The organism is Halomonas sp. GT (genome assembly GCF_002082565.1).
Classification (GTDB): domain Bacteria; phylum Pseudomonadota; class Gammaproteobacteria; order Pseudomonadales; family Halomonadaceae; genus Vreelandella.
On record NZ_CP020562.1, the window covers coordinates 2931608 to 3162293 of the forward strand.

201 protein-coding genes, 1 tRNA gene and 3 pseudogenes (2 of these 205 cut by a window edge) are annotated in these 230686 nt (G+C 52.1%); 83 read left to right on the top strand and 122 right to left on the bottom strand.

Annotated features, from left to right (window positions below):
- From B6A39_RS13535 to B6A39_RS13545, 3 genes are all read left to right on the top strand, one after another.
- Nucleotides 1-506 carry the 3' portion of a transglutaminase family protein gene (locus B6A39_RS13535; protein WP_083006540.1) on the top strand. Its footprint begins 2845 nt before the window's first position, so 506 of the gene's 3351 nt are visible here — the last part of the coding sequence; its start codon lies beyond the left edge, outside the window; its stop codon occupies nucleotides 504-506.
- Nucleotides 507-570: 64 nt separating this feature from the next.
- The gene (locus B6A39_RS13540) at nucleotides 571-2976 is read left to right on the top strand and encodes a circularly permuted type 2 ATP-grasp protein (protein WP_083006542.1); all 2406 of its coding nucleotides are present in this window, start codon (nucleotides 571-573) and stop codon (nucleotides 2974-2976) included.
- Nucleotides 2973-3842: a transglutaminase family protein gene (locus B6A39_RS13545; RefSeq protein WP_083006544.1), complete on the top strand. Its 870-nt coding sequence runs from the start codon at nucleotides 2973-2975 to the stop codon at nucleotides 3840-3842. The genes B6A39_RS13540 and B6A39_RS13545 overlap by 4 nt, the downstream gene beginning before the upstream one ends.
- Here B6A39_RS13545 and B6A39_RS13550 read toward each other — a convergent pair.
- From B6A39_RS13550 to B6A39_RS13565, 4 genes are all read right to left on the bottom strand, one after another.
- Entirely contained in the window at nucleotides 3829-5094 is a 1266-nt protein-coding gene (locus B6A39_RS13550) for a TRAP transporter large permease (protein ID WP_083006546.1), read from the bottom strand. The two genes, B6A39_RS13545 and B6A39_RS13550, sit on opposite strands and share 14 nt — an antisense overlap.
- 28 nt (nucleotides 5095-5122) lie before the next feature.
- Nucleotides 5123-5686, bottom strand: coding sequence for a TRAP transporter small permease (locus B6A39_RS13555; RefSeq protein WP_083006548.1), 564 nt, complete (start codon nucleotides 5684-5686; stop codon nucleotides 5123-5125).
- Between the two features lies 1 nt (nucleotide 5687).
- A complete protein-coding gene (locus B6A39_RS13560) occupies nucleotides 5688-6674 on the bottom strand; it encodes a TRAP transporter substrate-binding protein (protein ID WP_083006550.1) in 987 nt (328 codons plus the stop codon).
- A gap of 126 nt (nucleotides 6675-6800) precedes the next feature.
- Entirely contained in the window at nucleotides 6801-7508 is a 708-nt protein-coding gene (locus B6A39_RS13565) for a DUF3581 family protein (RefSeq protein WP_083006552.1), read from the bottom strand.
- 107 nt (nucleotides 7509-7615) lie between these two features.
- Here B6A39_RS13565 and B6A39_RS13570 point away from each other — a divergent pair, with 107 nt between their 5' ends.
- On the top strand, nucleotides 7616-10579 hold the full coding sequence (locus tag B6A39_RS13570) for a hypothetical protein (RefSeq protein ID WP_083006554.1): 2964 nt from the start codon (nucleotides 7616-7618) through the stop codon (nucleotides 10577-10579).
- A 111-nt stretch (nucleotides 10580-10690) separates the two neighbouring features.
- Here the strand turns inward: B6A39_RS13570 and B6A39_RS13575 are convergent, their stop codons facing one another.
- Both B6A39_RS13575 and copM read right to left on the bottom strand, forming a co-directional pair.
- Nucleotides 10691-11407 (bottom strand): trimeric intracellular cation channel family protein, encoded by a 717-nt coding sequence (locus tag B6A39_RS13575; RefSeq protein WP_083006556.1) that lies wholly within the window; start codon nucleotides 11405-11407, stop codon nucleotides 10691-10693.
- 90 nt (nucleotides 11408-11497) lie between these two features.
- Complete coding sequence (copM, locus tag B6A39_RS13580; protein WP_083006558.1) at nucleotides 11498-11938, bottom strand: CopM family metallochaperone; 441 nt, start codon at nucleotides 11936-11938, stop codon at nucleotides 11498-11500.
- Between the two features lie 142 nt (nucleotides 11939-12080).
- On the opposite strand from copM, the gene B6A39_RS13585 reads away from it, so the two are divergent.
- The 5 genes and pseudogenes from B6A39_RS13585 (at nucleotide 12081) to B6A39_RS19150 (ending at nucleotide 15608) form a co-directional block, all read left to right on the top strand.
- Nucleotides 12081-12575 carry an NfeD family protein gene (locus B6A39_RS13585; protein ID WP_083006560.1) on the top strand — a complete coding sequence of 165 codons (495 nt, stop codon included), beginning with the start codon at nucleotides 12081-12083 and terminating at the stop codon, nucleotides 12573-12575.
- Between the two features lie 14 nt (nucleotides 12576-12589).
- A pseudogene (locus B6A39_RS13590) lies at nucleotides 12590-13635 on the top strand (SPFH domain-containing protein).
- A 736-nt stretch (nucleotides 13636-14371) separates the two neighbouring features.
- Nucleotides 14372-14971, top strand: coding sequence for a hypothetical protein (locus B6A39_RS19070; protein ID WP_232318709.1), 600 nt, complete (start codon nucleotides 14372-14374; stop codon nucleotides 14969-14971).
- A gap of 8 nt (nucleotides 14972-14979) precedes the next feature.
- Nucleotides 14980-15165 carry a hypothetical protein gene (locus B6A39_RS19075; RefSeq protein WP_232318710.1) on the top strand — a complete coding sequence of 62 codons (186 nt, stop codon included), beginning with the start codon at nucleotides 14980-14982 and terminating at the stop codon, nucleotides 15163-15165.
- A 104-nt stretch (nucleotides 15166-15269) separates the two neighbouring features.
- Nucleotides 15270-15608, top strand: coding sequence for a diguanylate cyclase (locus B6A39_RS19150; protein WP_269747942.1), 339 nt, complete (start codon nucleotides 15270-15272; stop codon nucleotides 15606-15608).
- A gap of 162 nt (nucleotides 15609-15770) precedes the next feature.
- Here B6A39_RS19150 and B6A39_RS13605 read toward each other — a convergent pair.
- From B6A39_RS13605 to B6A39_RS13625, 5 genes and pseudogenes are all read right to left on the bottom strand, one after another.
- Nucleotides 15771-17116, bottom strand: a pseudogene (locus B6A39_RS13605) (DUF2252 family protein).
- An 81-nt stretch (nucleotides 17117-17197) separates the two neighbouring features.
- On the bottom strand, nucleotides 17198-17578 hold the full coding sequence (locus B6A39_RS13610; protein WP_083006564.1) for a DUF1294 domain-containing protein: 381 nt from the start codon (nucleotides 17576-17578) through the stop codon (nucleotides 17198-17200).
- Between the two features lie 30 nt (nucleotides 17579-17608).
- Nucleotides 17609-18304: a 5,6-dimethylbenzimidazole synthase gene (gene bluB, locus B6A39_RS13615; RefSeq protein ID WP_083006566.1), complete on the bottom strand. Its 696-nt coding sequence runs from the start codon at nucleotides 18302-18304 to the stop codon at nucleotides 17609-17611.
- A gap of 149 nt (nucleotides 18305-18453) precedes the next feature.
- Nucleotides 18454-18981 carry an SAM-dependent methyltransferase gene (locus B6A39_RS13620; protein ID WP_083006567.1) on the bottom strand — a complete coding sequence of 176 codons (528 nt, stop codon included), beginning with the start codon at nucleotides 18979-18981 and terminating at the stop codon, nucleotides 18454-18456.
- Nucleotides 18982-19048: 67 nt separating this feature from the next.
- The gene (locus B6A39_RS13625; RefSeq protein ID WP_083006569.1) at nucleotides 19049-19537 is read right to left on the bottom strand and encodes a MarR family winged helix-turn-helix transcriptional regulator; all 489 of its coding nucleotides are present in this window, start codon (nucleotides 19535-19537) and stop codon (nucleotides 19049-19051) included.
- Nucleotides 19538-19637: 100 nt separating this feature from the next.
- Between B6A39_RS13625 and B6A39_RS13630 the strand changes: the two genes are divergently transcribed.
- Together B6A39_RS13630 and B6A39_RS13635 are read left to right on the top strand one after the other, a co-directional pair.
- Complete coding sequence (locus B6A39_RS13630) at nucleotides 19638-20603, top strand: DMT family transporter (RefSeq protein WP_083006571.1); 966 nt, start codon at nucleotides 19638-19640, stop codon at nucleotides 20601-20603.
- Nucleotides 20604-20682: 79 nt separating this feature from the next.
- The gene (locus B6A39_RS13635; RefSeq protein WP_232318713.1) at nucleotides 20683-20907 is read left to right on the top strand and encodes an NAD(P)H-binding protein; all 225 of its coding nucleotides are present in this window, start codon (nucleotides 20683-20685) and stop codon (nucleotides 20905-20907) included.
- A 159-nt stretch (nucleotides 20908-21066) separates the two neighbouring features.
- Here the strand turns inward: B6A39_RS13635 and B6A39_RS13640 are convergent, their stop codons facing one another.
- From B6A39_RS13640 to fabV, 9 genes are all read right to left on the bottom strand, one after another.
- Nucleotides 21067-21561, bottom strand: coding sequence for a DUF523 domain-containing protein (locus B6A39_RS13640; RefSeq protein WP_232318714.1), 495 nt, complete (start codon nucleotides 21559-21561; stop codon nucleotides 21067-21069).
- Between the two features lie 208 nt (nucleotides 21562-21769).
- A complete protein-coding gene (gene astB, locus B6A39_RS13645) occupies nucleotides 21770-23152 on the bottom strand; it encodes an N-succinylarginine dihydrolase (protein WP_083006575.1) in 1383 nt (460 codons plus the stop codon).
- A complete protein-coding gene (astD, locus tag B6A39_RS13650; protein WP_083006577.1) occupies nucleotides 23149-24624 on the bottom strand; it encodes a succinylglutamate-semialdehyde dehydrogenase in 1476 nt (491 codons plus the stop codon). Before astD ends, astB begins: the two co-directional genes overlap by 4 nt.
- 131 nt (nucleotides 24625-24755) lie before the next feature.
- Nucleotides 24756-25787, bottom strand: a complete 1032-nt coding sequence (astA, locus tag B6A39_RS13655; protein WP_083006578.1) for an arginine N-succinyltransferase — start codon at nucleotides 25785-25787, stop codon at nucleotides 24756-24758.
- Nucleotides 25787-26851, bottom strand: a complete 1065-nt coding sequence (locus tag B6A39_RS13660) for an arginine N-succinyltransferase (RefSeq protein ID WP_038477333.1) — start codon at nucleotides 26849-26851, stop codon at nucleotides 25787-25789. The genes astA and B6A39_RS13660 overlap by 1 nt, the downstream gene beginning before the upstream one ends.
- 35 nt (nucleotides 26852-26886) lie before the next feature.
- Entirely contained in the window at nucleotides 26887-28101 is a 1215-nt protein-coding gene (locus B6A39_RS13665) for an aspartate aminotransferase family protein (protein ID WP_083006580.1), read from the bottom strand.
- A 100-nt stretch (nucleotides 28102-28201) separates the two neighbouring features.
- The gene (locus B6A39_RS13670; RefSeq protein WP_174412707.1) at nucleotides 28202-29176 is read right to left on the bottom strand and encodes a GlxA family transcriptional regulator; all 975 of its coding nucleotides are present in this window, start codon (nucleotides 29174-29176) and stop codon (nucleotides 28202-28204) included.
- 178 nt (nucleotides 29177-29354) lie between these two features.
- Complete coding sequence (locus tag B6A39_RS13675; protein WP_083006582.1) at nucleotides 29355-29570, bottom strand: hypothetical protein; 216 nt, start codon at nucleotides 29568-29570, stop codon at nucleotides 29355-29357.
- 69 nt (nucleotides 29571-29639) lie between these two features.
- A complete protein-coding gene (gene fabV, locus B6A39_RS13680) occupies nucleotides 29640-30845 on the bottom strand; it encodes an enoyl-ACP reductase FabV (RefSeq protein WP_083006584.1) in 1206 nt (401 codons plus the stop codon).
- 158 nt (nucleotides 30846-31003) lie between these two features.
- On the opposite strand from fabV, the gene B6A39_RS13685 reads away from it, so the two are divergent.
- On the top strand, nucleotides 31004-31387 hold the full coding sequence (locus B6A39_RS13685) for a DUF7079 family protein (protein ID WP_009721546.1): 384 nt from the start codon (nucleotides 31004-31006) through the stop codon (nucleotides 31385-31387).
- 16 nt (nucleotides 31388-31403) lie between these two features.
- On the opposite strand, the gene B6A39_RS13690 is transcribed toward B6A39_RS13685, so the two are convergent.
- Together B6A39_RS13690 and B6A39_RS13695 are read right to left on the bottom strand one after the other, a co-directional pair.
- Entirely contained in the window at nucleotides 31404-31892 is a 489-nt protein-coding gene (locus tag B6A39_RS13690) for a glutathione peroxidase (protein ID WP_009721545.1), read from the bottom strand.
- Nucleotides 31893-31969: 77 nt separating this feature from the next.
- Nucleotides 31970-32587, bottom strand: a complete 618-nt coding sequence (locus B6A39_RS13695) for a LysE family translocator (protein WP_083006586.1) — start codon at nucleotides 32585-32587, stop codon at nucleotides 31970-31972.
- 188 nt (nucleotides 32588-32775) lie between these two features.
- On the opposite strand from B6A39_RS13695, the gene B6A39_RS13700 reads away from it, so the two are divergent.
- Entirely contained in the window at nucleotides 32776-33507 is a 732-nt protein-coding gene (locus tag B6A39_RS13700; RefSeq protein WP_083006588.1) for a YebC/PmpR family DNA-binding transcriptional regulator, read from the top strand.
- A gap of 4 nt (nucleotides 33508-33511) precedes the next feature.
- Here the strand turns inward: B6A39_RS13700 and B6A39_RS13705 are convergent, their stop codons facing one another.
- From B6A39_RS13705 to B6A39_RS13715, 3 genes are read right to left on the bottom strand one after another with little or no spacing between them, the layout of a single operon-like run.
- Entirely contained in the window at nucleotides 33512-34270 is a 759-nt protein-coding gene (locus B6A39_RS13705; protein ID WP_083006590.1) for a DUF429 domain-containing protein, read from the bottom strand.
- Nucleotides 34270-35097: a mechanosensitive ion channel family protein gene (locus B6A39_RS13710; protein ID WP_083006592.1), complete on the bottom strand. Its 828-nt coding sequence runs from the start codon at nucleotides 35095-35097 to the stop codon at nucleotides 34270-34272. Before B6A39_RS13710 ends, B6A39_RS13705 begins: the two co-directional genes overlap by 1 nt.
- A gap of 8 nt (nucleotides 35098-35105) precedes the next feature.
- Nucleotides 35106-36323 carry a hypothetical protein gene (locus B6A39_RS13715; protein ID WP_083006594.1) on the bottom strand — a complete coding sequence of 406 codons (1218 nt, stop codon included), beginning with the start codon at nucleotides 36321-36323 and terminating at the stop codon, nucleotides 35106-35108.
- Between the two features lie 139 nt (nucleotides 36324-36462).
- On the opposite strand from B6A39_RS13715, the gene B6A39_RS13720 reads away from it, so the two are divergent.
- The gene (locus B6A39_RS13720; RefSeq protein ID WP_038477356.1) at nucleotides 36463-36729 is read left to right on the top strand and encodes a hypothetical protein; all 267 of its coding nucleotides are present in this window, start codon (nucleotides 36463-36465) and stop codon (nucleotides 36727-36729) included.
- Between the two features lie 83 nt (nucleotides 36730-36812).
- Here B6A39_RS13720 and B6A39_RS13725 read toward each other — a convergent pair whose 3' ends face one another.
- The 6 genes from B6A39_RS13725 to ybaK all read right to left on the bottom strand — a co-directional run bounded on the left by B6A39_RS13725 (nucleotide 36813) and on the right by ybaK (nucleotide 44028).
- Entirely contained in the window at nucleotides 36813-37820 is a 1008-nt protein-coding gene (locus tag B6A39_RS13725) for a zinc-dependent alcohol dehydrogenase family protein (RefSeq protein WP_083006595.1), read from the bottom strand.
- 82 nt (nucleotides 37821-37902) lie between these two features.
- Nucleotides 37903-39813, bottom strand: a complete 1911-nt coding sequence (locus tag B6A39_RS13730) for an ABC transporter ATP-binding protein (RefSeq protein ID WP_083006597.1) — start codon at nucleotides 39811-39813, stop codon at nucleotides 37903-37905.
- A gap of 36 nt (nucleotides 39814-39849) precedes the next feature.
- Nucleotides 39850-40890, bottom strand: coding sequence for an AbrB family transcriptional regulator (locus B6A39_RS13735; protein WP_083006599.1), 1041 nt, complete (start codon nucleotides 40888-40890; stop codon nucleotides 39850-39852).
- Nucleotides 40891-41089: 199 nt separating this feature from the next.
- A complete protein-coding gene (locus B6A39_RS13740; RefSeq protein WP_083006600.1) occupies nucleotides 41090-41947 on the bottom strand; it encodes a PA4780 family RIO1-like protein kinase in 858 nt (285 codons plus the stop codon).
- 50 nt (nucleotides 41948-41997) lie between these two features.
- On the bottom strand, nucleotides 41998-43395 hold the full coding sequence (gene dbpA, locus B6A39_RS13745) for an ATP-dependent RNA helicase DbpA (protein WP_083006602.1): 1398 nt from the start codon (nucleotides 43393-43395) through the stop codon (nucleotides 41998-42000).
- Nucleotides 43396-43551: 156 nt separating this feature from the next.
- A complete protein-coding gene (ybaK, locus tag B6A39_RS13750) occupies nucleotides 43552-44028 on the bottom strand; it encodes a Cys-tRNA(Pro) deacylase (protein WP_083006604.1) in 477 nt (158 codons plus the stop codon).
- A gap of 107 nt (nucleotides 44029-44135) precedes the next feature.
- Here ybaK and B6A39_RS13755 point away from each other — a divergent pair, with 107 nt between their 5' ends.
- Nucleotides 44136-44324: a DUF3008 family protein gene (locus B6A39_RS13755; protein ID WP_083006606.1), complete on the top strand. Its 189-nt coding sequence runs from the start codon at nucleotides 44136-44138 to the stop codon at nucleotides 44322-44324.
- Between the two features lie 66 nt (nucleotides 44325-44390).
- Here the strand turns inward: B6A39_RS13755 and B6A39_RS13760 are convergent, their stop codons facing one another.
- Complete coding sequence (locus tag B6A39_RS13760) at nucleotides 44391-45254, bottom strand: cation diffusion facilitator family transporter (protein WP_083006607.1); 864 nt, start codon at nucleotides 45252-45254, stop codon at nucleotides 44391-44393.
- Nucleotides 45255-45361: 107 nt separating this feature from the next.
- Here B6A39_RS13760 and B6A39_RS13765 point away from each other — a divergent pair, with 107 nt between their 5' ends.
- Nucleotides 45362-46231 (top strand): LysR family transcriptional regulator, encoded by an 870-nt coding sequence (locus tag B6A39_RS13765; RefSeq protein ID WP_009721532.1) that lies wholly within the window; start codon nucleotides 45362-45364, stop codon nucleotides 46229-46231.
- Nucleotides 46232-46427: 196 nt separating this feature from the next.
- A complete protein-coding gene (locus B6A39_RS13770) occupies nucleotides 46428-47837 on the top strand; it encodes a PhoH family protein (RefSeq protein WP_083006609.1) in 1410 nt (469 codons plus the stop codon).
- 94 nt (nucleotides 47838-47931) lie between these two features.
- Here B6A39_RS13770 and B6A39_RS13775 read toward each other — a convergent pair whose 3' ends face one another.
- From B6A39_RS13775 to B6A39_RS13820, 10 genes are all read right to left on the bottom strand, one after another.
- Nucleotides 47932-48951: a YihY/virulence factor BrkB family protein gene (locus tag B6A39_RS13775; protein ID WP_083006611.1), complete on the bottom strand. Its 1020-nt coding sequence runs from the start codon at nucleotides 48949-48951 to the stop codon at nucleotides 47932-47934.
- Nucleotides 48948-50732 (bottom strand): proton-conducting transporter transmembrane domain-containing protein, encoded by a 1785-nt coding sequence (locus tag B6A39_RS13780; RefSeq protein WP_083006613.1) that lies wholly within the window; start codon nucleotides 50730-50732, stop codon nucleotides 48948-48950. Before B6A39_RS13780 ends, B6A39_RS13775 begins: the two co-directional genes overlap by 4 nt.
- Nucleotides 50729-52234 carry a complex I subunit 5 family protein gene (locus tag B6A39_RS13785; RefSeq protein WP_083006615.1) on the bottom strand — a complete coding sequence of 502 codons (1506 nt, stop codon included), beginning with the start codon at nucleotides 52232-52234 and terminating at the stop codon, nucleotides 50729-50731. The genes B6A39_RS13780 and B6A39_RS13785 overlap by 4 nt, the downstream gene beginning before the upstream one ends.
- The gene (locus tag B6A39_RS13790) at nucleotides 52231-53721 is read right to left on the bottom strand and encodes a complex I subunit 5 family protein (RefSeq protein WP_083006617.1); all 1491 of its coding nucleotides are present in this window, start codon (nucleotides 53719-53721) and stop codon (nucleotides 52231-52233) included. Before B6A39_RS13790 ends, B6A39_RS13785 begins: the two co-directional genes overlap by 4 nt.
- On the bottom strand, nucleotides 53718-54398 hold the full coding sequence (locus B6A39_RS13795) for a DUF4040 domain-containing protein (protein WP_083006619.1): 681 nt from the start codon (nucleotides 54396-54398) through the stop codon (nucleotides 53718-53720). The genes B6A39_RS13790 and B6A39_RS13795 overlap by 4 nt, the downstream gene beginning before the upstream one ends.
- 46 nt (nucleotides 54399-54444) lie before the next feature.
- A complete protein-coding gene (locus B6A39_RS13800) occupies nucleotides 54445-55110 on the bottom strand; it encodes an alpha/beta hydrolase (protein WP_083006621.1) in 666 nt (221 codons plus the stop codon).
- A gap of 73 nt (nucleotides 55111-55183) precedes the next feature.
- The gene (locus B6A39_RS13805; RefSeq protein WP_083006623.1) at nucleotides 55184-56953 is read right to left on the bottom strand and encodes an SLC13 family permease; all 1770 of its coding nucleotides are present in this window, start codon (nucleotides 56951-56953) and stop codon (nucleotides 55184-55186) included.
- 259 nt (nucleotides 56954-57212) lie between these two features.
- Complete coding sequence (locus B6A39_RS13810) at nucleotides 57213-57416, bottom strand: cold-shock protein (RefSeq protein WP_009101184.1); 204 nt, start codon at nucleotides 57414-57416, stop codon at nucleotides 57213-57215.
- A gap of 190 nt (nucleotides 57417-57606) precedes the next feature.
- Nucleotides 57607-59274 carry a GMC family oxidoreductase gene (locus B6A39_RS13815; protein WP_083006625.1) on the bottom strand — a complete coding sequence of 556 codons (1668 nt, stop codon included), beginning with the start codon at nucleotides 59272-59274 and terminating at the stop codon, nucleotides 57607-57609.
- Nucleotides 59275-59300: 26 nt separating this feature from the next.
- Nucleotides 59301-60812, bottom strand: a complete 1512-nt coding sequence (locus B6A39_RS13820; protein WP_083006627.1) for a CoA-acylating methylmalonate-semialdehyde dehydrogenase — start codon at nucleotides 60810-60812, stop codon at nucleotides 59301-59303.
- A 137-nt stretch (nucleotides 60813-60949) separates the two neighbouring features.
- Here B6A39_RS13820 and B6A39_RS13825 point away from each other — a divergent pair, with 137 nt between their 5' ends.
- The 3 genes and pseudogenes from B6A39_RS13825 (at nucleotide 60950) to B6A39_RS13835 (ending at nucleotide 64160) form a co-directional block, all read left to right on the top strand.
- Nucleotides 60950-61852, top strand: coding sequence for a LysR family transcriptional regulator (locus B6A39_RS13825; protein ID WP_083006629.1), 903 nt, complete (start codon nucleotides 60950-60952; stop codon nucleotides 61850-61852).
- 89 nt (nucleotides 61853-61941) lie between these two features.
- Nucleotides 61942-62577, top strand: a pseudogene (gene msrA / locus B6A39_RS13830) (peptide-methionine (S)-S-oxide reductase MsrA).
- A 200-nt stretch (nucleotides 62578-62777) separates the two neighbouring features.
- Entirely contained in the window at nucleotides 62778-64160 is a 1383-nt protein-coding gene (locus B6A39_RS13835) for an NAD-dependent succinate-semialdehyde dehydrogenase (RefSeq protein WP_083006630.1), read from the top strand.
- An 88-nt stretch (nucleotides 64161-64248) separates the two neighbouring features.
- On the opposite strand, the gene B6A39_RS13840 is transcribed toward B6A39_RS13835, so the two are convergent.
- The 5 genes from B6A39_RS13840 to B6A39_RS13860 form a co-directional block, all read right to left on the bottom strand.
- A complete protein-coding gene (locus B6A39_RS13840; protein ID WP_083006632.1) occupies nucleotides 64249-64737 on the bottom strand; it encodes a phosphatidylglycerophosphatase A family protein in 489 nt (162 codons plus the stop codon).
- The gene (locus tag B6A39_RS13845) at nucleotides 64737-65510 is read right to left on the bottom strand and encodes a tellurite resistance TerB family protein (RefSeq protein ID WP_083006634.1); all 774 of its coding nucleotides are present in this window, start codon (nucleotides 65508-65510) and stop codon (nucleotides 64737-64739) included. Before B6A39_RS13845 ends, B6A39_RS13840 begins: the two co-directional genes overlap by 1 nt.
- Nucleotides 65511-65615: 105 nt before the next feature.
- On the bottom strand, nucleotides 65616-68681 hold the full coding sequence (locus tag B6A39_RS13850) for an AAA family ATPase (RefSeq protein ID WP_083006636.1): 3066 nt from the start codon (nucleotides 68679-68681) through the stop codon (nucleotides 65616-65618).
- Entirely contained in the window at nucleotides 68678-69826 is a 1149-nt protein-coding gene (locus B6A39_RS13855) for an exonuclease SbcCD subunit D (RefSeq protein WP_083007916.1), read from the bottom strand. Before B6A39_RS13855 ends, B6A39_RS13850 begins: the two co-directional genes overlap by 4 nt.
- Nucleotides 69827-69983: 157 nt before the next feature.
- Nucleotides 69984-71624, bottom strand: coding sequence for a DASS family sodium-coupled anion symporter (locus B6A39_RS13860; RefSeq protein ID WP_083006637.1), 1641 nt, complete (start codon nucleotides 71622-71624; stop codon nucleotides 69984-69986).
- 266 nt (nucleotides 71625-71890) lie between these two features.
- On the opposite strand from B6A39_RS13860, the gene B6A39_RS13865 reads away from it, so the two are divergent.
- From B6A39_RS13865 to B6A39_RS13875, 3 genes are all read left to right on the top strand, one after another.
- Complete coding sequence (locus B6A39_RS13865; protein WP_083006639.1) at nucleotides 71891-72499, top strand: CDP-alcohol phosphatidyltransferase family protein; 609 nt, start codon at nucleotides 71891-71893, stop codon at nucleotides 72497-72499.
- Between the two features lie 137 nt (nucleotides 72500-72636).
- Nucleotides 72637-81384 carry a GH36-type glycosyl hydrolase domain-containing protein gene (locus B6A39_RS13870; protein WP_083006641.1) on the top strand — a complete coding sequence of 2916 codons (8748 nt, stop codon included), beginning with the start codon at nucleotides 72637-72639 and terminating at the stop codon, nucleotides 81382-81384.
- A gap of 291 nt (nucleotides 81385-81675) precedes the next feature.
- Complete coding sequence (locus tag B6A39_RS13875; RefSeq protein ID WP_083006642.1) at nucleotides 81676-82002, top strand: hypothetical protein; 327 nt, start codon at nucleotides 81676-81678, stop codon at nucleotides 82000-82002.
- A 95-nt stretch (nucleotides 82003-82097) separates the two neighbouring features.
- Here the strand turns inward: B6A39_RS13875 and B6A39_RS13880 are convergent, their stop codons facing one another.
- Entirely contained in the window at nucleotides 82098-82427 is a 330-nt protein-coding gene (locus tag B6A39_RS13880; protein ID WP_083006644.1) for a hypothetical protein, read from the bottom strand.
- A gap of 243 nt (nucleotides 82428-82670) precedes the next feature.
- Between B6A39_RS13880 and sstT the strand changes: the two genes are divergently transcribed.
- The 4 genes from sstT to B6A39_RS13900 all read left to right on the top strand — a co-directional run bounded on the left by sstT (nucleotide 82671) and on the right by B6A39_RS13900 (nucleotide 85554).
- The gene (sstT, locus tag B6A39_RS13885) at nucleotides 82671-83906 is read left to right on the top strand and encodes a serine/threonine transporter SstT (RefSeq protein WP_083006645.1); all 1236 of its coding nucleotides are present in this window, start codon (nucleotides 82671-82673) and stop codon (nucleotides 83904-83906) included.
- A 69-nt stretch (nucleotides 83907-83975) separates the two neighbouring features.
- Nucleotides 83976-84506, top strand: coding sequence for a helix-turn-helix domain-containing protein (locus B6A39_RS13890; protein ID WP_083006647.1), 531 nt, complete (start codon nucleotides 83976-83978; stop codon nucleotides 84504-84506).
- Entirely contained in the window at nucleotides 84503-85225 is a 723-nt protein-coding gene (locus B6A39_RS13895) for an AzlC family ABC transporter permease (RefSeq protein ID WP_083006649.1), read from the top strand. The genes B6A39_RS13890 and B6A39_RS13895 overlap by 4 nt, the downstream gene beginning before the upstream one ends.
- Nucleotides 85222-85554 (top strand): AzlD domain-containing protein, encoded by a 333-nt coding sequence (locus B6A39_RS13900; RefSeq protein WP_083006651.1) that lies wholly within the window; start codon nucleotides 85222-85224, stop codon nucleotides 85552-85554. The genes B6A39_RS13895 and B6A39_RS13900 overlap by 4 nt, the downstream gene beginning before the upstream one ends.
- On the opposite strand, the gene B6A39_RS13905 is transcribed toward B6A39_RS13900, so the two are convergent.
- Both B6A39_RS13905 and B6A39_RS13910 read right to left on the bottom strand, forming a co-directional pair.
- Nucleotides 85551-86900: a serine hydrolase domain-containing protein gene (locus B6A39_RS13905; RefSeq protein WP_083006652.1), complete on the bottom strand. Its 1350-nt coding sequence runs from the start codon at nucleotides 86898-86900 to the stop codon at nucleotides 85551-85553. The two genes, B6A39_RS13900 and B6A39_RS13905, sit on opposite strands and share 4 nt — an antisense overlap.
- 90 nt (nucleotides 86901-86990) lie before the next feature.
- Complete coding sequence (locus tag B6A39_RS13910; protein ID WP_198036719.1) at nucleotides 86991-88043, bottom strand: diguanylate cyclase domain-containing protein; 1053 nt, start codon at nucleotides 88041-88043, stop codon at nucleotides 86991-86993.
- Between the two features lie 345 nt (nucleotides 88044-88388).
- Here B6A39_RS13910 and B6A39_RS13915 point away from each other — a divergent pair, with 345 nt between their 5' ends.
- The 3 genes from B6A39_RS13915 (at nucleotide 88389) to B6A39_RS13925 (ending at nucleotide 90595) form a co-directional block, all read left to right on the top strand.
- Complete coding sequence (locus B6A39_RS13915) at nucleotides 88389-89108, top strand: Crp/Fnr family transcriptional regulator (protein WP_083006656.1); 720 nt, start codon at nucleotides 88389-88391, stop codon at nucleotides 89106-89108.
- A 194-nt stretch (nucleotides 89109-89302) separates the two neighbouring features.
- Entirely contained in the window at nucleotides 89303-90016 is a 714-nt protein-coding gene (locus B6A39_RS13920; protein ID WP_083006658.1) for a Crp/Fnr family transcriptional regulator, read from the top strand.
- Nucleotides 90017-90394: 378 nt separating this feature from the next.
- Nucleotides 90395-90595, top strand: coding sequence for a hypothetical protein (locus B6A39_RS13925; protein WP_083006660.1), 201 nt, complete (start codon nucleotides 90395-90397; stop codon nucleotides 90593-90595).
- Nucleotides 90596-90779: 184 nt separating this feature from the next.
- Here B6A39_RS13925 and B6A39_RS13930 read toward each other — a convergent pair.
- Nucleotides 90780-90856 (bottom strand) — tRNA-Ile (locus B6A39_RS13930).
- A 127-nt stretch (nucleotides 90857-90983) separates the two neighbouring features.
- Here B6A39_RS13930 and B6A39_RS13935 point away from each other — a divergent pair.
- The gene (locus tag B6A39_RS13935; protein ID WP_083006662.1) at nucleotides 90984-91574 is read left to right on the top strand and encodes a hypothetical protein; all 591 of its coding nucleotides are present in this window, start codon (nucleotides 90984-90986) and stop codon (nucleotides 91572-91574) included.
- A 17-nt stretch (nucleotides 91575-91591) separates the two neighbouring features.
- On the opposite strand, the gene B6A39_RS13940 is transcribed toward B6A39_RS13935, so the two are convergent.
- From B6A39_RS13940 to B6A39_RS13960, 5 genes are all read right to left on the bottom strand, one after another.
- Complete coding sequence (locus B6A39_RS13940; protein WP_083006664.1) at nucleotides 91592-93445, bottom strand: ABC transporter ATP-binding protein; 1854 nt, start codon at nucleotides 93443-93445, stop codon at nucleotides 91592-91594.
- An 85-nt stretch (nucleotides 93446-93530) separates the two neighbouring features.
- The gene (locus tag B6A39_RS13945) at nucleotides 93531-94340 is read right to left on the bottom strand and encodes an ABC transporter ATP-binding protein (RefSeq protein WP_083006666.1); all 810 of its coding nucleotides are present in this window, start codon (nucleotides 94338-94340) and stop codon (nucleotides 93531-93533) included.
- Entirely contained in the window at nucleotides 94337-95467 is a 1131-nt protein-coding gene (locus B6A39_RS13950) for a FecCD family ABC transporter permease (protein WP_442906252.1), read from the bottom strand. Before B6A39_RS13950 ends, B6A39_RS13945 begins: the two co-directional genes overlap by 4 nt.
- A 69-nt stretch (nucleotides 95468-95536) precedes the next feature.
- On the bottom strand, nucleotides 95537-96505 hold the full coding sequence (locus B6A39_RS13955; RefSeq protein ID WP_083007917.1) for a FecCD family ABC transporter permease: 969 nt from the start codon (nucleotides 96503-96505) through the stop codon (nucleotides 95537-95539).
- A gap of 68 nt (nucleotides 96506-96573) precedes the next feature.
- Nucleotides 96574-97530, bottom strand: a complete 957-nt coding sequence (locus B6A39_RS13960; protein WP_083006669.1) for an ABC transporter substrate-binding protein — start codon at nucleotides 97528-97530, stop codon at nucleotides 96574-96576.
- Nucleotides 97531-97819: 289 nt separating this feature from the next.
- On the opposite strand from B6A39_RS13960, the gene B6A39_RS13965 reads away from it, so the two are divergent.
- From B6A39_RS13965 to B6A39_RS13975, 3 genes are all read left to right on the top strand, one after another.
- Nucleotides 97820-99952 carry a TonB-dependent receptor domain-containing protein gene (locus tag B6A39_RS13965; protein WP_083006671.1) on the top strand — a complete coding sequence of 711 codons (2133 nt, stop codon included), beginning with the start codon at nucleotides 97820-97822 and terminating at the stop codon, nucleotides 99950-99952.
- 218 nt (nucleotides 99953-100170) lie between these two features.
- Nucleotides 100171-101256, top strand: coding sequence for an efflux RND transporter periplasmic adaptor subunit (locus B6A39_RS13970; RefSeq protein WP_083006672.1), 1086 nt, complete (start codon nucleotides 100171-100173; stop codon nucleotides 101254-101256).
- Nucleotides 101256-104411 (top strand): efflux RND transporter permease subunit, encoded by a 3156-nt coding sequence (locus tag B6A39_RS13975; RefSeq protein ID WP_083006674.1) that lies wholly within the window; start codon nucleotides 101256-101258, stop codon nucleotides 104409-104411. The genes B6A39_RS13970 and B6A39_RS13975 overlap by 1 nt, the downstream gene beginning before the upstream one ends.
- A 77-nt stretch (nucleotides 104412-104488) precedes the next feature.
- On the opposite strand, the gene B6A39_RS13980 is transcribed toward B6A39_RS13975, so the two are convergent.
- On the bottom strand, nucleotides 104489-106447 hold the full coding sequence (locus tag B6A39_RS13980) for a ligand-gated channel protein (RefSeq protein WP_083006676.1): 1959 nt from the start codon (nucleotides 106445-106447) through the stop codon (nucleotides 104489-104491).
- 191 nt (nucleotides 106448-106638) lie between these two features.
- Between B6A39_RS13980 and B6A39_RS13985 the strand changes: the two genes are divergently transcribed.
- The 5 genes from B6A39_RS13985 to B6A39_RS14005 all read left to right on the top strand — a co-directional run bounded on the left by B6A39_RS13985 (nucleotide 106639) and on the right by B6A39_RS14005 (nucleotide 112770).
- Nucleotides 106639-107562, top strand: coding sequence for a LysR family transcriptional regulator (locus B6A39_RS13985; protein ID WP_083006678.1), 924 nt, complete (start codon nucleotides 106639-106641; stop codon nucleotides 107560-107562).
- Between the two features lie 69 nt (nucleotides 107563-107631).
- The gene (locus B6A39_RS13990) at nucleotides 107632-108507 is read left to right on the top strand and encodes an AEC family transporter (RefSeq protein ID WP_083006679.1); all 876 of its coding nucleotides are present in this window, start codon (nucleotides 107632-107634) and stop codon (nucleotides 108505-108507) included.
- A 114-nt stretch (nucleotides 108508-108621) separates the two neighbouring features.
- On the top strand, nucleotides 108622-109800 hold the full coding sequence (locus B6A39_RS13995) for a PQQ-dependent sugar dehydrogenase (RefSeq protein WP_083007918.1): 1179 nt from the start codon (nucleotides 108622-108624) through the stop codon (nucleotides 109798-109800).
- 112 nt (nucleotides 109801-109912) lie between these two features.
- A complete protein-coding gene (locus B6A39_RS14000) occupies nucleotides 109913-111358 on the top strand; it encodes a sensor histidine kinase (protein WP_083006681.1) in 1446 nt (481 codons plus the stop codon).
- 11 nt (nucleotides 111359-111369) lie between these two features.
- A complete protein-coding gene (locus B6A39_RS14005) occupies nucleotides 111370-112770 on the top strand; it encodes a sigma-54-dependent transcriptional regulator (protein ID WP_083006683.1) in 1401 nt (466 codons plus the stop codon).
- Between the two features lie 251 nt (nucleotides 112771-113021).
- On the opposite strand, the gene B6A39_RS14010 is transcribed toward B6A39_RS14005, so the two are convergent.
- A complete protein-coding gene (locus B6A39_RS14010; RefSeq protein WP_083006684.1) occupies nucleotides 113022-113468 on the bottom strand; it encodes a hypothetical protein in 447 nt (148 codons plus the stop codon).
- Between the two features lie 379 nt (nucleotides 113469-113847).
- Here B6A39_RS14010 and B6A39_RS14015 point away from each other — a divergent pair, with 379 nt between their 5' ends.
- From B6A39_RS14015 to B6A39_RS14030, 4 genes are all read left to right on the top strand, one after another.
- The gene (locus B6A39_RS14015) at nucleotides 113848-115050 is read left to right on the top strand and encodes a quaternary amine ABC transporter ATP-binding protein (RefSeq protein ID WP_083006686.1); all 1203 of its coding nucleotides are present in this window, start codon (nucleotides 113848-113850) and stop codon (nucleotides 115048-115050) included.
- The gene (locus tag B6A39_RS14020; protein WP_083006688.1) at nucleotides 115050-115886 is read left to right on the top strand and encodes an ABC transporter permease; all 837 of its coding nucleotides are present in this window, start codon (nucleotides 115050-115052) and stop codon (nucleotides 115884-115886) included. The genes B6A39_RS14015 and B6A39_RS14020 overlap by 1 nt, the downstream gene beginning before the upstream one ends.
- A gap of 194 nt (nucleotides 115887-116080) precedes the next feature.
- On the top strand, nucleotides 116081-116953 hold the full coding sequence (locus B6A39_RS14025) for a glycine betaine ABC transporter substrate-binding protein (RefSeq protein WP_083006689.1): 873 nt from the start codon (nucleotides 116081-116083) through the stop codon (nucleotides 116951-116953).
- 287 nt (nucleotides 116954-117240) lie between these two features.
- Nucleotides 117241-118881: a BCCT family transporter gene (locus B6A39_RS14030; protein ID WP_083006691.1), complete on the top strand. Its 1641-nt coding sequence runs from the start codon at nucleotides 117241-117243 to the stop codon at nucleotides 118879-118881.
- 80 nt (nucleotides 118882-118961) lie between these two features.
- Here B6A39_RS14030 and B6A39_RS14035 read toward each other — a convergent pair whose 3' ends face one another.
- The 3 genes from B6A39_RS14035 to B6A39_RS14045 all read right to left on the bottom strand — a co-directional run bounded on the left by B6A39_RS14035 (nucleotide 118962) and on the right by B6A39_RS14045 (nucleotide 122220).
- On the bottom strand, nucleotides 118962-119687 hold the full coding sequence (locus tag B6A39_RS14035) for a 3'-5' exonuclease (RefSeq protein ID WP_083006693.1): 726 nt from the start codon (nucleotides 119685-119687) through the stop codon (nucleotides 118962-118964).
- A gap of 1 nt (nucleotide 119688) precedes the next feature.
- Nucleotides 119689-121599, bottom strand: a complete 1911-nt coding sequence (locus B6A39_RS14040) for a DUF294 nucleotidyltransferase-like domain-containing protein (RefSeq protein WP_083006694.1) — start codon at nucleotides 121597-121599, stop codon at nucleotides 119689-119691.
- 231 nt (nucleotides 121600-121830) lie between these two features.
- Nucleotides 121831-122220, bottom strand: a complete 390-nt coding sequence (locus tag B6A39_RS14045) for a DUF4168 domain-containing protein (protein WP_083006696.1) — start codon at nucleotides 122218-122220, stop codon at nucleotides 121831-121833.
- 181 nt (nucleotides 122221-122401) lie between these two features.
- Between B6A39_RS14045 and B6A39_RS14050 the strand changes: the two genes are divergently transcribed.
- The gene (locus tag B6A39_RS14050; protein ID WP_442906254.1) at nucleotides 122402-123301 is read left to right on the top strand and encodes a DMT family transporter; all 900 of its coding nucleotides are present in this window, start codon (nucleotides 122402-122404) and stop codon (nucleotides 123299-123301) included.
- Nucleotides 123302-123305: 4 nt separating this feature from the next.
- Here B6A39_RS14050 and mtgA read toward each other — a convergent pair whose 3' ends face one another.
- From mtgA to B6A39_RS14065, 3 genes are all read right to left on the bottom strand, one after another.
- Entirely contained in the window at nucleotides 123306-124022 is a 717-nt protein-coding gene (mtgA, locus tag B6A39_RS14055; RefSeq protein ID WP_083006700.1) for a monofunctional biosynthetic peptidoglycan transglycosylase, read from the bottom strand.
- A gap of 10 nt (nucleotides 124023-124032) precedes the next feature.
- Nucleotides 124033-124887 (bottom strand): S-formylglutathione hydrolase, encoded by an 855-nt coding sequence (gene fghA, locus B6A39_RS14060; protein ID WP_083006702.1) that lies wholly within the window; start codon nucleotides 124885-124887, stop codon nucleotides 124033-124035.
- 75 nt (nucleotides 124888-124962) lie between these two features.
- Nucleotides 124963-126072: an S-(hydroxymethyl)glutathione dehydrogenase/class III alcohol dehydrogenase gene (locus tag B6A39_RS14065; protein WP_083006703.1), complete on the bottom strand. Its 1110-nt coding sequence runs from the start codon at nucleotides 126070-126072 to the stop codon at nucleotides 124963-124965.
- Between the two features lie 173 nt (nucleotides 126073-126245).
- Between B6A39_RS14065 and B6A39_RS14070 the strand changes: the two genes are divergently transcribed.
- Nucleotides 126246-127136 carry a LysR family transcriptional regulator gene (locus B6A39_RS14070; protein WP_083006705.1) on the top strand — a complete coding sequence of 297 codons (891 nt, stop codon included), beginning with the start codon at nucleotides 126246-126248 and terminating at the stop codon, nucleotides 127134-127136.
- Here the strand turns inward: B6A39_RS14070 and B6A39_RS14075 are convergent.
- Nucleotides 127133-128500, bottom strand: coding sequence for an L-serine ammonia-lyase (locus tag B6A39_RS14075; protein WP_083006707.1), 1368 nt, complete (start codon nucleotides 128498-128500; stop codon nucleotides 127133-127135). The two genes, B6A39_RS14070 and B6A39_RS14075, sit on opposite strands and share 4 nt — an antisense overlap.
- Before the next feature lie 198 nt (nucleotides 128501-128698).
- Between B6A39_RS14075 and B6A39_RS14080 the strand changes: the two genes are divergently transcribed.
- Both B6A39_RS14080 and B6A39_RS14085 read left to right on the top strand, forming a co-directional pair.
- Entirely contained in the window at nucleotides 128699-129349 is a 651-nt protein-coding gene (locus B6A39_RS14080; RefSeq protein ID WP_083006709.1) for a hypothetical protein, read from the top strand.
- Nucleotides 129350-129535: 186 nt separating this feature from the next.
- On the top strand, nucleotides 129536-131107 hold the full coding sequence (locus B6A39_RS14085; protein ID WP_083006711.1) for an AbgT family transporter: 1572 nt from the start codon (nucleotides 129536-129538) through the stop codon (nucleotides 131105-131107).
- Between the two features lie 100 nt (nucleotides 131108-131207).
- Here the strand turns inward: B6A39_RS14085 and rpoD are convergent, their stop codons facing one another.
- From rpoD to rpsU, 3 genes are all read right to left on the bottom strand, one after another.
- Nucleotides 131208-133064, bottom strand: coding sequence for an RNA polymerase sigma factor RpoD (rpoD, locus tag B6A39_RS14090; RefSeq protein WP_083006712.1), 1857 nt, complete (start codon nucleotides 133062-133064; stop codon nucleotides 131208-131210).
- Nucleotides 133065-133318: 254 nt separating this feature from the next.
- On the bottom strand, nucleotides 133319-135223 hold the full coding sequence (gene dnaG, locus B6A39_RS14095; protein WP_083006714.1) for a DNA primase: 1905 nt from the start codon (nucleotides 135221-135223) through the stop codon (nucleotides 133319-133321).
- A gap of 177 nt (nucleotides 135224-135400) precedes the next feature.
- Nucleotides 135401-135616 carry a 30S ribosomal protein S21 gene (gene rpsU, locus B6A39_RS14100; protein WP_007113641.1) on the bottom strand — a complete coding sequence of 72 codons (216 nt, stop codon included), beginning with the start codon at nucleotides 135614-135616 and terminating at the stop codon, nucleotides 135401-135403.
- A 221-nt stretch (nucleotides 135617-135837) separates the two neighbouring features.
- Here rpsU and tsaD point away from each other — a divergent pair, with 221 nt between their 5' ends.
- Nucleotides 135838-136878: a tRNA (adenosine(37)-N6)-threonylcarbamoyltransferase complex transferase subunit TsaD gene (gene tsaD, locus B6A39_RS14105; protein ID WP_083006716.1), complete on the top strand. Its 1041-nt coding sequence runs from the start codon at nucleotides 135838-135840 to the stop codon at nucleotides 136876-136878.
- A gap of 24 nt (nucleotides 136879-136902) precedes the next feature.
- Here the strand turns inward: tsaD and plsY are convergent, their stop codons facing one another.
- Entirely contained in the window at nucleotides 136903-137472 is a 570-nt protein-coding gene (plsY, locus tag B6A39_RS14110) for a glycerol-3-phosphate 1-O-acyltransferase PlsY (RefSeq protein ID WP_083006718.1), read from the bottom strand.
- 105 nt (nucleotides 137473-137577) lie between these two features.
- Between plsY and folB the strand changes: the two genes are divergently transcribed.
- Together folB and folK are read left to right on the top strand one after the other, a co-directional pair.
- Nucleotides 137578-137934, top strand: a complete 357-nt coding sequence (gene folB / locus B6A39_RS14115) for a dihydroneopterin aldolase (protein WP_083006720.1) — start codon at nucleotides 137578-137580, stop codon at nucleotides 137932-137934.
- Nucleotides 137931-138476, top strand: a complete 546-nt coding sequence (gene folK / locus B6A39_RS14120) for a 2-amino-4-hydroxy-6-hydroxymethyldihydropteridine diphosphokinase (protein WP_083006721.1) — start codon at nucleotides 137931-137933, stop codon at nucleotides 138474-138476. Before folB ends, folK begins: the two co-directional genes overlap by 4 nt.
- A 25-nt stretch (nucleotides 138477-138501) precedes the next feature.
- Here folK and B6A39_RS14125 read toward each other — a convergent pair whose 3' ends face one another.
- The 7 genes from B6A39_RS14125 to B6A39_RS14155 are packed head-to-tail and all read right to left on the bottom strand — an operon-like array spanning nucleotide 138502 to nucleotide 146333.
- A complete protein-coding gene (locus B6A39_RS14125; RefSeq protein ID WP_083006723.1) occupies nucleotides 138502-139647 on the bottom strand; it encodes a polynucleotide adenylyltransferase in 1146 nt (381 codons plus the stop codon).
- 30 nt (nucleotides 139648-139677) lie between these two features.
- Nucleotides 139678-140493, bottom strand: a complete 816-nt coding sequence (locus tag B6A39_RS14130) for a symmetrical bis(5'-nucleosyl)-tetraphosphatase (protein ID WP_083006725.1) — start codon at nucleotides 140491-140493, stop codon at nucleotides 139678-139680.
- Between the two features lie 22 nt (nucleotides 140494-140515).
- Entirely contained in the window at nucleotides 140516-140893 is a 378-nt protein-coding gene (apaG, locus tag B6A39_RS14135; protein ID WP_083006727.1) for a Co2+/Mg2+ efflux protein ApaG, read from the bottom strand.
- Nucleotides 140890-141720: a 16S rRNA (adenine(1518)-N(6)/adenine(1519)-N(6))-dimethyltransferase RsmA gene (rsmA, locus tag B6A39_RS14140; RefSeq protein WP_083006729.1), complete on the bottom strand. Its 831-nt coding sequence runs from the start codon at nucleotides 141718-141720 to the stop codon at nucleotides 140890-140892. Before rsmA ends, apaG begins: the two co-directional genes overlap by 4 nt.
- A 26-nt stretch (nucleotides 141721-141746) precedes the next feature.
- Nucleotides 141747-142796, bottom strand: coding sequence for a 4-hydroxythreonine-4-phosphate dehydrogenase PdxA (gene pdxA / locus B6A39_RS14145; RefSeq protein ID WP_083006731.1), 1050 nt, complete (start codon nucleotides 142794-142796; stop codon nucleotides 141747-141749).
- 12 nt (nucleotides 142797-142808) lie between these two features.
- Nucleotides 142809-143846 (bottom strand): peptidylprolyl isomerase, encoded by a 1038-nt coding sequence (locus tag B6A39_RS14150; protein WP_083006733.1) that lies wholly within the window; start codon nucleotides 143844-143846, stop codon nucleotides 142809-142811.
- Between the two features lie 39 nt (nucleotides 143847-143885).
- Nucleotides 143886-146333, bottom strand: a complete 2448-nt coding sequence (locus B6A39_RS14155) for an LPS-assembly protein LptD (RefSeq protein ID WP_083006735.1) — start codon at nucleotides 146331-146333, stop codon at nucleotides 143886-143888.
- A 70-nt stretch (nucleotides 146334-146403) separates the two neighbouring features.
- On the opposite strand from B6A39_RS14155, the gene B6A39_RS14160 reads away from it, so the two are divergent.
- From B6A39_RS14160 to speD, 4 genes are all read left to right on the top strand, one after another.
- Nucleotides 146404-147414, top strand: a complete 1011-nt coding sequence (locus tag B6A39_RS14160) for an aminoglycoside phosphotransferase family protein (RefSeq protein ID WP_083006736.1) — start codon at nucleotides 146404-146406, stop codon at nucleotides 147412-147414.
- Nucleotides 147411-148088 (top strand): N-acetylmuramate alpha-1-phosphate uridylyltransferase MurU, encoded by a 678-nt coding sequence (gene murU, locus B6A39_RS14165; protein WP_083006738.1) that lies wholly within the window; start codon nucleotides 147411-147413, stop codon nucleotides 148086-148088. The genes B6A39_RS14160 and murU overlap by 4 nt, the downstream gene beginning before the upstream one ends.
- 71 nt (nucleotides 148089-148159) lie before the next feature.
- Nucleotides 148160-148579, top strand: a complete 420-nt coding sequence (locus B6A39_RS14170) for an OsmC family protein (RefSeq protein WP_083006740.1) — start codon at nucleotides 148160-148162, stop codon at nucleotides 148577-148579.
- A gap of 234 nt (nucleotides 148580-148813) precedes the next feature.
- Nucleotides 148814-149608, top strand: coding sequence for an adenosylmethionine decarboxylase (speD, locus tag B6A39_RS14175; protein ID WP_030073826.1), 795 nt, complete (start codon nucleotides 148814-148816; stop codon nucleotides 149606-149608).
- An 85-nt stretch (nucleotides 149609-149693) separates the two neighbouring features.
- On the opposite strand, the gene lpxL is transcribed toward speD, so the two are convergent.
- The 12 genes from lpxL to B6A39_RS14235 all read right to left on the bottom strand — a co-directional run bounded on the left by lpxL (nucleotide 149694) and on the right by B6A39_RS14235 (nucleotide 160334).
- Nucleotides 149694-150608 carry an LpxL/LpxP family Kdo(2)-lipid IV(A) lauroyl/palmitoleoyl acyltransferase gene (gene lpxL / locus B6A39_RS14180; protein WP_083006742.1) on the bottom strand — a complete coding sequence of 305 codons (915 nt, stop codon included), beginning with the start codon at nucleotides 150606-150608 and terminating at the stop codon, nucleotides 149694-149696.
- Nucleotides 150609-150620: 12 nt separating this feature from the next.
- The gene (alr, locus tag B6A39_RS14185; protein ID WP_083006744.1) at nucleotides 150621-151721 is read right to left on the bottom strand and encodes an alanine racemase; all 1101 of its coding nucleotides are present in this window, start codon (nucleotides 151719-151721) and stop codon (nucleotides 150621-150623) included.
- 120 nt (nucleotides 151722-151841) lie between these two features.
- Complete coding sequence (rpoS, locus tag B6A39_RS14190) at nucleotides 151842-152813, bottom strand: RNA polymerase sigma factor RpoS (protein ID WP_009721416.1); 972 nt, start codon at nucleotides 152811-152813, stop codon at nucleotides 151842-151844.
- A 153-nt stretch (nucleotides 152814-152966) separates the two neighbouring features.
- Nucleotides 152967-154061: a peptidoglycan DD-metalloendopeptidase family protein gene (locus B6A39_RS14195; protein WP_083006745.1), complete on the bottom strand. Its 1095-nt coding sequence runs from the start codon at nucleotides 154059-154061 to the stop codon at nucleotides 152967-152969.
- A gap of 7 nt (nucleotides 154062-154068) precedes the next feature.
- Nucleotides 154069-155040, bottom strand: coding sequence for a DUF368 domain-containing protein (locus B6A39_RS14200; RefSeq protein ID WP_083006747.1), 972 nt, complete (start codon nucleotides 155038-155040; stop codon nucleotides 154069-154071).
- Nucleotides 155037-155714 (bottom strand): protein-L-isoaspartate(D-aspartate) O-methyltransferase, encoded by a 678-nt coding sequence (locus B6A39_RS14205; RefSeq protein WP_083006749.1) that lies wholly within the window; start codon nucleotides 155712-155714, stop codon nucleotides 155037-155039. The genes B6A39_RS14200 and B6A39_RS14205 overlap by 4 nt, the downstream gene beginning before the upstream one ends.
- Complete coding sequence (surE, locus tag B6A39_RS14210) at nucleotides 155701-156447, bottom strand: 5'/3'-nucleotidase SurE (RefSeq protein WP_038477660.1); 747 nt, start codon at nucleotides 156445-156447, stop codon at nucleotides 155701-155703. The genes B6A39_RS14205 and surE overlap by 14 nt, the downstream gene beginning before the upstream one ends.
- Before the next feature lie 50 nt (nucleotides 156448-156497).
- Nucleotides 156498-157538 carry a tRNA pseudouridine(13) synthase TruD gene (gene truD / locus B6A39_RS14215; protein ID WP_083006751.1) on the bottom strand — a complete coding sequence of 347 codons (1041 nt, stop codon included), beginning with the start codon at nucleotides 157536-157538 and terminating at the stop codon, nucleotides 156498-156500.
- Entirely contained in the window at nucleotides 157531-158019 is a 489-nt protein-coding gene (gene ispF, locus B6A39_RS14220) for a 2-C-methyl-D-erythritol 2,4-cyclodiphosphate synthase (protein ID WP_009721410.1), read from the bottom strand. Before ispF ends, truD begins: the two co-directional genes overlap by 8 nt.
- Nucleotides 158019-158735 (bottom strand): 2-C-methyl-D-erythritol 4-phosphate cytidylyltransferase, encoded by a 717-nt coding sequence (gene ispD, locus B6A39_RS14225; protein WP_083006753.1) that lies wholly within the window; start codon nucleotides 158733-158735, stop codon nucleotides 158019-158021. The genes ispF and ispD overlap by 1 nt, the downstream gene beginning before the upstream one ends.
- A complete protein-coding gene (gene ftsB, locus B6A39_RS14230; RefSeq protein WP_083006755.1) occupies nucleotides 158732-159085 on the bottom strand; it encodes a cell division protein FtsB in 354 nt (117 codons plus the stop codon). The genes ispD and ftsB overlap by 4 nt, the downstream gene beginning before the upstream one ends.
- A 100-nt stretch (nucleotides 159086-159185) precedes the next feature.
- On the bottom strand, nucleotides 159186-160334 hold the full coding sequence (locus tag B6A39_RS14235; RefSeq protein ID WP_083006757.1) for a GNAT family N-acetyltransferase: 1149 nt from the start codon (nucleotides 160332-160334) through the stop codon (nucleotides 159186-159188).
- 160 nt (nucleotides 160335-160494) lie between these two features.
- Here B6A39_RS14235 and B6A39_RS14240 point away from each other — a divergent pair, with 160 nt between their 5' ends.
- The 4 genes from B6A39_RS14240 (at nucleotide 160495) to B6A39_RS14255 (ending at nucleotide 167197) form a co-directional block, all read left to right on the top strand.
- Nucleotides 160495-161850 carry an aldehyde dehydrogenase family protein gene (locus B6A39_RS14240; RefSeq protein WP_083006758.1) on the top strand — a complete coding sequence of 452 codons (1356 nt, stop codon included), beginning with the start codon at nucleotides 160495-160497 and terminating at the stop codon, nucleotides 161848-161850.
- Between the two features lie 115 nt (nucleotides 161851-161965).
- The gene (locus B6A39_RS14245) at nucleotides 161966-164578 is read left to right on the top strand and encodes an ATP-binding protein (protein ID WP_083006760.1); all 2613 of its coding nucleotides are present in this window, start codon (nucleotides 161966-161968) and stop codon (nucleotides 164576-164578) included.
- Nucleotides 164575-166344, top strand: a complete 1770-nt coding sequence (locus tag B6A39_RS14250) for an EAL domain-containing response regulator (RefSeq protein ID WP_083006762.1) — start codon at nucleotides 164575-164577, stop codon at nucleotides 166342-166344. The genes B6A39_RS14245 and B6A39_RS14250 overlap by 4 nt, the downstream gene beginning before the upstream one ends.
- A complete protein-coding gene (locus B6A39_RS14255) occupies nucleotides 166334-167197 on the top strand; it encodes a MurR/RpiR family transcriptional regulator (RefSeq protein WP_083006763.1) in 864 nt (287 codons plus the stop codon). Before B6A39_RS14250 ends, B6A39_RS14255 begins: the two co-directional genes overlap by 11 nt.
- Nucleotides 167198-167229: 32 nt before the next feature.
- On the opposite strand, the gene B6A39_RS14260 is transcribed toward B6A39_RS14255, so the two are convergent.
- The gene (locus tag B6A39_RS14260) at nucleotides 167230-167589 is read right to left on the bottom strand and encodes a RidA family protein (protein WP_083006765.1); all 360 of its coding nucleotides are present in this window, start codon (nucleotides 167587-167589) and stop codon (nucleotides 167230-167232) included.
- A gap of 71 nt (nucleotides 167590-167660) precedes the next feature.
- Entirely contained in the window at nucleotides 167661-168146 is a 486-nt protein-coding gene (locus B6A39_RS14265) for an Lrp/AsnC family transcriptional regulator (protein ID WP_083006767.1), read from the bottom strand.
- A 218-nt stretch (nucleotides 168147-168364) separates the two neighbouring features.
- Between B6A39_RS14265 and B6A39_RS14270 the strand changes: the two genes are divergently transcribed.
- Complete coding sequence (locus B6A39_RS14270) at nucleotides 168365-170050, top strand: 2-isopropylmalate synthase (RefSeq protein WP_083006768.1); 1686 nt, start codon at nucleotides 168365-168367, stop codon at nucleotides 170048-170050.
- 4 nt (nucleotides 170051-170054) lie between these two features.
- Here the strand turns inward: B6A39_RS14270 and B6A39_RS14275 are convergent, their stop codons facing one another.
- Nucleotides 170055-170396: a TraR/DksA family transcriptional regulator gene (locus B6A39_RS14275; RefSeq protein ID WP_083006770.1), complete on the bottom strand. Its 342-nt coding sequence runs from the start codon at nucleotides 170394-170396 to the stop codon at nucleotides 170055-170057.
- An 18-nt stretch (nucleotides 170397-170414) separates the two neighbouring features.
- Nucleotides 170415-171269: a universal stress protein gene (locus B6A39_RS14280; RefSeq protein ID WP_083006772.1), complete on the bottom strand. Its 855-nt coding sequence runs from the start codon at nucleotides 171267-171269 to the stop codon at nucleotides 170415-170417.
- Between the two features lie 169 nt (nucleotides 171270-171438).
- Between B6A39_RS14280 and crcB (B6A39_RS14285) the strand changes: the two genes are divergently transcribed.
- The 3 genes from crcB (B6A39_RS14285) to B6A39_RS14295 are packed head-to-tail and all read left to right on the top strand — an operon-like array spanning nucleotide 171439 to nucleotide 173196.
- The gene (crcB, locus tag B6A39_RS14285; protein ID WP_083006773.1) at nucleotides 171439-171825 is read left to right on the top strand and encodes a fluoride efflux transporter CrcB; all 387 of its coding nucleotides are present in this window, start codon (nucleotides 171439-171441) and stop codon (nucleotides 171823-171825) included.
- Nucleotides 171822-172208, top strand: a complete 387-nt coding sequence (gene crcB / locus B6A39_RS14290) for a fluoride efflux transporter CrcB (protein ID WP_083006775.1) — start codon at nucleotides 171822-171824, stop codon at nucleotides 172206-172208. Before crcB (B6A39_RS14285) ends, crcB (B6A39_RS14290) begins: the two co-directional genes overlap by 4 nt.
- A gap of 13 nt (nucleotides 172209-172221) precedes the next feature.
- Complete coding sequence (locus B6A39_RS14295) at nucleotides 172222-173196, top strand: arsenic resistance protein (RefSeq protein WP_083006777.1); 975 nt, start codon at nucleotides 172222-172224, stop codon at nucleotides 173194-173196.
- Nucleotides 173197-173248: 52 nt separating this feature from the next.
- On the opposite strand, the gene B6A39_RS14300 is transcribed toward B6A39_RS14295, so the two are convergent.
- Entirely contained in the window at nucleotides 173249-174106 is an 858-nt protein-coding gene (locus B6A39_RS14300; protein ID WP_083006779.1) for a universal stress protein, read from the bottom strand.
- 19 nt (nucleotides 174107-174125) lie between these two features.
- Nucleotides 174126-175616 carry a SulP family inorganic anion transporter gene (locus B6A39_RS14305; RefSeq protein ID WP_083006781.1) on the bottom strand — a complete coding sequence of 497 codons (1491 nt, stop codon included), beginning with the start codon at nucleotides 175614-175616 and terminating at the stop codon, nucleotides 174126-174128.
- 529 nt (nucleotides 175617-176145) lie between these two features.
- On the opposite strand from B6A39_RS14305, the gene B6A39_RS14310 reads away from it, so the two are divergent.
- The 5 genes from B6A39_RS14310 to B6A39_RS14330 all read left to right on the top strand — a co-directional run bounded on the left by B6A39_RS14310 (nucleotide 176146) and on the right by B6A39_RS14330 (nucleotide 180125).
- The gene (locus B6A39_RS14310) at nucleotides 176146-177159 is read left to right on the top strand and encodes an isocitrate dehydrogenase (RefSeq protein ID WP_038486203.1); all 1014 of its coding nucleotides are present in this window, start codon (nucleotides 176146-176148) and stop codon (nucleotides 177157-177159) included.
- Between the two features lie 97 nt (nucleotides 177160-177256).
- Nucleotides 177257-177826 carry a sigma-70 family RNA polymerase sigma factor gene (locus tag B6A39_RS14315; protein ID WP_083006783.1) on the top strand — a complete coding sequence of 190 codons (570 nt, stop codon included), beginning with the start codon at nucleotides 177257-177259 and terminating at the stop codon, nucleotides 177824-177826.
- A gap of 18 nt (nucleotides 177827-177844) precedes the next feature.
- Complete coding sequence (locus B6A39_RS14320; RefSeq protein ID WP_269747993.1) at nucleotides 177845-178054, top strand: zf-HC2 domain-containing protein; 210 nt, start codon at nucleotides 177845-177847, stop codon at nucleotides 178052-178054.
- Entirely contained in the window at nucleotides 178041-178727 is a 687-nt protein-coding gene (locus tag B6A39_RS14325; protein WP_083006785.1) for a DUF3047 domain-containing protein, read from the top strand. Before B6A39_RS14320 ends, B6A39_RS14325 begins: the two co-directional genes overlap by 14 nt.
- Nucleotides 178728-178856: 129 nt before the next feature.
- Nucleotides 178857-180125: a methyl-accepting chemotaxis protein gene (locus B6A39_RS14330; protein ID WP_083006787.1), complete on the top strand. Its 1269-nt coding sequence runs from the start codon at nucleotides 178857-178859 to the stop codon at nucleotides 180123-180125.
- A gap of 59 nt (nucleotides 180126-180184) precedes the next feature.
- Here the strand turns inward: B6A39_RS14330 and B6A39_RS14335 are convergent, their stop codons facing one another.
- From B6A39_RS14335 to dksA, 5 genes are all read right to left on the bottom strand, one after another.
- Nucleotides 180185-180835, bottom strand: a complete 651-nt coding sequence (locus B6A39_RS14335) for a peroxiredoxin (protein WP_009721387.1) — start codon at nucleotides 180833-180835, stop codon at nucleotides 180185-180187.
- A gap of 102 nt (nucleotides 180836-180937) precedes the next feature.
- Entirely contained in the window at nucleotides 180938-181975 is a 1038-nt protein-coding gene (locus tag B6A39_RS14340) for a CNNM domain-containing protein (RefSeq protein ID WP_009721386.1), read from the bottom strand.
- A 114-nt stretch (nucleotides 181976-182089) separates the two neighbouring features.
- A complete protein-coding gene (gene folE2, locus B6A39_RS14345; RefSeq protein WP_083006789.1) occupies nucleotides 182090-182974 on the bottom strand; it encodes a GTP cyclohydrolase FolE2 in 885 nt (294 codons plus the stop codon).
- Nucleotides 182971-184104, bottom strand: a complete 1134-nt coding sequence (locus B6A39_RS14350) for a CobW family GTP-binding protein (RefSeq protein WP_083006790.1) — start codon at nucleotides 184102-184104, stop codon at nucleotides 182971-182973. The genes folE2 and B6A39_RS14350 overlap by 4 nt, the downstream gene beginning before the upstream one ends.
- A complete protein-coding gene (gene dksA, locus B6A39_RS14355) occupies nucleotides 184104-184589 on the bottom strand; it encodes an RNA polymerase-binding protein DksA (protein WP_083006792.1) in 486 nt (161 codons plus the stop codon). Before dksA ends, B6A39_RS14350 begins: the two co-directional genes overlap by 1 nt.
- A 104-nt stretch (nucleotides 184590-184693) precedes the next feature.
- On the opposite strand from dksA, the gene B6A39_RS14360 reads away from it, so the two are divergent.
- Entirely contained in the window at nucleotides 184694-185353 is a 660-nt protein-coding gene (locus tag B6A39_RS14360) for a DUF1826 domain-containing protein (protein ID WP_083006793.1), read from the top strand.
- 76 nt (nucleotides 185354-185429) lie between these two features.
- Nucleotides 185430-186137: an inorganic diphosphatase gene (locus tag B6A39_RS14365; RefSeq protein ID WP_083006794.1), complete on the top strand. Its 708-nt coding sequence runs from the start codon at nucleotides 185430-185432 to the stop codon at nucleotides 186135-186137.
- 135 nt (nucleotides 186138-186272) lie between these two features.
- Here B6A39_RS14365 and B6A39_RS14370 read toward each other — a convergent pair whose 3' ends face one another.
- From B6A39_RS14370 to doeA, 15 genes are all read right to left on the bottom strand, one after another.
- On the bottom strand, nucleotides 186273-186884 hold the full coding sequence (locus B6A39_RS14370; RefSeq protein WP_083006795.1) for a LysE family translocator: 612 nt from the start codon (nucleotides 186882-186884) through the stop codon (nucleotides 186273-186275).
- 143 nt (nucleotides 186885-187027) lie between these two features.
- Nucleotides 187028-187495, bottom strand: coding sequence for an S-ribosylhomocysteine lyase (locus B6A39_RS14375; RefSeq protein WP_009721376.1), 468 nt, complete (start codon nucleotides 187493-187495; stop codon nucleotides 187028-187030).
- A gap of 54 nt (nucleotides 187496-187549) precedes the next feature.
- On the bottom strand, nucleotides 187550-187897 hold the full coding sequence (locus tag B6A39_RS14380) for a putative quinol monooxygenase (RefSeq protein ID WP_009721375.1): 348 nt from the start codon (nucleotides 187895-187897) through the stop codon (nucleotides 187550-187552).
- An 85-nt stretch (nucleotides 187898-187982) separates the two neighbouring features.
- Nucleotides 187983-188438: a DUF302 domain-containing protein gene (locus B6A39_RS14385; RefSeq protein ID WP_083006797.1), complete on the bottom strand. Its 456-nt coding sequence runs from the start codon at nucleotides 188436-188438 to the stop codon at nucleotides 187983-187985.
- Between the two features lie 27 nt (nucleotides 188439-188465).
- On the bottom strand, nucleotides 188466-189143 hold the full coding sequence (locus B6A39_RS14390) for a haloacid dehalogenase type II (protein WP_083006798.1): 678 nt from the start codon (nucleotides 189141-189143) through the stop codon (nucleotides 188466-188468).
- Nucleotides 189144-189276: 133 nt separating this feature from the next.
- Nucleotides 189277-190710 carry an aspartate aminotransferase family protein gene (locus tag B6A39_RS14395; protein WP_009721372.1) on the bottom strand — a complete coding sequence of 478 codons (1434 nt, stop codon included), beginning with the start codon at nucleotides 190708-190710 and terminating at the stop codon, nucleotides 189277-189279.
- A gap of 72 nt (nucleotides 190711-190782) precedes the next feature.
- Nucleotides 190783-192279, bottom strand: a complete 1497-nt coding sequence (locus tag B6A39_RS14400; protein ID WP_083006799.1) for an NAD-dependent succinate-semialdehyde dehydrogenase — start codon at nucleotides 192277-192279, stop codon at nucleotides 190783-190785.
- Nucleotides 192280-192513: 234 nt separating this feature from the next.
- Nucleotides 192514-195291, bottom strand: a complete 2778-nt coding sequence (locus B6A39_RS14405) for an aminotransferase class I/II-fold pyridoxal phosphate-dependent enzyme (RefSeq protein ID WP_083006801.1) — start codon at nucleotides 195289-195291, stop codon at nucleotides 192514-192516.
- Nucleotides 195292-195355: 64 nt separating this feature from the next.
- Nucleotides 195356-196393: a C45 family autoproteolytic acyltransferase/hydolase gene (locus B6A39_RS14410; protein WP_083006802.1), complete on the bottom strand. Its 1038-nt coding sequence runs from the start codon at nucleotides 196391-196393 to the stop codon at nucleotides 195356-195358.
- Nucleotides 196394-196395: 2 nt separating this feature from the next.
- Nucleotides 196396-197478, bottom strand: a complete 1083-nt coding sequence (locus B6A39_RS14415; RefSeq protein ID WP_232318717.1) for a biotin carboxylase — start codon at nucleotides 197476-197478, stop codon at nucleotides 196396-196398.
- Nucleotides 197400-197867, bottom strand: a complete 468-nt coding sequence (locus B6A39_RS19090; RefSeq protein ID WP_232318718.1) for a hypothetical protein — start codon at nucleotides 197865-197867, stop codon at nucleotides 197400-197402. Before B6A39_RS19090 ends, B6A39_RS14415 begins: the two co-directional genes overlap by 79 nt.
- Nucleotides 197868-198021: 154 nt before the next feature.
- The gene (locus tag B6A39_RS14420; RefSeq protein WP_083006804.1) at nucleotides 198022-198891 is read right to left on the bottom strand and encodes a carbon-nitrogen hydrolase family protein; all 870 of its coding nucleotides are present in this window, start codon (nucleotides 198889-198891) and stop codon (nucleotides 198022-198024) included.
- A gap of 179 nt (nucleotides 198892-199070) precedes the next feature.
- On the bottom strand, nucleotides 199071-199547 hold the full coding sequence (locus B6A39_RS14425) for an Lrp/AsnC family transcriptional regulator (RefSeq protein ID WP_083006806.1): 477 nt from the start codon (nucleotides 199545-199547) through the stop codon (nucleotides 199071-199073).
- 8 nt (nucleotides 199548-199555) lie between these two features.
- A complete protein-coding gene (gene doeB, locus B6A39_RS14430; protein ID WP_083006807.1) occupies nucleotides 199556-200587 on the bottom strand; it encodes a N(2)-acetyl-L-2,4-diaminobutanoate deacetylase DoeB in 1032 nt (343 codons plus the stop codon).
- Nucleotides 200588-200614: 27 nt separating this feature from the next.
- Nucleotides 200615-201814: an ectoine hydrolase DoeA gene (gene doeA / locus B6A39_RS14435; RefSeq protein ID WP_083006809.1), complete on the bottom strand. Its 1200-nt coding sequence runs from the start codon at nucleotides 201812-201814 to the stop codon at nucleotides 200615-200617.
- A 222-nt stretch (nucleotides 201815-202036) separates the two neighbouring features.
- On the opposite strand from doeA, the gene B6A39_RS14440 reads away from it, so the two are divergent.
- The 5 genes from B6A39_RS14440 to B6A39_RS14460 all read left to right on the top strand — a co-directional run bounded on the left by B6A39_RS14440 (nucleotide 202037) and on the right by B6A39_RS14460 (nucleotide 207403).
- The gene (locus B6A39_RS14440) at nucleotides 202037-202972 is read left to right on the top strand and encodes a 2-hydroxyacid dehydrogenase (RefSeq protein WP_083006811.1); all 936 of its coding nucleotides are present in this window, start codon (nucleotides 202037-202039) and stop codon (nucleotides 202970-202972) included.
- 151 nt (nucleotides 202973-203123) lie between these two features.
- The gene (locus tag B6A39_RS14445; RefSeq protein WP_232318719.1) at nucleotides 203124-203795 is read left to right on the top strand and encodes a hypothetical protein; all 672 of its coding nucleotides are present in this window, start codon (nucleotides 203124-203126) and stop codon (nucleotides 203793-203795) included.
- Nucleotides 203796-204728 carry a lysine exporter LysO family protein gene (locus tag B6A39_RS14450; RefSeq protein ID WP_083006814.1) on the top strand — a complete coding sequence of 311 codons (933 nt, stop codon included), beginning with the start codon at nucleotides 203796-203798 and terminating at the stop codon, nucleotides 204726-204728. It begins immediately after the preceding gene.
- Between the two features lie 130 nt (nucleotides 204729-204858).
- Nucleotides 204859-206088, top strand: a complete 1230-nt coding sequence (locus B6A39_RS14455) for a nucleoside recognition domain-containing protein (RefSeq protein WP_083006816.1) — start codon at nucleotides 204859-204861, stop codon at nucleotides 206086-206088.
- Nucleotides 206089-206170: 82 nt separating this feature from the next.
- On the top strand, nucleotides 206171-207403 hold the full coding sequence (locus B6A39_RS14460) for a DUF3422 domain-containing protein (protein ID WP_083006817.1): 1233 nt from the start codon (nucleotides 206171-206173) through the stop codon (nucleotides 207401-207403).
- 11 nt (nucleotides 207404-207414) lie between these two features.
- Here the strand turns inward: B6A39_RS14460 and B6A39_RS14465 are convergent, their stop codons facing one another.
- The 3 genes from B6A39_RS14465 to B6A39_RS14475 all read right to left on the bottom strand — a co-directional run bounded on the left by B6A39_RS14465 (nucleotide 207415) and on the right by B6A39_RS14475 (nucleotide 212365).
- Nucleotides 207415-208425 (bottom strand): asparaginase domain-containing protein, encoded by a 1011-nt coding sequence (locus B6A39_RS14465; protein WP_083006819.1) that lies wholly within the window; start codon nucleotides 208423-208425, stop codon nucleotides 207415-207417.
- A 39-nt stretch (nucleotides 208426-208464) separates the two neighbouring features.
- Entirely contained in the window at nucleotides 208465-209928 is a 1464-nt protein-coding gene (locus tag B6A39_RS14470) for an alanine/glycine:cation symporter family protein (protein ID WP_083006820.1), read from the bottom strand.
- Nucleotides 209929-210181: 253 nt separating this feature from the next.
- Nucleotides 210182-212365: an OsmC domain/YcaO domain-containing protein gene (locus tag B6A39_RS14475; protein ID WP_083006822.1), complete on the bottom strand. Its 2184-nt coding sequence runs from the start codon at nucleotides 212363-212365 to the stop codon at nucleotides 210182-210184.
- Between the two features lie 176 nt (nucleotides 212366-212541).
- On the opposite strand from B6A39_RS14475, the gene B6A39_RS14480 reads away from it, so the two are divergent.
- On the top strand, nucleotides 212542-213345 hold the full coding sequence (locus B6A39_RS14480; RefSeq protein WP_083006824.1) for a helix-turn-helix domain-containing protein: 804 nt from the start codon (nucleotides 212542-212544) through the stop codon (nucleotides 213343-213345).
- Here the strand turns inward: B6A39_RS14480 and B6A39_RS14485 are convergent.
- Nucleotides 213342-213950: a TetR/AcrR family transcriptional regulator gene (locus B6A39_RS14485; RefSeq protein ID WP_083006825.1), complete on the bottom strand. Its 609-nt coding sequence runs from the start codon at nucleotides 213948-213950 to the stop codon at nucleotides 213342-213344. The genes B6A39_RS14480 and B6A39_RS14485 overlap by 4 nt on opposite strands.
- A gap of 218 nt (nucleotides 213951-214168) precedes the next feature.
- On the opposite strand from B6A39_RS14485, the gene B6A39_RS14490 reads away from it, so the two are divergent.
- From B6A39_RS14490 to B6A39_RS14505, 4 genes are read left to right on the top strand one after another with little or no spacing between them, the layout of a single operon-like run.
- Nucleotides 214169-215371 carry an efflux RND transporter periplasmic adaptor subunit gene (locus tag B6A39_RS14490; protein ID WP_083006827.1) on the top strand — a complete coding sequence of 401 codons (1203 nt, stop codon included), beginning with the start codon at nucleotides 214169-214171 and terminating at the stop codon, nucleotides 215369-215371.
- Nucleotides 215368-218466, top strand: coding sequence for an efflux RND transporter permease subunit (locus B6A39_RS14495; protein ID WP_083006828.1), 3099 nt, complete (start codon nucleotides 215368-215370; stop codon nucleotides 218464-218466). Before B6A39_RS14490 ends, B6A39_RS14495 begins: the two co-directional genes overlap by 4 nt.
- Nucleotides 218466-219890 (top strand): ATP-binding protein, encoded by a 1425-nt coding sequence (locus tag B6A39_RS14500; protein ID WP_083006830.1) that lies wholly within the window; start codon nucleotides 218466-218468, stop codon nucleotides 219888-219890. Before B6A39_RS14495 ends, B6A39_RS14500 begins: the two co-directional genes overlap by 1 nt.
- Nucleotides 219891-219906: 16 nt before the next feature.
- A complete protein-coding gene (locus tag B6A39_RS14505) occupies nucleotides 219907-220626 on the top strand; it encodes a response regulator (protein ID WP_083006832.1) in 720 nt (239 codons plus the stop codon).
- A gap of 6 nt (nucleotides 220627-220632) precedes the next feature.
- Here B6A39_RS14505 and B6A39_RS14510 read toward each other — a convergent pair whose 3' ends face one another.
- Complete coding sequence (locus B6A39_RS14510; RefSeq protein WP_083006834.1) at nucleotides 220633-221565, bottom strand: alpha/beta hydrolase; 933 nt, start codon at nucleotides 221563-221565, stop codon at nucleotides 220633-220635.
- Nucleotides 221566-221791: 226 nt separating this feature from the next.
- On the opposite strand from B6A39_RS14510, the gene B6A39_RS14515 reads away from it, so the two are divergent.
- The 3 genes from B6A39_RS14515 to dauA all read left to right on the top strand — a co-directional run bounded on the left by B6A39_RS14515 (nucleotide 221792) and on the right by dauA (nucleotide 226424).
- Nucleotides 221792-222220 (top strand): hypothetical protein, encoded by a 429-nt coding sequence (locus B6A39_RS14515; RefSeq protein WP_332308452.1) that lies wholly within the window; start codon nucleotides 221792-221794, stop codon nucleotides 222218-222220.
- Between the two features lie 204 nt (nucleotides 222221-222424).
- Nucleotides 222425-224473: a choline BCCT transporter BetT gene (betT, locus tag B6A39_RS14520; RefSeq protein ID WP_083006835.1), complete on the top strand. Its 2049-nt coding sequence runs from the start codon at nucleotides 222425-222427 to the stop codon at nucleotides 224471-224473.
- Between the two features lie 199 nt (nucleotides 224474-224672).
- Nucleotides 224673-226424, top strand: coding sequence for a C4-dicarboxylic acid transporter DauA (dauA, locus tag B6A39_RS14525; protein WP_083006837.1), 1752 nt, complete (start codon nucleotides 224673-224675; stop codon nucleotides 226422-226424).
- A gap of 48 nt (nucleotides 226425-226472) precedes the next feature.
- Here the strand turns inward: dauA and adhP are convergent, their stop codons facing one another.
- Both adhP and exaC read right to left on the bottom strand, forming a co-directional pair.
- Complete coding sequence (gene adhP / locus B6A39_RS14530) at nucleotides 226473-227501, bottom strand: alcohol dehydrogenase AdhP (protein ID WP_198036720.1); 1029 nt, start codon at nucleotides 227499-227501, stop codon at nucleotides 226473-226475.
- Nucleotides 227502-227622: 121 nt separating this feature from the next.
- Nucleotides 227623-229143: an acetaldehyde dehydrogenase ExaC gene (gene exaC / locus B6A39_RS14535; protein WP_083006839.1), complete on the bottom strand. Its 1521-nt coding sequence runs from the start codon at nucleotides 229141-229143 to the stop codon at nucleotides 227623-227625.
- A 119-nt stretch (nucleotides 229144-229262) separates the two neighbouring features.
- Between exaC and B6A39_RS14540 the strand changes: the two genes are divergently transcribed.
- The gene (locus B6A39_RS14540) at nucleotides 229263-229946 is read left to right on the top strand and encodes a response regulator (protein WP_083006841.1); all 684 of its coding nucleotides are present in this window, start codon (nucleotides 229263-229265) and stop codon (nucleotides 229944-229946) included.
- Between the two features lie 14 nt (nucleotides 229947-229960).
- On the opposite strand, the gene B6A39_RS14545 is transcribed toward B6A39_RS14540, so the two are convergent.
- Nucleotides 229961-230686: the 3' portion of a hybrid sensor histidine kinase/response regulator gene (locus tag B6A39_RS14545; protein WP_083006843.1), read on the bottom strand. It continues 687 nt past the right edge of the window; only the last 726 of its 1413 coding nucleotides appear in the window; the start codon falls outside the window, past its right edge — the gene reads right to left on this strand; the stop codon is at nucleotides 229961-229963.

Genomic DNA, 230686 nt, shown 5'->3' on the forward strand with positions numbered 1-230686 from the left:
TTGAGCTACGCCAAGCGATTGAGCCTTGGCATGTACTCGGTGAAGAGTCTTCTGCTGGTGGCACTGCACGCTATGTTGACTCTTCCGTTGAGCGATTAGAAGTCAAAATAAATGGCATGACCGGCAGCCGCTATTTAGTGACCTGCAACGGCCGCCGAGTACCCCTCTCAGCGACGGGTCGAAACGGCGAAGCAGTTGCCGGTGTTCGCTACCGCGCCTGGCAACCACCTTCAGCACTTCACCCACAAATCCCAATTCATGCGCCACTGGTATTTGACGTGATAGATACGTGGAATCAACGCTCAGTCGCCGGTTGTACCTATCACGTCATACACCCTACTGGGCGCAGCTTTGAAACGTTCCCTGTCAATGCATTTGAAGCGGAAGCGCGGCGCCTGGGTCGATTTAGTGACGACGGCCACCGCCATGGTTACCAGTCTCCGGCGCCAGAAATGTCCAGCTTAGAGCTTCCCAATACCTTGGACCTGCGCTGGAGGCCAAGCTAATGCTTTCCTATTAAGGCGAGCTGCAGGATAATTCGCTGCTTATTTGCTTAGGACTAAAAGGATCATGACGGCCCCTGTCTCTCCCACGCTTCTTGGACTCGGCTCTGCTGGGCTTATAGAAGATTATTTAAATCAGCTTGGCGAGGGACAGCTCGGCGTTGCAGATGCCATGGTGGACCGTCATGGTCAACTACGGCCTGGCTGGGAAAGCCTTCTTGGGTCATTGGAATCACTTGGCCCAGAAGGTCGTCTTCAACAACATGAGGAGATTCAGCGGCTGCTGGGCGAAAATGGCGTCATCTTTAATATGCACGATGACGCCCGCAGATCCTGGCGATTAGACCCACTTCCTTGGGTCATCGACCACGCTCAGTGGCAAGCTCTGGAATTAGGGCTGATTCAACGCACTCGGCTGTTGAATGCTCTCTTTGATGATATCTACGGTGCGCGCAGTCTGTTTGATTCGGGCTTATTGCCAACTCAAGCGTTACTTGCCTCGCCGCTTTTGCTGCTTCCCTGCCACGGATCTCAACCCAGCGACCGTCCGGCAATAAGTTTCCACGGTGTTGATGTCATTCAGGACACTGAAGGCCAGTGGCGCGTAATTGGTGACCGTTTGCAGGCCCCTTCAGGCACAGGGTTCTCCCTCGAAAATCGCATTTTAATGGCGCGAGCACTGCCTGAAATGTACCGCAATGCCCCCCTTAAGCGGCTAGCTGGCTTTCTCGACAATTATCACCGCACCCTAACGGCGCTCGCCTATCAACATCGTGACAACCCAAACGTCGTGCTGCTCACTCCAGGCCCCAGCAGTCCGCGCTATTTTGAGCACGCGTATCTTGCTAACTACCTCAATATCGATCTTGCCGAAGGACAGGATTTAGTCGTCAGGGATTCACAGCTATGGCTACGTACGTTAGGCGGCTTACAACCAGTGGATGTGGTACTGCGTCACTGTGACGATGCCTACTGCGACCCGCTTGAACTGCGTGGCGACTCTCAACTTGGCGTGCCCGGTTTACTACAAGCCACCCGCGCTAGCGGTGTGGCGATATCAAACGCTCTAGGTGTGGGCATTCTGGAGTCACCCGAGCTTGCCGACTATCTGCCCGCTCTATGCGAGCATTTGCTAGGAGAAAAGTTACTTCTGCCTACTGCAGATGCTACGACGCAGCCAGCTACTGCGCCGATATTTGATAGTAATATGCAACGTTTATCGCCCACTACGCTAAACCTTCGCTGCTTTATTACCCGCTCAGCGAGGAGTATCACAACACTGGGGCAACAGCTCAGCGACTATCATGTTATGCCTGGCGGGTTAGCCTGGGTTGGCCCCCCTGGCACTCCGTCATTAAGCAGCCCTATCGTGAAGGATGTATGGGTCACCGCCAACACCCCTCAGCCCCATGTCAGCCAGCTTCGCCAAGCCCGTGGTCCGGTAGTGGCCACTCGGGATGGCACGGACCTCCCTAGCCGTGTGGCCGAAAGTCTTTTTTGGCTGGGTCGCTACGGCGAACGTCTGGATGCTAGAGCGCGTTTGCTTCGTGAAGCGCTGATGCGATTAATGGAAATTGATCAGGACGAGATAGCGGACCAGTTGCTTGATGAGCTGCTAATAGCACTGGAAATCACCACCCTTAACGAGGACGGTGAAGGCGCCAAACCGCCACTCGCTGGATTCGTTCAGAAACGCGCGGCGTTGCTCGCCCAATTTGACGACACGGATGCCCAGGCCTTGCAAGCGCTGTTTGACCAACTGCTTCGTAACGCTCGTAGCGTTCGCGACCATCTAGGGGACGATTCTTGGCGTGTGATTAACCAGCTTCGCCAACGCGTTAGTGCGTTTAACTCAAGCCTTGGTGCCAGTGCTGCACGACGCGCTTGTGAGGGGCTTTCCGCGCAAATAGCCGCCTTTTTTGGCCTGTGTAACGAAACTATGCCTCATCATTACGGCTGGCGGTTTATGGATATTGGCCGCTTTTTAGATCGTGTCTTAGGCCTGCTGTCACTTCTCAAACTGACCCTTAACGCTCCTCACTCTCCAGGCCTTGCACTCTGGGAAGTAGTGCTGGCCACCACCGACAACTTTACTGCGTATCGCAGGCGGTATCGCAGCGAACTGCACCCTGAAGCGATTCTTGATTTACTTCTTTTTGATGAAACTAACCCTCGCTCAGTGGGTTACATGCTCAAACGCCTTGAACGTCAAATGAACCGCCTGCCGGGCAGCTCGTCTCCCTATCGAAATGCGGAGCGCCGCTTGTTAATTCAGGCCAATGCGGCGCTTCATTTAGCCGATATTGATCGCCTCAACCATCTTACCGATACCCCTGAGGCACAAGAAGCGCTTGAGCAATTGCTTGATCAACTGATTGATCCGCTAACAGCACTTTCAGATGCCATTAGTCATAGCCACTTCAGCCATGTCGAGCGGCCGCGGCAATTAGTGAGCATGGAGCCTGACGCATGAATTACATGTTGCGGCACACCACACGCTATCACTACAGCGCGCCTGTCACGCTATGTCATAGTGAAGCACGTGTGTTGCCTCGCAAAACACTGCACCAGGAATGCGGTGCATCTGAGCTAACCATCAGTCCATTGCCACAGGTTCAAGCAGAGCGGCGGGATATATTCGGTAATCGTGTGCTCTATTTTGCGATGGAAGATGTTCACCAATCCCTAGACGTGACGGTAACAACTCAGCTGAACACACAACCGCTGCCGCCGTTACCTAATACCTCTAACGCGTGGGAAAGCGTCGCCGAGCAACTCAATGGCGATAGCCGTTTTGATATGCAGCTGTATCGTTTAGATTCACCGTTTATTCGCCGTAACGCTGAATTGGCTGCCTTTGCTAGCACCTGTTTCACACCCGGCCGCCCAGTTATAGAGAGCGCGCTGGCACTCAATCAACTGATCTACGAGACATTCGAGTACGACCCAAGCTTCACCACGCTCGCGACTCCGCTTAGCGATGTGCTGACTAACCGACGCGGTGTGTGCCAAGATTTTGCTCACCTAGCGATTGGTGCACTGCGTTCAGTGGGTTTAGCCGCGCGCTACGTAAGCGGTTATTTGGAAACCCAACCGCCTCCTGGCCAGCCTCGCTTAGTAGGCGCAGATGCCTCTCATGCTTGGTTAGCCACTTGGATACCCGAGTGGGGCTGGCTGGCACTTGACCCCACCAACGGCACCATTGCTGGCGAGCAGCATCCCGTGCTCGCTTGGGGGCGTGACTATGCTGATGTCGCGCCGTTAAAAGGCGTCATGAACGGCGGTGGTGAACATCAGCTTGAGGTTGAGGTGGATGTAATGCCGATTAACGCTGGATAAGCCCATTGGTTAACCACGGCACCCAGGCAAGAATCACAAGGGTCATTAACGTCGCTAGCAAAAACGGCAGCAGCGAGCGAAATATTTTAAGCGGCGGCGCGCCAGTCATTGAGGAGGCGATAAACAGTCCAGCCCCAACGGGAGGCGTCAATAAGCCCATCACTAGGGTTAAACACACCACCACGCCAAACTGATACGGGCTAATAGCGAACTGACTTTGGGCAATGGGCATTAAAATTGGCACGACTAAGATCAGCGCCGCAATGCCATCAATCACCATTCCCACTAACAGCAGTGCGCCAATCACCAGCAGCAAGAACACGAAGGGGTCGCTGGTCAACGCCGCAATCCATGCAGCGGCCATTTGCGGAAGTTGCTCGTAAATCACCACCCAGCCAAACACGCCAGCGGCGGCAATCAGCATAATGACCAATCCCGCATTAATCGCTGTGCGAGTCAGCACCTGGGGTAACTGACGTAAGCGCAGGTCTCCGTACACAAAGCGTCCCATCATCAATGCCGCAAGAGAGGCCAGCGCAGCCGACTCGGTTGGAGTGGCAACCCCCCACAAAATACCGCCAATAATGATCACTGGAATGAGTAGTGCCGGCAGCCCCCAAAGCAGGTCATGAAGTGCCTGAGGGCGAGTAGGCCACTGGCCTTTAGGGTATTGCTGAACCAAGCCTACCAAGGCAATGACTACAAAAAAGCTTGTTCCTAAGAGCAGTCCCGGTAGCAACCCAGCAATAAACATTTCCGCAATGGGCACTTGGGCCATGACGCCAAACAACACAAACAGCATGGACGGCGGAATAATCGGCGACAGTAGCCCACCCGCGGCAGTAATTGCCGCACTGTAGGATTTGTCGTAACCCTCTTGCTCCATTGCGGGCACCATCGCACGGGACATAATGGCAATTTGTGAGGCTGCCGAACCAATAATCGCAGCCATCATCATGTTGGCGACTAAATTGATATAGGCGAGACCACCGCGAAACCCTCCGACTAAAATGCGTGCTAGAGCGATTAAACGGCGGGTTAAACCGCCCTCATTCATTAGTTCGCCCGCCAACATAAATAACGGAATCGCCAACAGTCCATAGCTTTCAATGGCGCTAAACAGCTGCTGTGGATACGAATCAAACAACACCGTATTGCCTGACATCTGGATATACCAAAGGGCAGTCAATGCCAGTACTAGCGCAATTGGCACAGCGCCGAGCAACAGCAGCAAAAAAACAGCAATCGTCATAAACGTACCGTCAATAGGGTAAGCAGGGCTAACGTAGCGTTTTGGCGGTCGGTTCTTGAGTCGGGGTTCGCCACTGTTTGAGTGACTGTATAAGATTCGCCCAGCCATGTAGGCTAAGAGAAAATGCAAACCATGGCACAATTAACCACGCCCAGAATTTCTTTACGCCAAGAGTGGAGGTATTTTCAGCGTAAATAAAATTGAATGTTTGCCCCTGAAAAGCGCGGGTATCAAACCCTACTTGCACTAGTGCAAGAGGCTGATACCAACGCCAGCAAAGCCACGCTAACAGCAGAGCAAATAACAGCACCATGGCATCTACCCAGATGCCTATCAGTTTCCGGCCGGTTTGCGGTAGCAGGTCGCTCAGTAGTGTGACCGCTATTCCCTGGCGGCGTTTAAACACCGTGCCGGCTATTAAGAATGTCATCCAGATCATGGCGTAAATCGCCAGCTCGCTAATCCAATAAAGCGGGCTACCTAGCGCGCGAAACGCAATATTGGTGAGAATTAGACAGGTAACCGCCGCTGCTAAAGCAGCGGCGGCAATCTCTTCACAGCGTGCAAGCCCCGATGAAAAACGTTGCAGCATACTACTCGTCACGTAACCGGTCAGCTTCGTCGCGTAACGTTTCTAACATAGGTGCCTTAGGCGCCCAGATGCTTTCCCACTGGGCTATGGCGTCAGAGAAAAAATCAGCATCCGCTTCAACAATGTTGATATCTAAGGCGCGGATTTCCTCTTCCTGAGCGGCATCCATCTCTTCAAAGCCCACTAGCACGTTCTCAAGGTGCTCAGACATCGCAGTGTCAATCAGCTCACGGTCTTCTTCAGACAGCTCACGCCATACTCGCCCAGACACGACACCCACCATAGGGAACATCATATGGTTAGAAATCAGCAGGTTTTCCGCCTGCTCGTAGAATTTCAAAATTAAAATAGAGTCGAAATCCATATCAATGGCATCGACCTGACCGTTAGCCAGCGCGTCATACACTTCTAATAACGGCATGGGCGCAGGGGCCGCACCAGTAGCCGTATAGAAATCACGAATCGGCTCAAATGGGGTAATACGTAAACGCTGCCCCTGCAGATCATCGGCGCTTTCAATAGGATCACGGCTGAGCACTTGGCGCATGCCTACCATGCCATAGCCAACGCCAATTAAACCGACTTCTTCTGGCATTAATTCGAGTAATTCCCCAGCCGCGTCAGAGCGTAAAAGACGTGCCGCGTGATTAACGTCATCGACCAAGTAAGGTGCGTATAGTGCGCCAAAATCGGGAATACGGTTGGAAATTTCGGCAATCGTCAAGAAAGCCATATCTAATGCACCAGTTTGAAGCTGCTGAACCATCTGCGCTTCATTGCCAAGTTGCTGAGCTGGAAAAACACTAACGCTATGCTCGCCACCAGAGCGCTCGTTAAGTGTTTGGGCAAAGGCTTCCGCCTCGGTAGACCATAGATGCTGTGCAGGCGTGATAAGGCCGAGACGAAAATCCCGCGCTTGAGCACTCATGGCTGAAACGGCGAGCGTGGCTGCTGCGCAGGCAAGCGAAAGCGTTTTGATGCGATTCATGCAAAGCCTCTTGTATCCAGCGGAAGCGCCTAGAGCGCTTCGCGTGTTTTTTAATTGATAGGCCTTGAGAATACCTTAGCGTTAGCGTTAATGGCACCCGCCATTACGCTAACGCAACGGCGCTACTTACGCTGCCTCGTAAGCCGCCTTTAAGCGATAGAACTCATCAACAATCGCTGCCATTTCAGTCGCATCGTAATCACACAAGCCACTAACAACTAGTTTCTTCGAGCCCACCCCAACCGCTTCTCCAGCAGACTCAATCGAAAACTCAAGCAAGGCATCGGCACGCTTACCTTGAACCTCTAACGAGGAGCTCGTTAAGGCTAAGTTTGGCGAGAAACCGTCTAAGCGCTCTAAGGAAAATCCCATGCTGTCGTAAATAACCAAGGGGCGCTTGGGATTAAACATTACCCCATGCTGCTCCATCAAAGGCTTTAAATAGTGAGGAAAATTCTTACCTGAAAACGCCACATAGCAACGGGCAAATGCCTCAATAGCCGCTTCATCGTGAGTCACCTCTCCGCCACGAGTCACCTGCAGATAGCACTTGCCCCCTTCATCGCAGACAAGTAGATCACCATTCGCTTCTTCACTAAACTTGAGAGGAGTGTCAGCTCCTACCATATTGGTGAAGCGAAATTCCATTTGTCGCGACAACCCAAACTTCACCAACACCAGCGTAAATAGCAGGTCTCCAGGTACGCAAAAACGGCGCGCATCTGGATTGTGAATCGGGTTGTAATCGCCGGCCACGCCCTTGGCGAAACGGCTGGCCTGCTCAGCAGAGATCACAACATACTCTCCGCGTTGCGCGTAAAAATCCTTGAACATGGCTTTGCTGCCTGCCTAGCGTTGAAATCGAAAACCCATTACGGCCCCACGACGCGCATAATGCCATAAAACACGCGCCGACAGGAGTCATCTGCAAGGAAGCCCGTATGCCGAAAGAAAGCACTAGGTCAAAACGTCTACCCCGTATCCTGATATTCACGCTGTTAAGCGCTTTGGTAGCGGCATTAGTATGGATATTTGGCAGTACTTGGCTACTGAATAGCCAATGGTTACCCAAACGGCTTTCTCAGATTGAGGGGGTCGAAGTACGCTGGACAAATGCAAACAGCCTTCACCCAGGGCGCTGGGAAGTAGAAAACCTTTACTTGGCTCGGGAAGACAATAGTTTGCCGGTATCTGTTGAAGCTCAACGTGCAACGCTTTCGCTATCGTTACTGGCACTTCTGCGCGGTGAGCTACACATACAGGCACTCGATGCTAACGGACTTCGCCGCTTGACTGTAGGCGATATTGCTCTTGAGGCACAAGGCCAACTTCAGGTGGCAGATACCCAACTAAGTCGCGCGGCGTTAGCTGTTCCAAGTGTATCGTTGGATATCAGCCAAGGTCGCCTAACACGCCTTAGCGACCAAGCTTCGTTAGTACAAAATATCCAGTTACGCGCAGATGCATCTCTGGACAGTGTTACTACCGCGCAAATTCCCCGCGAAGAGCTCACTACTGAGCTACTCAGCGCCCTGTCGGCACAACTGACCATCGAGGCGCAAGCAGATGCTTGGGACGTATTTATGCCCTACTTAGAAGCGCTGCCCTGGCTGACACTTGATGGCCACGGCAACTTAGCGGGTGAGCTTAACCTAAGCGATGGCGAGCTACAGCGTGGTAGCGAGCTAACCTTAAATGCGCCTGAATTGCGCTTATCGGTGAACGAACAGCGTTTGAAACCGCGCGATTCAGACGAGCTGCACTGGTTGATTGCAGAAGCGCCACCTCCGTTCCACACTGCCGTTGGCGAAGGAACTGTGCGCTTGGCGGTAGAAAACGATGAGCTTAACTTTTCAACGCAGCTCATCAATGTCGTTTTGGCGGATACCCACCCTTACGCCACCAATACGCAACTTCACCTAGCGACCAGCATGCCCAATCAGCGCCTAGACCAACTAGACCTTCCCACTGGCGCCTCACTTGAACTACAGGGCGAGGTCACTCGCCTGGATATGCTTGACCGCTACTTGGCACATACATTTGACGGCCAAGGAGTTCGGCTTGCCGGTAACGGTCAAATTGAGGCTAGCGTGACACTACGTGACGCCAAGCCTTATCACGCATCGTTAGCAATTCAAGCGCCAACACTTGCGGCTAATTTACTTGATTTCACGGCTCAAGGAAGCGGCTCATTGGCCGCACAACTGTCAAACGAAGAGGCGATAGACGCGACGCTTACCTTCACTGAAGCCACCCTTATCCACCATCAACGAACGTTGATGGCGGAGGCTGCTATTACGCTGAATGCGCTTAGCCCACTGGACCCAGCGCTAGCGCGAGAAAACGCCACTGCTCGCCTTACTTGGCAATCCGCGCGTTTACCCGACATTAGCGTGTTACAAACCTATCTTAAAGCCGCCATGCCCGACCCAGCACCATTACAGTTACTTAGCGGCCAAGCGACTAGCAGTGGACGGCTCGACTTCAACACCGAGCAAATGCGCGGTGAGATCATTTTAGAAGGAGAGCAATTAGCCACCCGCTGGCAACACACCGAACAGAAGGGTGAACTGGAAAGCAACGCACAGCTTAGGTTAGCCATTCGCCAAGCGGCTTTGGACGGCACAAGGCTTGATATCAGCGGCTCACGACTACGCTGGCAAGTGGCGGATATGCAGTCTACCAACGAGCAATTAGAGAGCATTCTAGTACTCAATGACGGCCGCTTTCAGCGCAGCGCCAGTAACGGTGATGAAGATAAACCGCTCAGTGGTGAGTTTTCACTCGAAGGTAGCATTCAGCGGCTGGGATTCTTAAATATCTTTTTACCCGACGCCCATGGCTTGTCAGTTGCGGGCAACGGCCAACTGTTCGCTCAGGGGGCTTTTCGCAATGACCGTTTACTAGCCCCCACCCGCCTGCGAGTGAATGCCAATCAGCTTGAGGTGGCATTTTTAGATTATGTCGCTACGGGGCGCGGCGAACTGACGGCCCAACTCGCCACCTCTGAACAGGCCCAGCTTTCGCTTGGGATTCCCCACTTTGCGCTTATGCGACAGGACGATGACCGCCCCCATTTGGAAGGTCGCCACTTTGCCCTTACGACCGAGACTGAACGTTTTAGTGACGTGCTTGAAGCGCCAGAGCCCGATTTTTTCACTACTCGCATCGCGCTGCCTATTACGGAGGTGCCCGACTTCACTCGCTATAACCGTTATTTACCTGAAAATGCCGGGGTTACCTTATTGGGCGGCCAAGCCAGCCTAACCAGCGAATGGCTACTGGATGGACTTACCGCTCAGGGAGACATGACACTACGTGCATTTGGCGCCGAACTAGCGCTACTTGATCAGCAACTAAAGGGCGATGTTGAATTACACCTGCAACTCACCGAAGGTGATCTAGAAACACGGCGCTTCAACGCCAATGACTCGTTCCTGCGTCTTGAAAACGTCTTCCGGCAAAGCTCGGAAGGTGCACAAGATGCGGGCTGGTGGGTGCAGCTAACAATGGAAGAAGCACAACTTGAGTGGGATGACCCCATCAGTTTAACCAGCCAACTGCGCCTTGGCATGCGTGACACAGGGCTATTGGCGCGGCTCTTCTTAGCCCGCGCCAGGCAAAGTGACTGGCTGGGGCGGTTATTAAACGTACATGGCATTAACGGTAACGCGCAGCTTCAGATCAACGGCGAACGCATACGCCTACATAACCTCACGCTTACCGGCGGTCCACTTTTACTGCTTTCAGATGTCACATTATCCGACAAAAGCGCCAATGGTGCGCTCTACGCACACCTTGGCGCACTAGGGATAGGCGTAGAGCTGATCGACAGCGAACCCACGTTAAAGGTACTGCAACCAAGACGCTGGTTTGATCGCTGGCGAGAAGCTAATGCGTTTTAAAAATAAACGAAAGAGAAAATAGCGACGAAAAAAAGAAGCTAGGAAAGAAAAGAGGTTAGGAAGGAAAAGAACGCCCTCCTTTAGCGTTATAGTCAAAGGAAGGCTGCTGGGCTAACGCTTTTTACGCTCTCGCCGGATCATCCGTACCCGCTCTTTGGCTTTCTGAGGGGTTGATAGCGGTGCCGAAGCCTCATCTTGCGTTTTCGGTGGTAGAGTTACCCAAGCAAATACCGGTAGCGCTAGGTGCCAGTGAATCGCCGCTAGGCGCAACCCGAGAGTCACTGTTAAGGCGGCTGCAATCGCAACAGTTAGTGGTGCTTCTAACGCATCGAACGCCACGTACACAATGCCACCCGCCAGGGCTGCCGTTGCATAGATCTCTTCACGGAGCACCATGGGCACTCGCTGGGCTAGCACATCACGAATCATGCCACCTGCCACACCGGTCATCATACCCATTAATACCGCCACAACGCCGGATGTGCCCAGCAGCAGTGCTTTATGAGTGCCGATGACAGTAAAAAGTGCCAGCCCAAACGCATCAGCAACGGGTAGAAAGCCGCGAGAAAGGCGATGAATATAGTGAAACCCCACCAAGGACACACCGACTGTGGCTAATATCACCCACAAATAGGTCGGATCAGTCACCCAGAAGACCGGGCGAACGCCTAGCACCAAATCCCTGAGCGTGCCGCCGCCAATACCGGTCACCGCCGCCAGCACCAACATACCGAAGGGATCCATTCGCGAACGGCAGGCCAAAATCACACCTGACAAGGCAAATACGATGACACCCGCCATATCCAACCAGTAAATCACACCCGACACGCGGCTCTCCTTGGAGACATGCTTAATAAGGCGAGCAGGATAGCACTCCTGTGAATACTCGGCTCATCGCTAGGGTAATGAAATCACTAATTAGTAGCCGTTCTGTTCCAACCATTCGCGAAGGAAGGCAATTTCACTCTCTTGAGCTGCAACAATATCCTCCGCTAATTGGCGAATTTCAGGATCTTCACCATACTCCAGCACAATCTCTGCCATGGCGATGGCGCCCTCATGATGGGGAATCATGCCTTTGGCGAAATCTACATCCGGGTCGCCCGTAAATGACATAGCCATATCTTCATGCATACGATCATTGGCAGCTTGATAAGCGTTAACAGCTGGGCTATCACGCTGCTCCAGAACCGAAGCACTATGGTGGCCATGGCCCACTTGGTGGTTATCACTGTTATGGTGGTCAGCAAAAAGGGAGGGAGTCGCCGTCAAGCCCACCACGGCGCAAGCACCCACTGCTACTTTCAAAGGACTAAACAACCGCGCATTAGCTAACTTAAACTTTGCATCATCGAGCATCACAGCAACTCTCCTGACGAGTGATAAAAGCACGAAACCGTAAAGCTTAGAGTGTAAAACCTATAGGCAGCACACAGGTCAATATGCGTCGAGTAGGTTACGCTAGTGGACAACTTCAACCACAGACTGCATGGGAGCACACATGGACTGGAATCCTGCTTATACTTGGCTGGTGATTGCCCTGTTGCTAAGTCTTGCAGAATTAACCTCTGGTGCAATGTTACTGCTTGCACTGGGAATTGCTGCAGCGCTAACCGCTGCGGTAACTGCACTGGGATTATCACTGCCCTGGCAGTTGCTTAGCATGGGGATTTTCGCAGGTGTCTTAGTACCTTTGGGCGTTATGGTAATTCGCCCGCGCTTCTCGCCAAAAGGCGTTGCCTACGGCACGACCGGTACAGGCGTTGAAAAAGGTAACCACTACAAAACGCTGGTTCGCGACTTTGACAACGCAACCGGCATTATAGTGAACGGTGATTTTTACCGTTTACGTCTTATCGAGAGCGGTGAGACCGAACTGCCACCAGGAACACGAGTCATCTTTAAACGCTTTGAAGGTACAACGGCCTTAGTGACGCTGACACCTTCATCAGGCGCTAGCCCCCAGGATGCAATTTCCCCACGCAAGGAGCCATAAACATGAATAATCTCATGGATTTATCAATTAGCCCAGGCCTGATCATCAGCCTGATTATTGTCGTTATTGGCGTGCTCATCATCTCAAAAGGATTGGTCATTGTTCGCCAATCAGAAGTGATGGTGATTGAACGACTAGGTTCCTTTCATCGCGTGCTTGAAAGCGGCATCAATATCATTATTCCGTTTATTGAGCAGCCACGCGCGATCACGATGTTGCGTTATCGCAAGATGGGCGAAGATTACACAGCGATTACCAGCGATGAAATCCGTATTGACCGCCGTGAAACGGTCATGGACTTCCCTGGCCAACCGGTCGTCACCACGGATAACGTCACCGTGAGAATCAATGGTGCTCTTTACTATCAAATTATCGACCCTAAACGGGCTGTCTATGAAGTAGAGAATATGAGTCAAGCCGTCGAGGTCTTAGCGAAAACCACACTTCGCTCAGTGGTCGGTAAAATGGAACTAGATAAACTGTTTGAGTCTCGTGCCGAAGTTAACAATGAAATCCAGGCAGCGATGGAAGAGCCCGCTTCCAAGTGGGGTGTCAAAATATCCCGGTAGAGGTGCAAGATATCGCCATGCCAGAAGAGGTGGAGTCTGCAATGCGCCTGCAGATGGCCGCTGAGCGTAAACGCCGCGCGACAGTGACAGAAGCAGAAGGTGAAAAATCTGCGGCCATTGCAATGGCTCAAGGCCAGCGTGAATCAGCCATTCTTAACGCCCAGGGTGATAAAGAGTCGGCAATTTTACGCGCTCAAGGTGAGCAGGAATCCATTAAGCTCGTGCTTAGCGCCATCGGCGACAGCGAAGAGAACAAGCGCACCGTGGTGGGCTATCTACTTGGCCAAAGCTATATCAAAGGGCTCCCCAACATGGCGAAAGATGGTGAGCGGGTATTCGTGCCTTACGAATCCTCTGCTCTACTGGGGTCAATGGGCATGTTCCGTGAAATGGCGGGATCACCTGAAGATACTGTCGCTAATCATTTAAAAAATCGCAACAGCAGCGAGAACGGCTTTCGCAGTGGCATCGTCGGCGGCGCATCCACTTAACATGCTAGTTCAATAATACGGCGCTGGTTGCTATTTCAATCAGCTACGCAAAACTTGCCAAGGCTGGGCCAGCAGAGGCTCAGTCTCCTTATCTCCTTCTCTCCTTCTCTCCTTATCTCCTTCTCTCCTTCTCTCCTTCTCTCCTTCTCTCCTTCTCTCCGAAACATTTCTTAACGTTGAAGGAACTACCATCGCCTTAGGCATATTTTTAGTTAAACTGGGAAGATGCTTTAGTGTTTGCCTCATGTGCGCCTCAATCAGCTCTCAGGCTTTGATTGAAGTACTTATCAGCAGAGGGATCATAATCAGGAGATTAGACGTTCATCATGCTGCCTCGTTGGCTTGCCATACGTCATTGCACTCAGCTGCTCCTTATACTGACCACGCTTGTGATGCTTCCAAGTGGGCTTTTCGCTGCTTCCCCGCCACAACCACTGCAAAGTTGGGAGTATCGCTGGGGCGACTCTCCACAGGATTCAAATAGCCATCCACGTTGGCTACAAAGCACTACAGCAGAATGGCAAACCATTGATTCCCCTCCAACCCGCCCGGCCGCGAGGGGCACGAGCATCTCTGGTTACGCACAACACTGCCCGCTGGCGACTGGAACGACCCTGTTCTCTTTATTACCAGCATTAACCTTATCGGGCAGGTTTATCTGGGCGACGAACTCATCTATCAATACGGCGAGTTTGACGATCAGGGAAAAGGAGACTTTGCTGGCTGGCCGTGGCATATGATCGATTTACCCGACGATGCCGCCGGGCAACCACTCACCTTTCGACTCTATTCGTACTACACCAGCATTGGCTTATGGGGCCAAGTCCAGGTAATGGAGCGTATTGATGTACTGAAACAAGTCATTCATGACTCTGCTCAAGATCTTGGCGTGAGTGCACTGGTAATGGTACTAGCGATCCTGGCGGCTATTTTCGCTTTGATAGGACCGCAGCGCCAAGGCTTCGGTGCCATTGCGCTTTTTGCCTTTGCCTCAGGGCTAATGTTGCTTGCTGAAACGCCAGCTCGCCAGCTAATTTCAGATGGCGCTCTGGGTTGGGACATGCTGCGCGCCGGAAGTTACTATACCCTGCCAGTGGCATTGGGGTTGCTACTCAGCGACTGGCTGGAAGGCACTGCAAAACGGTGGATAACACGGTTATGGGTTATCCACTCAATATACCTCGTTTTCGCTATGAGTTTGGTGCAGCTTGGTGTCATCAGCCTTTCACTCACGTTTCCCATCTTTGACGTAATGCTAGCCATCACACTTCCTATGATGCTGGTGCTCGCACTGATGCGCTTTCAACGGTTGACGCTCGAACAGCGGCTACTGTAGTGAGCTTTATGTTTTATGCACCATTGCTGCTAGCCGATATGATTGTTGCCCACGGCTTTGTGACCTGGCGCAGCGTTCCATTGAGCTATGGCACGTTAGCTTTCGCTGTCGCAAACGCTGCTATTTTTCTATGGCATTATCGCCACACTCAACAACAGCTTGCGCTAGCGAATGAAACCCTTGAGCACAAGTAGCGTCCCGTACTGCTGACCTTGACCGACTCGTTCAGGAGTTAGATAGCTATCCCGCAAAGATCCTTTAACGGGCTGCATAATCGTCGTCATTTCGACACCCGCATATGAGCACCAGTGCCAGCAGGTACACAGCATACCAGCCAACTCTCTATACTCATGCTGGATGTGGACTATTTCAAACAGATAACGACGATTTTGGTCATGATGCAGGAGACGCCGTTTTGGTAGAGATTTCACGGCTGCTGCGACAACACCTACGCGATCTCGACGTCATCTGCCGCTTCGGAGGGGAGGAATTTGTTGCCTTGCTGCCTGAAACATCGCGAATTGCTGCCGAATCCAGGCAAAAGCGCTACTGCTATCCATCTCAAAGACAGCATTTGCTCATCAGAATTACCGCTCCGGCAAATAACGCTTTCCTGCGGCATAGCCACTTACCCTGATCACACCCAAGACCCAAAAAGTTGCTTCGACTTGCCGACGAGCACTTTATCAAGCAAAACACAGCGGGCGAAACCGCTGTGTTATTTGGGAAGACTCCTTGAAGATCAAGGCTTTTTATTCAGTAAACAGCAGACCGCTATGAACACGGTTGGCCTGGTTTGTTAAGCAGCATCTGTCTTCAAAAAGTGCTCCACAAACACTTGGTAGTCTTGAGATACACAGTCGGCATAGGCAATTGCTAGAGTCGACACCACCTCAATAAACTGCGCTTCGCGACTTCTAAACGCTGGCATACTGCGTTGGCAAATGGTGCTGAATGACCACGTGATGGCCTGGGCACCGCGCAGATGCTCACGTGCGAGAATTTCACCCCATTGGCTCGCTAGCTTGCGGTAAGACTCCCCCTGAAAGCTTGTGAGTAGCCATGTCTTTTTAAACGGGAGCGCTCTCGAACCGGAAAAAACTTTCCATTCATGGTCAAGCCAACCCAAGTAGGCATCTGGGTGTCTGCAATGGCATGAAATGCCGCTGCATGGCGAATGCCTTCATTAGGAAATAGCTTTCGCCACGCCTGTTGATGGGCCTTATTCATTAGGCCATAAGCTTCCGGGGTTACTTGCTCTTTAACATCTAAGATAACGTCGTCGTGTTCATGATCCGCACCGCCCTCGATCAAAACGTAATAACGCTCCACACCTAACGAGCCCGTTCCCGCATCCAGGCGGCGAGCGGTGTCTTTTACACGAAAGTGCTTTGGGTCGTTCTCTTTGATCGGATGCTGTAACGTTTGTTGATACTCTTGCTCAATCAAACGACGCAGCTGGCTGGCGACATCTGCTGGTAAGTTCGCAAGCTTCCCAGAACGTTCAGCGAACACACGCCCTTTCTGACTATCGAGGGTTGTCCATTTTTCCAACATGCGCGCCCGACTCTGCTTATCGGCGACGTTGCTCATGAAAGGCTTGAGTGGGCCTTTGGCACTATCCAGAGTCACCGCATCAATGGGCTGCTCTTCAGCAAGAATACCGTTATCTAGAGTTCCTTGGGTATAAGTAGCTAGCGTGTGGATGTACCCCTTTAACAGCTTTTTCAGTGCTTTGTCAGTCGCTTTAGAACTTAGCCCTGCGTTTTCACGGCTGTCCAGTACCACGCTGATCGCCAGCCGCCATACATCGTATTGATAGTCACCTATCAATGCGTCATCGAAGTCATCCATACCGTAGCGCACTTGGTCGTCGTGGTGTCCATAAGCGCCGAAATTATAAACGTGCGCATCACCTTGAAGCCACGTTTGGGTATTAGGCCATCCACCAAATAGCGCAAAGCGCCAGTCATGCCAAACGTCTTGCCAATACAAGTGATTAGTTCCACGAAAGAATCGGTAGGGAGACACGGCCATTTTGGCGTACTTTGCTTGGCGGTGCGCTGCATTGAGCGGCGAATTCACCTGCTGAATTGCCTCAATCACTTGTTGTGGGCGGTTATGCCCGGTTAATGCATGGCTCATCGCGGTGCCTTTATCGGTGCGTAAAAAGCAGTCTGCTATTAGCGTAGGCGATAAACGTTAACAGAATAAGTCATTCACAAATTATGCCCATGCCCAGCTAACTAGCGCCGCCAGGTTAATCAGCACCGTCATCCAGAATACACGCCTGAAAGCGCGCTTTTGTGTTTTGTGGCGAAGCCATTGCTGTGCAACCATTGCCCCAGGCCAGCCGCCCAATAGTGACAACACATGCAAGGTATTTTCGGAAATCCGCTGCGCGTTTTTTTGTGCAGCGGATTTATCTAATGCATAGGCAAGACATGTCACCACGCTGACCGCTAGGTAGATGAACAGCAACCACATGGGTAGCTTTTCGATGACGACCGCGGCGGCCAGTAGCGCGAAAAATATCAGCGTTATTAACAGTGACCGACTCGCGGTGCCTTTCATGTGCCGAGGAGAGCTAGCCTTTCTATTCAACATGAGTGTTTTGCTCCTTTCCTTGAGCCTCAATTATTCTAAAGCAGTTAGAAGCGGGCTTTCTGCCAACGAACCGCCCCAGCCATCACGATGCACCAATTCATTTAATGAAAGCCGAGAGCGCCACCCTTTTGCTTCCAGCTCGGGCTGATCTAAAAACTCGCTGACATAGCCAAGGCAAAGATAAGCCAATGGATAAACATGTTCAGGCAACTTCAACGCCGTGCTCAGTTGATCTTGATCGAGAATACTAACCCAGCCAACGCCAATGCCCTCTGCCCGCGCTGCCAGCCAGAGGTTTTGCACGGCTAGACATGTGCTGAATAGGTCGGTATCCACAATGCTATTGCGCCCTAGCACATGGGGGCCTCCCCGGCTGCGATCACAAGTAATGCAGAGGTTAATCGGGCTTTCTAAAATGCCTTGTAGTTTCAAACCCTGGTAGCGCTCCTTGCGTTCTCCCTCAAACCGCTCAGCGGCTTTTTGGTTTTCTCGCTCGAACATCGCCACTATCGCCGCTCTCACCTCGCGGCTTTCGATCACAATAAAATCCCAGGGCTGCATAAAGCCAACCGAAGGAGCGTGGTGGGCAGCCTTCAGCAGTCTTGCCAAAATATCGGGTGCAATAGGGTCAGGTAAAAACTGCGAGCGCACATCGCGTCGTTCATAAATGGCGCGGTATAGTCCGTGCTTCTCAGCATCTGAAAAGTAGTGGTTCGGAGTACTCATTAGGAGTCAGGCCTTTGATAATACAAATATAAGTGCAGCCTACCCCAGAACCTCGCTGCGTTCATGAATAGAGCAATACAGAGTTAGATTCCAAGCAGCGGTGAGTCATGTGATCTGGAATACACGCTCTATCAACGGCCATATACCTGCTAACGCCCCAGCCCGCCAACATCACCGGCCAGGGCGAACGCATCCTTAAAAAGCGCCAGGATGTCAGAATAGGCGTGTATCGATAAATCTCCTCGTCCCATTTTTGCCCAGCTGTCATCTGGCCCCATGAAATGGCCACAGAATACACCGCCCTTTAATAGTGAGTGCGTAAGGTTTTGCCAAGCACTGGCAAATAGCCCAGGGGCACAAAAAAACAGACTTGAGCATGCGTTAATGAGCGCAGTTTTTGGGTACACAAATCTCTCAAAGCAGGACACTTTAGGAAATAGAGTTTGATTAATATAACGCCCTCCAATCTCCTCCAGACGCGCTATCGCTTTATCGCTCTTATCAAAGGCATGCACTGAATAGCCGTGTTCTATCATGAATAGTGCATCGCGCCCTGCTCCGCAGCCTGCATCAACGGCAACCCTATGCAAGGTAGTGTCCACAACGCCAAGCGCTCGCTTTAATGGCGGATAAACCGCAGCGCTGAGTGACTTTTCGAGATATGTTTGCTCGCTCATTCCAACACCTCAACACTTTTATAAGTGAGCGCAACATATATCGATGTGTAAGCGATTATGGCACATATTACTGTTGCTCCAATCCCGCTAAAAACTGCTTCAGCAGAGCATCTAATTGCGCCAGTTGTTCTTCACTTAAGCCGCTAGTGAGCTGCGCCTGAGCTTCCACATGAGCGGTAACCGCCTCATCAATCAATTCAAAACCACGCTGTGAAAGAGAGATCAAAAAACCGCGCCCATCCTCTGGGTTTTTGACCCGCTCAATCAAACCAGCCTTTTCCAACAGATTGATACGATGAGTCATGGTGCCAGAGGTCACCATCGTGGAAGCCATCAACCCCCCTGGCGACAACGCAAATGGGGGGCCTTCTCGACGAAGGGTCGCCAAAACGTCAAAGCTTGCACCGTTCAGCCCGTACTTTGTCCAGGTTTTTTCTAGTTCACGGTTTAAGCAGTAGTTCAGTCGCTTAATCCGTCCTAGTGTGGCCATCGGTGCAACATTAAGGTCAGGCCTTTCCTGCCGCCACTGATTAAGAATGCTATCCACATGATCCATAGAAGTACTGCGCTCCAAATTATCGTTCCGCCCATTTATCTTGACGTCAAGAAATCTGGCATATATCTTGATATCAAGACATTAATCGAGAGCGTATCTGATGACATTATCAAACACAATTGCAACACACTCACCAAAAAGGGTCTGGCTTGCTCCACTGATTTACCTACTATCAGGTGGAGCACTACTTGGCCTATCGACAAATTTGGCTAAACTTGCCGGGGAAATGCAGCTATCAGCACTCGCGTTTCTGTTTTGGTCAATCACCGGGGCTGCGTTAATTCTGTTGACCATTTCAGCACTTCGCGGTCATTTACCGCCTATTAGCTTTCGCTCGGTTGAGTACTACTCAGTATCCGCTCTGCTTGGCGTGGCTGGCTCTAACTTGATCTTTTTCTCCGCTATCCCACATGTGGGAGCTGGGTTCGTTGCGCTGATCATTACGCTACCGCCGCTGCTCACCTATGTTGGTGCGCTGTTATTGAAAATAGAAAAATTTCAATTTATTCGAGCGGCTGGCGTTATGTCAGCGCTGTTGGGTGCCATCACCTTAGCAGCCAGTAAGCTATCTTCGCCTGATGCCAATCACTTATGGATCCTCATTGCCCTAGCTGGGCCAGTGCTATTAGCCATCGGCAACGTTTACCGAACATTACGCTGGCCTGAAGGCGTATCCAGCGATGCGCTAGCCCCCGGCATGCTCATCGCCGCCGTTGTAATCCTGTTAGGAGTAGGGTTTTTACCGGGTTTTTCATTAAATGTTCCAACTCAACACCACTTGCCCATCATTCTGATTGCGCTCCAAGCGCTAGTGTTCGCTGGCCAGTTCTTACTACTGTTCCTGCTGCAGAAAAGCGGTGGCCCTGTGTTCCTGAGCTTACTGGGTTCCGTTGGCGCTGTCGTGGGGGTGCCTGTTGCTATCTTCCTCCAGGGAGAAGCCGCCCCTGAGGGCTTACTACTAGGCATCGTATTAATTGGCGCAGGTGTTTTCCTGCTCAACATTGGCAAAGCCAATCCGCTTCCTAGCGCTGATCAAATCAACAACAACCCATCCAAGATTAACTAAGCCTAGATTAACTAAATCAAGGAATAACTATCATGAAAATCGCGATATTGGTGCCGCAGGCGACGCTGGAACACGCCTTATGAGTGAAGCGTTAACACGAGGACATCACGTCACTGGCGTAGTAGGAACTGAAAATCAGCGTAATAAGCTGCCTGCTGAGGCAAACTACTGTGTCGCCGGTATATCAGACCCGCGCCAACTAACGCAGGTGGTTGAGGGCCAAGATTTACTGATCAGCGCTGCTCGTCCCTGGAAAACGGACAGGCACCTTTCGTCTTGGCTCGGACACTCTTGTCATGGATAAGAACGGAGAATCGCGCATTTCAATGGAGGATTTTGCGGTGGCGATGCTTGATGAAGCAGAAACGCCAAAACATATTCAACAAGCATTTACCGTAGGATATTAAGCCGATAAGACGCGGTACACCGAGTGCTAGGGAGCCTCTGGTTAGCTCTCAACGCTTTAATCACCATGTGTAGCAAGGAGCGCTTGATTAGCTTCCGCTATTTCATGCTGATTAAACACGCGAATACCATGCTGGCGGAGTAGTGCGGCAGTTACTCCCATGCCAGGCACTTTTTTACCGGAAAAACTACCATCATAGATAGCGGAACTTCCGCATGATGGGCTAAATTCAGCGAGTACCGCGACGTTTATATTAAATTTAAGGCATAAATCTAGAGCAACGGAAGCCCCCGCCAAAAACTCGGCAGTGACATTGGCTCCCTCTTTTTCAATCACATCGGCTTCGCCATTTATTACACTCTGACCACTGCCTTCAAAAATCTCTGCAGGCTGTCTGGGAATACTCATCCCCGCCTCAACCTCAGGGCAGACAGAAACGATTCGCCTTTCAGAATGCCACTGCTCAATAATCTGGTCAGCCACGGGAAGGGCTCCACCATCATAGCGAACCTTTTTCCCTAAAAGGCAGGCACTCATTAATACTTTTTTCAAAATACCGATCTCTAGTTTTGGTGGTTAGTCGTTAGAGCACTTAGCGAATACTAACACTCCCCTCCTGACCACTCCCCCTGAGCCGCGAACATTGCGGGTGCGCTGTAGGTTTACCACGCACTACCAAATATTTGAAGCCAATCCGTTGCAGTCATATACGATTAACGCCAAGGCTGTGCCTTGGCGTTTTTGCTGGGTGTACTTCTTATTACCCCAACTGAAACGGGTAAACTGATCCCACTTTTAGCAATTGCGTCAGCTCATCTAACGCCGTGAGCACTTCTGTGGCGAGCTTAGGGTCGGCCAGGTCATCTGCCGCGAGGTGATCACGGTAGTGACGGTTGACCCAAGCAGTCAGATCATCGTACAGCGCATCATTCATCAACACGCGGCCTGTCAACGCTGCCTGTTCAGCTTCCGATAAAGCTACACGCAGGCGCAGGCAGGCAGGGCCACCGCCGTTGCGCATGCTCTGTTTAACATCTTTAACAACCACATCGCTAATCGGATTATTGCCGGCCAGAATAAAGTCCTGGATCGTGCGCCAAACCGCGTCACGCTCTTGGCATTCGCTGGGCACGACCAGCGTCATGGTGCCATCCGGGTTGGAAAGGAGCTGGGAGTTAAACAGGTACGACGCTACCGCATCTTCCATGCTCACCGCATCTAGCGACACCCGCACGGGAATCAGTGGTGTGGACATTTTGCTACGCAGCTCATCTAAGGTGCGCGCTTCATCCAAAAAGGCCATTTCGTGATAGAGCAATACGGGGCCATTACCCACGGCAATGACATCGTTGTGAAAGACCCCCGCATCGATAGCATCCGGATGCTGCTGAGCAAACACCGTTTGTGCATCCTTTAGCCCGTGCTGGCGAGCCACTGCTTGGCTGGCTTCCAAGGTTTGCCGAGCAGGGAAGCGTTTTGGCTCACGCTCGCCGCTACGCACGTCACCAAATGCTTGGCGACCATACACAAAAAGGTGAACGCCTGGCTCGCCGTGTTCACCGCATAGCCGGGTGTGATTGGCCGCGCCCTCATCAGAAAAAGCAGGCGTTGCTGGCAGTACAGGGTGATGAGCAAAGTGCTGCTCATCATGGAAAATAGCCTGCAGCACACGGCCGGTGGTTTGCGGCTCTAGGTAGCGATGAAAACTGGACTGCAGGTTAGCCGGTGTAAAATGCACTCGGCGGTCAGGCGCATCAACACTTGGGGTAACGGTGCCTGCGTTGGCCGTCCACATACTGGAAGCTGAGCAGACCGCCCTCAGCAGTTGGGGTGCCTCTTTGGCGGCACGGTTCAGCACATCGCTATTGCTACCGCTGAAGCCTAAATCCCGTAATGCGCCCACATCAGGACGCTGTTGAGGGGGCAACACGCCCTGAGCGTAGCCAGCGTCCATCAGTGACTTCATTTTCAGAAGCCCTTGCAGTGCGCCCTCTTTAGGGTTGGACACCAGACCACCATGACTCATCGACGCCACGTTGCCATGAGCCAGCCCGGAGTAGTTGTGGGTGGGCCCTACCAAGCCGTCAAAATTAACTTCTCTGACGCTGTTATTAACCACGTTACTATTCACCACGTCGCTCATAGGTTGACTCCTGGCGGCAGCGTTTCCGGCATTTCCAAGCTATCGGCCTCCATCGACGCCACTGGATAAGCGCAGTAGTCCGCCGCATAGTAAGCGCTGGGGCGGTGGTTACCGCTGTCGCCTACGCCACCAAAGGGGGCGTCACCAGAAGCCCCTGTGGTTTGGCGGTTCCAGTTCACGATGCCCGCACGAATGCGCAGCAGGAAGTCGTCCCAGTCAGCTTTATCACCACCGATGAGTCCTGCAGACAAGCCGTAGCGTGTATCGTTGGCAAGGGCTAACGCTTCATCCCAATCACTGTAACGATGGATTTTCAGCAGTGGGCCGAAATGTTCTTCATCGGGCACGTCCAACCCTGTGACATCAATCAGCGCCGGGCTTAACAGGCTGGTGTTCTCTTTAAGGCGCTGCATCCGGTTAATTACCGTACCGCCCAGGGCTTCCAGCTCGTCTTGCGCCTTAAGCAAGCCATCGGCAGCCGCCACGCTGACCAAGCCGCCATAGAACGGCGCCGCCGGTGCTTCTTCAAATTGCCCTGCCACGTGTAGCTTGGCAATAGCGTCGGAAAGCGCGTCGATCAGGCGATCGCCAACGTCCCCTTGCGGCACCATCAAGCGGCGGGCGCAGGTGCAGCGCTGACCACCGGATAAAAACGCCGACTGCAGAATAGTCAGTACAGCAGCACGCTCATCGTCGACATCCTTCACCACCAGCGGGTTGTTGCCGCCCAATTCCAGCGCCAGGATTTTATCCAACTGCCCAGCAAACTGCTGCTGCAACATGCCACCCACCTTAGCGCTACCCGTAAACAGCAGGCCGTCAATGCCGGGGTGCGCTGCCAAGGCTTGGCCTACAGAGACACCCCCCTGAACTAAGTTAATCACCCCTGCAGGCAGCCCTGCCTCTACCCAGCATTGCAGGGTTAAATCGGCGGTCAGCGGGGTTTGGTCGCTAGGCTTAAACACCACGGTATTACCGGCAAGCAACGCGGGCACCATATGGCCATTGGGCAGGTGGCCGGGGAAGTTGTAGGGGCCAAAGACCGCCATGACACCGTGGGGGCGATGGCGCAGTACGGCTTTCGCACTACCCACTTCTTTTTCCCGCTCACCAGTACGCTCATGATAAGCCTTGATAGATAAGGCCACCTTACCGACCATCGCGCCGACTTCAGTTCGTGCTTCCCAAAGCGGCTTGCCGGTCTCAGAGGCAATTGCTATCGCTAACTCTTCACGACGGGCGGTAAGTACATCAACAAAACGCTCAACAAGTGCTTGGCGCTGCGCAAACGTAGTGCGCGCCCATTCAGGGAAAGCCTCACGCGCGGCATCGATAGCGGCGCTAACCTGTGCGTTTGAGGCCGAAGCACCTTGCCAAAGCAGAGTTCCCGCAACTGGGTCGTGCTTTGTGACGGTGTCGGCATCGCCCGTTACCCAGGCGCCGTTAATCAGTTGCTGCTGTTGAGCGTGCATGTTTATCTCCTTCCCAGATGCGTGCTTGTTGTGCGAGCTTGTTATGTATATTTATTTTGAAAGACTGTTTAAAAACCGTTCTCGAAAAGCTGTTCTTGAAAGGCTATTTTTGAAAAACGGTTCTTGAAAAACTAGGTTTCCAATAAGCGTACGTGGTCACCCGTCGTCACGCCTAGGCGGTCCGCTTCTTGCGGGTTAAGCACGATGGTGTTTTCCTCGCTGGGTCCGCGGCCTATCCAACTGGCGGTGAAGTTAAGCATCTCAGTAGTGGCTGCCAGCCAGCGGCTCACGCTTTCGTCGGGAGCGTTTTGAGAAACTTCAACTTGGCAAAGCTGCGAATTACGAATCGCTCGCACGTCGTCAATATAGGCTTCTACCGTGGGACCACCATCGAAAATATCGATATAGCCTTCCCAGCGCAGTCCCTCTTTCTTAAGCATTTCAAGGGCTGGTCGAGTATGGCGGTGCACTTGGCCAATACAGGCACGTGCCTCTTCCGACATAAACGTGGTGTAGATCGGGAACTTAGGCATCAGCTCACCGATAAAGCTTTTCTGGCCTAGTCCGGTTAACCGATCAGCCTCACTAAAGTCCATGGGAAAAAAGTGTTTACCCAGGCTTTCCCAAAAGGGGCTGGTGTTATTTTCATCAAACACGCCGCGCATTTCCGCCAGCACTTTTTGCGGAAAACGGTCACGAAACTGAGCAATAAACAGCCAGCGAGCTTTGGAAAGCAGCGCGCCATTACGTAGGTGCTTATTTGCTTCGCCGCGATATTCAGGGCGTAAGAACAGCGAGCATACTTCCGCATCGCCGGTGTGATCAGAGCTTAAAAATAGCGTGTCGATTGTACGGTGTAAGTCTAACTGCACCGAGGAGTGCGCCAATGTACCTAACCGGTAATTATAAAACGGCACTTCACGACCTACTTGGCCTTCAATAGCACAGCAGCCCGCTAATTCTCCGCTCTGTTCATCTTCCAGTACAAAGAAATAGAGTCGATCATCGGCTGGCGTGCGCTCTTCAAAGGCACGGGCAGCGGCTTCAATTTTTCCAGCCAAAAACTCACGGTTATCCGGCAGTGAGGTAAAGCCAACGCCTGCCTGTTGCGCAAGCGCCTGGAGCCCATCCAAATCGTCTCGGGCAATGGGTCGAATGCGCATTACATTTCTCCTTCATCAAGCGCATCTACCGCGCCTGGCAGGCTTAACGGCGCTACCAGCACCGCGCGCCCCTCTTCAACAGCCAACCGTTTAGCGTGCTGTGGTGAAAGCATTAATTGCCCAGTAGGCGAAAGCGCATAACGCGCCACAATACAGCGGAAATCACCTAAGGTTTGGTTGGCAATCATCGCTGGCTCTGCATCGGGCAGTGCGTGTTCAGGGCGTACCCTGACAGGATGCCAGGCAGCACGACGGAAGGTTTCCAATCGCTCACGCTCGGCTTTTACAATCGGCCCTGCGTCGAAAATATCGACATGGCGAGAGCGCACAAAGCCTTCTGCCAGCATTTCTGCTAGTGCATCTTCATGGGCAGGATGCTCTCGGCCAATGGCAGCGCGTGCCTGAGGCGTTAGCAACGGTAGATAAAGCGGAAATTGCGGCATCACTTCAGCAATAAAGCTTTTCGAGCGAACGCCCGCAATGTGATTCATTTCTTGGAAGCTGCGCGCAAAAAAGTGGCGACCGACGCTTTCCCAAAAAGGCGATTCGTTTTTGCCATCCAGATAGCCCGGAAAGGCGACCGCCAGAATGCGTGAAAAACGCTCGGGGTATTGAGCAATGAACATTAGTCGCGCACGGCGTAACAGACTTTCTGCACTGGTGCCTTTGTAGCGCGGATTAAGCGATAGCGCGCAGAGCAGTGTGGCATCAGAGGCTTCATGAGAAAGCGCCAAGGTTTGCACTTCCCGGCGCACATTCAGCTGTTGAGAAGCATGAATCAGCGTTTCCTGCCGGTAAGTATAATAGGCTTCTGCTGCGCCTGCCTGGGCACGAATAGTCGCCGTGCCTAGCACTTCTTCGCGGTCATCATCCGCCAGCACAAACATATAATGCTCGTTACCAGGGAACTCTATTTCACTATTAAAGGCTTCCTGGGAGCGCACGATGCGCTCCTCAAGCCGATCACGGTTGGCGGGCAGGTTGGTGAGCCGCGGTACCGCGTGCTCAGCCAACTGCTCCAGGGCTGGAAGATCAGCCATTGTTACCGGTCGAATTACCAGCATCCTTAACGCCCCCTCTTGTGTGGCTTCTTGCCTACTCATGCGCTGGCAACTAGCCGCTCAATAGCACGCTCTAGACGCGCCATACCCTCAGCAATATCGTTTTCTGGAATGACTAAAGATGGCGCCATACGTAGCACGTTGGGGCCAGCAATCAGGGCCATCACGCCCTCTTCGATAGCCAGCGGCAGAATGTCTTTAGCGCGGCCTTCAAAGGCATCCGACATTTGTGCACCCATCAGCATTCCCATGCCGCGAATCTCTTTAAACACGCCATGTTTGCGGTTAATCGTTTCTAAATGCTCACGGAACAGATCGTGACGATGCTTAACGCCGTTAAGTACTTCAGGGGTATCAATGAATTCTACGGCCGCTAGAGCAACCGCCGATGCCAACGCATTACCCCCATAAGTAGAACCATGGGTACCAATCGCTAAAGATTTCGCAATGGCATCCGTGGTTAAGGTGGCACCTATCGGGAAACCACCACCCAGTGACTTGGCACTGGTGAGAATATCCGGGGTGATACCGAAGTTTTTGTAGGCGTAAAGTTCGCCACTGCGGCCAACGCCCGTTTGGACCTCGTCAAAAATCAGCAGCGCATTGTGTTCATCGCACAGGTCACGCAGCCCCTGAAGAAACGCTTGGGTCGCGGGAACAATGCCACCTTCGCCCTGCATCGGCTCAACCATAATGGCACAGGTATCGTCGCCCACTAGCTTGCGTACGCTTTCCAGGTCATTGAAGTTAGCATGCAGAATGCCGCCTGGCACTGGGCCAAAGCCTTGAGAATACTTGGGTTGACCACCCACACTCACGGTGAAGAAAGTGCGGCCATGGAAAGACTGATAAAACGAGATAATTTTATCTTTCTGCTCGCCATGGTGGTCTACCGCCCAACGGCGAGCTAGCTTCAGCGCCGCTTCGTTAGCTTCGCCACCGGATGAGCACAAGAACACTTTATCGGCAAAAGTACGCTCAGTGAGTGTTTTGGCAAGCGCCAGTGCTGGCTCGTTGGTGAATACGTTAGACAAGTGCCAAAGCTTTTCGCCCTGCTCTTTAAGCGCATTTACCAGCACCGGGTGACAGTGGCCAAGCGAGTTCACCGCAATACCACCAGCGAAGTCGATGTATTCACGTCCCTGCTGATCCCACAAGCGGCTGCCTTCGCCACGTACTGGAATAATCTGTTGTGGCGAGTAGTTCGGCGCCATGTAGTGATCGAAATCCTGACGGCTTGGGGTGTAACTCATGGGACGATACCTCCGGTGGAGTAAAGGATAGATTCAGTATACGGGGGGCAATAGACGCCGTGCTTTCAGTATTGGGACGGTAAATTATGAAAAGCCGCGCTTATCCAAGCCGTTCTTCCCGCGGTGTAATGCCAAAGTGATTACGATAAGCGGTAGAGAAGTGCGCACCAGAAGAAAATCCGGTCATCAGCGCGATATCACCCACCGGCCGATCGCTCTCTCTCAATTGTTTACGCGCATCCTGTAGGCGCAAATCCAGGTAATAACGGCTAGGTACTGCCTGCAGATATTTTTTGAAAAGTCGCTCTAACTGGCGCCGAGAAATACCCAAATGCTCGGCCAGCTCTAGCGTAGAAAGCGGCTCTTCAATATTAGCTTCCATCAACGTGACGGCATCTACCAGGCTTTGTGGCGCATGGCCAAGGCGATTGCGCAGCGGTACATGCTGGCGTTCATCGGCTAATCGAATACGATCGCAAACGAACTGCTCAGAAACCTGCTCGGCAAGGCGCTGGCCGTGATGCTTGCCAATCAGCGTTAACATCATATCCATTGCAGCCGTGCCACCGGCACAGGTTATCCGATCACGGTCGATTTCAAACAGTTGCTGAGAAAGCGTGACCTGAGGGTAAGCCTGTGCAAACGCATCGAAGCGCTGCCAGGGCAATGTGGCGCGGTAGCCTTCTAATAGGCCGCAGCGGGCAAGCACTTCCGTGCCCCCCGCAAGGCCGCCGATAGCAACACCTCTGCCCTGATGGCTGCGCAACCATTCATTTAGCTTGGCAGGCAATGCATAGGGTAGCGGTGTAGGGGCACATACCAACAGCATATCAAGCGGCCCGAGCGGCGCGCCTAAGACATGTTGAGCGAGTAAGGAAAGTTGTGCGCCACTGCGCACAGGCTCATCGGTTAAGCTTAACGTAACGGTGTGGTAAAGCATCTGCCCGCTTAGCTGATTAGCCATCTGCAACGGCTCGATAGCGCTCGCATGGGCCAACAGCGAAAAACCAGGCAGCAACACAAAGGCTACCCGCCGACGTTCACTAGCGGATGACATCAACGTACTTGAGGACATAACAAGTTGCTTTGCTGCATAGAAATCGCCGCCAACTTAGGTAAATAGCTAGAGAAAAAGCCATCTTACCCAATTGCGCAAGTGAAGGCAGCGCTATGGCTCTTAAAACTAAAATAGGGGGCATAAATACAAAATTGCCGGGCAGTAGGCCCGGCAACAGGAGGAGTATGTGTCTTGGTTAACCGCCGCTATTGCCAAGCCCCAAGATGACAATGCCCGCAACGATAATACCCATCACGATAATGACTAAAGGAAGCATCTTATGTAGTCCGTTAGGGGACTTTTTCGCTTCTGGCTGCCGTTGTGGCTGAGATGTTTCAAAGTCCTCAGGCAGACGTTCACTCATTACGTGCTCTATCTCTTCTTCCCGGGTTTTGCTTTCCTTGGTATCCATACAACACCTCTCGCTTTCCGGTTAGATGATTAAAAGCGCGGCGATTAACACTCCTCGTCACGCTTAGCGCTATAGTGTAACGACATCAAAGTGAACATCAGGGTTCACATCTGCGTCGTAATCTACGTCATCACGCTCGAAGCCAAACAGCTTCAAGAATTCATGCTTATAACCAGCATAGTCGGTAATTTCGAATAGGTTCTCTGTTGTGACGGCTGGCCATAGGTCTTGGCAGGCTTTTTGTACGTCGTCACGCAGCTCCCAGTCATCAAGACGTAGGCGTCCTTTTTCATCGGTGACCATATCGTCATGTTGACCAGAGTAAAGACGCTCACCAAACAAACGGTTTAATTGATCGATAGTGCCTTCATGCAGGCCCTGCTCTTTCATGATGCGGTAGACCATGGCGATATACAGCGGCATGACTGGAATCGCCGCACTCGCCTGGGTAACGACCGACTTAAGTACGGCAACATTGGCACCGCCGCCTGTCTCTTTCAGCTTGGCATCAATCGCAGTCGCGGCGCGATCAAGGTCTTCTTTCGCTTTACCCAACGCGCCGTGCCAATAAATCGGCCAGGTAATTTCAGTACCGATATAGCTAAACGCCACGCTACGCGCGCCTTTCGCCAGCACACCCGCATCGTCCAGGGCGCTCATCCATAGCTCCCAGTCCTCACCACCCATCACCGTGATGGTATCGTCGATTTCTTGCTGGGTGGCAGGCTCTACTTCTGCTTCGATGATGGCGTCTTTATTCGTATCAATGGCGGTAGCGCGGTAGGTTTCGCCAATCGGCTTCAAACTCGAGCGCTTCACCTCACCAGTATCTGGCAACTTACGCACTGGCGACGCCAGGGAGTACACCACCAGATCAACTTCACCCATGTCTTGCTTGATCAACTCAATGGCTTTTTCCCGCGCTTCGTTAGAGAACGCATCACCATTAATTGATTTACTGTACAGACCTTCTTGCTTGGCAAATTTGTCAAACGCGGCACTGTTGTACCAGCCAGCAGTGCCAGTTTTTTTCTCACTACTAGGCTTTTCAAAGAAAACGCCTAGGGTATCAGCGCCATAACCAAAGGCAGCTGTAATACGCGCTGCCAAGCCGTAGCCGCTAGAAGCACCAATCACCAACACCTTTTTTGGGCCTTGGCTTCTATCTAAACCACGCGCACGGGTCGCTTCAATCTGTTCCAGTACGTTTTGCTCGCAGCCTTTAGGGTGAGTGGTGGTGCAGATAAAGCCACGCACTTTTGGTTTAATGATCACATTGGACCCCTTTATCAGATTGATGTCGCTATCAGCATGGCAGTGCCATTACCGTGTGGGGGTATTCTAGCGGTCTAGGCGCGCTCTGTCCGCTCTTGAGCTTCTTCGCCATTCACGGCAGGATAGCGACCTGACCACTCCTTGCCGACGAGACCCAGATGAACGCACAGCAGTTAGTCGATGAACGCGGCGACCTATGGCTTGCTCTCGCACCGCTGTGGCTGGACCGTGAGCCAAGCGAGCGTGACTACGCCCATATGGTTGAGATAATCGTACAGCATGACATGTCGCTGAAGGAGCTAGAGTGGATGTTCCGCTTGGAGCTTGCTCCAGTGATGGTGAGACACCAGCTGTCAATTGCCAGTGAATGGCGAAAGTTCGATGACTATAAACTGATGAAGCAATTGGTAAGTCATAACCTGCGCCTGAAAGGCTGGCGGCGTAAAAGTTGGGCGCTGTTTTCAGGTTTAACCACAATGATGGTCCGCCATCGCTGGGTGGAGTTAATGCAGCGACTGATGGTTACCCGCGGCGAGCTTTAACCGAGTGCCTGACTCTTTACCCTTCTTTATCAAGGGCGGCTTCCAGCGCAAGCCGCAGTGACAAGCCATGGTCATTGGGGGCAAACCGTGCGATCACCCTGCCATCGCGCCCCACCAGAAACTTAGTAAAATTCCACTTGATCACCTTGGTGCCTAATACGCCCGGTGCTTCCTGTTTAAGCACAACAAATAGCGGATGGGCGTTTGGACCATTGACGGAGACTTTTTCCATCAGCGGAAAGCTGACACCAAACTGTTGCTCGCCGAAGACACAGAAGGCCTCTGCGCTCTCCGGCGACTGTTTACCAAACTGGTTACAGGGGAAACCAAGTACCGTAAACCCACGATCTCGATAACGCTGGTATAAACTCTCCAGCTCTTTTAACTGCGGGGTAAAACCACACTTACTAGCCACATTAACGACCAGCAATACCTGCCCGCGCAGCGCCCGTAAGTTAAACGGCTTGCCTTGATGGGTGTAACAATCCTGCTCATAAATCATCATTTCAAGGCCCCCTAAATGACGCCGCCAGCATAGGCTTTACCATGCCACGGCATTGGCCGTTACACCAGTGCGGCTTATCAACTAATCGGCCCTGCGACAACACGCAGTGCCAGTGCAATAAGCAGCACGCCAGTGATTCGATTGATCCAGTGGGCATGGCGCTGGAGCCAAGGCAATACACGAGAGTGTGAAAGCCCTACTGCTACTAAAACATACCATCCCCCATCAATAATAATCGCAGTTGCGACGATAATTGCCTTGGCAAGGACGCTCATTTCAGGCGTTACAAACTGACTTAATAGCGCCACAAAAAAAATGATCAACTTTGGATTACCCAGCGCTACCAGCACCCCTTCCTTGGCAGCTTGCCGCGGCGTCGTCACTGCTGCATCAGGGGATAGCGCTCCACCTCTACCCGCCCGTAGTGCTTTCACCCCTAGCCAGGCCAAATAGGTCGCCCCACACCATGTCACTAGTTGAAATAACTCTGGGTGGCGCACAATAAGCGCACCTAAGCCCCACACGGTGAGCAACGCATAAAACCCGACGCCCAACGCATGAAAAATCGCAGCCGTCATGCCGGGCAAGCGCCCCCCGCCTAGCGTATGGCGCAGTACGAGTGCCAGACTAGGTCCTGGTGACATAGCCCCCATGGCGCAGATAGCAGCCAGCGATAGCCAGAGTGACAACGGCATTTTTCTCTCCTTGAAAGACAGCAATGTAGGTTGGCTGAGTATACGTCAGCCACACGGGGGCTTAGCGAATAAATCCATCCCCTTAAATAACGCTGTTAGCATGGTACTCTGTTGGGTAAAATTTTCCCCTTTTTGATAACGATGACGCCTGCTATGCAGGCGGTTCATGGCTAATAAAGGACTTCAATATGGGTAGGGCGTTTCAAAACCGTAAGGAATCCATGGCCAAAACGGCCGCTGCGAAAACCAAGGTTTACAGCAAGTATGGGCGTGAAATTTACGTCTGCGCTAAAGCAGGCGGCACAGATCCAAACGGTAACCTTGCACTACGCGGTTTAATGGAGCGTGCTAAAAAAGACCAAGTACCCTCTCACGTTATCGATAAAGCCCTAGATAAAGCGAGCGGCGCAGGCGGCGAAGATTTTTCACCAGCGCGGTATGAAGGCTTTGGTCCTGGTAATGTAATGGTGATTGTTGATTGCTTGACCGACAATCCCAATCGCACCTTTGGTGATGTGCGCGGCTGCTTTACCAAAACGAAAAGCAAAATCGGCACGCCCGGTAGCGTTAGTCACATGTTTGATCACTGCGCGATTTTTTCGTTTGCGGGCAGCGATGAAGAAGCCGTGCTTGAAGCACTCATGGAAGCCGATGTCGACGTTACCGATATCGAACAGGAAGACGGTCGTATCACGGTGTTTGCGCCACATACTGATTACGCTAAAGCCAAACAAGCACTGTTGGATACTTTCGGTGAGGTTGATTTCGAGGTTGATGAAATCCAGTTCTTACCACAAACACCCACGCCCATCGAAGGCGATGACGTGGTGATGTTTGAGAAACTGCTGGGTATGCTTGAAGAGCTCGACGATGTTCAGAATGTTTTCCACAGCGCCGAATTGCCGGAAGAAACCGTTTAAGCCGTCACTCGGTTAGCGCATCACAAGGGACAAAAATCCACCCTTCGGCCGCTGGCATTTCCGCTGGCGGCCATGCAATTGTCTCTTTAGCGTGCTCTACGCTCCATGCAAGGAGCGCGCAGTGCCAAGCATCCTGAATATCCTGCTGCTTAGGGGTGGGATGATGCAATATGGGCGCAAACTCAGGCGGCATCGCTACCCGCGCACGAAGTGCAGCAAATACCTCTGAACGTTTAGCTGGCGTTGGGTAGCCTTCCACAACACACAGCGTACCTTCAGCACTTTGCCATTGCCCGCATACGGCAATATGCGGTGCAAAGCGTGCCAGTAGATGCATGCCTTTGGTAGCTTGGCTGCCGATCATATCTTTAATGGGCGAAAGTGGCGTCACCCCTCGCTGAAACAGCCAACGTTCAGTTTCACGATATAAATACGGGTTATCTTGTGAGCGGCCAAGCGTCTCAACAGCGGCACCTTGTGCCAATGCCAGCAACGCCGTGGGTAGCGCGAGCGGCGTATCAACCGCCATCACCACCCGTTCACTGCCACTTGCCTTGTACTGGCAAAGCTCCAGCAGACGATGGATTAAATTGCGACTAGTTGGCGATTCGTTGAGTGTGGCTCTCAGATTGCCTCTCCACGGTGTTCCCACTAAGTGAAGTGTTTTATCTATCACCACCAACGCATCGCGGCTGGAAGGGTTATTATCACAATTCCAGCCACCCACATCCCAACCGATATAAAGCGACTCAGGTACGCTCATTAGCTGGCAGCGCCCCGTGCATCTAAGGCCGCATCAGGCGGCAGCAACGCTGGAGTAACGCCCGCCGCACTCAGTACCTGTTTACCGCGCACGGTTAAATCGGTAATAAATAAAAATTGCTGCCGTGGATCCACCGGATAAGCGCGAATACGGTAATGCGTTCCCCAAGGTTTTTCCTCCGCTACGACAATAATTGGCTTATCAAATTTAAGGTACGCACTGGTTAACGCGACGTCTCGTAGCGCTTTGCGCACCCACCCAGCTTCATGCTCCGGATGAAGATAAAAGCTTGCCACACACTGAAGACTGGTACCGCCATTGTTAGCGTTATAAATAGCAGAATCCCAAAGTTTAAGATGAGGCACCGCGACCAAGTCATCGTCGGGCGTTAGGATTTCTACTGTGCGCATTCCAACGTGCTTTACTTCACCGTAAGTCCCCTCAATATTGACCCAATCACCAGGCCGATAGGGAAGCTCAACGGCAGATACTACCCCGGCAATCAGGCTGCTGACGTAATCTTTTAAAGCAAAGCCAATCGCTAGGCCAATGGCCCCTAATAGCGTTACCATATTGCGCAATGAAGGCTCAATAACGATGGGTACTGCAATAGCCAGTGCGGTAATTAAAATCAACAACCGAGTTAATGGCACCAACGCAAACACTCTAAACCGCACCTGGCCATGTAAACGATTCGCTAACCAGTTCAATCCTCGCTGACTAGCAATAATCAGTAGCACCGTACTCGCTAGAATGACCCCTAAAGTAATCAGCGCTTGACTATCAATATCATTAAACAGCTTGGCATACCGCTCTTGATCGTCCATTGAAGCTCCTAAAGCGGGTCGATTAGGTAGTTACGCGATTCCAACAGTTGTCGCACGCTTGCGTAGCTTAGTGGGTCGACTTGCCATCGCCCTTGATGGCAACGGAGAATTCCCTGGCGAGCAAGTGCTAACCGTGCGTTTAGCGCTTCATGACTTGAGAATGGCAGCACATACCCTAACGCTTGATCCTCTAGCCCCCCATGAATGAGCAACGTATGCAGCAACAGCGTTGCCACATCTCCCGTATCCGACGCTAGCTCCGCTTCAGCCAACGCATCTAGTAGCCATAGCTCTTTTGACGGCTCTTCTTTCGACGGCTCTTTTGGCTGCCCTTGAGACGGCCCTTGTGAACGGCCACTATCCTCATTTTCAGCCGGTTCGCGCAGTCGTTCTCGCCAGTAGTGCCAAGCAATACCTAAATGCCCTCGACAGTGGGCCGCTAGACGTTGCAACTCTTTATAGGAGCGCTCACCACCATCGCTATGATCATTAGCGTCAGCAAGAATCAGCTGCCCCGTGCGGGAGCTATACACCGTCGGGCGGACGCCACCATCGTCTGCCAACTGAGAAAAATAGTGCGCCAGCTGCTCGCCCTCTAACGCCTGCAAGGTAACCACGGGGACGCCTTCCAACCCCACCGCATGCTGCAGATACGCATACGTCCAGCTATCACAACCAATCACGCCCTGCCCCAAACGGCCACTTAACGCCCGCTCTAACAATTCACGGACGCCCTGTAGCCCTTGGGTGTGGCGTAAAAAATGCCGCTCTAAGGCGGGGATTGCCCACTGACGCTGGTAGCCACAGCGCTCGACCCACTCTAGGCAACCCTCCGTAAGCTCGTTAAGGGTTGGTGCAGATACGCAATTGACGCCCTGCTGCTGCGCCCAATGGCTAACGACAGCTTCGTGGCCACCATGAGGTGGAGAAATAAACAACACGACTGGCGCATCATCATCTCCCTGCGTTACTTGACTGAGGGCGTGAGCCGCAGGCGTCCAATCAATAGTAGGCACCCAATGCGACAGCGCGACGTCAGGTAACTTACGCAGCTCACTCTCCTCCTTTGCTTGGCGTTCCGAGGCTTCTCTACCTACTATCCATGTAGTTGCTGCTCGCCAACTACGCCGCCACTGGCTAGCTTGGGTCTGCTCTGGTGTTTGAAACGACTCAAGTGCCACAATTTCCCATGGCGAAAAAGCGGTCTTCGTTGAGCGCTGCGTCATATGCCGCCTCGAACATAAATAAGTGGATTAAGGTTAGCATGCCCCATATTGTCATTGAGGGGTTAGACGAACTTATCGTCTAAAATAAAGTCGTTATACAGTAGCTAACTAATATGAGAGCAAAGCGCAGGAGGCGACAATGAGCGTAGTCAACGTCACTATGGCAGAACTGCATGAAAAGCTTTCAAAGTGCATTGCAGGCGAACGGGTGCTTATCGATCATGAGGGAAATCGATTTAGCGCACGTATTCAACATGTAGGCTTTACGGGGTTAAAAGTCATTCCAGAAACGCAGATCAAAAACAGCACGGGGGACCCAGGCGATATCGACGGCGTAACCGTTCCTTATGATGATATTTGGGAACTTGAAGTGAAAGGCGTTGTGTATAGCCGCTTGGAAACGTAATTTTTTTGCACACCCACTACTCAGTGGGCGTGCAAGCACATTATTCCAAAACCAAAACGTTAACTAAAATAAACGCTTCCTAGCTAGAAAGTCAGACAAATCTTTCCGAAGTGTTTGCCAGACTCCTGGTGGCGGAAGGCATCAGCAATGTCGCTCAGTGCAAACTCACGGTCAATAATCGGCTTCAAATTAGCCGCTTCAATAGCATGAATCATCTCGATTTGATGACGACGACTACCCACAATAAGACCTTGCAGTTTAGCTTGCTTAGCCATCAGCTTAGCCGTTGGTATTTCGCCTTCTCGACCGGTTAGCACACCAATCAGCGCGATATGCCCACCAATTTTCACCGCATCAATCGATTGCGGTAGCGTACCAGGGCCGCCTACTTCAACAACATGGTCGACACCTTCACCATTCGTTAACGCTTTAACTGCCTTACCCCAGTCAGGCGTTTCTTTATAGTTAATGGTGTGTTCAGCACCCAGCTCGCGCAGACGGGTCAGCTTTTCATTAGAAGACGATGTGGCGATTACCCGCGCGCCCATCATCTTGGCAAACTGTAGCGCAAAAATAGAAACACCCCCGGTGCCCAACACCAGCACGGTATCTCCCGCTTTTAACCCACCATCAACGACTAATGCCCGCCAAGCGGTCAAGCCGGCGGTCGTCAGCGTCGCTGACTCCGCATGACTGTAACCTTGCGGCTGATGGGTGAACGAGGTAGCAGCAGCCACTCTTTGCTCGCGTGCATAGCCATCAATACCATCTCCTGGCGTGGTAGTGAAGTCGCCTACTCGCGCTGGCCCTTCCAGCCAATCAGGAAAAAACGTCGACACGACTGCATCACCGACAGCGAACTCGCTAACGCCTTTCCCTACTGCTTCTACGACACCGGCACCGTCCGACATGGGAATACGGCCATCTGCGGTGGGAATCATCCCCGCTACCACGGCATAGTCATGAAAGTTAAGTGAGCTAGCGCGCAGACGTACTTTAATTTCACCAGGACCAGGCTCACCTGGCGCCGTTAGTTCAACCACGTTCAGTTTATCTAAACCGCCGGGCTGTTGAAGCTGAATGGCTTGCATCACTACCTCCTGTTGAACACATGTCGTTGAAAACGCCCAGTAGTAAAAAACCTGGTAGTAAACAGCTTAATAAACGACTGGTCTAATAAGAGATGGGGGCACTGTGGTCAGTATCAAGGCCAAAATCAAGGTCGTGACCCAAAAAGCCACCAGACTGACGCTGCCACAAGCTGGCGTAAATACCGTTCTGTGCCAGCAACTCCTGGTGTGTGCCGCTTTCCACCATACGACCTTCATCTACCACAATTAACCGATCAAGCATCGCAATGGTAGAGAGTCGATGAGCAATGGCAATCACCGTCTTGCCTTCCATCAGCGAATCGAGTTGCTCTTGAATCGCGGCTTCCACTTCGGAATCCAACGCTGAGGTAGCCTCGTCCAACACCAGAATGGGGGCGTTTTTAAGCAGTACGCGAGCGATAGCAATACGCTGGCGCTGACCACCGGATAGTTTCACACCACGCTCGCCGACATGGGCGTCTAAACCGCGCCGCCCTTTAGGGTCGACCAGCTCATTGATAAACGTATCGGCGTGGGCGCGGCACACTGCTTGCCACACATCATCATCGCTGGCATGAGGGCTACCGTAGCGAATATTGTCTCTCAGCGAACGATGCAGCAGTGAGGTATCCTGAGTCACCATGCCAATCTGATGACGCAATGACGTCTGGGTAACGTCAGCAATATTTTGTCCATCAATCAGGATACGTCCGCCCTGTAAGTCATAAAAGCGCAGTAACAGATTGGCCAGGGTGGACTTACCTGCCCCAGATCGGCCAATCAGGCCAATTTTTTCGCCAGGTTTAATCGTCAGACTCAACCCGTCAAAGACGTTTTTACTTTCACCTTTAGCCTGGGCGTACTGAAAGCGCAGCGCATCAAACACAATTTCGCCATTGGGCACCACAAGCGCTTTGGCATTGGGCTTATCTTTGATCGTGGGCTCCTGGGCAATGGTATTCATACCATCCTGTACCGTACCAATATTTTCAAACAGGCCAGCCACTTCCCATAAGATCCAATCCGACATAAAGCGGATACGCATCACCAGGGCTATCGCAATCGCTAAAATACCCAGGGAAATAGCGTCCAAATACCAAGCACTAATCGCCATGCCTGCCGTTCCCACCAGCAGCAGCGTATTGAGCAGCGTCAGGCAAACACTCATGATGGTGACTAGCCGCATTTGACGATGCACCGTGTCCATAAAACCTTGCATCGCATCCTTGGCGTAGCTCTGTTCACGTTCGGTATCAGCGAACAGCTTAATCGTTTGGATATTGCTGTAACTATCAACCACGCGCCCCGTCATCTGGGCACGAGCATCGGCCTGAGCCATCGAAACGTCGCGCAAGCGCGGGACAAAAAAGCGCATAATGCCTAAATAACCGACCAACCAAACGCCTAAAGGCAACAGCAACCATGGGTCTGCGCGGCCTAATAAAATTGCCGCCCCAGTAAAGTACACGATGGCGTAAACCATTAGATCCATCACTTTGGTGACGGTCTCACGAATGGCCAACGCTGTTTGCATGACTTTTTGCGACACCCGCCCTGCGAACTCATCCTGATAGAAGGCCAAGCTTTGGCTAAGCATATGACGGTGAGAAAGCCAGCGGCCAATCATCGGGTAGTTACCGAAAATACTTTGATGGGTAACCAGTGACTGGACGAGCACTAGTAGCGGTAAGCCGATAATCACCATCAAGCCAGTCACCGCCAACCAAGGACCGTGATCCGACCAGAAATTCGCGCGTTCTACGTTACCCAGCCAATCAACCAAATCGCCCATATAACTAAAAAACACCACCTCCGCTGCAGAAACCAGGGCTGTTGCTACCGACATCAGCAAAAGCCACGGCCATACGGGGCGCGAAAAATGCCAAATAAACGGCAGCAAACCTTTCGGTGGCGTGGCAACTTCACCTTCGGGATAGGGGTTCAACCGCGTTTCAAAGTAACGGAACAGCGGCGCTAGCTTACGTGACAACATGGAAAGTCCTTTCGTTACCTTGGTAGACAGACGTCGTTAAGAAGATTGGCGACGCAATAGCCAACGAGCCCAAAAAGGCGCCACGATCATCAGTGTGACCATACGCAATAAGTGGTGAAATGCTACAAACACGGGGTCGATATTAAGCGCGACAGCAAGAATAGCCATTTCACCGATGCCACCGGGAGCCAGCGCTAATAGGGCTACGTCACGGCGCACGCCCAACAGCTGATGGATCAGTTCAGCAAACAGTGCTAACACCATCAGTGCGAGCAACGTCGCCACCCCTGACTGCCATAAATAACGCCCGAGCAGGCGTCGTGTCATGCCTTGAAAACGCGAGCCAATCGCACTGCCTAGCACCCACAACATGAGGTTCATTCCCCAACTAGGCAAGCTAAGGCTTGCAAGCCCAAACCCAGATAGCAAGGCCGCCATAATCAGCGGCGCAAGTAACGCCGAACTTGGAATGTGCAGCCACCGGCCCACGGGTAATAAGAAAGGAATAGTGAGCAGCATCCAGCCGTGCTCAAGGGCAGCCTGGGCTGGTCCAATGTCACCTGCACCGCCTTCAAATGCCCAAAACAGGGGAGGCAGAAATAGGATGACGAGGATAATACGTAGCGACTGGGCAATAGCGATTCGTTGTGGGTCACCGCCACATTGATCGCCGAGCATGATCATTGCCGTCATTGCCCCGGGCGATGCACCAAACCAAGCACTGACAGGGTCGAAGCCACAGCGACGATACCACGCCGCGGCAACAGCAGTGGACGCCGCAACACCTGCCAGCAAGAGGGCTGCCGAGATTGGCCAGTCCAGCACACGATGGGCAAGTTGAGGCGTTACTTGGCTGCCTAGCACCAATCCCATGACCGCTAAAAACACGTTGCGCAGCGGCTCCGGTACGCCAACGTTAATTCCTTTTGCCGATACCAGCAGGTTGGCGATTAGCGGGCCTAGCATCCAGGCAAGCGGTAAACCGGTGAGGTGAAAAACGACGCCGCCCACGGCGCCTACGGCAAGCGATGTTACAAGTCCCTTTGCACTTTCTGCGCTGACACGGATGCCTTTCACGCTCTCCTCCACCCTAACCATTAACGTTAAAACGCAATTGTTAACCTGCTAAGCGTAAACGTTAGCTTACCACTGCTAAGGGCATTAGGGTGTTAAGAGCTAGTTTTTAAGTGCCTCTCGTTAAGTACCTCTTGTTAAGCACCGATTGTTAAGCGCTAGGTGTTAAGTGTCTGATGTTAAGTGTTAAGTACTTTTATTCTTAGTCTTCGTCATCATCGCCGCGGATACGAGCCTGTCGATCAGCTTCTTCCTCAATAGCATCATCAATCACTTCCAATAGCTCATCAACATTGGCTATGTGGCTATCAAGTTCAAAGTGGCCAGTTAGCTTACTATCAGGGTGTAGCTTCCCTGCTTCATATAAAGCCCACATTTCTTTACCGTAGTGGGTAGTCAGTAGCTCGGGGGCGAAACGACCAAAATAGGCACGCATATTATCGACATCGCGCTCTAGCATTGCTGCCGCACTATTGTTGCCCGCCGCATCCACCGCCTGGGGCAAATCGATAATCACCGGCCCTTCGGCGTCAACCAGCACGTTGAATTCAGATAAGTCACCATGGATCAAACCTGCGCACAGCATTCGCACTACGTCTTGAATCACTTTGGCGTGATAGCGCAGCGCTTGCTCCTCGGTTAGGGTCACTTCGTCCAAACGTGGCGCTACGTTTCCCTCGGCATCGCTGATCATTTCCATGAGCAGTACGCCATCAACAAACCCATGGGGCTCAGGCACACGTACATCAGCGGCAGCAAGACGATATAGCGCATCAACTTCCGCATTCAGCCACGCCTGTTCCTGCTCTTTTTGACCGTAGCGGGTCTTTTTAGCCATAGCGCGAGAACGACGACTATTGCGCTCCTTGCGCCCTTCTTGGTATTGCACAGCCTGCTTAAAACTACGCTGTTTAGCTTCTTTAAAGACCTTGGCACAACGTACTTCTTCGCCACAGCGTACGACATACACCTGCGCCTCTTTACCACTCATTAACTGCACCAGCACTTCGTCGATCATTCCATCATCGACCAGGGGCTGTAATCGCTTAGGGATTTTCATGGTTAGCTGCGTCGGCTCCTCTTTACTATCTGTGCACAATCATTAATCGATCAATAGCGAATACGGCGGACGCGGAAAGCGCGTCCTTTAAGTTTGTCACGCTCAAGTTTGGCCTGGGCTTTTTGAACAGCGCCATGCTCCACTGCCACATAGGCACTCCGGGCCAACACTTTAATTTTGCCTACTTGATCGCCCCGTATGCCACCCTCGCTGGTCAGTGCCCCCAGGATATCCCCCGGGCGCAGCTTGTCTTTCTTACCCCCTGCCAACTGTAGTGTTGCCATAGGCGGTTCAAATGGCACTGAATGCTGGGGTTTGGGCAAGGGTTCGGTAGTAATCGGTTGTTCTAACAAGCCTTCCAACCGCTCCAGCCGATAGTGCTCTTTAGGTGTGACCAGCGTACAGGCAATGCCGCTAGCCCCTGCTCGCCCGGTACGTCCTACTCGATGCACGTGAACATCAAGCTCACGGGCAATTTGATAATTAAACACAGCGTCTAATTGAGCAATATCTAAACCACGCGCTGCAACATCCGTTGCCACTAGAATAGACGCACTTTGATTAGCAAACAGAATTAGTCGACGATCACGATCTTTCTGCTCTAAGTCGCCGTTGAGTGCCACGGCACTAAAGCCGGCATCCACCAGTTGCTCAGCCACCGCCTGAGTTTCGCGTTTGGTGTTGCAGAACACTACGCTGGTCGCTGGCCGATAAACCAGTAGCAGCTGTTGAAGGGCAGCGAAACGCGCCTCTTCACTGGCAACGTCATAGAAGTGTTGATCAATAGTAGTGGCATCATGAACCTCGGCCACTTTAACCATCACTGGCTCACGCATAATGCCGCGGGTCATAGCAGTCAGGCCACCTGAAGTCTGATCATCCGGGAATGTCGCACTAAAAAGCAGCGTTTGGCGGTCGGCAGGCGTCTCATCAATGATCGCATCAATGGTGTCTTGAAAGCCCATATCAAGCATACGATCGGCTTCATCAAGTACCAAGGTGGTCAGCGACCCTAGTGTTAACGAGCCTTTGCGCAAATGCTCGTCGATTCGCCCCGGCGTGCCCACGACAATATGCGCACCATGCTCCAAGGAGCCTAGCTGCGGCCCAAACGGCGCTCCGCCGCACAGGGTAAGCACTTTAACGTTAGGCAACCCACGCGCTAAACGGCGTAGTTCTTCGGCCACTTGGTCGGCGAGCTCTCGGGTGGGGCACAGCACCAGGCCCTGTACAGCAAACGCTTCTACACGCAATTCAGCCAGCAGTGCCAAGCCAAAGGCAGCGGTTTTTCCCGATCCCGTTTTGGCTTGGGCCAACACATCACAGCCAGCCAACATCGGTGGCAGGCTTTGAGCCTGTACAGGCGTCATTGTGTGATAGCCAAGGGAATCTAAGTTGGTTAAAAGCGCAGGAGAGAGCGCGAGCGATGCAAAAGAAGTGTCAGACACAAAATTATCCTGAAGGGGCTACATTGCCCAGCAAACCTATAATGTGAAGCACCATACCAGAAAGCGCCAACCTATGCCTTGGCAAGGATATACGAACGGTACAGAATGGGTGATTGCTAATCCTCTAGATAGTAGGCCAGCTATTTAGGACAGTATTTAGGACAAAGTAGTTGCTAACGCTGCAAAACGCCCCTGGCACAACGTTGCTAAGTCCCGCGGAGAAAGTTCAATTTCCAGCCCACGTCGCCCCGCGCTTACATACAGTGTCGAAAATGTCTCCGCCGAGTCGTCGATAAACGTAGGCAGACGCTTTTTCTGGCCCAGCGGGCTAACACCACCAAGCACGTATCCTGTGGTCCGTTCAACGTCAACTGGCGCCGCCATTGCGGCTTTTTTCGCCCCTGCCGCTTTAGCAATTTGCTTTAACCCCAGTTGGCTGGTGACCGGTACAATACCAACTGCCAACTGCTTACCATCCAGGGTAACTACCAAGGTTTTAAACACTTGCTGAGCGGCAACACCCAGTTTTTCAGCTGCCTCCAGCCCGTAAGATTGCGTAGCGGCATCGTGTTGATACTCATGGATCTGAAACGCAATTCCCGCGTGTTTCGCGCTATTAATCGCCGGTGTCATGTAATTCTCTTAAGTTAACATCGTCAGCTCGTCTGGAAAGGGCACTGCTCTCTGCTAAGCTTAATATCGTGATTGGTTTAAGGAAGTCAACTGACAGGAGTCGACCTATGAAAGCAACTTCCAAAGCACAGCAGAAAGCGGCGGGGGCGGCGCTTTCTGCCAAGCGTGGTGAAACAAAGCCTAGTGAACTTTATGATTCCTCTAAAGAAATGTATGACTCAATGAACGAAGAGGAGCTTCAAGAAATGGCGAGCACCCAGCGCAAAGGTAAACCTCAAAAGCAGGAAAACGACTAAACGCCTACTGGCAACAGCTGAGGTTGAGGCAGCGCTGTCACTGCTGCCTATTCTGCTGCTAATAAATTAAGTTACCAATGTAATGCTGGTCACAGCACGCAGATTACGTTTTTTGCAGTGCTGTTCTACACTTTCAACAATCTCTTCAGCATCATTTATTTGTTGCATATCCAGTTGAATATCAACCATTAAGAAGCTACCAACCTGAGCTAAACGCACGTCGTCATTCGCAATATCGAAGTCTGCCACCTCTTGTACTACGTCCTGGCGAACGCTACCCAACGGTTCGCCAAACATCAGTTCGCGCAGCGCGCCACGCACCATGCGAATAGGCATTGGCAAGAAGTATCCGGCGATAATCAACACCATCACCGGATCGGCAAAACGCGCCAAGTGAGCCCAGGGTGTGAGCGTCAATCCCCATGTGAGCGCAAAGCCCAGCATCACGGCGGCACTCAGCCATGTGTCCATTTGCCACTGACGCAGCTCGGCGGCCAGCAGTGAAGAGCGCGCAATTTGGGCATAACGGCTCAACCACCACCAAGTAAGTAAACATCCAGCCACATTCACTACACCAAACATCAACGCAAGATCTAACGTTACCAACCGCCCACCTTGCGCAAGGCTCCACACAGCAGAGACCATAGAAAATAGGCATACCAACGCTATCACTACGCCTTTAAGCAGCACAGCCAACGGCTCTACGGTAAGCCGCCCAAAGGGGTAATGATTATCTGCCGGTTTACGCGCCTGCTTTAACGCAAACAACGACAGAGACGCCAGCACTAAACTTAATAGCGAATAGCCACTATCGAATAAAATAGTAATTGATCCACTGGCAAGCCCGAGAGCAAGGCCGGTAAAGGCAAACAGGCTGGCAGAGACAGCAGAAAATCTGAGCGCACGGCGCTCGGCGACAAAGGGGGTCACGCGAAATACTCCAGTAAAGTGTGTTAAACCCAACGCATAATAGTGAGTACACTAACGTTTCACCAATCGCTCAGCGCCAACTTTCTTGGCTCTCAATGGAGTAACCCATGCGCGCAGAACAAGTGCAGGCGTTTATTGACGTTACTGAACATGGCTCCTTTGCAGCCGCCGCGCGACACACCGGGATAAAACGCAGCACGCTAAGCGCCACAGTGAATGCCTTGGAAGACAGTCTTGGGGTCGTGCTGTTCGAGCGCTCAGGCAATAGCCTACAGCTCACTGCAGTAGGTGAAAGCGTGTTGCCGGACTGCTACCGACTGCTGACAAGTGCCAGCCGAATCAAAAAACACTGCCAACAGCACCTGCAAGGCGTAGAAAGCCAGCTGTGCATTGCCAGAGATGATGCGTTGCCCGAAGCATTTTGGCGACAAGTCATGCACGATTTAAAGCAGCGCTATCCGCTTACGGCCATCTCGGTATATTTATTACCTCCCCAAGAGCACCCACAGTTCGTCCTTCGCCAAACCGTTGATATCGCCTTTGGGTTGTATACCGCTGAAGGTGCCGACGTAAATGCCAGTAATCTTGCACCGGTGAGCATGTGCTTAGTCGCGGCAACGTCGCACCCGCTAAGCCGCTTACCCAGTGTTACCCGCGACGATCTCGCCCAATATACTCAGGTGTGCTTAACCTATGAGCAGGGCGATAAACTCGTCAGTGATGCACTTTTTTCGACAAATTACCTCGGGCTGACCATGTTCGAGGTTATCCGCGATGCCGCTATCAATGGCACTGGCTGGGCATTACTACCCTACCCATTGGTGAAAGAAGCCATAGAAAGCCATCAGCTTTGCGCGCTAAATCATGATCTCGCCCTAGACAGCCACTATTATCGCTACGTAGAAGGTGAAAGCCTCGGAGTGGTCGCCACCGCGCTGCTAACGAAGGTGTCACGCTTTTTAGGCACTACCCGTTGATGCTTTGTAATAACGTTGAAATAGAGCATTGGAAAAAATTGCTTACGCCTTCCACTCTGTTAAGGAACTTGTAAAAAAGTGCTACACAAGGAGATCAAAAGGACACGCTAGAGAACCGGCACAGGTGAGTGTCATCTAAGCGTAAAGTGCATCTGCCAGTGTCGATGTTGCCGTCAACTAAGGAGTAGTTTCCACGATGGTACGACTCGATAAGAAAGCGACTAGGCTGTATGTCCTAGACACGAATGTCCTTATCCACGACCCCGCCGCGCTCTACCATTTTGATGAGCACGACGTCGTTATCCCCATGACTGTACTTGAGGAGCTAGACAAGCATAAAAACGGCATCAGGGAGATCGCTCGCACAGCGCGGCAGATTAGCCGCACGCTTTCCGACTTAACCAACCAAGTCACCTTCGACGAAATACAGAAAGGCATTCCTATTCCCCGCATTAGTGGTGAATCGGGCCGCCTACATTTTTTGTGCTATAACGACCTTAAACCCTTCGACTCCCTTGATGACAGCCCTGATAATCGTATTTTGGCGGAAACCTGCCGGTTACGCGATGAGCGTCCGGATGCTTCCGTCATTCTGATCACCAAAGACATCAACCTGAGGGTAAAAGCTGCCGCGCTAAAAGTGCCGGTGGAAGACTACCTGAATGATCGCGCCTATTCTGACAGCGATGCCATGATTGAAGGTGCGCAGGTTTACGCCACTGCCGGACAGGATGGTGCTTCGCTGTGGGAAGCGCTCAATGTCGACGTCACCGTTGAACGTGTCGACCACCACACCTTTTATCAACTAAGTGGCAACATGCCTCGCCATTGGCATGTCGGCATGCTGGTATCCGATAGCGAAAATGGCGCTGAGTTTGAAGCCATTGTCCGTGAGCTATCACCGTCATCTGCCCGACTACAGCTACTTACCAACTACCGTCACCATGCTGGCGTATGGGGCGTTCATGCCCACGACAGTCGCCAAAACTTCACCCTCAACCTACTAATGGACCCTGATATTGATCTAGTGACTATTGCTGGTAACGCAGGCACCGGCAAAACCTTTATGACACTCGCCGCAGCGTTCCAGCAAACACTGGATGCAAAACTATTTGAGCGCATTGTATTTACCCGTGCGCCGATTCCCATGGGTGAAGATATCGGTTTCTTACCGGGCACCGAAGAGGAGAAAATGTCACCGTGGATGGGTGCCTTCCACGACAATATGGACAACCTGTTGCGTAACGAAGAAGGGGAATCTAGCTGGGATAATGGTGCTACTCGGCAGTTAATTGGCTCTAGGGTACAGATTCGTGCACCGAGCTTCATGCGAGGGCGCACCTTAAACGATACGTTCTTGATTATTGACGAGGCGCAGAACTTCACCCCCAAACAACTTAAGTCACTGGTAACCCGAGCGGGTCGAAATACTAAAATTGTCTGTTTAGGCAACGTTGGCCAGATCGACACGCCCTACTTAACTGCCAACACCTGTGGCATGGCTGCTGTTGTCGAACGATTTAGGGATTGGCCCCATGCAGGGCATATCACACTGAAAAGCGTTGAGCGTTCACGCTTGGCGCTGGCCGCTGAAGAACTGTTGTAGCGATTGCCGCAAAACACCTTACCGATTCACCCATCTATTAAACAACATCGCCCAGCAAAGCTGGGCGGTATTGCTTTGTGGAAGGCTGACAGGATCATTTATCTCTCCGTTGATGACGCGTATCAGCATTTTCGCTATTCCAGGGATTTTCAACACCCACCGTATCAGCAGCAAATGCCTTACGTTCGCCCATAGGGCGAGCTGCCCCCACTGTTGTATCGTTGAAGGTCTGGCGCTCCATTTCGCAGTTGAGTTCGGCGCCAAACAGCACCACAAACGCTGAGAGCCAAAACCATAGCATGAGCGCCACCACCGCCCCAATAGAGCCATACAGCTCACTAAATGTAGAAAAGTAGCGAACGTAAAGCGACAGGCCACCTGAGCCTAATAACCACATAGCAGTGGCAAACAGCGTGCCATAGCTTAACCATCGCCATTGGGCAGAACGCCGATAGGGAGCATAACGATACAGCAAGGCAATAAGTACGCTCATCAGTACCAACAACGCCGGCCAACGTAACCATTTCAAGACACTATCCACCGGCGGTTCAATCGTCAGCGTATCAACTACTATCGGCACAATAGCGATAAATCCCAGTGACACTAGCGTCATCGTAATTAACCCGAAGGTTAACGACACCAACACGACACCACGTAGCAGCAGCGGACGCTTTTCATGTTCGCCGTACACCACATTCAAGCCGACTACGAGTACAGAAACACTTTTTGACGCAATAAACATGGCAACCAACAGTCCTGCTAGCGCGGTCATCACATTCCCAGACTCCGTACTTTCCACAACCTCTTGGGCCTGCTGATCAATCAGCTTCGCCGCATCCGGCGGCATAAAACGACTAATCTCATAGAGCTGACGACCGGCCTCAACAGGGTCAAACAGCAACCCCCAAAGAGAAATAACAGCGGCGATGGTCGGAAATAGTGCCAGCAAGGCATAAAAAGCAATACCCGCCGCAAACATCGTAATGCGGTCACGCCGAGCAGCACGCACTACCCGCCAAAGAATATCGTGCCACCCCTTACGGGGGATATCATCAGGCGCCGTTGCTTTTCTGCCACGCCAGTGAGCCTCTACTACTCTCTCTTTTTGGCTCATCGTAGCCCCTCCCACATCAGCAAAAGCGCCGCTATCACAGCAAACGCCATCATTAGACCGCTACCATGATGACGCATCCATGCCTCTGCGAATAACCCTTTCTTCAATTGCCCCATTAACGTCCGTTCAAATGCTAGAGAGAACGACACACTCGCCATTTTCACTCTTTCACAGGCCCGAGCCAACGCCTCTATGACGTGCAATCCTTTTACAGAAAAGACGCTATACAGCCACCATAAATCGCCTGCGGGTGGCGCTTGAATGACAACGCGGCGCAGCAAGCCAGTGCAAATCAAAACAGCCATCACAACGACCATGACACCGACGGGGAAAGGCCAACTCAGACTTAACCATTCGGCGGCTGGTGGTATCACGACACTACCAGCGGGCAGTGGGAGCCATATTGGCGTTACCAGGGCGGCGACTAATGCGGCCAACCACGCGCCCCACTGGAAGGCATTACCCCCCCCTGAGTGCCGTTGCTGCCACTGACGCCACACGCAAACGCTGATCAACGCAGAAGTGCCAATGGCCGCCCAGGTAAGCAGCATAATCAGATGTTCGTGATGCATTTCATAAAGCGCACTTTTAACGCCCCACTTACTTAGCATCCCCGCCGCTAGCGCACCCGTTAGCGACACGCCAGGCAAGGCGATTAACGCAAACAGCAGTGGTTGCTGCCAGCGAGGCATATGCTCGCTAACGCTAGTACCTAGAAATAGCGCTCCTTTTGCCAAGGCATGATGGCCAGCAAAAAACACCACACCAGGCAATAATAGCGGCCACACGTCTGGGGCGGCCAATCCCATTGCCACCATTGCAGTGAGCATTCCCATTTGACTGATGCTGGAGTACGCCAGAACTGCTTTTGGATGGCGCTGCCACACACCATATAAGGCTGCGCCAAACGCGGCTGCCAGCCCTGCCACTAGCATGACATGACCAAGCAATGTGAGGCCTGACGACAACTCCTCGCCTCCTAAAGGCAGTACATTTATCCACCCTAACAACCCGGCCTTAATCATCGCGCCGCTCAACACCGCGCTAGCAGGAGCAGGCGCCACGGGATGTGCTAACGGCAACCAAACATGAAGGCCAATAACCCCCGCTTTCACCCCAAACCCAAGCCACAACAAAAGCGCCATCATGGCCCCGTGATCAGCAGCAGCAATTCCTTCACGCACTCCCTTAAGTGTCAGCGTCTCTGAAGTGCCTGCCACCCAAAGAAGACCACCAAGAATAAGTCCTTCGCCAATAACGGCTAAGATTAAGTATGCCCTTGCGCCAAGCCGCGCTTCGTCACTACCGCTATGCACCACCAAGACATAAGCGGCAAACGTCATCAGTGCAAAGCCCAGATAAAAACTGGCGATATCTTGAGCAACAATCAGCAGCACATTGCCCAGCAACGTAAGTGGCCACAGTAGCGCTAACCGCTGACATCGACGCTGGATAACCCGATCGCCTGCACGGGCTTTTCGTTGCTCTGCTGCAAAGTACCCCCGAGCATGAACTGCTGCCAAGCTCCATAGCAAAGCGGTAAAGGCCAGCCACGGCCTACTGAGAGCATTTAACTCCCAATAACCGCCTAACATCCAGGCCTCGATTGTCCATTGGACCTCGCCACTGAAGGCCAACAATAACGCTGGCCATGAAGCGCTTATCCATAGCAACGAAAAATAGTCACGGCTAGCAGCAGGCGTTCGATACGCCTGCCACACAGTGCTTCCCGCAACACACAGAGGCCAAAGTAATGCCGCAAGCAAAAGTAGCGTGATCATGGCAGGTACTCCCCTACCGCCACGCGGGTAGCCCAGTCCAGCGGGCTAAACGGCAATCCAGCCAGCAGCCCCGCACCAATGCTCACCATCGCTGTAAATACCGCTGGCCATAATAGCCAGCCATGGGTTTCCAGACGCCCAAGGCACTGTTCATTAGGCCATTCGCCCTTCCCATGTGCTGGCCCCTCGCGAAACCAAAGGCGATGCAAAATAGGCAGAAAATAAATAGCATTCAACGTACTACTCGCGACTAAAACAGCCACGACCCAATACATTTGTGCCTGGACAGCCCCCACCCCCAAGTACCACTTAGTAATAAAGCCCGCGATAGGAGGCAGGCCAATCATCCCCAGTGCCCCCACAGTAAATGCAAAGCTGGTAAGTGGCATACGTTTCCCGGCACCGTCCATTTCATCAATACGATGGATGCCTAACTCTTCAGCGTAGTTACCCGCACAAAAGAACAGCGTGACTTTCATCAAGCCTTGATGCAGAAGATGCGCAAGTGCACCAATGGTACCGAAGGGGCCAAACAGGCAAACACCAAGCACAACATAGGACACCTGGCTGATAGTAGAAAATGCCAACCGGGGCTTTAATTCTTGCTGGGCAATCGCGCGCAGCGAGCCGTAAATAATCGTAATTGAAGCCGCGACCGCCAGTACAGTGGTGACACCAAGCTCAACGCTGAGCTCAATACCATAAAGATCATATATAACGCGAAGGATGCCAAAGGCACCGGCTTTTACAACCGCAACAGCATGTAACAGCGCGCTAACTGGCGCAGGCGCTACCATTGCTCTTGGCAGCCACCCATGCAACGGCACCATGGCAGCTTTAACCGCCAGCCCCCCCACCAACAAGGCAAATATCAGTGTCAGCAGGCCACGATGATCATTGAGGTATGGCGACAACCCCTGCTCAGAAGCAAAGGAGTGATCGCTTGTTAAACTGTAAAGTAGCACTACGCCGAGCAGCAGCACCACCCCGGCCGTTAAGGTATAACGCAGATAAACTCGCCCCGCTGCTAACGCTTTGGCGGTGCCTGAGTGGACGACCAACGGATAGGTCGAAAGCGTCAGCATTTCGTAGAAAATAAGAAACGTAAACAGGTTACCGGCTAAAGCGATGCCCAACGTACTCGCGACACACAAACTGAAAAAACCAAAAAAGCGTTTGCGGTTCGCTGCCCCTTCTAAATAACCGATAGCGTAGATGGTGGTACACAGCCACAGTAACGAAGAGAGACCAGCAAACATCACCCCTAGCGCATCAGCTCTCAGTACGAACTCAACACCGCCTACTATCTGGAAACTAAAGGTGTCTTCAAACCCCTGAGACACTCGCCCTACCATCAAGATGACTAAGATAATTTTACTAACAGCGGCCACCAGGTTAATAGTGGTGCGCAGCCGCCGTGCGTCTTCAGGTAAAAGAAAAATAACCGCCGCAGCAAAGAGAGATGTTGCTAGCGTTGTTAGCGGTAGCCAAGCCGCATTCATGCGCCACCTCCCTGCAATAGTGCCAGTGGTAGGTGAGCCAACAAGCCAAGTGCAAACGCCGCTAATGCCAAACAAAGCGCAATCAGATCCATGCCAGGCGCTAACGGTTGGTAATGATGGCGAGGCGCCGTTTCATCAAAGGAGTAGCGGAAAACACGAAATACATAGGCAGCAGTTAGTAGCGTACCTACTAATAGCGCAGCGACGGCTACCCACTGCTGAGTCATCACCATTGCCTGTAGCAGCAACCACTTTGCAGTGAACCCAGCGCTAGGCGGCAACCCCATCAGCGTAACGGAGGCAATACCAAAAACAAGTAGTGATAGCGGTAAGCGGCGGCTAGTGCCTGCCAGCCCTTTGATTGAGCTTTCACCTGTGGCAAGTATCAAATTACCAACGGCCATAAACATAGCCGCTTTTGCTAACGAGTGGCCCATCAACTGAAGCCAAAACCCTTCCCAGGCCAGTGCACCTGGCAGCGGAGAAATAGTAGGCCCCAACAGTAAAGGAAAGGCGACCATTAAGTAACCCAGTTGACCTACTGTAGAAGATGCTACCAAGGTTTTAAGCGATTCAGCACGCCACGCAATTAGCCCGCCCCACACAATCGCGAGCATTCCTAACCATGCCACAAAGCGTGGGGCAAACAGTGCTTCAGGAAGTAAAATCCCCCACAGCATGATCAACATAAACAACGAGGCTTTAATCACCAACGCAGCATGCAGTGCACTCACCGGCGTCCAAGCATTTTCATGCACAGGCGTTAGCCACCCGTGTAGCGGAAAGAGCGCTGCTTTCAGCGCCAGCCCTGCACCTATCAAGGCAGCAGCCACCCAAGACACTGGGCCAGGTTCAACAACCTCAGCCAAGGATTTGAGGCCAAGCTCCCCCCAATACCCAAGCAGCAAGGCCACGCCTAGCAAATAGGCAAGAGACCCTACCAACGCTAACAGCAAATATCGCATGCCTGCTTTCAGCGCATTAGACTTACCTGACAGCAGTAACATACCCACAGCAGCCAGCCCCATTGTTTCTAAAGCGGCGTAAAGGGTTAATAGGTCTGCCGCTAGCCAAATCAGCGAGAGCGAACTGATCAGCACACCCATCAGCGGCCACAGCCATCGTGCCTGCTTACCAGGGCGGGTAAGTTGCAAATGCCCCGGTGTGTACAAGGCAGTTGCTGCCCCCACCCATTGAGTGATCATTAACATTAAACCGCTCAGGCCATTAAAGCGCAGTGACAGCTCCACACCTGCAACGTGCCACTGCCAGCGCAGTAAGCCTACTTGCAGGTAATCGACAACCAACAGTGCACCAGCCATTAAAATCGGCAGACACGCAAGAAGAACGGGGAGCAAACGGCGCGGCGTAAAAAGTGCGCCTAACAAGCCTGCAAAGATCGGAAACACGAGTGTTGCCAACAATGCCCAATGGGAATACCAAAGCGGGTCGAATGTGCTTTCGTACAAGCCAAAACGCCATATCATTGCGCTTGCCTCGCAGCGTCACTGTCACTGTCTAGTGCAAGCACACCCTCTAACGAAACAAGTTGCCGAACTAACAGCACACCCAACAAAGTACCCAGCCAAGCAATGATCAATCCAACGCTGATAAACGCTTGCGCTCCAGGCATCGTGCCCGCCATTCCCGCCAACAGCAGAAACACACCAGAGCCTAGAACATTGAAGGCCATTAAGCGGCGCAACATATGTTTATGTAGCGTAAACGCCCCCATTGCCATAGCCACAATAACAACAGCAGCAATGATCAGCGGATGCTCAGTCAGCGAGTACGCCATATCAGGCAATAAAAACCGAATGGCGCCGCCTATCATCACACTCCAGGCCAGCGCCAACAGTGCACGTACCACGCTATGAGACCAGCGATGGCGGGAGCGATCATAAGGCGGCACCTTTTCGGTACTGCCAGGGATCGCGCTCAATGCATAAAAAAAACTTCCACCCGTCAGCGCGACTCCTAGTACAAATTCAGCCAACGCCAACCAGGGGGCGCCAAGCTGCCACCAGGAAAGGCTCATTAGTAGCGCAAATAGCAAAAATAGACCGCTCGCCCGTTTTAAGTGACGATCAAACAAACAAACTAGCGACGCGGCTACTAGGCAGAACGCGATACCGCTTTCTAGATAGTCAATTGACGCTATCATAAGCCTTCGCTAATTCCTTGCATCGGCTGGGAGTGTTAATGCACGTTTAAGCTAAACGCTCGCTCAGCCACTTGCCAATATCGTTAACCTGCTGCGGGCATAGCGCATGCGCCATCGGATACTGGCGATAATTAACCGCGTAGCCCATTTCTTTTAGGCGTTCGACACCACTGCGGCCCAGAGTTTCAGGAACGATGGGGTCGAAATTCCCATGATGTACTTCGATGGGAATATCACGATTGGATTCAGCTAAATCGATGCTATCGGCCGTCGCAAAATAGGTCGACATGGCCAACAGTCCGCCAAGAGGCTGAGGGAACGAAAGTGCCGCCTGATAAGCGACTGCGCCACCTTGGGAAAAACCCGCGACGATAATACGACGGCTGTCGATCCCTTGATCAATCTGTTCTTCAATCAGTGCCTGGATACGTTCGGCAGACGTTTTCAGCTGTGCTTCATCCACCCGACGCCCTAAGTCCATAGCGAGAATATCGTACCACGCGGGCATCACCATGCCGCCATTAATAGTGACCGGCAAGCGCGGCGCGTGAGGCATAATAAAACGCACATGCGCTGAGTCCGGTAGCGTAAGGGCTGGCACTAGCGGCTCGAAATCGTGCCCATCGGCACCCAACCCGTGAATAATAAACACGCACGCATCGGCGGGTTGACCATTTTGCGGTTCAATAATCAGTTCGCCTGGGGCTGTCATGGGCTCTTTCCTTGCTGACGTTAAAAGCGCCACCCTAGCGTAAAGTGACGCGTTGGGCGAGTCATTTGCCTGCTTAAAGCGGCCAAACCAGTGGAATAAGGGTTAAGGCAATGGCTCCCGTCAAAAGGTTTAAGCCACCACCAACACGTAAGAAATCACTAACCCGATAGCCGCCAGGGCCATGCACCATAAGGTTCGTTTGATAACCAATCGGCGTTAAAAAACTCGCCGAGGCAGCAAACATTACCGCCACCACGTAGGGCATCGGGTTAACCCCCAGGCTTTCTGCTGCTGCCATGACCACCGGAAAGATGATCACCGCAGCGGCATTATTGGTTACCAACTCGGTTAACAATGCCACTACGCAATAGGTGGCAATTAATAGCAACAGCGGGTTACCCACCACCAACGATAGTACACTTCCCGCCAAGAAATCCGCCGCGCCGGACGTTTGCAACGCTGCCCCAACCCCAAAAGATGCCGCAATGGTCAGCAACACTTGCGTATCCAGACCACGCTTGGCAGCCCCGACGGAACAACAACCGGTTAATAACGATAGCGCCGCGCCCAACATGGCAGCATTGAGCATACTTAAGACACCTAACGCCGCCAGCAGCACAGCCCCTAACAAAATTGCCCAAGCTAGCGGGGCTTTTTCATGAACAGGCCGCGCTGAACCGTTTAACTCACTAATTAAAAGAAAGTCTTTCGATTGGCGGTGGCGCTCAATGAACGGAGGGCGTGCTTCTAACAGAAGTACATCAGCAGGTTGCAAACGGACTTGCCCTAAATTGCCAGTTACCCGTTCGCCGCCACGGCAGATTGCTAAAACAGCAGCGCCATATAACGTTCTAAAACGACCGTCACGAATCCGCTGTCCAATAAACTGGCACTGGTTCGATACCACTGCTTCAACCAAACGCCGCTCTTTAAACTCTTTTTCCAAACTCGACGCCGCATCACGAGAAGGAATGAGCCCACGAATCTGCTGTAGCTCTACAGCGGCGTCCGAGGTGCCCACAAAAACCAGTCGGTCGCCTGCCTTTAGCTGCTCGCCTGGCCCCACCACACTCACCACATTACCTGCCCGCTCAATTTCAACTAAAAAAAGCTCTTGAAGGTGGCGTAGCCCAGCTTCTTCCACCGTACGGTCAACCAGCACTCCCGCAGGATCAACTTCCATTTCGATAGTGAACTCGCGAGGGTTAGCAAACGCTTTTGACATCCCCTCTCGTGAAGGCAATAAGCGTGGCCCTAAAAAGATAAGATAAGCAAGACCCACCAGCGCAACAGGGATACCTACCCACGCTAAATCAAATAGCCCCATCTCAAGCTCGGGATAGCGCTCTACTAATAAACCATGCACAACTAAGTTAGTACTGGTGCCAAACAGTGTAATAGTACCGCCTAGAATGGAAGCAAAGCTGAGCGGCATTAAAAGCCGTTGAGGAGAAAGCCTCAACCGTCGACTCCAACTCATTACAGCCGGAATGTAGGTAGCCACAACGGGTGTGTTATTGAGAAAACCGCTCAGTGATGCCACGGGTAACAGCAGCCGAACAAGCGCACCGCGTTCACTGTTAGGGCGACCCAATACATAGCGAATAATTAGGTCAATACCCCCCGTTTCACGAATACTGGCAACCAACACATACATGAAGGCCACGGTAAACAAACCGCTGTTAGAAAAACCACCCAGCGCCTGTTGCGGGTCAATGACACCCAAGGTCATTAGCACCACGACGGCACCAAGCAGAATAATATCTGGCCCCAGTCGAGACAGCGTCATTAACGGGAAGATAGTGAGCACTACCCCCACGGCTATCCAAGCATCCAGCGACATATCCTGCATCCCTAACCTAAAATCTTGGGAGCATTGTGCCGCCTTAACGATATTCTAAAAAGTTATTTTTAGAAACACAGTAATAACAAAAAAGAATATGGGCGTGGGCGTGGGCGTGGGCGTGGGCGTGGGCGTGGGCGTGGGCGTGGGCGTGGGCGTGGGCAGTGTACTAACTAAGTAAAAACGAAAAAACCCCGCTTTCGCGGGGTTTTTTAGCATATTAGCGTTACACGCTAACAGCGAACATCATCGTTTCTAATTAAAGAACTTTGATGTTAGAAGCCTGAAGGCCTTTTTTACCCTGAGTAACGTCGAAGGAAACCTTCTGGCCGTCTTGCAGAGTTTTGAAGCCGTCAGCTTGGATTTCAGAGAAATGCGCGAACAGGTCGTCGCCATTGTCGTCCGGAGAAATGAAGCCGAAGCCTTTAGTGTCGTTAAACCACTTAACGGTACCAGTTGCCATGATCGAAATCCTCGATGTAGCTTGATGTAGAGCCGGGTAATACCCGAGTTGCAGTGGGTAGAACAAGAAACTTTCACCAGACTAAACGCTTGGGCGTTTCGATACTGCTGACAACGTTCGACTTGCTAACCAACTGCATCCAGCATGCGCTTAACTTAGCCGCACGTCAATACAATGATGAAAAAAAATGTCAGGGTGATGACCGATCTGCGGCCATCATCCACCCTGCTGCTTTCTCAGCAATCATTAAGGTAGGTGAGTTGGTATTACCGCTGGTAATGGTCGGCATAATACTGGCGTCCACTACTCGCAGACCGCTCACGCCCTTAACACGCAGCTTGGAATCCACCACGGCCCCCGGGTCGTCATCGCGGCCCATTTTCGCCGTCCCGACTGGGTGAAAGATCGTGGTACCAATATCGCCCGCCAATTTGGCCAACTCTTCGTCGCTTTGATACTGCAACCCAGGCTTAAACTCTTCTGGCTGATACTTAGCGAATGCCTGCTGCTCAGCAATCCGCCGCGTAACCCGTAATGAGTCTGCCGCTACCTTGCGGTCTTCTTCCGTGCTCAGGTAGTTAGGCTCAATGGCGGGCGCCGATTGTGGATCACGATTTTTGATCCTTACCGAGCCACGGCTCGTGGGATTAAGGTTGCAGACACTAGCAGTAATCGCAGGAAACCCATGCAGTGGTTGGCCAAACGCATCAAGGCTTAGGGGCTGTACATGGTACTCGATATTGGCATGCTGATACTCGTTAGAGCTACGGGTAAAAATGCACAGCTGGGAAGGTGCCATACTCATCGGGCCTGTGCGTTTAAAAACGTATTCCAAACCAATCTTGGCTTTACCGAGCAAGGTACTCGCCATGGTATTGAGCGTTTTTGCCCCTTTCACTTTATAGACGGAGCGAATTTGCAAGTGATCCTGCAGGTTTTCGCCCACACCCGTTAGCGCTGACACCACATCAATACCGTGTTGTTGTAATAGCTCGGGCGCGCCAATACCAGAAAGCTGCAGAATCTGTGGCGAGCCGATAGCGCCTGCACTCAGCACGACTTCTTTATTGACTGTCACGTTGATCGTTGTACCTTCACGCAAAAGCTCAGCGCCCGTGCAGCGTGGTTGGCCATCTTGTGGTTCAAATAGCAGCCGATTGACATGGGTGGAGTGCCAGATCGTTAGGTTGGTGCGTTGCTTGATCGGCCGCAAAAACGCTTTAGAAGTATTCCAGCGCCAGCCATTGCGCTGGTTGACTTCAAAATAGTTAACGCCTTCGTTATCACCACGATTGAAATCGTCAGTACGCGGAATACCTGCTTGCACCGCCGCCTCGGCGAAATCATCTAGCACTTGCCAGCTTAAGCGCTGTTTTTCGATCCGCCATTCGCCACCATGACCATGGTAACGGCGATGATCGGCATCGCCATCACCGCCTTCATCCAAACGATGATGGTCTTCGTGTTTCATGAAATCTGGCAAGCAGTTCTCCCACCGCCAGGCGTCATCGCCGGTCAACTCGGCCCAGTGATCGTAATCCCGTGCCTGACCACGCAGATAAAGCATGCCATTAATGCTTGAGCAGCCACCTAGCGTTTTACCCCGGGGATAAATCAGTGAGCGACCATTGAGCCCTTTGTCAGGCTCGGTACGAAACAGCCAGTCGGTGCGCGGGTTGTTGATGCAGTAAAGATAGCCCACCGGAATATGAATCCAGTGGTAGTTATCCGGCCCACCCGCTTCAATCAGCAGCACCCTATTATTTGGATTGGCGCTGAGTCTATTTGCCATCAGGCACCCTGCGGTGCCTGCGCCGATCACAATATAGTCGAAGTTATTATTAGCAACCTGTGACATGAACGGGCTCCCGTAACGTAATGGCGTTACTTCGCCGTAGGCATCACAAACTCAGCGCCTGAATCAATAGAGTCTGACCAGCGCTGCATAATGGATTTTTGCTTGGTATAGAAACGTACGCCCTCTTCACCATAGGCATGCATATCGCCAAATAGTGAACGCTTCCAACCGCCGAAACCGTGCCACGCCATGGGTACCGGAATGGGTACATTGATGCCAACCATACCCACCTGAATGCGGCGGCCAAATTCTCGGGCGACGCTGCCGCTCTCGGTAAAGCAACTGACGCCATTGCCAAACTCATGGTCATTGATCAGTTGAATGGCTGTGGCAATATCCGGCACCCGAACACAGACCAACACTGGGCCGAATATCTCTTCTTTATAAATGGTCATCTCGGGGGTGACATGATCAAACAGAGTACCGCCCATCCAGAAGCCTTCGGCACAGCCGTCGCCGGTTTGCGCGACATCAAATTCACGGCCATCTACCACCAAGTGTGCGCCTTCTTCTAGGCCTTTATTTATATAGCCGGTAATCCGCTCGTGAGCCTGACGGGTGACAATCGGGCCCATTTCCGCATCAAGCTGCATGCCGTTCTTAACTTTCAGCGCCATAGCACGCTCAGCCAGTTGAGCCACGACGCCATCCGCCACATCGCCCACCAATACTGCCACACTGATTGCCATACAACGTTCGCCTGCCGAGCCATAAGCAGCGCCGATTAAGGCATCCACCGCTTTATCCAAGTTGGCATCCGGCATCACTACCATATGGTTTTTAGCGCCACCCAGTGCTTGCACACGCTTTCCGTGCTTAGCGCCGCGCTCGTAAATCAGATTCGCTATTGGCGTAGAACCAACAAACGACAACGCTTTAACATCCGGATGGTCGATCAGCGCTTCAACACTGTCTTTATCGCCCTGCACCACGTTGAACACCCCATCGGGAAGACCTGCCTTTTTCAGCAAATCAGCTATCATCAGCGAGGCGCTGGGGTCCAGAGGGCTGGGCTTAAGAACAAAGGTATTACCGGCAGCAATTGCCACAGGGAACATCCACATCGGTACCATGACAGGGAAGTTGAACGGCGTAATACCAGCCACTACGCCCAACGGCTGTCGCATGGTCCAGTTATCAATACCGGTGCTGACCTGCTCGGTATAGTCACCTTTCAGCAGCTGTGGAATACCACAGGCGAACTCGACGATATCAATCCCTCGGGCAACTTCGCCCTGGGCATCAGTAAACACCTTACCGTGCTCCTTGGTGATCGCTTCCGCCAATGCATCTTTATGGGCGTTGAGTAGCTCCAAAAACTTAAACATTACGCGAGCCCGGCGTATCGGCGGGGTATCAGCCCAAGCAGGAAATGCCGCTTTAGCGGCTTGCACAGCACTATCTACATCATATGCAGAGGCAAGCACCACGTTTCCGGTAACGTTACCCGTCGCAGGATTAAAGACATCTTGAGAAAGACCCGAGCTACCCTGACTGATCTGCCCGTTAATGAAATGATGAATAGTGGTTGTTGTCATTTGGCTACCTTTATAAGCAGATTAAAATAACGAATTAAGTATCGACAGATTAACCAGCTCTGTGAGGCAATCAATTGAGTAATTCTTAACCCAGATATAAGCTTTTCAAATAACACAACGACAACAGGTGCTCGCTTATGCAAGAAAACTCAGCGCTACGGGCATTTGTAGCCGTCGCACGAACCGGAAGCGTTTCACGGGCAGCTGACCAGCTCTGCCTGACCCAGCCCGCCGTCAGTCTAAAGTTGAAGCAACTCCAGCAGCACTTAGGGCTAACTCTATTCTCCCGTCGCCCTCAGGGGTTAACGCTAACCGCCGATGGCTATGCGTTATTGCCCGCCGCAGAAAATGCCCTTGCCAGCGCCCTGGCCTTTGAGCAACGCGCTAGCGCTTTGCACAGCACCCTGCGAGGAAAACTAAAAATCGGCACGATTGTTGACCCGGAATTTATTCGCCTGGGCAAATTTCTCAGCCGATTGATGGCTCGCGCCCCTCAATTGGAAACCGAGTTGCATCATGGGATGAGTGGCAACGTATTAACGAAGGTAGAGCAAGGCGAACTAGATGTGGGCTTTTTTCTCGCCCCTCCCGGCGAAGGATCAGGAAGCGAAATCCTTGCTTGGCGTGAGCTGACCCACTTCCACTACCACGTAATTGCTCCAGCAGGCTGGGAAACCAAACTGTTAGATACTCGCTGGGAAGCCCTAGCCAAGCTTCCCTGGATAGTCACGCCCTCGGTCTCAGCACACCACCGGCTGCTAGAACGCGTCCTAACCCCAAGTGGCGCCACGCCTAATAGGGTTGCCCAAGTAGACCAAGAAGCTTGTATGCTTGATTTAGTACGTGCGGGAGTGGGTCTTAGCTTAGCAAGGGACGCGCTGGCAATGGCCGAACGCCAGGAAAGCGGTTTGGCTGTAGCCGAAAATGTCCGTCTACCCTGCGCCCTTAGCATGATATGGCGCAAAGAACGTGCAGCGGAGCCAACGCTCAAAGCAGCATTGGATACGTTAGACACAGTATGGCCTTATCGGCTGGGGTAGCGAATAGGTTATGTAAGGTATTAGCCCACGTTGCCACTAATCGACTCTACATTGAGCGATAACTCACCACGTCCATCGGAGTACCTACAATGACCCTATTTCACCTTCTTCGCCCCTTATCTCAGCCCTTAACGCTGTGTGTCATAGCGGCCGCAGGTCTCACCAGCACATCACTTCATGCCCAGTCTAATGCGGAAGCCACCTTTGCTGGCGGCTGTTTTTGGTGCATGGAACCACCCTACGATAAGCAACCCGGCGTCAGTGCGACTATTTCAGGCTATATGGGCGGCGAGCTTGAAAACCCCACGTATGAGCAGATTTCTCGCGGTTGAACTGGCCATGTCGAAGTGGTGCAAATTGCCTACGATGATAGCCAAATCAGCTATGAACAGCTGCTAGAGATTTTCTGGCGTAATATTGATCCTTTCGCTGTAGACCGCCAGTTTTGCGACAGCGGTGACCAGTACCGCTCAGCAATTTTCTACCACAATGACGAACAGAGGAAACTAGCAGAAGCGTCGAAAGCTGAAATGGAAGCACGCTTTGACCAAGCCATCGCGACTGAGATAGCCCCTGCCAGCGAGTTCTGGGAAGCTGAAGAGTATCACCAGGACTACTATGAAAAAAATCCACTGCGCTACCGGTTTTATCGCTTGAGCTGTGGTCGTGATGATCGCTTGGAAGAAGTATGGGGTGAAGAAGCAGGCGGCCCAACATTTCAGTAGCCCACCATAAACGTGCGAGCTTAACGGAACGTTTTTTACCGGTGACTGCCTTAGGGATAGCGCTTTAGTTAAGACGCTAACAATCAATTTGGGCAAAGCAGCGTTTTTTCTACTAGAGTGGAGAATCAGTATTAATAGACCAGTCGGCTAATAACGGGTCTATTCTTTAACGCCCCGTTGATCAAAAGATAGGAGATCTTATGAGCAACAGCATCACAACCGTTAACCCAACCACCGGCGAAACGCTTGAGACTTATGCGCTGATGGATGCTAGCCAAGCCAAGCAGATTGTCGAGGCCAGTCATAAGGCGTTTCTTGATTGGCGGCTCAAACCACTTGAACAGCGCGCTAAGGTGGTGAAAGCCATTGGCGAGGCACTTAATGCCCATAAAGAAGAGCTCGCCGAACTGATGGTGAAAGAAATGGGCAAGCTACCCAGCCAGGCCCGTCAGGAAGTTGAGCTTTGCGCAGGTATATGCGATTACACCGCAAAACATGGCCCCACTAAATTAGCTGACGAAAAGCGCAATCCCAGCAACGGCGAGCGCGGCATTGTCACTTACTCTCCCATGGGGGTTATCTATGGCATACAGCCGTGGAACTTCCCCGCTTACCAGGTAGTGCGTTACTCCATCGCCAACATTATGGCGGGTAACAGCGTGCTACTGAAACATGCTGAGAATGTCACTGGCAGTGGCCTACTGCTCGAAAAGATTTACCGCGAGGCAGGCCTACCGGAAAACGTTTTCCGCACGATCATTATCTCTCATGATGTATCTGACGAGGTGATTGCACACAAGGCGGTTCGTGGCGTCACCCTTACGGGTAGCGATGGTGCAGGTCGTAAAGTGGCGGCAAAAGCAGCCGAACACCTGAAAAAAACCGTATTAGAATTGGGCTCAAACGATGCCTATTTGGTTCTGGATGATGCTGACCTCGACGTTGCCGTCAAAACCTGCGTCACTGGCCGAGTGTTTAATACCGGACAGACCTGCGTGGCTGCAAAACGCTTCGTAGTGACCGATGCCAACTATGAAGCGTTCAAAGAGCGTTTTGTGGAAAAGATGAAGGCGCTTAAAGTAGGCGACCCCAGGTCAGATGATACCGATCTAGGTCCCATGGCCCGTGTCGATCTGCGCGATACTCTTCATGATCAAGTGGAAGAGAGTGTGCGCAAAGGCGCAAAAGTCTTGTGCGGTGGTGAAAAACCATCCGGCAAGGGCGCTTTTTATCCGGTCACTGTGCTGGATAACGTGACACCCGGCCAGCCCGCCTACGATGACGAGTTATTCGGGCCAGTCGCAGCGCTGATTCGCGCTAAAGACGATGAAGACGCAATGCGCATTGCTAATGACAGTCGTTATGGTCTCGGCGGCGGCATCATCTCTAAAGACGTGAAGCGTGCTACTGAACTTGCCAGCAAGTACTTTGACACCGGCATGGTCTTCATCAATGGCTTTGGCGTTGCTACCCCGGAAATGCCGTTTGGCGGCGTCAAAGATTCCGGTTATGGGCGTGAGCATGGCGGTTTTGGCATGCTTGAGTTCGTTAACGTAAAGTCGGTAATTGTTGTTAAAGAGTGAGGCGGTAAACGCTCAGAATCATAGGTCATAAAAAGAGCGCGCCGCTAGCTTTCAACAGGCTAGCGGCGCTTTTTTGTTGCTGATATTTTTATGGGTTCAAACGTTGTTCAGAGGCTCCGCGCTGCCAAAATTTCAGTATTAGTGCCATCACTCCCCACGTCACTAACGCCGCAATAACATCATCTAACACAATACCGAAGCCACCCTGCACATACTCTGCCAAATGAATTGGCGGTGGCTTCAGCGAATCAAAGAGGCGATAAACAACGAATGCTAGCGCCATCACCAACGGGTGGCGTGCTGCCTGTAGCCCAATAACCGCTAGCGGGAACGCCAAGTACTCATCAGCAACAATGCTGCCATGATCTAATCCTGCGTAATGCCAAGCAGCGACGTGGCAAACCGGCACCGCAAGTGCTAGCAGAACAGCGATAGTAACGCCCTGCTGCACCAGCGGTCGGCTTAACAACCACCATGCTAAGGGGATGCCCAGTAACGAGCCAACCGTACCCGGCGCGATCGGCGCTAGCCCCAGCCCAAAGCCGGTGGCTAGCCAAAAATTAATGGTATCTAACATTAACCTGCCTGCTGCGCCTGGCGTTCAAGCTCAGCGGCCATGTCAGGCGAGAGATTCAGTGCACTTGCCAATTGATCCAGCCAAGCGCGCTCCATGGGATTTTGATCATCAGTCACAGCAACGCTGATCAGATACATCTCACGGGCAGCCTGGGGGGAGTCGGCTTCACGGGCGAGTGCCTGTGCATCCAGCGGCGCGTTGAGCTGTTGCTCGACCCAACGGTGCATCTCCTGATCGGCACCTAGCGCGTCGATTTGCTCCGTGATGAGCGCCTGTTCTTGCTCATCAATATGACCATCAGCCCTTGCGGCCATGATCATTGCTTGCAACAGCTCGAGGCTACGCCGCTCTTGATACTCACCGCTAAGTACTTCTACCCGTTCGCCCTCGGATGTATTTTGAGCAGCATTAGACGAGTTAGCACCCTTTTTCCCTTCCTGGGAGCTTTGCCATGCTTTCCAGGCTAGCATGCCCACTCCAGCAATTGCGCCGTACTTGAGCGCTTTACCGCCCATACTACGACCACGTTTAGAGCCAACGAGCAGCCCCATTGCGCCGCCACCTAATAGGCTCTTCATATCAAAACCGCTAGAGCCGCCCCCTTGTCGCGAACCTTGGCCAGCGCTACTGCTGCCACCGCCTAGCTGGCGCGACAGCCCATCAATAACGCCTCTAACATCGATACCGTTTCCGCTGTTTCCACTACTGTTTCCACTACTTCTGCTACCGCTGGCCTGCTTCATCAACTGTTGTAAAATCTTGCTTGCGTTCATCCTTGCACTCCTAAGTGGATAGTATCTCTAGGGCTCGCTAGACGATTAACTTCCGTTATAAAACATGCTGTATGAACGCAGCATGAATTAACGCCACCCCAGGCATTAAAGAAGCGCGCCCTTCACTTCCACCGAGCTACCAAGTCGGCTGGCACGCACTTCAACACGGACAGGCATTTGCTCTTTGAGTTCGCTGACATGCGAGATGATCCCAATCATTCGCCCACCCATTTGTAACTCACTGAGCATGGCAATCGCTTGGTCTAATGCATCCTGATCAAGGCTGCCAAAGCCCTCATCAATAAATAGCGTATCCAACTGAATACCGCCTGCGTAGGCCTGCACCACATCAGAAAGACCTAGCGCCAACGCCAACGCCGCCATAAACGACTCGCCGCCAGAAAGCGTCGCTACCGAGCGACTCTTTCCGGTGTAGGTATCGGCCACGTCTAATTCCAATCCCGAGGCTTTATTGCCCTTGGATGGGTCTTCACGTCGCACCAACTGGTAGCGCCCGCGGCTCATACGCACCAGCCGTTCAGACGCCTGAATCAGTACGTCGTCTAGTAGTACTCCCAGCACAAAACGCTGCAAGCTAATGCGGTTACCGGTGCGCCCGTTAGCCACTTCGCTGAGCGTTCCCCACACCCGATATTGGGCTTCAAGCTCGGCCTGGGCCGCACGGGCAGCGGTAAGTTTCTGGCGAACACCCTGCAACGTATTTAACCGCTCATCTAGCGCCCGCCACGCATCGAGTTGAGTATGCTCCTCCGCTTGGGCGGCTTCAGTGAGTGTGGCGAGTGCGGCGAGATCTGGCGGCGTTTTTTCGGCCAGCTGGGCGTGGTAATTGTGTAGCGCGCCGTCAAGTTCAGCCAACCGGCGTTGATAGGCCTCTACCTGGCGAGCCAGGGCTTGCCGTTGGCTATCCTCTAGCTGAGCCGCCTGAAAAGCAGCTTCACTTTCAAATGAACTGGCCTGTAACGCCGTTTGCCACTCAGCCTGAGCCTGTTTAAGCGCTTGCTGGTTACGCGCCAGCTGTTGGTTTGCGCTGCGCAGCTGCTCTTCTGCCCGCGCCTGCTGGGTTTCGCTCGTCGAAAGCACCTGCTGTGAACGCTCCCAGACCTGTTCAAGCTCAGCAATTTGGTTATCAAGTTCAGTGAGTGTTTGGCGCATGGCCAACGGGTTACGGGCATCTTCTGGCAGCGATTGACGTAATTGATCGCGCTGGCTCTCTAGCCGTAACGCCTCCTCTTTGGCCTTTTCAACCTGAGGCCGTTGGGCTTTGAGCTGTTTGTCTAACGCGCTCCAATCCCGGCGATGCTCGTCACGAGCAGCGTTTTGCCGGTTAATCTCACCCTGGACATGCTTGTGACGCCCGACCTGGCGGCGCAATTGTTCGCAGGCCTGTTGCAGCTCAAACGGCGGCTGGCTGGCCCAAGCGCCTAGCTGGTGAGTAAGGCGCTGCTTCTGCTCGGCGTTGTAGCTAAGCTGCTGTGCTAGCTGTTGCTCCTGACGCTCGGCGGTTTGGAAGGCGTGGCGGGCCTGCTCCTCAACTGAGCGGGCTTCTTCTACCTGCGCTTGGGTAACGATATCAGCATGCTGAACCGCTGGGGATGGGTGTTCAAGGCTGCCACACACCGGGCAAGGCGCGTCCTCTTCCAGGGTGAGCGCTAACAGTGCGGCTTGCCCTTGGTGCCAGCGCATCTCTTGCTCCGTTGCGTGGCGCTTAGCCTGTTCTGCTTCGCTGCGCCGACCTTTAAGCGCCGCCGTTGCCTGCTGTTGTTGAGCGACAAGTTCACAACCCTGCCGCATCAGCTCCTCCAACTCCTGTCGCTGAGCTAGCAGGCTCTCATGACGGCTCAGCTCTGCAGGGGCGCTGGCCAACTGCTGACTTTCCGTTTGTAGCTGCTCAAGCGTAACGCTTAGCGCTTCACCATGCTGACGAATACCGTCTAATTGAGCTTCATCACGCTTAAGTATGTCATCGGCTTGCTGCCAAGCGGTTTGTGCCGCTTGCCAGTGCGCTTCAAGCTCACTTAACTGCTGGCTTTTGTGGATAAACTCGCCCAACTGACGATGGCGCTCGCGAAGTGCAGGTAGTTCGGTCTGGCGCTGGCGTGCCGCTTCAAAGGTACGTTTGGCTTGTTCAGTATTCGTACGTTGGGTAGTCAGCGCGGCATCAGCCTGTCGCTGCTCTTCCTGGGTGGTAGTGAGTGACTGCTGCGCTTGGACTAACGCAGCACTGTAAGGTCGCAGCGCTTGAGCGTGGTCGCTTTGGGTCAAGCGGCTCTGAGAGGCCGTTATTTGCGCTTGCTGCTCAAGGTGGCGTGCTTTCTCTGCGGCGAGGCTGTCTCGCGCTTCAAATTGGCGCTGTAACGCTTGGGCTTCATCTCGTCGCTGTTCAGCACCACGGCGCTGCTGCTGAGCGGTTTCAAAACGCTGACGCGCTTGCCCTACTTGCGGGGTTAGCGCCTCTACTTCTTGCGCTAATGCCGCTTCGCTTTCCAGCTCGCCCCCGGCCAAAATGCCGCTGATATGCTGGCGGTGATCATTCACCGCTCGCTCTATTTGATTCGCCTGGGTACGCAGGCGCTCTTCAATGCGCTGAAAAATCTGGGTTTGAAATAGCTGGGAAAAAATTTTCTCGCGGTCTTTCGATTCCGCTAATAACAGTTCACGAAACTTCCCCTGGGGGAGCACCATTACTTGGCGAAATTGATTAGCATCCAGACCTATTAACGCGTGCAGCTGGCTGTTGGCATCGGTGACCTTACGCGCCACCAAACATTCATCCTCATCACCTTCCGGGGTCAGCCGCCACAGCTGGGCTTCAGCGCTTTGTGTGGTTGTGCCTTCACCAGTCGCCTTGGGGCGCTCCTGCTGGGGCACTCGGCGCACTCGGTAAGCACTATCGCGCAGGCGAAAATCCAAGCTCACCTCGGTCAATAAGGTAGCAGCAGCTTGGTCGCAGCGCATTTGGCCGGCATCGCGGTCATTACCGGTGGTTTGGCCGTAAAGCGCAAAACAGATGGCATCTAATATCGAGCTTTTCCCTGCGCCAGTGGGGCCGTTAATCAGAAACAACGGGCTTTTGCCCAGCGCAGTAAAGTCGATCGTTTCGCTGCCTGCAAAGGGGCCAAACGCCTGCATGGTGAGCGTTAACGGCGTCATGACTGGCTCTCCTGCTCACGGCTTAGGACGGTGATGAGTTCGCGCATGGCACTGGCCTGCTCATCACTCATGTTGCCCCCGCTGGTTTGGGTAAAAAAATCACTAAACATATCCAACGCGCTGAACTGCAGCCGTTCGCGATCTAGCTGCTGACGTCCTTGGGCTTCCAACATGCCGGGCTTTTCTAAATGCAGCACGTTGGGGTAGACCTCGCGCAGCTTCCCCATGGGGTCAAGAATCGCGTGACGGTCGGTCAACCGAACGAGTAGATAGTCATCGGTTTGGGTATCGGTTCTGCCTTGTGCTAGCAGCTCGGTCAGTTCGCCTTCCAGCACACGCACCTCTCGGCGCGGCGTCAGCGGGCGGTGTTCGATCTGGATCACGCCCTCGGGGCCAATATCCACCAGCGTGACGCCTTTGCGCTGGTTAGCCTCTGAGAAACTGTATTTAAGCAGCGAGCCACTGTAGCGAATATGATTACCGCCGCGATATTGCGGCCCATGAAGATGGCCTAAGGCGACATAGTCAAACAACTGCATCGGCTCCCAAGCAACACTTTCCGCTCCCCCCAAGGTTAACGGTCGCTCTGAATCGCTGGCACTGCCGCCATCCACAAAGCAGTGGCTCATAAGCACAGTAGGTCGACCCGCTTGGCGCTGGGTGTTGATACGTTCGACTAAGTAGCGGTGGGCGCTGTCGAAATCGCGGACATCCACCGAAAACTGGCTGCGTACATACTCTGGGTCAGCGTAGGGAATACCGAACACATCCACTTCTTCCCCATTAATCGACAGTGTCACGGGGTGATCGCAGGCGGATAGATCAGACAAAATATGCAGCCCTGCTTGGCGCAGGTGGCGCGCCCCGAAGCCGAGTCGCTCAGCGCCGTCGTGGTTGCCGGAAATCATAATCACCGGTAGGCCACGCTTTTCACACAGCTCACCAAGCACCTCATCTAACAGCGTGACGGCGGCGGATGGCGGCACCGAACGGTCGTAAATATCGCCTGCAACCAGCACAGCATCCACCGCATCGCGGTCGATAATATCCAGTAGCTGGTTCAGTACATGGCGCTGGTCTTCCAGCAGAGAGAGGTTGTGAAACAGCCGCCCTAGATGCCAATCGGCGGTATGAAGTAGTCGCATGGCAGGCTCAACGCAAAAAATATGCCCCATCATAGCAATCTGCATTCCAAACTGTCCGTCACGCAGCACAAAAAGCTATCTACCAAAGCTATTTACCAAAGCTCCCTGCAAAAAGCCCCGCACATGGCGGGGCTGAAGCAACAGTAGTGGCTGGCTGTTAGTCGCGGAACGCGTCCGGATAGGTGGTTAGATCGATTCCCCACATGAGGGGCAATAAGAAATAAACTGCCGCAACGATAAGCAGCAGTGCGAAAATATTTAGCCAGAAGCCGTTACGTACCATTTCGATAATTTTGATTTTTCCGGTCGCAAAAATAATCGCGTTGGGGGGCGTGCCCACCGGCAGCATAAAGGCGCAATTCGCTGCCATGGCCGCAGGTACCATTAGTACGAAAGGATGGATATCCAACGCCAACGCCAGTGAGGCAAGCACCGGAAGAATCATCGTGGCCGTTGCTGTATTGGAGGTAATTTCGGTCAAGAACAACACCATTCCAGCGGCAAGCAAGATCACCAGCAAGAAGTTAACGCCTTCCAACACGCTCATCTGACCACCAATCCAGGCAGCTAAACCAGAGGAACCAAAACCAGCAGCAATCGCCAAGCCACCGCCAAATAGCAGCAGAATGCCCCAGGGTACGTCTTTCGCAATATCCCACCCCAGCAGGCAGCCGCCTTTATTTGGTGAAGGAATTAAGAACAGCGCAATCGCCGCCACAATGGCAATCATTGTGTCGTTAATCCCTGGGATGGTGAGTATTTGGCCTTGCCACAGGAAAGAACGGGTAATCCAGAAAAACGCCGCTAACAGGAAAACAACCAGCACGGCTTTCTCTTCAAAGGTGATCTTTCCCAGCGCAGCCTTTTCCTTTGCAATGAGCGCCTTACCACCCGGAAGGTTGCTAAATTTAATCGGGTAAATAAAGCGTGTCAGCATTAGCCAACCAATAAACAGCAGTACCACAACGACCGGAAAAGCAAACATCATCCAACTGGCAAAGGTAATTTCAACACCAAACAGTTCATTCACAATCGCTGCCAGAATGATATTGGGAGGCGTACCAATCAGGGTACCCAAACCACCAATAGTACCGCCGTAACCAACGCCAAAAATCAGCGCTTTACTGAATTTATCGATGTCTTCGCTATGATCACCATCGCTCTTACTCAGCTCTTGTGTCACCTGATACACAATCGCAGTGCCAATAGGCAGCATCATCATAACCGACGCCGTATTGGATACCCACATCGACAAAAAGCCAGTGGCCGCCATAAAGCCGAACACAATACTGTTAATACTGGTGCCCAATACCGAAATAATAGTGAGAGCAATGCGCTTATGCAGATCCCACTTTTCCATCGCTAGGGCAATCATAAAACCGCCGAGGAAAAGGAAGATAATAGGGTTGCCATATGCTGCTGTCACCGCACTACTCTCAAGCGCCCCAGTAATCGGCAGCAATACAATGGGCAGTAGTGACGTAACAGGAATAGGTATCGCTTCGGTAATCCACCACACGGCTACCCACAGCGTGGTAGCAAGCACCATGCGGCCTTCTAGGCTTAGTTCCGCAGGGTGAAAAAACAGCAGAACAAAGGCAAACAGTAGCGGCCCTAGCACTAGCCCAACTTTTTGAGCTTTCGTATAGGCAGGTGGCTTTGGCGGCCTGCTACCCGAGTGTTGTTGCTCACCTGACGTAGTAGAGGGTGAGCGTCCAGCACCGGAGGTTGGCAACGCACACATAAGTAGGTTTTTGACTTGGTCATGGGAGTGCCAAAGCGACTCCCAGAGTGTCATTGTGGCAGTTCTGCGCATTATCAAAGTACCGCTCGCAGTCAGGTGATCGAAAGGGAGCTTCTCTTAGCAACCCCCTATGGCGTATTAAAACCAGCCTAGCTGATTTTTTGGTGCCCTTTATTCACTGCAGCCAAGTATTAGTCCAGCGAATTGACTAAAATTACAACCAAAGTCTAACCACTTTAGTCGAAATTATTAGCCAACACTTATGTGACATTGCTGCTTTATCACGGTAGGTTTGAGACGCTTTCCAAGGAGGTACTAACGTGCTCGACCGTTTTACTATGCCGTTGACCCATCGACCGCTTGCCAGTATGGCTCGGCATCTCAACAATAAGCAGATTACCCCTGACGAAGTTACCTTAGTCGCTTTTCTAGTAGGTATGAGCGCGCTACCGCTATTAGCCTTTGAATATTATGTTTTGGCACTGATAGCGATTTTATTGAACCGCCTTGGTGATGGGCTAGATGGTGCACTTGCCAGGCTAAGCGGCCAGCAAAGCGATGCGGGTGGGTTCATTGATATTGGGTTAGATTTTGTCTTTTATGCTGCGGTAGTACTGGGATTCGCGCTGGCTAACCCTGCGCAAAATGCGCTGCCAGCAGCGGTATTGCTATTCGCATTTATCGGCACAGGGACATCATTTTTAGCCTTTGCTATTGCGGCGAAAGCACGCAATGTTGAACGGCCAAACTTTCCACAAAAAGCATTTTACTATTTAGAGGGGTTAACCGAAGGCACAGAAACCGTTATCGCGTTAGTACTCTTCTGCTTGTTTCCTCAGTATTTTCCATGGTTAGCGGGTCTCTTTGCAGCCGGTTGTCTAATCACGACTGCCACGCGGCTATGGGGAGGCTATTGGACCCTTCGTTAGCACTTACGTTAGCCCTTCGACGGTGACGCACGCAATGTGCGCTATCGAACCGACAGCAGCGAACGTTAAGCACATCGTCCTGATAGAAAAGCATTGTTTTAAGAGCTGTGCTGTACACATTCATCAGGATGTAACCCGTGACTCTTTTTTTTCAGACGCCTTTATTTCGTCGTGTGCGCCAACACAAAGCTTCTTTAACATTGTGGAGTTCTTCCACGCCAGTACGTGAAGAGTTGTTTAGTGCAGAACGGCTTGAACAGCACGCGGGTAGTTTAGCGCTGGCGCAAGTTGTGACTGCAAGCCCTCTCAAAGTAGTGTCGTTGACGCGCCGTCTAAACGATAATGCTCGCGTATTACTTGCCGCTTACCGCGCTTGCGCTGTCACACTGGCAGAGGGTCGAGATGTCGTTCCAGCCGCCGCTTGGTTACTTGATAATTATCATCTTATCGAAGCACAAATTCGTGAAATACGCGGTGATCTTCCGCCGGGTTATTACCGACAGTTACCAAAGCTTGCAGAAGGTCCCTTTGCGGGCTATCCACGCGTATTTGGTATTGCATGGGCATTTATCGCTCATACCGATAGCAATATAGAACTCGCTAACTTACGTACATTTATTAAAGCTTATCAACGCGTACAGCCACTAACAATCGGAGAGTTATGGGCGGTCGCGATAACGCTTCGTATTGTATTAGTTGAAAATTTACGTCGACTTGCCGATCAAATTATTAGTGAACAAACGGCGCGCGATGCCGCGGACACACTTGCGGCCAGATGGATTGCTACTGAAAATGACTCGGTAAACAACGAATCGGCTAATAGCGTCTCGACAGATAGCTGCTCAATGGATGAGGGCTCAATTGATCATCAATTCCCTTCTTTTACGTCTCAGAAAACACCACTGTCGGCGCCTTTTATAGCTCAATTAGCCAAACGTTTACGCGGCGTTAACCCCCATACCAATGCACTGGCCTGCTGGCTTTTCGAGCAGCTTAATCGCCAGGGCGAATCCATCGATGATGTCGTGCAAAGTAACCAACAGCGCCAAGGTGCTGCGAACGTTACTGTGCGAAATATCATTACCAGTATGCGTTTTATTTCTAGCACCGATTGGGCTGAGCTTTTCGAAAGTGTCAGTTTGGTAGACGCAAAATTACGCGAACACAGCCGTTTTGCGCAGTACGATTTTTCAACACGTAATCAGTATCGCATTGCAGTGGAAGAGCTCGCCCGTGGCTCAGTCTATAGCGAGTTGGAAGTCGTTGATCATACGCTAACGCTGTCACGAGAAGCGCTGCCACTTACCGATGATGTCCATGAGGCAGCACGAGTCGAAGACCCCGGTTATTTTTTAGTGGCAGCGGGTAGGAATACGTTAGAAGAACGCCTTAACTATCGCCCGCCATTGAAACGGCGCTTTCGCCAGCTGCTGTTGAAAAATGGCATCAATGGCTACGTCATAATGCTGACAGCGACTACCGTCGCTTTGATGGTATTGGCAGGGTGGTTGCTGCTATCAATGCATTCAGGCGAGGTGTCGTCACGTTGGTTATTGTTGTTGGCAGCCCTGGGTATCCTGCCCACAATTGAGTTCGCTACGTCTATCGTCAATCGTTTCTTTATTTATAATATTGGCGCTCAGCCACTGCCTAGCCTAGATCTTTCCAAAGGTGTTCCCCCTTCTCTTCGTACGCTGGTGGCAATGCCAACGCTATTGACCAATGAAGCCGACTTAAAAGAACAGCTTGATCGGCTTGAGGTGCACCACCTGGGTAGTGATGGCGGTGCTATTAGCTATGCACTCTTAACAGATGGTGTTGATGCCCAGCAGGCAGAACTAGCCACCGATGAGGCACTGTTGAGCATTTGTGAAAAACGCATTGAGGAATTAAACAAACGCTACTGTGCTTCCAGCCATGAAAAGCGCTTCTTCTTACTACACCGCAACCGTGTCTACAACGCAGGTGAACAATGCTGGATGGGATGGGAGCGCAAACGGGGCAAGCTTCATGAGCTCAATAAACTGTTACGTGGCGCGACGAACACGACCTTCAGAACCCCACCTTCCCTGCCAAGAAATGTGCACTATATTCTTACGCTGGACGCCGACACACGCCTGCCAAGAGGAGCCGCCAGCAAGCTGGTTGGCAAAATAGCCCACCCGTTAAATCATCCTCGATTTGATACGCAGCAAAGACGGGTAGTGGAAGGCTATGCAATTTTGCAACCACGCGTCACTCAATCAATGCCTACAGGCGAAAGAGGCTCTATTTATCAACAGCTCTGCTCTTCTCCAGGCGGCATTGATCCTTATGCCGCCGCCATTTCAGATCTTTATCAAGACCTCGTCGGTGATGGCTCGTTTGCGGGGAAAGGTATTTATAATATTGATGCCTTTGAAGCATCACTAGAGGGCCGTATCGCTGAAAACAGCCTACTAAGCCACGATATGTTTGAGGGCATTTTTGCCCGTGCGGGATTGGCATCAGATATTGAAGTCATAGAAGACTTTCCAGACCGTTATGATGTGGTGGCCAAACGCCAACATCGCTGGGTGCGAGGAGATTGGCAGTTACTCCCTTGGCTACTGACAGCCTCGTTACCACCTTCAGGGCGCTTGAAAATACTCGGCAATCTACGCCGATCGCTGCTCCCCCCGTTACTGTTAGCCTGCCTTGCGGTGAGCTGGCAACTGCCTGTCATGATGGCCGTTGTCAGCAGCTTAATGGTTATTATGGTCATTAGCATACCGGTCTTACTGTCGTTAATAACGTCGTTCGCTCCGCTGCGCGCAGGCGTCAACCTTCGTTACCACTTCCAACAATGGAGGGATGAACTGACGCTGGGATTGAAACAAATTTTACTGCAAGTAATGTTTCTCCCCGACCAGGCTTGGCGGATGCTAAATGCCATTGCTAGCACCCTGACACGCGTTTTTATAACTCGCCGCCATTTATTAGAGTGGACATCGTCTGCCCAAACGATGAAATGCCCCCACCTGACCGTTTGGGGTTTTTATCGGCACATGGCGCCCGGTACATTACTTGGCATAGCCATTGCCTTCGGTGCGTTATGGTTTAACAGTAGTGTTTGGCTAGTGGTCTTGCCGATCGCACTACTATGGATAGCAGCGCCTGTGCTGGCAACTTGGCTAAGCAGTTCAGTTAGTACTGCGAACCAACCTCTACTAGCAGAAGAAACCGCCCGCGAGTTTCGGCTAATTGCACGTAGAACCTGGCGCTACTTTGAAACCTTTGTAACTACATCAACCAATCTACTGCCGCCCGACAATTTTCAGGAAGAGCCTCAACCAGTTATCGCCCAGCGAACGTCACCGACCAATATGGGCCTATACTTGCTGTCGATACTGGCGGCGCGTGATTTTGGCTGGATCGGCAATTTCAACGCGCTAAGCCGTATAGAAACGACACTTGCCGTCATGCAAACCCTGCCCCGCTATCGTGGTCACTTCTTTAACTGGTATGCAATCGATGATCTGCGTCCGCTAAACCCCAGGTATGTATCTACTGTCGATAGCGGCAATCTTGCTGGCCACCTCATTACCCTCGCCAACGCTTTGGAAACCTGGCAGGACACGACATTTCAACCTGATCCTCGCCAAGCACTAGCCGATACATTGGCGTTGGCAATCGAAGCACTTAAATTTGAAGAACTTAAGCGCGCTTCTCAATCAATAGAAAAATCCCTACCCACTAAACCGCTCACTGAACAGCTTGAGAAAGTCGCCACTCTATTATGCGAAAATAAAACGTCGTCATTAGACTTGGAAGCCCTCACCAAACATACAAAACAAGCACTTAGAACAGCCAGTGACCTGTTTAATGATCATAGCGATCGCCATGGTGAAGATGACAATAAAGGGGGTAATAAAAATAGGGGCAATGATGTTGGCGAAGATGTGGTTTTTTGGGTGGCAGCACTGCACAAAACGGCTACACAGCATAGCGGTGACTACAAAAACAACACAGTCGCCAACGGTGCATATGAAGAGCGGCTTCAGCAACTGGCCAGTAAAGTGCGACGGCTTGCCCTCAGTATGGATTTTGCGTTTCTTCTCAACCCTGAAAGGCAGTTACTGTCGATCGGCTTCTCGCTAGACGACGTCAGTCTGGACATCAGTTGTTATGACCTGCTGGCGTCAGAGGCACGGCTAGCCAGCCTGTTTGCCATTGCCAAAGGCGATGTAGCCACTCGCCACTGGTTCCGATTAGGGCGCGCTGCCACCCCCTTAAAAGAGGGTGCGGCAATGATTTCCTGGTCAGGCTCTATGTTTGAATACCTGATGCCGTCGCTGATAATGCGCGCACCCGCTGGCAGCCTACTGGAGCAAACTAACCGCTTAGTAGTTAAACGCCAGGAAACATACGCCGCACAGTTTTCAGCGCCTTGGGGTATTTCTGAGTCGGGGTATAACGCACGGGACATAGAGCATACCTATCAATACTCCAATTTCGGGGTGCCTGGGTTGGGGCTTAAGCGTGGTCTATCGGCCGATTTAGTAGTCGCGCCATATGCAACGGGCTTAGCGGCAATGATAGACCCAGAGGGGGCCTTCAAAAATTATCGACGCCTTGCAGAAATGGGCGCGCTAGGACGCTATGGCTACTACGAAGCGCTAGACCTGACCCGTTCACGGCTCCCCAAAGGTGCCAAGCTGGTGATTGTGCGCAGCTACATGGCACATCACCAAGGCATGACTATCGTTGCCATCGCTAATGCGCTCCACCGTGGACAGATGCGCCAACGCTTCCACCGCGAACCAATGATCCAAGCGAGCGAGCTATTGCTTCAAGAGCGTATTCCACGGGATGTGGCTATTGCTCACCCCCGTGCGGAAGAGGTGAAATCAACCGCTAGCCAAACGATCAACGAAGCACAAACCGTGCGCCATCTATCAACCGGCGTCAACGGACCTCCGGTGACTCACCTGCTCTCAAACGGCAACTACTCTGTCATGTTGACCGCAACAGGTGGCGGCTACAGCCGATGGCACAATCTTGCCATAACTCGCTGGCAACCAGATACCACACGCGATCACTGGGGAAGTTTTATTTTTCTCCGCGATACGCGACGCCCAAGCGTTTGGAGTGCAACAGGACAATCACTGGAATCACATGCCAGTGCTAATGACGACGACAATCACGTGTTATTTGCTGAAGATTATGCCCGCTATGTCCATCGGCACGAATCTATTGCCAGTCACTTAGACATCCTGGTGTCTGGGGAAGATGACAGCGAAGTACGCTTGCTAACACTGACCAACAGTGGACGCCAGACCTGCGACATTGATGTTACGACTTATGCAGAATTAGTACTCACCACGCCGAGTACCGACAACGCCCATCCTAGCTTTGCCAAAATGTTCGTTGTTACTGAATACCTTCCAGCATTCAATGCGTTAGTTGCCACCCGTCGGCGGCGAGACCCCAGCGAAGCGCAAGTATGGGTAGCTCACTTCGCCGTCGTAGAAGGCGATACTGTGGGAGATTTCCAATATGAGACCGACCGCGAGCAATTTATTGGCCGGGGCAACCGTATTTCCACAGCGACGGCGCTTGCTGAAGGCCAGCATTTATCAGGCACGGTAGGGAGTGTTATTGACCCTATTTTTGCATCGCGCTACTGCCTGCGGATCGCGCCAGGTAAAGCCGCCCGAATCGCTTACTGGACGGTCGTTGCTGGCTCACGCGAGGCGCTGATGGATCTCATTGATAAACATCATGATGTTAGCGCCTTTGAGCGAGCAAAAATGCTCGCCTGGACTCAAGCGCAGGTGCAGTTACGCCATTTGGGCACTCAGCCAGAGGAGGCCGCCGACTTTCAGCGGTTAGCTGCCCCACTGCTCTATCCAGACGCACGCTTTAGAGCACCTCAGAAAGCCATTCAAAGCGGCGCAGCTCAACAATCGCTGCTGTGGCAACACGGGATCTCCGGCGATTTACCCATCGTATTGCTTCGAATTCAATCCACTGACGACTTGCCACAATTGCATCAATTACTTCGCGCCCATGAGTATTGGCGCATGAAACGTCTCGAAGTCGATGTCGTCATCATCAATGAGCGTGCATCTTCTTACATTCAAGATCTACAGCAGGCCATTGAAGCCACGATTCTCAGCAGTCAGGCAAGACCCCGACTTCACAGTGGCTATGCCCAGGGAACGGTTTATGCCCTACGCGCCGACTTAGCAAGCGCCCAGTCACGCTCTCAGCTTCACTCGATTGCTCGCGTGGTGCTGATAGCGCACCGAGGATCAATTGCCGTTCAGCTGTCTATTATGTTGTCCCAACAGAGCACCGCGAAGCCTCCGCTTGTTATTACCAAACGTGCACTCCCCCGACAGTTGATAGATAAGGCTCACAATCCTCACCAGTTTAAGCGGCCTACACTGGAGTTTTTTAATGGTTGGGGCGGGTTTGCAAAGCAAGGACGAGAGTATGTCACCATCTTAGAAGCAGGCAGCTCAACGCCTGCGCCATGGATTAATGTGATTGCCAATCAACAGTTCGGGTTTCAAGTATCAGCAGATGGCGCTGGCTATCTATGGGCAGATAGCAGCCGAGAAAACCAGCTGACACACTGGAGTAATGATCCCGTTATTGACCCAAGCGGTGATGTTATTTATGTCCGGGATGAAGAGACGCTAGCGCTTTATACGGCAACGGCAAGCCCGATTCGTGATTCAGGCCGCTACGTTGCGCGTCATGGCTTTGGCTATAGCCAATTTGAACATCAGAATGACGAGCTTAGCTTAGAACTGTTGCACTTTGTGCCGCTGGATGCCCCGTTGCGCATCTCACGGTTGAGACTGATTAATCATTCAAATAAGACGCGCAAACTCTCTGTGACTGCTTATGCAGAGTGGGTTTTGGGCACGTCGCGCAGCGCATCAGCTCCTTTCCTTATTACGTCACAAGCACCAGAAAGCGGTGCGTTGTTAGTTACCAATCCATGGAATGCCGACTTCCCAGGCCGAGTGGCTTTTCTCGATATTGGCGAACCACCTACCCAATGGACTGGCAATCGCAGCGAGTTTATCGGTTATGGAAAAAACCTGGCCGAACCGGCTGGGTTACGCTGTAAAACGCCGCTTTCCGGCACGTTAGGCGCGGGACTAGATCCCTGCGCCGCTCTTCAGCGTCCCGTGACGCTAGCCCCAGAAGGAACAGTCGACATTATAGTACTGCTTGGTCAGGGTGGCTCCAATGACGACGTTGCGAGGCTGATTACCCGTTTTCGTGATGCTGATATTGATGCCGAGCTTGCCAACATTCATGACCATTGGAATACGCAGCTCAATGCCATCCAGGTCAAAACACCTGATCAGGCGATGGACATCATGCTAAATGGCTGGCTGCTGTATCAGACCATCGCCTGCCGTTTAACGGCTCGCTCAGCGTTTTACCAAGCCAGCGGCGCCTATGGCTTTCGCGATCAGTTGCAAGATTGCATGGCATTGACGTTTAGCAACGCCGCTACAACGCGCCAGCATTTACTGCGAGCAGCTTCACGTCAATTCCCTGAAGGCGATGTACAGCACTGGTGGCTGCCACATTCCGGACAAGGTGTGCGCACGCGCATCTCTGACGACCGGGTTTGGTTGGCTTACGCTTGCGCGCGTTATATCGCAACAACCCATGACATAGCGGTGCTTGATGAGCCGGTGAGTTTTCTAGACGGTGCACGGTTGTCATCGCATGAGCACGAACATTTTTTCCAGCCAACCACCTCTCTAGAAACCGCCCCACTGTTTGAACACTGCGCACGTGGACTGGATATCACCCTTTCGCAACTGGGTGAACATGGTTTGCCGCTGATAGGCGGTGGGGATTGGAATGACGGTATGAACCGCGTGGGTGCTGGGGGCAAGGGAGAGAGTGTGTGGCTAGGCTGGTTGCTGCTTAAAACACTTCATCAATTCGCGCCAATTGCCGAGCAGCGCGAGGCCCAAGCCTGCCACTCAGATGATCCTCAACGCGCCGTTCGTTGGTATGAACATGCTCACGCGCTACGCATAGCGCTTGAAGACAGCGCTTGGGATGGCCAGTGGTATCGTCGAGCTACTTACGACAACGGCATTTGGCTAGGCAGCAAACAAAGCGATGCATGCCAGATTGATTCCATCGCCCAATCATGGTCGGTGCTTTCCGGCGCCAGCGACCCTGAACGGTCGACGCTCGCGATGCACTCGCTGGAGCGCGAACTCATTCTGCACGACCCGCAGTTAGCGCTGCTTTTTTGGCCTCCTTTTGATCATCCTAAGCAGGACCCTGGTTATATAAGCGGCTACCCGCCAGGTATGCGCGAAAACGGCGGACAGTATAGCCATGCATCAATGTGGGCAATTTTGGCCTTTACCCAACTGGGTGAAGGTGACAAAGCCCATCAGCTATTTACACTGCTTAACCCCATCAACCATGCCACCACCACGGAAGCGGCTACCCGCTATCGTGTTGAGCCTTATGTGGTGGCTGCTGATGTGTATTCCGTGGCTCCCCATGTGGGCCGAGGAGGCTGGACATGGTACACCGGCGCCGCCGGTTGGATGTATCAAGCCGGTATAGAGGGTATTTTAGGCATTCGCCGGGAAGCTAGCTGGCTGGTGATTTTTCCATGCCTGCCAGCGAGCTGGCCGTATTTTACTGCTGACATTACCCTTGACCAATCGCACTATCATATCAAGGTGAACAACGCGCAAGCTTCTCCAGCGACATTAAGTCAGAATCTCTTAAGCCAAGCCCTCACTGCAACACTGGATGGCGTTTACTTAGCAGAAACGGAGGTTGGCATGCCCATTCGAGTGCCCCTAGATAGTCAGCAGCATCAACTAGACATAGTTATCCGGCAGTGCGCACCTACATGATGACGGTGGGATGACTGATTATTTAATTTCTTGTATAACTTTCGTGAATTTATTTTTTACTCAGTGAGCAGCTAGGTGAGCAACTAATCTACACTCACCTACCATGAAGACGGTGCTTTAATAGACCTAATTAATTTTTTGAAACATTTCTAATTTGCGATTGAATCTCTCGGAACAGTGTATTAGCCTCGAAAGGTACAAGAGGCGTACAAAAGAGCGCCGAGCTTAATACAGCACAGTATTTGTAATCGTTAGCATTCGAAACCGTTAGCATTCACAAGGAGTCGTGGCATGCAACCTAACCAGTTAAGCGATATTTCCCGAAAAGGCCTCCAACTGGCCATTCAAGAGATCAGGGAAGAAATGTTTGATACCCCGGAATGCGATTACACCATCGCCAAACTGCTTAGCCATTGCGGCAAGTTTGAAGCAGCTGAACATCATATCGACGAAATGTTGTTGAAGTGGGGTGTATCTCCAGAGGTAACTCGTCTGACCGAGCAGGCCTACACCGATCTAGTGACATTTAGTGCTGATAGTACCGAGTCATTATCTTCTAGCGTGATAAGCCGCCGTCCCAATGCCGAAGTGGTTTCTCAAATACCGGCTATTGCTTAAGCAATAGCGACGTGCACGAAACAAAACGGCTCGCCCCTATCCCGAAGCATTATCAGCGAGGTCGCTGTTGAGAAGGGGCAAGCCGGTCAACATTTTTAGTCTAAATTATCTAACGTCACCACTAGATCTTGAGTTGATACGTCTACATTCCAAAAAGTGTAGCTATCATCTTCTTCATCGACTAAACGAATATCGAAGATAGGACTGTCATAACCCGTAATCGTCACCCGCTGAGTACCACCATCCATCAGCACGTCATTGCCGAGCACATCCTCTTCCCAGCTTTTCGAATCTGCAGGGCTTACGTACATATAGTAGAGGGTATAACCCGTACGATTAGTAATATCTACGTAATAGTCGGCGGCCATGACAAGCGACGAACTACACAGCATCAGCAGTGCAGCGAATAACACGTTAATGCGCATTGATAAACTCCTGGTTCTTTTTCTTTTTGAGAGAAGCAGTTGATCACATTGGAGGTGTCACAGAGAGCAAGGCCTAGCGACTTGCGCAGTATATCGCTAACCACTCATTTAAGTGAGCGCTTTGAAGAGTTTTTGGCACGCTACGCCGCATCATGCTCACAGCTGGTAGAATATTGCCCCTTTCAGGCACGTCCACGGCCTATCGCCGCAACGTTTTCCCTTCTACTACCTGAGAGTCGCGCAATGACCGCCACCGTCCACACTGTGTTTCAGCCACTTTTACGGCTGGGCCTTATCCCGCAGATTTTAATTGGCATTATTGCCGGGATATTCATCGCCCTTTTCACACCCGATATTGCAGGCAATGTGGCACTGCTTGGCCAGCTATTTATTGCCGCACTGCAAGCGGTTGCCCCTATTTTGGTCTTTGTGCTGGTTACCGCTGCCATCGCCGCACACAAGAAAGGTCAACCAACGCATATTCGCCCCGTACTCATACTGTATGTGGTAGGTACATTAATCGCTGCGTTAATTGCAGTGGCGGCAAGTTTTCTTTTTCCCACCGAACTTTCATTAAATGCGGGGCAAATTGATGGTAATCCGCCTGGGGATATTTTTAGCGTTTTAAGGGACCTGTTATTAAATGCGGTGGCTAACCCGATTAGTGCGCTGATGGAAGCGAACTTTATCGCTATTCTGGCATGGGCCATTGGCCTTGGTTTATCGCTACGCCAAGCCAGCGATACCACCCGCCAAGCGTTAAGCGATTTGTCCACTGCTATCACCCGCATTGTCACACTCGTAATTCGATTGGCGCCGATTGGCATCTTTGGCTTAGTCGCAGGAACCTTGGCAGAATCAGGGGTCGATGCATTACTGAACTACGCTCAACTGCTGGGTGTCATTGTCGGCTGTATGCTGTTTGTCGCTCTTGTTAGTAACCCACTACTCGTTTACTTCACTACCCGCCAGAATCCTTATCCACTTGTGTTCACCTGCCTGCGCGGTAGTGCCATCACCGCCTTTTTCACCCGTAGTTCTGCGGCGAATATTCCCGTAAATTTAGAGCTGTGCCGCCGTCTAAAGCTGGATGCCGACACCTACGCTATTTCAATTCCGCTCGGCGCGACGATCAACATGTGTGGTGCAGCTATCACCATAACGGTCATTACCTTGGCGACCACCCATACGCTAGGCATTACCGTCGACTTCCCCACTGCCCTACTATTGTGCGTGGTATCTGCACTGGCTGCCTGTGGTGTTTCAGGCGTAGCCGGTGGTTCGCTTATGCTCATTCCAATGGCCGCCAACCTGTTTGGCATTCCAACAGAAGTCGCTATGCAAGCGGTGGCGATTGGCTTTGTCATCAGCGTGGTACAGGACGCGACCGAAACAGCGCTTAATTCCTCAACGGATGTGCTGTTCACTGCCGCCGCCTGCCGAGCCCGTCAGCCTTCCAGTTCTGACCAAACGTTTTAACGCAATATGATTGACTTCTCGCTGTTCCTTATATAGAACGTTCTATAAAAGGAACAGCGAGGTAAACCAATGGATGAGCACTCACTTAGTACCCTAGGCCAGCATTTGCAATCTCTCCGCCAAGCGCGGGGCTGGTCGCTCTCCTCTCTAGCCAATGCCGCTGGCATCGCCAAATCGAATCTGTGCCGTCTGGAACAAGGGAATGGCAACCCCACCTTGGATACCATCTGGCGGTTGGCAGTGCAGTTGAATGTCCCCTTCGGCACCCTGGTCGCGCCAATTTCCGTGCCCCTAGGGGAAGATGGCGTACAAGTGCAGTTAATTGACCAAGGCAAAGGCTCGCCCCAGGTAGATGCCTATTGGATGCGCTGTGCTCCCCATACTCTGCGCCACGCTGAGGCTCACACACTAGGTACTAAGGAAACGCTGACCCTTATTAGCGGCTGGCTAGAAGTTGGCCCGGAAGGGGCGATTACTGCGCTAACCCCTGGCGAAAGCATCACCTTTCGTGCAGATAAGCCTCACCTTTACCGCACCCAAGACCAAGAGGCCACCATGCTACTCACCGTTACGTACGGCGAACGGGGGGATGCACCATGAACCAACTTGCCAGCCACTCGCCGTGGCGTAGCGCGCTGCAAGGCGTACGCGAAGCCATTCCCCTATTGGGTGGCTATATACCAGTGGCACTATCGTTTGGCCTAGTGGCTAGCCAAGCAGGCTTTAGCACCCTTGAAGCCACCGCTATATCCGCACTGATTTACGCGGGTGCTTCACAGTTTTTGTTTGTGGGCATGATCGCCACTGGTGCACCGCTGTGGCTGGTGGTAGCAATGACCTTGTTAATAAATGTGCGCCACGTGGTGTACGGCCCGAACCTAGCCGAGCTGCTTCCACGTAGCCGCCACTGGCCTTGGCTAATGCACGGCCTAACCGACCAAGTGTTTGCACTGGCATTAACCCGGCTTCCACAACTGCCTGACGCTAAGCGCTTTAGCTGGTTTGTGGGTGCATCGTTACTGGCGTGGGGCGCTTGGATTGTAGGGACGACTGTCGGTGCCACCGCGGGTGAAGCGTTTACCGCACGTTGGCCGCTGCTGGGAGAGATCATGCCTTTCGCGCTGCCCGCCTTATTTCTAACCATGGTAGCACCACGATTCACCGATAAACGCTGGGCAGCCGCCATGGGGTGCGCCATTTTGGCTGCGCTGAGCTTGACCCTGTCAGGGTGGAGTAATGTGGCTATTCCGCTCGCCGCTGCCTGCGGCGCATTGTGCTTCTACACGGTCAAATTTCAAACACGGAGGCGCACATCATGAGTATCGAGTCATGGCTAGCCGTCGCGGTTTGCGCACTGGGTACCCTGCTGATGCGCGTGGTGCCCTTCTTGTGGATGCAGCGCCGATTGGGCAGCGACACGGGCATTAATACAATGCCCCAGTGGCTGGGTATTCTGGGGCCATTAATGATTGCCGCCGTGCTGGGGGTTTCCATTGTGCCCGTTAACCCAAACGCTATTTCCTGGCTAGCCACTGCCGTTGGGCTTTCCGTTACGCTACTGGTGTGGTGGCGGTTACGCTCTTTGGGCTGGCCAGTGGCTGCCGGGGTCGCGACATTTGGCTTGGTAGAGATCGTAGCGACGCTCTAATCCGTTCCCGCTTTTTCCATCAAATACTCCGCAACAGCCTGATAGGCGGGCAGTGACGTAGGGTCGTTAGCTGCATTTCCTGCCACGGGGTGCGATGCAAAGCGCACAATCACCATCTCAGCGGTAGGGTCAATATAAATGGTTTGTCCATGCACGCCTCTTGCGGCAAAGGCACCATGCTCGTTATGCAGAGACCACCACATGCCACGGTAGCTGCCGCCCGGTAAATAACGATATCCCGCGGCGGCAAACGCTTGCCTGTCGCCGCCTTGTCGAATGCGTTCAACGGCCGCTGCAGGAAATAGCTGCTCACCGTCCATTACGCCGTCATTGAGCACCAACTGCCCGACCCTGGCCATATCCCGAAGGCCAGCGCTCAAACCGCCCCCTGCGAACGGCGTACCAATAGAGTCGACGGTAAAGTAAGCATCCTGCTCCATGCCTAACCGCTGCCAAAGACGCGATGACAATAGTGACGCCACCGATTCCCCCGTCGTGCGAGCGATCACCCATCCAAGTGCATCGGTATTAATCGTTTTATAACCAAAAACCTGCCCATGCTCACCTTCCGGCTGTACCGTCGCTAAATACTCATAATAGGTGCGCGGTCCAGTGTAATCGTCTGGCTTGGGAAGCGGGCTTGCCGCCGCATTGTAGGCCCAGACCTCAGCGTTGGGGTCACTGTAATCTTCGCTGTAAGCAAGGCCTGTGGTCATTTCAAGCAGCTGCTTCACCGTGGCATTACCAAAAGCACTGTCGGCAAGTTCCGGCAATATATCGCCCACGATTGCCTGCTCATTCAACGCGCCTTCTGCCACCAGAATTTCACCCAACAAGCCGGTCATGGATTTAGTCACCGACATAGCGCCGTGCTGGCCTGTTTCATCCAAACAGCCTGAATAAGTCTCATACACCACCTGCCCTTGGTGAAGAATTAGCAGACCATCGGTGTAGTTTTCATTTAGCGACGCCTGCCACGACATAGGCTCACTACCGTCAATCGGGGTGAAGGTGACATCGTTTATCGCGTCGTCCAATGCATAGGGCAAAGGAACAGGTGCACCCAAGCCACGGCTAACCTGTTTAGTAGGCAACAGCTCGCGAAAGTGGCACACCGTCCAGCGCATTTTGGGGAAACTAAAGTAGTTGGAGTCTGGCTGGCCAATCACCTGCTCTGGCGCAGGTGGGAAGCCCTGCATCCAGCCTAGGCGGTTAGGGTCAGAAGCTTCGGCACTTAATACCGAGGCTCTCGCCTGCGTAGTATCAGCATGCCCCATAGAGCTAAGCAGCATAGCGGGCAATGCTAGTGACAACATCACACTAAAACGACGACAAAATTGTGTCATAACCAACTCCCAGGCGTACACAACGCCACACGAGCGTGAGCGTAACGCTTGAGTGTAGTGACTTCTAATAAAATGGGTAGCTAAACGAGTTCAACGTTCTTTATGGTTATATTGTCCGATCTTATTTTCCATATCATGACTAAATACTTGGTATTGGTTTCGACCACTTCTCTTCGCACGGTACATAGCGGTATCGGCACTCTCGAGCAAGCTATGTTCATTTGCCCCATGGTCGGGATAAAGGCTGATCCCGATACTGACACTAATGCCTAGCTTATAGTGACCAACACAGCATGGCATCGCTAATGCGCGAAGAATTTTTTCTGCCACTTGGGCGGCATCACTTAATTTTTCAATTTCATTAAGCAACACTATAAATTCATCTCCACCCTGTCGACACACAGAATCTGTATCGCGCACGCATTCACCGAGACAATTAGCAACTAACTGCAACAAACTATCGCCAACAGTATGGCCAAGTGAATCATTAATGAACTTAAAATTATCAATATCTAAATATAACAGCGCGACATAATGGTCGTGGCGTTTTGCTAGACGGATAGCGCGAGCAAAGTGCTCTGCAAATAGAAAACGATTGGGCAGTCTAGTTAGCGCATCATAATGGGCCTGATAGGCTAGTTGCTCTGCGTGAGTTAAAGAGTGCTTGGCATCATGAAATACAATCACCGCGCCTACCGTAGCACCATGGCTGTCATGAATAGGAGCTGCCGAATCTTCTATCTCTAGCTGGCTTCCATCCTGACGAATCAAAACGCAACCCAGTGCCAACTCTACCGTACGATTTTCTTCCATCGCCCTTAGCGCTGGATTGGGCGCGGGCTCGTGAGTTTGAATATGAACGAGCTTCAATACCTGATCAATTGGTTTACCAACCGCCTCTACACTTGTCCAGCCGGTCAACACTTCAGCAATGCGATTCAGATAGGTAACTCTGGTGCTCAAATCAGTCGTCAAAACGGCATCACCGATTGAATTTAGTGTTGCTTTAGCCCAATCCCTTTCCACTTGTAGGGCATTCTCAACACTTCGCAATCGCTCGTCGGCATCTTGCTCGGCATCGTTTTCTTGCATCTGGGCATTATTGTTTAGGCGACCACCGTACAGCATGACGTTTTTATCCATGTGTAGCCGTGTCCAAAGGTGAGGATGGCGCTGCATTCCTTGCAGCGCACAGTGCAACATCCTGTTTAGGCATATCCCTTGCCCCACTGATAGTGACATTAGACGGTAGCTTAATGACTCACTGTGCGCTGGCGAACACAAGAAGCAAGTTATTTTAATTAAAGTTGGAAACTTTCAAGCCCACAAATCAGCCCTATGTGCGATAGCGTACAGAGATTGCTTGAAGGCACTCTATACTTGAAAGGAGCATGTCTATCGGCTGGAGATGTACATCCATAATGGCTCCCTTATAGCAGCGGCGGCTTAAAAAAGCTGCTTATAAGTTAGGGATAATGAGGACACTTAATGCTTGAACCGCATGATTTTAAACAAAATGCGCTGCTAGACTTACTTCCCAAAGATGATCTTGCGCATCTGTTGCCTCACCTTGAAAAAGTGACGTTGACATTGGGTCAATCACTCAGCGAATCCGGTCGGCAAATGAGTCATGTCTACTTTCCGCTAGATTCCATCGTCTCGCTGCTATGCGTGATGGAGAACGGCGCCTCGACAGAGATCGCTATAGTCGGTTACGAGGGAATTGTGGGTGTCTCACTATTTATGGGAGGTGAAACCACTCCCAGCCGAGCGATTGTACAGAGCGCAGGACATGCTTACCGCCTTAAGGGACAGCTGCTCAAAAACGAATTCTACCGCGCCGGTGCTATGCAGAGACTGCTGCTTCGCTATACCCAAGCCTTACTAACCCAGATGGCGCAAACGGCGGTATGCAATCGCCACCACAGCGTCGACCAACAGCTATGCCGGTGGCTGCTGCTCAGCCTTGACCGATTGCCAGGAAATGAACTGGTGATGACCCAGGAATTAATTGCCAACATGCTGGGGGTGCGTCGCGAGGGGGTCACCGAGTCAGCGGGCAAACTGCAAAAGGCTGGCTTGATTTCTTACAACCGAGGGCATATCAAAGTCATCGACCGCCCAGGGCTGGAGGCACGGGTCTGCGAATGCTATTCAGTGGTCAAACGCGAGTATGACCGACTGCTCAACCACCATAACGTTATGTAAGTTACTTAAGCTAAACCGCTAACATAATGCCAAAAGCACTAACGCGCTATGTACGCTAGCGTGCCGACGCTTGATTCACCCAATGTTAATATGTGGAGGTACCATTAAAAACAGATGGTGCGTCTGCAGCCGACATCAAAATGATCCCTATCTTCATTGTGCCGTTTGCCAGGTTCTTTCAACCGGAGAGGCACATGACGTCTATTTTTCACGCTGCCGATGCCAACCACTTACTTGCTGATCTGCCTACCGCCGAGCGGGACGCTTTTGTGGCTGGTTGCGAGACTGTGTCGCTTACGTTTGGCGAAGAACTTTACCACCCCACCGATACAGTCACTCACGCCTACTTCCCCATCAACAGTTTCATTTCACAGATCGTCATTCTCCATGGGGATAGCCGCCTTGAAGTCGCGATGGCAGGACATGAAGGCATGCTTGGTATCTCACTGATGCTCGGCATCGAAGAAGCGCCACTGCTCGCTGTCGTTCAAGGAGCCGGTGTTGCACTGCGTATTAACGCTGCTAGCTTTCAACGACTGTTGGCAGAGTGCCCAGTATTGCATCAGCGGCTAAAAAGGTACCTTTACGTCGTCATTAATCAGCTAGCGAACTCAGCGGGCTGTATTCATTTTCACCGAATTGAAGAACGACTTGCCCGCTGGCTGCTAATGACCCAAGACCGCGCCAAATCGGATAGATTGAAGCTAACGCACGAGTTTTTAGCCATGATGCTAGGCGTGCGACGGGCAGGAATTACACAGGCCGCCATTGCCCTACAAACACGCGGTCTAATTCGTTACCACCGCGGTGAAATCATTGTCATGGACCGCCCCGGCCTGATCGAAGCATCATGCACTTGTTATACCGAAGATTGTGCGCTGTATGCCCGTGTACTGACGGCATTATAAAAATACTAGGGCAGCCTGACACGAAAGTTAACCAATATAATATAATGCGAAACACCTTTTCTCTTTCTCCAATGCCGTATGGCTGAATACGCGACCAGTCAGCTCATTCTATCACCCTGCCTTTATGCTGCTGGGTAACTCATACGTCCTAAATTCATGCGCACTGAGTTCATGTAATTCATGTAGCAGGCTCCATCCACGCCCCAGTAGAACCGACCTCATAACACGAAACCCACTCATCTGGCTCCTTAAGCCATTGGCGCAACGCGCCATGGCTAAATTTATGCTGAAAGGCGAACCGATGAGGAGCAGCCTAATGGTTATGATTGGCCGCTATACACTATGATTAATAAGCCACTGTATTAATGGGAGAGCGATATGAATAAGGATGTCATCAACGCTATTCGAGAAAAAGAGCAGTTACCCGACAGCATGACTGATAGTGAAATAGCGCTGGAATACAAAGGAACATATACCGCCGCCAGAGCCGCAGTAAGTTTAGAGCACAAACCGCTTGATCAAGTAATCAATGACGCTATGGCCAAAATATTTCCATTTATGCGTAACAAAAAGAAGTAAGTGTTAGCGATTTAAAAGCTCCTACACGAAAGTAGGTAAGAAACACTTTATGGTTACACGCTGAAATAACGCAGGAAGCTAATAAAGACAAGTAGTCTATTGGTTGGTGGTGTCAGTTTTAAGAGCGGTCAACCGAAAATCCAAGGGACTTATAATCCCCTGCCATGGAGAAGCTTACTAGAAATGGTGGGCCCAGTAGGACTTGAACCTACGACCAAGGGATTATGAGTCCCCTGCTCTAACCAACTGAGCTATAGGCCCGTAAAGCGTGCATATAATAGCGAATGTGTTCGGGCGAGGCTACCCCTTACGGTGCTATCTTGTGGTGATAGCAGCAATTTTTTAGGGGCACTTATTGAAAAGCGTGGGGTCTGGTAGTGAGTTCCTAATGCGGAGACGTGCTGTGAAAGCTTTGATTGCTCTTATCCCGCTATTGTTGGCGGTGCCGGTTCATGCGGATTGGCAGCTAGATCCTGCTCAGTCGCGGGTGCAGGCGTCTATTACTCAATTAGATGGCAATGCCCCGCAAACCCATCACCATCAGGTGAATAATTTGCAGGGTGATATCTCTGCCGATGGCACCCTTCGCCTACCGTTACGTTTGAGCCAAACGGATTTGCTGACTCGCTTTGGTGATTTGCCACCGTGGGTGGGCTTACTGGCCAATACCACGCTAGTCACACTGATCGCGCAAATGCCGCCGGAGCGGTTAGATGGCTTGGATATTGGTGAATCCATGGTAGAAACGCTTACCTTTCGGGTGCAAACCGACTTGATCAACCAGGAAGAGTCGGTGCCGCTGCGCTTTACCCGTGAAGGGCTGAACGAGGTGCGTGTTACTCATGCTGAACCGATGGCGATGGATGGCCGAGCGCTGATGGCCAACAGCACGGTGCGAACCGTGCTGTCGTTGCTGGGCTATCAGGAGATTGACGAGCATGTACCGGTCACCTTGAATGCCCTGTTGGTGAACCGCTAACGCGCCGCAAGGCGCGTTCAGTGGCTGAGTGTTTCCACATCTCCTGCCTGGGCAGCGCCGGTTTGTACTCGCCACTGGGCAGCATAGTGGCCATCAACCTCCAACAAGCTTGAGTGGTTACCGCGCTCAGCAACGCGCCCTTTCTCAATCACCACGATTTCATCGGCATGCACAATGGTCGAAAGTCGATGGGCAATCATAATTACCGTGCGGCCATGGGCAATGCGCTTTAGTGAACGTTGAATGGCTGCCTCAGTTTCGTTATCCACCGCGCTAGTGGCTTCATCCAGCACCAGAATCGGCGGATCTTTAAGCAGCGCCCTGGCCAGGGAAAGCCGCTGACGTTGGCCGCCAGAGAGTAACACCCCTCGCTCGCCAACCGGGGTTTCTAACCCTTGGGGCAGTGTTTCAATAAAGCTCCAGGCTTCGGCGGTTTTCGCGGCGTCAATAATCGCGGCCTCCGAGGCATCGGGTTTGCCGTAAGCAATGTTGTCGCGAATGCTGCCTTCAAACAGGTACACATCCTGGCTCACCAAGCCTATCGCTTGGCGCAGCGAGTGCATACTGACCTCCGTGATCGGCTGACCGTCGACAAGTACGCGACCGCTGGCTGGGTCGTAAAAGCGCAGCAGCAATTTGATCAGGGTCGATTTGCCGGAACCGGTAGCACCTACCAGCGCCAGGGTGTTGCCTGCAGGCACGTGGAGATCAACGCCACTCACCCCCACTTGGCTAGAGGCATAGTGGAAGCTCACCGCTTCGAACTGCACCTCGCCTTTCACGGGCGCAGCGAGAGGCGTTGTACTTTCATCTTTAACCGTAATCGGCACTTCCAATAGGTCAAGAATCCGCTTGGTGCTGGCCATCGCGCGCTCGAACAAGTCGATCACTTGGGCAAGGCCGGTGAGCGGCCACAGCAAGCGCTGGGTAAGGAAAACCAGGACGCCGTAAGCGCCTACATTCAGGCTGCCGTTCAGCGCCATCATGCCGCCGACGGTGAAGGTGGCGAGAAAGCCCGCCAAAATCGCCATACGGATGACGGGTATAAACGCAGAGCTGACCTTTATCGCCCGGCGGTTGGCTTCTAAATAGGCTTCGCTGGCATCACGGAGGCGCTCGGCTTCCCGCGCTTCACTGGTAAAGCTTTTGATGGTGGCAATGCCACTTAGGTTGTTGGAAAGGCGGCTGGCAAGATCACCCACCTTTTCACGCACATCGCTATACAGCGGCCCGGCTTTGCGCTGGAAGAAGAAGGCGCCCCAGATAATGAGCGGGATCGGCGTGAACGCCAGTAGCGCAATCAGCGGTGACAATACAAAGAACACAGCGCCTACCGCTATTACCGTCACACCAACTTGAATCAGCGCGTTGGCTCCGCCGTCCAGGAAGCGCTCCAACTGATTCACGTCGTCGTTCATGGTGGCGACGAGCTGACCAGAGCTTTTTGATTCAAAAAATGCCATGTCCAATCGCTGGGCGTGCTCATAGGTGTCCTGGCGCATATCCGCCTGTAGCCGCTGGGCAAGATTGCGCCAGAGAATTTGGAACAGGTACTCGAACAGAGACTCCCCCGCCCAGATAAAGAACGTCAGCACCGCCAGAATGGTGATTTGTTGATGAGGCGTTTCAAAGCCCAGCCGCGCGACAAAGCTGTTTTCCTGGTTAACCACCACATCAATCGCCACACCGATTAGAATTTCCGGAGCGATATCAAATAGCTTATTAATAATAGAACAGGCGGTGGCCGCAGCGATCCGCCGCCGATATCCTTTGGCATAGCGCAACAATCGCACGAGTGCTTGAAAGCTTTGGCTGTGAGCCCTCTGACTTCCAGAAGGTTTAGCGTGAGAATCGGGTGGAGAAGAAGCCACATCGGTTCCTTTTAAAGTTATAAAGAGAGTTATATATAGAAGGTTGTATGTAGAGAGTTATATACAGAGAGCTACTACGTAACCTTTATGCTGGCTGAGTCACGCGGCGCACGTTGGCCAGTAAAGGGCTTCCGGTATCCGGATCAAGGAGCAGCGTGCAATCCACTTGGTATAGCTCGCGCACCAACTCGGGTGTCACCACACTGGCGGGCGCCCCCTGCGCAATAACCTGACCATCGCGCATGGCAATTAAGTTGTCTGAATAACGGCAGGCACTGGCGAGGTCATGCAATACCATCACCACCGTGCGGCCATGGCAAGCCAAGTGGCGCACTAACTCAAACACTTCTATCTGGTGGCCTAAGTCTAGCGCAGAGGTCGGCTCATCTAATAGCAGTAGCGGCGTTTGCTGGGCAATAGTCATCGCGATCCAGGCGCGCTGGCGTTGCCCGCCGGAAAGCGCTTCTAACGGCCGGTCGGCGAGGTCTTCCAAACCAGCAGCATCAAGCGCGTACTGCACCACCCGCTGGTCTTCCGCCGACCATTGACGCAGCAAGCCTTGGTGGGGCTGGCGACCAAAACGAATCAATTCGGTGACGGTTAGCCCTTCTGGGGCCACTGCCTCCTGAGGCAACAGTGCTAACTGGGTGGCTAACTGACGCGCTGGCAAGCGTTGAATATCCTGACTATCCAGCAGTACTGCTCCGCTGTCAGGTTTGTGCAGGCGAGCCAGACCAGAAAGTAGCGTTGATTTGCCACAGCCGTTAGGGCCAACAATGGCCGTTACCTGCCCACTAGGTAAGCTAACGCCCAGGTCTTCAATCACTCGACGTTGGCCGTAGCTCATACACAACGCATCGGTAGCAAGCGTTGGCGAAAGAGATGTGCTATTCATGGGCGGCTCCGTTGTGGGCGCATTAATATCCATAGCAGCCAGGGCCCGCCTACCACCGCAGTGACAATGCCCACGGGAATTTCAATTGGTGCCAAGAGAGTGCGCCCGGCAAGGTCGGCCAGCACCATCACCAGTGCTCCCGCCAGCGTGGCGGCTAGAATCGGCACATGGCGGGCGCTAGAAAGTGAGCGGGCAATTTCTGGGCCGATCAGCGCAACCATGCCCACTGGCCCCGCCACAGCAACCGCAAAGGCGGTAAGTACGACGGATAGCATCAGGATCTGTAGCCTGCGGGCTTTAACACGAAGTCCTAGGCCGCTGGCGGTGGCATCTTTAAAACGTAGTAGTGTCAGTGAACGCGCCAGCGCCAAAGCGGCAATCACCCCCAATGCCAAGCCAATTCCCAACAGTTGTACTGCGCCGCCGGGGCGGGCATTGAGTGATCCTACTGTCCATGGGTAGGCGGCATTGGCGGTGTCAATCGCTACCCGCGCCAGCATTAATTGAGTGACAGCACCAAACACCGCCCCCACGCCAATGCCCGCGACAATAAACCGATACCCCTGTGTGCCACTGCCTGCCGCAAGGCCAAAGGTCAGCACGGCGGCGGTCGTCGCCCCAGCCAAAGCCATCGCTGGCGGCGCAATCGACACACCAATGCCCACAATAGAAGCCACTGCGAAGGCAGTCGCACCATTATCAATACCGATAATACCGGGCGTGGCTAGGCGATTGCGTGCCAGGGTTTGCATCAAAATTCCTGAAAGTGCGAACGCCGCTCCGGTAAAGCAAGCAGCGGCTAAACGAGGCAAACGCAGCTCCTGAACCATAAAGGCCGTCATCATGTCACCCTTACCTAACACGGCAGGAATCACCGCACTGGGCGCCAGCGGTACGCTACCTAAGCTTAGATAGAGCAGGCAAGATGCCAGCAGCGCAATCAACAAACCAATGTTGACCGCTAAAGCGCGCTTTTCGAGCAAAAAACTATAGCCCCAACGGGGTAGCGCAATATGCCAGTAGCCTTCCGGCGCTGGCACGCTATCGGCATGCTCTGCGGCATGGATAACATTGTTTAAAACATGGCTGGGAGTGACAACATCCGTTAAAGGCGGATGATTCGCCATTATTTTCATATCAATACATCACCAAAATGACACCGCGACGCCTGGACGGCAGGGTGTTAAAAAAAAGCGTTACAGCATGGGTAACCGTTTAGCACGCACCACGGCAATCAATACCGGCGCGCCGCATAGTGCGGTAAGTACACCCAATGGCAGCTCGGAAGGTGCGACGACAACACGCGAGATAATATCCGCCATAAGCACAATCAATGGGCCTATCGGCAGGCAAAACCACAGCGTGCGGCGAATATCGGGGCCTGCAAACGCGCGCGCTACGAACGGCACTACCAGCCCTACAAAGGCAATCGGACCAGCAATCGCAGTTGCCGCGCCAACTAGCAGTGCTACGCAGCCTACGGCTACCCAGCGGATCAGTGTGGGGTGATGCCCCAAACCACTCGCCACTCGTTCACCTAGCGCCAGCGCCGCCAGTGGCCGTGCAATGATAACCACCGCGATGGCAGCAACCAGTAAGCTAGGCAGCACCGCCAAAAGATCATCCAGCCGTCTGCCCGCCAGGCTGCCTACCACCCAAAAGCGAATCTCATCGGCAGCGCGCTGGTCATACAGCAGCATTAATGAGGTGAGCGAACCTAACAGCCCAGAAAACGCCGCCCCTGCTAGCACCAAGCGCACGGGGTCATTCCCCACTCCACGAAAACGCGCCACGCTGAGGACACAAATACAGCCCACCAACGCCCCTAACTGGGCAACCGAAATACGCAGCGTGGCAGCGCTAGCCCCTAGCACCAGTGCCAGTGCCACCGCGAAGGCTGCCCCGGCGCTTACCCCTAGCAAACCAGGCTCGGCGAGTGGGTTGCGGGAAATGGCTTGTAGCAGCGCCCCGGCAACGCCCAACGCAATACCAACAACAATGCCAATTAACGTGCGCGGAGCACGGAGCTCCCAGACAATAAACTGCGCTTCACTGTCGCTTGCGCTCTTCAGCAACCCCAGCACTCGCTGCGGCCCCACCTCACCTGCCCCAATCAGCAAACTAACGACGCTCACCGCCACAAGGGCGGTGAGCAGAATAAGCAACCATGTACGGGGAGCATAGCGCCGACTGGCACTGCTCACTGCGCTAGGTAGGGATGTCACGGCATCTTTCACGGCAACAATGCGTTCTCAATATCGTCCAAAATGGCTTGAGCAGCCAGCGGGCCGTTAGCACTGCTCCACAGCTGGCCATTCACCGGCACTACCTGCTCTTGTTTAACCACGTCCAAACGTGTGAAGGCAGCGCTTTGCTTGGCGGCATCTAATGCCGCTTGGCCATCAGCGTTAAGCGTAGCCAAGAACAGCCAGTCGCCGTCCACTTGGGAAAGATTTTCAAGACTGAGTATATCGCTATGGGGGTGCCCTTCATCGACCAGTCCGGCATCCTGAACCTCTACCCCCACTTTCGCTAACAACCCAGTGGCGATCAGCTCTTTGGACATCACCATCGGGCCATTGGGCATCCAGCGAGCCAGCACAGCAGTGCCGCCTGCGTTAGCATTATCAATAGCAGCGGCCAATTCGTTAGTGCGCTGATCGACGGCCGCAATGGCGTCTTCGATTTCTGCTTCACGATTGAGCGCCTGTCCATAAAGCCGCGCTTCCGCTTCCCAGTTATCAAACGCTAACGGCTGAGCGTGCGGCACCACAGTAGGCGCGATGCGCGATAGCAACTGGTACTGCTCTTCCGGTAGCTGGGAGGCGGCCAGAATTAAATCGGGCTGTTGGGCCAGAACCGCTTCAATATTGATTTCACGTACAACGCCGACAATCTCAGGGCGCTCGCCATTAAAGTGGGCTTCTACGTACTCAGCAACGTTATCACCACCGCGGGTAGTGACCGCGCCAACGGGGGTAACGCCTGCGGCCAAAGCGGCATCTAACGCGCCTTCATACAAAGTGACAATACGTTCTGGCGCATCGCTAACATCAACGTCTCCGTAAGCGGTATCCAGCGTGCGCGCCTGAGCAACGCTTGCCAATGCTCCACCTACTAATGGCCCACCTAGCAACAGTCCGCTTACCACAACCCCCATCAATCCCTTGCGTAGTGATGAGTAATCCATAGGTGACGCTCCTGAGTGTCTGTGCCGATGATAATAACGATTCTCAAAAGCACTTGCATTACTATTTCAACGAATCTTGCGTTCCAGATGCTGCAACGCCAGTTTAATTAGCCACCTAGCAGCCTTGATGGGCGCCCTTTTGCAGGTCTTTTTTCAACAATCTGTTCGACATTGAGCAACGCAATGTTCGATGAAACAAACTCGCATATGGGAACTTTTCTTCTTAGAATCACCACCTCGCTTGATAACCATTTTCATTAGCAAATAAGTTTCATCTCAGGGGATCGCCATGCCACGCTTCACTCGCACCGCTTTAGCCAGCGCCGTCGCTCTAAGCGTCACCGCCACCGCGGCCTTAGCCCAAGAATCAGAACAACTGGACAATATTGTTGTATCTGCGAGCGGCTTTGAGCAGGCACTGGTGGATGCCCCTGCCAGTATTTCCGTTGTTTCTCGTGAGGAACTGGAGCGCAAGCGCATTACCAGCGTGGCTGATGCGTTACGTGATGTAGAAGGTGTTGATGTTGGTGGAGCAGTCGGCAAAACCGGTGGCAGCAATATCAGCATTCGCGGGATGCCTAGCGACTATACGTTGATACTTATTGACGGCCGTCGGCAGAACGCAGCTGGCAGCGTCACGCCTAACGGGTTTGGCGAAACGTCTACTAGCTTCTTCCCACCTGTCTCCAGTATTGAACGTATCGAAGTGATTCGTGGCCCAATGTCGACGCTATATGGCTCTGACGCCATGGGCGGTGTAATCAACATTATTACTCGCCGAGTAGAACGCGAGTGGGTTGGTTCAGTAGGAATTGAAAACACTTTTAATGAAGATCGTGATTTCGGTGATCGCCGTGAAATCAATCTTTATACGAGTGGTCCGCTTATTCAAGACACGCTTGGCATTCAGGTGCGCGGTCGCTTATATGAACGGGATGCATCAGAGCTTACTTACACTGACGGCAACGGCAATCCCATTGACGTTAGCCAGCGCGGCCCCAGTCCCGTTGAAGGCGATACCTACAACCTGGGCGGCAAGTTAACCTGGACACCAAATGCCGATCATGACCTGTGGGTGGATGGCGAAGTTAATCGACAGCGCTATAACAACGACGAATGCCAGCTCGGTACTCTAGACGGCCGTACCCGCAGTTGCGCGCCAGACCCGGGTGTCGCAAATGGCTACGCCGACGAACTGCGTTTTGAACGGCAGCAAGTTGCTATTGGCCACACCGGGCGCTTTGCATCAGGCACGCTCGAATCCAGCTTGATGCGCAACACCACAGAAACTAAAGGCCGTACGATTCCTGGTGAAAATGGCGTTGCCTATGACGGTTTTCCTGGCATTGTGGGCGGCGCGCCGCGCGAGCTTGAAACCACCAATACAGTGTTAGACAGCAAATATATCATGCCGCTAGGCGACCACATGACCACGGTGGGCTTGCAGTGGTGGGATGCTAAGCTCGATGATGGGTTAGCAAATGAGACCTTTGAGCAAACTACGTGGTCACTCTTTGCAGAAGATGAATGGATGCTACGTGACGATTTGGCGCTAACACTTGGCGGCCGCTATGATCATCACGATGCGTTTGGCAGCCAGTTCAGCCCGCGTAGCTATTTAGTGTGGAACACGACCCCAAATTGGACACTAAAAGGCGGCGTCAGCCGAGGCTACAAAACGCCCTCGCTGAATGACCTGCATGCGGGTATCAATGGCGTCACGGGCCAGGGCACTATACTCACTATTGGTAACCCAAACCTTGAACCAGAAACCAGTACTAGCAGTGAAATTAGTGCACATTACGATAGCCAGGCAGGTTTCACCGCTAGCGCCACACTGTTCTATAACGAGTTTGACGACAAAATAGCCAGCGGCAACGACATTGTTGTTGAGAACGATCCGCTCGTGCCCGACGGCGTCTATAGCCAAGACATCAATATTGATGAAGCCGTTACCCAAGGGGTCGAGCTTTCTAGTAGCTATCAGTTCACGCCAGACTGGCGCTTATCAGCCAACTACACCTATACCGATAGTGAACAGAAGAGTGGCAACAACCGTGGCGAACCGCTGACCGATACCCCAGAGCATGCGTTCAATGCCACGCTGCGCTGGCAAGCCACGCCTCAGTTGGACACGTGGCTTTCCGCCGAGTACCGCAGCGAGCGTTACCGTAACCGTGAAAGCGTTAGGGGCGCGCCCTCTTTCGACGACCTAGGCGACTTCAAAGCCTATTCACTGTTCCACTTAGGCGGCAGCTACGCATTTACCGAGCAATTTAACGTGAGTGCCACCATTTATAACGTGTTCGATAAAGATTTTGTTGATTATCGCGCTTACGGTGACGGCACTAGCTTTGGCAATGTGTATGCCAATAGTGAAGAAGGGCGTCGACTGTGGCTATCTGCACGCTACGAGTTCTAAACGCTGCTAGCTAGAAGGTTCTGTTTACTGTTTCAATGAGAACTTGCTGCCCTGGCCATGTGCCAGGGCTTTTTTACGCCGTAAGGTTGGGTGGTAGCCAATCTCTATGCTGGCAATTCATTAAGTTAATCTCTCGTAAGCGCCAAGCTTAGGTACTATTAACCAACTTCCACGCCCGCTTAACAGCGAATTCAATGTTTATTAGGAAACTGTCTGTTATGACCGCGTACCCGCTTGTCCGCTATTTTGCTTTGGTTCTACTGTTGCTCTGCGGCCTAATACTTTCTGGCGCTTCCTTCGCGCAATCAGCCCCCAGGGTCGAACTCGCGCCCGTAAACCGCGAGCCAATTTATACCGAAACAAATCTAGTCGGCACCGTTAACTCCCTGGAAGATGCCCTACTTTCAGCATCCGTGGCAGGGCTTATTATTCAGGTAGCGGTTAATCCTGGCGACCACGTCGCCAAGGGAGACAGGCTAATCGCACTGGAAGACGACCTGGCTCGTTTTGACGTAGCAGCGGCGGTTGCCGCAGAGCAGGAGGCCCAGGCCGCGCTAGCGGAAGCGGAACGTCTACTGCGCGAAGCGGAATCGGTGGGCGTGGGGCGAAACATCGCGGCGACTGAAGCCAGCGCTCGTCGTAGTGCCGTTAACGTAGCTCGTGCCGCTCGCTCACGCTTAACGGCGGAACAAGCACGTTTAAGCGCCTTACTGGCTCGCCATGAAATCAACGCCCCTTTTAATGGTGTCGTCAGCGCTCGCAGCGTTAATCTCGGTGAGTGGGTCACGCCAGGCGATAGCGTTGCCCGCCTCGTTAACCTTGATGAACTGCGCGCTGATTTCCAGGTACCCGAAGCCTTTTATGCTGCCGTTCAAGACGAAGCGTTGATCAGCCTGCGCGTGGGCCAGCAAACCCACGAGACCACTATCGCTACCATGGTGCCGATCAGTGACCCCAGCGCTCGCACATTTCTATTACGCGCCTATGTGCCTGATACAGCTTCACTGTACCCAGGTAATGCAGTGGATGCCGTGCTGCGCGCTTCAACCGGCAGCGATGGGCTGACGGTTCCCCGCGATGCGTTAAGCCGCTACCCAGACGGGCGAGTCACCGTGTGGGTCGCCACACCTAACGAAAACAACACCTATCAGGTCACTGAACAGCGTGTGCAGTTGGGCATTAACTTTGCCGACCGTGTGGAAATTGTCGAGGGCCTCTCTGGTGATGAGCAAGTCGTCATTCGTGGCAATGAATCGCTGGTCGAAGGTGTCAGTGTTGAGGCTGTCGCGGCGGGGAGCGAGTAATGTTTGCAGCCCTACTGCGTCAACAAACGCTGGTCACTGTTATCGCGCTAATCTTCCTACTGCTGGGCATTGCCGCCACACTGCGCATCCCCGTTCAGATGATTCCCGACATTGAAGCCCGCACAATTACGGTCGAGACGCGCTGGGCGGGAGCGACACCCCAGGATATCGAAAAAGAGATCCTCATTGAGCAAGAGCAGTACTTGCGCAATGTGCCAAACCTTACCCGCATGACGGCCATGGCTGAAAGCGGCAGCGCTGAAATTGAACTTGAATTCCCGTTTAGCGTGGATATGACCGCAGCGCTGATTCAAGTCAATAACGCGCTCAGCCAAGTATCGTCGTATCCCACCAATGTGGACCAGCCACGCATTGTTTCTGCCGCTTTTTCGACAGACGCGTTTTTACGTTTTCACGTGGGAACGCTACCCGGCAACCCTAAGGCGTTAGATATCCAACTGATGAGCGACTTTATCGACGACCGTGTGCGGCCACGCATGGAAGGCGTTGAAGGCGTGTCAGAAGTCGGCGTCAATGGCGGTGCTCAGCGGCAGCTACAAATATTGGTCGATCCTGGTGCGCTGGCTCAGCGCGGGGTCTCACTTACCGAGTTACGCGACGCCATCACCCAGCGTAACCGGGATGTTTCCGGGGGTGAATTGGAAGCTGGTAAACGCCGCTATCTGATACGCACGCTGGGGCGCTTTGATGACGCTGAGGCCTTGGCGCAGCTGGTTGTCACTCGCCAAGGTGATAGCATCGTGCGACTTGCCGACGTTGCCGAAATCCGCCAGGGGCAGTCTCGCTTAAGCCAGCTATCGTTTTATAACGGCCAGCCGGGTATTGGTATGGATCTTCGGCGGGAAAGCGGAGCAAACGTCATCGATATTAAATACGCCATTGAAGAAGAAATAGCGGCAATTAACGATAGCATTCTGCGTCCGGCCGGTATGGAAATGGTGCTGACTGCCGATGATGTGCGCTACGTGGAGGCCTCGGTCAGTAATGTGTGGAGTAACCTGTTACTCGGAGCGGCCTTCGCAACGTTGGTGATGTACCTGTTTTTGCGCTCGGCACGCGCTACCTTTATTGGCGTTATCGGCATTCCCTTTTGCACCATCGCTGCTTTTTTAGGGCTGATGCTCACGGGGCGCACGATTAACGTAATTTCCATGGCAGGCATTGCCTTTGCCATTGGCATGAGCGTCGATAACAGCATTGTGGTGTTGGAAAATATTGAGCGATACCGCCGTTTAGGGCTCGACCGCATTGAATCGGCGTTACGCGGCGTGCAGGAAGTATGGCCCGCGACGCTGGCATCGACGGCCACCACCATCTTGGTGTTCCTGCCGATTCTGTTTATAGAAGAGGAAGCCGGGCAACTTTACTCCGACGTAGCCATTGCGGTTTCTGCCGCTATTTTTGCCTCGATGCTGGTGGCAGTCACCCTGGTGCCGTCACTATGTTCGCGCTTTAATTTTTCGATGCGCAACGAGCATGATGATAGCTCCGCGGCCTCACGCCCTTCGTGGGCTGGGGAGCGGCTTGATCGATTGATCGCCACTCCTTTTCGGCGCGGAGCGATTCTAGTCACTACAGTAGTGATCAGCGGCTGGACTATCGTTGTACTCACTCCGCCAGCCGAGTACTTGCCCGAAGGCGAGGAACCTAAAACCTTTGCAGTGATGAGCCCACCGCCTGGCTATAGCCTGCAGGAGATGGCGGGAATCGCCGCGCAAGTAGAGGATTACTTTTTACCCCATGTAGACGCTGACCCAGCGGCTTTTTTAGCGGGCGACACTGAGGTGCCACCGCTGGCTTATATGAACATGCGAGTCGCCCCCACGCGGCTGTTTATCGTTGCGGAAGCAGCTGACCCAAGTGATATCGAAGCGTTAATGGACGCACTTACCAGCTACTACGAACGCTTCCCTGGCATGCGTGCGTTTGCCTCGAAAGGCTCGATTATTTCCAGTAACGATGGCGGCACCCGGAGTATCAACCTGGATATCGCCGGCCCGGATTTGGCAACCGTTTATGAAGCCGCCAATAACCTCTACCGAGAAGCCCGCAATGAGTTTGGCAATCCGCGCATTCAGAGCCAACCCTCTTCGCTGTCGCTGGATCAGCCGCTGATTCAAATTCGCCCAGATTGGGCGCAGGCGTCAGCGCTTGGCTTAGCGGCTGGAGATGTCGGCTTTTCAGTCGCCGCACTTACCGAAGGAGCCTATGTGGATGACTTCTTTCTCGATGACGAGAAGATCGATATTTATCTTTATGGCCCTCAGCTGTCGCTACCTCTGGACCAACTACCCAACCTTCTACTCCATACTCCCAGCGGCGCGACGTTGCCGCTCTCTGCCGTCGCCAGCATTGATGAAACCATGGACACCAGTGTTATTCGCCGGGTCGATAGTAGCCGAACGGTGACCCTCAATGTCATCCCACCACCCAGTATTGCCCTAGAAGCAGGGGTTGAGCAGGCAGAGAGGATGCTGGAGCGTTTACGCCGTGAGGGGGTGCTACCCTCGGCGGTGGATATTTCGATTTCTGGGGCTAGTGATCAGTTGAATGCCACGCGAGACGCGCTAATGGGCAACTTCTTGATTGCCATTGTGATTGTCTATTTACTACTGGTAGCGATTTTCTCCCACTGGGGGTACCCGCTGCTGATCCTTACCTCCATTCCTTTGGGCGTGGTGGGTGGCATTATGGGTTTGGCAGCCATGAACGCAGTGGGCAGCCTACTGCCACTCATTGGTATCGCTCCACTAAGTCAGCCCTTCGATATGATTACGATGCTGGGTTTTTTGATCTTAATGGGAACCGTGGTGAATAACCCCATCCTGGTGGTCGACCAGGCACGCCGACGATTACACGATAAGCAGCTATCCGTTCAGGAAGCCGTATCTCAAGCAGTACAAACCCGCCTGCGCCCAATTGCAATTACCACGCTGACAACCCTGTGCGGGCTTTCACCGCTGGTATTTTTACCCGGTGAAGGCACCGAACTCTACCGTGGCGTGGGGGCGATTGTCCTATTTGGCTTGCTGGGAGCCTCCATCGTGACGGTGACGTTCCTGCCAGCATTGATGATAAGCGTAATGCAGCTTAGCAAACGACATACTCAGCCTGCCCAAGCCCAACATCCTTAAATAAACACGTGACTCACTCAAAAACGCGGCCGCCCAATAAGGTGGCCGCAACGTTTAATAGAAAGATTAAACAAGTACTAAAAAGCGACGTTTAGTCCCAACCAAACACGGCGACCATCGTCCACATAGCCATACTCGTCGTAAGTAATGCGCTCATCAAATAGGTTGTAGATACCCGCGTTCACCGTGGTGCTATCGTTGAGCTTGTAACCTACTCCTGCATCAACAAAGGTGTAGGAAGGCGCGACGATAGCGCTTTGCGACGGACCCGTAGTGGGCTGGCTCTCTTCACCGCGGTAGCTCACTTTTGTCCATTGGCTGAGTCGCGAGCTGACCTGCCAGTCAAGCGTAGCCGAGACCTGGTGGCGCGGTAGCTGCGTTAAAGGCTCACCAACATATTGGCCACTTTTTTGTTCGGAGTCAGTGAAGGTATAGCTAGCCGTTAACGAGACTGCATCTGTCAACGGCGCTGCCAGACTGGCTTCCACCCCTTGTGTAATCGCCTCATCCACGTTAACGCGATAAGTAGGGTCGCTGCCAAAATCATTTCGGCCATCGGTACAAATATCGATAGGACAAGCAATACGCGTAATTTTATCGTCAAAGTCGTTGTGGAACAGCGTCAAACTGCCGCTCAGGCCTGCATCATTGGCGTAGAGCAGTGCAATCTCTTTGTTAAGCGACGTTTCAGGTTTAAGGTCCGGGTTACCGTAAATATTGCCACCGCGGCTGACTTGCCCCCAATCGGGAGCGATTTCACGTAGGCTTGGCGAGCGATAACCGGTTGAAACGCCCCCTTTAAGCGTCCAGTCAGGCGTCACATTCCAAACACTGTAAAGACGCGGACTGACGTGGCTGCCGAAGTTATCGTCGTCATCGACGCGTAAGCCACCGGTCAACGCCCAGGTGTCGGTCAACATCCACTCATCTTCTACAAACAGCGCCCGCTGGCTATTTTCGATTTCAGTCCGGTCAGATATCTTGTTGGTGGTAGTATCGCTCAGCGACTCCTCTTCGTAGCTCGCTCCAACAGTCACTAAGTGCATGCCTAGTGGAATCACCGCGCTGGTTTTAGCGGTAGTGTTGGTAATTTCGATATCGCGGGATTTGTTGTCGCTACGCTCACGCTGCACAAAGGTCTCGCTGGTGCCCCAGTCAAAGCGGCCACTGTGGGTAACGGCAACGTGAGTGTTGGTGTATTCTCCGATACTGTCGGTGCAACCACCTTTGCACCCCTCAGCAGCGGCAGAACGCCCCATCCGAGAGTGACGATCCTGTTCGGTAATACCAGCTTCAGCAGTGAAGTCGTGATTATCGTTCGCCGCAAAGTTCAGCCGCGCGGTTAGACTTTGCAGGCTTTTCTCTTCGTAGCCATTCAAAATATCATCTTCATCCCGCTCAGACGCACGCCCATAAAGTTGCAGCCCTAATCGGTCATCCACTAACGGGCCGCTTAGGTAGAAATTCGCTTGGCGGCTATTTCCAGAATTACTGCTCTCTTGAAGCACCGTGTCGAGCTGCACATTGCCGTGCCATTCATCGGCCACCTTACGGGTAATTACGTTGATCACCCCACCAATAGCATCTGAACCGTAAAGTGTCGACATTGGCCCACGCACTACCTCAATGCGCTCAATCGCTTGTAGCGGCGGGAGCCAGTCTTGTTCAAACCCAGCGCTACCATTCGGGCGTGACTCCCGAGAATTTTGTGGGCGTCCATCCACCAAAATCAAGGTGTACTGGGAGGGCATGCCACGAAGTGAAATATCATTACCACGGTCACCTGCGCCACCACCGGTAACAATCACACCAGGCACATCGCGCAGGGCGTCGGTGACATTTTGATAATGGCCACGCTCAAGCTCTTCCCGAGAAATAACGCTGATAGATGCAGGGGCACTGGTAATTTGCTGTTCAAAACCTGAAGCGGTAACCACAACATCATCTAAGCGAGGCGTTTCTTGAGCCCACACGGCACTATAGGCCAATGAAGAGATGGCGCTGGCCAATAGAGTCCGACGCAAACGAGAAGACATGGCTGGGTTCCTTTGATGTAAAAAAGCATTTGCAATAAAATACGAATTATTAGCATTCGTATTTTTGCACAATCTTTTCACAAAGAGATCGTACAGCGTGTTCAGCTAGCCGGAACATAAATGCCAATTATTTGCATTTGCAACGCTTGATGGCACAATAGTCTTTCAATTGCTGCCCAGTGGCCCCGACCATGTACGATTTTGATGAACTCGCCGCCTTTGCCGATGTGATGACCACCGGTAGCCTGACGCGCAGCGCACAAAAGCTAGGGCTTGCTAAATCAACGCTGAGCCGCCGCATTAGCCAGTTGGAAGCAAGGTTGGGACAGCCACTGCTCAGACGACAAGCTAACCGACTGATTCCTACCGAAGCAGGTCTGCTATTTCATAACTACTGCACAGAATTGCTGGCGATGGCGGCACATAGCCAAGAAGCGTTAGCAGAACTACGTGAGGAAATCAGTGGAAAAGTAACACTGGAAGTGCACGGGGCATTGGCACGAGGTTGGATGGCGGGCGTCGTTGATGCGTTTTTAACCCGCTACCCAAAAGTCGAACTAACCCTTCATACTCGAGAATCTCCACCCACTAAAATGCACAGTAACAGTGTGCATATATGGCTAGGGGCAACGAACGAATGCGGGCTCAACCAAGAGCGTTTAGGCCACTTGACCCGTGGCCTTTATGCCAACCCCAGCTATCTTGCCAACGCTGGTTATCCTCAGCACCCAAGCGAACTTGAGGCACACGCGTGGATTGATTTACTCGATAGCGCTTCAAGTGGCCTGTTGTTACACCATACTCATCACGACGATTTTCTGTTTAATGCGCCCCGCTCGCGGCTGCGCGTCGACCTGACGGTGCTTCAAATTGATGCCATTGCCTATGGCCAAGGCATTGGGCTACTGCCCCATTGGGTCGTTGAAAAGCGCGAACAACACCATCCTGGTGATTTAGTTAGTTGTTTGTCCGGCTGGGAACCTGCTCCACTGCCAATCACCATGTTGTACGCTTACGGCCACCATTCTCGCCGGGTTAATGCACTGCTCGAGTTTTTGCGCGAGCAAGTTCCCACCGCTTGGCAATCACGTCACTCCACCGCTAACGCTGATTAGCCAATTCACCTTGCCAGTTAGCGGCCTAATTAACGACAATGAGCCGCTAATCATCGTCAAGGAATGGTAATGCTCGCCGAACTTTTTGCCGTGATGGCGCCGGTACTTGCCGGTGCTGGGCTGGGATATTTGTGGGTACGCTTAGGTCATCCCTACCCCGTCGACTTTATTACACGTTTGGTATTTAACATCGGCACACCCGCGCTAGTGCTTGCCTCACTTTCTGGAGCTAACATTGATGCCAATAGCTTTGGGCAGATGATGTTGGCCACAGCCTTAGTGATACTCATCATGGGTGCGGCAAGTTTTGTGGTCGCTAAACTGTTGCGCCGCAGTTGGCGCGTATTACTCGCGCCGATGATGTATCCCAACACCGGCAATATGGGACTACCCGTTGTTTTGTATGCCTTTGGTAGCGCAGGATTTGCCTATGGTATTACGGTGATGGTGACGGTCTCGCTCTTTCAGTTCACCTTAGGAGCCGTTCTCAATAGCAACGGAAGCCCTACCAAAACGCTGCTGAAAACGCCCACCGTGTATGCCATTTTAATTTCGATGGCGCTGCTGCTAACCGACACATCTCTTCCCCCTTGGCTGGCCAATACGGTCGACTTAATGTCTGGTTTCACCGTTCCGCTGATGTTGATCACGCTCGGCGTCTCCCTAGCCAGCATCCAGGTAAAAAGCCTACGTTCCGGCATCAGTTTTAGCTTGGTGCGCATTCCTCTTGCTGCTGGGGCAGCGTGGCTAATCGCAAGTTGGGTGGGACTTCCCCCACTGGCGCAAAGCATTCTCGTGCTGCAAATGTGCATGCCTGTAGCGGTGTTTAACTACTTGTTCGCCCAGCGCGCGCAGCGCGAACCAGCCTATGTCGCCAGCCTCGTATTCTGCTCTACGTTGCTAGCCCTGGTGTATTTGCCGATACTACTGGCGTTACTGATGTAACGTTACTCATATAGCGTTTCTGATATAGCAACATAGGGAACCCCATCCGCTTTAAGCAGTCACTGCTAGACGGGTACGTGATCATCACCAGCCACGACGACAGGAGTGACCATGATGCACCAAGCACATGAACGCCAGGCAGTGTTAACGATTCCGTCTCATCACTGGTTTCTAACAGCCATTGGCGGGCTAGTGCTGGCGGGTACTTTTAGTAATGCCCAAGCAGATATGGTTCATGACGCTATTGAGACCGATCAGATAACGTTGTCTCTTGATCGCGTGGCGAGTGGGTTGAGCAGCCCCTGGGCAGTTGCGTTTTTGCCTGACGGTCGTTTCTTGGTCAGCGAACGCCGCGGTCAACTAACCCTGGTAGATCAAGAAGGTAACCAGCAGACACTCGATGGAATGCCCACGGTCAGCCACCAGGGGCAAGGTGGGCTTCTCGATATCACCCTGCATCCTTCCTTTGGTGACGGTGAACATGACTGGATCTATTTCACCTGGAGCAAACCCGACGGCAATAACAGTCGATCAGCACTATCACGGGTTAAGTGGCAAGGGGATTCACTCGGTGAGGTCGAGCACCTTTTTGAACAGGATCGCGCTTCTTCACCCGGCCGTCATTACGGCTCGCGTTTGGCGTGGCTAGCAGACGGCACCCTAATAATGAGTATTGGTGACCGCGGCGTTAACCCATCCCGTGCCCAGGCACGTAACGACCATGCAGGATCAACGCTACGCTTAACAGACACGGGCGACGTTCCTGCTGACAATCCTTTCGTGGGCGATGACAGTACCCTGGATGAAATTTATTCCACGGGCAATCGCAACATTCAGGGTATGACGGTACTTAGCAATGGTGAAATTTGGGCGACCGAGCATGGCCCGCGCACAGGCGATGAACTTAATCACATCAAAGCAGGCAGTAATTATGGCTGGCCAGTCGTTAGCTTGGGGAATGATTATCGGACGAATGAGCCGATCGGAGTCGAATCGAAGCCCGGCATGGTCGACTCGGTTTACCGCTTTGAAGGTCGTTTTGCTCCTTCGGGCCTTACCGAAGTCACCAGCGATGCGTTTGGAGACTGGCAGGGGCAGTTATTAGCCGGTGGTTTAGCCAGCGAGACCTTGCTGCGTCTGCAACTAGAAAACGGCAACGTGGTGGGTGAAGAGGTCGTTCTGGACGGTCACATTGGGCGCATTCGTGATGTGCGCCAAGGCCCTAGCGACGCCATTTATTTGCTAACAGATGGTGACCGGGCCAGCCTTTACCGTTTGGAGGTGGTTAATTAACCCACACTAACGTTATCTAAACCGTTACTCTTTATACTACCTATTTATACAGTCTATGTACGCTGCCAGTGCTGTTCACAGCTGAACAGCGGGTACTCATCACGGATGCCTGATGCGACTACGTAATTTAATTATTTTGACGGTCATCGTGCCGCTGTTTGTCATTCTAGTGGTTTTTAGCCTAGTGGCTATCAAGTCGCTAGAAGATAACGTGCGCTCCAAGCTGCAAACCGAAGTTGAGATTATTACCCGAGCATTGGGTACATCACTGAGCTATGCCGTCGCTCGCGATAGTGATACCCCGCTAGAAGAAGCATTGCAATCCGCTTTTTCATTTCATCGTATTTATGGTGCTTATGTGTTCGATACACAAGGCCGAGAAGTTTATGGGCTTGGTTTAGGCAAAGATCTGTTTACGCCAGATGAAATTCAGCAGGTTATCGAACAAGACGATCTTTATAGCAATTACCGCCAACAGGAAGGCTGGACGTACTACTCAGCATTGATTCCGCTACGGGCGCAAGACGGTACGGTACAAGGTGTTTTGCAAGTAAACCGTCTTAATACCGGCATCGAAAACTATACGGGCTTTATCAGCATTGTGGCAGTTCTGGTGTTTGTTATCGGAGCGGCCGGTATTGTCTTTAGCATTTGGTGGGGCTTTAGGCACTATATTGAACGGCCGCTCAATCGCCTTTTAAACGTCATGTTATTGGTCGAAGATGGCGACCGCAGCCAACGGGCTACCGTGGATGGCCCAACGGAATACCGACGTTTGGCATCAGGCTTGAACGGCATGCTAGATGCTATGGCAGAAAAAGATCGTGATATTGATGCCCGCCGACAGCGCGAAATCGAATTAGAAAAGCGCCTGCGCAAATCTAAAAAGCTGGCCGAGTTAGGCGTTTTGGCGGCCGGTGTGGCCCATGAAATTGGCGCGCCATTGACCGTTATCAATGGCCAAGCTCAGCGCTTAGCCCGAAGGGATACCATTGGCGACGATGAACGTGCACGTCTAAGCCGCATTCGAGGCGAAGTCGAAAGAATTGTTCAAATTGTGCGCCAGTTAATGGAACTAGGCAGACAACATAACGTAGAGAAAGGCACGCAAGCGCTTGATCAACTTATTCTTAGTGCTAGTGAGTTAGTGGAAGAGGAGCTTGAGCCACGAAATATTCACCTAGATATTGATCTTCCCACCCCTACCCCCCATTTATTAGTCAATGGGCAGCAAATTGTGCAGGTACTCACCAATCTATTGCGCAATGCAGCGCAAGCACCTGATGTTAGCTGTATACGCCTTAGTGCCAAGCAATACAGTGAAGAGCTAACGCTGTGGGTGGAAGATGACGGGCCTGGTATTCCCGCGTCACATCATCAGCAAGTATTTGACCCTTTCTTTACGACCAAACCGGTGGGCCAAGGCAGCGGCTTAGGGCTCTCCATGGTACACCGCATTATTAACGACCACGGCGGGACAATTGGCGTATTTGATAGCGGCCTTGGCGGCGCTGGATTTGAGATTACGCTCCCCCTTAGTGAAACCGCATCCGCTTGAGGAAAACGTTTGTGACCCATCAGGAACACCTTTTACCTTTATTGGTGGTGGAAGATGACGCCGCTATACGTGAGTTATTAGAAGAAGAGCTCAACGACGCGGGCTATGACACGCTAGGCGTCCCTAGTGCCGAAGACGCCTTGGCGCTACTCAGCCATACACCTGTAGCAATGATGATTACGGATGTACGTCTTCCAGGAATGACCGGCATTCAGTTACTTCAGCAGCTACGTCAAAGTGGCAGCGAACTAGGCATTATTGTCATTACTGCCTTTGGCACCATTGACCAAGCCGTCGAGGCGCTAAAGCTGGGAGCCGATGATTTTCTAACCAAACCACTGGATTTAGATGCGATTCGCGAGGCGGTTTTTCGTGTCTTAGAACGCCAACGCCTGTCTCTCTCTCACGACACTGAACTGAGCCACTTTCACGGCATTGTCGGAAAAAGCTCCGGCATGCAGTCTCTGTTTCATGATGCTTCACGGCTGGCTAAAAGCGATGCGCCTATTTTGATTCTGGGCGAAAGCGGCACCGGTAAAGAACTATTGGCCCGGGCTATTCACCAAGAAAGTAAACGTCATGAAGCACCTTTTGTGCCCGTTAACTGCGCCAGCATTCCTGTTGATTTAATGGAAAGCGAATTTTTTGGCCACGTGAAAGGAGCATTCACCGGGGCAAACGAAGCGCGCCGGGGGCTGTTTCATAGCGCTCAAGGCGGCAGTCTTTTTTTGGATGAGATTGGCGAAATGCCCGTTAATCTTCAAGCCAAACTACTGCGTGCGCTGCAGGAAAAGACAGTACGTCCGGTTGGCGGCGAACGTGAAGAGCCGGTAGATGTACGTATTATTGCTGCTACCCATCGCAATCTTGAAAAAGAGATTGAACAAGAAAACTTTCGCAGTGACTTGTTCTATCGCCTTGAAACGTTCTCGCTGCGCATTCCACCGCTACGTGAGCGGGGTACCGATATAGAGCATCTCGTGTTTGCATTAATCGACAAACATGCTGAAGCTCAGAGCAAGCAGATTGAACAAATTGAGCCCGAAGCGCTGAACAGCCTGCTGAATTATCCCTACCCTGGCAACGTACGCGAGCTGGAAAACGCGATTATGCGTGCCGTGACATTGAGCGAAGAAGGCGTATTGCATCACAAAGATTTGCCAGAACGTCTACGCGAACAGGCCAGCCAACATAGCGGTTCGGAAATAACGCCAACACTCAGTGGAGAAGTATTGCCTGGCACTCAAGTGCCAGCGCCTACCCCTGCACGCTGGCCCAGCTTGGAAGAAGTAGAAAAGCGCTATATTCGCAAAGTGCTGGAAGCCACTGGCGGCAATAAGCGGCGCACCGCTGAAGTGTTGGGTATTGCTCGACGAACGCTTTATCGTCGACTGGAAGATAACGAAGAATAATTTAATACAAATGCCGGTCACTCATCCATGTGACCGGCTCCTATATATCGATAGACTTCTCTACGTTGCCAAAATAATGCGCAGGCAATCCTTTTTAAAGAGGGCTTTTAGACAGAAAGGCTTTTAAAAATAGTCACTAATTACATAAAAAAAACCCCCGCGGGCGCGGGGGGAAAGGATGATAAACCGTGTGGAGCAGCCGCAGGGAACAGACAGCTGGGTCGGCTTATCATCGTAGGGAGCGTCAACGATTACTGGCTGCTGCTCATATCATCGTCATTCTCATCAGCACCTGGCATCGGGTCAGTACCTTCACCAAATCCTGGATTTTCCTCAGGATCTTCTACGTCACTAGCTTCTTCGCTGGGCATAGACTCTTCGTCGGGCATCGGTTCTTGCGATGCCGCGGCATCGTCGCTTAACCCAGGGTCTGCAGATGTAGAGTTGTCGGCCGCTGCAGGCTCATCGTTCATCATGGGATCAGAAGTAGTGTCCATGGCGGCATCATCATTTGCAGTAGAAGCCTGTCCAGTGGAAGAAGTCGCATCCTGTTCCATTGTCTCTGGCTGTTCAGCAGGCGGCATGGGCTCGTCATCATTACCACAACCAGCAAGTGCAAGTGTGCTTACAGTGGCTGCTAACATACACAAAGTAAGCACACGGGGGCGTTTAATAACTTGATTAACGTGGTTGTCCATAAGGCTTACCTCCCTTCTAGCCAAAAATATCGATTAACTGAATATACCAGTACACAGTTCGTGCCAAAAACCATAAAAAATAATAAAAATAATAAAAATCAAAGACTTAAAAACTTAAAAAAACATAAACTCTTCCCTGAGCTAATGGTTACTGTGGGTTCAAACTGACACATGTGACGACTTTTGATACTCAGCGCAGGGGGCGTTGTGACACACACTACTCACATATGTATAATAAATATTAATAAATAACCAAACCAAAACTTAAATTTTAATTATGAACCGTTTTGTGTCGCTGTTTGCAAGGAAAGCCATTTGGTGTTGGAAATCGATCTGAGCAACGACACAAGGCTGCTCATTCACGCAAAAGGCACCGCTGATGGACGAGACACGCCCTGTCAAAATTCAGGTTCGCGGCTTAAGCAAGGTATTTGGCAAACAGCCGAAAAAAGCCCTTGAGCTTCGTGATCAAGGTTTAAAACGCCCTGAAATTCTTGAGAAAACTGGTCAAACATTAGGCCTTTCAAACATCTCATTCGACGTCTATGAAGGTGAGCTTCTTGTCATTATGGGACTTTCTGGTTCTGGCAAGTCAACCTTGATTCGTTGTTTAAACCGCCTGATTGATACCACCGAAGGTGAAATAATCATTGATGGCGAGAACATTCCTACGTTAAGTGAAAAGGCGCTGTTAGAGTGTCGCCGCCGCCATTTTTCTATGGTTTTTCAGAACTTTGCACTGTTCCCGCACCGCACCGTACGCCAAAACGCCGAGTTCGGGCTTGAAATTCGCGGTGTAGATAAAGCAGAGCGTAAGCAAATTGCCCAAAGCGCGCTAACGCAAGTGGGCCTTGATGGCTGGGAAGAAGCTTATCCAAATCAGCTTTCTGGTGGTATGCAGCAGCGTGTCGGTCTAGCCCGCGCCCTGGCGAATGATTCCACCGTGCTATTAATGGATGAAGCCTTTTCAGCGCTGGATCCTTTAATCCGAAAGGATATGCAGCAAGAGCTGCTGCAACTGCAATCCAAAATGCAGAAAACGACCGTCTTCATCACCCATGATTTAGATGAAGCACTCAATATCGGCGACCGCATCGTGCTGCTTAAAGATGGCGAAGTCGTACAGATTGGTACACCGGAAGAAATTTTAACCCAACCGGCCGATGACTATGTGCGCCGCTTTATCGAAGGCGTCGATCGTTCGCGGGTGTTAACCGCCGAGAGCGCCATGCGCCCCGTGCATTCTACCGCCCGTGAAAGCGACGGCCCGCGCACAGCACTTCATCGTATGCGTGACCACAGTATTGATTCCATTTATGTCACTGATCGTGATCGCCGCTTAATAGGCTTATTAGAGGCCGAGTCGGCAAGCAAGGCTATTGATGCCAAGTCAGAAACGATTACTGACTACCTGACTCAAGACTTCCGCAACGTCCATCCTGAAGAACCCCTACAAAACCTGTTTGCTATGTTTAGCGACAAAAGTTTCCCCATCGCCGTCGTTGACAAGCAACAGCGGTTGCTAGGTGTCGTTGTGAAGGGTGCGGTACTGGACGAATTAGCACGAGCAGGAGAACAGTAATGAATATTCCACGCATACCTCTTGGCGAATGGATTGAAAGCGGCCTGACCTGGTTAACCAGCGAATATTCAGCTGTAACCCGGGCAATCTCCCGCTTCACTCAGACCGGCATTGATGTATTAAACGACAGCTTGATGTGGTTACCTGAGTGGGCGCTACTTGGGTTAATCACCCTGCTCTGCTGGAAATTAGCGGGCACTCGCCTAGCGATTGGCGCGGTCGCTGGGCTAGCCTTGATTTGGAACCTGGGTCTCTGGAACCCGATGATTGAGACGCTCACCCTGGTGGTCTTCGCGACCCTGGTTGCCGTGGTTATCGCATTGCCTGTAGGCATTGCGGCGGCATTATCTAATCGGCTTTACCGATTGATTATGCCGATATTGGATTTCATGCAGACCATGCCTGCATTTGTCTACTTGATACCAGCAATTCCATTTTTTGGCATTGGCTCTGTCTCCGCCATTTTTGCGACAGTCATTTTCTCGATGCCACCAGCTATTCGCTTCACAACGTTAGGTATTCGCCAAGTACCCGTTGAGCTTATTGAAGCCGCCGACGCCTATGGCGCGACGCGCAGCCAAAAACTTTTCAAGGTTCAGCTTCCGCTCTCGCTACCCACGGTAATGGCGGGTATTAACCAGACCATTATGCTGGCACTCTCAATGGTGGTTATCGCCGCCATGATTGGTGCAGACGGTCTGGGTAGTGAAGTGTGGCGCGCTATTCAACGACTACGCCCTGGTGATGGCTTTGAAGCCGGTATCGCCGTAGTCATTCTGGCCATGCTACTTGATCGTTTAACTCAATCATTACGAAAAACACGACGCTCACAGTGAATCAATACATGAAAGGTTATGCAGACAATCACGCTGCGTTGACCAATCTTCTTGATGCGCTCTTTATGCATGCGCATGCTGGTCGTGTCTTCGAGTTCTTAATTTAAATGCATCTGATAGCATGCTTACTAAGGTGGTGGCACTCACTCACACGTTTGATAACTGCCACGACTATTTCCCCAAGGAGCAAGTGAATGAAAACTCGTACGTTAAATCACCGTATCCGCCTCGCCTCATTAGCCCTCATTGCTGGCACTGGCGTTGCCACTGGAAGTCTGGCCTACGCCCAAGATCAGGGCACTGTAAACCTTGCCTATGTTGAATGGTCGTCTGAAGTAGCGTCTACCAACGTAGTCGCTGCTGTATTAGAACAAGCTGGTTTCGATGTCGAGCTAACGTCGCTTTCTGCTGCCGCCATGTTCCAGGCGCTTTCTACTGGCGATGCCGATGCCATCGTCGCTGCTTGGCTACCCACTACTCACGCTGACTACATGGAACGTGTAGGTGGCAATATTGAAGATCTCGGCATGAACTTGGATGGCACCAAACTGGGGTTGGTCGTTCCGGCTTACACAGATGTTAACTCTATTGCCGACCTCAACGACAACGCCGACAGCTTCAACGGCGAGATCATCGGTATTGACCCCGGTGCGGGCCTGATGGCTCTTACTGAAGAGGTCGTGGATACCTATGACCTCGGGCTGCGTCTGCGTAGCGGTAGCGGTGCCACCATGACCGCCGCGCTTTCAAGCGCTATTAACAATGAAGAAGATATTGTGGTGACTGGCTGGACGCCACACTGGATGTTTGCCCGCTTCGATTTGAAATACCTCGAAGATCCTGAAAGTGTCTATGGTGGTGCTGAGCAGATTCACACCGTGGTGCGCCAAGGTCTAAAAGATGACTTGCCGGAAGCCTACGCTATCCTTGACGCTTTTGAGTGGACGCCCGAGCAGATGGGTGAGGTCATGTTGATGAATCAGGAAGATGGCAGCGACCCCTACGAAAATGCCAAGCAATGGGTTGAAGATAATCAAGATGTAGTCGAGCAATGGCTCAATAGTTAATGCCAAATAGTTAATGCCGTGAGTCTTACAGTAGCAACAGAGGACTGCGGCCCTCTGTTGCTACTGTAAATACCAGTGTAGTAAAAGCTATTTTCATGGCTGTGTGCAGCCCGTTGAATAAAGATTAAGCAACGTTTGTTATTGTACTGATGGTACGCCCGCTAGCTAATGCCTGCTAGGAGTGAGGTGTTGATGACAAAACGTTGTTGATGTCAAAACGTTGTTGATGTCAAAACATAGTACTCCTCGAATGCATAGCCGTTTTTGTTCAACATGGAGAGGCTAAAGTGGATAATCCTGATTCAAAACGCTCCCCAGATGAGCCGGTCTCAGAGGGCATTCCCGCCCCTGATGGTCCAGCGAATCTAATAGATACCGATTACGTTATCGGCCAAGACAACATCACCACCAGCACGATGGGCGTGAACCTTGATTTGCATGGCAAGGTATTCACCATTTCGTCGATTGTGGTTCTACTGTTTGTCGTTTTAACACTCGCCCTACAAGACACTATTGCACCGGTTTATGACGCTATTTTTAGTTTCTTGACCGGTAATTTGGCGTGGTTCTTTATTTTTGCCGCCAATATTTTCGTTATTCTGTGTCTTGGGTTAATTATCTCCCCACTTGGTAAAATCCGCATTGGCGGCGCTGATGCAAAGCCCGACTTTACCTATGTGGGTTGGTTTTCAATGCTATTTGCCGCGGGCATGGGCATTGGCCTGATGTTCTTTGGTGTTAACGAGCCGCTGACCCACTTTGGTACATCCTTTGATGGTGGAAGCTGGGCACCATTAGCAGGCGCTGAAGGTGATGCTGCTGGCGCAGCGGCGCTCGGTATGGCAGCCACTATCTTTCACTGGGGTCTACACCCCTGGGCGATTTACGCAGTAGTAGCACTGTCTCTTGCCTTATTTTCGTTTAACAAAGGGCTACCGCTGTCTATGCGCTCGGTGTTCTACCCCATACTGGGTGAGCGCGTCTGGGGCTGGCCAGGGCATCTAATCGACATTCTGGCCGTATTTGCCACACTGTTTGGCTTAGCGACATCACTTGGTTTGGGCGCGACTCAAGCAGCAGCAGGTTTGACTTACCTGTTCGGCGCGCCAGAAAGCGATATTACGATGATTCTGCTCATCATCGGCATAACGATCATCGCTATCGGTTCAATTCTGGCTGGTGTCGATAAAGGCGTTCAGCTCCTCTCAAAAATCAACATCGCCATGGCGGCTTTGCTGCTTTTCTTCGTTATTGCCGTTGGCCCAACACTGCTTATCGCAACAGGTTTCTTTGAAAATCTGCTTAACTATGTTGTTCATCTGCCAGCACTGTCGAATCCGTTTGGCCGTGAAGATGCGAACTTTAGCCAAGGTTGGACTGCCTTCTATTGGGCTTGGTGGATCTCCTGGTCTCCGTACGTTGGCATGTTTATCGCACGGGTTTCCCGCGGCAGAACCGTACGCGAATTCTTAATTTCGGTACTGTTGGTGCCATCTATTGTCTCGGTACTTTGGATGACCACCTTTGGCGGCACCGCTATCGATCAGTACGTTAGCCAAGGTATTGAAGCCGTGCGCGACGCGGGCGTGGACCTGCAATTGTTCATCATGCTTGAGCAACTGCCGCTGTCACAAATCACCTCGTTTGTTGCTATTTTGCTGGTCATTATTTTCTTTGTGACCTCTTCTGACTCAGGCTCACTGGTTATCGACTCCATTACCGCAGGCGGCAAGGTGGATGCACCGAAGCCTCAGCGCGTGTTCTGGGCGATTATCGAAGGGGCTATCGCAATTGCGTTGCTGCTTGGCGGTGGTTTGACCGCTCTGCAAACGATGGCGGTTTCTACCGGCTTTCCGTTCACCATCATCTTGCTAGTGGCATGTTATGCCATTATCAAAGGGCTGATGAGCGAACCCAAAGCGGTATAATATAAATCGCTATCCCTCGCACCGAATCGCAAACGGGCAGCCAAATGGCTGCCCGTTTGCGTTAAGTAATGCCGCGATGCTCACACCCAAATATCTTTCAACCGTGTTTCAGGTGTGTAGTGGTGACTGATCTGAGCTTGTAACAATTCTGCTGTCGCAAGGGCATCAACCAGCGCGTGATGACCTTGATAGGCAGGTAAGCCATAGCGTTCACGGCTGGCATTTAAACGAATTGAAACCGGTGGGCGCCCCAGCCAGCGACGAAACCGTGCCCACAATGTTTGTCGATGCATGCGCGCCTCAAGCGACATCGTATCGATCATTGGAAACATCAGCCCTTCTCCCCGACGTGCTTTCACGGCAGCATCGAGAAACGGGCGTTCAATATTACGAAAATGCACCACCACCAATCGCCCTGCCAGCATAACTAATAGTTCATCCAGCACTGCGTCAAAATCAGGCGCAGTAGCAATTTCAGAATGAGTGATGTGATGGTAAGCAATGGACTCCTCATCCAGGGGCCTAGAAGGTTTCACTACCCAGTAGCGACGTTGGGCGAGCGGAATGCGGTCCAATGTAAAAGGCACCACGCCAATACTGACAATCGCATGTCGCCGTTCGTCCAGCCCTGTTGTCTCCATATCTAACGCTACCATCGGTACTTGCGCGATAGGTGTATCCGGGCTGGGTAGCGGCGTTGCAAAGAATTGCTTAAGCGCGACATTTTGGGTCTTTTCGGCACGCTCAGCCATATAGCCTATCCAGTTAGCTTGAACTACTTTTTGGCGGGGCCGGATACCATGCATATTATCGCCCCTGCCGCTGCGCGGGTACTGGATAGCGGAACTTCAAGAATTTTTGCGCATTGTTGAGTACTTGGAAAGCATCTTTTAGCGTATGGCGCTCGCTGTCATCAACATTCTCCGGCTCAATATTGTTATCGGGGAAACGGTCTTCCTGCAGGTCTATCACTTGATGACGAATCCGCGACATACATAAAAATTCCAACGCATAGCTCAGTTTGTCGCTAACGCCCGTTGCCAGTAGTTGAGTGTTGCTAATATCGTTTAAGCGCTGGAACGAGTTTTGCGCTTTAGACCCACAGGCCAGTGCATGTACCCGAATAAGGTCAACCATAGGGGCGGTACCACGCCGTTTTAGGTTGATAGAATTATTATGTTTTCCATCTTTTTCCATGACAAATGTGCGGAAGAACCCAAGCGGCGGCGTTCGATTCAGCGCATTACGGGCCATGGCTGCCAAAAACAGGGGCGACTGGGGGGCCGTTTGGGCAATCAAATCCTGGAGTGCTTCAACAAAGTGGTCTTCGCCGTAAATGCTGTCTAAATCGAAGAAGATCGAGCTATGGAGCAGCCTTTCAGGGGTGGGGTTCGCCATCCAATCTTGAAAATAGCGCTTCCAAACATGCAACGGCTGACGCCATTGGCGGTTGGTCGCCATCACATCGCCCTTGCAATAGGTATAACCACAGGCATCTAGGCCATCGCTTACAAAGGCCGCTAACGCGTGAAAGTAGCCGTCATGCTCGTCAGGATTAAAATCATCTGACAAGATCAGTGCATTATCCTGGTCAGTGACGATACTTTGCTCATTTCGCGCCATGGAGCCATTAACCATAAAACAGTAAGGCACGGGCGGTGGCCCTAGCGCTTCTTCGGCAAGCTCTAACAGCCGCCGCGTAAAGCTACGCCCAATGGTCGACAGGGCACTCCCCACCATCTGCGAATTAGCACCTTCTTGCACCATTCTTACAAAAGCAGCGCGCACATCTGGAGCAAGTTTTGCCAACCCCTGGGCGCTGGACTGGTTGAAAATATTGCTAACTAGGTACAGCCCGCTTTGAGTCTCGTAACGAATAATATCGGAAAGATGAACAACGCCAACGGGACGCTGGCGGTAAAGCACCGGCAAGTGATGAACATTGTTGCGCAACATCGTCAGCATGGCTTCGTAAACCGATGCATCCGACTGAATGGTAATTAACCGCTCAGAGACAACCTCTCCAATGGCCGTTTGCGCTGATAATCCTTCAGCTACAATGCGGGTACGGAAGTCACTATCCGTCAAAATGCCGCACATTTGCCAGGTTTTACCTTCGCTGTCTTGAAAGCTGTAACGCGGATTATTACTGCCTTCATTAATTACCAACACCGCCGACGCTTGAGCCTCGTTCACTTGTTTAGCGGCTTGCTGAACGGTGGTGGTGGACTCAACCATAACGGGATAACGCGTTACCAATTTGCGTATCCGCGTGACCATCATGTCGTTAGATTTCTTCTGCTGCTCTGCTGCGGTTTCTAAACGGGGGCGTTCCAGCTCAACAAAGTCAGCAAAATCATCGTCTTCTTCACAAAGTCGCTGAAAGACGACATTGGGTATAAAGTAGATGAGCGTATCTTCGATCGCTTTAGCGGGTAACCGCACTTTATGGTTTCTCAGCAGGCTAAAATGCCCAAAGATATCCCCTTCGCCCAAGCGGTTATAAAGTTCACCTTGACGACGATATACCTCAACGGCTCCGCTGCGGATATAGCACAACTCCGTGAGCATATCGTCAAACTTTAATATATCGCTACCGGTTTTGTAGTAGCGTACTTGAACCTGCTCGGCAATGGCGTCTAGCAATACATCCGATAAGCCATCAAACGGGGGGAACTGCCCCATATGCTGACGTATTTCTAACAGTTCAACATCCATGCGATCTCCTGCACTTGGCGCGGCAGCATCATCAATAGATGAAGTTTGTCTTGGATAGCGTGTACCGTAAACCCTCCAGTCACAAATGAGAGTTAACAAAAGAAAAAAACCCAGCGTAGAACGCTGGGTTTGCATTGGATCAAACGAGTTATGCTACATAGGTGCTAGCTCAAGGAGAACTACCATAGAACCTATCACCATAACTTTAAGCTAGGGTTGTCATAAACAGAGTTACGACTGGTTAGCCATTTCCTGAACACGCTGCATCATTTCAGGGTCTTGCTGGATTGACTGACCAATGGCGTTAAAGGTATCAACATCTAGACCGCTATCTTCAACGACTTCTATCATGCGGTCGTTGGCTTCAGCGCGAACTTCCTGTTGAGTGGACTCATCTTCTGCTTCCTGCAGACGCTGTGTGTACTCTTGAGAGATCACGGCGATTTCTTGAGAAGCATCGGCAAACTGTTGTAGCTGCTGATCAGAAAAATCTTGAGCGGGCGCTTGCTGGGTAGCCATCTGATCCTGAGCAGGGTCTTGAGTTTGCTGCGCGTGAGCGGTGCCAGCCAGAAGACCAGTAGCGAGAAGAGCAGCAGAGAACAGAGCAGTCATACGTTGCATAGAAAGAAACCTCATTGATGCGTTATGAATGTGCACCGTGTGACGCGTTGTTCAGGAACAGGTTCAACTTTTTATGTAAAAGTTAGTAACAGAAAGAACACAACGTAACAATAAAGCACGCAAAGAATCCCTATTCAGAGGAATTATGACCAATAATATCAATTACTTAAAAAATATAAACATGCCTTCTTTAGGCCTTGCCGCCATGCCTGGTTTATTTGTTTTACTCTGGAGCACGGGGTTCATTGGCGCAAAATTTGGCCTTCCCTACGCAGAACCTTTCACGTTTTTGTTTATTCGTTTCGTGCTCACCCTGATGCTGCTTATTCCACTGACGTGGTTAATGCGCATTGCCTGGCCTTCATCGCCAGTACTCTGGCTGCATATAGGCGTTTCAGGACTTTTGGTACACGGCACTTATTTAGGTGGGGTTTTTTACGGTATTTATTTGGGCATGCCTGCCGGGCTGGCAGCGTTATTGGTTGGCCTTCAACCCCTGTTAACAGCAGCCTGTGCAGGCCCGCTGTTGGGTGAACGCCTAACCACCCGCCAATGGCTAGGGCTATTGCTTGGCCTTGTGGGCATCTGTCTAGTATTAGGCAGCAAGTTAGAGTTCGGCACCTCGCTTTTTTCTGGCTTTGGCCTTGGCGCCTTGGTCAGTGTGATGGCTGCGTTGGTGGGGATTTCATTGGGGACGCTTTATCAGAAACGCTACTGCACCAGCATGCCACTTCTTTCCGGGGCGGTCATTCAATACATAGCGGCTGGCATGCTATTGGGCATTGGTGCATTGCTGTTTGAAACCCGTCAGGTCGAATGGAGCTTAACGTTTGTGCTCACTCTTGGCTGGCTAGTACTTATTCTGTCTATCGCCGCCATCTTGCTATTAATGGCGTTGATTAAAAAGGGGGAAGCCTCCCGCGTTGCCAGTCTGTTTTATCTAGTACCTCCGGTCACTGCGCTACAAGCGTGGTGGCTTTTCGACGAGCGCCTGCCCCTACTCGGACTAGCAGGTATGGTTATTGCCATTGCAGGGGTGGTCATGGTGGTACGCAAACCTAGCAGCAAAGGAGAGGCTTAGAGCGCTACAAACGCTCCAAGTAACGGACACCACCTAGATTACGCATTTGCTGAAGAACCCACTGGCTGCGGCGCTCTACCTGAGCGTCTGGCCGTGACGCGCTGCGGGTACGCGGACTAGGAAGAATAGCCGCTAGTAGGCTTGCTTGCCGTTCGGTCAATGCACTTCCAGACGCCCCAAAATAGTGCCCCGCCGCCGCTTCTAGCCCAAATACTCCCGTATCCCACTCAGCGACATTTAAATACACTTCTAGTATGCGTTGTTTACCCCAGAGCATCTCAATCAGCAGCGTAAACCATACCTCTAGCCCCTTACGTGCCCAGCTACGGCCGCTCCATAAAAAAACATTCTTAGCTGTTTGCTGGCTTAGCGTACTGGCCCCCCGCAGCCGTTCGCCATCAAGACTGGCCTTCAGAGCACGCTTTAATTCAACTAAATCAAAACCACGATGCTGAGGGAAACGCTGGTCTTCAGCAGCAATCACCGCCAATTTGGCATTGCTAGATAGATTTTCCCAGCTTCTCCATTGGCGCTGTATGTCGATAGGTTCGCTGTTTATCCAGCTCTGAATTTTGCGCTCTACCATCACCATCGAGCCAGGAGGTGGCACAAATCGGAACAGTAAAACCAGCGCAGTAGAGAGAACAATAAAAGCCAGCGCGCCACGCCAAATAAGACGCCATATCAAACCAAGAAAACGGCGCAACGCGCGATTGAGCATTTCGATATCCTTAGCGCTTCATGAGGTGTTCTGCATGATAGCGCATATGCTCCTCAATGAACGAGGCGATAAAGAAGTAGCTATGATCGTAACCTGGCTGGCGTCGCAATGTCAGTGGGTGATCATGCGCTTCACACACCGCTTCTAAACGCTCCGGCATCAGTTGCTCATCCAGGAACTGGTCGGCCTCACCTTGATCGATAAATAGCCGCTGACGAGAGGCACCATTAGCGACCAGTTCACAGGCATCGTACTGGCGCCAACGTGACTGGTCTTCGCCCAAATAGCTGGTAAACGCTTTTTGCCCCCAAGGACAGTTCATGGGGTTAACAATAGGTGCAAAAGCGGAGACCGAACGGAATCGACCAGGATGACGCAATGCCAGGATTAACGCGCCGTGACCGCCCATGGAGTGACCACTAATCGACTCACGCCCATTCACAGGGAAGTGCTGACGCACCACTGAAGGCAGCTCTTCAATCACGTAATCATACATGCGGTAATTCGATTTCCAGGGAGTTTGAGTGGCGTTCACATAAAAACCCGCACCCGACCCTAGGTCGTAACTTTCATGCTCACCGGGCAGCTCGGTGCCGCGTGGGCTGGTATCGGGGCAAACAATCGCCACCCCTAGCTCAGCAGCGATACGATGTGCGCCCGCTTTCTGCATAAAGTTTTCATCGTTACAGGTTAAACCTGACAACCACCAAAGCAGCGGAACGCGCTCGTTCTCTGCCTGAGGAGGCAGGTACACCGCGAACACCATGTCGCAATCCAGCGCCCGGGAGTAGTGGCGGTAGCGCTTGTGCCAGCCACCAAAACTGCGATTGGCTGACACTAGTTCTAAAGTTTCACTCATGCTCATGGGCAGGCTCCTTAAAAAGATGAAAACGCGGAGGGTTTCCCCTACCGCGCTCATTTACCCTATTACCAATGATACTCAGTAATGCAGCACGGTACGAATGCTCTTACCTGCATGGAGCAAATCGAAGGCTTCATTAATTTGCTCAAACGGCATGTCGTGGGTAATAAAGTCGTCGATATTCAGTTCGCCGTTCATATAGCGTTCGACGTAACCCGGTAACTCACTGCGCCCTTTAACACCACCAAACGCAGAGCCTTTCCAAACGCGCCCGGTGACTAGCTGGAAGGGGCGCGTGGAGATCTCTTCGCCAGCGCCCGCGACACCGATAACAATAGACTCACCCCAGCCCTTATGACAGCACTCAAGGGCCGAACGCATCACATTAACATTGCCGATACACTCAAAGGAGTAATCAACGCCGCCATCGGTCATATCGACGATGACCTGCTGAATCGGGTCGCTGTAGTCTTTCGGATTAACGAAGTCAGTCGCGCCAAACTGCTTGGCCAATTCGAATTTATCGGGGTTCACATCGATGGCAATAATCTTCGAGGCCTTCGCCATTACCGCCCCTTGAATGACCGCCAAGCCAATCGCGCCCAAACCAAAAACGGCGATGGTGGAGCCTGGCTCTACTTTTGCCGTATTCAGTACCGCACCGATACCGGTAGTAACGCCGCAGCCCAATAGGCAGATTTTATCCATCGGCGCTTCTTTGGAGACCACCGCAAGCGATACTTCCGGCAGCACGGTGTACTCGCTGAAAGTCGACGTGCCCATGTAGTGATGCAGCATTTTGCCATCTAGTGAAAAGCGCGAGGTGCCATCCGGCATCACACCTTTACCTTGAGTAGCGCGCACGCTACCACACAGGTTTGTTTTACCAGAAAGGCAGAATTTACATTTGCCGCACTCGGCGGTGTACAGCGGGATAACATGGTCACCCGGCTTAACGCTGGTCACACCCTCACCAACTTCCTGTACCACACCAGCGCCTTCGTGGCCCAATACCGCTGGGAAATTACCTTCAGGGTCAGCGCCAGAAAGAGTATAAGCATCGGTATGGCATACACTCGTCGCCGCCATCTTAACCAACACTTCACCCGCTTTCGGGCCTTCAACATCGATCTCAACTAATTCAAGCGGTTTACCCGCTTTGAGTGCTACAGCTGCGCGTGATTTCATCTATGCATCTCCTTAACGGTCACATAAGAATAAATACTGTTTTGTCGGACTCGTTTTAATCGAATCAGATTTAATGCCTGCAGTGTAGGCCAGCTAGGCGAGTGGGATAAAGCGGGATACACTCACAAGATTATTGCCACTGAGCAACAATCTGATATTAATGAAGGATAGCCGTGCAGCGTTGGGATCGTATAGAGGCATTCGTCGAGGTGGTCAGGCTGGGAACATTCTCGGCCGCCGCACGTCATTTAAAGGTATCGACATCGCATATCAGTCGCCTGGTGAGTCAGCTTGAGAATCAGCTGGGCGTTCAGCTTTTGTACCGTACAACACGGCAAATTCGCTTAACCGATGCAGGGGCAATCTACGTAGAGCACTGCCGCCATCTCTTTGATGGCCTGCGCGATGCAGAGCAAGCGATCAGCGAGCTTCAGGCAAATCCACGTGGGCTGCTGAAACTGACCTCAGCAACGACGTTTGGCGAGCGCTATATCGCGCCCCTGGTGAATGACTTTCAGTGCCTGCATCCGCAGCTTGAAGTGCATATGCACTTCACTAATCGCCCCGTAGAAATTATTGAAGAAGGCTACGATATTGCCATTCGTATGGGAGTACTCAAAGACTCTAGCTTGATAGCTCGGCGGCTATGCGAACGGCAGGAGTATGTCGTGGGCTCGCGGTCTTACTTCCGCCAAGCTCCCAGGCCACACACGCTGTCGGAACTTAGCCAGCACCGTTGCCTGATAGGTTCACGTCCTAACTGGTTGTTTGAAGTCAACGGGCAGCGCCGCGAAGTTAAAGTGGAAGGCTGCTGGAGCGGCAATTCTGGGCCCGCGCTGCTTGATGCCGCGCTTAAAGGGCTGGGACTTGCCCAACTGCCGGATTACTACGTGGCCCCCTATCTTACCAGTGGTGAACTGGTGTCCGTTTTGGAGCCTTTCCAACACAACGATACAGCTGTATGGGCGGTGTATCCCCGTCACCGCCATCTATCACCTAAAATACGTCAGCTTGTCGATTACTTGGTGGCCAATATTGACGCTACCTTGCCCCCCACCAACTAACACTCGATAGCGTTAACAGCCAAGCCACCTTTTGACGTTTCTTTGTATTTATCTTGCATATCTCGACCAGTGTCACGCATGGTACGAATCACTTTGTCCAACGATACAAAATGCTCACCATCACCATGCATCGCCATACGTGCAGCATTGATCGCCTTCACCGAGGCAATGGCGTTTCGCTCAATACACGGCACTTGAACCAACCCCGCCACGGGGTCACAAGTAAGGCCAAGGTTATGCTCTAAACCAATTTCAGCAGCGTTTTCCACCTGTTTAGGCGAACCGCCTAGCACGTCTGCAAGCCCCGCTGCGGCCATCGCACAAGCAGAGCCGACTTCCCCCTGGCAGCCAACTTCCGCGCCGGAAATAGACGCGTTCTTTTTACACAAAATCCCTATCGCTCCCGCCGCCAATAAAAAGGCCACTATATCGTCGTCACAGGCATCTGGCTCAAATTTCAAATAGTACGCCAGTACAGCGGGCACAATACCTGCGGCACCGTTAGTTGGTGCGGTGACCATCCGTTTACCCGCAGCGTTCTCTTCATTCACTGCCAGCGCAAACAAATTGACCCAATCCATCACAGTAAAACTCGACACAATCAAGCGTTGATTCTTAGGTGGTGAAAGCAGCTGTTGATGAAGCCCATGGGCTCGCCGCCGAACGTTCAATCCTCCAGGCAGGTACCCCGTCGCTTTTAGGCCATTTTCAATGCTGGTACGCATGGCTTGCCAAATCGTCAGTAGCTCTGAACGAATCACCTCTTCACTGCGCCATGCTTTTTCGTTTTCAAACATTAATTCACTGATACGCAAACCATTTGTTTGGCAAAGCGCTAACAGTTCATTTGCCGTTTCAAATGGGTAGGGCAGTGCCGTTTTGTCTTCGTCTAAACCACCTCGATCGGCGCAGGCTTGGTCAACATAAAAGCCACCACCAAGGGAATAATAGGTATTTGTCGCGATAACCGTATCGTGCTGATAAGCCGTTAACACCATGGCGTTTGGGTGAAATGGTAAGCACTGTTCGTCCCATTCAATATCCCGGGTACGATCAAACGATAGCGTCTGCCCATTGGGCAGCGTTAGTTGAGCGCCTTCATCCAGCGCGCGTAGCCGCTCAGCAATGGTGTCAGGATCAATTGTCTCTGGCGTTTCGCCCATTAAGCCCATGATGACCGCACTATCAGTACCATGGCCGATGCCGGTAGAAGCTAACGAACCGTGGAGCCTAACCACAATGCGCGTCAGCGACGGTGAAGTAACCGCCTGACTAAAATCGCGGGCCGCACGCATCGGCCCAACCGTATGAGAGCTTGATGGACCAATCCCAATCCTAAAGAGATCAAAAACGCTTATTGCCATTGTGTTGTCCGCCCCTCAGCGTTAGTTGTTGATTACCTGACTGCTACGTTACCGTGTAGCTTTAAGTCATCATTAGTCGAGCAGCTCACATTAAGTTCGACGTGCGGGCATAGTAAGGTGGCGATATAATAAATATCCTTCTGTGCATGTTTTTAAGCATCTCTCTTACAACGTCATCTCTCCGATAAGGATGTTGGTATGCCATCTTCCCCACCGCAGTGGCCAATCAGTTTTGGATACACGCTCCTGCGTGCAACGCTTTATGTACTTTTTATCGCGGGTATTGCTCAGGGAGGTTATTTTGAAGCTCTCTATCTACCTGAAGTGCGCTATACCGAATTAGGCTTTACGGAATTTGCACAAACCCTCGTGCTGGCCAGTTGTTGTGGCCTACTAATTTATGTGCGCCAAGTGCTCAAAGTGTGGCCTACCGTCACGCTTCTATTGCTGGCATTTGTAGCTGCATCACTGGTACGCGAACAGGATTACTTTCTAGATTACTACGTTGCAGATAACACCTGGAAAGTGTTGGTATCGCTCATTGTAATACCTAGCCTTGTTTGGGTGGTTGTCCAGCGTCGCCGATTTATTGAGGAATTTTCACATTATAGCAATACGTTCGCGTTTGGACTTTTCACTGGCGGTGTGCTCGTTACTTATATTTTCTCCCGCCTTTATGGTCGCCAAGACTTTTGGCGAGCCGTCATGCAGGACGACTATATCCGCGAATTTAAAGATGTTGCTGAGGAAGCCATCGAGCTTTTAGGCTATAGCTTAATTTTGTTTGCCATGATTGAGCTTCTATTGATTGCTCGGCGTATTCATAAGGCGCGCCAAATCGCTCGCTAACCCGACCTTCCTTGCTTACTAATTACCCTTCGCTCTCGCCGCCTTACGCCCTGCGTAGGCGGCATTCATTTTTTACATCTCGCTATACACAAAGCCATTTGCGCCGCTGTTGGCTTCAACGTAGTGTCGTTCGCCGGACTTATGGGCATATTTGCTAAAAAATAACCTACTGACGACACAAATTTTATGACAAATTCACAAAATCGCGAAGAAACCCTAAAGCGAGGTGCTTTTACTCGCTTTCTTGATAGCGTTGAGTGGCTGGGCAATCTACTTCCCCATCCTGTAACTCTATTCGCTATTTTATGCCTACTGGTAGTAATCGCCAGCGGCATCGCCGGCGCATTAGGGGTATCTGTTGCCGACCCCCGCCCTGCTAACGAAGGTGAATGGATAGCGGTTAATTCGCTGCTCAATGCCGAAGGCCTGCGCCGTTTAGTCACTGAAATGGTGACCAACTTCACTAGCTTTGCACCACTGGGTACGGTACTGGTGGCCATGTTGGGGGTCGGCGTTGCTGAACACTCGGGCCTGCTTTCAGCCAGCATGCGTGCACTGGTTCTCAACCGCTCTCCGCGCATCGTCACCTATGCAGTGGTGTTTGCCGGTATCATGTCAAACATGGCAGCCGAACTTGGCTATGTCGTATTGATTCCTTTAGCAGCCATGATTTTCCACTCATTAGGACGTCATCCATTGGCGGGCCTAGCGGCCGCGTTCTGCGGTGTTTCTGGAGGCTACAGCGCTAACTTACTGATCGGCACCGTTGACCCACTGCTATCGGGCATCACCCAGGAAGCAGCGCGTCTTCTCGACCCCGCTTACATTGTGGGCGCAGAAGCTAACTGGTTCTTTATGTTCGCCAGTACGTTCTTTGTCACCCTTATTGGTGGCTTTGTTACTGAGCGCATCGTCGAACCCAAGCTAGGCAAATTCGATTCCGCCTATGCTGATAGCGACATTGATAACCAGCGCATGGAGGGGCTATCCACATCAGAGAAGCGCGCCTTAAAAGGGACTGGGCTTGCGACACTAGCATTAGCAACTCTAGTCGCGGTCATGGTTGTGCCCGAAAGTGGCATATTGCGAAACCCCGAAACCGGGCTGATTAGCGGCTCGCCCTTTTTGCGTGGCATTGTAGTGATTGTCGCGGTGTCCTTCACCGTATTGGGGTTTGTCTATGGCCGCCTGGCAGGCACCATGCAAAATGATCGCGATATTGTCGATGCTATGGCGAAAAGTATGAGCAGCCTCGGCCTTTATATCGTTCTGGTCTTTTTTGCGGCACAGTTTGTAGCGCTGTTTAACTGGAGCAACTTTGGCACTGTCACAGCCGTTGCCGGTGCCGATCTGCTGCAGTCCTTGGGGCTACGCGGCCCAGGTCTGTTCGCGCTGTTTATTATTATGTGTGCGTTCGTCAACCTATCACTAGGCAGCGCTTCAGCACAGTGGGCAGTAACAGCTCCCATCTTTGTACCGATGCTAATGCTAATGGGCTATGCTCCTGAAGTAATTCAGGCGGCATACCGAATCGGCGATTCGGTTACTAACTTAATTACACCCATGATGAGCTACTTTGGTTTAATACTTGCCGTAGCAACCCGCTATCGCAAAGATATGGGCATTGGTACGTTGGTAGCGATTATGCTGCCCTACACGCTATTTATGCTGATTGGCTGGAGCCTGCTGTTCTTTATTTGGGTATTCGTTTTTGGCTTGCCTGTCGGCCCTGGGTCAGCCACGCATTACACGCTGTAAGCTTTATCAACATATAACGCTCATGGCATAACGCAAAAAGCCCGCCGTTCATGGAACGGCGGGCTTTTTGTTCACAGCGACAAGTACGAGAACTAACTGATCACTCGTCTAGGAACGAACGCAGCGGCTCAGAGCGACTCGGATGGCGTAGCTTGCGCAGCGCCTTTGCTTCGATCTGACGAATCCGCTCGCGAGTAACGTCAAACTGCTTACCCACTTCTTCTAGCGTGTGGTCGGTATTCATATCGATACCGAAACGCATGCGTAGCACTTTCGCTTCACGAGCAGTTAAGCCGCCAAGGACGTTACGCGTTGCTTCGATCAAGCCTTCGCCGGTGGCCATATCAATCGGCAACAGCATAGTGCCGTCTTCGATAAAGTCACCTAAGTGCGAATCGTCGTCGTCACCAATCGGCGTCTCCATAGAGATTGGCTCTTTGGCAATTTTTAGCACCTTGCGTACTTTGTCTTCCGGCATTTCCAGACGTTCGCCCAGTTCTTCCGGTGTTGGCTCGCGGCCCATTTCCTGCAGCATCTGACGAGAAACACGATTGAGCTTATTGATCGTCTCGATCATGTGCACCGGAATACGGATGGTGCGTGCCTGATCCGCGATCGAACGCGTAATCGCCTGACGAATCCACCATGTGGCATAGGTCGAGAACTTGTAACCGCGGCGATATTCGAACTTATCAACCGCTTTCATCAAGCCAATGTTGCCTTCTTGGATTAGATCCAGGAACTGCAGGCCACGGTTGGTGTATTTCTTCGCAATCGAGATTACCAAACGCAGGTTAGCCTCAACCATCTCTTTCTTAGCACGACGTGCTTTCGCCTCGCCGATAGAGAGCTTGCGGTTAACTTCTTTGAGATCGGCCACGGTGAGCTGCACCATGTCTTCTTCAAAGGCAATTTTGCGCTGAGAGCGAGCAATATCGGCGCGCAATGGTTCAAGACGGTCAGCATACTTGGGCTGCGCTTCCTGGAAGGTGTCCAACCATTTTGGATTAGACTCGTACCCAGGGAACGACTTAATGAAGGTTTTGCGCGGTACTTTAGCTTTCTTCACGCACAGCTGCATAACCGCTTTTTCTTGAGCACGCACCTGCTCAACGCTAATACGTACTTGGCCAACCAGACGCTCAAAATGCTTCGGCACCAACTTAATAGGCGAAAACAGCTCGGCTAAACGCGACTGCTCACTTTTAAGCTCCGCACTACCACGACCATATTTCGCCAACGCAGCTTCAACAGCGGCATTCTGCTCACGGATTTGTTCGAAACGAGCTTTCGCTTCTTCCGGATCAGGCCCGCCTTCGCTGGCGGTGCTGTCGTCATCTTCGTCGTCACCGTCGCTGTCGAGATCATCATCTTCGCTCAACTCGGCTTCAGGCTCAGGCTCGGGCACTTCGGCTTCTGCAACGCCTGGAATCCCCTCGTCGGGGTCTATAAAGCCAGAGAACAGATCAGATAAGCGACCAGGCGCTTCTTCATCCTGCGTGGCATCATAGGCATCCAGGATAGAAGCAACAGCGCCAGGCAAATACGCCAGCGCTGACATCACTTCCCGCGTGCCCTCTTCTATCCGCTTGGCGATTTCGATCTCACCTTCGCGGGTTAGAAGTTCAACCGTACCCATCTCGCGCATGTACATGCGCACGGGGTCGGTGGTGCGACCGACGTCGCTTTCCACGGCGGCGAGTGCCGCAACGGCCTCTTCCGCAGCGGACTCGTCCGTGGAGTGATCCGACATCATCAAAGTGTCTTCATCTGGCGCTTCTTCAACGACACTAATACCCATGTCGTTGATCATGCCAATGATGTCTTCCACTTGATCCGGGTCGGCGATATCCTCGGGTAGATGGTCGTTGACCTCGGCATAGGTCAGGTAGCCCTGTTCCTTGCCGCGCGCGATCAACTCCTTCAGACGTGACTGCTGCTGCGCATTTCCAGCCATAGAAACCCTATCTCGACGAAGAAGAATGAAACACCTGGGGCGCTGAATCGATTAAACTCAACAAGCCGAACAGTATAGCGTAAATAGCAGGAATTTTTCCAGCGAAACGTATTTGCGCGGTCATTCAGGTGTGTTAGGTTGTTCGGTTAGGCCAGCGCCTGGCGACTGACCCTTTATTTGGTGCCAACGTCAGGGAAATTCAACCCCAGCGCCTCAAACTCTAATCATTTAAAGACAAACGCTTTAAAGGCTGCTTAGTGCCGTTGAACAAGTTCCATCATTAAGCTTGCCAAACGCTGACGCTGCGCTTTATCTAGCTTTTGCCCAGATCGTTCTAAATCTAGCAACGCCTGGTACTCTTCCTGAGGCGACCGCTTGCGCTGAACCTCTATTAGATGTTCAACCAACCCTGTCAGCTCAGTTTCTCGGGTTCCCTTGGGAATCAGCAGCTCGCGTGACGCCAACTCAGCCAATACCTGCCCTTCATGGCTCCCCTGAAAATGTGCCAACACCACTTGCGGGCTGCGATATCGCCCTGCACGTAGCAACTCAATCAAGTCACGACATAGCGGTGCTTCTTCACTCTCGGGCAGCCAATCCAGGGAGTCCGGCAGCGATGCCACTAAGCCTGGCTCATGCAACAGTAGCTGCACAATACGCGCCACAGTAGAAAGCACTTGCGAGCGACGCTGCTGAGAACGCCCCTTTGGTGACTTTTTACCAGGTGACTTTGCGCTGGCCGACCACTCCTCATGATGCTCAAATGACATCATGTCAGGCGACTCAACTTGCTCCCAGTACACGGTCTCTTGCAAAGACGATTTCTGTGCCTCTTTATGCGTACTGGCAGCTGCGCGCTTATCAAGCAGCGTTTTCAGTTGCGATTGCGCCAACCCACTGCGCTTAGCTAACGCCTCTAATAGTAACGATTTGAGCATGCCTTCAGGCACTTTGTTCAATGCCTCAAGCACCTGACTTGCAAACCGCTCTCGCCCTTCCACAGTATTCAAGTCACGCCCCTGCGCTGCCTGCTCAAAAAGAAACTCAGATAGCGGCATCGCACAGGTAACGCGATCTTGAAATGCGTCGCGCCCTTCACGGCGCACGAGCGTATCCGGGTCATCACCTTCCGGCAGAAACAGGAAGCGCGCTTCACGACCGTCAATCATCTGCGGCAATGCTGTTTCCAAGGCCCGACTGGCTGCTTGACGTCCTGCACGGTCACCGTCAAAACAAAACACCACACGACTGACTAAACGAAATAGTCGGCTTAGGTGGTCTTCTGTTGTAGCCGTCCCCAGGGTTGCGACTGCGTTATTAATACCGTATTGCGCTAGCGCTACTACATCCATGTAGCCTTCAACAATGACAAGCTGTTCAAGCTTACTTGAGGCTTGGCGAGCCTCATACAATCCGTACAGCTCACGTCCTTTGTGAAAGACAGGCGTTTCAGGCGAATTCAGATACTTAGGCTGCTCATCACCCATTACCCGCCCGCCAAATGCGATGGTGCGACCCCTTAAATCCCGAATGGGAAACATCACTCGATCACGAAAGCGGTCATACGTCCGCCCTGTGTCTTCACGGTGAATTAGTAAGCCATACTCTACTTGGACAGGCTCACCAATACCTCGCGCGTTCAAGTGCTGTTTCAAGGCTTCCCACCCGTCAGGCGCATAGCCAATACCATAGGTACTGACAACGTCTTGCGACAACCCACGACCTTGCAGATAACGTTGCGCCCCCTGCCCCTCCTGCATTTTTAACCGCTCTCGGTAAAAACTGGCAGCAAGTTCAAGAAGATTAACGCCCTCTTTGCGCTTTTTTTCGCGCTGCTGGGCGCGCGGATCATCGGCACCTTCACGAGGAACCTCTAACCCTAAACGGCTAGCCAACTGCTCAACCGCATCGGGAAAGGGTAGTTTGTCGTATTCCATTAGAAAGCGTAGCGCATTACCGTGGGCACCACACCCAAAGCAGTGATAAAACTGTTTATCAGCGCTAACCGTAAACGATGGAGTTTTCTCTTGATGGAAAGGACATAGCCCAGAATAGTTACGCCCGGCCTTTTTAAGCTGCACACGCTCACCAACCACCTCGACCACATCAACGCGGCCTAACAGGTCATCGATAAAACGTTGTGGAATTTGGCCTGCCATGAACTGCGGGCATCCTCGCGCAAAGCGCTAACTCACTTGCCTAGGGTCATCGGGCATATTGCCAAATCACCATAAACAGCGATAAATAAAAACAAAAACAAACGGCCACCTAGTGGCGGCCGCTTGACATCCCTCTTGAGACGACCAGCTAACTGCTCCGGCCCCCTCGGGTACGGATCAATAGAGCCGTTCGAAACGCTTTTGCTCACGCTGAATTTTCTTGGCGTGGCGTTTTACGGCAGCTGCCGCTTTGCGTTTACGCTCAGCAGTCGGCTTCTCATAGTGCTCGCGGCGGCGTACTTCAGAAAGAACACCGGCTTTTTCGCAAGAACGCTTGAAGCGACGCAGGGCGACGTCAAACGGCTCGTTATCACGTACTTTTACAGAAGGCATTAAGCACTCACCTACCTTAAGGAGTCTTGAGTTCGGATAGTACGTACACTTTTAAAAACACAGTGTACGACCCAGTTTTACAGCGCACAGTAGTCTAGTCGTGGTTGGCGATCTTTGCAAATGCTTACGCGCCTTATGCATGAGAATGCTAAACTAGGCGACTGATTAGCAGCGCTGCCTGCCAACCAGCAACTTTTCAACTTACAACGAGTTCTTCAGCTATGCGCGTACTGGGCATTGAAACGTCTTGCGATGAAACGGGCGTCGCGATTTATGACACTTCGCACACTGGAGGCCGCGGCCTGCTCGCCGACGCACTGTATAGTCAAATTGCCATGCATGCCGAGTATGGTGGCGTGGTGCCTGAACTTGCTTCTCGCGACCATACGCGCAAACTGTTGCCGCTGATCGAGCAAGTATTGCACGATGCAAAACTGACGCGTAGCGATCTAGACGGCATTGCCTACACTGCAGGCCCGGGATTAGTAGGCGCACTCATGGTGGGTGCCAGCACAGCGCATGGTATGGCGCGTGCTCTGGATATCCCAGTACTTGGCGTACACCACATGGAAGGCCACCTGTTAGCCCCTATGCTGGAAGATGATGCTCCTGACTTCCCATTCGTAGCCTTGTTGGTCTCTGGCGGGCACACTCAACTTGTCGAAGTACAGGCCCTAGGTCACTACCAGTTACTTGGGGAATCCGTTGATGATGCTGCAGGTGAGGCCTTCGACAAAGCGGCTAAAATGCTCGGGCTCGCCTACCCTGGCGGCCCTCACGTTGCAAAACTTGCTGAACAAGGCAATCCAAAACGTTTCCGCTTTCCACGACCAATGACCGACCGCCCTGGTCTAGACTTCAGTTTTTCAGGATTAAAAACCCACACGCTGACCGCTATTCGCCAATTGGATGCTGCTGGAGAGTTAGACACCCAGGCCAAGGCTGATGTGGCGAGGGCATTTGAAGAAGCCGTAGTAGACACTCTGGTTATCAAATGTCGCCGCGCATTAGATCAAACCGGATTGAAGCGCTTAGTGGTCGCAGGGGGTGTTAGTGCTAACCAGCGCCTGCGCGAACGCCTCGCGGTTGAAACAGAGAAACGCGACGCACGATCTTATTATCCTCGCGGGCGCTTTTGCACCGACAATGGCGCGATGATCGCTTATGTAGGCGCACAACGACTGGCGGCGGGTGAGCATGATGACAATGGCATTATGAAGGCTACGCCGCGCTGGCCGCTGGATACGTTAACGCCTGCCTAACACCTATAGCTCCCTCCTGCCTGCCTAGCCGCGTAGATGCGGCTCTTCTCCGCGGCGGAGGCGGCGAATATTTAACCCATGGCGAGCAAGCACAAGTAGGCTAAACCCACTTACAACCACAACATACTCAGGTGCTAGCCAGGCGCAGGCCAGCGGTGCAACAAATGCACTAACAAGCGACGCTGCCGCTGCCATTCGCAGCCGCCAAGCAAGCAGCATCCAGCACACCGCACTAAGCAGCGCCACGCTAGGCACCAATATCAACAGCACGCCAAATGCACTGGCAACCGATTTACCACCGCGAAACCTATGCCACAGGGGATAGCTGTGGCCTAGCAGAACGGCTAACCCTACTGCTCCCTGCAACCAAACAGGCAGCCCTAGCAATTTGGCTGCCAGTACGGCAGGCGCCCCTTTTAAAGCATCTAGCAATAGCGTGGCAACGGCTAAGCGCGGCCCGTAAAGGCGTAGAACGTTCGAAAACCCAGGGTTACATGAACCGCAATACCGCGGATCTGGAACGCCTGCTAACCGGCATACGCTCAGCGCCGCTAACCAACTTCCGCTCAAGTAGCCCACCACGATCCATATCATTCCGCTCACCACCTTGGCTCTTACCCAGCGTTAGATCGTACCCAGCTGTCGTTTCGCGCTATCCTCAAGTACAATCCCTCGCTTGTTGACGCTAGGGGAAGACCTGTGGATCGCATTTTGATCGAAGCGCTGGCAGTAGATACCGTCATCGGTGTGTACGACTGGGAGCGCACTATTGTTCAGTCTCTGAGCTTAGATTTATCGCTCGCAACGGACATTCGTCCCGCGGCCGCTGCAGACGATTTGAGCCTGACGCTTGATTATGCAGCCATTTGCCAGCGGATCCAGCGCTTTGCTGACGAACACAAATTTGCTCTCGTCGAGACATTTGCCGAGCGCCTAGCCGAGTGCTTACAGCAAGAATTTCCCATTATCTGGCTGCGCCTTACCGTACGCAAACCGGGGGCCGTTCCACAAGCCGCTAGCGTCGGTCTTGAAATCACCCGCGGCACGCTTCCATGAGCTTGGTTACTCTCAGTTTAGGCAGCAATATTGATCCAGACACCCATATCCGTCTGTGCCTAGACGCGCTTAAAGACACGTTTGGCCATCTTCAAATATCACGCATTTTTGAAAGCGAGCCAGTGGGTTTTAACGATAATCGTAACTTTTACAACCTTGTAGTTGCCTTTGATAGCGATTGGTCGGTGGGTGAGCTTCAGGCGTGGTCTAAGCAACTTGAAATTGCCCATGGCCGAACTCCTGATATGGTTAAGTGCAGCCCTAGGGCACTGGATATTGATCTGCTCACAGTCGGCGGCATTTGCGGCACCGTTGACGGTGTCACTCTGCCCCGGGGGGAAATCACGCACAATGCCTTCGTTCTCCAACCCCTAGCTGAACTGCTACCCGATCAGTATCACCCTATTTATGGTTTATCTTACGCTGCGCTATGGCAGCGATTTGAATTGGGTAGTCAACGTTTATGGGCCATCGACTTTCATTGGCGTGGGCGCTGGGTTTCACAGGCAGACCCTGTACAAAAAGCGGTGTCCGCTCGCTGAGCAAAAGCCTATAACCAGTCCTTACTTAGTGCACATCCATAAGCGCGCTTGCTACTGCTTGTTGGCGGTGCTCTCGTAGCGCCTTACCTAAAGCTGCGCCGCGATACCCTGCTTGCAATAGCCCTTGGGGGTCTACGCTTTGCGCAGCCTGCCACGCTCGGTTCAGCGGTTCGAACTTATCCTCTGCTAAACGCTTGATGAGCTGTAACTGCGCATTAACCTGCGCAGGCTTACGCCAACCATCTAAACGCTCCAGCCAGTGCAGAACGCGTTCGTCGTTTAATGGCTCGGCCAATATGTCCATGCTCAATGCTACATGGCGAGCAAGCTGCGTCACCGCATTGGGCAATCGCAATCTTATCGCCAGCGCATCACGCTGGGCATCATTCAATACCGACACCAGCATCGCGTAGCGCCAGTGAGCCAGTGGAAGTGAGCTGTCGATAGCCACCCGCGGTACCGCCTCAAGCGCCATCGCATCAAGCGCGCCTGCCAGTACAACATCATTCGTTAGCTCAGGCCACCAAGCAGCCAACGCCTCACAATCGCTCAAAGCGGTGAAATAACGACCAGGATTTGGTTCACCCAGCGCTTTTTCGGTTTCCACCCACACTCGTTCCGCAGCAAGGTGGCTAAGCTCACCACTACGGCTTACATCTCGCATTAGCTCAAGGGTTTCTGGTGCAATGGCAAACCCTAAATGCGCATAACGGGCAAGAAAGCGTGAAGTGCGAAGTACCCGCAAAGGGTCTTCACTAAATGCTGAGGACACATGGCGTAATAGGCGCTGCTCAATATCCCGCTGTCCGTTAAAGGGATCGGTCAACTCGCCATCAAAGCGCTGTGCAATTGCGTTGATGGTTAAATCACGTCTTGAAAGATCTTCTTCCAGGGTTACATCAGGGCTTGCGTGTACTTCAAAACCGCCATAACCGTGGCCAGACTTTCTCTCGGTACGTGCTAACGCATACTCTTCGGCGGTATCAGGATGCAGAAATACTGGAAAATCGCGCCCCACTGGTTTAAAGCCACGCTGTTGCATGACTTCTGGCGTAGCACCGACGACGACCCAATCATTATCAACTACCGGCCAGCCTAACAGCGTATCGCGCACTGCCCCGCCAACACGATAAACGTCAAGCCCTTTGGTTTTCGCATCCACCTGGAACACGGCTATCGCCTTTTTTCAATGTCTCGTATTTTAATGTCTCGGCTGGCGGCTAGGTACACTGATGCGCTCTCCTGATTCCAGATTGAGAGCGGTTAACGACCCGCCCCACACGCAGCCAGTATCCAGTGCTTCAACCTTTATCTTTGCGTTCGGAGTGCGGCCCTCTAATGCCGCCCAGTGTCCGAACAACAGTTGAAGCGCATCTGCTCTTGGGTATTGAAACCAAGGTGCAAACCCTTCAGGAGCACTTTCCAAGCCTTCTTTGGCAGCGAAGTCTAGCCGTCCGTTGGTGTCGATAAAGCGCATGCGCGTAAATATATTGACGAGACATCGCAAACGGTCAATTCCTTCCAGGTCGTCATAAAACTGGTCGGGCTGATTACCAAATAGCTGCGTTAAAAATTCACCCGCCGTTTCACTAAGCAAGGCCGCCTGCACTTCTTGACTAAATGATATGGCCTGCTCGGCGCACCACGTTGGTAATACACCGGCATGGGTCATCAGCGTATTGTTTTCATAAACTGCCAATGGCTGGCTTTGCAGCCAATCCAGCACCTGTTCGCGCTGTGGTGCTGCAAGAATATCGCTTAGAGTGTCGTTTTTTTTCAGTTTTCCGCCGCCACGAGCCACCACCAACAGATGAAAATCGTGGTTACCCAGCACACATCGAGCGGCGCTGCCTAACGCCTGCACTTCCTGCAAACAAGCAAGCGAGGCAGAGCCACGATTGACCAAGTCGCCAACCAGCCAGAGTGTATCGTTTGCTGCATTGAAACTAAGCTTTTCTAACAAACTGACAAATTCAGCATGACAGCCGTGCAGATCACCAATGGCATAGGTGCTCATCGCTACCCCTTTTAGAGAATGATCAGTGAAGCTGACGCGGTACCGCTAGCCTAAAAGGTGCAATGGGCACTTCAAAAGCTCGCTGGGTATAGGTGTTAAGCAGCGTGTAAGCGCCTTCCATAACGCCTACCGGCGTTTGCAGAATGGCCCGACTGGTGTAACGAAAACGCTGCCCCGGCCCAATTAACGGCTGCTGGCCCACCACTCCTTTACCGCGCACCTCTTGGCTATCACCGTTACCTTGGGTAATTTTCCAGTAGCGCGCCATGAGCTGCACGCTATGAGGGCTTTGATTATGCACTGTCACGGTGTAACTAAACACGAAGCGCGACTCACTGTCATCTGACTCGGCCGCACGGTACTCAGGAGCGACACTAACCTCAATGGCTAGGGCACTCACGCGTCAGCACTCCCATTTTCACTATGCGCTTCGTCAATAGCCACGTGGTTGGCAATAGTTACGTACTCCGCAACTGTCAGGGTTTGCGGTCGCCGTGCAGGATCAATACCTAGTGCTTCTAATGTCTCTGCGCTTACCCTGCCTTTCAGATTATTACGCAATGTTTTGCGCCGCTGGCCAAAAGCCAACTTGACCAATTCAAACAGCAGCGCTGGGTCATCTGCTGTTTGGGGCAATCTTTCGTGAGGCGTGAGCCTAACAATGGCGGAGTCAACTTTCGGCCTGGGAACAAAGGCCTCCGGCGGCACGACGAACAGCTGATCAACGTGGCAGTAATATTGAGCCATCACCGACAGACGCCCCCAATCAGTGCTACCTGGCTTAGCGGCCAAGCGCTCAACGACCTCTTTTTGCAGCATAAAGTGCATATCGGCAATCGCATTGCCCATGGTTAACAGATGCACAATTAACGGCGTCGAGATGTTGTAAGGCAGGTTACCGACGACTCGCAGTGCAGGGCCATCCCCTTTTAGCGCGGCGAAATCAAACTTCAGCGCATCACCTTCATGAATAACGAAGTCGGGGTAGTTAAAAAACTGCACTCTCAAGCCTGGAATAAGGTCACGGTCTAATTCAATGACTTCAAGCTTTCCTGCCGCCTCTAGCAACGGAGCAGTGAGCGCGCCTTGTCCAGGGCCAATTTCGACGAGTCGGTCGCTTTCGCGGGGTCCAATGGCACGGACAATACGCGAAATGATGCCGAGGTCACGCAGAAAGTTTTGACCAAAGCGTTTACGAGCGCGGTGCTGCTGAGGCACTTGAGACATCTAACAGTGTTCCTTGGAGGGTTGATTCATAATGCATTTAAGGCATAGGCACGCTGAGCAGCAAGTCGCTTTGCTAGCGCTAAGGCAACGCCTAAGCTATTGGGGTCGGCAATACCGCGGCCAGCTAAGCTGAGTGCGGTACCGTGGTCTACCGAAGTGCGCACCAGCGGCAAGCCAAGTGTAATATTCGCCGCTTGACCAAAGCCTGCGTATTTTAATACTGCCAGCCCCTGATCATGATACATCGCCAGCACCGCATCAACGCCCGCCAAATGGCGCGGCGTGAACAGCGTATCAGCTGGCAGCGGGCCTTGAATATCAAGCCCTTCAGCGCGCAGCGCTTTTAGCGCAGGGATAATAACATCGAGTTCTTCGCACCCTAAATGTCCATCTTCCCCGGCATGGGGGTTTAACCCACATACCGCTATGCGCGGGGCGGCAATCCCAAACTGGTTTTTCAGATCAGTCGCGAGCAAACGACTAATACGGGTAATTTTGTCGTAAGTAACCGCATCCGCCACGTCACGCAGCGGTAGGTGTGTGGTGACAAGCGCGACGCGTAGGTCACTGCTGCCTTGCCAATGACTCGACTGGGCATGTAACGCCTGGTCGGTCGCCAACAACATCACAACCTCATCAACCCCACAGGCATCGCGTAGCCATTCGGTGTGGCCAGTGAAACTGGGGAAACCACCTTCGATAATCACCCCTTTATGAAGCGGCGCAGTGACCATGGCCGCTGCCCTCCCCTGCTGACAGGCGTCTACAGCGATTTGCAGCGTCTCCAGTACGTAGCCTGCATTAGCAGGATTGAGCACGCCTGGAAGTACTGGTTCGCGAAGTACCGCGGGCCACACAACCAAACGCCCTGGAGAGGAAGCCACCCCGCTTCCTGGGGCTGCTTCTATCACGTCAAGATCAAGCCCGAGCAACGCCGCACGTTGTTTCAGCAACTGCGTATCGCCAATGGCCACCGTATTATTTAATTGGCCATTGGCGGCCAGCATCAGCGTAATATCTGGCCCGATGCCCGCGGGCTCTCCGGTAGTTATCAGCAGTGGCGCGCTATTGCTCATTAGATTGGCTCATTAAAGGCGAATATCGACAAAAGCCTGTTCACGCATTTCACGCTGCCACGTCTGCAGCTCTTCGTTAGCACGGCGCTGGAAAATGGCCTGACGAACCTGCTCACGACGACTTTCTTCCGTTACATCTTGACGGCGACGCTCGAGCACTTCAATCACGTGATAGCCAAACTGGGAACGCACTGGCTCAGATAGCTGGTTAGTACTCAATGACCCCATCGCTTCTTCGAAGGCTGGCACTGTTTGTCCTGGACGTACCCAACCAAGCTCGCCACCATTCATAGCACTACCACGATCGTCGCTAAACTCACGAGCAACAGACGCGAAGTCTGCCCCTTGCTGTAAACGCTGACGTGCCTGCTCAGCACGGGCACGGGCCTGATCTTCATTGCGCGTTGGCGTTAACTCTACCAACACGTGGCGGGCACGTACTTCTTCAATGAACGCCTGACCTTGCTGAGATGGCTGCTGGCTCAAGAAACGTTCAACGTCACGATCAGTCACGGTGACACGCTGACTAATTTGTCGCTGCTGTACTTGGCGCATCAGCATTTCACGACGTACTTCTTCACGCACGTCACCCAGGGTCATGCCATCCGCTTCCACGGCATCAGCAAATTGGTCTAACGTCATGCCGTTAGATTCAGCAATGGAGCGCAGCTGGCGATTAAGCTCCGTGTCGTCCACGCTAAGATTGGCTTGGCGAGCCATTTGCAGCTGGATTTCATCCATCACCATGCGCTCTAGCACCTGTTGAGCCAGTTGGCTACGAGGCGGTAAGTTACCTTCCTGGGTCTGCGCTTGCTGCTCTACCTGGGCAATGCGGTCGTCAAGTTCGCTGCGCATGATGACTCCGTCATTGACGACAGCCACAACGCTATCCAGCATTTGACGCTGGGTTGATTCGAAATTTTGTGCGTAAACCGACAGCGGCACAAGGGCAGCACTCGTTCCAAGGCAGAGCGCCATCATGCCGCCCGCAGAAAGCAGTTTTGCCCGCTTTTTCAAGCCATCGGTCAGCAGGGTCTTTCTGGTAGTCATAAAGAATCTCTTTCAGTCAGTCGCCATTTAACAAAATCGTTACAGGGGCGTTGGGCGGTAGCCAGGGATGGCCTGTTCAAAGTAGCCGTCAGTCTGTTGACCAACGCCACCAAGGCCACGGAATACAAAGCGTAAAAATAGCCCGCGGTCATTAAAGTCATCACCCACGCGAGCAGTGTCGTTATCGTCTACCCATTGACGCCATACCAGTTGTAAGCCGTAGCAGCAATCATTCCACTGAACACCGGCCAACTGTTCAAGCGCACGGTCATTGGTTTGATCGTGCAGGTAGCGACCAATCAAATCAATCCTCGGACTGGCTTTCCAAGCAAGTGACAGATCCCACTCCTCTCGGCTGAAATCTCTAAAGCCGTCATCGCCTGGTATAACGCCTGGATCGAAACCTTCGATCTCCCAACGGTAACCAAGGTTCACTACGTGACCGGCAGGATGACGATAGCGTGCATCAACACTAGAGCGTTCGGTCTGTTCACGCTGGTCGTCGTATAACCATTCGTAACCCGCGCTCCACCGGTCATTAATTTGCCAATCGAGACGCGTCACCAATGGAGATCGATCGCGAGTGGCCTGATAGCGGCTAAGCGGGTTCACGCTTGGATCATCTTCTGGACGAGCAGGGAGTGTATCTGGATCGCCCTCGCTATCGATGCGACGTTCAGAAAAATAAACACTTTGCCCAACCCCAAGGGTCAACCGATCCTGCCCAGAGGCGTCTTCAATAAAGCGAGACTGCACGCCCAGCGACACACGATTAAGATCCCCTAAACGATCCGCGCCTGAAAAGCGATGAGGAGACCACAGCTGATCCCACGAGAACGCCCGTTCGCGGCTGTCAAAATCAGGCAGTTGTGTTTGATTAGTGCGTGGAACGTACGCGTAGTTCAAACGTGGCTCGAGCGTCTGGCGATAGTCGCGTCCGCGCAACTCTAATTCGCGTTCAAATACCAACCCACTGTCAATAGACGTGACCGCCGCACTGCGGCTGGGAGATGTTCCCCGATCAGTGACACGATCGCCGTAATCCAACTCATAGGCGGTATGCCACAATTCGGTGCGCGGCTCGATATAGCCCCAGGGTTGCTCAAAACGCCAACCGATAGCTGGAGTGAGGTGCAGACGCGTGCCGATGGCAGCTTCACGCTCAGGCACCTGACGCTCGTCTACATCACGCCAGAAATAGGTCGCGTTAGAGCGCCATTGTGTATAGAGCCCCCCGCCTAACTGCCAGTCGGAGTTAGCGGTCAAACTTGGCAGACGATAAAATGGCTTATCGGAATCACTCAGCGGATCTTCCAACCGCTGAAAGCCTTGTGCACGGGCATCTAACTGCCAACGCTCGCCTCGGTAACCTACCTGAGCCAGTCGCTCCATACTAACGCGCTCACTATTGCCAAACTCATCACCAAAGTCATCGAAATAGCGCCCATCACTGGCAGCACCGTAACGTAACTGATAGTCACTACGAGGTGTCAGCGTTCCTGCATGTTGCGCATCAATATACCAGCGATCATTGCCTTCAAAGCGGTTATCACCATTTTCACTGCCGTCATCACTATTAATGTATCCACCTTCTATCGTCCCTCGACTCTCTTCAAGCAGGTACCGGTACTCGCCGTTAAGCAATAGTCCTCGATCCGACATCCAGCGCGGCGTAATGGTCGCATCATGATTTGGTGCTATGTTCCAATAAAAGGGCTGGGCATAGTCAAACCCCTCATTGGAAAAGCTGACAGAGGGTGACAGCAATCCTGTATGGCGACGGTCATCAATGGGAAAACGTAGCCAGGGCCAATAAAAAATCGGCACGTCTTTTACTTTTAAACGTGCGTGCCGTGCGGTGCCAAACCCTTCAGCTTGATTCAGCTTTATATCGCTACTAACAAGTTGCCAGCTATTTGTGCCGGGATCACACGTCGTAAACGAAGCATTGCGCAGACGATATTGTTCTTCGCCAGTTTGCTCTAATTGACTGGCCTGACCGCGTAAATGTTGTTCGTAGAGCACATAGTGGCTGTTGCGTAACGAGGCTTGGTCATCGTTTAGCATTAAGGTGGCTTGCTCGCCACGCACTAGTGCCTGACCATCACGTATAGCGAGATTACCTTCTGCATCTACACGTTGGCGGTCTGCGGGTAAATACATCTGCGCCGCCTGTAGCTCTGTGTTGCCACGTCGTAGTACAACATCACCGCGCAAAAACGCCTCACCATCTGCGGCGTAATCGACTTCCTGAGTCTCCACCGACAACGTTTCGGGGTTATCCTCCGCTGGCAAGCGGTAGTCAGGCATCACATAACGCCCTCGACACAGCTGGTGCGGTGCTTCATCTTGGCTCCAGGCCTGCCAGTCAAGCGCCTCGGCAGGCAGCGCTTGGCCTTGTGCCACCGCTGAAAATGAGGCGCCAGCGAGCAAACTGCCCAACAGCGTGTGCGCAACCGGTACGGTACGTGAGATTCGCTTGCCCATGTTCGTTATCCTTGGCATCCAGAATCGGTATTATACAGCCCGCATGATGCCCGACCAGCAAGGAGCTTGCATGTCCTCTTCTAGGATTGACGCCCTCACCCAGTGGGCGGCTGAACAAAATGGCCTAAATAGCGCCGCTATCCGCCTTTCCCCAGCGGGCGGTGACGCAAGTTTCCGGCGATATTTCCGACTGACACTGCCCAACGGCGGTACTCAAATAGTAATGGACGCCCCCCCTGCCCAGGAAGACTCAACGCCGTTCGTCGCTATCGGAAAACGCTGGTACGCGGCAAAACTGCCCGTGCCGCATATTTACGCCGCCGATCTCGACGCGGGTTTTTTGCTGCTTGATGACCTTGGAGATACTCCTTTACAAGCGCTATTCACTGATGAAGCGCGCATTCAACAAAGTCATTTGGATGCACTGTCGTTACTTGCCAAGTTACAAAACCACGCCAACCCCGCAGTGCTGCCGCCTTATGATGCGACGCTACTGAATCGAGAGCTCGACCTTTTTCCTGAGTGGTGTTTAAACAATTGGCTGTCTCTACCAACGCCAGACAGCTGGGATGCGCTGCGTGGATACCTCGTTAAGCAAGCGCTCGATCAACCCGTCGTCAGCGTACATCGCGATTACGATGCGATGAATATCATGGTGCATGACCAGCAGCTTTACATGATTGACTTTCAAGATGCGGTGGCAGGGCCAATCAGTTACGACGTTATTTCCTTACTGCGCGGTCGCTACTGCCGTTTTTCTCAGGCGCAGTTTATGCAGTTCGTCGACTCCTTTTATCGCCAAGCGCGACAAGATGGGCGTCTCTCTCGCCATGTCAGTAACGATGAATTTCTGACCCAATGCCAAGCGATGGCCGCTCAACGCTCGCTAAAAGTGCTTGGAATTTTTTGCCGCTTAACGCTTCGTGATGCAAAAAAAGGTTACTTATCACGCCTGCCGCATTTTTTGGCGCATTTAGAAGATAGTCTAACGGCGCTTCCCCAGCACAGCGAGTTTGCTGAATGGGTAAGTGACACACTGCGTCCCGCCATTGCCCTACGTTTAGCGGAAAGTACGTTATGAAAGCGATGATTTTAGCCGCGGGCCTAGGCAAACGGATGCGGCCACTTACCGACCACTGTCCAAAACCACTGTTACCGGTAGGCGATAGGCCACTTATTGTGCACCATCTCGAACGGCTCAAGCGTGCTGGCATTAACGAGGTGGTTATCAACGTGAGTTATCGCGCAGAGCAGATCATGGCAGCGCTGGGTGATGGAAGCGACTATCAGTTACGGATTCTTTGGAGCCATGAAGAGACCCCCTTAGAAACCGGTGGTGGTATTCAAAAGGCACTCCCCCTGCTTGGCGATGCCCCGTTTCTGCTGGTCAATGGAGATGTCTGGTGCAATTACATTCCCTCAGAATCACTGCTACAGGGAAGTGACGTCGCCCATCTTGTACTAGTAGATAACCCCTCCCACCACCCCAGCGGTGATTTTTCCCTCATTAACGGGCGCGTTGGTGTGGAAGGCCGCCAGCGCCTCACCTTTGCAGGCATTAGCCTGCTACATCCAGATCTTCTTGCCGACCAGCCGCCAGGGGCGTTTGCCCTGGCACCACTGCTTAAGCAGGCAATGGCGGACAACCGTGTCAGTGGTGAGCACTTTTCTGGTCACTGGGTAGATGTAGGAACCCCAGAGCGCCTTGAGATTCTTGAAAACCACCTGTTGGTACAACAGAATAGCAAGCGATGAAAAAGTGCGTCTATCGCTAGAAATGTTATGCTTCGCGACCTACCTATAGGTGCCTAGATGAGGAGAGCGACGTGAAAGCACGAGTAAAATGGACAGATGGTCGCCAATTTGTAGCGGAGTCCGGTAGTGGGCACAGTATTGTTATTGACGGCCCTCCTGATCACGGCGGCCGCAACACCGGCCCTCGCCCAATGGAAATGCTGTTGATGGGCATGGGGAGCTGCACCGCTTTTGATATCTTGAATATTCTTGATAAAGCCCGCGCTGATGTCACCGACTGTGTCGCGGAGCTTGACGCAGAGCGTGCCGATGAAGTGCCCTCCGTGTTTACCAAAATCCACGTACACTTCGTGGTGACTGGCCGCAACTTAAAAGAAAAGCAGGTACAGCGGGCAGTTGAACTCTCTGCAGAGAAGTACTGCAGCGCGTCTATCATGCTCGTGCAAGGCGGCGTTGAGATAACCCACTCTTTTGAGATTGTCGACGCTTGAGCGACTCAGAGCGTCATCTTTCTCATGTATCAACGACATATGTATTAAAAAAAATAGCGCGGCTGGATGCATACAGTGCGCTTGGCGGGCATAATACGCTCGCTTGTTTTTACCCCTACTGCGTAGCAAACAGCCGCTTTGCAGAAAGCGACTACAGCATCACGGTGACAAGTTATTATCGGTTCCGGCGCTGGCTCGTCGGGGTGTCTTCATCTGCCATAGGGAGGTTCGGACGTGTCAGATAATCTCCGACTCCACGGGTTTAATAACCTGACTAGCTCGTTGAGCTTTAACATTTACGACATCTGTTACGCCAAGACCGAAGAGCAGCGTGCGGCTTACATCGACTATATCGATGAGCTTTACAACGCCGAACGATTGACGCAGATTTTAAAAGACGTCACCAATATTATCGGCGCTCACGTGCTCAATATTGCTCGTCAAGACTATGAGCCCCATGGGGCCAGCGTTACGATTCTGATTGCTGAACACGAGCTGGATGAAGCAAACCCAGAGCAAACTGAACCAGGCCCTGGGCCGCTACCTGAAACAGTCGTGGCGCATCTTGATAAAAGCCACGTGACAGTACACAGCTACCCTGAATCGCACCCCGACAATGGTATCAGCACCTTCCGATTGGATATTGATGTATCTACCTGTGGCCATATCAGCCCGTTGAAAGCGTTGAACTACCTAATTCACAGTTTCGACTCTGACATTGTCACCATGGATTATCGGGTTCGCGGCTTTACCCGTGATGTCGATGGTAAAAAGCTGTTTATTGATCACGACATTACCTCGATTCAGGATTACTTGGCAGAAGATACCAAGCACGCCTATCAGATGATCGATGTAAATGTTTATCAAGAAAACATGTTCCACACCAAAATGCTGCTGAAAGACTTCGAACTTGATAACTACCTGTTCGGCACGTCGCGCCGCGACATTACATTCGAAGAAGCACGGGATATTGAAAGTCGGCTGCGCAAAGAGATGCTAGAGATTTTCTACTCTCGAAATCTGGACTAATAGCTGCTTTCAAAATTAACGAAAAGCCGTTTTGCCACCCTAGCAGAACGGCTTTTTTTGTTTATCACTTCGCTAACGAATGCTACTAGTAAACGCCTGCCTCCCCTTCCGGGCGAGTTTTAAAGCGCCGATGAAGCCATAGGTACTGCTCAGGATGCTTGCGAATAGCCTGCTCGATAAATTCGTTGACCCTTGTTGCATCGGCCACTTCATCACCGCTTGGAAAGTTATCAAGCGCGGGCAAGCAAGTGATGGTATAGGTCTGGTTATCTGGGTTTCGGTGATACATCAGCGGCACTACCGGCGCGCCCGTTAAACGAGCAATCTTTGCCGTAAGGCGAATGGTCGCTGCTTGTTGACCAAATAGCGGTGCAAATACGCTAACATCGCGACCATAATCCTGATCAGGGGAGTACCAAACGGTTCGCCCTGATTTGATGCGTCGCACCATGCCGCGCAGATCATGCCGATCAATCGCCTGACCAAAAACACGCGAGCGAGCACGTGTCATGAACCGCTCAAACAGGGGATTGTTATGGGGCCGATACACCGCATCGGCAGAGAAAAACAGCGAATGCAGCGCACCGCCTATATCCAACGTTGAGAAATGCACCCCCACAATGAGCACTCCCTTTCCCTGGGCCTGGGCTCGCGCCAAGTTTTCTTGGCCATGGTAAGCCACACGGTGACGCAAGCTTTCGGCATTACGGCACCAGCCCGTAGCGGTTTCTACCAGCCCCATACCATTGGCAATAAAAATCTCTTTTACTAGGCGCCGCTGCTCATTGGCACTTTTTTCAGGGAAACAGAGCGCAATATTTGTCTCCGTGATGTGCCGACGACGTTTTATAAAACGCCATGCTAATAAACCTATGATTTTCCCTACCCACAACTTAAACCGCCAGGGAAACCAAGCAACAATATGCATCGCACCTATCGCAAGCCAAGTTGGCCAGTAACGTGGGTGTGCAAACGACCGTGGATAAGAGGTTTTAGACATACTGATAACCGTTTAAGCGAAGGCTCCGTGGTAGCGTCGCGGCGCTCTTGGCAGCACTCCCGTTAACAGGGTGTAGCTGATGGTATCGCAGTAGCGTGCTACCTCATCAATTGGCAGTACAGTACCGTCGCTAGCGGCTCCCCACAGCACCACCTCACCACCAATGTCAGCCCCCGGCACGTCAGAGACATCTACGGTTAGCATATCCATTGAGACCTTGCCGGCAATCGAACAGCGCTGACCATTCACCAACACAGGAGTACCATCTACGGCATGGCGATCATAGCCATCACCATAACCTGCCGCCACGACAGCAATTTTCGAGCGCCGAGATGCACGCCAACGGCCACCGTAACCAACAGGCTCGCCTTCCTCAATCTCACGAAGGGCAATAATTTCGGAGCGTAAACTCATCACCGGGCGCAGCTGTTGAGTGATCTCGTTGGCTTCTTCCAACGGGTCACTGCCATACAGCATGACACCAGGGCGATTCCAGTCACCATGGGCGACCGGCCAGGCCAGTGTTGCTGGGGAGTTCGCTAAGCATAGGGGCGCATCAAGTGCTTTCGCCAATCTCATTAAGGCAGCCATCTGCTGATTAAAGTAGCTCCCTTCACGGGCATCTGCCGTCGCAAAGTGGCTCATTAAGTGCAGTGCTGTCACCTGTGGAGCGTTGGCTAATCGCTGCCATACATCCGGCGCTTCGTTTAGGGAAAAGCCTAAGCGGTGCATTCCGGAATCCACTTTCATCCATACTGGGATAGGCTGACGGGGTGAAAATGCCAGTAAAGCAGCTACCTGCCACTCACTGTGGACGCTGATCCAGAAATTGTATTGATCAACCAGCCTCAGCTCGTCAGCGGTAAAAATACCTTCAAGCAATACAATGGGTTTTTTAATCCCCCCTTCACGCAAGCTGATCGCTTCTTCTATGCACGCGACAGCAAATGCGGGCACATCGTCTTCCAGGGCGCGCGCGCATTCAAGCGCACCGTGACCATAAGCATCCGCTTTAATAACGGCTACCGAGCGACTTTGGGGCGCGCAGCGGCACGCTAGCTGATAGTTATGACGCAGTGCGTCTAAATCAATATGGGCCACCAGGGGGCGCATCACGTTTCTCACTTACACAGTCAATAGTTAACAGGTGAACAACCAAAGGGCGTCAAAAACAACGCACCGAGCGATAAACTCGGTGCGTTATGATCGAAGTGACGCAATAGCTTACCGCGATTAGCTCTCGAAAATAGCGTTTAGGGAAAGGCCCTGCTTTTCCAAAGAGCGGCGCAGCTTCTTTAGCGCCTCTACCTGAATTTGCCGAACTCGCTCGCGCGTTAACCCTATTTCAGCGCCAACCTCCTCTAACGTGGCTGCTTCATGGCCTCGCAAACCAAAGCGACGAACAACTACCTCACGCTGCTTATCACTCAACTCATCCAACCAGTGATCGACGTGCTCGCGCACATCGCCATCAACCAGACAAGCTTCCGGCCCTAGCACTTCGTCATCGGTTAGGGTGTCGATTAACGGTTTATCGCTTTCACCGCCCATTGGATAATCTACGGAAGAGACGCGTTCATTCAGCCCAAGCATCTTCTTGACCGTTTCTACTGGTTTATCGAGATGATCAGCGATCTCTTCTGCCGTTGCTTCATGATCAAGCTTTTGGGTCAGCTCACGCGCTGCACGAAGATAAATATTCAGCTCTTTAACCACGTGGATTGGCAAACGAATGGTGCGCGTTTGATTCATCAGCGCACGCTCAATAGTTTGTCGAATCCACCAAGTAGCATAGGTAGAAAAGCGGAATCCGCGCTCAGGATCAAACTTTTCTACCGCCCGAATTAATCCAAGGTTCCCCTCTTCAATCAAATCGAGCAGCGTTAGCCCCCGATTCAGATAGCGTCTGGCAATTTTGACAACCAGACGCAGGTTAGACTCGATCATCCTTGAACGCCCAAGCGGGTCGCCTTTACGCGCTAAACGGCCATAGTAAACTTCTTCTTCCGGCGTTAATAACGGCGAAAAACCAATTTCATTGAGATAGATTTGTGTTGCGTCCAAGCTTTGAGTCGATTGACGCTCATCGCGGCCCAACGCTTTTTCAAAGGCGTCTTCCTCCGCGGTGACATCATCGGCACTATCCAGCGCCTCTTCAACAGCGTCCAGGTCAACTTCCTGTAGATCCTTCTCCAGCATACTCATGGTAGTATCCCCCGTTATTTCGCCTAACCGCCATTTAGAAAAGTAAAGGTGGCCGCACTCCCTGTGCACTTACACCATTATTGTTATATGACGCCCTATTCCAGCTATTCGGGTACCCCAAGCACATCAATTGAAAAGTTCGCTTGGTAATGATTAACGAGACGGCAGATAATCCAAGGGATTTTGAGGCTGCCCATCACGGCGCACCTCAAAATGCAGTTTGACACTGTCTGCATCGCTATCCCCCATGGTTGCAATCACTTCCCCCGCTTCAACGACATCATTTTCTTTAACATTTAAGCTATCATTATGCGCATAAGCACTCAGATACTGATCGTTGTGTTTGAGTAGTATTAAGTTACCGTAGCCTCGTACGCCGCTACCCGCATAAACCACGATACCTGGCCCTGCCGCCTTGACAGGTTGCCCCTTTTGACCGTCGATATCAATCCCGGCGGTGATTGAGCCGCCCTGGCCAAACTCTCCGGTTACCTGTCCTGTTGTTGGCCATTGCCAGTTAACATTCTCTACAGGGGTAAACGTGCGTGAGGAGCGGTCAACGCGAGCGGTTTGGCTCGGCTGCGCAGCCTCAACAGGCGGTGCCGTTACCGCAGGCTCTGGTTTGGATTCAGGCTCTGGCTCAGGGCTTGGTTCTGGCTCAGGGCTTGGCTCTGGCTCAGGGCCTGGCTCTCTTGCAGGCTCTGGCTGCGACACCTCAGGCGTTTCCACATTAGGTGCAGCGGCACTTGCGCTATCAGCCACTTCCTGCGCCGCGGCCACCGACACTTGTTCAGCTCGCTCCGCTCGCTCAGCCGTTAAACGCTGGTTACGCTCAATCGCACTTTCATCGGGCAGCAACCAGTCTAACTGCTGGTCGTTGCTTGCCACGGAAGTCGTTTGAGGGTTCAGCCCCGTTGCGACAGCGCCCGACGCAGGACGCTCTTGAGCAGAGGAACCTGCTGACTGATTATTGGATACCGCCGCACCTTCACGAAGCGCAATCGTTTGGCCTGGATAAATTTGATAAGGCGCATCAATATCATTGATTTGCGCCAACTGGCGATAATCAAGGTTGTGCTGCCAGGCAATACCATACAGGGTATCGCCCGCTTTAACGGTATACTGAGGTGAGTCTGCTACCGCGCGGCGCGCTTCGCTTAAATCGCGCACTTGTGGGGTGTTTTGCTGCTGATTGGCGCAGCCGCTGACAGCTAACGCCAATACTGACATGATGAAAACCTTACGCATGAAAACCCTACTCCTTTTCAACGTCGCGCGCGTTTCCTATTGATCTATGCCCGGCATAGTGCACTGCGCGACGGTTTAATAACACCACCAATAGGGCGCCAACCACCATTAATGCCACAACGCCTACCGCTTGTGCAGATGCACCAGACAATATCGCATAGTCACTAGGCAACAGATAACGATGAGCCAACGGGATCATTTGCCCATCAGGGCCAAGCTGATAACGTACAAGCTCTTTCCAAGGCCATAACACGGGTAACGAGCCAACAATAAACCCAAGTAAAAGCTGTAGTGTGGAATCATGATGGCGACGCAGTAGCCACGATAGTAGTCGCGAGAATAGCGCTAGACCAACAACACATCCCATGCCAAAAAGTATGATAATACCGATATCAAAGCTTCGAATAGCGCCTAGAATGGTGCCATAAAGCCCCATAGTAAGCAGCAAGAAGCTACCAGAGACCCCTGGTAACAGCATGGCGCTAATAGCAATACAGCCAGCGACCATGACTACCAGAGCTTCATTACCGATAAGTAGCACCAGCGGCATCATACCTGGCAGCGACTTAGCCAACAGCAGCCCGCCAACCATTGGCAATAAATACCAAAATTTCCAACCTCTTCCCGCCTTGGCTACAACATACCCCGACGCGGCTACCAAACCGAAGAAAAACCCTTCAATCAGCAGCGGGTGCGCTTCCATTAGCCAAAGCGCAACATGAGCCACACTGAAAAGGCTAACTGCAACGCCAAGCAACAGCGGTACTAAAAAGGGTAAATTTAAATGCTGAGCCAACGCCAGCCAACCGCCACGACGCCAAGCGATAAAGGCGCTGGGGCCAAATTGCTTGATGGTATTAATGAGCTCCTCATAAATACCGGTAATAAATGCGATCGTCCCACCTGAAACACCGGGCACCGCATCGGCCGCCCCCATTCCTGCGCCTTTTAAAAACAGCTCTACAAATCGACGCTTCAATCCACCACTCCTTGCAATAGAGGTACAAAGCGCACGGGGTCAAGCCGACGCTTTTCAAAGGCATTACCAATGCGTTTTATTTGGGTGAGCCATTGGCTACCGTCTGGCTCTTCCAATGGAGCAATTAGCACGCCATCATGGCTAAGCTGCTCTAAAAGAACTTCTGGCAGCGTCTGGGCACAAGCGGTTAACAAAATCACATCAAAGGGTGCAGCTTCCCTCCACCCCTCTCCACCATCAGCTACTGCCAGCGTCGCTTGGGCATCAAGCCGTAAAAGTCGCTCTGCAGCGCGCTGATGTAATGCATAAATGCGTTCGACCGAGTAAAGCGTTGGCACCAGCCGGGACAATATCAACGTTTGATAGCCAGAACCGGTTCCCACTTCAAGCACGCGCTTTGGATTAGCCCGCAGCACCAGTTCGGTCATGCGCGCAACCGTTAGTGGTTGCGATAATGTCTGGCCAAAACCGATAGGCAGCGCGGTGTCTTCATACGCACGATGCGCCAGTGCCTCATCAACAAACAAGTGCCGAGGCTCACCTGCCATAATTTCGAGCACCCGCGCGTCTTGAATACCTTGCTGCTCAAGCCGCGTCACCATTCGATCACGAGTGCGCTGGGAGGTCATGCCTCGTCCGCGCAGTTCGTTGGGCGAAAGCTCAGGCAAAAGCATCCAACCAGTCCTGCACGTCGCTGCGCGCGGGATGGCGCGTCAAGTCTGTTTGTAGCGGGGTAATTGATACATAACCCGCTTCGATAGCAGAAAAGTCGGTATCCTCACCATCGTCCGCATTGGCCGCAACGGGTGCTATCCAGAAGCGCGTACGACCACGTGGATCTTTTACTGGAACAGGTTTCTCTGCTGGTCCGCGATAGCCTAAGCGGGTCACTCTGACACCTTTAATTTCTTCCCACGGAACATCTGGCACGTTGACATTCAAGAGTGTGCGAGGTGGCAGCGATAGCTGATCAGCAGCACCGATTAAGCTGGCCGCCACTTTCGCTGCCGTCGAAAAATAGCGCTCACCACACAGCGACATTGCAATGGCAGTCATACCCAAATTGCGCCCTTCCATGGCAGCCGCCACGGTGCCTGAATAGAGCACATCATCGCCAAGATTGCTGCCATGATTAATCCCCGAAATCACCAAGTCAGGACGCTCATCCCAGACGCCGTTCACGCCCAGATAAACACAATCAGCAGGCGTCCCATCAACACTATAAAAGCCATTATCTAACGCAGTTAAAGAGAGCGGACGGGAAAGCGTCAGCGAGTTACTCGCGCCGCTGCGGTCTCGATCAGGAGCAACCACACGTAAATTCGCATGGGCGACTAGCGCATCATGAAGTGCCCGCAAGCCCGGCGCATGGACACCATCGTCATTAGAAAGCAGCAGTCGCCGCATCAGCGTCTCCTTTATGGATGCCTAGTAAAGATAAGCCCACGCGGGGCGCATTAAGCAAAGTCCGGATGAGCAATTAACTCACTCACGACCGCTGTCGCAAAACTTCCCCGTGGTAAGGAAAATGAGAGTACCACGGCATTAGGTAATGTCTCGATACTGGGCGAAATTAACCTTGCTCGCAGCGCCCGATGGGAGCGCTTCACACCGCTTTTCACCAACCCCTCGCACAACGTTGGATGGCACGCTAACAGCTGCTGCTCGTAGTCTGCTACCTGGTATGCAGCGTGTTCCCCGACGCCCCACAAAGCACCGGTCGGATGGATATCAAGTGCAGCAGCACGACCAATCAAGTCGTCGTCAACTGCATCAACGGTAAACACACTGTTTGTGCCATCCAGCATCAGCATATCGCCCGCGAGAGGTTGGCCCCACGTTCCATCCGCCAGACGTTCACTCAACAACTCGTTAAACAAGAAACTACGCGCGGTGGAAAGCATCATTCCCTGGCGATCATCTCGCTTGCGCCAGCCTTTAGCTAAAAGGGCCTCTGCACGCTGTAAATTCCGTCCTGCAGGCCCAAAACGCTGGGGTCCAAAGTAGTTAGGCACACCTTGGCGACAAAGCGCCTGCCAACGATCAAAGAAATGATTTTCCTCAAGCGCCTCACCGCTAAGCCGCAAAGTGAAGTGGTTTGTGCGATGGACACCGCGTTTGAGTTTTCGGGGGTGCCTCGCCTGCGCCAATACCGTAATACCCAATGCCGCTAATGAGGCGCTCAAATCACTTGGTGCCTCGCGGCCAGGCAAATGCACGCTTAACCATTGCCGGGTCACTGCAACACGATCCTTCATCCCGGAGTAGCCCACATCCCGAAGTGTTACACCACAAAGACGGCTGACGCTTTTTACCACATCTAACGTGGTTTGATGTCGCTTTTCAAGACGTAACCACAAATGCTCGCCATGATTTTCAGGCGTAAAATCCAGCTGCTCGTCGACAACAAAATCTTCTGGCTGAGCACGATAATGGCCTGGCCTGGGAGCACCGAACTCGGCATCTAAGCAGCGCTGCCAAGCGGGTAAGTTAAGCATTCAGCGCCTCTTGGTGCTCAATCAGCACCACTGCCTCAGCGGCGATACCTTCACCTCGTCCGGTAAATCCAAGCCGTTCGGTCGTCGTGGCCTTAACATTGACCTGCCCAAGACTAATACCTAAATCTTCAGCGATGACAGCGCGCATTGTATCAATGTGCGGCGCCATTTTAGGCGCCTGGGCCATTAACGTGGCATCTAGATTAACCACAGAGAAACCCTCTGCGTGAACCAGTTGAACCACGTGACGCAATAAATGGCGGCTATCTGCACCAGCCCACGCTGGATCGGTATCGGGGAAGTGCCGCCCAATATCACCGAGCGCACAGGCACCCAGTAGTGCGTCACTGACAGCATGCAGCAACACATCGCCATCCGAGTGGGCAACAAAACCATGTTCGAAAGGCAGCTTTACGCCACCAATCATCAAATGGTCGCCAACGCCAAATCGGTGCACGTCAAATCCGTGTCCAATTCGCATTAACAACTCCTTTTAGATTCAGGGGATTGGGCGACTTGCGACGCCATGATGGCGGCAGCAAGGGCAAGGTCATCAGGATGGGTGATCTTGAGATTATCGCGACGCCCACTAATCAGTTTGGGGGCCTGCCCAAGTGCTTCAACAGCCGAGGCTTCATCCGTGACCACACAGTGATTAGCGACAGCGTATTCAAGGGCACGGCGTAAAAGCGCATAGCGAAAACATTGAGGTGTTAACGCATGCCACAGCCGATCCCGAGGCTCTGTTATTACACTTAACTGTTCAGCATTGGCCCTTTTCATGGTGTCAGCGACCGGCATCGCCAAGAGTGCGCCACTTGGATGCTGCTGAGCAGCGTTATAAAGCGTCAGCAAATCAGAAGAGGTAATGCAGGGTCGCGCGACATCATGCACCATCACCATATCGTTTTCTTGTGCTTTTATAGCGTGCAGCGCATTTAAAACGCTATCCATTCGCTCCGCGCCACCCGCCACTCGTTGCCACTGGGGAAATGGCACCCATTCAGGCTTGAACCAGCGATCGTCTCTATCCAGGCACAGCACTAGGGTCGCAGTAGGGAAGGCTCTGTGTAACCGACTAAGTGTATGGGCAAGAATAGGTTTTTCACCCAGTGGCAGGTACTGCTTAGGCTTATTAGCGCCCATTCGCTTACCTTGCCCTGCGGCGGGTACGATTAGCCACAGCGAATGACTCATTCGTCAGTGGCCTCGCTAGGCACGTTTGGCTGGGTCACTAGTCCTGCATTGATGCCCACTAATTCTGCTTCTATGGCAACACCCGGCACCCAGAAAAACTGTTCATCGCTGCGCACCATGCCCATGTCACTACGAGCGCGCTCTTCAATAGCATCCAGGCCAGTTTTTAGGTCGGTAACTTCAGCAGCTAACCGAGCATTACGCTCTCGCAGAGGGACATTGGCAGCCTCTTGAACGGCAACGCGCTCCTCTACCAGTTGCAAATCTTGCCAGCCACCATTACCTAGCCAAAGTTGATATTGGAGAAATCCCAATACAGCAAGCAGCGCAACCGTTAGCCATTTATGCATCACCGCATTCCTTTGTTTAGGCCTGAACGAGGCGCATTATGCCATCATGGGCTATTTCCAGCGAGTCACGCTTTATATAACTGGCTTTATAAAGCGATTTTCATTTGAACGGCAATGCGTCGGCCGCCGCCTCGCGATAGGCGCTGATATGGGCCCCCTCTTCTTGGCAAAATTGGGCGACTCCGGCCGCTAGGCCTGGGTGTACAAGATAGTGCAGCGAGCGAACCCGCTGGGGCGCAAAACCACGCACCAGCTTGTGCTCTCCTTGAGTACCGGGGTCGAACAAAGAGAGACCTTTCTCCAAACAAAACTCAATACCTTGGTAGTAGCAAGCTTCGAAATGGAGACAGTCAGCAACTACCTCGCTTCCCCAATAGCGGCCGTACAACATGTTCTCACCACGAAAATAGAGAGCTGCAGCAACAGGCTGGCCATTTAACAGCGCCTGAACCAATACAAGCGCCTCAGGCATCGCATGACGCAATCGCTCGAAAAAAACGTCATTTAAGTAGGGAGGACGTCCCCGCTCGTGGTATGTGATCGTGTAGCAGCGAAAGAAGTGCGCCATTGCTTCTTGAGTAATCGCCTCGCCCTCTAAACGCCGTAGTGTAAAACCTTGCTCGGCGACCAAGCGACGCTCACGTTTAATCATTTTGCGACGCTTCGACGTAAGGCTCGCCAGGAAGCCCTCAAAATCACCAAAGGTGCGATCTCGCCACTGGAACTGAACGCCTTCTCGCGCAATTAACGCTGGAAACTGGCGCTGCCAGGCATCCACTTCGTCATCTTGTGCAAATAGGAGGTGCCAACTCGATAACGCTTGTTCTTCACAGTGAGTTTGCCACGCCGCTGCTAATAACCCGCGAACATCATCGGCGTTAGCATCATCGGCAATTAAGGTACGCGTACCAGGCACCGGGGTAAACGGAATAGCACTTAATGCTTTGGGGTAATAATGGCCACCTGCTCGTTCCAGTGCATCGGCCCATCCCCAATCAAATACATACTCACCATAAGAGTGGTGTTTGCGATACATAGGCAACGCGCCCACTAGGCGGCTATCTTGCCATACACAGAGATGGCAAGGCTCCCACCCAGTCGCCCCACTCACAGAGCCGCTGCTTTCTAATGCATGCAAGAACGCGTGTCGTAGGAAAGGCTGGTCGCTACTCACCAGTGCGTCCCATTGGGCGGCATCCACAGCGTCGATAGCAGGTAGCATAATGCATGACAATGAGTGCGAAAGCATGATGCCTCCCGAGGAATATCGTTTAAATGGTGAAAGTGTGACCTTACCACCAACCATGCTGCCAGTGCCTTTATTGATGCTGTCATTTCTATTTAGAGTGCGGTATTCAAGTAGCAGGACAAACGACTATTGTTATTAAGGATTAACCCAAGGAGCTGCCATGAAACGCGATTTAATGCGCCTGTTGCACACTCAGCGTCATGCGTTTGGCCAAGCGCCCTTCCCCTCATTAAGGTTGCGACGAGAGCGCTTAGCCCGCCTTGCACGAATGACTAAGCATCACCAGCGGGAGATTATCCAGGCCATTCAAACTGACTTCGGCAAGCGTAGTGAGACAGAAATACGCTTAGCGGAGATTAACGCGGTGCTGCATGCCATTCGTCATACACGGCGACACCTCTGGCATTGGATGCGCCCATACGCTGCCAACATGCCATGGCGTTTATGGCCCGCCCGCGCCCGCATCGCTCCTCAGCCACTTGGCGTGGTTGGTATTATGTCGCCCTGGAACTACCCCTGGAGCTTAGCACTGATGCCCGCTATTGATGCTATCGCAGCGGGTAATAGCGTCATGATCAAGCCCAGCGAGTACGCCCCCAATACCAGCGCCCTGCTGGCTAAGCTGGTACCGCAGTACTTTACCGATGAAGAAGTATGCGTTGTTGAAGGTGGCCCAGAGATAGCAAAAGCGTTTAGCACACTACCTTTTGATCATCTAATTTTCACCGGCTCGACGGCGGTGGGCCGCCAAGTTGCACTTGCCGCTGCCAAGCAGTTAACCCCGGTGACGCTTGAACTAGGTGGTAAATCGCCCGCTATCGTGGCGAGTGACGCTGATCTGGATCGTGCAGCCGCCTCAATTATATTTGGCAAGGGAATGAATGCCGGTCAGACCTGCATTGCACCGGATTATGTGCTTGTAGAAAGCCGTAACCTGGAAACACTTATTCAGGCGTTAAGTCGAGCTATCGAACAGCAGCGCCCCAACGATAAAGAGGCCACGGGCTTTGTCAGCCCCCACCATCAGCAGCGCAGTGAACGGCTGATAGCACAAGCGAGTGATCACGGCTGCCGCATCATCGATATCGGGCAACACGCACCAGCCCTCGTTATTGATCCAACCCAAAACCTTGAGCTGATGCAAGAGGAAATTTTTGGCCGTGCACTACCGCTTATCAGCGTTAAAAACATCGACGACGCGATTACCTTTGTAAATACCCGGCCTCACCCACTGGCACTTTATGCCTTCACCGACAATAAGTTGCTGCAAACAACCTTGCGCCACACCACTCACTCTGGTGCGCTGGTATTTAACGAAACGCTGCTTCATCACGCGGTTCCCTCACTACCCTTTGGTGGCGTTGGTGAAAGTGGCATGGGGGCTTATCACGGCCGCCATGGTTTTGAACGATTCAGCCATTTACGAAGCATTTTTTATCAATCCAATCGAGCCTCTAGCTCACTGGTAAGGCCACCTTATAAGCGCTGGCTATTAAAATTACTAAGGATTGGCTAAAGCTTCGCCATTAATACCCGATAATTATTACTATTCGCCGATTAGTTAACTACGCCGATTAGTTAACGACTTAGTTGAGCGCACTTTTTGAACGAACTATTTTTTGGGACGCACAATGCAAGCCGCAGATTTTCCTGAGAATGAATACCAGCGCTTGGCGGCATTGCATGCTCTCCAGGTGCTTGACACACCCGCTGACGAAGCGTTTGACCGAATCACTCAGCTTGCTTGCGACCTCTTTGACTTACCTATTGCGCTAGTTTCCCTCGTCGATGCAGAACGACAGTGGTTTAAGTCCCACCAAGGATTGACTGCCAGCGAAACCTGCCGAGACCTATCGTTTTGTGCCCACGCGGTGGGGCTTAATGACATGCTGGTCGTCGAAAATGCACTCGATGATCTGCGCTTTGCGGACAATCCCCTCGTCACGGGCCCCCCGCACATTCGCTTTTATGCCGGACAGCCATTACAACTGGCCGATGATCTGCCCGTGGGTACGCTATGTTTAATTGATCGTCAGCCGCGCTCGTTTAGTCAGCGAGACCGGGGCATTTTAAAAAGCTTAGCGGGGCAAGTGGAAGAGCTGCTTCGCCAGCATCAAATACGTAGAGCCCTGGCTCAAACGACGCGCCGCTACGAGGCGCTGTTTAACGAAAGTGCCACCGGCATCGTACGCATTGACCGCTCTGGTAGCGTGTTAAGTATTAATCCTTTTGCACTAACGATGCTGGGCTATCAGCAACACGAAGTAGTCGGTAACAATGTGTCGATGTTTACACCTGCATCGATCAACGCTCATCACGACAGCTTTCTGGCCAACTTTTTGGCGGGAAGCGAACCCAAGGTGATTGGCCGAGGCCGAGAAGTAGAAGCACTCCATAAAGACGGCCACTTGATACCCGTCCATCTTGCCGTTAACGCCATCCATAATGAGCAGGGAGATGTTGCTGAGTTTCTGGGTATTCTGACCAACTTAACTGATGTTTATAACGCCACACAGCAAATTCATAAAGAGCAAAGCCTGCTTAAAGTACTTCATCAAGGCATTACGGACTATCAGGCACTAATGTCGGTTGAACAGTTGTGGACGTTTTTAATGGAAGCGCTGCGAGAACTCACTGATAGCGACTACGCCTTGATTGGGGAAGTGCTGCCCACCGATACCACCAATGCTCTCAAGATACATGCTATCACTGACCTCTCCTGGAGCGATGAGTCCAGGCTTCTGATGGAGCGTCTACGCAGCGGAGATATGACGCTTACCAACCCTAACTCACTCTTAGGGCGTGTCTTTGCCCATGGCGATGTCATCATGACTAACGACGTTTATCGCCATACCAAGCGCGGCGGCTTCCCACCAGGTCACCCTCGCTTAGACAACTACTTGGGCGTGCCGATTTTCAGCGGCGATAGCCTTATTGGCATGTTTGCCATCGCAAATAGTAAACAGCCATTAAACCAGACCCTTTTAGACTGGCTTCAACCTTTTACTGATACCTGCGCGCTACTCATTAACCTCTATCGCCAAATGGCCGAGCGCGAGCAAGTTACCTGCGATTTAGCAACCGCTCGTGATCAAGCAGAGCAAGCTAACAAGGCAAAAAGTGAGTTTCTCTCCTCAATGAGCCATGAGCTGCGCACCCCGCTTAATGCGATTATCGGCTTTGCTCAACTGTTAGCAAAAGGCCGTCGTGATCCACTGAGTGAGAAGCAGCAACGCCAAGTAGGGCAAATCGAGAAGAGCGGTCAACACCTGTTAAGCCTGATTAATGAAGTACTTGATTTAGCGAGGATCGAAGCGGGACACATGACGCTTTCATTAGAGCCTATGCTAATCGAAAACGTATTGGATGATGCCTGCACAACGCTGGAAGCCAACATCGGAGCAGCCAATATTACGCTAACGCGTGATTCATTAGCGCAACCCTGCATGGTCATGGCGGATTACACGCGGGTTAAGCAAGTACTGCTTAACTTGCTTTCCAACGCGATTAAATACAATCGAGAAAACGGCACCATTCACGTCAATATTGAGCCGATTGGGAGCGAACTAAAAGTGAGCGTTATCGACTCTGGACATGGTATTGCGCCAGAGCGCCAGCACGAGCTTTTTGAACCGTTTAACCGCCTGGATGCAGAGCACGGACCGATTGAAGGGACAGGCATTGGGTTAGCCATTACGCGTGAACTGGTAGAGCGGATGAAGGGGCGTCTCGGTGTTGATAGCCAACCAAGCAAAGGCTCCACCTTCTGGTTTACGCTGCCCATTACCGAACACCCGGCCGAACATGAAGCACCGCCTCATAATAGCGTCGTGGGCACCTCAAGCGGTTCTTCCCGCGCATTCAACCTGCTTTATGTAGAAGATAATCCTGCTAATCAGCGGCTTATGGAAGATATTATTGATGACTTCCCGTCAATACAATTACGTGTCGTGGCAAGCGCTGAACTCAGCTTGGAGATAATGCGTCATTCGCCACCTGATCTCGTCCTAATGGATATCCATCTACCCGGAATGAGTGGTTTTCAAGCGCTCGACATTATGCAAAACGACCCCATGCTAAAGCAGATCGATGTCATAGCGTTATCTGCCAATGCGATGGAGCGAGACTTACATTATGGACTAGCGGCTGGGTTTGCGGACTACCTTACCAAGCCTATTGATATCGACAAATTGACCGTATCGCTAAATCGATTTATTACCATTGCACCAAGGACGGCGCCATGAGTCTGCTCCATAAACACCTCCTCGTGGTGGACGACAACAGTATTAACGTAGAGCTGCTATTGGACCTGCTTGACGACCATGGCTTTGAAAACACGCATGGTATAAGCGATCCACGCAAAGTGCTGGCGCACTGTCAGCAAACGTTGCCAGACCTGATCCTGCTTGATATTCGCATGCCTTACTTGGATGGGTACGCGGTTATCAATCAGCTGCAAGCAGAGTTTGGTCACCATATCCCCCCAATTATTATACTCACCGCACAGATTGATGATGAAACGCGTCATCGATCACTGAGCATGGGTGTGCGCGACTTCGTCACGAAACCGTTCAAACATGATGAGGTGCTACAGCGCATCCGCAATACATTAAGCGTTGAGCACCGTTATCAAATCCGCAATCAACAGGCAGACGTACTTGAACGCATGGTGGCAAAGCGTACAAAAGAGCTAGATCGCCAGTCTCGTACCGACCCAATCACCCAACTCGCTAATCGCCGCGCACTGACTCAAATGCTTCGTGAAGCAGCAATGCGAGGCACGGGAACAGGGCTTCTCTTCATTGCGCTGGACCACCTAGACGACGTGATTAAGCTACATGGTTATGGTGTCGCTGATAAATTGATGGTTCATATCAGCCGTCAACTTTCGGCTAAACTCAGCCAGCAATGCCAAATAGGTTTATGGGGAGGCAGTGAGATACTGGTGATTACTGCTCACGCCGATCTCGAAGCGTTACGCCACTCCGCGGCGCAGCTATTGAGCTGCTTCGATCAAGACCAAGCGCTGGGCGACCTACTACTGCCTCTAAATGCGCGCATTGGCATTAGCTGGGCGGATGCCCATTTCGATATTGAACGCCTTGTGCATATGGCCGCCTTAGCATTGCCGCAGAACGGTACGCTGCGCGTTCAATGCTATAACGAAACGCTGGAAGCGCAACAACGCCAGCGCCTGAATCTTCAGCAAGCTATTCGTGGTGCGACCGAACGGGGCGAGATGTCCCTGGCATTTCAACCAAAAGTTTCTCTGGCAACACAGCGTGTTATCGGAGCTGAAGCTCTCCTACGCTGGCACCATCCCGAGCTAGGCCATATTTCCCCAGGGGACTTTATTCCCCTTGCGGAAGCAAGTGGTGATATCCTCTCTATTGGTGAGTGGGTGCTTGAGAAAGCAATGCAGCATATCGTCGAATGGCGAATAAAAGGCCTGCTGGATGATGACTTCCATATTGCGGTGAACGTTGCAGCCCGCCAGTTGGCGCGCAAAGACTTTGCTCAGACATTGCTTTCCAAGCTGGCTGAGCAAGAGATCCCTGAACGTTTTTTTGCACTGGAAGTTACTGAGTCAGGCTTATTAAGCGATATGCACAACGCACGTACGCAATTGGCTCAGCTTGCTGAGATGAATATCGCCGTTGCGATCGACGATTTTGGCACTGGGCACTCTTCTCTCGCCTATGTTAAAACACTGCCCTTCTCTACCCTGAAAATAGATCGTGCCTTCGTCATGGATTTAGAGCACGACGCAGTAGACCGTCATTTAGCCCTTACCATTACTCAGCTTGCCCATGCCGTTGGTTGCGACGTAGTGGCAGAGGGTATTGAAACATCTGCCCAGGCGGACTACTTACGTTCTATTGGCTGTGAAGCAGCGCAAGGGTATTACTATGCGCGTCCGCTAACCGCCGACGCATTTTTTACGTGGTGCCGCGAATGGGCACCCAACGCCCAAAAAAATATTGCCATGGAGTCTGTTGATGGCGCATGACCTGCTTGACCGCTTACGCGAACGCTTAGAAGAATTAAACCGCTCAGAACGCAAAGTTGCCAATGTCATCCTGGAGGACCCAGCAGTAGCCACCAGTCTGAGCATTGCAAGCCTTGCCCAAGCGGCCAGCGTCAGTGAGCCCACGGTCAACCGGTTCTGTCGTAACTTCGGCGCCAAAGGCTACCCCGACTTTAAGATCAAACTTGCGCAGAGCCTCGCAGGTGGAACGCCCTATGTGACGCGAGCTGTCGAGCCCGGCGATACGGCAACGCAGTATACCCATAAGATTTTTGGCGCGACGATTGCCGCCCTGGACGAAGCCCAGCGTGAGGTCGATATGGCCGCCGTTGAGCGCATGGTTGATTATCTTACTCAAGCAAAACAGATCCATTTCTTTGGCTTAGGTGCCTCAGGTGCCGTCGCTCAAGATGCCCAGCACAAATTTTTCCGTTTTAACTTGCCTGTCATGGCCTATGTAGATGTGCTGATGCAGCGCATGGTGGCCGCTGCCTGTCATACGGGAGATGTAGTGGTGATTATCTCGTACACAGGTCGTACCAAAGAACTGGTCGATATTGCACGCGTTGCGCGCGAAGCAGGTGCCGTGGTGCTGGGAATTACCGCCCCTAACTCTCCACTTTCCTTGGAATGTACTGCGACTCTCGAAGTAGCCACTCCCGAGGACACCGACCACTATATGCCCATGACCTCGCGGATGATTCAACTAACACTGATTGATGCCTTAGCCACTGGGGTTACTCTAAGGCGCGGCGAAGACTTCCTACCGCACCTGAAGAAAATCAAAGATAGTCTGCGCGATACCCGCTTCCCTGTGGAAAAGACAGGTAAGTAATCAGTAAAACAGCTATCGCTGATACAGATAACTTAACTGCTGACGGCAGTGGTAACCGTAATTTCTACTTTCAACTCATCAGCAGGCAACGGCGCGCATACACAGGTGCGTGCCGGCGCATAACCTTCGGGTACCCATGCATCCCACACCTCGTTCATTGCAGCAAAATCATTACCGTCTTTAAGGTAGATTGTCGCGCTCAACAGCTGCTCTCGACTGGAGCCAATTTCTTTTAGCAAGGCATCAACCCGCGCCAGCATACTCTCGGTTTGCTCTTTAATTCCTTCGTAGCGTGCTTCAGGACCAGTTACCTGGCCACACAAATAGGCAACACCTTGATGAATAACAGCACGGCTCATACGGGCTTTTGTATCATGGCGCTGAATTGTCATGGCTCAATCTCCTAGGTAAGACAAAAAAAGCAGTGTAAACCGCCACTGCCTCGTTGCCTATGCCTTCTTCATCAAGCGCGCTCCGTAGGCACAGGCCGATGCTCGAAGACTCGCCGCAAAACAAAGCTGGTGTGGGCGCCAGTAACCCCTTCAATACGGTTGATCACGTGCAGTAAAAGATGCTGATAGTCGTCCATATCACGTACCAGTATCTTAAGCTGAAAATCCGCCGCTTGGCCGGTGATAATCAAACACTCAATCACGTTAGGAATTTTACGAATATGGCGTTCGAAGTTATCAAACCGTTCGGGGGTATGTTGATCCATTGAAATATGTAGCAACACCATCAGTTGATAGCCTAACTGTCGTGCATCAACATCGGCCCGGTATTGGGTAATTAACCCGTGCTCTTCTAGCGCACGCACTCGGCGCAAGCAGGGGGATGGGGAAAGCCCTATACGCTCGGCTAACTCCTGATTACTAATCCGTCCCTCCTGCTGTAACACATTCAGAATATGGCGATCAAAACGATCAAGCTCAAGCGGCACGACTGGCATAACAAGCAGCTCCTACCAATAAAAACAAAATAATCGATATTTACTGCCAATTATTGGCGATATAACCACACTTTCGCAATAACCTTTCGCCTAACTTCAAGTAAACTGTATTGACTGTCACAAGCAGCCCCTACACGGTGCCTTACCCAGGCACCTGTTAACGCGGCTTACGCCACAAGCGGCCGCCCAAATAATTCATCGCCCTCAGGAAACTCACCATGTCTGCTTTTGATCATCGCAAATACCGCCCTGCTCCGCGTGTTCCCGCATTCAACCGCCAATGGCCTGACCGCGACCTAACTCAAGCGCCCATTTGGCTAAGTGAAGACCTACGCGATGGCAATCAGGCGCTATTAGAGCCGATGACGGTGGAGCAAAAGCAGCGCTTTTGGCACCAAATTATTAAAGTAGGCATTAAAGAAGTGATGGTGGGCTTTCCCTCGGCTAGCCAACCAGACTATGACTTTGTCCGCTGGCTAATTGAAGAAGACCAAATTCCAGACGATGTCACTATTGCGGTACTCGTTCAGTGCCGTGAACACTTAATCGAGAAAACCTTTGCATCGCTGGTGGGCGTCAAACGCGCCATTATTCACCTTTATAACTCCACCTCTACCATCCAGCGCGAGCGGGTGTTTGAGATGGACCGTGACGGCATTACCGACATTGCTGTGCAAGGCGCTACCTGGGTGAAGACCTATGCTGCCCAGCATCCAGATGCTGATTGGCGTTTCCAATATTCACCGGAAAGCTTTTCTAGCACTGAAATCGATTTTTCACTGGCCATCTGCGAGGCCGTGATGGATGTTTGGCAACCAACACCAGACAACAAATGCATCCTCAACTTGCCCACCACGGTAGAAGTTGCGGGGCCGCACCATCATGCTGACCAGATTGAATATTTTTGCCAGCACATTAGCCGTCGCGACAGCGTGATTATATCGGTACACACCCACAACGACCGCGGTGGCGCCGTTGCTTCAGCAGAGTTGGCATTGTTAGCGGGAGCCGACCGTGTCGAAGGCACGCTACTGGGTAACGGCGAGCGTACCGGCAACATGGATATTGTGACCCTGGCGATGAACCTATACAGCCAGGGTATTGATCCGAAGCTGGATCTTTCAAACCCGGACGAGATCGTTCAGGTGGTGCATGAGTGTACCGGTATCACTATGCACCCGCGCCATCCCTGGGTCGGCGAAATGGTGTATACCGCATTTTCCGGCAGCCATCAGGATGCTATTCGTAAATCACTCAAGCATCAAAAGCCCGACGAGCCGTGGCAAGTGGCTTACCTACCCATTGACCCGCATGATATTGGCCGCGACTACCAAGCCGTTATCCGGGTGAATAGCCAGTCTGGCAAAGGGGGCATGGCCTTTTTGCTGGAGCGAGACTACGGCATTAATTTACCGCGTTGGATGATGCTGGCACTTGCTCCTTACGTACAACAAGAGAGCGAGCGCCGTAACGGCGAGCTTTCCAGTGAAATTATTCGCCAAGTAATGTTTGATAATTTCACTCAGGATGCGCCACTGGCATTGGCCGATTACCGGCTATCAAAAGGCCAGCACGAGGGAATAGAAATAACCCTTTGGCAAGGCTCTGAAACACTGCGCCTGTCAGGTACCGGCAACGGCGCGATGTCATCCTTCACTGATGCTTGGAAGAAGCATTCGGGCAGCCATGTAGCCATTATTGACTACAGCGAGCATTCACTTGGCGGTGACAGTGAAGCCAACGCGATTGCCTTTGTGCAGCTGAATATTGATGGGCAACGACTTTGTGCCGTGGCCGAAGATAGTGACACCGTTAGCGCATCGCTGAAGGCGCTGCTGTCAGGCATTAATATGGCGCAGGCCACCAAGCAGCATCAGCAGGAAGCCACTGCTATTGAGGTCTAAGCGCTCACTCAGCACACTCGATACATTTCAGCGCTAACGGGTCCCAGGTGAGGCGTTTGGCACCAATCCATTCGCCACACTCAATGCATTCGCCAAAGCACTGTTGATCAATGCGCTGCAAGGCGCCGCTAATACGCTTAAGCGACATTTGGCGGCGCTGCTCTTCTGCCTTTGCCATTGCTTGGCCCTGCAGCGCACCCATACGTGACAGACGCCCCACCGACGTTTGGTCAAGCACCACCGTCTCTCTTGAAGACGCGCTTTCAATGCTTTCTTCTCGCAAAGAAACCTCTAGCGCCAACAGCTTTTGGCGTATCGCGACTATGTCTACCTCAGGGTGGTTCATCTGCGTCTCCTAGTGACCTCAGCGCAGAATCAGCACCGGCAAATGGGCATTGCGTAACATGGCGGTCGTCGTGCTGCCAACCAGCAAGTGACGAATACGCGAATGACCATAGGCACCCATAACCAACAAATCGATGCCGTGCTCTTGCTTGTAAGCGCGCAACGTTTCTTCCACTTCACCAGCGCGTATTGCCCCTTCAGCGTGGTGGCCAGCAGACTCAAGAACATCAATTGCCCACTCAAGCTGTGACCGGTTGTCTGCCGTCTCAGCACCCACGATCACAACATGGCAGGCAGCACCTTCAAAGAGCGGGCTTTTGGCCAGCATCTCAATGCCTTTGCGGGCCGTTTTGCTGCCATCAAACGCCATCATCACGTTTTTCGGCTGCGTAAACTGCTTAGGCACCATCAATAGTGGACGATGCATCTCACGCACAACGCGTTCAAGGTTAGAGCCTAGATGGCCACTGGCTTGATGCGCGGTTTCGCCACGCTTGCCTAACACCAGTAAGCGCATCTCTTTTTCGTTTTCAACCAAGGTTTCTACCAGCGTACCGTTACGCTGAAGACAGAGTGGATCCGTAATACCGGCTTTCATTGCGCGTACTTTTGCCGCATCGAGCATATAACGCCCCTGCTCACGGGCAACTTTCGCGCGCTGCTCTTCAATATCAGATAGCTTTTCTAGCAAATGCTCTCGAGTCCCTAAGCCTAAATTCCCGGTTAGATCAGGCTCTGTCACCTGAGAGTGGTTATCCAGGGTATGAATAAAGCTTAATGGCGCATCAAGTGCCTTGGCGGCCCAGACAGCATAATCACAGATACTTTCCGAATACTGAGATCCATCAATAGCGGCGAACACGCGATCAGACATAAAAGCGACTCCTTGAGCGGGTGCGTTAAGATTTTTATTATTCTCATTCTTTTTTACACGAACTTATTGACCAGCGACACCTTAACGCGTTCTTTCCGATCACCCCTATCGTTATAGGGTGAGTGGTACACTTAGCGGCCTGTAAACGCGGCCAGTTAAAGGAGTCACGATGGGGCATGGTATCGCGAGCATGCTACTGGTAGCACTTGGCGGCGCGTTAGGCGGCATGAGTCGCTATGCCGTTTCTAATCTTATGGCCCATCTGCTGGGCAAAACCTTCCCTTGGGGCACCTTACTGGTGAATGCCAGCGGTGCATTTATAGCGGGCGGACTTCTTGGTTACTACGGCGTGCCAAGCGCACAGCCGCTGTGGCTATTTACTGTTGCAGGCTTATTAGGTGGCTACACCACTGTTTCATCATTTAGCTTACAAACTATTGAGCTGTGGCAAAGCGGCCAAGCGCTGCGTGCCACCTTAAATATTGCTGCTACCTTAGTGCTCGGCATGGTGATGGCCATGCTCGGTTGGCTGTTGGCTAAGGGATTGCTGCTATGAACTGGCAAGCTTACCTAGCCGTTGGGGTTGGCAGCGGGCTTGGCAGTGCCCTTCGCTACGGGGTATCTCTGCTGTCTTTGGCAGCGCTTGGCGGCTATTTCCCTTGGGGTACACTGCTGGTTAACGTGCTGGGCTCTGGGGTCATCGGTTGGGTTGCCGCTACCGCTTCGCGTTTTCCTAACGGCAACTTGGCGCACTGGCAGCCGCTGTTAGTGGCCGGTTTTTGTGGCGGTTTTACCACATTTTCACTCTTTAGCCTGGAAACACTGCACCTTATTCAGCAAGGACTCTCTGGGCTAGCGCTGCTTTATGTACTTATCAGCCTACCGCTTTGGTTACTAGCAGTCTGGCTAGGAGAACGCATAGCGCTTTCTCGTCTATAACCGTAGGTATTTTATGCGCGAGCAGTTAGAGCGACAGCAGTCCTGGCTTTACTTAGGGTTTATCTGCTTAGGGCTTACGCTGGGTCTGATAGCTCCCTTACTAGCGTCATCACTTGAACAGCTGTTATGGCCGCTACTCGGTATACTGCTCTACGCCACCTTTACTCAGATACCGCTATTACATATCAAGCAAAGCGTTACCGATAAACGCTTTATGGCAGCGCTGCTGATTGGCAACTTCATTATCATCCCTGCGCTACTGGGGGTCTTGGTGCTAGGTCTTTTAGTACTGGGGCTGCCACTGCCACAACCGGTGATAGCTGGGGTTTTGCTAGTGCTGCTGGTGCCTTGCACCGATTGGTTTATTACCTTCACGCACTTAGGCAAAGGCGATGCCGCCCGCGCTGTCGCGGCAACGCCGCTACTGCTGCTCATCCAAATGGTCGCGTTGCCCGTTTATCTTTGGTTATTTTTAGGCGACGAATGGTTTCAGTTGGCCTTTTCTACCGACCTTCTCAGTGCCTTTGCTGGCTTAATTATGCTGCCCTTGGGATTGGCATGGCTGACGAAATTAGCAGCCTATCGCTATCACGCCATTGAGCGTGTCACTGAGCAGCTTGGCTATTTACCCGTGCCACTACTGGCATTGGTAGTATTGGTTATTGCGGCTACACAGGTTAATAGCGTGCTAGCGCTTACCCATGTATCGGTACAGGTAGTGTTTATTTTTGTGGGCTATTTAATAGTGGCGGCATTCCTAGGTAAAGTGCTGGGCAGGCTATTTAAGCTTCCCGCCGCCAGCGCTCGAACACTTGCCTTTAGTTTTGGCACGCGCAATTCGTTTGTCATGTTGCCTATTGCGCTTACCCTGCCCAATGGATGGCAAGCTGCAGCAGTTGTTATTGTTTTTCAATCGCTAGTGGAACTATTTGGCATGATAGCGTTGATACGTTGGGTACCCGGCAAGCTAATTCCAAGCCACCTATAAAAAAAACGCCGGCCCCTTAGCGTGGTGACCGGCGTTAAAGCGTGCGTATTGTTTAACGCAATATCAGTACTGGAATTCGGCTGCCGCGTAACATCGCTGTTGTGGTACTGCCGACCAGCAAGTGGCGAATACGCGAGTGGCCATAGGCGCCCATCACTAGAAGGTCGATAGCATGCTCCTTCTCGTACGCTTGCAAAGTGTCGTCTACCTCACCAGCGTGGATGGCGCCTTCGGCTTGGTGGCCAGCGTCGCGTAGCGTAGTCAGCGCCCACTCAAGTTCGCTGCGGTGCTCTGCGGTTTCAGCACCCACAATCAGCACATGGCATTCGGTACCTGCAAATAACGGCGAGCGCGCCAGCATCTCCACCCCTTTCCGGGCAGTTCTGCTACCGTCAAACGCAATCAGTACCTTTTCAGGTTGCTTAAAGGCTTTAGGCACCATGAGAATTGGGCGGTGCATTTCACGCACCACACGCTCAAGGTTAGAACCTAGGTGGCCGCTGGCATGGTGAGCCGTTTCGCCACGCTTGCCTACCACCAATAAACGAATGTCTTTCTCTAGCGCTACCAAGGTTTCGACCAGCGTGCCGTTAAGCTGGCGAACAATGGGATCAACGACCCCATCTTCCACTGCCCGTGCCTTAGCAGCTTCCAACATGAGCTTGCCTTGCTCACGGTTCACCTTGGCGCGCTGCTCATCAAGCTCGGAAAGCTCTTTCATCAAGCGCTCGCGGGCACCAAACCTTAGGTTACCTGACAAATTTTGTTCTTCTGGTACATCAGAATGATTATCCACCACATGCACAAAGCTAAGCGGGGCATTTAATGCCAAGCTTGCCCAGGCGGCGTAGTCACAGATGCTTTCTGCATATTGGGAGCCATCAATCGCGGCGAGTACGTGTTCAGTCATATCGCTCTCCTTGCGGTGGTTAGTGGCCGCCCATCAGCTTTTCAACCGCCTCAGGGTCGTTGTGTACCGCGTAACGATCTACCACGGTGGCACTGGCTTCACTCAAGCCCACCAGTTCTACCTCGGTACCTTCACGGCGGAACTTAATCACCACACGATCCAGGGCTTGAACAGCGGTAATATCCCAGAAGTGGGCGCGGGAAAGGTTGATGGTGATCTTATCGATGCTCTCTTTAAAATCGAAGGCAGCAATAAAACGCTCAGAAGAGGCAAAGAACACTTGGCCAACCACTTGGTATTCACGCTCTTTACCGGGCTCTACTTCTTTCGAGCCGATATACAGGATGTTGCCGACTTTATTAGCAAAGAACATCGCCGCCAGCAGTACACCTACAAAGACACCAATTGCTAAATTGTGCGTCCCCACAGTCACCACCACTGTGGCTAGCATAACGATATTGGTACTCATCGGATGTTTTTTAAGGTCGCGAATCGACTCCCAGCTAAAGGTGCCTATCGATACCATGATCATGACTGCCACCAACGCTGCCATGGGAATCTGCGAGACCCAATCAGAGAGAAAGACCACCATCAACAACAGAACAACACCAGCGATGAGCGTTGAGAGCCGAGTCCTGCCACCGGATTTTATGTTGATGACTGACTGACCAATCATTGCACAGCCTGCCATACCGCCCAGCAAACCCGATCCGATATTAGCGATACCCTGGCCTTTGCACTCACGGTTTTTATCACTGGGTGTATCCGTTAAGTCATCAACAATGGTGGCTGTCATCATAGATTCAAGAAGGCCCACCACCGCCAGCATGATGGCGTAGGGAAAGATGATCATCAGCGTTTCTAAATTAAGTGGCACATCAGGCCATAAAAACATTGGCAGTGTATCGGGCAGTTCACCCATATCACCTACCGTGCGTATATCCATGCCACTTACCATATACACCCCGGTAAGCACCACAATGCATACCAGGGGAGAAGGGATCGACTTTCCAATCGCAGGCAAGTACGGGAAGAGATAGATAATACCTAAGCCTGCTACCGTCATGGCATACACATGCCACGTTACATTAGTTAATTCAGGCAGTTGCGCCATGAAAATCAATATCGCTAGGGCATTCACAAATCCGGTGACCACCGAACGGGACACAAAACGCATCAACTCTGCAAGTTTTAAGTAGCCTGCGATAATCTGTAATACCCCAGTCAATAGCGTGGCCGCCAGTAGGTACTCAAGGCCATGTTCGCGCACTAAAGTAACCATCAGCAGTGCCATGGCACCGGTAGCTGCTGAAATCATACCTGGGCGACCACCGGTAAAGGCAATCACTACTGCGATACAAAATGAGGCGTATAGGCCCACTTTGGGGTCAACGCCCGCAATAATCGAAAATGCAATCGCTTCAGGAATTAGCGCTAGGGCAACAACAATGCCTGAGAGCGTGTCGCCTTTGATGTTAGAGAACCACTCTTGCTTACTGAAAAGTGCCATTCAGGGAGTCCATAGTTGAAGGTGAAACACTACGCACTACCGCCACACCGAGGTGAAGCGAGAACGCGCAATTATGCGAATAGGTTGTCAAAACAGTGCTGCATCACGAAGATACGGGGGCAGCGTAAACAGCCAATGAACGGCCATAGGATGCACAAGCGCCGACATAACGCGATAGGCGTCATGGCGCTTATATAAGGAGGGAATTACTTAGGGCGGAGTCATCAGCCCAGAAAAGATGTGAGTAAATGCAGTCATGAGTAATATTCTGTACGGTTGCAATAAGCAAGGTGCGACAAAGCGCAGCATTCTAACAGCATCACAGCCGCATTGCATCTCACGCCACTCTGGTAGCACACACTGTGATACGCGCTGACACGCCCCCACCTCTACTTAGGCAGGGTGACCTCGCGACGGATTGTGGCGTACCATTGCGCCACCAGAAACGATGACAATTGCCAACGTTTTATGTTGAAGCGGCACACATAGTCACGTGCCGAATATGCCCGCCAAAGAGGAGAAATAGACGATGAGTCAGTCAATTGCGGTGATTAAAGGCGACGGTATCGGCCCAGAAATTATGGATGCAACCCTGCGCGTGCTTGATGCGCTGGAGTGCGGTCTGAATTATGAGTTTATCGATGCTGGCCTGGCGGCGCTTGAAAAACACGGCACGCTGATTCCTCAAGAATCGCTTGATGCCATCGAGAAGTACGGTATTGCCCTGAAAGGCCCGCTGACCACCCCCATTGGCAAAGGTTTCTCCTCCATCAACGTGCAGCTGCGTCGTCATTTTGACTTGTACGCCAACGTGCGCCCTGCGATTAGCTTCCCCGGTACGCGTTCGCGTTACAGCGATATTGATATGATTACCGTGCGGGAAAACACCGAAGGTGCCTATCTCTCTGATGGCCAAGAGATGATTGACGATGGCAATACCGGTATTTCAGTCATCAAGGTAACCCGCCAGGGTTCCGAACGTATTGTGCGCTATGCGTTTGAACTAGCTAAAAATAACGGACGTAAGAAAGTCACCGCTGTACATAAAGCTAACATCATTAAAACCAGCTCTGGCCTATTTTTGGATGTCGCGCGGGAAGTCGCCAAAGAGTATCCCGAGATCGAATTCCAGGAAATGATTGTAGATAACGCCTGCATGCAGTTGGTGATGAATCCGCACCAGTTTGATGTCGTTGTCACTACCAACCTGTTTGGCGATATTCTTTCTGACCTATGTGCTGGGCTCGTTGGCGGGTTAGGCCTGGCACCAGGCGCTAACATCGGTGAAAAGGCGGCTATTTTTGAAGCAGTTCACGGTTCCGCACCGGATATTGCCGGACAAAAAATCGCCAACCCTTGCGCTTTACTGCTGGCAGCCGCCCAAATGCTCGACCACTTGGGCATGAACGAAAAAGGCGACGCTATTCGTCACGGAATACGTGCGGTGTTGGAGACACGCCGCGACATGGTGACACCCGATATGGGCGGCACCGGCACTACCGATACGTTTGCCCAAGCGCTCGTAGAGCACTTAACCGCTTAACTGTTGAGGTGCTTCTCCCATCACCGCAACGCGTTTTACGCGGTGATGGGATTCTTGAGCTTTAAGCCTGACTTTTCTTAGCTTAGGGACGCTCATATTGCCTATCTCCTCACAGCAAGCTGCCGAACACTTCAGTTATGTCCGCCCCCGTCTGCTTGCGTTTGCACGCTTGCAGCTTAGGGAGAATGCTGCCGCTGAAGATGCCGTTCAGGAAACGTTGCTCACCGCGTTTGAAAAAACCAGTTCATTTGAAGGGCGCTCAGAATTTGAAACCTGGGTATTTGGCATCTTAAAATTTAAGATACTTGGCCATCTGCGCCAGCAGAAAAAACAGGGGCGCTGGCAACCACTAAATGACGCAATAGACGATGACACGTTAGACCGGCTATTCAACTCAAATGGACATTGGCAACCCAGCGCCCGCCCGCATGACTGGGGAGAGCCTGAGCATATTTTAGAGAACCAGCGCTTCTGGCAAGTGTTCGATGCTTGTTTAATAGCGCTACCCGACAGTATCGCGCGCGTATTTACCTTACGAGAGCTGATGGGATTATCTACACAGGATATTTGTAAGGAACTCGACATAACAGAAACTAACTGCTGGGTTATCTTACACCGAGCACGGTTAAGGTTAAGAACGTGCTTAGATAATGGCTGGACTCAGTAGGAGCCAATAAAGATGCTAATGTGCCGTGAAGCAACACGTTTGATGTCACTTAAGCAAGATAGAGCACTCACTTTTCGCGAACGTACTGTACTCCGCATCCATCTCTCTATGTGCAGCGCCTGCCGCGCCTGTGCCCGCCAGTTTGACTTGCTTCACAAAATTGGCGAGCACCACCCTGCTGTGCCAAAAAACTCGACAGACAGCGGTGGTCATTATGAGCCTCGCTAGTGCTTTGCGCATCAAAGGAACAGCACTAGCGAGCCTATTTTTTAGCCCGTTATTGTTCACAACCGCTAGCGGGCAAGAGATACGCTTTACACCCAATCAAATCATGACCTGGCCTACCCGTAGCTTTGAAGGCGAAACACGTTATTCCATTGTTGATAAATCAGGCCAACGAGTGCTTGAAGCCAATGCTCAGGGCCAAGCCTCTGCACGCTACCTCGAGCGCGATATTGATTTAAATGAAACGCCCTATCTTCACTGGTGCTGGCAAGTAGACTCAACCTATCCGGGCGTTGATGAAACGACCAAAGCGGGCGATGACTATCCCGCACGGGTTTACGTAGCTCGCAAGACGGGCATTCTGCCTTGGCAGGTCGAATCGGTTAACTATGTCTGGTCCTCTACCCAACCCCAGGGTACTTCGTGGCCGAATGCATTCACTGACCGAGCCCAACTGATAGCGCTGCAAAGTGGCAATAGCGCCGTTGGGGAATGGGTGGCAGAAGTACGCGATGTACGTGTTGACTACCAAGCTCTTTTTGGCAGCGCCCCTAGCCAAGTCAATGGTATCGCCTTGATGAGCGATGGTGACAATACAGGCGGCAACGCCACCGCGTGGTTTACCCAACTAGGCTTTTCTAGCACGCCCACTCCACCTGCATGTCCTAATAATTAGACAAGACTTGCAGCCTATACCTTCTTATTTTTTTATACAAAACCATTACAAGTAAGTGCCTTTTATTAAGATCTGATCTATTATCAACCTATTCACGGATAATAACAGATTAGATTTAAGGGACTACCAATGCTCGCATATTTTACTTCTGACGCCTTACGTAGCGCCCTAACCCAACATACTGCTTGTATCTACTTTTCATCGGAAGGCATTATCCAAGAGGCTAGTGAGCAATTTTTAGCCTTTATGGGTTACTCATTAGCTGACATTAAGGGACGTCATCACCGTATTTTTTGTTTTCCTGAAGAAAGGTCCAACCGTCAATATGGTGTTTTCTGGAAATCACTTGCAGCAGGTGAAAGCCAACAGGGGCGTTTTAGGCGCGTGAATGCACTTGGCGAAGAAGTATGGCTTGAGGCTACCTATATACCGATTAAGAATCGACGTGGCAAGGTTGTACAGATTTTTAAAGTAGCCAACGACGTGACCAAGGAGCACCAAAACGCCGCTAGCGAACGCTCCGTTCTTCAAGCTCTAAATAGCTCAATGGCAGTGATTGAATTTACAACCGACGGCTATATTCTGGATGCCAACACTAATTTTGAACAAGCAATGGGGTATCCACTGCACAAAATTCGTGGCGAGCATCACCGACTTTTCTGCGATAGTGATTTTTACCGAAAACACCCAGACTTCTGGCAACGCTTAAGCCAAGGGGAGTATAAACAGGGTAAGTTTTTACGCCTAAATGCCAAAGGAGACACCGTTTGGCTGGAAGCTACTTATAACCCTATCTTTGATGACGAAGGTAACGTGGTAAAGGTGGTTAAATTTGCTACCGATATCACCCAAGCAATGCTGGCAACAGAAGCTGCTAAAGCCACGGTAAGCAGCGCCCAAGCATCGTCTAGCCAGACCGAGCGAATTGCCCAAAATGGGTTAACCCATCTGCAAACTGTGCTTTCTGACTCACAACATGTCGCCCATACGCTCAACGAAGCACAGCAGCTAATCACTGCGCTAAACCAACAAGCGGAGCAGATTAACAAAATTACTGCATCAATCGCGCAAATTGCCAGCCAAACAAACTTGCTTTCATTAAATGCAGCGGTGGAGGCAGCAAGAGCGGGTGAACAGGGTCGTGGATTTGCTGTTGTAGCAAACGAAGTACGCCAGTTAGCCAAAGGGTCAAGTGAAGCGGTGAGCGAAATCACTCGAGTTCTAAAAGAAAATAATGCACTTGTCTCACGCACCACCCAGGCAATGCAGCAAGTGGTCAAGCAGGGTGAAACCAGTCAAACTAGTGTTAAAGAAATAGCGTCAATTGTGAGTGAAATTTTACAAGGCGCGCAGAATGTATCTCACTCTATCGAACGGCTCGCTTTAGCACCTTCATAAGAAAAAACTCGCCATTTTCATGGCGAGTTTTCAGTCTTAAACGAGACAGCGTTAACTAATTAACGCAATTTCGTTTTACGCAGGTACGGCAGAACTGCCTCGAACTCACCGAATTTCTGTTTGGCATCTTCATCTGACACACTCGGCGGAATGATAACATCCTGACCAATCGTCCAATCAGCAGGCGTGGCAACACCATGCTGTGCCGTGGTTTGCAGGGCATCTAGTGCACGCAAAATTTCGGCAAAATTACGCCCTACTGTCATGGGGTAGGTCATGGATAGTTTCAGTTGCTTATCTGGCCCGATAATAAACACCGAGCGAACAGTGGCACTGTCGGCTGGTGTGCGGCCATCAGGTAGATAAGCTTCTTCTGGCAGCATGTCGTAAAGCTTCGATACGGTTAGCCCGTCATCAGCGATGATCGGAAAGTCGACTTCACTGCCGCTAACGGATTGGATGTCGTCACCCCAGCGTTTGTGGTCTTCTACGCCATCCACAGAAACGCCAATGACCTTGGTGCCGCGCTTTTTCCATTCTGCGCTGAGGGTAGCAACAGCACCAAATTCGGTGGTACATACTGGGGTAAAATCTTTAGGGTGAGAAAACAGGATTGCCCAACTATCGCCAATCCAGTCATGAAAACGAATCGGGCCTTGGCTAGTTTCTGCTTCGAAATCTGGCACTACCGAATTGATACGTAATGACATCGTTCCTCCTCATTAGGGTCAAGTGACCTTAATACCTTATATGACTTTCAACGCCTTCACTATAGAACGTTTTGTACTATAGCAATGATACATACGCTGTATTCAATCAAGCGACTTGTCGTCTTTCTCTTCCCGCTTAATGCGTTTTACCCAGCGCTGTTTTGCATAATGGCGCAAGTTCGCCACACTGTCGGTTTCATCGACAATATCTTGACCTAATATCGTCTCAATAATGTCTTCTAGGGTGATAAGGCCAACAAAGGTGCCATGTTCATCATAGACCACCCGCATATGCAGATGGTCTTTTAACATCGATGTAAACACCTGCTCGACATTGTTCGAAACGTCGACACTGCCAATCGGATGCATCAGTTCACGCATGGTTTTGGCGTCATCAGCGTGATACATATCAGCCTTATGCACATAACCAAATGCCTGCTCGCCATTATCCATCACGGGGAAACGAGTGAATGGCGTTTTGCCATACTGCTCGTCAAACTCCTTAACCGTCATATTAGGTAACACAGTTTCACAGACAGTACGGGGCGTCATCGCTTTATTGACCGCAATTTCATGCAAATTCAGCATGTTAATAATGGTGCGTGACTCATCCGCATCCAATACTTTCTCTTCCAAACCTACCCGCGCCAGCACTTTAATTTCATCGCGCAAATCAACGTCATGTTCTGACTTTCCTAAACGGCGCGTAATCTGTTCGGACATCCAGATAAACGGTAGCAATCCAATGATCATAGGGTTCAGTAGCCGTGGCAACACGGGGGATAAACCTCGCCAATAGGTAGCACCAATCGTTTTCGGAATGATTTCGGAAAGAACTAAAATCAGCATGGTCATGACGGCCGACACAATGGCGATAGATGCTTCGCCAAACACGACCGCGGCCTGCGCCCCCACTGCCGTTGCACCGACGGTATGCGCAATGGTGTTAAGAGTTAAGATCGCGGCCAACGGCCGATCAATATGCGTTTTTAGCTTGGTCAGCGCTGCATGAAGTTTGGGATTATCTTCTTTTTGCTTGGCGATATAGCTTGGCGTAATAGACAGCAGCGCCGCTTCAAGGATAGAACACAGAAAGGAGAGCGCGATTGAAATGGTAGCAATCGTGATGAGAAGGAACATGGGAGCTCATAGTGATGGATGATGCGTCGTATATAAGGCCACGGGAGCCTAGTGTCAATGAGCAAACACACCTTTTGACACCTTTATTTTCATCCAACCTGCTAACGACATTTCTCACCACTGCCATTCGCATCTCGCTACCGCATCGTGGGCGTGCAAACTTTCAGCATGAACCACCTTCAGCTGGAAGCCTGAAATATCAGCCATCTTTCTCAGCGCTCGATCTAGGCGCTTTGCCGCATCTTCACAGAACATCAGATTCTGGCCATTGGCGAGGGCAAATGCCTGCTCATCGATACGTTTAACCGCTGTCTGTAACGCAGTCCCCAGGGCGTTTTCAATACGTTCAATAAGCTCAGCAAGCGGGATTTCACCGTTACCCGCCAGCCGTATGGAACAGTGGGCGACGCTGCGCTGGCTATGCGGCGTCGCGAGAACGCCCTCTTCACTTCCCAACCACGCAAGTACGGCCTGCTTAGTTAACGGTATCTCTTCAAAATCTTCCGCAAACGCTTGTTGAATTAGCTGCCGCGCTAATGCCGCTGAGCAGGGGCACGTTGAGGAGTAACCAACGGCTACGTCTAGCTCTACCTTAAACCCTGATGGAGTTAGCTGGCTGTGCAGCGTAAACGGATAACTTTTCCATCCTGACAAAGGGCTGATGAGCGCGTCACGTTTAAGTAATACGTCCCCACTGAACGTTAGGTAAGCGTTTTCTGATAATGTTTGATGACTCTCCAAAAAAGCTGCAAGAACACGATGAAGTAACGTAGTCGTTAGTGGCTGGCGTTCTAATGCATCCAATGCGGTATACAGCCGTGACATGTGGATACCACGAGCACCGGCCTCCTCAAGGCTAACACCAGCTGATACATTGGCGTTCACTTGGCTCCCCGCCAGCTGTACTGGCAACGCAATACCTTCCATACCAACCCAGGAAAGCGTGCCCGGTAAACGGGCAGGTTGTTGGGCAATATCGGGTAAAGTAAAAGCCGTCATTGAATTGCCTCGTTAGTTGATGAATCAGTTGATGAGAGCGTCGAAGCAGTAGAGGGTGTAAAAAAACGATAAAGCTGCGCCACAGTAGCAGGCGCGACATTTTGAGTAATGAAGACAAACCGAGAAATGCGGTCATTAACACACTGCATCGGCAGAGGCGTCGGCGGGTGGAAAATGTGCTGGACGCCGTGCAGCGCGAGCGGCTCATCACGATCGGTAAGGTGCACAATCGCTTTGATACGTAGCATTTTCTCGCCCATCAACGACATCAATAGATCCAGCCAGTTTTCCAAAGCGTCTGGGGTAATTAATCCCTCAACGCAAAAACAAAACGCATTGATATTCTCCCCATGCCGAGTCAGCGTTGGCTGGCTATTGGGCTGCACAAAAGCAGTGTTACTGTCGCCCTGCTGCACCCCCTCGTGCTTAACATCTTCAGCATGGATAACGCTGTAACGTGCTGACTTCAGCCACTGCTCTACCTGGTATCGTTGAGAATCCCGACGAAAGAGCCCTGCGCCTACCAACAACTCGGGCGAAAGATTACCGTTCACTACCTGCCATTGCTCTGCTGCCGGATTGATGGACGCCAGTTGGTTAGCCAGTGGCGCTAAGCGAACTTCGTCAACCAAGTCAGTTTTGGTGATGAGTAATCGGTCAGCTATCGCTATCTGGCGCTGTGACTCACGATGCGCCTGCAACGTTGCCTCACCGTTCGCGGCATCAACACAGCACACCACGCTATCCAACTGGAAACGGTGGGCAAGCCAATGATCGGTCATTAACAGCTGTAAAATAGGGGCGGGATCGGCCAGTCCTGTGGTTTCAATCACAACACGGGAAGGTGCTGGTTTTCCCTCTGCCAACAGCGAATCAATAGCCTGCTGTAGCGTGCGGCTCAAGTCTCCCCTCAATGTGCAACACAAACAGCCACTGCTCATCTCCACCACTGCTTGCTCATCACTTTGCGTAATCAACTGATGATCAAGGCCAATATCACCAAACTCATTAATAACGATCAACGTGTTTTTCATTGACGCTTGGCGTACCCAGCGATTGAGTAACGTTGTCTTACCGCTCCCTAAAAAGCCGGTCAGTACATTAACCGGTGTCAGCGTGGAGAACTGCATCACTCCCCCCGTGCCTTGCGGAAATGGTGCTCTTTACGCTCCTGGCGCTCCTTTGCTTCAATGCAAAGTTTTGCCGTTGGACGAAAAAGTAGGCGTTGAATACCAATAGGCTCGCCAGTTTCTTCACAGAAGCCGTACTCACCATTTTCGATACGCTGTAATGCTGCATCAATATTATTGATCAACCGACTTTCGCGATCTGCTTGGCGAAGTGACAACCGCAGCTCCTCCTCAAACGACGCCTGGTCAGCCTCGTCGCTATCTCTCTCATGGGAGGCGATAGCCGTTTTCACCTCGTTTAAATGCGCCTCAAGCTCCGCACGTTCGTTCAAAAGCCGCTGACGGAAAAACGCAAGCTGTTCGGCATTCATGTACTCGTCTGCTGATGAGGCCAACAGCAAAGCCTCCTCAGCTTTTTTTGCATCTAGGAATTCAGCGCCACTGTCTGTTCTGGCAGTTACTGACTGAGTGATATCGGGTTGCAATGTATAGTCTCCTATTGATAAAAACGTTATAACATAACAAATAAAGCTCTGCGACCTAACCTTTCTCAATGCTAATGCACTGCTAAACGTAACAGGAGACCTACATGCCAGCCCCACACTCTCATCAAGCAGCATCTTGGCTGCTACCACAACACGCCGCACGGGATACCGACATCAGCGTGCTTCCGCGCATATTTGAAGAGCAGATTAACATCGCTATTCTGCACCGCGCTCTGCCCGCCGATGTGGCGCTTAGCGCAAACATACAGAGCCAAACATCGCGAGACTGGCAGTATGCATGGCTTGGCAGTCCTACAGATGACTTTAGAAATGACTTGCGCCGAAAGCTCCCAGAGCCCTCAGCGGGAGATGCGTTAGTTGACGATATCGCAACCGTTGCTGAAGCCATCGCGTTCCTCTTTGATACCGATACTGTGGGCATTCGTCTACGCTTATTAACGGCGGCAATGTGCCCACGATTTCACTGCGACAACTTGCCGGTACGTTTAGTGACCACCTATGTCGGCCCAGGCAGCGAGTGGTTACCTGAAAATGCGATTAACCGCTCAGGGCTAGGTGCCCCAACGCCTGATCGCCCAGAGATTATTAGCGACCCAAGCGCCATTCAGCGTTTGCACTCCGGTGACATCGCGTTAATAAAAGGCAGTGGTTGGGTGGGCTGTGAAGAACATGGTTTAGTGCACCGCAGCCCCTCTTTGGAGGCAGGTCAAAAGCGACTGTTGCTATCAATAGATCCTGCTTGATCACCTTCAACCTGTCACTAATTCGTCATTCCCCCCTGATAAGGTTTGATAAATTAAATCGCTCATGGGAATGGTCATGCATAACAAACTACTGCTTGCAGGTGTCATAGGCATCTCGATGTTAACCTCTACGGCGCATGCGGAGTCATTAGGTAATCTAGCCTTTTCTGACACAACGCCCTATACCTCAGCCATGATGCTAAAAGATGATTTCACCATTTTAGGTGATGACGATTTAATGGCGATGGATGCCATTAATAGCAACGGTTTTGCAAACGCCATTATCGAGATACCAACGGGCACATCTGCCAAATGGGAAGTTAGCAAAGAAGACCCAAATGCGGTTTATTGGGAATATAAAGACGGCGAGCCGCGCGTTGTAAATTACCTAGGTTATCCCGGCAACTATGGCGCCATTCCTGGTACTGCTCTGCCCAAAGAACTAGGCGGTGACGGTGACCCACTAGATGTCATCGTATTAGGTCAGGCGTTACCGCGCGGTGAAGTTGTTGATGTGCGTGTTATTGGCGTTTTAAAAATGTTAGACGACGGTGAGCAAGACGACAAACTGGTGGCAGTGCTTACCCAAGATTCACCATTTGCTCATATTGAAAGCATGCAGCAACTTGATAGTGAGTTCCCTGGTGTTAGCCAGATTGTTGATATCTGGTTTGCAAATTACAAAGGCCCTGATGGTGGCATGGAAGGTCTAGGGTTTGAAGACGCCGAGTCTGCATTAGCCGTACTAGAAGCAGCTGCTGAGAATTTTCAAGCCACGCAATAACCTGATCAAATAACACCGTCGTGGTTTAAATCGCTTAAACATCACTGCTCTACTGATAGAGCAGTGATGTTCTATACCTTACCTTCTATGCCTTTCCCCATGTTTAACCATTAGCAATCGCGGCACTTTTACACTTCACGCTCTTAACGGAAGCGCCGCCCCAATGGCTACGAAAATTCCACCACAGGTGCGATTAAAGCCGCGGCCTACGTGCTTCAACCAGTGGCGAATCCGGTTAGCCATATTGGCAATCAGGCCTTCAACTATGCATTCAATAGCCACAAAGGTGCCTGCCAGCACAAAAAACTGCAGGATTAAACTACCTTGCGGGTCGATAAACTGCGGCAGAAACGCACTGAAAAACAGTAGTACTTTAGGGTTGGTAATCGAGGATAACGTACCTTGGCGATACAGATGCCACCCGCTTGCGCGACTAGTCGTTACATCAATTTCACCAGTAATGGGCGGTGAGCGCCATAGCTGAATACCCAACCAAACAAGGTAAGCCCCGCCTACCCATTTCAATACGGTTAGCCAAATTACTGATGACTTGAGCAGTGCACCAATGCCAAATAGGCACAAGGCAATAATCAGGATGAACCCAGTAGCACCACCGGCGATGGTAAAGAGCGTTTTACGGCTGCCATGCAACGCACCATGAGTAAGCGCAAGCAGACCGTTCGGCCCTGGCGAAAGCGATAAGCCTATGCAGGCGACTAGGTATAACAGCCACGTATCCAATAGCATTTTAATGCCCCGCCAGCCAGTGAGTGTGCTTGTGGTGCCAGCATGTCACCGTTATTCGGCGTTTTCCATTAGTTAATGGATTAACACTAAAACGCCCCCAATAAGGAGGCGTATTACTGATATTACGTGCTTACATTGACCGTTTAAGCAAATACTTCGGTCCACTCACTGCGCTTAGCCAGCAAGCCTTTGGCTAGCTTTTGGGCACCTTCCAGGCTGTGGCTAGCGGCCCAGCCACACTGCATCTCATTGCAGGCGGGCACTTCTGTGGCGGTCAGCACGTCGTTGAGTGTTTGCTCGATAATGCTTAGCACGCCGTCATAATCATCGTGGTTAATCATCGCGATGTAAAAACCAGTTTGGCAACCCATCGGACTGATATCAACCACTTTGTCGGTGTGATTACGCGACATTTCAGCCATCAAGTGCTCCAGGGAGTGCAGCGCGGGCATCTCCATGTGTTCTTTGTTGGGCTGGCAAATGCGCAGATCATATTTGTGAATACGGTCGCCATTTTGGCCTTCTTTAATATCGGCCAAACGCACGTAAGGTGCTTTTACCTTGGTATGATCCAAGTTAAAGCTTTCAACGTTCATTTTCTTTTCAGTCATGTTGGCTCCGTCATCTTGGTACAACACTTACTTATCCTACACCGTTACCGCTTTTTACACCTTGGGAGCGTCGAAATTCCACGGCTCGTCGGTATAAACACACACATTGGCATCTTCAATATCGCCGTCGGGTGATTCGACGTGCTTAGCGAAAAAATCTTGAATCTCTTTGCGCTGACAGTGGGCTTCAAACTCTTCACGGCTAGCCCAAATTTCATGAAACACGATTGGGTAACTGGTGCCCTGGGCAAACGGGTTATCGATTTGCCGAGTCACAGTGTAGTGAATACAAGCATCTTCGCGATGGGTGTTTGGTTCTAATGATTGCAGCGCTTTAAATACCGCTTCTTCTTTTCCAGCTTTGGGCTTAAAGCTGGCGATACAATAAATTTTTTCCGACATGCTAGCGTCCTAACAGATTAAAAGGCCATCATTATGCGCGGCCATTGTGCATATTGACAGCCTTTACGCTGCTGCGTTCACGATACTACTGGGCCGCACTTTCGGCCACATCGCGCAATACATTAGCCACGTTATCGAGCGGTAAATCGCACGCCTCAAGGCGGTGGCGCTCAGCGAGATAATGCGGGTCATTCCATTCTATACGCACGCCATCATCTGTTTCGCGCACGACCATTTTTTGCGGCAAATCTAACGCGACGCTGCCATTACACTGCATCATCGGGGTGCCAACGTTAGGATTACCGAAAATAAACGTCGTAGTGGCAGGCAGCGACAGCTCGTTGTTGGCAGCATTTTTAGCATGATCAATACTTGCCACCAGCATAAGCCCTTTATCCTCAAGTGCTGAGCTAAGCTGGCCGGTTACCTGCTCAAATGAGCTCTCACTATCAACATGCTCAATTCCCATTGAAGAGGATGCCAATGCAGGTTGAGCCATGATTGAGAGGGCAGCTACTGCGGCATAGTAAGCAAAACGCATACAATCTCCTTAATATGTGGGATACCGTTATTTAAGTAAGCGGTAGGCGAAGGATTCAAGATCAGCGATGGTCATGTCTGGCTCTCCACCCCAAGGGTCGAACGGCGCATCAGGGTGGCGGCGCACCCAGGCGCTGTGTAAGCCTGCATGTGTTGCTCCAATCACATCAAAAGGATTGCTGGAAATTAGCCATGTATGTTCAGGGCGCGCTTCTAAACGTGTGCGCAAATAAGCATATACCGCGGGGTCGGGCTTGAAGCGTTTTACATCATCGACACTCACCACTGCATCCATATGGCTCTCCACGCCTGCGCGGGCCAATAGCTTAGTAACAGCTTCTTGGGTGCCGTTAGAAAATGCCACACAGCGAATTCCTGCATCACGCAGTTGGTCTAGGGCAGGCACCACGTCGGGGAATGCAGGTAGCTCCGCATAAACCGCCATCAAGTGGTCATGATCGTTATCAGTGAGACCGCTCTGCATCGCGCGACCAGTGAAAACTAATGCCTCGCGGGTGCACTCTGAAAACGGTACATAGGCTCCCATCAAGCCATGGCGAAAGCTGTATTCCAGCTGTTTTTCCCGCCAACGTTTAGCGAATTCCTCAGCTTTGGAGACATCACTAAGGCGTCGTTCTAGCTCAACCGTTACCCCTTGGGTATCAATGAGCGTGCCGTATACATCAAAAGCAAGTACCGGTTGCATGATAGCTCCTAGTCTAATGGGTCGAATAATGATGGGAGATAAGCGATCTCATGCATTTAGCATAGCTGCCCTTCTTAAAAACAAAAACGCCGCTGCGATATAGGCAGCGGCGTTTGGAGAGCGTTAAGCGCTATTAAATCGTAAAGGCGGCTTCTTGCTCGCCGGTTTTGAGATCTCCAGAGCGCACCAACTCATCCGTCACGCGATCAATGGCGCGCTTAGCGCGACCAATCATTTCGTCAACTTCACCACGGTTAATGGTCAGTGGCGGTGCAAAGCCTAGAATATCGCCTTGAGGCATCGCACGGGCGATCAGGTTTTCTTCCATTGCCGCTGCGGCAACACGCGGGCCAACTTTCAACGCCGGGTCGAAATGCAGGCGCTGTTTGGCGTCTGGTGAGAACTCGAGAGCGGCCATTAGGCCAACACCGCGTACGTCGCCCAGCAATGGGTGGCCTTCAAAGGTGGCCTTGAGCTGCTGCTGGAAGTAACCGCCAGTTTCAGCAGAGTTACCCACTAGATTTTCGCGTTCGATAATATCCAAGTTAGCAAGACCAGCGGCACACCCTAGTGCGTGACCTGAATAGGTCCAACCATGACCGATGGGGCCAAACTCTCCGGTACCCTGTTCCAGCACCTTCCATACTTTATCGCCAACAATCACGCCAGAAAGTGGCTGGTACGCACTGGTTAGCCCTTTAGCGATGGTGACCAAGTCAGGCTTCATGTTGTAGTGGTGGCTACCAAAGTCAGAGCCGGTACGGCCAAAGCCACACACGACCTCGTCGGCAATCAATAGTACGTCATACTTGTTTAGCACTGCTTGAATTGCATCCCAATAGCCTTCTGGCGGGGGCACGATACCACCCGTTCCCAGAACAGGCTCACCGATAAATGCCGCAACAGTGTCCGGGCCTTCTTCCAGAATCATCGCTTCCAGCTTATCGGCACAGTAGGCAGAAAACTCGCGTTCTGTCATACCGTGCTGCTCTGCCGCGCGCAGATAGTAGTGCGGTGCTTCAGTGTGGCGAATGGTATCGATTGGCAGGTCAAAATGGTCGTGGAACGCTTTAAGACCGGTTAGTGAACCAGAAGCGATGCCGGAGCCGTGGTAACCGCGCATGCGCGAGATCACTTTTTTCTTCTGCGGACGACCTAGCACGTTGTTGTAGTAGCGCACAATTTTGAGCTGTGTTTCGTTCGCATCAGAGCCTGACATGCCGTAGTAAACCTTGGACATGTTCATGCCGGCGATTTTTAGAATACGCTCAGAAAGCTCGATCTGCGGCTCGTTCGAGTGACCCACATAGGTGTGATAATAAGAAAGTTCTAGCGCTTGCTTATAGATTGCTTCGGCAACTTCGGTGCGACCGTAGCCGATATTGACGCAGTAAAGGCCCGCAAAACCGTCGATAAACTCACGGCCATCTTTGTCTACGATGTTAATGCCTTTGCCGCCAGTGATAACACGACCAGGCAAGTCGCCTTGGGCGAAGTCGCGCAGGTGAGTAGAGGCGTGAAAAGTGACTTTACGGTCGCGTTCGATCAGATCCTGATGCAAGCTCATAACATTCTCTCTATACAGTAAACCTCCCCACCATGTGGGGAGGATGCTTAAATTAATAAAACCGATTGGATATCAACTACCAGACACTGATCCTAAAGCCCCCAGGCAGTAGTACTTTGTTTCTAAATACTCATCGATACCGGTAGCGCCGCCTTCACGGCCAAGGCCGGACTGTTTCACGCCACCAAAAGGCACCGGCGGACCTGTCATTTTCACGGAGTTAACGCTAACCATGCCATACTCCAGCGCGCGCATTAGCTTCCAGATACGGCGAATATCATGGGTATAGATATAGGCCGCTAAGCCGTATTCGGTGTCATTGGCCATTTCAATAACTTCGTCATCGGTACTATAAGCGGTAATACCGGCCACCGGGGCAAAGTTCTCTTCACGCCAGACTTTCATTTGCGGTGTTACGTTGGTCAACAGCACTGGCATAAAGAAGTTATCGCCCGGTGCTTGGCTCTGGTCACCAGCAATCATCGTGGCGCCTTTGGAAATCGCATCATCAACAATCGATGCTGCTTTTTCGACTGCCTGACGATGAATTAGCGGGCCAAGGTCAACTTCACCGTGCAATCCGTTACCCACGGTAAGTGCCGCCATGCGCTCGGTAAATTGCTCGACAAACTCGTCGTGGATGGATTCGTGAACCAAAATGCGGTTGGCTGCTAAGCAATCTTGCCCAGCCGTTTGAAACTTAGCTGAGACTGCAGCATAGGCTGCCTCTTTGGGGTCCATATCCGGACCAACGATAAACGGCGCGTTGCCACCTAATTCCAGCGATAGCCGTTTGACCGTGTTTGCGCTCTGCTCAATCAGCAAGCGGCCAACACGGGTGGAGCCAGTGAAAGAGAGCGCCCGGATACGCGGCTCGCTGCACAAAATTTTAGAGACTTCTGCAGGATCGCCCAGCACGACGTTAAAAATACCGTCTGGAATACCCGCACGCTCGGCAAGCTCCGCCAGCGCCAGCGCAGAGAACGGCGTTTCATTGGCAGGCTTGATGATCACCGGACATCCAGCGGCCAACGCCGCTGCGGCCTTGCGGGTAATCATTGCCAGCGGGAAGTTCCACGGCGTAATCATCGCCGCAATACCTACTGGCTCCTTAATGGTGCCAAGTGATGCATTGGGGATATGGCTGGGAATGGTTTCACCATAGGTGCGCTTCCCTTCTTCAGCGAACCAGCGCACGAAACTGGCACCGTACTCTACTTCGCCACGGGCATCCGGCAGCGGCTTGCCCTGCTCCAACGTCATAATGGTGGCTAGATCTTCACGGTTGGCTTGAATCAAGTCGTACCATGCCAACAAACGCTCGCAGCGCTCGTCAGCGCGTAGGGCACGCCACTGTACAAAAGCAGCTTCAGCAGCATCTACGGCAGCGGTAATTTGCTGAGCTTCCAGCAAGGGAATGTGGCCAATGGTTTCATTTGTCGCGGGATCATACACCGCTTCTTCGCGGCCGCCGTCACCGTGGGTCCATTTACCGTATACGTAGGCGTACTGCCGAAACAGACGCGGATCTTCCAAGCGCTTAGTGAGCGTGGTCGATAGTGTGGTCATGGGCACCTCCCCAGGTTGCAGCCAATTACGGTGAAGCCAATCGGTGGCGACAAACCGTTGCACATAAAATGTTGCAATAAATATAGGTAAGCAGCCCAACGTTTCGATGGGCTGCTTCAGTGTGTCTAGCGTAAGGGAGATACCGCACGAAGTGTTTTTGAAAGCGCCGGATAATTCCGGCGCTTTTTTTGTGAAAGCTACCTTTACAGTGCTTTTTTTTGGCAGCGCCTCTATTTAACCTGCTACGGGGTTAATCAAGGCCTCCTCAGTAAACACCACGAGTCCTAACTCCGGCCGATAGCCATGGATCTCAGTGACATCCAGCGCCTGAAGAAACGATAAAATCTCTTCGCTGATGACCTGCCCTGGTACTAATACCGGAAATCCTGGCGGATAAGGGATGACAAAACTTGCCGATACAACATCGCGACCGGCACGCATCTGCGCCTGTAACTTACCATTATCGAAGCGTAAGTATTCAGTATTCTCTTCGTCGTAACTTAGAAAGTAAGCGCAACGAATATCGCCCTGGGGCGTATCGGGATTCGGCCGGAAGGCGTCGTGGAAACGACTGAAGTCAGGTAGTGGCGGCAAATCATGATTCAGTGAATGCACCTGATTTTCGATGATTTTACGCTCAGGACGGCTACTGTCTTCCAAGCGATACTCGAATTCTTTCGCCAATTTAATCAGCACATCCAGCAGGTAGGCAATAGAGCCCCGTGTAGTGCCGATATTGGTCATAAACAGTACGGTGTTGCGGGACGTTTTGTTAATTTGAATACCGTACTTATTCATCAGGTATTCATTTTTGAATGTGTCGCCATCAACCCCAGTATTGCCGATGGCAATCGTGACACGGGAAGGATCAACAACAAACTCATCTCGCGCCCAGGCTTCCTCCATTTTGTTCCAGCCCGTCACTGGGTCAAAATAGGACTCGACACCCGACTCTCGGTAGGCTTCGGGTACCATGTCGCTATTCTTCAATACGCGAAAATACTTCTGCAGCAAGGGATGGGTGTAGAGTTGTTCGCGTAGGGAAAGCGCCGTCTCTACCTGCGCATGCACCAGTTCGAACCCTTCCATTTCCGCCTGCATTCTTCCCACATCCAGCGATGCTACAATTTGATAGTTGGGCGAAGTAGATGTGTGAGTCATGTAGGCTTCATGGAAAGAAGCCTCCACTTTCTGACGAAAATCTTGATCCCACACGTGAATCATTGAGCCTTGGCGTAACGAGGTCAGCGTTTTGTGGGTTGAGTGAGTCGCATAAGTGCGAATACGTACTTCATCCGGGTCGGGCATCAATCGCTGGTCAAGCCATGTAGCATCGTCTTCTGGATCGAGCTTATCGAACTCGGCTTTCCAAGCCGCATACTCTTCCCGATAACTCTCACTGCGGTAACGATCCCGTAATGTCCGTGCCGCATTCATGGCGGTCCGTGGCCGATACGTCGGGTTAAAGCCAGCGAAGGCAAACCATGCTTCATCCCAAAGAAAAACCAGATCTGGTTTTATCGCCAAGCATTCTTCCATCACCCGGCGCACGTTATACACAATGCCATCGAAGGTGCAGTTGGTCAGCAACAACATCTTCACCTTGTGAAGTTCGCCGGAGCGCTTGTAGGCGAGCAGCGTTTTCTTTATTTCATGCAGCGGCACAGCACCGTACATGGAATAGTCATCAAGTGGATAGGAGTCTAGATAACTGACATGTGCACCGGCTAACACCATGCCGTAATGATGCGATTTGTGACAGTCACGGTCGATCAGCACAATGTCTCGCGGCTTAATAAGCGCCTGTACCACAATTTTATTAGCCGTAGACGTGCCATTGGTTACAAAGAAACTACGACGCGCTCCAAAGGCTCGGGCAGCGTACTCTTGTGCCTTTTTGATTGGCCCGAACGGTTGCAACAGCGAGTCTAGCCCCCCCGATGTTGCTGATGTTTCTGCTAGAAAAATATTAATGCCGTAGAAGTCGATCATGTGCCCTGCCCAGTGGGACCGAGTCACCGACTTGCCCCTGGAAATGGGCATGGCATGGAATACCCCTGTAGGCTTCCTACTGTATTCACGCAGAGCATCAAAAAACGGTGTGCGATAGCGATTATCAATGGCGCGTAGAATCGTATGATGCTGCTCGATGTAATCCGTTTCACGGTAGAAGATACGGTTGAAGTGCTTAATATCTCGGCTTGCCGTGGCTTCAACATCACCACTAGTCACCAGAAATTGATCAATTTCTGGGCGCAGCTCATGAATCATCGAACTCAGCAGAATACTGCGTTCAGCTTCGCTATGGTGCTCTAGCTCATTTTCTGAGAGACCTTCCAGATAATTACGCAAAGCACTGAGGTTATACTTAGACTTATACGGAAACTCGTAGCGAATCAGACATGCTTGTATATTAGGATTCACCAATATGGCAATCAACGCATCTTCAAAGCTTTTTACCGTCACAACATCGTAAACAAAGCGATCCTCAGGACGACGCATGTTGTGAAATGCTTCACGCACCACATCTTCTTCCTGGTTAGAAAGGTTATCTACGATCAGCAGTTCAAAGTAAGGTTGCGCCGAGCTATTGGAAGCCGGGTGCCCGCGGCGAAGTTGATTTAGGGCGTCCAGTGCCTCCATGTCTTCAGCACCTGCATCCGTCTCAGAGAGATCCACATGTCGTCGACGATAGGACTCACTGATCAACGCTCTTACCAAACGCTTAACGACTTTATCCAACAGTGCGTATTCACCGCGATTGAATAGTGTCCAAAGGTGGCGAAAATCCTCTTTGGATGGAAATGCATGATAGTCCTCAATAATCTCTAAGCGTGTCAACTTGATGTCGATAGCTTTAATCAAGTTCTTGGCGCGATCCTCTTCTTTAAGGCGCGTCAAAATACCCAAATCACGCTTAAGCTCATTCCAGGTATCAGCACGAAGTTGGGAAATTTTGTGATAAAAACCCAGGGCGGTGTAGGAAGTTTCGGTTGGATTATTCTCTTGCATGACGACACCCATCCTTTGTAGGTATTTATCTGGAAAAGACACTTGCCTCAGCAACAGTGCTAAATCAGCCGTACAGCCCACGTGAGCCATAGCGAACGGTAATTTGCTCTTCAGGAAACACATCGAAGTTCAAATCCAACACTCTACCGGGCCAGCGGAACTGAGTAAGTCTTTCCTTGGTGCGATATACCGCGGTATACACTGTGCCCAGACCACGCCGATAGTCATGACGAAACAAAGGGGGAGCGGAAAAAGCCGAAATTAGTCGCTCTTCAGTGGTGGCATCGTCGTCCACCAGAATCGAAAGCTGACGCTCGCGAATCAAGGTTTCAGAGGCCAGCGCATGGGCATACCATTCGATTTTCTTTTGGTGATTGGTAGCCACCGCCACCCGCCGAATGCTAGCGCGGCAATCAGGAGCAATCATCGCCGTGACATAACGACCTGAGGCGTCTGCCACGGTAATGTTGTAGGCCATATGGGTAGGCACCCTCGCGAGCACCGCAGCTGCTTCGGGCACGGTATCGCAGAACTCAAGGATATAGCGAAGAATTATCGGAGCACCGAAGCCATCCCCCACCACCTTGCGCCCACCGAACGCTAGAGAAACAGCAAGTCCTGAATCGTTCATCCCGTCTAGCACGCCCCACAGGCAATCAGACATGGCGATAACACGGCGCTGATTCCACCGAGTGTAGAGAATAGTGCCCTCGCACAGCTCCGGCGGGTAGTCATAGTTGCGTGCCAACACGGTTGACATCGGCCTTGTTAGCACCGCCTGTGAGCAACCGGTAATATATGGCGGCGGACGGTACAAACTCAGTAGCCGCGACGAAAGATCCCCTCCACCAGCTACTTCACATAACGTGCGGTAAGTAGCCAGCAGTTCGGGCATGTGCTTGCGTAAGGCGTTATGACACTCTAAATAAGAGGGACGCTCACGCTCACCTTCGGCCAGATACCAAGGCTCATAGGCAGGCCAGTGGTAATGGAACAACGACTGCCATTTTGGCCCCGCCACTTCTTCGTGCACAGTGCGAAACGTCAGTGCCTTGTCCAGCTCCACACCAGGCGCTCGGCCCGCAGCAAAGTTGCTGTCCATGATTAAAGGATTTTAAAGTTGCCACCGCCGATAGCATGGCTGACGGCAACTTCCTCCACCACTGGATCTTGCAATGCCTGTCCGGTGTACTGACCACGAATGCCGTCTATCCAAGCCTTGGCACGCTCGTTCAACTGGAAGTCATCATCCATTAACCGTCCTCGGGTAATCAAAATACCCAGGTCGGCCCCTTCATACCGGAAGTCTCCTGCGCCACTAATACGCAGAAAAAAGGCTTCCTGCTCGTTCTCTGCCGCATGAGGGTGATAGCTATAATGATCATAGGCAATCTCGCCCTGATCATTCATGCGCCATACGCCGGTAGTAGGCGCCTGCGTTAACAAGTCAACGCTTTCATCGGTATGCTTGATAACCAGCTGGCTCCAGCTGTCGACACTTTCAGGATGCGCCCAACGCTCATTGATATCATTGATATCCAGGTCAAAATCGACATCCGAAAACTCAAGCAGGTGAAACAGGAACAGTGGAATATCAGAATGAGCAAAAGCCGCCACATTCGTCAGGGAGCTTGCCCCTGTCACGCGGGGGTTAAGTTCGCCTAGATACACTTCATTGGTATCCATATCGATCAGAAAATCGAGTTCAAAATATCCTCGATAGCCTTCTTCGCGCAGTGCCTCACCAAATTTAAAGGTGTATTCACGCGCTAAATCACGTACTTCCTGACTAAAGGCGCCAGCGAACATTTCGTTGCCACACCAACCACCCTTATAAGGAGTCAATGTTTTGAAACCTACAAGCTCTGTCATCAGCGGGCCAACGACCGTACCGCAACGCGTGGCACATGCTTCTATCGCTGAGCCGCGACAGTTGATGCGCTTCATGATCTTGACCTCGGGCTCGGCTTCGATCTCTTCAGCATGCTTGTAATAGTCTTCTTCACTGGCAATAAAGAAGGTGGTGTGCCCAGAATCGCCAAACGCGGTCTGTACCACTAAATCGTTACCGAGCGACTCGCTGACCTCTAGAAGCTCCTGATAACTGCCTACTCTGGCCAACACGTTGGGCACGCTGGGCACGCCGGCTTTGTTGCCAATACGCACTGTCTCAATTTTATTATCCATCCGCTTGCGCAGTTCTGCGGGGGGAAGGCAACCCGCAGACCCAACTGCTCACAAATTTCTTCAGTGTGCTCATCGAACATTAAAAACGATGCCACCCCAGCACTTTCGCTGTTGGCTCGTGATTGAATGAAATCAATGACTTCTTTGTGTTCAAGCAGATAGTTATTAATGTCTTCAATGCTCTCGAAGTCGCGGGGGAACTTCTGTTTAGGCACGAAGACATTTCGCTGCTTGCCTTCAAAGCAGTCGATATAGTTAATATGCCGGAAGCTACCTACCCAATCACCGATACCTAGAAGGTTGAAGTTCGTCGCAGAAATAAAGTAGATCGGCTCTTTATTATTTAGGAAATGTCTACGAACATCTGCAATGGACGTTATTTTATTCATTGTTTTCGCTCCTTGTATGACAGGTACTGAAAGCTGTGTGGAACTAGTGCTGCCTAGGAGTTTCGCTAAATATCGCGATATTCGCCTAAATTGATCATCCAGCTTGGCGCGAAATCCGTTCTTCTCGTGATGATGGGTCAAGCCAAATAGACTCCTAAAAAATGTCTTGGTCAGTACGTACGGGTTTAGCAAGTGGTCCTAAAGTGTCAAGGAAAGGAGAGGATCCATTTTCGCTACGGTATATCGAGAAATCGACTTCACGGTCACGGAAACTTTTCAGTGGCTGTCCCAAACCGCGCAATCCTGTTTCGCGCTCGCGGCGGACGCGGTTTAGGTCAATTTCGATAGGCATGACCTCTTCCCCTATCCCCGCTTGATGAATCACGTCGCCAGAGGGACCAACGACGATAGAGCGTCCATTTCCCAACGCGCCAGCGCCATTGATATCGAAGAAGTAACACTGGTTAATCGCCGCATTGGTGCGAGCAATTGATAGCTCAATATCTCGGTCAATGGTATCCGTCATAGTGGGGTGAAGAATGACTTCAGCCCCCATTGAGGCCAATGTACGAGTCGTTTCGGGAAACCACATGTCATAACAGATAGAAACGCCAAAGCGTCCTATCGTTGGTACATCAAAGACCACAAATTCACTGCCGCCCTCTACGCCAGCTTCGTAAGGTCGGAACGGGAACATTTTGCGATAACGCGTTACAACTTGGCCAAGGGGGTTAATGACTACCAGTGTATTGTAGGTATGTTCGCCTACTTGCTCGAACATTGAGCCTGGAATTAACCAAATGCGGTGTTGCGCAGCCAGTTGGCAAAAAAATGCTTCGGTATCGCTGGGCAACGTTTGAGCATGGAGCGGTGAAGCTCCCATTGGCATTAATTCGCTGAACAGCACCATTTGAACCTGAGGAAAACGGTTCATTAGCGCATCGATCCGATGGCGCATAGCCTCGGTATTGTCGCCATGGTGCAGGGCATGCATTTGAACACCGGCAATGGTGAAATATGACATTAGCTTCTCTCTGCGTCAGGCGATCTGACTGTTTCCGCTTAGCAAATTAACTTTTATGGATGTCTTTCGCTAAGCTAGTGGTGAATGGCCTCAATTTTCATGTTAAGCCAACGGAACGCTGAAATGGCGTTGATCAAGCACCTGGATAAATTGTTAAATTCGATTTACACAGGCCAATATTATAAAAAGTCGTTCGATCCAATACCTGGCTCGGTTCGTTTGACCGACTTAGTGACGATATAGGTGAAATAACGTTCTATTCCCACATCGGAGATCAACCAACTATCGATCAAACGTTGATAACTGTCGATGGAAAACACTTCAAACTTCACCAGATAATCTACACCGCCACCTACCGCTACGCACTCTGTGGCATCTGGCGTTTGCATGACTAACGCTTCAAAGCGGGAAAAACTCTCAGCATTGTGCTGTTTGAGCTCGATCTGCACCCATACGGCGTTGCGTGGCATTAACACATCGGCATTAATGCGCGCTGTATATCCTTCGATAACGCCCGCATTTTCCAGACGTTTCACTCGCTCCCAGCAGGGACTCACCGAGAGGTTGATGGCTTCAGCTAACTTCGACTTAGTGATTCGTCCATCTCGAGAGAGAATATCGAGAATTTTTAAATCATAACGGTCCAGTTTCATCATGCTGGTTGTCACGCTTCCAGGCGTTCAACAACATCGGCAATCACCGCCAGGGTGTCCCCCATATTGATCAACGATGGCGCACGGCGAGCCATCAATATGCCGTCACGCTCCGCTTTGTACGCCACAGGAGCGGTGCCGCTACGGGTCATATCGTAGACATAGGCAATGGTTTGGCCTTTTTTCACCTCATCACCCAACGCCACTAACAGCTCTAACACCCCAGAGTGCTGGCTTTGCACGTAGCAGCTGGCATCTGGCATATCGAGATACATTTGCCCTGCTTCAGGCATTTCTACCGAGCCTTCCACCAAGCCGTAATGAATCAAAAAGTTGCGTACACCACGTTCAGCAATCGCAATACTTTGAGGCGTGGACGTACCGCCGCCGCCAAGCTCAGTGGCAACAAACACTTTGCCTTGGCGCTCACAGGCAGTATCGAACAGCTTTTCTGCATCTAGCTCAAACATCACCATCGCGTAGGGAGCACCGAACGCTTTAGCGCCTTCCAGCGCCGCCTGCTGTTGAGACTTATCGTCTAAAACATGAGAAGCGCCGAACGGCAATATATCCAGCGTGCGGCCACCAGAGTGCAAATCGAGGACTACATCGCTAATAGGAACCAGCACGCGGGTAAAATAATCAGCGATTTGCGACGTTACGGTGCCGTTTGGATCCCCTGGAAAACTACGATTCAAGTTGCCTTTATCCATCGGCGACGTGCGCTTTCCGGCCATGACGGCTGGCGTGTTCATACACGGCACAATAATCACCCGACCACTTACCTCTTCCGCTTTCAACGTGGAAGAGAGCTTTAACAGTGACGTTATGCCTTCATATTCATCGCCATGATTACCGCCAGTTAGCAGTGCCGTTGAGCCTTCGCCATTTTTAACCACAGTGATAGGGATCATCACCGCACCCCAGGCAGACTCATCGGTCGAAATCGGCAGCTTTAAAAAGCCGTGCTGTACGCCATCGGCGTCGAAATCAACAGTGGCGGAAATAGGGCTGGGCCGCAGTTGGTTCGGTTGGAGCGTCATCATAAGTCCCTTGTATTGTATAGACAGCTACTTAACAAACAGCTGGCGCGGAAAATTAGCCAGGGTTTCACAGCCATTTTCAGTAATCAGAATACTTTCGGTAATTTCTAGACCCCAGTCTTCCACCCAGAGCCCTGGCATGAAGTGAAATGTCATGCCGGGCTGAAGGATAGTGTCGTCAGAGGGGCGTAAACTCATTGTGCGCTCGCCCCAATCTGGTGGGTACGAGATACCAATGGGATAGCCACAGCGCGCGCCACCACGGTCAAAACCGTATTTATCCATCGCCGCACCTAGCGCCATAGCAATATCTGCCGTACGGTTTCCCGGCTTAGCCACGGCCAACCCACTCTCAATACCTTCCAGCAAAGCGGATTCAGCACGAATAAAGTCTGTCGGCGGCGTTCCTAAAAATACGGTGCGCGACATCGGCGCGTGGTAGCGCTTGAAGACACCAGCAATTTCAAAGAAAGTGCCCTCGCCTTTGCGAAATGGCGTGTCGTCCCAGGTAAGGTGCGGCGCAGCAGCGTCTTTACCGGTTGGCAGCATCGGAACAATAGCTGGGTAATCACCGCCAAACACTTTGCCATTCTCGTCGACAAACCCCTCGATGCCGACGCGATAAATTTCCGACACCAGCTTACTCTTTGGCAAGCCGGGTTCAATAACTTCCAAAATACGCGTGTGCATCCCTTCAACAATTTTTGCTGCCACACGCATATAAGCTATTTCTTGCGGCGACTTAATCGCCCTGCACCAATTCACAAGTGCGTTGGCATCCATAAAACGCGCATGAGGAAGCTCACGCAAAAGGCTTTGATAGGCTTTAGCAGAGAAGTAGTAGTTATCCATCTCCATGCCCACTACACCGGTATGCCAGCCACGGTCGGGCATAATCGATTGGGCAAGATACTCCATTGGATGCATATCCGGATTTTGAACATAGTAATCCGGATAGTAGGTAATATTATCGGGGTCTATCCAGCAGGTGCGCAGCGCGCCGTTGGCATCCATACGGCGGCCAAACCATACAGGTTCGCCTTCAAGGCCCACCAATACGCATTGATGAACGTAAAATGACCAACCGTCGTAGCCGGTCAACCACGCCATGTTGGAGGGGTCACTGACGATCAGCACGTCAATGCCACGGCCAGCCATTTCTGCACGCACCTTCCACAAGCGATTAGCATACTCTTCACGTGTGAAAGGCAGGGAAACCTCAGTCATCGGGCAACTCGCCATCAAAGATCACTAAGAACCAGCGCCATCTATTGTAAGTTAGGTACGCTGGGCCACAGGATCGACCTGGCCACCCCCGCAGTAGGCCTGCCAATGTCGTCTTAAGGCGATACTAGCACCGACCCTTGGTTGCCGGTCAAAGCCTTTATGACAAAAATAGTGGTAAGCCGTGGTAGCGTAACCATAGTTAACATGCAGTCAGGAGGAAAAATGAAAATAGTCATCCATATTGATGATTCAGCCCAGTGGCAAGCTGCACTTGAGAAGGCGCTGCCCCAGGCCACTGTATTAACAAGTGACGCGCCTGAAGACGAACGAAAAAACGCCGACTACCTTGCCGTTTGGAAAGCGCCAGAGCATTTACTGAAGGAACAAAACCAGCTCAAGGGCATTATCAACCTGGGCGCGGGTGTTGATTACTTACTAAAAACACCCGGCCTTCCAAGCGGTGTTCCTATCGTGAAGTTACGTGATGCAGGCATGGCCGAACTCATGGCAGATTACGTACTATACGGCGTACTACACTTCTACCGCAGCATGGATCGCTACGCTGCTCAACAGCAGAGCGCCAGTTGGAAACCCCAAGCCGTGCCTGAAAAAACACAATGGCCAGTTGGCGTGTTAGGTCTTGGTGCAATCGGCAGTTTCGTAGCCGCACACTTGTCGCAAGCAGGGTTCCCCGTACTTGGCTGGAGCCGCTCACCTAAAGAGATTAACGGCGTATGCTGTCTGCATGGTGAACAGGGTCTTGATGAACTGCTTGGCCAAGTGCAGAGCCTAGTCACCATTTTGCCAGATACCGCAGCTACAGAAGGTATTCTTAACGCCGAGCGGTTAGCGAAATTACCTGTGGGCGCCAGCGTTATTAACCCCGGCCGCGGCAGTCTAATTGATGAACAGGCGTTGCTTGATGCACTCGGTGACAGGCATAAACCAGGACATCTGCGTGGTGCCCTGCTAGACGTTTTCTGTGAAGAGCCTCTTCCAACCAACCATCCCCTTTGGCAGCATCCAAGCGTGGTAGTAACGCCTCATATGGCAGCGCCTACACCACTCAATGACGCCATTGATCAAGTAATTGCGTATATTAAGGCATTTGAAGCGGGTGAATCGTTAGCAACGATTAGCCCAGAAGCGGGCTACTGACGCCTAGCCATCCGCCCGCTATACTGCGCGTGGAACCAAGCGCTAACTAAAGGCTCTTAGGAAAACACTCGAGAAGGAGGAAGGGCCTTTGCGTTATGTTACAAGTGGCGTCAGACACCCTAAGTCTGCGAGCGCAATGCTGGGCGCTTGCATGCTTTCCCTGTGCGGTTTAGTAACAGCAGATACTCCACAAGGTGAGCAAGCTCTGCAAGCTCCACACCCCTTCCAGGCCCAATACCGTTTAGAAATACGCGGTTGGCCCGGAGCGACCATTACCCATACGCTCAGTAATGAGGGGCTTCACTGGTTAAGTAATATGAATTTTGCTGTCGCGATTGCCCGTGGCGAGGAGCGTAGCCGCTTTTCGATAGATGACACCACTACCCGTTCTTTGCTCTATAACAGCAGCTATTCACTACTGGGTGTAGGCGACAGTTACCAGCTCAACGAAGGTGATATTAGCTCGCTTGATCGCCAGGCCGCTCTATTTGACCTTTCCCGACGAGCGGGTCATGAAGGCTGTATGGTCAGCACCCCCTGTGATATCGAATTTGTTGATCACCGCGGACGTGACGAACACTTTCAGTACTATGTCGATCAACAGAATATCAACGAGCCCAACACCATTACCGTTCCCGCCGGTGAATTCGAAGCCACGCGCGTCACGCTGATTGATAAAGAAAAGCCCGACCGATATCTACACATTAATTTCCACCCAGATTGGCCAGGACTGATCCTCTCGGCAGAATATCGAAAAGAGGGGCGTCGCCAGACGTATCTCACCATGACTCAATTCAACCCCGCTGGGGGTAACGCACCTTAAATGTTTTCTGGATTACTGATTGTTTTATTGCCTCTCTTGTTAGGCTACTTAGTACGCGTTCGCTCCACCCGCTTACTTCATCTCATCAACCGAGCCGTTAATGGCTCGGTTTATTTGATACTGTTATTTATGGGTGTAAGCCTTGCGGGACTTGAAAACCTGAGCAGCCAACTTTCAAGATTAGGCGGTAACGCGCTGCTGCTATTTAGCATTACTACCGTGTTCAACTTGGGGGCACTGTGGTGGCTATCACGCCAAGTCGCTTTGAAAGCCGGTAGTTCACCGGTGGTGAAGAACGCTCCTACTAGCAAACTGGCTGCCATGCAGGGGTCACTCATGTTGGTAGGTGTGGTGGCCGCTGGCGTGATATTTGGTTTGCTAACTGGCCCTCTCATTGGGGAGACGCTGTTTACCACCGCCGACTGGCTAGCCGAATGGGTGCTATACGCACTGTTGGTGCTGATTGGCTGCCAGCTACGCAATTCCGGCATGCCACTTAAACAAATTTTGCTGAATCGCCTAGGGCTTGCCATCGCGGTCACCCTTGCGCTGAGCTCACTGCTGGCTGGCTTGTTAGCCGCACCGCTTCTCTCACTTAGTTGGAATGAAGGCTTAGCCATGGCGTCTGGCTTTGGCTGGTATTCGCTTTCGGCTATTTTGATTGGCGACCAACTTGGTCCATTAATGGGCGGCGTAGCGTTTTTCAACGACCTTACGCGCGAACTGCTGGCCTTTATTCTGATTCCCCTTGTTATCCATCGTCACACGGCGCTAGCCATTGGCTATGGCGGCGCTACCTCCATGGACTTCACTCTGCCGGTGATCCAGCAGCACGGCGGTGTGGCCTGCGTTCCTATCGCGGTGGTCAGCGGATTTATCCTGTCACTACTCTCTCCACCACTAATTCTGTTTTTTCTTTCGCTGTCGGGTTAGCGATTGCAGGCAATCATTGGGTAGGATAAGCAGCGTTATTTGTAACCACGTACCCTTTTGCGCACGCTTAGTTAGGAGTGTACGCGCAGTTAAAACACAACTGCTTCACTGCCCAGGATGACGGCCCACCATGCTAAACGGAATTTGGTTAAGCTTTTTCATTGCTGCGTTTGCAGCCTCGTTATGGCAGTGGTTAGTCGGTGGCGATAGTGAGGTTTTTGCTCGCTTAGTGCAGTCGCTGTTCGATATGGCAAGCGTCAGCGTCGATATTATTTTAGTGCTGTTAGGCACAATGACGCTTTGGTTAGGCTTTCTTTCGATTGCTGAAAAGGCAGGCATGATTCGCTTACTAGGACGCGTGCTTGACCCGCTGTTTTCCCGCCTAATGCCAGAAGTGCCCCGTGATCACCCTGCCATGGGGCTAATTAGTATGAACTTTGCGGCCAACATTCTAGGTTTAGATAACGCCGCCACCCCCATTGGCATTAAAGCCATGCAATCGCTACAAAGTCTCAACCCAAGCCGCGATACCGCCAGCAACGCACAAATTCTATTTTTAGTGCTTAACACGTCATCACTGACACTGCTCCCCGTCACGATCTTCATTTATCGTGCTCAGCAAGGGGCGGCAGAGCCTACCCTGGTCTTTCTGCCGATTCTGTTGGCTACCAGCGCCTCCAGCCTAGCAGGGCTTCTGGCCGTCTCACTTATGCAGCGCTTAAAGCTTTGGCAACCTGTGGTGCTGGCTTATTTGGTCGCTGCAGCGTTTGCCTTGGGATTATTAATCACCACACTGGCGGGCATGTCAGCCCAGGCATTAGCGGCTGCTTCAACATTGGTGGGCAACCTAACGTTATTCACTATTGTCATGATGTTTTTAGTGGTTGGCGCACTGCGTGGTGTGAGGGTGTATGACGCCTTTATTGAAGGAGCAAAAGAAGGTGTCAGTTTTACGGTCACCCTGCTGCCGTATCTTATTGCCATGTTGGTGGCGGTTGGCGTACTACGTGCCAGCGGCGTTCTAGACGCAGGGCTGAGTGGCATCCGCTGGTTGGTGGAAGGCGTTGGCTGGGATACACGCTTCGTAGATGCGCTGCCTACGGCCTTTGTAAAACCCCTCTCTGGTAGCGGCTCGCGGGCCATGATGATCGAGACAATGAATAACTTTGGTGTCGACAGCTTTCCTGGCCTGCTGGCCGCTACCCTGCAAGGCAGCACCGAGACGACTTTCTACGTTCTAGCGGTCTATTTTGGCGCAGTCGGCGTTACTCGTATTCGCCATGGCCTGGGCTGCGCGCTCATCGCTGACGCCGCGGGCATTATCACTGCCATCGCCGTCTGCTACTGGTTCTTTGGCTAACGCCACTTGGCAACCACGTTAGCCACCAAGCTGGTTATTCGTAACAACACTCGTAACAACAATAGATTAGGTAATTTGCTTCATGCATGCTCAACACACGGCATTACATAACGAGCTTCACGCGCGGCCTCCCATCTATTTTGAGGGGCCTGCCTGTCTTCATCACTACGCTTTTACGCTTGAAGGCGATGACGTTACTACGTTGCTTAATCGCCTAGCAGAACTGACAGAGGCCACTGTCACTCCCGATCAGGTGCAACAAATAGTCAGTTGCCAGGGTTGCTTAGTCAAGTGGGAGCGGCACACCGAGTTTTTTACGCTAACCATTAAGCACGACAACAACAGCAACCCTCGCATTTGGCCAACACCGCCGACTTTTTTAGCCCGTTTACTCGCGGATGTTGCCGATCAAATAATCAGTGCCAGCGTATTACGCGTGGAAACCGCCAACCGTTGGGCAGGCAGTGTGGAAGCCTATGGATTAGACCAGCCAGCGGGCTCAAAGGTAGGCGGCGGAGATGCCACGGTTTGGAGCGACTTCAACCTGGATGATCAGCAAAGAAACCGATTGCTAATGGTTAACGATAATCTGGATAGCTATCGATTGGGCAGGATGGCGAGACGCTTATTTGATATTGAGACTTACCGCATAATGGCAATGCTGGCGCTACCGGAAGCCAAAGCACTCAGTAGCGAGTTACAACACTATGAAACTGAGCTGTCAGCGCTCTCTCATCAACACGCTGAACAGCACACCTCGCCTGCAGAACCGTTGCTCAATGCATTGACTCTGCTCTCGGCAAAACTCGAACGCTGCGGTGTACAAACTCGCCAACGATTTAGCGCGACTGATGCCTATGCCAACATCGTGTTGGCGCGCATTAATGAGCTGCGCGAGGAACGTATCGGCAATTATCCCCGGCTTGGCATGTTTATTTTACGTCGCTTTGAGCCTGCCGTGCGTTACTGCGATGCCATGAATCGCCGAGTAGAAACGCTGGCCACCAGCGCCACACGCTTAAACGACTTGTTGCGTACCCGCTCCCAGGTCGAAATCGAGAGGCAAAACTACAAAATTTTGCAGAGCTTAGATGCCCGTGCAAGCAGCCAACTAAAAATCCAAAAAGCCGTTGAAGGTCTCTCGATCATCGTCATCAGCTATTACATTTTCAGTTTAATGAAATTAGGGTTGGAAAGCTTAAGAGCACTCGGCGTCACTATCGAACCCAACGTCGCCGCCTCCGTTATAGCGCCACTGAGTGCACTGATTATCGCTATCCTAACCTGGCGAATTTGGAAGGTTAAAAAGCACTAGTAGGCAAGTCGTTAGCTGCACTCGCCCCGTAGTGAAACGCTAAGCGCCTTGCGCAGTGCAGGGCCGCTTATGCCACGACCTAATAGCACCGTCAGTTTCGCAACGGCGGCTTCCAGCGTGATGTCACCTCCCGCAATCACACCGGCTTGGTTCAGCGCTGCGCCGGTGGCGTAGGCTCCCTGCACGACCTCCCCTTGGGCACACTGCGTCACATTGAGTAGTGCGACCCCTCGTTCATTTGCAGCCGTTAACGCCCTTAACAGCTCGCCTTCAAAACTAGGCGGGTTGCCCACACCGTAGCTATGCAGAACCAAGCCTTTTAGGCGTTCATCGGCCAGAAGCAACTTGGCGCGGTGCAGCGACATGCCGGGATAGAGAGGCAGTATCGCAACAGCCTCTTCATCCACCTCAATGGGGGTAAAGTCAGGCAGTCCGCTCATCAGCGCAGAGGGCTGAGGGAAAGACATAGCGATGCCAAGTTCGGCAAGCCAGGGGAAATTAGGAGAGTCAAAGGCATCTAACCCCTGAGTGCGTACCTTGCGAGCGCGATTACCGCGCAGCAGTCGATCGTGAAAGGCCAGACTCACTTCACAAGGTGTCGCGGAGTGGATCACCAGTTGCAGTGCACTGACGAGATTATTCAGTGCATCACTGCGGGGCTCCCCCAAAGGAATTTGAGCGCCGGTGAAGATCACCGGCTTGTTGAGTGTTCCGAGCATAAACGACAGCGCAGAGGCGCTATACGCCATGGTATCGGTACCATGTAGCACTATAAATGCATCGTATGCTTGCCAGTGGCTTTCTAACTGTGCCACTAAACGGTTCCATGCGTCGGGCATTAGCTCGGCACTATCAATGAGAGGCTGCATTTCCAGCACATCAAACGATGGTAGCCTGCCGGCATCGCCCATTGCTAAGTGCGCGGTTAAGCGCTCGGCCAGCCCCGCGCAAGGCACATACCCATGTGGCGATGGCTGCATACCAATGGTACCGCCGGTGTAGAGCATGAGTACGCGGGGCATAGTCTCTCCTTATCTAATAGCGTTAGTGCATACGGGGGCTTACTTAGCAGGCGCGCTTTCTAGACGCTGCTTTAACGCTTCGGCCTCTTCAGGCTCTAGCTCCCAGGCTTTCGGATCTAGCTCAAGATCTGGGTGTTGATTGGCATCGAAAATTGGCTGCTTGATGCCCTGGCGACGCTGGCTATCGTAATCGTTAAGGATGCGTAGGCCGCACTTGAACAACAGAATCAGTGCCACGAGGTTAACCACCGCCAGAAGGCCCATGGTGACATCGGCAAATCCGAACACAGTGCCAAGATCTGTGGTCGCCCCCCAGCACACCAGCAATACAATGGCGACACGGAAAGCGTTAAACAGATTCTGGTTATCGCGGCTAAAGAAATTGAGGCTGTTCTCGCCCAGGTAGTAGTTGTACAAAATAGTACTGAACGCAAACAACAGCAGCGCGAGGCTAACAAAGGTGCGACCCCATTCGCCTACATGGTCGGCAAGCGCCGCTTGGGTGAGGGCGATACCTTCAACGCCAGCACCTGCGGCCGGGTCGTACACACCGCTGAGCAGAATCAAAAACGCCGTGGCCGAGCAGATAATCACGGTATCGATGAACACCGAAAACGCCTGCACGATACCTTGGTTAGCTGGGTGCGGTACGTAAGCAACCGCCGCCACATTAGGCGCACTGCCCAGACCCGCTTCGTTAGAAAACAGGCCACGCTTCAAGCCCATCATAATGGCCGCACCAATACCGCCACCAATCAGCGGTTCAAGGCCGAACGCACTTTTTACGATTAGCGTTATAACGTCGGGAATTTCACCAATGTTCATGGCGATGACCAACAGCGCAATGGCGATATAGCTGACCGCCATAAAAGGCACTAGATACTCTGAGATACGCGCAATACGCTTGATACCACCAAAAATAATCAGCCCGACCAGCATGGCCAGGGCAATGCCGCTGTAAAGCACCGGCACACCGAAGGCGTCACCAAACGAGGTCGCTACCGCATACGATTGTAGTGCGGTAAAGGCAAAACCAAAGGTTAACAGCAATAACACAGAGTAAAACGCTGCCAGCCAGCGCCACTGTTTGCCTAACCCTTTAACAATGTAGTACGCCGGGCCACCACGATAAGTGCCATCGCCTTCCGCTTCTTTGTAGGTCTGCGCAAGGGTACATTCTAAAAAACTAGTCGCCATCCCCATCAGGCCCACTAGCCACATCCAGAAAATAGCCCCTGGACCACCTAGCGTAATCGCGACCGCTACGCCAGCAATATTACCGCCACCCACGCGCCCCGCCACTGATAGAACAAGTGCCTGAAACGAACTTAAGTGGCCATGTTTATTACGCTTAAAGGCCTGACCCGACCCCAATATGCGAAACATTTGGCCGAAATAGCGAAACTGCACAAAGCGGGAAGCAACGGTAAAACCGATGCCAACGCCTACTAGCAGCACTAGCAGTACCTTTCCCCAGAGGAGCTCATTGAGCATATCAAGCATGTGATTTTCTCCGCGTTCTTGTATTAGCGTTATGTTGGAATTCGCGTCGTTTTATGTCGCGCTTATTAAAACCGCGCCGCGGAGAACGTTTTACCAAGCATGGGGAAGAATTAAATTTGGCGCAGAGGTGCAGTTGTATGCACCGACTGCGCCAAGCCCTGCACCAAAGTGCATCACATAAAAACGGTGCGCGCCGTTTAAGGCTGCGCACCGTTCGGTCACGTCTGCATTTGAAAAGCCAAGAGGGTGCTTTTTATTTAATCGCTTTCGCCGCTCGCGCCGCATGAAGCTTCTTATAGCTTTCGATCAAGCGCTGGTGGCGCTCCAGACCTTCTAACTGCATGTTAGTCGGCGTTAAGCCATGGAAGCGTACTTCGCCACTCACCGACCCCACGACCGCTGCCATGGTCGCTTCACCAAACATGCGCTGGAAATTGGGTAGGTAATCGTTGAGTTCCAGCTCATCATCAAGCGTAATCTCTAACACCGCGTTTACCGCCTGATAGAACAGACCGCGCTCGACGGTATTATCGTTGTACTGCAGGAACATCTGCACACAGTCCAGCGCCTCTTCATGGCGTTGCAGCGCAAGATAAACCAGCAGCTTCAACTCTAGGATCGTTAGTTGCCCCCACACAGTGTTCTCATCGAACTCGATACCAATCAGCGTGATGATATCGGCATGGTCATCCATCTGACTCTCTTCCAGCCGCTCGACCAGATCGGTAAGCTGAGCGTCATCCAAGCGGTGCAGGTTGAGGATATCCTCGCGGTAATCCAACGCCTTATTGGTGTTATCCCAGATTAAATCTTCAATGGGGTACACCTCTGAGTAACCCGGCACCAGAATACGACAGACGGGTGCGCCCAGGTCTTCGTGGACCGCCATATACACTTCCGCGCCCAGCTCCTCAAAAATGCCAAACAGCGTCGCGGCCTCTTCCTCATTGCTGCCAGAGAAATCCCATTCACTGAATTCAAAATCGGGCTTGGCACTAAAGAAGCGCCAGGAAACGACGCCCACCGAGTCGATAAAGTGCTCAACAAAATTGTTGGGTTCAGAAACGGTTTGCGAGTTAAACGTCGGCAGTGGCAGATCGTTTAATCCTTCGAAACTGCGCCCCTGCAGAAGCTCAGTTAGGCTGCGCTCCAGCGCCACTTCAAAGCTCGGGTGCGCGCCAAATGAAGCAAATACGCCGCCGGTACGCGGGTTCATTAAGGTGACGCACATCACCGGGAACTGCCCGCCCATAGAGGCATCTTTGACCAACACCGGGAACCCTTGGGCTTCCAGGGCGTTAATGCCTTCTACGATACTTGGATACTTGGCTAGCACGTCCTGCGGTACATCCGGCAGAGCTAACTCCTGTTCGAGGATTTCGCGCTTCACCGCCCGTTCGAAGATTTCCGACAAGCACTGCACCTGGGCTTCCACCAGGGTGTTACCCGCACTCATGCCGTTACTTAGGAACAGGTTTTCAATTAAGTTGGAAGGGAAGTAAACCGTCTCATTATCGGATTGACGCACAAACGGGAGCGATACAATCCCCCTATCTTCACGACCAGAGTTGGTATCGATCAGATGTGAGCCACATAGCTCGCCTTCAGGGTTATAAATATCGCGACAGTGGTCATCGAGAATGTCAGCGGGAAGCTCATCGTTCGGCCCCGGCTGAAACCACTTCTCATTGGGGTAGTGAACAAAATCGCTGTTGGCAATCTCTTCACCGAAATACTGGTCGTTATAGAAGAAGTTGCAGCTTAAGCGCTCAATAAACTCGCCCAGCGCCGAACACAGGGCGCTCTCTTTGGTAGCCCCTTTGCCATTAGTGAAACACATCGGTGAGGCCGCATCGCGAATATGCAGTGACCAGACGTGGGGCACGATATTTCGCCAAGAGGCGATCTCGATTTTCATGCCCAGGTCAGCCAGCATCGCGCTCATATTAGCGATAGTTTGTTCTAATGGCAGGTCTTTACCTGGAATATAAGTAGCGCTGCCCTCCGGCGCGCCCATCAGCAGCGCCTGGGCGTCCTCGTCGATGTTTTCTACCGTCTCGATCTGAAACTCAGGGCCAGTTTGAACGACTTTCTTTACCGTGCAGCGGTCGATGGAGCGTAGAATGCCCTGGCGATCTTTTTCAGAAATATCCTCTGGCAGTTCGACCTGGATTTTAAAAATCTGCTTATAACGATCTTCAGGGTCGACGATATTGTTCTGAGACAGGCGAATATTCTCGGTAGGAATATCCCGGGCATTGCAGTAGACCTTAACAAAGTAGGCAGCACACATCGCCGACGATGCCAAGAAGTAGTCGAACGGACCGGGAGCCGAGCCATCGCCTTTATAGCGAATCGGCTGATCGGAGATAACGGTGAAGTCGTCGAACTTGGCCTCTAAGCGGAGGTTATCGAGATAATTGACTTTAATTTCCATGAACGGGCATCCGGAGCAATGAGTGTGCCTCGGCTATTAACAGCATAAGCCGGTAGGCGGATTGCTGCCCATTATCCAGTTTTTCACCCGCTTCGTCTTGGGAAGCATTGCACTGACTGGCCCAAAGCGTCACATTAGCCGCACCGACGCCTACTGAGAACGTTGAAACCGCCCCTATGCATGATGATTTTGTGGCTAACTTACGCTTGCTGTGCAGCTACTATCCGTCTATTGCGGACGTTTGCCGCCGCTTAACCATTAACCGTGCTCAATTCAACCGCTACCTCAGCGGACGCTATTATCCAAGCCATGCCGCGCTGCAGCGTATTTGTCACTTTTTTGGCGTAACGCCAGAAGATATCGCTCTGCCCCACCACGATTTCCGTGCGCTGGTGCAAACCGGACAACTCAATGCGGATACTTCACCGAACACACTGCCCTGGCCTAATGCGTTGATTCAGCGGGGTAGCGAAGGTATGGAGCGTTATCTAGGTCGCTACTTCGAGCTTTACCACTCAATGTCGCGCCCTGGTCATTTGATGCGCACATTGGTGTGCCTAGAAGCCAGAGAAGGAGGTGTGGTTTACCAGCGCACCGAACGTATGCAAGTCGCTCTGGGAAGGCGGCCCTGTCATAACCGTTACGTAGGAACCGCCGTTAAACTTGCAGACCGGCTCTTTTTAGTGGACCACGAGACACTCAATGGCCATGAAATTACCCAAACTATTCTGTTTCCCAGCTTCCAAAGCCAAGTCACACGCTTAACCGGATTGAAAATGGGGGTTGCTGATAACAGTGAGCGTATGCCCTGTTGTGTGCGAGTGGTCTACCAGCGCTTAGATGAACAGATAAGTTTGCGGTCTGCGTTGGCTCAGTGCGGCCTGCTATCACTGGACGACCCGTCGCTAGATGAATCGCTGCTGGCAGCCGTGTGCAATGATGTGGCTAGTGGGGAGCACCATTTTCGCGCTCGTCACTAGCGGCTTGCTTCACAGGACGCCGATGGTGTCAGCACATGGGCAAATAAAATCGACTCAAAGTGCTCCATGGGCGCTACTGACTTAAGCGTTTTAGCGCGCAATATAGCGCCTTCCCACCCCGACAATATAAAACTAGCAAGGGCTTCTGGAACAATCGCCTTATCGATATCCTTCTGATTTTGCGCCTCTTCCAGACAGATAACAAAACGTTGCTCCCAGCGCTGGAACACTAGATTAAGGGCATCACGGAAAGTATCGCTTTGACCCGAAAGCTCCTGGCCCAAGTTACCAATCAAACAGCCCGTGGTGTGGTCGCAGTCCAACATATGCTCACGCCCTGTGGCGAAGTAACGCCGTAGGCGCTCTAACGGTGGCAAGGAGACATCTTCAAGCAGTGTTGCCAGGCTTTCATCGTATTCGCTGGCAAAGCGCTCTATCACCGCCAGCCCAAAATCTTCTTTACTGGAAAAGTAGTGGTAAAACGATCCTTTAGGCACACCACAGGTTTTTAAGACGGCATTAATGCCCGTCGCATTGTAGCCCTGCTGGGCAATCAGCTCGGCACCGGTTTCAATTAACTTATCGCGAGTGGCGGTGTTTTTCATGACGTCACATTAACCAGTGAATTTAGTGCTTTGCAAAATAATAATGACAGGTATTGTTAGACCCGTCAGCGGTTAGACAGCACGCTGCAGCGATGCTTAATGGGTTGCACGCTATTTGCACATTGCTTACCTAATCATTGCTTGCGTATCGGTGATGCTAGCATCATACGCCATTTTCTCTGGAATTTTCGCCCTTAGCCAACGGATGCCGCGCGGTAATGACCTCCTCCCCCTCTTACGCACCCTCTCAACAAGGCCGTATCGGTTTCGGTGCCTTGGCAGCGCTACTGGTCTTCGTTGGCGGTTTAGCCTTGGCTTGGTGGATTATCAGCCAACCACCCCGCGTTGAGCGACGGCCGCCACCGCCCGCCGCCCCCCCCTTAGTGGATATCATGACAGCTGAAGAGCACCTTCAAGCGCCTATGCTTAACGGCTTTGGCCGAGTAGAAGCTGAGAAATCCACTATGCTTGCCAGCCGGGTTGCTGGTCAGCTAGAGCGCTTTGGAGAGGGGGTCCTCCCAGGTCAGGTCGTCGAAAAAGGAGCGCCTGTTGCTTATATCGATCAAGCTGATTTACGCCTAATTCTCGAAGATGCTGAAGCGCAGTTGGCCAACGCTCAGGCGCAGTTAGCGCTAGAACAAGCGGAGCAACAGCGCGCCCGAAGTGAGTATGAATCTTTTGGCCGACAACTCAGTGCTGAGCGCCGTGCACTGGTGCTACGTGAACCCCAGCTACGCCAAGCTCAAGCTCAACTAACGCAAGCACGCGTGGTGCGAGACCAAGCAGCGCTTAATCTTGAGCGTGCCACGCTAGCTGCCCCTTGGCGAGCGATGGTACAAGACCGCTTGGTTGGCGCAGGGACCCTATTAAGCCAGGGTACTGAAGTACTCAGCCTAGTTGGTGTTGAGCAGTTTTGGGTTCGCGCTTCGTTGCCGGGGGATATTTTGAGTTGGCTAACGCCGGGCAGCCGCGTCACGCTTACCAGCCAAGGCTGGCCAGAAGGTGCAAGCCGAGAAGGCAAGTTAGTTTCTATTCTGCCAAACCTTGAAGAGAACGGCTTACAGGCACAGCTGTTGATCGCCGTGAATGACCCGCTGTCGCTAGAGCAAGATGGCCCTGCGCTGCGCCTAGGCGATGTGCTGCGTGTTGCCTTTCATAGCACAACTCAGGAGCCGCTCATCGCCCTGCCCTCTGCAGCATTGCGTCCCGGCGAGCAGGTATGGTGGGTAGATGATGAAGATCGCTTACGCAACACCCAAGTCACCCTGGCCTATCGCGGGCAGGAAACGGCGCTAGTACGCAGCGGTTTAGTACCCGGACAACGCGTGGTTATTGCTGGCTTGGCTCAACCTCGCGAAGGCCAACAAGTCCGTATTCGCCAGCGGGGAGACACCCCAGCCAGTGACGAGGAAAGCCCATGATTCGCCGTGGCCCGCTCGCCTGGATGGTCGACCATGGCGTTGCCCCTAACCTGATGATGGTGCTGTTTATCGTCGGCGGTTTAATGGCATCCCTGGCCATCAAGAAAGAGGTCTTCCCAGAATTTGAAACGGAAATCATCCAAGTTAGCATCAGCTATCCTGGCGCCACGCCGGAAGATGTTGAGCAAAGTTTGCTGCTACCGGTTGAAGCTGCCATCGCTGACGTGGAAGGCATCGATGAATTAACCGCCAGCGCTGGTGAAGGTAGCGGCGTGGTCAGCGCCACGCTGATCGACGGTGTTGATGTGATGCGGGCCTATCAGGATATCCAGCAAGCCGTGAATGCTATCACGACCTTGCCTAACGCAGCGGATCCACCGCGCTTTACCCTAGCTGGCCGCTCTCGCAGCGTGGTGAGCCTACAAGTGTATGGCTCAGTTAGCTTAGCCACACTCCATGACGCCGCTGAGGATGTACGCGCAGAACTACAGGCTACTAGCGGTATTTCCCGAGCAGAACTCTCCGGCAACCGGGAACGTGAAATCCAGGTGCTTTTGGATGAAGAGGCCATTGAGCGCTTTGGGTTAGACCATCAACAGCTTGCCAGCAGAATTGCTGAAGAAGCGCTCGACCTCGCCAGTGGCCAGCTCACTACCGCCGAAGGCGAGTGGTTGATTCGCTATCAAGGACGCCGCAACAATGCGGACGAGTTTTCCGTGCTCCCCATTCTCACCACCGCCCAAGGCTCCCCCGTTGTACTGGGCGATATTGCTCGCGTAAGAGAAGGGTTTGCTGAAACCGATCGCGAGGAGTTCTACAACGGCGAGCAGGGCTTATCGGTAGATATCTATCAAATTGGTGATCAAACGCCGACCAGTATTTCCCAAGCCGTCTATGGAGAGCTGGAGCGACTGCGCGCTAACCTGCCCACCGGGGTACGCCTGGATGTTTCCAGAGACAGCTCAGAAATCTATGAAGACCGCCTAAACCTGCTACTAAAAAACGCCTGGATGGGCTTGGCACTGGTGCTAATTCTTATGGCACTGTTTCTTGAGGCACGACTGGCCTTTTGGGTAACGCTGGGTATACCTACCGCTTTCTTGGGCGCAATGCTATTTCTGCCTTGGATTGGCGTCTCGCTCAATATGATGTCGATGTTCGCCTTTATTATCGCCCTTGGCATCGTCGTGGACGATGCCATTATGGTCGGTGAAAATATTTACAGCTATCGGGAACAGGGCTATTCACTACGCGATGCCGCGGTGAAAGGTGCTCAAGAAATCGCCACACCGCTTACCTTTGCTATTCTGTCTAATATTGTTGCATTTCTGCCGCTACTGTTTTTACCCGGCTTTTTAGGGCTTATTTTTGCTACCGTTCCCGTGGTCGTTACCACGGTATTTATTATTTCCCTGGTAGAAGCTTTGTTTATACTGCCCGCCCACCTCGCCCACGCCAGCAAACCCCGCAAAACACCCGTATGGCAACGCCCTATAGAAGCTGTTCGTCTACGTATGCAAAAGGGCTTGCATCACTTTACTTACCAGCAGTTTGAACCGTTTTTACAGCGCGCGCTTACTCAACGCTTGCTGACGGTATCACTAGCCGTCGCCTTGTTATGTGTCACGCTTGCCTGGGCTATGAGCGGTAGGCTTGGCTTTTCACTTATGCCCAGGGTGGAATCGGACCAAGTTCAAGCCAGCGTTACCCTGCCCATTGGCAGCAACATTAGCGTTAGTCGCGAACTGAGCCAGCAATTGTTGAATGCCGCCGAGCAACTTAGCCAACGCGAAGCAACCCTTAGCTTTAGCAGTACCCGTAGCCGTCTGGATGGTGAAAGCTTGCAAGTGCGTCTTGATATCGCCAGAGAAAGTTTAGATGCCTGGCCTCCTTCTCGAATTGCCCAGGAGTGGCGTGATTTAACGGGCGACTTGGTCGGCGCGCAATCAGTGCGCTTTGAGTCAGACTTCGGGGGCCCTGGTAGCGGTGCAGCACTGAGCTTACGTTTATCGCACCCAAACACCCAAGTGTTAGAAGCGGCCGCTGCGCAGCTGGCTGAACAACTGGCCGAATATGGATTAACCGATATCGATAGCGGACTGGGAGACGGCAAACCGCAGCTTGAAATGCGCCTATCTGCCGAAGGGCGCGCGTTAGGGCTAACAGGGAACGACCTAGCCCAGGCGCTACGCGGCCCGCTACAAGGCGCCACTGCCATAGAGCAGTTTATTGGCCGTCGAGAAGTCAGCGTTGAGGTCCGCCTGCCAGAGCAAGATCGTGACAGCCTCAATGAGCTTTATCGGTTACCAATTCAGACACCTGACGGCCTTAGCGTCCCGTTAGCACGCGTGGCAGATATTACGTTAAGCCAAGCTTCTAGCAGTCTTCAACGCATTGATGGTCGGCGAATCATTACGGTTACCGCTGACTCAGAAGGAGACCAAGCGATCAATCAAGTGCTCGCCACGCTGCAGGAAGATGTTTTCCCCACTCTTAGCAATACCTGGGCAGGGCTTGAAGTGAGCATGGGCGGTCGGCAGCAAGATACCGCCGACAATTTAGCCACGCTTCGCAACGCCATGTGGCTAATGCTGGCCGCGCTGTATGCGTTGTTGGCGATTCCTTTCCGTAGTTACTTTCAGCCACTTCTGGTATTGGCGGCTATTCCGTTTGGTATTGTCGGGGCCGTAGCAGGCCATATGCTAATGGGGTTCGGACTATCGATTATCAGCCTACTCGGTATGCTGGCACTCTCCGGCGTGGTCATTAACGATGCTCTGGTACTGATTGACTATGCTAACCGTAAGCGTCGTGAGGGCATGGATGCCCGCGAAGCGATCGTCGCTGCAGCGACCCGCCGCCTACGGCCAATTATGATGACCACACTCACCACGTTTTTAGGCTTGGCACCAATGATTCTAGAAACCTCTCGCCAAGCGCGCTTTATGATTCCCATGGCCATTTCGCTAGGGTTTGGCATGCTATTCGCCACGGTTATCTTGTTACTGGTAGTGCCCTGTCTCTACCTAGGGTTAGAAAACCTGCGTGAACGACTCAGCAAGCCACCCCAACCAAGCCATGAGGGAGTCAGCTAATGAAATTGCTCGCTTCGCTACGGCAGTGGCGCCCCTCTCAACTGGGCCTAAAGCTTTTTGTAGCTATTTTAAGCGTCAACGTCGCCATTGCAGCGAGCGTCTTTTTAGCAGTGACTTACAGCATTGATCGCGGCTTTTTAGACTATCTAAACCAAGCCCAAGAGCGGCGCGCTATGCTGCTGGCGGATGGGCTAATTACTCGCTGGGAAACCCAGGGCAGTTGGGAGTGGTTGGAGCAATCGCCAGAACGCTGGCCCTATATTGTGCGCTTTGAGCTTGGCCAGGAACACCGTGACCGCCCTTCCCCTCTCGGCGAGACTCAGGACTTCGCTTTACGCAATAACGATGGCGACTTCGTCGTCCCGCCTGTTGAAACTGCACGCGGCTCAAACGGTTGGCGATGGCTTACCCTTTATAGCGACGTGACCTCAAGCGGAAACAATGAGGCGATTGGAGAACTAGGATTTCGCCCTCCACAAGATATGATGGAGCGCATGGAAAGCCGCTTTCTAGAGCGCCAGCAGCGCAATTTAGTGCTTATTGTTGTTTCTCTTGGGTTAGCATCGCTGTTACTGGCAGGAGGGCTTTCCTGGTGGCTAGGCCGACGCACCCGAGCATTGGCGGGCGCAACGCTGCGCTTAACCGAAGGTGATTATCACACTCGGTTACCAGAACGCGGCCGGGATGAGCTTTCCAGTTTGGCACGTGACTTCAACGTATTGGCGGCCACTTTAGAAGCTAGCCGTGATGCCAGAGCACGATGGGTATCAGACACAGCGCATGAGCTACGTACCCCATTGGCAGTGCTGCGTGGCGAAATCGAAGCGATGCAAGATGGGATTCGCCCACTAAACCAGGAAAATCTTAGCTCACTGGCTCAAGAAGTAGCTCAACTGGAACGGTTAGTCACTGACTTGAGGCTGCTTTCTCAAAGTGATGCAGGCGCATTAGATATTCAGCTAGCGCCGATGAATCTCAGCGAAAGCTTAAAAGGTCGTTTATCCGATGCCGACCGTTGGCTAGAGGAGAGCGGTCTGACACTATCAAGCCAGTTTATCCCCGATATCATGATACAAGGGGATGCACAGCGCCTACGTCAACTTTGGAATAACCTGCTGGATAACAGCTGCGCCTATACCCAAGCACCAGGAGAGCTACGGGTTTCATTAACCTGCGAGGCTAATCATGCTGTGATTATTTGGGAAGACAGCTCCCCAGGCGTGCCCGAAAGCGAGCTTTCACGCTTAACTGAACGCTTATACCGCGTAGAAGGCTCACGTAACCGCGCAAGTGGCGGCAGCGGGCTTGGGCTCTCTATTGCTAGCGCGTTAGTGAATGCCCATGGCGGAACACTCTCACCTGGTGTTTCTGCGCTAGGCGGCCTGAAATGGACGCTGCGCTTTCCGTTATTTATTGCCTCCTAATCTAAGCGAGCTGACTATGTCTGAGAATAGTTCACCCCAAGACGCCTCACTGCTCATTGTTGAGGACGAGCCTAAAATTGCCCGCTTAATGGCGGACTACCTGGAAAACAATAATTTTTCTCCGTCGATCATTGCCAACGGCAACGACGTTATGCCCTGGCTAACCCAGCACGTCCCTGCATTAGTACTGCTGGATGTGATGCTTCCTGGTAAGGATGGACTAACGCTGTGTCGAGAAATCCGTCAACACTGGCCTAACTTGCCTATTATTATGGTGACCGCGAAAGTCGAGGAAGTTGATCGTTTACTGGGCTTGGAGCTAGGGGCAGACGACTATGTTTGCAAACCCTTTAGCCCCCGCGAAGTGGTTGCCCGCGTAAAAGCTGTATTACGCCGTAGCCAAGCCGCAGCGCAAGTCGATGACGCTTCCGGTGCCACCCCACAAGCACCGGTGACACTCGATGAAGAGGGCTGGCAGGCGCTTGCCAATGGGAACGACCTTGGCCTCACCGCCGTAGAATTCCAACTGCTGCGCGTCATGATGCAGTCCCCAGGACGTATCTTTAGTCGCGAGCAGTTAATGGATCACATGTACCGAGATAACCGCATTGTCTCGGAGCGTACCGTGGATAGCCACATTAAGAAGCTACGCAAAAAAATCCATGAAGCACTCCCCGAACTAGAGATTATTCGCTCCGTTTACGGGGTTGGTTACAAATATCAGCCAGAAGGATAAACCCGTCTATTTGCCCTCTACTGTCGGTGGCTGAACTTGACGATTCAAAAAGGCGATTCCCGCGTCAATAGCGCTACCACGGAGTAGAAAGCTGGCAAAATGCCCATAGCCACGCTGTAAGTAGAGCTCGCTTTCAGTGCCCTGGGCCTGGAGTGCTTGATAGAAGTCGGTTGCGTGATCAATGGGCACTAGCTGATCCCAACTGCCATGAAACAGAAAAAACGGTGGTGCCTGAGGGGTGATTTGTCGCGCAGGTGAAGCCAGCGCATAGGCCTCTGGTTTTTCGGCGCGGGTGCCACCAATAAAGTCGACCACCAATCGGCCATCATCAAACTTCAGCAGGTCACTGGGTAGACCGCCGACCAACACCGCTGCTAGCTTTGTATGCTCGCCACCATAAGGATCGCCAAGCGGGCCTTCATTGCCAGCCAAGGCAAGCAGGCTTATCAAATGTGCGCCAGAAGAAAAGCCAACACCCACGATGCGGTCAGTATCCACTTGCCAACGCTCAGCGTTACTGTGAATCCAGCTCATCGCCTGTTGCAAATCATGTAGCTGTTCAGGGAATCGGTACTCGGGAGCAAAGCGGTGCTCAATATTCACTGTCACATAACCCTGCTCTGCTAACTGCTCAGCAATCGCCTCCATATCGTCAGGTCCACGGTTGCGCCAGCCACCGCCATGCACAATGAGTGCAGCTGGTCGGCGCTCTGCGTCTGATGTGTTCGGCAATAGTACCTGGGCGCTCAATGTTTGCGCCCAACCATCAGGTGTATAACGTTGGGAGGGTAGTCGAGTAAAGGTCTGTGGAGTGTTCAGCATCCCTTGTTCAATGGCAGGTAGACCCTGACTGGCTTGATGCGTTGCACCGCAGCCACTCATTAAGAGAGTCAACGCGCTTACGCCCAGGTATCGACGCATAATACGTAAATCCAGCATGTAAAATTCCTCAATACGCCCCCTCAATACAGTTTTTAATCACAGGTCTTAAATCCAGCTCTTAAGTCCAGTTCTTAAATACAGCGAGCCCCCGCCCAAGCGATTGTGACCTTATAAGCTAAGATAAGGTCACGGTTGTTGCACACTTTGTGCAAACGTTTTACACCAAGCCATTAGATACTGACATCGATAAATTGCCACTTTTTAAAATGTGTTGAGGTTTGCTATGAACATGACATTACGCCAATTATTTGCGCCTGCACTACTTGCCGTTGCCCTGATGCCTTTAGCCTTCAGCGCCAATGCTGGTCATCACAACAGTGCGGGTATTGACCGCGAAGCGATGCAGGAACGCATGGAAGAGCACCGCCAAGATGTTTATCAGCGCGCCGGTTTAAGTGAAGAGCAACAAACTGCCTTAAACGAAGCACACGCTGAACATCGTGATGCCATGCTGTCGCTGCGTGAAGAGCACCAGGCCAAGGTGGCCGAGATCCTAACCGAAGAAGAGCAACAAGCGCTGCGCGATGCCATGCACGAGATGCATGCCGAAAAGCATGACGAGCGTCGCCAGGGTGAAGGCGCTCATGGCAAGCGCGATCATGAGCGTCGTGGACACCACAGCGAACCTGTAGAGGAAAGTGCGGCAGAGTAAGCGTTTATTAAACGTCAAACCCTGCTCCAACGCCCGGCTTAGCCGGGCATTTTTGTTTCTATACTCCTGAAAAGCGCTCCATTCGCGAGTCTGAAAGCGCCCCGACGACTTGAAGTGAGCATTTAAACCGCGTATTTTATTTGAACGTTCATTCAAAAATAACGCTGTTTTTAATTCTTGTCTTAACAACAGGAGTCCGCCTCCATGGCGAAAGACAACCCCAACCTCCCCTCACGCGACCGCCTCAATCCCGTGGTTTTCCACGGGAGTGTGGCGGGCATTCTTCTTTTCTTGGTTCTTACCATGCTGTTTACCGAACAGGCCGGCGCTTTCTTCGATGCTGGGCTTGCCTGGGTAAGTAAAACATTCGGCTGGTACTACATGCTGGCGATTGTGGCTTATCTGGTATTTGTGGTGATTATTGGTATGTCGCGCTTTGGCAGCATTCGCCTTGGCCCAGATCACTCGCGGCCTGAGTTTTCGCTGCTATCGTGGTCAGCCATGCTGTTTGCTGCAGGTATCGGTATTGATCTGCTGTTTTTCAGCGTTGCTGAACCGGTCGCCCACTATCTGGCACCACCTGATTTAGCGCCTGAAAGCCAAGAAGCCATGCGTCAGGCCGTCGTTCAAACCTATCTGCACTGGGGGCTTTCCGGCTGGGGGCTGTACGTGTTGATGGGTATGGCGCTGGCCTACTTTAGTTACCGCCATCGCTTGCCACTGGCGATCCGTAGCGCTCTTTATCCAATTTTAGGCAAGCGTATCCACGGACCAATCGGTAACGCCGTAGACATTACCGCTGTTGTCTCCACTGTATTCGGTATCGCCACTAGCCTGGGCATTGGGGTGATGCAGCTCAATTATGGCCTCACCTACATGTTCGGTGTGCCTGAAACCCTCACCGTGCAGGTGATTTTGATCGTCCTGGTCGTGGTGTTGGCCACCATTTCTGTGGTGACTGGCGTTGAGAAAGGCATTCGCCGTCTTTCTGAGTTCAATATGCTGCTCGCGCTAGCACTGATGCTATTTGTGCTCTTTTCAGGCGATACCCTGGTCCTGCTAGATAAAATGGTCAATAACGCCGGTGACTACCTTTCAGGGTTTGTAGGTGCCAGCTTTGATACCTACGCGTTTGCCGATGAAGGCGCCCAAGAGTGGAAAATGTGGTGGACAATCTTTTTTTGGGGCTGGTGGATTGCCTGGACACCGTTTGTCGGCCTTTTCTTGGCACGTATTTCACGCGGCCGTACCATCCGCGAATTTGTCGCTGGAGCGTTATTTATTCCGCTGGCCTTTATGATGGTATGGATGTCAGTATTCGGTAACAGCGGCATTGAGCTGGTGGCCAACCAAGGTGTGGCCGAGCTAGGTGAGCAGGCACTCAACACTCCGCAAACCACGCTTTATACACTGCTTGAGTATTACCCCTACGCAGGCCTTACTGCAGCCGTAGTAACGGTACTAGGGATTGTATTCTTTATTACCTCTGCGGACTCCGGTGCGCTGGTACTGGCCAACTTCACTTCTATTTTGAGTGACGTTAACCACGATGCTCCGATCCGTCTGCGTATTTTCTGGTCGGCGGTGATTGGCTTGATCACCATCGCCCTGTTAATGGCTGGCGGCTTAAACGCTCTGCAAAGTGCCGTGGTAATTACCGCCCTGCCTTTCTCATTGGTGATTTTCGCAGTCATGGTGGGGATGTATAAAGCTCTGAAGCTTGAAGGCAGCAAGGCGGACGCACGCCGCATGATTGCCGGTGGCGCGCCCGGCGGTGACTGGCGCGAGCGTTTGGATCGTGCGCTGGATACCTCTAACCGTGCGGGTGCCGCGGCAACCATTCAGCACTCTATTCGCCCAGCGATGACGCAATTTGCCCAAGAACTTGAAAGCCGTGGTCAAACCGCCAACGTTACCGAAGAGCATCTTGATGGCGAATCGCTTCCCAATCTGACGCTGCAGGTTGACCTGGGCGATGCCACTAGCTTTGTCTATCAAGTATGTCCGCACCGTATGCGTACACCCAGCTTTATACCTGCGGATGATGACTTCTATGTCCGCTTGGACGTGTACTTAGCTGAAGGCGGTCAAGATAAAGACCTGAACGGCTATACCCGTGGTCAAGTGATTGGTGATCTCGTGGCTGAGTACGAACGCCATCTACACTTCCTTACTCTGGCAGGCCAACAGATGGGCCATGTGCAAGCAATGCCAGGCACCATCGGCGAACCGCCGGAAGATTCCCAAATGTAATGGCAGCAAACTTTAAGTAAAAGAGAAATCCCAGCCTACCTGCTGGGATTTTTTATGCCCGAAAAACGCCATTGTGACGCTTCTCACAACTAACGCCATATTGTGAGAATCACTGGGCAGGCGTAACGTAAAACTTTGTTTTCCCACTTGCTTGTTTTCCCACTTGCTTGTTTTTCCACTTTCTTAGGAGACTTGCCTGATGGCCCGTGCTCATCGACCTTCGGGGTACACCTTTCCAGTGCCAGGTAGTGCTCTACTTAGCGCTTGGCGCGAGGGGTACACGCTTGCCAAATTGAAGCGTGATGTCATGGCGGGGCTAACGATTGGTGTGGTCGCCGTCCCACTTTCGATGGCATTGGCGATTGCCACTGGCGTGCCGCCCCAACACGGCCTTTACACTGCGATTGTCGCGGGCGCAGTGATCGCTTTGACGGGTGGCTCGCGTTTTAACATTTCCGGCCCCACCGCCGCCTTTGTGGTGATTCTATTTCCTATTGTCGCCAACCACGGTCTGGGCGGACTGCTGATCGCCACACTGATGGCGGGCGCTATCTTAGTCGCACTTGGGCTTTCTCGGTTAGGCAGTCTGATTCAGTACGTGCCTTACCCGGTTATCCTCGGTTTTACGGCGGGCATCGGGGTAGTCATTGCGCTCCTACAACTACCTGACTTTCTTGGCTTGACCGGAGTAGAGCTAGGGGATAGCTCCCTGCATAACCTGGCACTGATTGGCCAAGCGCTACCGACTCTTTCCCTCGCAGAAATCAGCGTGGGGGTTGTTACCTTGGCAACGCTGTTAATCTGGCCCAGATTGAATACCCCGATACCTGCGCCACTAGTTGGCTTGGCGATAGGTACCCTAGCTGCCGCACTACTAGTAATGAGTGGTGTTGAAGTTGATACGATCGCCTCACGGTTTAGCTGGGAGTTCCAAGGTGAAAGCGGTAGCGGCATTCCCCCTTTTGCACCTAGCGTTGCTGCTCCCTGGCACTTTCCTGGTGCTGACGGCATACCACTTGAGATTAACTTCGCGCTAATCCAAGCGCTACTTGGCCCAGCGCTGGCCATTGCTTTACTAGCAGCAATTGAATCACTGCTCTGTGCCGTCGTGGCAGATGGCCTAACCCGTACTCGACATGACCCTAATGCGGAACTGATTGGTCAGGGGCTGGGCAACTTAATCGTGCCCTTCTTTGGCGGTATTACCGCCACAGCAGCACTTGCCCGCACGGCAACCAACATCAAAAGCGGCGCCTTCTCACCTATCGCCGCAGTAGTGCATTCGCTGGTGGTGCTACTCGCAGTGGTGGCGCTGGCAGGCGTACTGGGACATGTGCCTATGGCGGCGCTGGCGGCGTTACTATTTATAATCGCCTGGAATATGAGCGAAGCACGACATTTTGTGCATACGCTGAAAAGTGCCCCCGCTAGCGATGTGTGGGTGCTGGTAATTTGCTTTGGGCTAACGGTACTTTTTGACATGGTGATTGCGGTGGCTGTTGGTATTGGCTTGGCCGCTGCGTTGTTTATTCGCCGCATGGCACAGTTGACCCATACTCAACGCTTAGACACACCCGATAAAGACGCGCACTTCCCGCCGGAAGTCGCCCTTTACAAAATTCACGGCCCACTATTTTTCGGCGCCGCAGAAAAGGCGATTGCCACGCTACGAGTAATTGATAACAGTGTGAGAATTATCGTCCTGGATATGCGCGAAGTTCCCAGTCTGGATACCACGGCCATGGTGGCGTTAGATACGTTGCGTCGTGAGTTGAGCGAACAAGGGGTGGGAGTCATGTTTGTTGGGCTGCAGCCGCGCCTGGCACTCAAAATTAAACGCGCGGGCATTAAGCGTGAAGTGGGTAAATTAGCGGTCGTGAGCAATCTTGCCCACGCCGAGCGTATGGCACAACGCTGGTTGAAAAAGAAAGATTCAGTGGGTATTGAATAGACGGCAGGGAATAAAAGGGGGAGCTATTTTCTCCCCCCTCTTGATCACTCAACTCGCCATATCCAACACAATACGGCCTTCTATCTTGCCGTCGATCATACGTTGGAAGACGTCGTTGATATTGTCCAACGTGTCGGTCGCCACGGTCGCTTTAACTTTGCCTTCAGCGGCGAAATCCAGTGCCTCTTGAAGATCACTGCGTGTCCCCACGATAGAGCCACGAATGGTAATACCGTTAAGCACCGTGCTGAAAATCGGCAGCGGGAAGTCACCCGGCGGCAAGCCATTTAGCACCAATGTACCACCACGACGCAGCATGTTTTGCGCTTGATCAAACGCCTTCGGCGATACCGCTGTGACCAACGCCCCATGGGCACCCCCAATGGTTTTCTTCAGATACGCTGCCGGGTCGGTTTTCATCGCGTTAACCGTCACAGTGGCACCTAGCCGTTCGGCTAGGGCTAATTTACCGTCGTCAATATCAACAGCCGCGACGTTCAGCCCCATCGCTTTCGCGTACTGCACCGCCATGTGCCCCAGGCCGCCGACGCCTGAAATAACCACCCACTGGCCGGGGCGAGTGTCGGTCATTTTCAAGCCTTTATAAACCGTTACTCCGGCACACAAAACCGGAGCTATTTCGATGAAATCAACGGCGTCCGGCAGACGTCCCACATAGCCTGCATCCGCCAAGGTATAGTCGGCAAACCCACCGTTGACCGAATAACCGGTATTTTGCTGAGATTCACACAGGGTTTCCCAGCCGCCTAAACAATGTTCACAATAACCACAGGCTGAGTACAGCCATGGCACGCCGATACGATCACCCTCTTTCACATGGGAGACGCCGTCACCCACAGCCACGATATGGCCTACCCCCTCATGGCCTGGAATAAAGGGGGGTGACGGTTTAACCGGCCAATCGCCGTGTGCTGCATGTAAATCAGTGTGGCAAACGCCAGAGGCCGCCACCTTCATCAGCACCTCACCCCGCTTGGGACGAGGCACGCTTACTTCTTCTATCGTTAGTGGCTGGCCGAACTCACGTACGACTGCCGCCCGCATTGTGTTATCCATGATGCGACTCCTGATGGTTTTCGATGTGGCAACTTGTGATTGCTCTTATCGTTACAGTAAGCGTCAGGGGAGTAGCAAAACGCCCGGCAGCGGCCGGGCGATATCACTGCAGAATAGCGTATTAGAAGAAACCTAGCGGGTTAATATCGTAACTCACTAGCAAGTTCTTAGTTTGCTGATAGTGCTCAAGCGCCACTTTATGGGTTTCGCGTCCTACACCTGATTTCTTATAACCGCCAAACGCAGCATGGGCGGGGTACTGGTGATAGCAGTTAGTCCATACGCGACCTGCTTGAATGCCACGACCCATACGGAAGGCGACGTTGATGTCACGGCTCCATACGCCTGCACCCAGGCCGAACTCTGTATCGTTGGCAATGGCGAGCGCTTCTTCTTCATCTTTGAAGGTGGTAACAGCAACCACAGGACCAAAAATCTCCTCCTGGAAGACACGCATCTTATTATTGCCTTTAAGCAGCGTCGGCTGGATGTAGTAACCGCCATTGATGCTGTCATCCAGACTCTCTTTATCACCGCCAGCAAGGAACTCAGCGCCTTCGTCACGCGCGATATCCATGTACGACATGATTTTATCGAACTGCTCTTGTGACGCCTGAGCACCTACTTGAACGTCGGTATCCAGCGGGTTACCGCGCTTGATTGTTTTAGTCCGCTCAACCACCTTGGCCATGAACTCGTCGTACATGCTCTCTTGAATCAACGCACGAGAAGGACAGGTACATACTTCGCCTTGGTTGAAGAATGCTAGCACTAAGCCTTCGACGGTTTTATCAATAAACGTCGGCTCTGCGTTCATGATGTCAGCGAAATAGATATTGGGCGATTTACCACCCAGCTCCACTGTCGAGGGGATAATATTTTCTGCGGCACATTTAAGAATGTGCGAACCAACCGGTGTCGAACCAGTAAAGGCAATTTTGGCAATACGCTTGCTAGTGGCGAGTGCTTGGCCTGCTTCTGCGCCAAACCCATTAACGACGTTCAAAACGCCCGGTGGCAGTAAGTCGCCAATAACCTCCATAACTTTCAATATCGAGGCTGGTGTTTGCTCAGCTGGCTTCAGTATGACGCAGTTACCCGCGGCAAGGGCTGGGCCAAGTTTCCAAGCAGCCATTAGAATTGGGAAGTTCCAGGGAATAATTTGACCAACAACGCCCAGCGGCTCATGGAAGTGGTAAGCCACGGTGTTGGCATCGATATCCGCAGCCGTACCTTCCTGTGAACGCAGGCAGCCAGCAAAGTAACGGAAGTGGTCAACAGCAAGCGGAATATCAGCATTCAGGGTTTCACGAACCGCTTTTCCGTTATCCCACGTTTCTGCGACAGCAAGCATTTCAAGGTTTTGCTCGAGGCGGTCGGCAATCTTAAGTAGGATGTTACTGCGCTCTTGAACGGAGGTTTTACCCCAGGCAGGCGCTGCTTTGTGAGCTGCATCCAGCGCTTTCTCAATGTCTTCAGCGCTGGAGCGGGGAATTTCGCAGAATACTTGGCCGTTAACAGGACTGATATTGTCAAAGTACTGGCCGTTGACCGGGGGAACAAACTCACCGCCGATATAGTTGCCAAAGCGTTTTTCAAAGGAAACAACGGAACCAGCATCACCCGGGTTGGCGTAGATCATGGTAAAGCTCCTGAGTATTATGATTATTAAATAAGGTGCCTACCCAGTGTTGGCTACACGCGCCATTTACGATATAGCCCGATGGCAGGACGCACCCTCATCCCTTGGTAGGAGACGCAATGTACTCGTTGCTAGTGGCAGATGACCATCCGCTGTTTCGCGATGCACTACATGCGGTAATTAGCGCTGGTTTAACAGATACTCGACTGTTGGAGTCGGACAGTTTGGCGGCGGCTATTCACACGATAGGCACCCACGATGAGCTTGATCTGCTGTTGCTCGATTTAAGCCTGCCCGATGCCGATGGACTAGAAGGGCTGACAATACTTCGAGAAAGATTCCCATGGCTTCCCGTCGCCATTGTCTCGGCACATCAGGAGCGCCAGTTGGTGTTAGACGCCATTACCCAAGGTGCCGTGGGCTATATTCCGAAATCAACCCCCCGAGAGCAGCTGTTAGCAGCGCTCAACCAAATTCTTCAGGGGCAACTTTATCTGCCTGCAGATATCATGCGCCAGCCGCCCCCGCGTATGGAGTCATCAGCGTTGACGCCTTCGTCGGAGGTGTCTCGCGAACGGCTAATACGCTTAACCGACAAGCAGTTAGATGTATTGGGTTGCATGGCACAGGGGATGTCCAACAAACAAATCGCACGAGAACTACTCATCGCTGAAACTACGGTTAAAACGCATGTCTCGGCTATTTTACGCAAGCTAGGTGCAACAAGTAGAGTGCATGCCATTGTCATCGCAGGTGAAGAAGAACTAGGCGCTTATCTTGCCAAACGAACCTCTTCCACCTAGCCGCCGACTTCCCGTTAAGCGGGATTATCTAAGAGCGTTCCCAGTAGCATCTTTAAGCGAAGAGGCTTAAGCGGTTTTAACAAACAGTGCATACCTGCTTCCCGGGTGGCCCGCTTCAAGGACGCCTCATGGTTGGCAGTGATGACTACGGTGGCTAACCCTGGGTAGCGTCGACGCAGTCTTGCAGCCAGATCGATCCCATTTTCGCGGTGATCACCAAGATGGTAATCCACCAACAGTACAGCCGGGCGCTCACCGTCACTCGCTGCTTCCAGCGCACTCACCGTAGCGGCTGCCCTCACCCGACACCCCCAACTGCCAAGCAACGCCTGCATCCCATCTATAATCGCGGGATCATCATCAATCACCCATATGACACAGCCTTGTAGTGGATCGTGTTGCCAACGATCAGTTCCAGGCAACGCTTTTTGAGCATACGCAACGGGCAATGCTCCCGCGCTTGGGGCTGCATTAGTTTCTGACACAGAAAAAGGGACCAGAACAGAAAAAAGCGAGCCACGCCCAAGCTGTGAAGTAAGCGACACAGGGTGCTCTAACATAGTGCTGATGCGATCTACGATCGCCAGCCCCAACCCAAGCCCTCGGCTGTGGCTGCTCTGGGACTGGTTGGCGCGGCGAAATTCTAGAAAAATTGCCTGGCGCTGTGGCTCTGGTATACCCGGCCCAGTATCGCCCACCATAACTTCAAGACCGTTGGCACGTCGTCGACAGCCAAGCAA

Excerpts from the sequence above, each read along its gene's own strand:
- B6A39_RS13540 (WP_083006542.1), top strand. The coding sequence starts at position 571 with ATGACGGCCCCTGTCTCTCCCACGCTTCTTGGACTCGGCTCTGCTGGG.
- B6A39_RS13545 (WP_083006544.1), top strand. The coding sequence starts at position 2,973 with ATGAATTACATGTTGCGGCACACCACACGCTATCACTACAGCGCGCCT.
- B6A39_RS13550 (WP_083006546.1), bottom strand. The coding sequence starts at position 5,094 with ATGACGATTGCTGTTTTTTTGCTGCTGTTGCTCGGCGCTGTGCCAATT.
- B6A39_RS13555 (WP_083006548.1), bottom strand. The coding sequence starts at position 5,686 with ATGCTGCAACGTTTTTCATCGGGGCTTGCACGCTGTGAAGAGATTGCC.
- B6A39_RS13560 (WP_083006550.1), bottom strand. The coding sequence starts at position 6,674 with ATGAATCGCATCAAAACGCTTTCGCTTGCCTGCGCAGCAGCCACGCTC.
- B6A39_RS13565 (WP_083006552.1), bottom strand. The coding sequence starts at position 7,508 with ATGTTCAAGGATTTTTACGCGCAACGCGGAGAGTATGTTGTGATCTCT.
- B6A39_RS13570 (WP_083006554.1), top strand. The coding sequence starts at position 7,616 with ATGCCGAAAGAAAGCACTAGGTCAAAACGTCTACCCCGTATCCTGATA.
- copM (WP_083006558.1), bottom strand. The coding sequence starts at position 11,938 with ATGCTCGATGATGCAAAGTTTAAGTTAGCTAATGCGCGGTTGTTTAGT.
- B6A39_RS13585 (WP_083006560.1), top strand. The coding sequence starts at position 12,081 with ATGGACTGGAATCCTGCTTATACTTGGCTGGTGATTGCCCTGTTGCTA.
- B6A39_RS19070 (WP_232318709.1), top strand. The coding sequence starts at position 14,372 with ATGATCGATTTACCCGACGATGCCGCCGGGCAACCACTCACCTTTCGA.
- B6A39_RS19075 (WP_232318710.1), top strand. The coding sequence starts at position 14,980 with ATGTTTTATGCACCATTGCTGCTAGCCGATATGATTGTTGCCCACGGC.
- B6A39_RS19150 (WP_269747942.1), top strand. The coding sequence starts at position 15,270 with ATGAGCACCAGTGCCAGCAGGTACACAGCATACCAGCCAACTCTCTAT.
- B6A39_RS13610 (WP_083006564.1), bottom strand. The coding sequence starts at position 17,578 with ATGTTGAATAGAAAGGCTAGCTCTCCTCGGCACATGAAAGGCACCGCG.
- bluB (WP_083006566.1), bottom strand. The coding sequence starts at position 18,304 with ATGAGTACTCCGAACCACTACTTTTCAGATGCTGAGAAGCACGGACTA.
- B6A39_RS13620 (WP_083006567.1), bottom strand. The coding sequence starts at position 18,981 with ATGAGCGAGCAAACATATCTCGAAAAGTCACTCAGCGCTGCGGTTTAT.
- B6A39_RS13625 (WP_083006569.1), bottom strand. The coding sequence starts at position 19,537 with ATGGATCATGTGGATAGCATTCTTAATCAGTGGCGGCAGGAAAGGCCT.
- B6A39_RS13630 (WP_083006571.1), top strand. The coding sequence starts at position 19,638 with ATGACATTATCAAACACAATTGCAACACACTCACCAAAAAGGGTCTGG.
- B6A39_RS13635 (WP_232318713.1), top strand. The coding sequence starts at position 20,683 with ATGAGTGAAGCGTTAACACGAGGACATCACGTCACTGGCGTAGTAGGA.
- astB (WP_083006575.1), bottom strand. The coding sequence starts at position 23,152 with ATGAGCGACGTGGTGAATAGTAACGTGGTTAATAACAGCGTCAGAGAA.
- astD (WP_083006577.1), bottom strand. The coding sequence starts at position 24,624 with ATGCACGCTCAACAGCAGCAACTGATTAACGGCGCCTGGGTAACGGGC.
- astA (WP_083006578.1), bottom strand. The coding sequence starts at position 25,787 with ATGCGCATTCGACCCATTGCCCGAGACGATTTGGATGGGCTCCAGGCG.
- B6A39_RS13660 (WP_038477333.1), bottom strand. The coding sequence starts at position 26,851 with ATGCTGGTAATTCGACCGGTAACAATGGCTGATCTTCCAGCCCTGGAG.
- B6A39_RS13665 (WP_083006580.1), bottom strand. The coding sequence starts at position 28,101 with ATGAGTTACACCCCAAGCCGTCAGGATTTCGATCACTACATGGCGCCG.
- B6A39_RS13670 (WP_174412707.1), bottom strand. The coding sequence starts at position 29,176 with ATGTCCTCAAGTACGTTGATGTCATCCGCTAGTGAACGTCGGCGGGTA.
- B6A39_RS13675 (WP_083006582.1), bottom strand. The coding sequence starts at position 29,570 with ATGGATACCAAGGAAAGCAAAACCCGGGAAGAAGAGATAGAGCACGTA.
- B6A39_RS13685 (WP_009721546.1), top strand. The coding sequence starts at position 31,004 with ATGAACGCACAGCAGTTAGTCGATGAACGCGGCGACCTATGGCTTGCT.
- B6A39_RS13690 (WP_009721545.1), bottom strand. The coding sequence starts at position 31,892 with ATGATGATTTATGAGCAGGATTGTTACACCCATCAAGGCAAGCCGTTT.
- B6A39_RS13695 (WP_083006586.1), bottom strand. The coding sequence starts at position 32,587 with ATGCCGTTGTCACTCTGGCTATCGCTGGCTGCTATCTGCGCCATGGGG.
- B6A39_RS13700 (WP_083006588.1), top strand. The coding sequence starts at position 32,776 with ATGGGTAGGGCGTTTCAAAACCGTAAGGAATCCATGGCCAAAACGGCC.
- B6A39_RS13705 (WP_083006590.1), bottom strand. The coding sequence starts at position 34,270 with ATGAGCGTACCTGAGTCGCTTTATATCGGTTGGGATGTGGGTGGCTGG.
- B6A39_RS13710 (WP_083006592.1), bottom strand. The coding sequence starts at position 35,097 with ATGGACGATCAAGAGCGGTATGCCAAGCTGTTTAATGATATTGATAGT.
- B6A39_RS13715 (WP_083006594.1), bottom strand. The coding sequence starts at position 36,323 with ATGACGCAGCGCTCAACGAAGACCGCTTTTTCGCCATGGGAAATTGTG.
- B6A39_RS13720 (WP_038477356.1), top strand. The coding sequence starts at position 36,463 with ATGAGCGTAGTCAACGTCACTATGGCAGAACTGCATGAAAAGCTTTCA.
- B6A39_RS13725 (WP_083006595.1), bottom strand. The coding sequence starts at position 37,820 with ATGCAAGCCATTCAGCTTCAACAGCCCGGCGGTTTAGATAAACTGAAC.
- B6A39_RS13730 (WP_083006597.1), bottom strand. The coding sequence starts at position 39,813 with ATGTTGTCACGTAAGCTAGCGCCGCTGTTCCGTTACTTTGAAACGCGG.
- B6A39_RS13740 (WP_083006600.1), bottom strand. The coding sequence starts at position 41,947 with ATGAAAATCCCTAAGCGATTACAGCCCCTGGTCGATGATGGAATGATC.
- ybaK (WP_083006604.1), bottom strand. The coding sequence starts at position 44,028 with ATGACACCGGCGATTAATAGCGCGAAACACGCGGGAATTGCGTTTCAG.
- B6A39_RS13755 (WP_083006606.1), top strand. The coding sequence starts at position 44,136 with ATGAAAGCAACTTCCAAAGCACAGCAGAAAGCGGCGGGGGCGGCGCTT.
- B6A39_RS13765 (WP_009721532.1), top strand. The coding sequence starts at position 45,362 with ATGCGCGCAGAACAAGTGCAGGCGTTTATTGACGTTACTGAACATGGC.
- B6A39_RS13770 (WP_083006609.1), top strand. The coding sequence starts at position 46,428 with ATGGTACGACTCGATAAGAAAGCGACTAGGCTGTATGTCCTAGACACG.
- B6A39_RS13775 (WP_083006611.1), bottom strand. The coding sequence starts at position 48,951 with ATGAGCCAAAAAGAGAGAGTAGTAGAGGCTCACTGGCGTGGCAGAAAA.
- B6A39_RS13780 (WP_083006613.1), bottom strand. The coding sequence starts at position 50,732 with ATGATCACGCTACTTTTGCTTGCGGCATTACTTTGGCCTCTGTGTGTT.
- B6A39_RS13785 (WP_083006615.1), bottom strand. The coding sequence starts at position 52,234 with ATGAATGCGGCTTGGCTACCGCTAACAACGCTAGCAACATCTCTCTTT.
- B6A39_RS13790 (WP_083006617.1), bottom strand. The coding sequence starts at position 53,721 with ATGATATGGCGTTTTGGCTTGTACGAAAGCACATTCGACCCGCTTTGG.
- B6A39_RS13795 (WP_083006619.1), bottom strand. The coding sequence starts at position 54,398 with ATGATAGCGTCAATTGACTATCTAGAAAGCGGTATCGCGTTCTGCCTA.
- B6A39_RS13800 (WP_083006621.1), bottom strand. The coding sequence starts at position 55,110 with ATGACAGCCCCAGGCGAACTGATTATTGAACCGCAAAATGGTCAACCC.
- B6A39_RS13805 (WP_083006623.1), bottom strand. The coding sequence starts at position 56,953 with ATGTCGCTGGATGCTTGGATAGCCGTGGGGGTAGTGCTCACTATCTTC.
- B6A39_RS13810 (WP_009101184.1), bottom strand. The coding sequence starts at position 57,416 with ATGGCAACTGGTACCGTTAAGTGGTTTAACGACACTAAAGGCTTCGGC.
- B6A39_RS13815 (WP_083006625.1), bottom strand. The coding sequence starts at position 59,274 with ATGTCACAGGTTGCTAATAATAACTTCGACTATATTGTGATCGGCGCA.
- B6A39_RS13820 (WP_083006627.1), bottom strand. The coding sequence starts at position 60,812 with ATGACAACAACCACTATTCATCATTTCATTAACGGGCAGATCAGTCAG.
- B6A39_RS13825 (WP_083006629.1), top strand. The coding sequence starts at position 60,950 with ATGCAAGAAAACTCAGCGCTACGGGCATTTGTAGCCGTCGCACGAACC.
- B6A39_RS13835 (WP_083006630.1), top strand. The coding sequence starts at position 62,778 with ATGAGCAACAGCATCACAACCGTTAACCCAACCACCGGCGAAACGCTT.
- B6A39_RS13840 (WP_083006632.1), bottom strand. The coding sequence starts at position 64,737 with ATGTTAGATACCATTAATTTTTGGCTAGCCACCGGCTTTGGGCTGGGG.
- B6A39_RS13845 (WP_083006634.1), bottom strand. The coding sequence starts at position 65,510 with ATGAACGCAAGCAAGATTTTACAACAGTTGATGAAGCAGGCCAGCGGT.
- B6A39_RS13850 (WP_083006636.1), bottom strand. The coding sequence starts at position 68,681 with ATGACGCCGTTAACGCTCACCATGCAGGCGTTTGGCCCCTTTGCAGGC.
- B6A39_RS13855 (WP_083007916.1), bottom strand. The coding sequence starts at position 69,826 with ATGCGACTACTTCATACCGCCGATTGGCATCTAGGGCGGCTGTTTCAC.
- B6A39_RS13860 (WP_083006637.1), bottom strand. The coding sequence starts at position 71,624 with ATGACACTCTGGGAGTCGCTTTGGCACTCCCATGACCAAGTCAAAAAC.
- B6A39_RS13875 (WP_083006642.1), top strand. The coding sequence starts at position 81,676 with ATGCAACCTAACCAGTTAAGCGATATTTCCCGAAAAGGCCTCCAACTG.
- B6A39_RS13880 (WP_083006644.1), bottom strand. The coding sequence starts at position 82,427 with ATGCGCATTAACGTGTTATTCGCTGCACTGCTGATGCTGTGTAGTTCG.
- sstT (WP_083006645.1), top strand. The coding sequence starts at position 82,671 with ATGACCGCCACCGTCCACACTGTGTTTCAGCCACTTTTACGGCTGGGC.
- B6A39_RS13890 (WP_083006647.1), top strand. The coding sequence starts at position 83,976 with ATGGATGAGCACTCACTTAGTACCCTAGGCCAGCATTTGCAATCTCTC.
- B6A39_RS13895 (WP_083006649.1), top strand. The coding sequence starts at position 84,503 with ATGAACCAACTTGCCAGCCACTCGCCGTGGCGTAGCGCGCTGCAAGGC.
- B6A39_RS13900 (WP_083006651.1), top strand. The coding sequence starts at position 85,222 with ATGAGTATCGAGTCATGGCTAGCCGTCGCGGTTTGCGCACTGGGTACC.
- B6A39_RS13905 (WP_083006652.1), bottom strand. The coding sequence starts at position 86,900 with ATGACACAATTTTGTCGTCGTTTTAGTGTGATGTTGTCACTAGCATTG.
- B6A39_RS13910 (WP_198036719.1), bottom strand. The coding sequence starts at position 88,043 with ATGGATAAAAACGTCATGCTGTACGGTGGTCGCCTAAACAATAATGCC.
- B6A39_RS13915 (WP_083006656.1), top strand. The coding sequence starts at position 88,389 with ATGCTTGAACCGCATGATTTTAAACAAAATGCGCTGCTAGACTTACTT.
- B6A39_RS13920 (WP_083006658.1), top strand. The coding sequence starts at position 89,303 with ATGACGTCTATTTTTCACGCTGCCGATGCCAACCACTTACTTGCTGAT.
- B6A39_RS13925 (WP_083006660.1), top strand. The coding sequence starts at position 90,395 with ATGAATAAGGATGTCATCAACGCTATTCGAGAAAAAGAGCAGTTACCC.
- B6A39_RS13935 (WP_083006662.1), top strand. The coding sequence starts at position 90,984 with ATGCGGAGACGTGCTGTGAAAGCTTTGATTGCTCTTATCCCGCTATTG.
- B6A39_RS13945 (WP_083006666.1), bottom strand. The coding sequence starts at position 94,340 with ATGAATAGCACATCTCTTTCGCCAACGCTTGCTACCGATGCGTTGTGT.
- B6A39_RS13950 (WP_442906252.1), bottom strand. The coding sequence starts at position 95,467 with ATGGCGAATCATCCGCCTTTAACGGATGTTGTCACTCCCAGCCATGTT.
- B6A39_RS13960 (WP_083006669.1), bottom strand. The coding sequence starts at position 97,530 with ATGGATTACTCATCACTACGCAAGGGATTGATGGGGGTTGTGGTAAGC.
- B6A39_RS13965 (WP_083006671.1), top strand. The coding sequence starts at position 97,820 with ATGCCACGCTTCACTCGCACCGCTTTAGCCAGCGCCGTCGCTCTAAGC.
- B6A39_RS13970 (WP_083006672.1), top strand. The coding sequence starts at position 100,171 with ATGACCGCGTACCCGCTTGTCCGCTATTTTGCTTTGGTTCTACTGTTG.
- B6A39_RS13975 (WP_083006674.1), top strand. The coding sequence starts at position 101,256 with ATGTTTGCAGCCCTACTGCGTCAACAAACGCTGGTCACTGTTATCGCG.
- B6A39_RS13980 (WP_083006676.1), bottom strand. The coding sequence starts at position 106,447 with ATGTCTTCTCGTTTGCGTCGGACTCTATTGGCCAGCGCCATCTCTTCA.
- B6A39_RS13985 (WP_083006678.1), top strand. The coding sequence starts at position 106,639 with ATGTACGATTTTGATGAACTCGCCGCCTTTGCCGATGTGATGACCACC.
- B6A39_RS13990 (WP_083006679.1), top strand. The coding sequence starts at position 107,632 with ATGCTCGCCGAACTTTTTGCCGTGATGGCGCCGGTACTTGCCGGTGCT.
- B6A39_RS13995 (WP_083007918.1), top strand. The coding sequence starts at position 108,622 with ATGCACCAAGCACATGAACGCCAGGCAGTGTTAACGATTCCGTCTCAT.
- B6A39_RS14000 (WP_083006681.1), top strand. The coding sequence starts at position 109,913 with ATGCGACTACGTAATTTAATTATTTTGACGGTCATCGTGCCGCTGTTT.
- B6A39_RS14010 (WP_083006684.1), bottom strand. The coding sequence starts at position 113,468 with ATGGACAACCACGTTAATCAAGTTATTAAACGCCCCCGTGTGCTTACT.
- B6A39_RS14015 (WP_083006686.1), top strand. The coding sequence starts at position 113,848 with ATGGACGAGACACGCCCTGTCAAAATTCAGGTTCGCGGCTTAAGCAAG.
- B6A39_RS14020 (WP_083006688.1), top strand. The coding sequence starts at position 115,050 with ATGAATATTCCACGCATACCTCTTGGCGAATGGATTGAAAGCGGCCTG.
- B6A39_RS14025 (WP_083006689.1), top strand. The coding sequence starts at position 116,081 with ATGAAAACTCGTACGTTAAATCACCGTATCCGCCTCGCCTCATTAGCC.
- B6A39_RS14035 (WP_083006693.1), bottom strand. The coding sequence starts at position 119,687 with ATGCATGGTATCCGGCCCCGCCAAAAAGTAGTTCAAGCTAACTGGATA.
- B6A39_RS14040 (WP_083006694.1), bottom strand. The coding sequence starts at position 121,599 with ATGGATGTTGAACTGTTAGAAATACGTCAGCATATGGGGCAGTTCCCC.
- B6A39_RS14045 (WP_083006696.1), bottom strand. The coding sequence starts at position 122,220 with ATGCAACGTATGACTGCTCTGTTCTCTGCTGCTCTTCTCGCTACTGGT.
- B6A39_RS14050 (WP_442906254.1), top strand. The coding sequence starts at position 122,402 with ATGCCTTCTTTAGGCCTTGCCGCCATGCCTGGTTTATTTGTTTTACTC.
- mtgA (WP_083006700.1), bottom strand. The coding sequence starts at position 124,022 with ATGCTCAATCGCGCGTTGCGCCGTTTTCTTGGTTTGATATGGCGTCTT.
- fghA (WP_083006702.1), bottom strand. The coding sequence starts at position 124,887 with ATGAGCATGAGTGAAACTTTAGAACTAGTGTCAGCCAATCGCAGTTTT.
- B6A39_RS14065 (WP_083006703.1), bottom strand. The coding sequence starts at position 126,072 with ATGAAATCACGCGCAGCTGTAGCACTCAAAGCGGGTAAACCGCTTGAA.
- B6A39_RS14075 (WP_083006707.1), bottom strand. The coding sequence starts at position 128,500 with ATGGCAATAAGCGTTTTTGATCTCTTTAGGATTGGGATTGGTCCATCA.
- B6A39_RS14080 (WP_083006709.1), top strand. The coding sequence starts at position 128,699 with ATGCCATCTTCCCCACCGCAGTGGCCAATCAGTTTTGGATACACGCTC.
- B6A39_RS14085 (WP_083006711.1), top strand. The coding sequence starts at position 129,536 with ATGACAAATTCACAAAATCGCGAAGAAACCCTAAAGCGAGGTGCTTTT.
- rpoD (WP_083006712.1), bottom strand. The coding sequence starts at position 133,064 with ATGGCTGGAAATGCGCAGCAGCAGTCACGTCTGAAGGAGTTGATCGCG.
- dnaG (WP_083006714.1), bottom strand. The coding sequence starts at position 135,223 with ATGGCAGGCCAAATTCCACAACGTTTTATCGATGACCTGTTAGGCCGC.
- rpsU (WP_007113641.1), bottom strand. The coding sequence starts at position 135,616 with ATGCCTTCTGTAAAAGTACGTGATAACGAGCCGTTTGACGTCGCCCTG.
- tsaD (WP_083006716.1), top strand. The coding sequence starts at position 135,838 with ATGCGCGTACTGGGCATTGAAACGTCTTGCGATGAAACGGGCGTCGCG.
- plsY (WP_083006718.1), bottom strand. The coding sequence starts at position 137,472 with ATGATATGGATCGTGGTGGGCTACTTGAGCGGAAGTTGGTTAGCGGCG.
- folK (WP_083006721.1), top strand. The coding sequence starts at position 137,931 with ATGAGCTTGGTTACTCTCAGTTTAGGCAGCAATATTGATCCAGACACC.
- B6A39_RS14130 (WP_083006725.1), bottom strand. The coding sequence starts at position 140,493 with ATGAGCACCTATGCCATTGGTGATCTGCACGGCTGTCATGCTGAATTT.
- rsmA (WP_083006729.1), bottom strand. The coding sequence starts at position 141,720 with ATGTCTCAAGTGCCTCAGCAGCACCGCGCTCGTAAACGCTTTGGTCAA.
- pdxA (WP_083006731.1), bottom strand. The coding sequence starts at position 142,796 with ATGAGCAATAGCGCGCCACTGCTGATAACTACCGGAGAGCCCGCGGGC.
- B6A39_RS14150 (WP_083006733.1), bottom strand. The coding sequence starts at position 143,846 with ATGACTACCAGAAAGACCCTGCTGACCGATGGCTTGAAAAAGCGGGCA.
- B6A39_RS14155 (WP_083006735.1), bottom strand. The coding sequence starts at position 146,333 with ATGGGCAAGCGAATCTCACGTACCGTACCGGTTGCGCACACGCTGTTG.
- B6A39_RS14160 (WP_083006736.1), top strand. The coding sequence starts at position 146,404 with ATGTCCTCTTCTAGGATTGACGCCCTCACCCAGTGGGCGGCTGAACAA.
- murU (WP_083006738.1), top strand. The coding sequence starts at position 147,411 with ATGAAAGCGATGATTTTAGCCGCGGGCCTAGGCAAACGGATGCGGCCA.
- lpxL (WP_083006742.1), bottom strand. The coding sequence starts at position 150,608 with ATGTCTAAAACCTCTTATCCACGGTCGTTTGCACACCCACGTTACTGG.
- alr (WP_083006744.1), bottom strand. The coding sequence starts at position 151,721 with ATGCGCCCCCTGGTGGCCCATATTGATTTAGACGCACTGCGTCATAAC.
- rpoS (WP_009721416.1), bottom strand. The coding sequence starts at position 152,813 with ATGAGTATGCTGGAGAAGGATCTACAGGAAGTTGACCTGGACGCTGTT.
- B6A39_RS14195 (WP_083006745.1), bottom strand. The coding sequence starts at position 154,061 with ATGCGTAAGGTTTTCATCATGTCAGTATTGGCGTTAGCTGTCAGCGGC.
- B6A39_RS14205 (WP_083006749.1), bottom strand. The coding sequence starts at position 155,714 with ATGCTTTTGCCTGAGCTTTCGCCCAACGAACTGCGCGGACGAGGCATG.
- surE (WP_038477660.1), bottom strand. The coding sequence starts at position 156,447 with ATGCGGCGACTGCTGCTTTCTAATGACGATGGTGTCCATGCGCCGGGC.
- truD (WP_083006751.1), bottom strand. The coding sequence starts at position 157,538 with ATGCTTAACTTACCCGCTTGGCAGCGCTGCTTAGATGCCGAGTTCGGT.
- ispF (WP_009721410.1), bottom strand. The coding sequence starts at position 158,019 with ATGCGAATTGGACACGGATTTGACGTGCACCGATTTGGCGTTGGCGAC.
- ispD (WP_083006753.1), bottom strand. The coding sequence starts at position 158,735 with ATGAGTCATTCGCTGTGGCTAATCGTACCCGCCGCAGGGCAAGGTAAG.
- ftsB (WP_083006755.1), bottom strand. The coding sequence starts at position 159,085 with ATGCATAAATGGCTAACGGTTGCGCTGCTTGCTGTATTGGGATTTCTC.
- B6A39_RS14235 (WP_083006757.1), bottom strand. The coding sequence starts at position 160,334 with ATGCTTTCGCACTCATTGTCATGCATTATGCTACCTGCTATCGACGCT.
- B6A39_RS14240 (WP_083006758.1), top strand. The coding sequence starts at position 160,495 with ATGAAACGCGATTTAATGCGCCTGTTGCACACTCAGCGTCATGCGTTT.
- B6A39_RS14245 (WP_083006760.1), top strand. The coding sequence starts at position 161,966 with ATGCAAGCCGCAGATTTTCCTGAGAATGAATACCAGCGCTTGGCGGCA.
- B6A39_RS14250 (WP_083006762.1), top strand. The coding sequence starts at position 164,575 with ATGAGTCTGCTCCATAAACACCTCCTCGTGGTGGACGACAACAGTATT.
- B6A39_RS14255 (WP_083006763.1), top strand. The coding sequence starts at position 166,334 with ATGGCGCATGACCTGCTTGACCGCTTACGCGAACGCTTAGAAGAATTA.
- B6A39_RS14260 (WP_083006765.1), bottom strand. The coding sequence starts at position 167,589 with ATGACAATTCAGCGCCATGATACAAAAGCCCGTATGAGCCGTGCTGTT.
- B6A39_RS14265 (WP_083006767.1), bottom strand. The coding sequence starts at position 168,146 with ATGCCAGTCGTGCCGCTTGAGCTTGATCGTTTTGATCGCCATATTCTG.
- B6A39_RS14270 (WP_083006768.1), top strand. The coding sequence starts at position 168,365 with ATGTCTGCTTTTGATCATCGCAAATACCGCCCTGCTCCGCGTGTTCCC.
- B6A39_RS14275 (WP_083006770.1), bottom strand. The coding sequence starts at position 170,396 with ATGAACCACCCTGAGGTAGACATAGTCGCGATACGCCAAAAGCTGTTG.
- B6A39_RS14280 (WP_083006772.1), bottom strand. The coding sequence starts at position 171,269 with ATGTCTGATCGCGTGTTCGCCGCTATTGATGGATCTCAGTATTCGGAA.
- crcB (WP_083006773.1), top strand. The coding sequence starts at position 171,439 with ATGGGGCATGGTATCGCGAGCATGCTACTGGTAGCACTTGGCGGCGCG.
- crcB (WP_083006775.1), top strand. The coding sequence starts at position 171,822 with ATGAACTGGCAAGCTTACCTAGCCGTTGGGGTTGGCAGCGGGCTTGGC.
- B6A39_RS14295 (WP_083006777.1), top strand. The coding sequence starts at position 172,222 with ATGCGCGAGCAGTTAGAGCGACAGCAGTCCTGGCTTTACTTAGGGTTT.
- B6A39_RS14300 (WP_083006779.1), bottom strand. The coding sequence starts at position 174,106 with ATGACTGAACACGTACTCGCCGCGATTGATGGCTCCCAATATGCAGAA.
- B6A39_RS14305 (WP_083006781.1), bottom strand. The coding sequence starts at position 175,616 with ATGGCACTTTTCAGTAAGCAAGAGTGGTTCTCTAACATCAAAGGCGAC.
- B6A39_RS14310 (WP_038486203.1), top strand. The coding sequence starts at position 176,146 with ATGAGTCAGTCAATTGCGGTGATTAAAGGCGACGGTATCGGCCCAGAA.
- B6A39_RS14320 (WP_269747993.1), top strand. The coding sequence starts at position 177,845 with ATGTGCCGTGAAGCAACACGTTTGATGTCACTTAAGCAAGATAGAGCA.
- B6A39_RS14325 (WP_083006785.1), top strand. The coding sequence starts at position 178,041 with ATGAGCCTCGCTAGTGCTTTGCGCATCAAAGGAACAGCACTAGCGAGC.
- B6A39_RS14330 (WP_083006787.1), top strand. The coding sequence starts at position 178,857 with ATGCTCGCATATTTTACTTCTGACGCCTTACGTAGCGCCCTAACCCAA.
- B6A39_RS14335 (WP_009721387.1), bottom strand. The coding sequence starts at position 180,835 with ATGTCATTACGTATCAATTCGGTAGTGCCAGATTTCGAAGCAGAAACT.
- B6A39_RS14340 (WP_009721386.1), bottom strand. The coding sequence starts at position 181,975 with ATGTTCCTTCTCATCACGATTGCTACCATTTCAATCGCGCTCTCCTTT.
- folE2 (WP_083006789.1), bottom strand. The coding sequence starts at position 182,974 with ATGACGGCTTTTACTTTACCCGATATTGCCCAACAACCTGCCCGTTTA.
- B6A39_RS14350 (WP_083006790.1), bottom strand. The coding sequence starts at position 184,104 with ATGCAGTTCTCCACGCTGACACCGGTTAATGTACTGACCGGCTTTTTA.
- B6A39_RS14360 (WP_083006793.1), top strand. The coding sequence starts at position 184,694 with ATGCCAGCCCCACACTCTCATCAAGCAGCATCTTGGCTGCTACCACAA.
- B6A39_RS14365 (WP_083006794.1), top strand. The coding sequence starts at position 185,430 with ATGCATAACAAACTACTGCTTGCAGGTGTCATAGGCATCTCGATGTTA.
- B6A39_RS14370 (WP_083006795.1), bottom strand. The coding sequence starts at position 186,884 with ATGCTATTGGATACGTGGCTGTTATACCTAGTCGCCTGCATAGGCTTA.
- B6A39_RS14375 (WP_009721376.1), bottom strand. The coding sequence starts at position 187,495 with ATGACTGAAAAGAAAATGAACGTTGAAAGCTTTAACTTGGATCATACC.
- B6A39_RS14380 (WP_009721375.1), bottom strand. The coding sequence starts at position 187,897 with ATGTCGGAAAAAATTTATTGTATCGCCAGCTTTAAGCCCAAAGCTGGA.
- B6A39_RS14385 (WP_083006797.1), bottom strand. The coding sequence starts at position 188,438 with ATGCGTTTTGCTTACTATGCCGCAGTAGCTGCCCTCTCAATCATGGCT.
- B6A39_RS14390 (WP_083006798.1), bottom strand. The coding sequence starts at position 189,143 with ATGCAACCGGTACTTGCTTTTGATGTATACGGCACGCTCATTGATACC.
- B6A39_RS14395 (WP_009721372.1), bottom strand. The coding sequence starts at position 190,710 with ATGAGCTTGCATCAGGATCTGATCGAACGCGACCGTAAAGTCACTTTT.
- B6A39_RS14400 (WP_083006799.1), bottom strand. The coding sequence starts at position 192,279 with ATGACCACACTATCGACCACGCTCACTAAGCGCTTGGAAGATCCGCGT.
- B6A39_RS14405 (WP_083006801.1), bottom strand. The coding sequence starts at position 195,291 with ATGCAAGAGAATAATCCAACCGAAACTTCCTACACCGCCCTGGGTTTT.
- B6A39_RS14410 (WP_083006802.1), bottom strand. The coding sequence starts at position 196,393 with ATGGACAGCAACTTTGCTGCGGGCCGAGCGCCTGGTGTGGAGCTGGAC.
- B6A39_RS14415 (WP_232318717.1), bottom strand. The coding sequence starts at position 197,478 with ATGGATAATAAAATTGAGACAGTGCGTATTGGCAACAAAGCCGGCGTG.
- B6A39_RS19090 (WP_232318718.1), bottom strand. The coding sequence starts at position 197,867 with ATGAATAAAATAACGTCCATTGCAGATGTTCGTAGACATTTCCTAAAT.
- B6A39_RS14420 (WP_083006804.1), bottom strand. The coding sequence starts at position 198,891 with ATGTCATATTTCACCATTGCCGGTGTTCAAATGCATGCCCTGCACCAT.
- B6A39_RS14425 (WP_083006806.1), bottom strand. The coding sequence starts at position 199,547 with ATGATGAAACTGGACCGTTATGATTTAAAAATTCTCGATATTCTCTCT.
- doeB (WP_083006807.1), bottom strand. The coding sequence starts at position 200,587 with ATGACGCTCCAACCGAACCAACTGCGGCCCAGCCCTATTTCCGCCACT.
- doeA (WP_083006809.1), bottom strand. The coding sequence starts at position 201,814 with ATGACTGAGGTTTCCCTGCCTTTCACACGTGAAGAGTATGCTAATCGC.
- B6A39_RS14440 (WP_083006811.1), top strand. The coding sequence starts at position 202,037 with ATGAAAATAGTCATCCATATTGATGATTCAGCCCAGTGGCAAGCTGCA.
- B6A39_RS14445 (WP_232318719.1), top strand. The coding sequence starts at position 203,124 with ATGCTTTCCCTGTGCGGTTTAGTAACAGCAGATACTCCACAAGGTGAG.
- B6A39_RS14450 (WP_083006814.1), top strand. The coding sequence starts at position 203,796 with ATGTTTTCTGGATTACTGATTGTTTTATTGCCTCTCTTGTTAGGCTAC.
- B6A39_RS14455 (WP_083006816.1), top strand. The coding sequence starts at position 204,859 with ATGCTAAACGGAATTTGGTTAAGCTTTTTCATTGCTGCGTTTGCAGCC.
- B6A39_RS14460 (WP_083006817.1), top strand. The coding sequence starts at position 206,171 with ATGCATGCTCAACACACGGCATTACATAACGAGCTTCACGCGCGGCCT.
- B6A39_RS14465 (WP_083006819.1), bottom strand. The coding sequence starts at position 208,425 with ATGCCCCGCGTACTCATGCTCTACACCGGCGGTACCATTGGTATGCAG.
- B6A39_RS14470 (WP_083006820.1), bottom strand. The coding sequence starts at position 209,928 with ATGCTTGATATGCTCAATGAGCTCCTCTGGGGAAAGGTACTGCTAGTG.
- B6A39_RS14475 (WP_083006822.1), bottom strand. The coding sequence starts at position 212,365 with ATGGAAATTAAAGTCAATTATCTCGATAACCTCCGCTTAGAGGCCAAG.
- B6A39_RS14480 (WP_083006824.1), top strand. The coding sequence starts at position 212,542 with ATGCATGATGATTTTGTGGCTAACTTACGCTTGCTGTGCAGCTACTAT.
- B6A39_RS14485 (WP_083006825.1), bottom strand. The coding sequence starts at position 213,950 with ATGAAAAACACCGCCACTCGCGATAAGTTAATTGAAACCGGTGCCGAG.
- B6A39_RS14490 (WP_083006827.1), top strand. The coding sequence starts at position 214,169 with ATGACCTCCTCCCCCTCTTACGCACCCTCTCAACAAGGCCGTATCGGT.
- B6A39_RS14495 (WP_083006828.1), top strand. The coding sequence starts at position 215,368 with ATGATTCGCCGTGGCCCGCTCGCCTGGATGGTCGACCATGGCGTTGCC.
- B6A39_RS14500 (WP_083006830.1), top strand. The coding sequence starts at position 218,466 with ATGAAATTGCTCGCTTCGCTACGGCAGTGGCGCCCCTCTCAACTGGGC.
- B6A39_RS14505 (WP_083006832.1), top strand. The coding sequence starts at position 219,907 with ATGTCTGAGAATAGTTCACCCCAAGACGCCTCACTGCTCATTGTTGAG.
- B6A39_RS14510 (WP_083006834.1), bottom strand. The coding sequence starts at position 221,565 with ATGCTGGATTTACGTATTATGCGTCGATACCTGGGCGTAAGCGCGTTG.
- B6A39_RS14515 (WP_332308452.1), top strand. The coding sequence starts at position 221,792 with ATGAACATGACATTACGCCAATTATTTGCGCCTGCACTACTTGCCGTT.
- betT (WP_083006835.1), top strand. The coding sequence starts at position 222,425 with ATGGCGAAAGACAACCCCAACCTCCCCTCACGCGACCGCCTCAATCCC.
- dauA (WP_083006837.1), top strand. The coding sequence starts at position 224,673 with ATGGCCCGTGCTCATCGACCTTCGGGGTACACCTTTCCAGTGCCAGGT.
- adhP (WP_198036720.1), bottom strand. The coding sequence starts at position 227,501 with ATGGATAACACAATGCGGGCGGCAGTCGTACGTGAGTTCGGCCAGCCA.
- exaC (WP_083006839.1), bottom strand. The coding sequence starts at position 229,143 with ATGATCTACGCCAACCCGGGTGATGCTGGTTCCGTTGTTTCCTTTGAA.
- B6A39_RS14540 (WP_083006841.1), top strand. The coding sequence starts at position 229,263 with ATGTACTCGTTGCTAGTGGCAGATGACCATCCGCTGTTTCGCGATGCA.